This is a genomic window from Rhodococcus koreensis (genome assembly GCF_017068375.1).
Taxonomy (GTDB): Bacteria; Actinomycetota; Actinomycetes; order Mycobacteriales; family Mycobacteriaceae; genus Rhodococcus_F; species Rhodococcus_F koreensis.
This window is the reverse complement of sequence record NZ_CP070609.1, coordinates 6,373,264-6,603,949: the sequence shown is the minus strand read 5'-3', so window position 1 is coordinate 6,603,949 and position 230,686 is coordinate 6,373,264. Positions and strand designations below refer to the sequence as shown.

Sequence of the window (230,686 nt, the reverse complement as noted above, 5' to 3'; positions counted from 1 at the left end):
GTACGCGCAGGGGTACTCCGAGTCCAAGGGCATCCTGTCGGCACGGCGCGCGATCGTCACCCGCTACGAACTGGTCGCCGGGTTCCCCGAACTCGACGTCGACGACATCTACCTGGGCAACGGCGTGTCCGAGCTCATCACGATGACGATGCAGGCGCTCCTCGACAACGGCGACGAGGTGCTGATCCCCGCGCCGGACTACCCGCTGTGGACGGCGATGACGAGCCTCGCCGGCGGCACCCCGGTGCACTACCTGTGCGACGAGGGCAACGACTGGAACCCCGACATCGCGGACATCGAGTCCAAGATCACCGACAAGACCAAGGCCCTCCTGGTCATCAACCCGAACAATCCGACGGGTGCGGTGTACTCGATGGAGGTGCTGCAGCAGCTCGTCGACCTGGCGCGCAAGCATCAGCTGCTGCTTCTCGCGGACGAGATCTACGACAAGATCCTCTACGACGACGCCAAGCACATCTCGCTCGCGACGCTGGCCCCGGATCTGCTGTGCCTGACGTTCAACGGCCTGTCGAAGGCGTACCGCGTCGCGGGTTACCGGTCCGGCTGGGTGGCCATCACCGGCCCCAAGGAGCACGCCGCGGGTTTCCTCGAGGGTCTCGACCTGCTGGCCTCGACGCGTCTGTGCCCGAACGTGCCCGGTCAGCACGCCATCCAGGTGGCGCTCGGCGGGCACCAGAGCATCGAAGACCTGATCCTGCCGGGTGGCCGGCTGCTCGAGCAGCGTGACGTGGCCTGGGAGCGCCTCAACATGATCCCGGGTGTCTCGTGTGTGAAGCCGAAGGGCGCGCTGTACGCGTTCCCCCGCCTCGACCCGAACGTCTACGAGATCTACGACGACGAGAAGCTGGTCCAGGACCTGCTGCTGCAGGAGAAGATCCTGATGGTGCAGGGCACCGGCTTCAACTGGCCGGACCACGACCACCTCCGGATCGTGACGCTGCCGTGGGCGCGGGATCTCGCTGTCGCCATCGAGCGGTTCGGTAATTTCCTCACCAGCTACAAGCAGTAGGATCGAGACACAGCAAGCGACACGCGCGTCGCTTGCGTGTCTCCTGGGGGAAAAGAATGGTCACCAGCACCCGCGCGCGTTTCGGACAATTCGTCCATCGGCGACGGCGTTTGCTGAACCTCACACAGGACCAGGTCACGGCCGCCGGTGGCCCGTCCGACGCAGCTCAGACGCGCGCCGAGAACGGGACCGGCCCGGATCCGAGCATCGAGACGCTCCGCAAACTGGATGTCGCGCTGCGGTGGGCGCCGGGCAGCGCGGCCCGCACCCTCGACGGCGGTCACCCCACTCCCCTCGAGGCGCTCGACGGGGACGAGCGGGCGCCGTCGTCGCGTCCGCTGACGCTCGGACCGTCGGAGATTCCGCTGGACCTGGACACGATCATCGAGATCCTGGGGCCGCACACCCAGCTCACGAAGCTGAGCGTGGCGCACCCCGAGGTTCCGGGGCTGGTCGAGGCGGCGGGTGAACTGAGCCGTGTGGTCTCGAAGATCACCGGCGCCTACGTGACGCGGTTGCTGGAAGTCAACGGAGGACCCGCCGGACCCCGCCAGCCGCTGGTCGAGTTCGCGTTCGGCCACCTGCTGGAGGAACCGTCGACCGTCACCGACCCCCGCGAACTCGAGGAGGCGCGGTATCGCCGTTTCCTCTACGGCCGGGGGGAGGATCTCGACGCGGCCACCCGGGAGCGTTTCTGGCGTCGATGGGAGGACGCGGTGAAACTCGTCGCCACCGACGATCCTGAACGCAGCGGAGACGCGGAGGTGACCGCATGAACGGGGTGCCGTTGTCGGTGCGGGTCAACCGCCTGTTCTCCCTCGCCCACGATGTCGACGGTCCCGAACCGGGCGAGGACACCGTCGCCGCGGGGGTGTCGCGGATCCTCGGCCGCCCCGTCGCGCCGTCCGAGATCGAGTCGCTGCGCACGAACGATCACGAGCCTCCCGAGCCCGACGTCCTGCGGGCGGTCGCACAGCACTTCCACGCCCCCGAGCAGTACCTCGCGGCCGACGGCTACCACGACTACGACACCCTGGTCCGGTTCAAGATCGCGGTCCGCGAGGCCGGGGTGCGGCACCTGTCGATGCGATCGCTCGACGCGAGCGCGGAGCCGACCACCGCCGAGATGGAATCGCTGATCCCGCTTCTGGAGAATCTGCGGCGGAGCCACGGCCCCTTGCCGATCGCGTCGCCGGACCCCCGTCAGACCTGAGCGGGGACGCGCGCCGACGGGTCCTCGGGTCCGCCGAACTGCGGGAGGCGCCGCGCCCACAGGGCGGCCGCCACACGCTCGCCGTCCGTCCAGTGGTCGGCCAGCTGCGCCAGTTCCCACGGTTCGCCGCCGACGTCGGTCGCGAACCGGTGCGTCGTCCCGCCCGTGCCGTGCGCCGGGTGGCCGGCGCTGCGGGCCAGGCACGCGAGGTGCAGTCGCGCCGCCATGACCACCGGTGGTGCGCTGCCGGTGAGGTCGCCGAGTTCGACCACGACGTGCCGGTCGAGGACCATGATCGCGTCGCGGATCTCGACGCTCATCCGGTCCAGCCGGCCGCGGGCGGACAGCGCCCGGCGATCGGCCGGACGCAGTTCCAGGACCACTTCGGGGACCGCGCCCGTCAGGGTCCGCCACATCGGCTGCAGCCGGCGAGTGACCCGTCGCGACCGCCACCGGTGACCGAGCGCCCGGATCACCGGTCCCGCCGAGATGATCGCGCCCGCCGACACGACGAGCACGCGGATGAACGCCCCCGAGTCGCTGTGCGATTCGGTCAGTGCGTTGTCTTCGCTGACGGCGTTGACCACCCCGGTCGTCATGACGACACCCATGTCGAACACCTCGAACAGCGACAGCGCGATGACGGCGAGAAACACCCGGCGCTCGTGTCCCGGAGTGGCGCTGCGCACGGCTTTCAGTGAGATCCACAGATTGAGCGCGGCGACGGCGAGGATCGGAACGGCATATGTGATGCAGTAGGCCGCGAAGAGCCAGCCGCCCTCGTCCGCGATGGCGACACCCCGCGACCGCGCCGGGGCGCTGAGGGCGATGAGGATCGCCCCCGCGACGAGGCACACCGACAGCGACACGACGTGGATGCGGGGTAGACGCGCCGGGCCGAGCGCCCACGCGGAGAAGAGACTGATCAGCGACGCCGCGGTGAGGATGATGCAGACGTTGCTGAGGGTGTTCGCGAATCCGTACCCGAACCAGAGGTCGAGCCAGTGCTGCGCCAGCGACCGCTGGAGGACCAGGGAGAGCGAGGCGAAGACGAGGGCGGCGTTCATCCGGCGTTCGGCGACCGTCGACCGGACCAGGGCCACGCGCAGGAGGGTCGTCCCCCAGACGACGGCGAGCAGCGGCCAGCTCACGTAGGTGGGCGGTTCGTACACGGCGTCAGAACGTTCCGAGCATCCGCGACACCCGTGCGTCACCGGCGGTGTCGCCGCCCGTCGTCACGCGGCGGCCCGCCATGATGAGGGTGGCGAGCAGTTCCGCCTCGTATTCCTGATCGTTCGAATAGTTGGACCGGCCGAGCATCTTGACCACGCCTGTCGTGTCGACCGACGGCGCGGCCACCGACAGCACCGTCGAGTCGACCGAGGTGTCCCCGATCGTGTCGCGGTCGTGGCCGAGTTCCATGTGCGCCAGTTCGTGGCAGATGATGTGGGTGGCGTGCACGTCCGACATCCCTGTCGCGTAAAGGATCACGTCGTCCTCGGCCCGTGCGAGCCAGAGTCCGGAATGTCCGCCCTGGACCAGGGCGTGCGACACGGGGACCAGGTGGATCGGGCGACCCCGGCGGGCTGCGACACCGCCGATCAGCTGATCCCTGTTCCAGGGCACGGGAATACCCATCTCCGCCACGATCCGGCGAAGATGGTTGCTGGGTCGTCGCGACGGCCGCGAGATTCGCACTGGAACACCTCCGAACGGCCATAATCCTAGGCTGTCGGCGTTCGAGGTCACGACATGTGGGCGATTTCACCTACCCGGTTGACGAATACCCCTCATGTGTCGGTAGATTGGCAACCGGCACCTCGAGTGCCGCGAGCACCTGTCGCCCCTCCCCCCCCTGTGGGCGCCAGGTTGGTGGCGGGGTCAACCCCCCCTGTACCCCGCCACCCAGCTCGGCACTTCTCTCCACGCAGCGGCTCGTCGCCCGCGGAACACACCCCTCGTTCGGAGTTCCGGACCACCCTTGCGTGAAGCTCGGCGTTCGCTGCAGATTAGCTGCTGCGTGCCATGTTCCGATATCTAATCACACCGGCGACATATAAGCGACACGAGAGCAATACACACCGGACAGGTCGGCAACACCGGCACCGCCCGCCACTTCCGTCACAGCGTTCCCGGCCTGCTTCCGGCTACCCTGTCGTGCGTGCGGAGACAATCCCCCCAGCAGCCGGCGCGAAGCGGACGATGAGCGAATTCCACGGACACGGCCACGGCCATGGACACGGCCACAGCGACGGACCGGCCCCGATGGGCCCCGTCGCCGCCAAGGTGGTCGTCGGGCTCCTCGTCGCCATCGGTGTCGCGGTACTCATCGGCGCCGTCGCGTTGTGGCCCGGCAAGCCGAGCGTCGACGTCGAGCAGCCGTTCCAGAGCGCCCAGGGCGGTGCCGTCGTCACGGAGTCGGGCACGGTCACGATGCAGAACATCGGCGACTGCGGGAGCCCGTCGGCCGGGCGGGTCTTCACCGGCGCACCGCTGCCCGCGCCCGCCGGCGCCTACGAGTGCCAGCGCAGCATCGTCGACATCGAGTCCGGTCCCAACACCGGCACCCAGACGCTGCTCGAGATCATCCCCGGCCCCGGCCAGCCCGACCTCCGCGTGGGCGAAAACATCCGGCTGTCCCGCCAAACGGATGTGAACGGCACGACGGAATACTCGTTCGAGGACTACGCCCGTGGTCTGCCCGTCACGCTCATCGCTCTCGCATTCGCCGTCGTCGTGATCGCGGTCGCGCGGTGGCGCGGGTTCCGGGCGCTCGTCGGCATCGTCGTCTCGTTCGGTGTGCTCGTCCTGTTCACACTTCCGGCCCTGTTGGACGGGCAACCGGCGATCCCGGTGGCGCTCGTGTCCGGCGCCGTCATCCTGTATGCCGTGCTGTATCTCGCGCACGGTGTTTCCCTGCGCACCAGTTCGGCGTTGCTGGGCACCCTCGCGTCGATGGCCCTGGCGGCGGTCCTCTCCTACGCCACCATCGAGATGACGCGCCTGACCGGGTTGTCCGAGGAGCAGAACACCAACGTTCAGACGTATATCCAGCACGTCAGCATCACCGGCCTGCTGCTGGCCGGCTTCATCATCGGCTCGCTGGGCGTGCTCAACGACGTCACCATCACGCAGGCGGCGTCAGCGTTCGAACTGGCCTCGCTCGACCCGGGCGCGTCGAGACGCCAGATCTTCGGGTCGGCGATGCGCGTCGGCCGCGATCACATCGCCAGCACGGTGTACACCCTCGTCCTCGCGTATGCCGGCGGGGCGCTGCCACTGCTGTTGCTGTTCAGTGTGGCGGGGCGGTCGATCCAGGACGTGCTGCTCAGCGACGCCGTGGCCATCGAGATCGTGCGTTCGGCGGTCGGCGGCATCGCGCTGGCGCTGTCGGTTCCGCTGACGACCGCGATCGCGGTGATGCTGGCGCGCCCGATCGGCGCGGGTCCCAGCGGCAACGTGGCCGCAGTCAGGCCGTCACGGGGCGGCCGTCATTCCAAGTAACGGGTAGTCCGCTAGCTGAAGAGTCCGACCTCCCGGAGGACGATGAAGATGATGGCGATGACCATCAGCGCGTAGACGGTCAGCATCGTCACCTTGGCCGCGTGTTCGCTGGTGGGCGGGAACATCTTCAGGATCGGCTTCGTATACGCCACGAGCCGTCGTGTCTCTGCCGGCGCGGCCGCCGAAGACGGGGGAACGTTGGGAGTGCTGTGGAACTCCGCGGGATTTGCAGTCACTGCACACATCCTCTCTACGCCGGAACCATTCCCATCGTAGGCCCGCGGAGCGGGCCCCGACACCTCGAATCGGCAGGCGGGCCCCCGCGACGTCTAGGTTCCGGGGAACCTGGGGAGTTCGGGCAGCTGGAACGGCGGCAGTTGGATCTGCGGCAGGCCGGGAAATATCGGCGGAGGCGGAGGTGGTGGCGGCGCGGGCTGCGGCTCGGGAATCCGGATCTGCGACGCCGTCTGCACGGGAGCCTCGACGGTCTCGGACGTCGGAGCCGGCGGGGGCGTCGTCGGTGACGGTGTGGCCATTTCGGTGACGACCGGCGGTTCGGTGACGAGTTGCGTGGTCACCGGCTGCGACGACCCCTCGGTGCGCGCCCACAGATTCTTTCCGTATCCGAGACCGAGGCCGATCACCGCCACCACGGCGAGCGCGGTGCCCGCCAGCGTGGCGCCCCGGATCTGGATTTTGGCCACCGGCTGACTCGGCGGCGGCGCCGCGGCGCTCAGCCACGACGGGGTGCTCGACGGCGCACCGCTGCGCGCGACCACTGCACTCGGAGCGTGCCGGGAGACGTGCGCCTCGAAACCGGCTCGAGGTGCGTACTGCGGCGGCGGGAGGACTCGGGCGACCTCGACGGCCGGCGGCACCACCTGCTGGGCGAGCAGCGCAGCACCTTGTGCCGCAACGAGTTCGGGATGGTCGGGAACGATGACGGGCAACCCGAGCCACGACTGCAGCACCGTGCGCACGAGGGGAATGCGCGCACCGCCACCGGTGAGCACCACGGCATCCGGGTTTCGTCCCGACCGCGTGATCACGTCGCGGGCGAGGCGCGCCGACGATTCGACGGTGACACCGATGAGCGAGTCGAAGACGTCGCGCGACAACAGCAGCAGACCGCCCTCGCCGGGCACGGCGACGGCGCCGCCGGTGGAGAGCCGCTCCTTCGCCTCGCGGCAGCGGAGGTCGAGCGCCAGGCTCGCGGCCGCGTCGCGGGGCGCCTCGATGCGGTTGTTCTCCAACTGGTTGGCACGAACCATCCGGTCGAAGACGTCGCCGCTCACCGTGTCGGTGCGGACCGTCTCGACCACCTCACCCGTCGCCCGGTCGACGACGCTCACGGTGAGCCCGGAACTGCCCAGGTCGTAGAACACGAGCGTCGCGTGGTCGCCGAGGGCTCCCGAGACGTCGAGGAATTTCAGCGCGGCCGAGGCCTCGGTGACGAGTTGGTAGTTGGCGAGTTGCTGCCGGGCCATCGCCGCCTGGACGGCACCCGCCTGCGCTTCGTCGCGGTAGGCGACGCCGGTGGCGTGCACCTGCCCGGCGTCGGGTGCCCCGGCGAGGACCACGCCGATCGATTCGGCGGCCAGCTCCTCCGGCAGATCCCGGCCTGCGGCGACGACCTGGGCCCGGAAATCGGGGACGTGCCGGCTTGCGGCGTCGTCACGGTTCACGGAGTCGGGTCGCGCCAAGCGCACAGCGCTCGCACCGACCGACACACCTAGAACCGAACTCATGGGCCGCCTAACTCGACTGTGCACGGGTTCGATCCGGAATCCCCCCACTCCATGGCCCGCAGTCTAGCGAAGCGGTCCGACACGGCAACCGGGCAACCGTTCGGCGGCAGACAACTCAGAAGTTGCTCGCGATGATCACTCCCGGGATGCCCGTGCCCAGCGGCACGAACGCGCACGGCGGCACGACCACGTGGGCGGGATCGAGCGTGTTGAGCACCAGTTGCTGGGAGTACGGGTCGTAGGGCAGGTTGAAATGTCCGGTCTGATCGATCGGGCACAGGTCCTGGACGAGGATGTTGGTGGCACCGGGGTCGTGCAGCGCGACGTTGGTGTACGGCTGGATCACCTCGTCGTAGCGCGTCCCGATCGTGGTGTATTCGGCGCCGGGGACGGTGTCACCGCCGGCATTGAGGGCGGTGAGGAACGGCGATCCCTGCACCTGTTCGGCAAGCGCCTCCGAACCGATCGCTTCGATCAGTTCGGTGCCCCCGGGAACGGACGTCACCGCCGTCGCGATCCCGAAGAACGTTCCCCCGTAGGTGGGCGACGCCAGACCGATCCAGTGGTGCACCTTCGACGCCCCGCCGAGCCTGTTGACGTAGTACCGCGCCACCGTCGCGCCTTGCGAGTGCCCGATCAGGTCGACCTCGCCCGCGCCGGTTGCGGACAGCACGTCGTCGACGAACACCTCGAGTTCGGCGGCCCCCTCGGTCATCGTCTGCATCCCGAAGTGTTCGGTGCCCGGTTTCCGTCCGTAGTTCAGGGCGAACACGCAGTAGCCGGCGGCTTTCAGTTTCGGGCTCAACCCGGCCCAGTTCGAGTAGGCACTGCCGTCGCTTCCGTGCACGAGAATCACGGGACGGGGGTGCGCGGAATCGGGGCGGCACGAGAAGTCGTTGGCACCGGGCGGCGCGGAATGCGGATGCTGCTTCGCGTACGCGATCGCGGTGCCGGCGTCGGATTGCGGAGGCCCCGGCAGGGTCGGGACTTCCGCCGCGTGAGCGGGCGCGGCGCCGAGCAGGCAGATCACGGCAGCGAGGAGTGCGAGTAGGGATCCGTGACGTGCCTTCGACATCGCCCAGCCCTCCGTTGCGATTTGGGCTGACGCTACCGTTCGCCGATGCCGCCGGCAGTGGAGATCGTCAAACCCGTTATCGCAGGGGCCGCCAGGTCACGGGTCGCTATCCCCTGCCGAGCCCCCGATAGACCCACCCGGCCGTGCGCCAATCCTCGGCGTCGAGGCAGTTGCGGCCGTCGACCATCACCCGGGCACGCACCACACCGTTCAGATCCTCCGGTTTCAGGGCGGCGAACTCCGCCCACTCGGTGAGGAGCAGCACCGCGTCCGCGTTGTCGCACGCCTCGACCGCCGACGTCGCGTAGTTCAGCGTCGGGAACAGCCTGCGGGAGTTGTCGAGGGCCTTCGGGTCGTAGACGCTGACGACGGCCCCGTGCAACTGCATCATTCCCGCGACGTTGAGTGCCGGGGAGTCGCGGACGTCGTCGGATTCCGGTTTGAACGCCGCGCCGAGGACGGCCACGTTGGCGCCGAGCAGCGACCCTCCGCACGCCTGCGCCGCCAACTCCACCATCCGGGTGCGCCGGCGCATGTTGATGCTGTCGACCTCCCGCAAGAAGTGCAGTGCCTGGTTCGCACCGAGCTCACCGGCCCGGGCCATGAACGCGCGGATGTCCTTGGGCAGGCAGCCGCCGCCGAAGCCGAGACCGGCGTTGAGGAACCGGCGGCCGATCCGCGCGTCGTAGCCGAGGGCGTCGGCGAGTTGGGTGACGTCGGCGCCGGTGGCCTCGCACACCTCGGAGATGGCGTTGATGAACGAGATCTTGGTGGCAAGGAACGCGTTGGCCGAGACCTTGACCAGTTCCGCGGTGGCGAGGTCGGTGACCAGGAAGGGAATGTCCTCGCCGAGCAGCCGGGCGTACAGTTCACGCAACTCGGCCTCCGCGCGTCCGGGGCGCAGGCGGTCCACTCCCAGCACCATCCGATCGGGGTGCAGGGTGTCCTCGACGGCGAAGCCCTCCCGCAGGAACTCCGGGTTCCACGCCACCTCCACGGCGTCACCCGCCGGCGCGAGCGCGCGGGCCCGCGCACCCAGATCGGCCGCCGTCCCGACGGGAACGGTCGACTTGCCGACGATGACGGCGGGGCGATCGAGCATCGGCGCGAGGGTGTCGATCACCGAATGCACGTGCCGCAGGTCCGCGCCGTACTCCCCCTTCTTCTGCGGGGTGCCGACGCCGAGGAAGTGGAGGTCCGCGAACTCCGCGGCCTCGCGGTACGACGTGGTGAAGTGCAGTCGGCCGGCGTCGATGTTCCGGCGCAGGACATCCGCGAGCCCCGGCTCGTAGAACGGCACCTCTCCGGAGGAGAGTTTCGCCACTTTTCCGGGGTCGATGTCGACGCCCAGGACGTCGTGACCCAGCTCCGCCATGCAGGCGGCGTGGGTGGCTCCCAGGTATCCGGTTCCAAACACGGTGCAGCGCATGCACCCTTGATAACCAGTGCAGGTGAGCGCGATATTTACCCGGCAGATGTTCGAAGCCAACAGTGCGTGTACGGACGGTGCGGGGCGAGACCCTATGCTTCGCCCATGCATGTTCTCTTCGTCTGCACCGGAAACGTCTGTCGCTCCCCAACGGCCGAGCGCCTCGCAGTGGCATACGCCGAGGAGCTCGGGATCACCGACCTGACCGCCGAAAGTGCAGGTACACGCGCTGCCGTCGGACGCCCGATGGAACCGACGGCCGCGCAAGTCCTGGAAGGGCTCGGCGGTAATCCGGCCGAGTTCACCGCGCGAATGCTCACCGCCGAACTCGCGGTGGACGCCGACCTGGTGCTGACGATGACCGAACGTCAGCGCGAGAAGGTGCTGGCGCTGGCTCCCGAGCAGCTGAAGAAGACGTTCACCCTGAAGGAGGCCGCCCGCCTCGCCGAGGCAGCGGACGCGAAGTCGGTGGCCGACCTGGCTGCGGCGCGTCCCAGACACAAGGCCGACGACACTCCAGAGGACGTGCCGGACCCGATGGGGAAGGACGAGGACACGTTCCTGACCATCGGGTCCGAGATCGCCGATCTACTGGGTGTGATCTCGCGGAGCATCCGTCTCTGACCAGGGTTCCTGGTCGTCACGGTAGCGACGGGTGCGCCTCGGTGTGGGAGGCACCGGTGCGCCCGACTGCTGCTCGTTGCCGTAGTGGTCGGGCCCCGAGTACCACTGCTGGCCCTGGTCGCCGTGGTAGGCGCCCTGGTAGGCGGGGGCACCCTGGTAGACGGGAGCTTCCTGCGGATCTCCCCCGTACGGCTGCTGCGGGTACTCCTCGCGAACGTACTGGGCCTGTTGCTGTGGCACCGGCTGCTGGGGTGTCTGCTGCTGCACGGCGGGCTGCGCGGGGGCGGCCTGCTGCATCTGCGGCAGCGACTTGTCGGTCTCGTAGTAGTACTTGTACTCGTAGACCCCGCGACCGCGGCTCGGCGTCATCGTGATGATCGTCCCGAGGATGGTCGCCCCGACGCTGTGCAGGTTGCCCACCGCCCGCGACAGCTGGTCCCGCTTGGTTTCGGCGTGCCGGGCGATGACCAGGGCGCCGTCCGACATCGCGGTGAGCACGGTCGCGTCGGTGACCGGCAGCAGCGGCGACGCGTCGACGATCACGTAGTCGAATCGTCCGCGGAGGTCGGCCAGCACCTGGCGGGCCGTCTCCGTTCCGAGCAGCTCACTCGGGTTCGGCGGGATCGGCCCGGACGCCAGGACGGTGAGACCCGAGTACTGGGTCGGCTGGAGCACGGCGTCGAGGTCGGCCTTGCCTGCCAGGACGCTGCTGAGTCCGACGGAGCCGACGACGCCGAGGTACTTCGATACCCGCGGCTTCCGGAGGTCGCCCTCGACGAGGCACACGTTCTGGCCGCCCTCCGCCAGCACGAGCGCGATGTTGATCGCGGTGGTGGTCTTGCCCTCGGTGGGCAGCGAACTGGTGACCACGATGACACGCGGCGGGTTGTCGACCTCGAGGAACTGCAGGTTGGTGCGGAGTTCGCGGTAGGCCTCCGCGCTCGAGGAATTGCCCTCGGCGAAGTTGATGGCCTGCTGCGTCTGCCGCTCCTTGTCGAACGGGATGGTGCCGATCAGCGCCGAACCGGCCAGTTCCTCGACGGTGCGCCGATCCTTGACCGTGTTGTCGAGGCGATCACGCAGGACGGCGAAGGCGATGCCGAGCAGCAGCCCGACCGCCGCGCCCAGCGCGAGGTTGCGCAGCGTCTTGGGCGAGACGGGAGTCGACGGAGTCTGCGCCTGCTGTTCGACGACGACGCGGGCGGCGGGTGCGCCACCCTTCTCCGGGGTCTCGAGTTCCCGGGCCATGACGACGAACTCGTCGGACAGGGCATTGGCGATGTCGCGGGCGCGTTCCGGCGACGGATCCTGCACCTTGACGTCGATGAGCACGGTGTCCGGCGCGGAGCTGGCCTTCACCTGTGAGGCGAGCGCCGCCGCCGTGCCGCCCAGATCGAGCTTGTCGATCGTCCGCTGCGCGAGGGTCTCGCCGGTGAGCAGTTTGGTGTAGGACGTCACCCGCTGCTGCGAGAACAGGTTGCCCTGGTAGACCTCGTTCACCGACGATCCGGCGGACGTCGAGACGAACAACCGGGTCGACGCCTCGTAGATCGGAGTGGTCAGCAACGACGCTCCGAGCGCACCGAGAATCGCGACCACGGTCGTGATCGCGATGATTTTCCAACGTGACTGCAGAATTCGCAGGTAGTCCTGAATTTCCATTATCGAGTCTCTTCCAATTGCGTCGCGCTCAGCGGCGCGATCGAGCTGTCATTCACATCGTTCTGACCCGACTGAATCGCTACATCGTAGTGATGAGGTCCACTGTCGGCGTCACGTGCCGTCACGGTCCGCCGTGGTCCCCCGATCTCCGAAGCAGTCGGCCGATCTCGGCGAGCGGGCCCGGGTCTGCCATCTCGGAGTGGGTGGTGTCGATGTGGTGTGCGATGACGACGCCGTCGGCGTACTCGCGCCAGGCGTCGACGACGTCGGGGTGCCGGTCCAGGTCCCGGGCGGCGACGAACAGCTGGACATCGCCGTCGAACCGCCGGGGGCTGTGGGCCGACGCGATCAGCTCGAGCCGCTCGATCACGGCCCGGATCTCGCGCAGCCGGTCGGCGCTCACGTACGCGCCGAACTGCGCGATCAGTTCGTCCTCGCTCAGGGTTTCCGGTTCGGGTGGCTGATGTTGCGGCAGAAGCGTGTCGAGGAGTGCCGGCGCGGCTACCTCGTGGCCGGCGTCGCGGAGCTGGACGGCCATCTCGTGGGCGATGGTTCCGCCGAGCGACCACCCCAGCAGGTGGTAGGGGCCCGCCGGCTGGACGGACCGGATCGCGTCGACGTACCGCGCGGCCAGCTCGGACAGCGTCTCGGGCAGGTCCGGCATTCCGGTCGCCTGAATGCCGTACAGCGGGCGGTCACCGACGTGATCGGCGAGACCGCCGAAGCACCAGGCCAATCCGCTGAGCGGGTGCACGCAGAACAGCGGCGCTCCCGCATCGGCGGGGCGGAGTTCCACCACGGTGCCGAAGAAGCTCTCGGGCCGTGCACCGTCGTCGATCCGGGCGGCGAGGCGCTGCGCCGTGGGGTCGGTGAAGACCCATTCGATGGGGACGTCGCGGTCCAGCCGGCGGCGCAGTTCCGTCGCCACCGACGCCGCCCCCATCGATGTGCCGCCGAGAGCGAAGAAGGCTTCGTCGGCGGGGACGTCTGCGATGCCCAGGACGTCCGCGAACACGGCGGTGATCGTCTCTTCGAGTTCGCCTGCCGGCAAAGCGGATTCGACGATCTCGATCGTCGGTGCCGGCAGTGCGGCGCGGTCGAGTTTGCCGGACGGCAGCAGCGGCATCGTGTCGACGACCGTCACCGACGCGGGGACCAGGTGCCGCGGCAGCCTGCCGCGCGCGAAGTCGAACACGGATCGCGGCGTCAGTCCCGCGGCGCCCACGACGTACGACGCCAGCACGGTGTCCGTCGGTGTCGGCACCGGGATCGTCACGGCAACTTCGATTTCGGGGTGCCCGGCGAGCACGGCATCGACCTCGGCGGGTTCGACGCGGATTCCGCGGATCTTCACCTGCGAATCGCTGCGGCCCAGGTACTCGAGTCGGCCGCCCGGGTCACGCCGCACCACGTCGCCGGTGCGGTACAGCCGCTCCCCTGGCTTCCCGTAGGGATGTGCCACGAATTGTCCTGCGGTGAGGTCACTTCGGCCCAGGTAGCCGCGGGCGATGCCACTGCCCGCCAGATACAGTTCGCCCGTCACGCCGTCGGGCACGGGATGCAGACGCATGTCGAGGACGAACGCGGCGTCGCCGTCCAGGGCGCTTCCGATGGTGATCGGCAGTCCGGGTTCGAGGGGGCCCGCGACGCACGCGTCGACGGTGAACTCGGTCGGACCGTAGGCGTTGAACAGCCGGTGCCGCCGCGACCACCGGTCGGCGAGGTCCGCGGGCAGTGCCTCTCCCCCGACGACGACCGTCGACGGTGCGAGGCTGTGCGGGTCGAGGGAGGCCAGCACGGTCGGTGTGAGGGTGAAGTGGGTGATGTTCTGTGCCACCAGGAACTGAGCCAATTCCTCACCGGCATAGCTGAAGGCGGGTGCAGCCACGAGGGCGCTGCCCAGCGACACCGCCCAGAGCATTTCGAACACCGCAACGTCGAAGGTCGGGGAGGTCGACTGCAGCACCCGGCCGTCGTCGCCGCCCGCCGCGTCCGACGTGTAGGCGGGGGTGGCGAGGAGGGTCGTCAGTCCGCGGTGCGTGACGACGACGCCCTTCGGCCGGCCCGTGGAACCCGACGTGTAGATCACATACGCCGCGTTGTCCACATCGGGTGCCGCCGGATCCGCGTCACCGGAGGGCCGCTCCTCCAGGCACAACCAGTCGACCGATCGCGGCAGATCCCCGACGCCACCGACCGTCAAACCGAGCACCGCGCGCGAGTCCGTTAGCATCCAGTCGAGCCGCTCCGCGGGATGGGTGGGATCCAGCGACACCCACGCCGCACCGGCCTTGGTCACCGACCACACCGCCAGGAGCCAGTGCCGGCCGCGGGGTGTCGCCACGGCGACGACGTCCTCCGGGCCGACGCCGCGGGACGCGAGTGCGCGGGCCCAGCGGTCCGATTCTTCGTCGAGTTCGCGGTAACTCCACCGGGTGTCACCGTCGACCACCGCGACGGCGGACGGGGTGGCGCCAGCACGGGTGGCAAGGATGCCGCCGAGCGTCCGCGGCGGGGCCACCGGCCGCGGGCCCTGCACGAGTTGTGCGCGTTCGGTGTCGTCGAGGATGTCGAGGTCGCCGACGGCCGCCGACGGGGTGGTCAGGGCGGCCTCGAGGACGACGGCGAACCGGCTCAGGAGCGTGAGCGCCGTCTGCCGGTCGAACAGGTCGGTGGCGTAGTCGAGTCGCACCGTCATGTTCTCGGCCGCGTCGGTCACGTCCCACACGAGGTCGAATTCCGTGGCCTGCGTCTCGGGGTGGTATTCGTCGGTGCCGACGAAAAGTTCAGGGAAGTCGACGGCCCGCTGGTACGTCAGCATCACCTGGAACAGCGGGTTGTGTGCCGCGGATCGGGGTGGGGCGAGGTGTGTCACGACGTCGTCGAACGGGACGTCGGCGTGCGCGAGCGCGTCGAGGTCGACGGCGCGGACGTCGGCGAGGAAATCCTGGAACGGTTGCGCCGGCGAGACCGCGGTGCGCAGTGCCACGGTGCCGACGAACATGCCGACCACGGCGTCGAGCACCGGATCGGGACGGCCGCCGACCGCCGTGCCCACCACGACGTCGGACTGTCCGCTCACGCGGGCCAGTAGCACCGCGAGGGCGGCGTGGAGCACCATGAACACGGTCGTTCCGCGGCTGCGTGACAGTGCGACCACCCGCTCCCGCAGGTCGTCGTCGAGCGTCCATTCCACACTGGCCCCAACGTGGCTGGGGAGTTCCGGTCGGGGGCGATCGGTCGGCAGCGGGAGCGGCCCCGACACACCGGAGAGCACCTGCGCCCAATGCTGGAGCTGGGCGCGAGCCGCGCTGCCGGGATCGGCGGCGGTCCCGAGCAGTTCGCGCATCCAGATCGCGTAGTCGGCGTAATCCACGACCAGCGGCGCCCACTGCGGGGCCGACCCGTCCGCGCGGCACCGGTAGGCGGTGTCGAGGTCGGTGAGCAGCGGTCCCATCGAACCGCCGTCCAGCGCAATGTGGTGGACCACGACGCCGAGCATGAAGCCGCCGCCCTCGGTGCGCCACAGCTTCACCCGCACCGGGGTCTCGGTGGTGAGGTCGAACGGCCGGGCGCTCCACGTGTCGACGGCGAAGTCCGCTTCCGCGCCGAGGTCCTCGGTCACGGACTCGACGGGCATCACCAGCTGATACGGACCTTCGGCGTCGACGGGGAAGACGGTCCGCAGCATCGAATGCCGCTCCAGCACGTCCCGCATCGCCAGCCGGAGGGCGTCGACGTCGACGTCACTGCCGACCCGGGTGACGAACACCATGTTGTGCAGGGCGGTGTCGGGGTTGACCCGGCTGAGCAGCCAGAGGCGTTGCTGCGCGGGCGACAGCGGCACTCGCGCCCCGCTCGGGCGGGGACCGAGCACCGGCCGCATCGCGCCCGACGCGGGGGCGTCCAACCACCGGGCGAGCGACACGGGGGTCGGGTTCTCGAACAGCACCCGCACGGGCACGTCGACGCCGAACGTCGCGGACAGTCGGGCCGTCACCGCCGTCGCAGTCAGGGAATCGCCGCCCGCGTCGAAGAAGTTGTGTCCGGCGCCTATCCGGGCGGAGCCGAGCACGTCGGCGAACACGCCGGCCACCATCTCCTCGGCCGCGGTGCGTGGGGGTGCCGCGACGACGTCGTCGCCCCGGGCCTCCAACGCGGCGACGTCGAGCTTGCCGTTGGCGGTGAGAGGCAGCGTGTCCATCGTGACGATGCGTGGCGGCACCAGATACGAGGGCAGTCGGCCCGTCAGCTTCTGTCGCAGAGTCGCGGAGTCGAGGTCCGTGCCGGCGACGAAGGCGACGAGGTCGTGTCGCTGCACCGACACGGCTGCCTGCTCGACACCGTCCAGCTCCAGCAGGGCCGCCTCGACTTGCGCCGGTTCGATGCGCATGCCGCGCACCTTGACCTGGCGGTCGGCCCGGCCGATGAAGGTGAGGTGGCCGTCCGCCCGTCGGTGCACCAGGTCGCCGGTGCGGTACATGCGGGCGCCGTCCGACGCCGCGACGAACCGTTCCGCCGTCCGGTCGGGTGCGCCGAGGTAGCCCTGGGCGAGTCCGGGTCCGGCGAGGTAGAGCTCACCGACACCGCCGACGGGGACCGCGCGCAGCCGCGTGTCGAGCACGACCGCCGTGGTCCCGGGGATCGGGGCGCCGATCGTCACCGTGCCGGTCGCGGATCCGGGCTCGAATTCGGTCAGCGTCGCGACCACCGTCGACTCGGTCGGACCGTAGGCGTTGAGCAGAAGCCTTCCAGCACTCCACGTTCCGGCCAGTTCGGGGCTCAGGGCCTCGCCTCCGACCCCCACGACCCGCACCGACTCGAGCCCGTGCGGATCGAGCGTCGCGAGGACGGACGGCGTGGAGAGGTAGTGCGTGACCCGCTGCTCGACCAGCAGCCGATGCAGTTCGGCGCCGGCGAAGACGTCGGCGGGGGCCACCACCAGGCAGGCGCCCGAGCCGAACGCGAGCAGCATCTCCAGCAGCGCCGCGTCGAAGGCGGGGTTGTAGCCGTGCAGCACACGGTCGTCGGGGCCCACCCGGTACCGGCGCACCACCTCGGCGGTGAGCGGGCCAAGTCCGCGGTGGGTGACGGCGACGGCCTTGGGCGCACCCGTGGACCCGGAGGTGTGGATCACGTACGCCACGTCCCGTGCGCACTTCTGGTAACCCTGGCGACCAAAACCGCTCACGGGGCTGAATGCCGCACCGGTCTTGGCGATCGCCCAGAGTTCGATCACGAAGTCCGACGACCGCGGCAGGTCGATCGGAACCACCTCGCCCGGTGCGACGCCCAGCGCGGTGAGCTTGCGCGCCCGCACATCGGAACGCTCGTCCAGTTCGCGGTAGGTCAGCGTGACATCGCCGTCGGTGAGCGCGGCGCTGTCGGGGTACGCGGCGGCGGTGGCCGTCAGGATCTCGGCCAGGGTCCGTTCACCGGCGGGCTGCGCACCGACGAGGGGCTCGGCTGCGGTCAGCGCGACGTCGCCCACGGGCACGTCGGGGTCGGCGCAGATCGCCTGGAGTACCCGTCCGAGGGCGGTCGCCACGGCGTCGACGGTCGCGTGGTCGAAGACGTCGGCCGAGTACACGGCGGCGCCGCGCATCCCCGTAGGGACATCACCGTCGGAGGTCTCGGTGAAGGTCAGGTGGAGGTCGAATTTCGCTGTTCCGGTGTCGAATTCCTGCGCCGTCACCGTCATGCCCGCCGCCTCGAGGGTGGGGATCTGCAGATTCTGCAGGGCCAGGGCCACCTGCGGGGTCCGCCCGCCGAGCAGTCCGGCCACCACCTCGAACGGCACATCCGCGTGCTCGAAGGCGTCGACGTCGAAGTCCCGGACCTGTGCGAGGAGTCCGGTGAACGGCATGTCCGGCAGTACCTGCGCCCGCAGCGCGAGGGTGTTCACGAACATGCCCACCAGAGAGTCGAGTGCGCGTTCCCCACGGCCCGCGACGGCCGTGGCGACGACGATGTCGGTCCGGGCGCCGAGCCTGGACAGCACCACGGACAGTGCCGCGTGCAGGACCATGAACGGTGTCGCGTGGTGCTGCGCCGCCAACTGGTGCACGGCCTGCCGCACGTCCGCCGACACGTCGAATTCGACGACGCCGGCGCGTGTCGAACCAGGCGCCGACCGGTCCGGTGTCAGTGGCGCCGTGCTGTCGACGCCGTCCAGCGCCCGGCGCCAGTGCTCGACGCGGCGCTGCCCGTATTCGCCGTCCAGCAGGTCCCGCTCCCACACGGCGTAGTCGGCGTACTGCAGCGGCAGCGGGTTCTCCTGCGGGGCGATCCCGGCGGTGTGCGCGGCGTAGGCACTGAGCACGTCGGCGACGAGCGGGGTCAGCGACCATCCGTCGGCGGCGATGTGGTGGATGTTCACGGCCAGCACGTGGCACTGCGGGTGCAGACGCAACAGCGCGACGCGGATGGGCCGGTCCTCGGTGAGGTCGAATCCGCGGGCGGCGAACTGCTCCATGAACTCGTCGGGATCGCGCACGTCGACCGGCGTCAGGTCGAGCGGCGCCGGGTCGAGGATCTCCTGATGGGGGTGGCCGTCGACGGGGTACCGGGTCCGCAACGTCTCGTGCCGCCGGATCACGTCCTCGAACGCCGCGGTCAGCGCGGCGACGTCGAGTGCGCCCTCCAACCGCACGGTGGCGGGCAGGTTGTACGTCGGCGACCCGGGATCGGTGCGGTTCAGCACCCACATGCGGTACTGGCTGCGGGACAATGGAATGCGGTCCGGTCGGGGCCGTGCGACGAGTGCGGGACGCAGGTCGGTCTCGGGGACCGCGTCGTCGAGGGCTTCGGCCAGTTCGGCGACGGTGGGGTGCGCGAACAGGGTTCGCAGCGGCACGAGGTGTCCCATGGAGTCGGTGAGCCGTGCCGTCAACTGGGTGGCGAGGAGGGAGTTGCCGCCCGCGTCGAAGAAGTGCGTTCCGCGGCCCACGTTCTCGTGTCCGAGGACGTCGGCGAACACGCGGGCCACGGCGCGCTCGGTGTCGGTGTGCGGCGGTTCGTTCTCGGCGATCGCCAGTTCCGGCATCGGCAGCGACCGCAGGTCGAGTTTGCCGTTCACGGTGGGCGGCGCGGCGTCGAGCACCACCACCGCGGTCGGAACCAGGTAGGCCGGCAGCGATTCGGCGAGGCGGCGTCGCAGATCGTGGGTGTCGAGGTGGCCGTTCGGCAGCACGTAGGACACCAGCATCTCGGTGCCGGCGCCGGTGGTGCGCACGACGGTGGCCGCGAAGTCGACGTCGGCGAGCCGCGCGATGACGGTGTCGATTTCGGCCGGTTCGATGCGCACTCCCCGCATCTTGATCTGGGAGTCGTTGCGCCCGAGGTACTCGAGTTCGTGGGCGGCGGCGGTCTTCCGCCAGCGCACCAGGTCGCCGGTGCGGTACAGGCGTGTGCCGCCTTCGGCCGCGACGAACCGCTCCGCCGTCTGCCCCGGCTGGTCCGTGTATCCGCGGGCGAGCGCGCCGCCTGCCAGATACAGCTCCCCGGGCACGCCGGGGGGTACCGGGCGGAGGCGGTCGTCGAGCACTATCGCGGACACACCGTGCACGGGAGCGCCGATCGAGACGGGCTCCCCCACACCGAGTGGCCCGGTGCTGAATGCGTACATGGTGGTTTCGGCGGGACCGTACGCGTTGTACAGGCGACGCCCGGCCCAGCGGTGCACCAACTCGCTACCGAGCCGCTCACCACCGACCATCAGTACCTGCAGGCTCGGAAGGTCCCGTTCGCCGAGGGTGGCGAGGATCGTCGGGGTCATGCAGGCGTGCGTGATGCGGTCGCGTTCCATCAGGTCGGCGAGCGGCGGGCCGGCGTATTCGGCGTCCGACGCGATCACCAGCGTGGCGCCCGACGCCCCGGCTACCAGGACCTCGAGCAGTGTCATGTCGAATCCGGGCGCACCGCGGTGCAGCATCCGGGAGCCGGGGCCCGCCGCATACCGCTCGCGCAGGTCGGCGTCGAGTGCGGCCAGACCGCCGTGGGTCACGACGGCGCCCTTGGGTGTGCCCGTCGTTCCCGAGGTGTAGACGACGTACGCCACCTCGGACGTGAGCGGCAAAGCGTGCTCCGGCACACTTTCCCACTCACGTGGGGTGAACGGGGTGCGCGCGGGGTCGAACAGCACGGGAGCCGCACCGATCTTCGCGATGGCCCACAGCCGCACCACCGCGTCCACCGACCGCGGCTCGGCCCACGGAACCAGGCTTCCGCGGCCCACCCCGCTCTCGCCGAATTCGCGGGCGAGAGTGTCGGATCTCGTGTCCAATTCGCGGTAGGTGAGTTCGACGCCCCCACCCGACACCGCGACAGCGCCTGGCGCGAGGACGGCGCCGCGGGTCAGAATCTCACGCAGCGTCGACGACGCGGGGGCTGCGGGACCGACCGCGGGCACCAGGGCGGCGCGTTCCGCGGCCTCGAAGAGGTCGATGTCGCCCACCGGCAGCAGCGGGTCTGCACTGACGGCCTCGAGGAACCGCACCAGCCGCGACGCGAACTGCTCGATCGTCGAGTGCTCGTACAGGTCTGCGTCATAACCGAAGTCGAGGTGCAGGCGCCCGCCGGGACCGGACTCGGTGACGGTCAGTTGCAGGTCGAAATTGGCCCGGTCGACGACGTCGCCGACGGGTGTCACCGTCAGCCCTGGGAGCGCCACCTGGCCCAGCCGGCTGCGCTGCATCGACAACGCGACCTGGAACAGTGGGTGGTGGGACATCGACCGCGCCGGATTCAGTAGCTCGACCAGAGCCTCGAACGGCATGTCGGCGTGCGTGTAGGCGGCGATGTCCCGTTCGTGGACGTGAGCGAGCAGTTCCGCGAACGTGGCCGTCGGGTCCACCGCGGTGCGCAGCACCAGGGTGCCGGCGAACATTCCCACCATGTCGTCGAGTTGCGGATCGGTGCGACCGGCGACGGCGGTCCCGATGGGGACGTCACGGCTGCCGCTGTATCGCGAGAGGACGGCGGCAAGTGCGGCGTGCAGCACCATGAACGTGGTGGCCCGGCCGCCGCGCGCCAGCGTGTGCACCGCGTCGTGCAGTTGTTCGCCCAGTTCGACGCCGACGGTGCCGGCGTGACCGGACGCCGCCGCCGGGCGCGGATGGTCGGTGGGCAGGGTGACCTGCTCGGGCAGGTCGGCGAGGGTGTCGAGCCAGTACCGCTGCAGGGTGTCGGCGGACTCGTCGTCGAGAACCGCCCGTTGCCACACGCTGTAGTCGCTGTACTGCACGGGCAGCGGGAGCCACTCGGGGCTGCCTCCCCCGAGGCGGGCCTGGTACGCCGTCATCGTGTCGCGGATCAGCGGGGTGAGTGACCACGCGTCGGCGGCGATGTGGTGCACCACGAGGGCGAACACGTGCGCGTCGGGTCCGACGCGATACAGCCGCGACCGGATCGGTGCGTCGACGGACACGTCGAATCCGCTGTCGACGAACGCGCGCAGGTGCGCGTCGACGGCGTCCCCGGGCAGCGCGATCGGCGTCAGATCCAGCGGGACGTTCGCGGCGTCGAGGACGACCTGGTGCACGCCGTCGGCATCGGACGGGTACACGGTGCGCAGAGTGCGGTGCCGCTCGAGCAGGTCGTGTGCGGCGGACGCCAGCGCGTGCACATCCAGTTCGCCGTCGAGGCGGACGATGAGCGGGAGGTTGTATCCCGAAGCACCGGTGTCGAATTGGTTGACGAACCACATGCGCTGTTGCGCCGGCGACAGCGGAACGCGGCCGTCGTGCGAAGCCGGCCGCAGCGGGACACGTCGACGCCCGGCACCGGACCGCTCCTCGATCCGGGCGGCCAACTCGGCGACCGTCGGGGCTTCGAAGACGTCCTTCACCGTCACGTCGATGTCGAAGACGGCACTGACGCGTGCGGACACCCGGGTGGCGAGCAGCGAATTGCCGCCGAGGTCGAAGAAGTTGTGCCGCGTCCCCACCTCGGCACCGCCGAGCACCTCGGCGAACACATCCGCGACCACGTCCTCGATGGGTGTGTGGGTGCCCTGCCCCTCCGCGGTCACGACACCCGGATCGGGCAGCGCGTCGCGGTCGATCTTGCCGTTGACGGTCAACGGAATTGCCGTGACCTGCACCAGTGCGCCGGGCACCATGTGATCGGGCAGGACCGTCCGCAGGTGCCGGGTCAGGGTGGGCTGATCGGCATCGGTCACTACGTAGCCGACGAGTTGTCGTCCGGCAGTCGTGTCGCGGAGAACCACCACCGCTCGCTCGACGCCGGGATGCCGGAGGAGTGCGGCCTCGATTTCGCCGGGTTCGATCCGGTATCCGCGCAATTCGATCTGAGCGTCGGCCCGTCCCACGTAGTCGAGGCGACCGTCGCCGCGGTAGCGGACTCGATCACCGGATCGGTACATCACCGCGCCCTCGACGAACGGGTTCGCGACGAACCGTTCCGCGGTCAGGCCGGGACGGTGCAGATATCCGGAGGAAACCTGGGCCCCTGCGATGTACAGCTCCCCCACGCCGCCTGGTGGCACCGGCCGCAGCGCGGCGTCGAGCACGTAGGTCTGTACTCCGGGCAGTGCGCGACCGATGGACGCCGACGCGTCGCGGGCCGAGAGGTCGAGTTCTGCCGCGGTGACGTGCACGGTGGTTTCGGTGATGCCGAACATGTTGATCGCCCGCACGCCGGGATGCCGTTCGAGCCACGGCCATACGGGTGTCGGATCGAGTGCTTCGCCGCCGAAGATCAGCAGCCGCACCGCCAGATCCGTATCTCCGTCGACCTCCACCAGCTGGCCGAACGCCGACGGCGTCTGGTTGAGGACGGTGACGCCCTCACGGACCAGCAGTTGCCGGAAGTCGTGCGGCGAACGGGCCAGGAAGTGGTCTACGAGAACCAGCCGGCCACCGGTGGTGAGGGCGCCCCACATCTCCCACACGGAGAAGTCGAAGGCAGGTGAGTGGAACATCGTCCACACATCGTCCGGCCCGAACCCGAACTCGTCCTGCGTATTCGCCAGCAGCGACAGCACATTGGCGTGCGAGACGAGCACGCCCTTCGGCCGCCCGGTCGACCCGGACGTGTAGATCACGTATGCACTTCGTGCCCGTGAGTACTTGTTAACCGCCCGTGGGTAAGAAGTACTCACGGGGGGCGCAGCCGCATCGGCGATCACCGCGACCGGCTTCGCATCGTCCAGCAGGTACTGGATGCGCTCCGCGGGGTACTGCGGGTCGACGGGCAGGTAGGCGCCGCCGGCCCTGACGACCCCGACGATCGCGGCGATCAGATCCGGCGACTGCGGCAGCACGACGGCCACGACGTCGCCGGCGACGACACCCGCCTCGCTCAGCGACGAGGCGACCACAGCGGAGCGCTCGTCGAGATCCGCGTATGTCAGCGACTGGTCCCCGAACGTGACCGCCACCGCGTCGGGGCGTTCGACGGCGCAGTCCATGAACAACTCGTGCAGGAACGCGGCGGCGGGCTCGCGTCCGGGAACGCTCGTCAGGGCGTCGGCCAGTTCCTCAGCGGTGAGAACGTCGATCGCCCCCATCGAAGCGTCGCTCTCGACAGCGGCGAAGGAGCTCAGGAAGTCGACGAACCGCGACAACAGCCGGTCGAGTTCCTCTTCGCCGTAGCGGCCGGGATTCGCTTCGAAGTCGACCCGGACGGTGCACCCGTCCACCGACGGGTAGAGGTTGAGCGACAAGTCGTCGGCCAGACCGGTCGTGAGCACGTTGAACTCGCCCACGAGTTCACCGAGCACGATCTCTCGGTGGAAGTTCATGACGTTGACGGTCGGGCCGAACCCGCGGCGGGACGGTTGTGCGCGGCCTTCCCACATGTCTTCGTGACGGTATCGCTGACGACGCAATGCACCCGTCAGTTCGAGTTGAACCTCCCGGACCAGTTCTTCGATGCTTCCGCCGGGATCGAGGTGAACCCTCAAGGGGACGACGTTCGCCATCATTCCCGTCGAACGTCGGGCGGATGCGCTTGTCCGAGCCGAAACAGGAAGGCTCAGTACCACGTCCGCGGCACCGGCCATTCGTCCTAGATACGCGGCGAACGCGGCAACGATCACGGGCACTTCGGATGAGTTCCACTGGCGCGCCAGTTCCTCGATCCGGCTCGCGACCGCAGCCTCCATGACACGGCTCGCTACCCGTGGCGGAGACGTCGGTCGCGCATGTCGATCCGTGAACCGGACCGGTTCGGGCAGTTCAGCGGTCCGTTCCGCCCAGTACTCGCGGTCGCGGAGGTATCGGCCGGTAGTGCGGTACTCGATCTCTGCGTCGTACAGCGCGCGCAGGCTCATCGCGGTGGACGGCGGCGCCTCGGTTCCGCTGACGAGATGGGTGTAGAGCTCCGCCACACGATTCATCAGCACCATGGCGCCGTACGCGTCCATCACCAGGTGATGAGTGCGGGAGTACCAGTAGTAGTGGTTCTGGCCGAGATGCAACAGGGTTGCGGCGATCAACCGGTCGGTCATCACGTCGAGTGGCCGGCTGTATTCGTCAGTCATCCAGCGGTGTGCCTCGGCGACCGGGTCCGCGTGGTCGCGCATGTCCCGGTAGACGAGCGCATCCTGGATGCTCAGATCGACCACCTGACGGGGCTCACCGGCCACGTCGACCAGGCGGACGAAGGCGGACTCCAACTCGCGACAACCGCGATCGGTGGCCGACACGAGGAGGTCGTAGTCGACCCGTCCACGTACCTCGACGAACTGGGCGATATTGAAGGGCGCGGCCGGGTCGAGTTGCTGAGCGAACCACAGCGCTTGTTGCGCACGCGAAAGCGGAAACGCTCTCACTTCCGCCACCCCGCCCTCACAGGGCGTTGCCACCCATATGTCCCGCCACTCAGCCGTACCTCGAAAGTTATGAGGCAGTGCCTCGACGGGACTTACATCGTGGGCGCCTCGTGGTTCGTTACGTGGGCTAGACAATACTGGGCAAATCATCGCCCCTCCACACGAGGGGGGACTGTGAGCGGTACGTCACGATAATCTCTGCACACCCTCAGACAGGAGCCATGCAGTAATGGACGACAACGTCACGGGCCCGTCGGGTTTCGGCACGTCAGGCCCGGACAATCACGGGTCGGACGGCCGGGCTCAGGCGGCGGACGGAACACCGGTTCGACGTGTCCGTAAACGCCGGACACACCAACCTCGGGTGCGGGCGCATAGGCTCCGGCGGCGCGTGATCGTCGGCGGCTCGGTGGCCGTGGTGGTTGTCGTCGCGTTCGGCGCGTGGCTGGGCTTCACTGCCCGCGAGGCGAAGGCGAACCTCGAGGAGGCGCGTGGTCACGCGCAGATCGCCAAGGACGCCCTGCTCGACGGCGACACCGAGATTGCCCAGCGGTCGGCGGCCGACGCCGACAAGTACGCGTCGCGGGCCTACGACAACACGCACTCGATTCCGTGGAGCATCACCGCCGCCGTCCCGGTTCTCGGTAGCCCGCTAGCAACTTCTCAGCAGATTTCCGAGGTCGTGCGGGGGCTCACCCACGACGTCTTGAGTCCTGCCGTGGACGCCGGAAGCACGCTGGCCCCCGATCAGCTGATCGAGGGCGGTGGCCGCGTCAACGTGCAGTCGTTGCGTGACGCCGTTCCGGTACTGGATCGGACATCCGTTGCCGCGCAGTCACTGTCGGATCAGGCGCAGTCCATCGACGAGGCCACCTACCTCGGCGTGGTGAACGAGGCACGCACGGCGTTGCAGGATCAGACGGCCGAGCTGTCGAAGCTGCTGAGCAACACCGCGATCGCCGCGAAGGTGGTGCCGGCGATGCTCGGCGGGGACGGGCCGCGGAACTACTTCCTCGGATTCCAGACGAACGCCGAAGCTCGTGGAACAGGTGGGCTGCTGGGCGGATTCGGCATCGTTCGCGCCCACGACGGATCGGCGAAGGTCGACACGCTCGCCTCGAACGCGGAGCTGTCGATGGACAAGCAACCCCTCGATCTCGGCCCCGAATTCGAGGCACGGTACGGCCCCAGCCGACCCACCACCGACTTCCGGAACAGCAACCTCAGTTCCCACTTTCCCTACGCCGCGCAGATCTGGAAATCGCTGTGGGCGCAGGAATCCGGCGAACAGGTTGACGGAGCCGTCGCGACCGATCCTGTCGCGCTCAGCTACGTGCTCGGCGCCATCGGCCCGGTCACGATGCCGGACGGTGAGGTGATCACGAAGGACAACGTCGTGGAGCTCACCGAATCGACCGCGTATGTGCGATTCGCGGACGACAACAAGGCCCGTAAGCAGTACCTGCAGACTGTCGCCGCGCGGGTGGTCGACAAGATGACCGGCAAGCTGTCGTCCCCGCAGGCGCTGCTCGACGCGCTGGGCAAGGCGGCCGGCGAGGGGCGTATCGCGGTGTGGAGTGCGGACCCCGCTCTGCAGCAGGTGCTTTCGGGCACGAAGGTAGGCAACGTCGTTCCGGACGACGCGGCGCCGTACGCGGGTGTCGTGGTGAACAACCAGGGCGGAAACAAGCTCGACTACTACCTGTCCCGTGAGATCGAATACGTCGCAGACAGTTGCGTCGACGATACCCGTTCGTCGACCGTCACCGTGCGTCTGACCAACAACACCCCCGCGGGGGAATTCCCCGACTATGTTGCGGGGTTGTTCGAGACGGTCGGTAACGTTCCGAAGGGCACCAACGCCGTCGACCTGTCGTTGCTCGCCACCAGCGGCGCGACCCTCGACAAGGTGACGGTCAACGGCGCTCAGCAGTTCGTCTTCACCGGCACCGAACTCGGTCACCCCGCCTTCAACGTGCGAGCGATGGTTCAACGGGGAAAGACCGCCGAGGTGAAATTCGAGCTCACCGAGCCCTCCGCTCCGGGCGAGGCCCGGGTCCCGGTGCAGCCGTTGGTGGATTCGCCGAACGTCACGGTGAACGTGCCGAACTGCGGCAGCTGATCGTGAGGTACCGCCGCTACTGCGGGTTCGCGTCGGGCGGCGGTATCTGGACGACGTTCTCCGTCTCGACGGACTGCACGCCGGGAACGGACTCGAGGAGGGCATGCTCGTCCTCCCCCACCGCGCCGGAAATGATTCCGATCGTGTGCAGTACCTGATCGACACGCATTCCGCGCAGCCGCAGCGCCGCGCCGACCGCCTCGATGTCGTCGAGGTGGTCGGCGTCGACGGTCACGGTGATCGCGATCATGCCGGTGCCTGGATCAGCCCCGACCCGACATCGAGGGACGGCAGCAGGAGTCTGCGGGCCTGTTGCGTGAGGACGGCCCACAGGTCGGGGCCCGTGCGTCCGGTCGCCTCGCACCACAGCGCGGCGATGCCCGCGACGTGTGGGGCGGCCATGCTGGTCCCGCTCTTGGTGCCGTACCGCGTCGGCACGGGGACGGTCGAGAACACGCCCACCCCGGGACCCGCCACATCGATCTGACCGCCGATGACGGGGTTGCTGCGGGCCGAGAAGTTGGCCAGTCCGAGCGCCGAGTCGATCGCTGCGACGGCCATGATCGACGGGCTGTTCGCGGGTGGACCCACGAACCCCATGTTCCCTGCCGCGCGGTTCGCGTTGTTGCCTGCGGCCGCGACAATTAGCGACCCCAATGCCAGTGCCCGGCTGCCCACCGTCTCGTACGCAACGGACACCGCCTCCACGTTCGCGCCGAGGGACATCGAGATGACCTGGCAGCCGTTCACGATCGCCCATTCGATTCCGGCGAGAATTCCCCGGTCGGCTCCGCGTCCCTGATCGGACAACACCTTGCCGACGAAGATGTCTGCCTTGTGGGCCACTCCGTATCGGCGGGTGCCGCTCGGGGACTTGGGGCCGCACGCGGTTCCGACGCAGTGAGTGCCGTGCCCGTGACCGTCCTGCGCGGCGGCACCCGGCACGAACGACTGGGCGGTGATGGCGCGGTTCTCGAAATCCGGATGCGCCAGATCGAAGCCGGTGTCGAGGACGGCGACCTTGACGCCGAAGCCCCCGCACGCCGACGCGCTGACATTGGTGGCATGCAGTCCCCACGTGATGTCCGCGGTGTCGGTGAAGCTTGCCACTTCGGCCTGCACCCGAGGATCGGTGCCGATGGAGAGGGCGTAGTGCATCAGTTCGGGTTCGATGGAGAGCACCGGGCCGTCGCCGGCCTCGGCCGCCCGTAGTGCCGCCAGTTGGTCGGGATCGGCGGTGACCACCGCGATCCCCAGTTCGTCGAACACGACGGCGTCGGCGTCCTGCGTCTCCGACAGGTCCAGCGCGCTGGATTCGAATTCGGTGCTGCGTGCCACGTCGGACAGCCCCGCAACGTCGCGGAGTGTCTGTGCGGCGTCCGTTCGGTTGCCGCCTTCGGTGAAGACGACGACGTGGCTGCCCGTGACTTCGGGTTCGGAGGGGGCGGCGAGTGTGTTGTCGCCGTCGTTGTCGCCGTATGAATTTCCGTGTGATATCACGATGTCGTCCTTGATCGGGGTGAGTCATTCAGGTGAGCGCTGTGGGTCGGTTCGATCGTCGACCGGCGTTCAGAGGGGGCCTTCAGTGTTCGAACACCTCAACGCTCCATCGATTGGTCCCGAATTCCACGAGTGGCGCTCTACCCGACTATTGGGTGGACCGAGCCGGCGGGCAGAGTAGTTCGGCTCACGCCGCCGTCGAGGTGGGGTGATACCAGTCGACGACGACGGACCGCACTCCCACCGATGCGATCATCGTGCGGATGGGGCCGTCGACACACAATTGGCTCTCGACGTGTCGTGCGCTGGAGCAATCACAGATGTTCGGCGTGGCCGTCAGCCCGATCAGGATTTCCGGGGACGCGCTGGAGCGGCCGCCCTCGATGAGGAGCATCTCCTCGTCGACGACGCGAACCGCGACGTCCCGGCCGTCCGCGACGTCTCCGACGACCAGCGCGAGGTAATCGACATCGTCGTCCTCGTCGCGGGCGGCGATCAGACGGGCCGTGCAGGTTCCCAGTGGCACGAGTTCGTCCAGCACCAGATCGGTGGACTCGGATTCGCGGAGTTCGACCCGTCTCGCCGTCCAACTGAAGAAGGGCTCCGGCCGCGCGGTCATGACGTTCTCCTGTAGTTCGACGCAATAACTTTCCGCGATACGCATTCAGCTTGGCCGAAATGTCAGTTAGTCTCGCGAGTAGCGCCCTACTCGAACGCGCGGGACACGCCTCGGGTCGAGAACGAAACCGAACCGGCGCCCGTGCCGGCCTACTCAACCCGTCGACGCTTCCGGAGTATTGCGGCGAAAAGCGACTCCGAGGTTGTATTGCACTGTTTTGCTTCCCAACTCGCGTTCGATCCTCGTCGCGGTGCTGTTTCCGGGGGCGCGAGAATCTAGAATCAGACCTATGGGTCCGGTGTGGCCTCTCGTTCAGCGGCAAGTCGAGTTCGACGCGATCACCGCGTCGCTCACGGCTCGGTCCGGGGGATGCGGTGTCGTCCTCACGGGCGATCCCGGCGTCGGCAAGACCACTCTCGCGCGGTTCGCCACCGAGTCATTGCCTCAAGAGGTGAAATGGGTGGCGGGCACCGAGTCGGCCCGGAGCATTCCGCTGGGTGTGTTCGCCCATCTGGTCGGAACGTCCACCTCCCGGGATCCGGTCGCGTTTCTGTCCGCGGCGCGGCAGGCGCTCCTCGACGACGGTCACAGTCACGACGTGGTGGTCGGCGTGGACGACGCTCATCTCCTCGATCAGCTGTCGGCAACGTTCCTTCACCAGCTCGCCCTCGACAAGGCCGTCCACATCGTCGCCACCGTTCGCAACGGTGAGACCGTCCCCGACGCGATCACGTCGTTGTGGAAGGACGGCCACCTCCTGCGACTCGAGCTGGCGCCGTTCAGCCGGGATCAGAGCATCGAACTGATCGAGTCCGTGCTCGACGGCCCCCTCGAGGGGCTGAGCGCCGACATGATCTGGGAGGCGTCCGGTGGGAACGCGTTGTTCGTCCGGCACCTGGTGGAGGGCGCCCTCGAAGCCGGGACGCTGCGCCGCTCCGGTGGCGTCTGGCAGTTACGGGGACGAGCCGCCATCACGTCCGAACTCGCATCCCTGCTGGAGCACCGGATCGATCAGATACCCCACGACGTGCTGCAGGCGTTGCAGCTTCTCACGTTCTGCGAGCCGCTCGATCTGGACATCCTCGGTCAGCTGGCGGGCGAGGACGCAGTGGAGGAGGCCGAGCGACGCGGCCTCGTCAGGATCATCGAGGACGGACGCCGGCTCGACGTCCGCTACACGCATCCACTATTCGGTGAGGTGATCCGGCGACGGGTGGGGCGCGCGGCGGGGCGGCGACTCCGCGGACAGCTCGTGGAGGCTTTGAGCAGTCGCGCCGTGGTCGGGTCGTCGAATCGGATTCGGCTGGCAGAGTTGGCCCTCGACAGCGATCGATCCGTCGAGCCCGCCCTGCTGGTCGACGCCGCCGAGGATGCCATCGGATTGGCGAATGTACCTCTGGGGGAACGGCTCGCCCGCGCGGCACTCGACCAGACCGGCAGCTTCGAGGCGGCCGACCTCCTGGCCCGAGCACTGCTGTGGCAGGGACACGCCACCGAGGCGGAATCGTTGCTGCGCTCCTTTTCGCCCGACAGCCTCGACCAGGTGCAGCTGGTGCGCTGGGGCACGTCGCGGATCGCGAACCTGTTCTGGGCGAGCGGCGAGTCGGAGAAGGCCGACGAGGTCCTCGCGGTGCTCCGCGCGAAGGTGACTCACCCCAGTCTCGTGCCGATCATCGAGGGAATCGGCTCGGTGTGCGCGGTGTTCGAGAATCGGCCCGAGGAAGCGGCGGCAGCAGCGATGGCGATACTGGCCGCCGATCGGGTGTTGCCGTGGGCGGTCGAGTGGGCATTCTTCGGTGGCGGACTGTCGCTGGCCTTGATGGGACGCGGCGACCGGGTGCCCGAGCTGGCGGCACGCAGCGCGGCGGTGGCCGATCAGATCGACGGGCTTCTGCGGTTCCCGGCCGCACACGGTGAGATCCTCGCGTTGACGCTCACCGGACAGTTCGCCGCGGCACAACGCCGAGCCGAGGAGTACCTCTCGTTGGCGTCGAGCGGCCGATACGTTGCGTGGGGGCTTGCGAACATCCTGGTCGGGACGGTGGAGCTTGCCCGTGGTCGGTTCCACGACGCTGCGGGTCGCCTCGAGCAGGCGATCGCCGCCCTCAACGTGGGCGACACGGCCGACGCCATCTCGTGGAGTTTCCCCGCCTACATCGTCCTCGGTCAGGCATATGCGGAACTCGGTCGCATCCACGAGGCGGACGGGATCATCACCGCTGCGCAGGCCCGGAACGGCCGGCACGTTGCCGTGTTCGGGCCCCAGCTCATGATGTCGCAGGCGTGGCTTGCCGCGGCACGCGGGGAAACCTCCCGGGCCGTTGATCTGTCGCGGTCGGCTGCAGAGTCCGCGTGCACAGCCGGTCAATTCGGCATCGAGGCAGTCGCGCTGCACCTTGCCACCCGGTTCGGTGACACGACAACCGCGACGCGTCTCGCCGAGTTGGCCGACATCTGCGATGGCCAACTTGTCGACATCATTGCCCGACACGCGGCAGCGATCGCGACTGGCGACGGATGCGGTGTGGCATCGGCGGCAGCGGAGTTCGAGACGATCGGCGCCCTGCCGGATGCCGCAGACGCTTATGCACTGGCGGCGATCGCGTTTACACATGCCGGAGACAGACGGCGTTCGATCAAGTGCGCTGATGCGGCCGAGGCGCTGACGGCCCGATGCGACCACATGTCGTCCCCCGCACTCGTTGAGGCCGCACATCCACTCCCCCTCACGAGTCGTGAGCGGGAGGTGGCCTCGATGGCGGCGGCTGGGTTGTCGAATAAGCAGATTGCCGATCGGCTGTTCGTGTCAGTGCGGACGGTGGAGGGCCATATCTACCGGGCGTATATGAAACTCGATGTCGGTGATCGCAACGGGTTGGCGGAGTCGATGGGGCCGCCACGGATCCACGCCGACCGAACCACCGGAATCGTCCGCACCTGGAGGGACGAAGAGGGCTGGGGCGTCATCGATTCCGATGCGACTCCCGGTGGCGCGTGGACGCACCACAGCAACCTCACGGGTTCGGGTTTTCGTTCGCTGACGCCCGGGCACAAGGTGACATTCGAGCCAGAGACGGTGGCCGGCGGGACGCAGGACGGCTACCACTACCGGGCACTGGATGTTCGAAAGGTGGAGTAGAGCCGCCTTCGGCTTTGCCGTCATCTCGAGTATCGAGAACTCAGCATCGCACCTGGAGGAATGCGTTGATGCCCCCGACGGTTTGGGAGACGTAGAGGAGCTCCCAGCGGGCGACGCTGCCCTGGTGGTCCCGCGGGACCGGCCACATCACGAGTTACCACCCAGTTCGGTGACGCGACTACCGCCAGTCGTCTCGGCGATTGGCCGACATCTGCGACGGCCATTTTGCCGAGAATGCGGCCAGGCATGCCGACGCAGGGCAGTCGGGCGACGGGTGTGATGGGGCATCGGCAGCGGAGTTCGAGGGAGTTGGCGCCCTGCCCAATGCCGTGGACGCCTGTGCTCGGGTAGTAATCGCGTTCACGCCTGCCGGAGACGAGCGGCGTTCGAGCGAGCGCACTGCTGCGGTCGTAGCGCTTGTCGGCGTGGTGCGATCAGATGTCGTCGCCAGCATCGATGAGGTCGACGGTTCGCTGACACTGCCCGCACTCCGGGCACGACGACATGCCGGCTCGGCAACAGGAATCGTCCTGTTGCGGAGTCGGCGATGTGTGGGGCGCCCCGGGTCAGGATGCTCGGGGCCGTGCCCTGTTGTGTGCAGGTATCGGTTTCCGGTCCCAGTCGACTTGCCGAGGTGGGATGAATATGGGGTGCCGGTCGGCTCCCATTTCTATTTCCCAGTCACTGTGGTGCATGAGCCGGTGATGAAATCCGCAGAGCAGTACCAGATTGCCCATGTCGGAGGGTCCCCCGGCGGACCAGTGGATGATGTGATGGCCCTCGCACCACGATGGCGGCGCTCCGCATCCGGGGAATGCGCATCCTCGATCTCTCGCCACCAACGCTTTTCGCTGTCTCTTGGTGATTGTCCGGGTGGAGATGCCGAGGTCGAGGGGCGATCCGTTCTCGTCGAGCACGATCGGCGTGTAGATCGAATCGCAGGTCAGGAGCCGGGCTGCTTTGATGCTCAGTGGCCCCATCCACTCGGTCCAGGCCACGCCGTCGACGGCGAAGAGTTGCCCATCGGGCACCGGCGCACTGTTCTGTTCTCGCGCACTGCAGTCGGTGTGGTCGGCGAGGTCTTTGATGTTGACGTGGAGGGAGACGTGTGGCCGTTCGCCACCTTCTTCGCCGGCGATCCCGGAATCGAGGTAGCGGCGCAGCAGTTCGGTGAACCCGTCGGCCCGTCGTTGTCCGGGGGTGCGGTCGTCTTTGGTTCCGTCTTGCGCAGGTCGTGGCTTGGAGAGGCCGGACAGCGCCGACAGCAGCATTTCACCGGTCACCGCATCCAGGTCGCCCTTCACCGCGATGCGTCCGTTCAGTGTTTTGGAGGCGTGGAACTCGTTGCGTTCGGTGTCTTCACTGGGCGGCGGGTCATCCGATTCGAAGACGCGCTCCAGTCGGGCGATCACCGCACGCACCGCATCGGTGTTTGCGGTCGGACCGGTTGCGGCGAAGAGCAACGCGTTCCGGCAGTCGTCCATCGCCTCGTCCGGCATGCCCTTGGGTGGCCGTTCGCAGAACTTCATGATCAGCGCCGCATGCTCCGCCGAGATGTTGGTGTCGTAAAACTCGTCGGCGATCTCCGGTTGGAACCGCAATCCCCGGCCCAACATCACGATTCGCCCCGCTGCACCGACCTCGAGCAATGTCTTGGACGCCAGCCACATCTTGGCGTTCGGAAATCCCAACACATCGACGTGGCAGCGATGGTCGACGGCACCGACCAGCTTGACGCGCAGCGCCTCGAGTCGCTGGATCTCCTCCGAGACCCGCACCACTGAGTCGAGCAGCTCCGCCTCGGCCAGACGCCACGCATCACCGACCGCGGTCGCCAGAATCTCGTCCGACAACGCCCCCTGGATATCCTCCCCGATCCCCATGCTCGAATTCTAGTTCGAACACACTTTCGAGTCAATGGCTAGTGCAAACTGGCTCTTTCGCACGCGAGCCAAGCAACAATGGCGGCATGACAACTCCCGGCGTCGTTCGCAGCCGGCGCCTCCAGGAGATGTAAGGCATCATCGGATTCCGGCGAAACGTCGGGTTGATGCTGGACGTTGTTTCACAGCGTGGCGGTCGAGGGCTTCCCCACACTTCGCGAGGCCCAGGGTGGAGTTCGAGTGGAACGCGCTCGACAACCCAATGGACGGGTGCAATTTCTCCACGATTCGCGCGTGGCCAGCGGGGAGCGAGCCGTACGTCGCGCCACCGCCGGACAGCCCTTACGCGTCCCGATTGTGGATCACCTTTCCCGACGGCACGGCGAGGGAGATCACCGAAGCGGATCTTCCTCCCGCGCCCCCGCGGATTCACGCAGACCGCACTACCGGAATCGTGCGCACCTGGAGCGACGAAGAGGGCTGGGGTGTGATCGATTCCGACGCCACTCCCGGTGGCGCGTGGGCGCACTTCAGCTATGTTTCAGGCCCGGGGTTTCGCTTTCTGACCCCGGGACACCGGGTCACGTTCGAGCCCGAATCGACGATCGGCGGAACGCAGGACGGCTACCACTTCCGGGCACTGGATGTTCGGAAGGTGGACTAGATCAGCCGCCGCACCCTTCGCAACCGAGAGCCACAATTCAGCTGCGCCTCTGGAAGAACGCCTTCACGAACCCGAACGTCTGATAGAGGTAGATGTATTCCCATTGGGCGAGGCTGAAGTCGTAGTCTCGCGGGACCGGCCGCATGACGATCTCGCCTTCGAAGCACTGGGAGAAGATGTACCGCGCACGCGGTAGGTGGTATCGCCAGCTGATCACCATGACGCTGGTCCACCCGTGCTGCGCGGCGAGGTCCCGCGTGAACAGGGCCTCGCCTCGCGTCGTACTCGGTTGCGGCGGGACGCAGGTGACGGTGAAGCGCGGATCCTGGATGGCACAAAAGTCGGCCATCTTGCGGTCGCCCTTCCAGTAAGGATTCGACAGCACAATGTTCGTCGAGAAGCCCTCCCGCGCAAGTTCGATGCCGTACTCCTCGCGACCATCGCGATCCCCGCCGAGCACGATGATGGCATCGACAGGTCTCATCGGATCGACATGCGACTTGGAGTAGAGGAAGTAGCCCATCCCTCCCAGGCCGGCTACTCCTACAGCCGCAGCCCCAAGAGCACTCACTGCAAGGATCGCCAGTCGCCGCACCGGTCCCAGAGTAGATGGCATCATCTCGGACCGTGGGACGAGACACCTACGAGGCGCTCGACGACCGGCTACGGCCTGCCCAGTCCTCTGTAGGTCCAACCGGCATCGCGCCATTGTTGCGGATCGAGGCAGTTGCGTCCGTCGATGAGCACCTTCTTGCGAACCACGGCGTCCAGATCTGCGGGCTGAAGTTTCTGGAACTCAGGCCATTCGGTCAGTACCAGGACTACGTCGGCCCCTTCGCACGCATCCAACGCGGTGTCCGAGTATCCGAGTGTGGGGAACAGCGCCCGTGAGTTGTCCATGGCTTTGGGGTCGTACACGTTGACCGCGGCACCCTGAAGCTGGATCTGGCCGGCGACGTTCAGAGCCGGGGAATCACGCACATCGTCGGAGTCCGGTTTAAATGCCGCTCCCAACACCGCAACCCTTGCGCCCAAGAGGGAGCCGCATGCTTCGCGCGCGAGCTCGACCATACGGGTTCGACGACGCATGTTGATGTTGTCGACTTCGCGTAGGAAGGTGAGGGCCTGGTCTGCACCCAACTCGCCTGCCCGCGCCATGAACGCCCTGATGTCCTTCGGTAGGCAGCCGCCGCCGAAGCCAAGTCCGGCGTTGAGGAAGCGCCGACCGATGCGAGCGTCGTGGCCGATTGCGTCGGCCAGCACCGTGACGTCGGCACCGGATGCTTCACACACTTCTGCGATCGCGTTGATGAACGAGATCTTCGTAGCCAGAAACGCATTCGCCGAGGCCTTCACCAGTTCAGCCGTGGCGAGATCCGACACCAGGAACGGGATGCCCTCGTCCAGAAGCTGCGCGTACACCTCGCGTGCGACTGCCTCAGCTCGGCCGGGTCGACTGCGATCGACTCCGAGGACGAGTCGATCCGGGTGCAACGTGTCTTGGACGGCGAAGCCTTCACGCAGAAACTCGGGATTCCACGCCACCTCCACGGCATCTCCGGCGGGCGAGAGTTCGCGAGCGCGCGCACCCAACCGTTCGGCAGTTCCCACGGGGACTGTCGACTTACCGAAGATCACCGCCGGCCCGGTGAGAAGCGGTGCGAGGGTTTCGATAACCGCATCAACGAACTTGAGATCGGCAGCGAACTCCCCCTTCTTCTGGGGGGTACCGACGCCGAGGAAATGTATGTCGGCAAACTCGGCCGCCTCCTCGTAGGAGGACGTGAACCGCAGGCGTCCCGCGGCGAGGTTCCGCCGCAAGACTTCTTCGAGGCCCGGTTCGTAGAAGGGCACCTCGCCGGCTTCGAGTTTGGCGAGCTTAGCCGCGTCGACATCGACGCCGAGCACTTCATGGCCCAGTTCAGCCATGCATGCGGCATGGGTAGCACCGAGATAGCCGGTCCCGAACACTGCAATTTGAACGCCCATAATTCCTATCCCAATCTATTTGGCGCTAAACAAGAACGCCCGCGCCTCCACGACGACATTCACCCATCGATGACTACTCCGGTCGGCGCAGTAACCGGGCGGGATTGCCTGCAACAACACAGCCGTCACTGACGTCGGCCACGACGACACTGCCCGCCCCAATCACGGAACCACGACCGATCACGATGTCGCCAATGATGCAAACATTTGGTCCAATATCAACGCCGTCCGCAATGATTGGAGCACCTCTGCCTCGTTTTGACCCGATCGTCGTCGCCTGTCGGAGCGTAACGTCGGAACCAATCTTCGCCTGATTATGCACCACGAGACCCACACCGTGATGGATAGACAAGCGCGTACCTACCCTTGTACTAACTGGAATATCGATTCCAAAGAGGAATAGACCAATACTCCGGTAAAAAGCGCTAGCGGGCGCACCAACCAGGAATCGCGCAGCAGGGCTGACCGACGCCCGGCCAATTTGCGCCAACCTGAAACAAGCCAGAAGGAACTGAATATGCGGGCGCCCCTGATTCACGCTTCGATCACAGAAAACGAGAATAATTTTCGACATGAATACCATTCCTTTTTCCATCCGAGGTAACAGAACTCATCTGGACGGCGCTAACTTGCGCATCCGCCGCCCCTAAAGAAATTCCGAACAATGCCGCCAGCAAATAGCCCGCCGCGGTATAACCGAGGAGGTTGCTCTCAAAACCGTTCACCAGGGCAAACGAAACAAGACCGAATGTAAGCGTGCCAAACGTGCTGCCACGACGAGCGGACCTAATAGATCGAATTGCTAGATAAGCCACCGTACCGCATGCAAGCAAAACACCAACAACGCCGGCCTCCACAAGAACCTGCACAAAAGCGCTGTGAGGAGGACCGCCGAGAGGCTGGATAAAAAGACTAGTTGACCCCCATCCATATCCAAAAACAGGCCGCTCACGCCAGATATCAACCAATAGCCGCCAATTCTGCAGTCTCCATTCAAAAGAATCAGGTGCGAGCTTTGATGACTCGCCACCAAATTCGGAAAGGCGGTCAGATAAGCCAAAAATGGGAAATGAAACGACCAAGCAAAGTGGCACTGCTAGACACCAAACCGCTCGGAACTCCGAACTTCGATTCGGAGTCAGCGCGATCACAACCATTGCACCGATGCTTGCCGCAACGATCCCTCCCAAACTCCCGGTAAGTAGGAGAGCATACGCGTTTGCGATGAGGAACACGCTACGCCAGAACGAGGGCCCAATCACAATTAGCAGAACACCCACCACGCACCCAACACCAAAAAATGCCGCCGCAGCATTTGGATGACTAAAACTCGCCGTCAGCCGCCCACTGTAGATCGTCATATTTGGAAACCCCAGGACGAGTCCGGAGATTGCGTAGATCACAGCTGGCGCCATCATCCAGGAAATGAGTACAAAATCAGACGCACGTTTGCGCGCGACCGAGTGAGCAATGACCAAGATGCCGATAATTGAAACCAAACGAATGGTCTCTTCTAGCAACCCCGTACGGATACCGTAAATCTGAAAGGCAACAACAGACCAAACCCCAACGAAACACGACACACACCAAAGAAGTGCGACCCTGGTAAAAGAAGAATCGCTCAACAAAGACAGAACGGCACCAATAATTGCAGCCACAGCAATTCCACCGCTTACAATCGCAAGCTCATCAACTCGGTCAAACTGGGCTACACCAATATCGCACAATGAACGGCCGGCGACGAGCAGCATAAGCAATAAGCGCTTCGGGAATACCGGCAATATAACCAAAGCAACTAACGCGGATGCGGCGACAGCATAGATCATCTCATGACCTCCAGCCCGTCGAGTGGCTCCCGAAGATCCCTGATCCCAAATGGTTGATTAGCATGATCGCGCCCGCCACGCAGAAGCAATCGCGTCCGCTCGTGCTGACAAACGCCTAACAGCTGGAGGTGAAAGTTGCTGGCGCGCTAGCGCAATGATTCGATCAACCATTACTGAACCACGATCAATACACTCTGAAGTCGCCAAGCTCGGTCGACGAATCGCGTCTATACACTGGAAAGAAATTCCAAGCTGCTTAGCACTCAGATCATCGTGCGCAGCGGCGAGCAACGGTTCCACGCGTGATTCCTCTAGCCAGGAAGTCGACGCCGTCACTTGAGCATCGTGATGCCGATACAGCAAGCCAGGAATATTACCCCGATGAAGGCGGTAACCGGATGCTGCGGCACGCATCCACAGATCATAATCTTCAGAACAGACCTCCCTGTAACCCCCGAGTTCTTCAATCGCAGCCCTACGACAAACCAAGGTGGAATGCGCTACGGGGTTGTCAAGCAAGAGCCGTAAACGTAGTTCACCCGGCCCCATTCGGTTGATTCGGGTCGGCCGCACCTTAAAACGGGAGGGTCCAAGGTGAAAGACAGGAAGGAAGGAGAAATCCACACCGCGCGAGAGAACAGAGAGTTGCGTTGTAAATCGCATCGGAAGCACTATGTCGTCGGCATCCATCCGCGCAACATATTCACTCTGGGTGCATTCGATAAGAGTGTTCAAAGCACCCGCGACGCCATTTCCGGCTCCCCGCAGTACGCGTACCCTGGCGGAGGAGATTCCGTCGAGGATCTCAGGAGTCCGATCCGTACTCCCGTCATCGAGCACAACCAGTTCGGAGTCCCGCGGCATCGCCGAAAGCGTAGATCGTATTGCAGCGGAAATAAATCTTTCACCGTTTCGAACCGGAAGAATGACACTCAAGGTCGGCATATCAAGACTTTCTGACGTCGATCGATTGACGAGAACTCAGTAAGTGGGGTGCGGAGTCAAGCACGTCAGTAACGGGTGAATTAGATGCTCTATGTGCAGATACTTCAGATCGCACACTCCACCATCCGACAGCCGCGAGAGCAACTAGTGCGACCGATGCAAGGTCCAGGTCCGGATTAATTTCTCTTATTGCGACAGAACCTAAGACTATGGTCGAATTTAGACACAAAACTAGAGTTGTCTTCCTACCAATGAATCCAAAATCGGACAACTCCCGTCGATACTTCCAACCCATCATCAGCAAGACAACGCCCGCCGTCACCACAGATGTCCATGCTCCACCCTCTATCCCAACAATCGGAACCAGGGCGAAGTTTCCAATGACGCTAATACCAGCGCCAATCGACGTAAATACCCAGATCCGTCCCGTCACGCCGAGGCCCACACTAACAAAATCAACGACCACGAATTGAATACCGTTCAAAACTACAGCGAAGCTCAAGATAACGACGACCGACGCAGCACTTGAATATTCGCTCGGAAAGAGCAGAACAACTATTGTTGGGCCCACCACCCCCACAGCCGAAGAAATAAGCGATATCAGTCCCAGTTCAATTGCAAAGATCCGTGCCAGCGCCGCACGCTTGCCCTGAGATACGCCGATAGCATACTCCGGAAGAAAATATCGACATATCTCAACTATTAATGAGGATGCCGCGAATGATATTTGAGATCCCAAAGAGTAGACACCGCCGGCAGCTACCCCAGCCCTTGCCGAGATGATTATTCGGTCGGACAATGAGCCAACCCATTGGGCCAGTTTACTTGGAACCATCGGCACGCCCACCCTGATCCCATTTGCTATCAGAGCCGAACTCAAGTGTCGAAGATGTATATTTTTCCGGACGATCGGAAATCCAAATACCAATGCCACCGAAGCCGCGGCAACGTCGGCGAGCGCCCAGGCCAGTAGGCTATTTTCTATTGACAGTATGAAGCAAAGCCGACCTGTGAGCTGCGAGGATACAAATCCCAATTGAACGAGCGAAAATCGCAGCGCCATCCGCTCGATCCTGTAAAGCGCTGCGGCCGGCACAAACCCAACACAATATATTCCGATCGCCACCAATTCGATCGCAAGGACATCGCTCCCAATACCGAACATTGTGAGCCCGAACGAAAATACTGCGATCGCAAAGAATATCGAAATTGTTGCTGTTGACCAAAGAACTAATATTGCACTGGATCTCAAGCCATGCATCCGCCCGGCACCACTTGCGGTACCTGCATCGTGATAGAGAACAGTATCTTGCCCAAAGCTGACTAATACCGTACCCAGCATGAAGCCGGTTACGAGAATCATGGCCTGCCCGTACTGCGCTGGTGCCATCAAGGCCGTGAAGATGGGTAGAGTCAGAAGCGGGAGCGCTTTCTGCAACAAAGCGGGAAGGAGGAATTTGGCTACGCCCCCTCCCGGCATCGCCACTTCAAACCCTCACTTCGCGGTTAGACACCAGAGTTAGCACGACTCCCGGGCGCCTGATAGCGAACGTCAGTCCCAGGTGTAGCGTGATCGGCTTGGGGAAGTCTCTATTCGACAAGGGGCGATATCTCCTTGACAATCCAGGTCGGCATGGCGGATTGCATCCCATTCGATCCGATCTGTTTTGCGGGCGCGCCAGCTATGACTACGTCATTTCCAAAGCTACGATTCACCACCGAATTTGCGCCGACGACGCTTCGATCACCGATCGCGATATCACCGTAGGCAACAGCGCCGGGTCCGAAGTAGACTCCGTCACCCAACACCGGCGCAAACCCACGACTCTCACCGATATTGACGCCTGAGTGGATACGACAAAATCGACCAGCCCGAACCTTGTTATTCACAATGACGGAACCATAGTGCGGGATTGAGAGTCCTGGCCCAAATACACCAGGAGGGATCGATATTCCCGTTATGATTCCGACAACTTTGAGGTGGAGCTGCCGAATGACGGCCGACCGCTTGAGGTTTAATGCCCTCATGAGTTCAACGTCGCGCATTATCCGTTGGTAATACAGCCCGGGATAGATGAGTCGGTAGTGAGCGCGCCACCGTGTTCGCCCGTAAGCCCTCAAATCGGCGCGACGAAATGCGCGCCACGATCCGACGTCTGCAATTATTTCGTGGGGGGTCAGATCCTGCATACCGAAGCACCTAGACTCGCGGGCCCACCGATTCGAGAGGGTAGCGACCTTGCCCATTCGTACTGAGCAGAGAGGCCCTCTTCGATCGACACTGCCGGCGACCAATTCAATGTAGTACGGATCAATTCGGTGCTTCCACCCGTCCGATGGACATCCCCACTGACACGATCACGATACTCAATCTCGAGCGGCTTTGAGTGCAACTCTTCAATGATCTTCAGAGTTTCATTCACGGATATGCTTCCACCGCCGGCAACGTTGAATACCGCCCCAGGACGAACACCGTTACAGGTCGCTGCCCGAACATTTGCGTCGACAACATCAGTGATGAATGTGAAGTCTCGGATCTGTTCGCCGTCGCCAAACACCGGTATTGGCATGGATCCGAGGGCTGAAGTCATGAATTTTGTGAAAGCCATATCAGGACGCTGGCCTGGGCCATAAACGGTGAAATAGCGAAGCGATACCGCGGGTAGCCCGAAGTTGTGTGCATACAGGGTGCACAGGTGCTCCGCGGCTAGCTTAGACACTCCGTAGGGACTTACCGGCTTGGGGGTATGCGTCTCATCGGTCGGATACGTTAGTGCATCACCGTAAACAGACGACGAAGACGCATACACGAAACGGGATAGGTTGCCCACTTTCACTGATGCTTCGAGCAGGCGCTGCGTCGCCGCAATATTGGCATCAATATACTCCTGGAATTCGGATCCCCACGATTTGCGGACACCTGGCTGGCCTGCTTGATGGAAAACGACATCAACTGAATTTTGCAATATGGGATCTAAATCAATGCTGTTTAGATCCGCCTCGACCAGTTCGAAGGCATCGGTCGGGATGGAAGCAATGTTTATCCGTTTCAGGTCGCGCGAATAGTAGTCAGTGAATGAATCGATTCCGACAACATCCCAACCGTCGGCGACAAGCCGTCGAGCGAGGGACGAGCCAACAAACCCAGCCGCTCCAGTTACAAGTGCTTTCATCATTGCTCCATATTATTAGTATTCGAAACCATTGGATTCCGCTCTTCTGCCCGCACGATTTGGCCAATGACCTCTAGCGCACTGAACTTTGATACTTCAGCCCGTGGGTATGTCGGATCAATTCTTGTCGCGTCAATGATTCTTCTGGATATTTCTTCCGGATCTCGACTTGTCGTGAAGCCCGTAACACCCGACTTCACGAGTCCGCCAGTATCAGAACCGTGGGTTACTACGGCTGACAAGCCGGAAGCCATTGCTTCCACGAGAACCCTCGGAAAGCCCTCGTAACCAGCGTGTGATGTCATCAGAAAGACATGCGAAGTTGCCATTGCGGCACTGAGATCGCTTGGTGTCATCCTGCCAATTATCTCGACTCGTTCAGTAACGGAGTTGGGCAGCTCCGCGACATACGCTCTCAGCTCATTCTCTAGCGTCCCTCCGCCGATCATTCTTAAAGTCCAACCCCGTTTGGGGTCCAACTCGATTAGGCGCGCGAACGCGGTGAGCGCAAGCTGAGGATCCTTGGGGACCTCCATTCTCCCCACCCATATGATTGACAGATCTTTGCGCTGATGCTCGCCCGACTGTAGAATATCTGGGTCAAACCACGTGGGTGAGAATTTTGCATTTGGGTTCAACTTGCTTGCATGGTCGGCGTGCTCGGGATTAAATACAACGACGTCAGATGATGTTTTGATGAGATGACGCTCAAGGGCGCTATGCATTCTTTGACCATATCGCCACAGCGAATCAGAGTTGCCGCCCGTAAGACCGTTCTGCTGAGTGTGAACGAAATACGCGAGCAGTTTCGGGCGCAGAATAATCTTGATGGCAACAGCAACGTCCATGCGGTGAACTTGAACCGTCCTGCTACGTGGTATCTTGCGGATATTGCGTATCACTCCGGCAACCAGTCTGAGCGAATGCGGCACAATTCTGTTTTGGTTGGCAGGGTCTAGCCTTGCCACCGGAAGGAACCAGACGGTTCGTTCGCCGATCTTGTGTTCTTCCCAAGATCCGAGATCGTGGCCCCTCGACCGAATACCCGTGTCCACTCCGATCACGGCAAGAGTTCCTGCACCCGGGTAGTACTTGCAAATACCGCGAATACAAGTATCTATTCCTCCGGGCGACGGCCGAGCGGCATCAAATTGATGGACTATCAGTCGCTCGACCGATTTCGGTTCGTGTGTGGGCATCGATACTCATTCTTCTCTAGGAAAATACGACGGTGTCGATAAGTTCAGCGCAATTTGTACATTTCTTGAGCAACAATCCTTAGGAAATACGGTGCCGACAGAATGTATCTCCTTGCGAGCTTTCGTGGCTCACTTGAGAGTCTATGAAGCCACTCCAGACGTGCTTTTGCATACCATTCGGGCGCCCGTTGGAGCGTTCCGGCCGCAAATTCAATCGCTGCACCAACACAGATGACAACTCCACGGTCCATGACTTGAAATAGCTCTACACCTAGCTGTTCTTGCTTGGGGACGCCGAGCCCCACGAAGACGATGTCTGAGTCCGACTCCACGACGCGCCTGATCAAAGCGGTTCGCAACTCCGCCTCCATCAGTTCGTCATTGGGCGCTTTCTCGACGACGCCGATCCTTAGTTGCGGGTTTCTCCGACAAAGCCGTGCTGCAGCTAGCTCTGCCGAGTCGGCTCGCCCACCAACAAACGAGACCACCAACGGGAGCTCGCAGAGCTTTATCAGGAGATCGGCACCCGTAACTCGTTCGATCTCCTCGACGTCGCTGAGGAGACGGAGGGCCTCGACGACCGGCCATCCGTCTGGTGGAGAGAAGTTTGAGAGTTGGTAAGCTTGAGCTAGCGCGGGGTTATCTTTTGCCTGCCATACGTGCGCAATATTTGGCGTAACGACAATGTGTGGGCGCTGCTCGTTTGTCATATGCATTATTTGAATTATTGACTCAGCAAAAGTCACTGGCGTCGCGTGCACTCGTCCTAATGAAACCTTCTGCATATCAGTCCCCCTTTCAAATGATAGTTGTTCGACCGTGGGGAGTCTTTACTGGGAATTGAAATCAAATTCTTCGGTCGCGCTGAAAAATATTCAGCACCTTTGGCGTGATTGGTGCTCGCAATCCACTCAGGTCGAGCTATCCCGGGTGAATCAATACGCCCCATCACTCGCAGCAACTGCTCTTGCCGTTTTACCGATGATGAGCAGATCCCCCATCATCGACCAGTTCTCCACGTACGAGAGATCAAGCCGCACAGTTTCTTCCCACGACAGGTCCGAGCGCCCGCTCACCTGCCACAGTCCAGTGACACCAGGCTTCACGAGGAGGCGGCGCCTCACGGTGCCGTCGTAGGCCTCTACCTCGCGGCGCAGTGGCGGCCGCGGGCCGACCACGCTCATCTCGCGACGCAGAACGTTGATGAACTGGGGCAGCTCGTCGATGCTGAACTTGCGCATGAACCGACCCACCTTCGTCACGCGTGGGTCCTCGCGCATCTTGAACAGCACGCCGGCACCCTCGTTCATCTTCATCAGCGAGGACACCTGCTTGTCTGCGTCCACCACCATGCTGCGGAACTTCAGCATAGGGAACGGCCTGCCGTCCAAGCCCATCCGTTCGGACTTGTAGAAGACTGGGCCCTTACTGGTCAGCTTGATCGCGATCGCGACCGCCAACAGAACCGGACTGATCAGGATCAGCGCCAGTGTTGCGAATACAAAGTCGAAAGACAGCTTCGAGAACCTCTGAGCACCGTGGTACTGCGGCTTCTCCACATGGATCAGTGGGAGGCCGGCGACGGGTCGCATCGAGAGCCTGGGGCCTGACACATCCATCATCCCGGGGGCTACCACGAGGTCGACGTGGTGCGGCTCGAGCGCCCACGCCAGGTCTCGCATTCCGTCATGACCGAGGTGCTCGGTTGCCGTAACAGCCACTGTGTCTGCTCGGCAGAACTCCAGCGACTCCACCACGTCCTGCTCGTCACCGAGTACTGGAATCTCCCGCCCATTCACGGTGATCTTGTCGCCATACTTGCCCGTGTGCCCCGGGATGCACACGCCGACAACGCGGTATCCGTCAGCAGTGCCGCGGGCGAACGATTCGGCAAGATTCCGTACCGACCGCTCCCCACCGACCACAAGGACGGAGGTCTGAAACTCTCCATGCGAACGCTTGCGCGTGATCACCTGGCGCCACACCCAGCGGTTCACCATCAGGGCAATCAAGCCCACGGGGAATGCGATCGCCAGGTAGAGGCGTGCCAGGTCGAGCCTGAAAAGAAGTGCCAGGATCGCGATGAATCCGAAGAGACGCACCGTCGATACGAAGATCCGGCGGTACTCGTCGGGACCACTACCGATGACCCGGATTGTGCGGGTCCGGAAGATCACCAGCGTCACCAGCCACGCGACCACCAGCAGGGCCGAAACGAGTGTGTAGCTCAGGTCGTGGAGGGCTTGGCCCGTGGTCAGAACACCACTGTCGCCGAAGCGAATCCACTGGGCCAACGCGACAGCAGCGATCACCACCAGGGTGTCGGAGATTAGCAGACGCCGGATGTAGGCCGCCTGCCACTCTCGACGACTCCCGAGTCGTCCTGTCTCCGAAGAGACCATTGTTGCGCCCGGCGTACCCGATGCGGGGCCGAGCGGAACATCGAATGCGGTCACATTCGTTGCCTTCCACCTGAGAACCAATAAGCCGGCAAGCGCTTCTGTCTTCCGACTGTTGGCGGTGAATGACGACCGCCCCCCTGTAATGCTGCCGGGATGATGATCGCACCTTCAACCTTCTTCGTTACAACCGGAGTGGCGAGAGTCACAGCCGCGAGATCCCAACCGCGAGAACAGGTTCCTGTGCAGGTCACGGCTTTGTACACCGATTGAATGACACCGCGTACACCACACCGGGCGCCGCAGATAGGGTCTAAAGTCCTGGCGTATCGGGAAAGGTTCCGGTATTTTGCCGCGAACCCTACTCGAGGGTCAGGTCAGGATGGCGCCCTACGCGCTACCTTCAGGCGCCTACCGTTGACGGTCTGCTGTCATTTGCGTGAATGACCCTGCGGGACCGCCGCATAGGCGATCGGACTGGCCGCTCTACGATCGGCGCCGAACCATCACAATCAAAGGGAGAGTGTTCGCGTGGATAGAGACAGCATTTGGAATACCCCATGGGGAATGCTTTTCTCGTTCGGCTCGGAGCTGGTGCACGCGCTGAATTTCGGCAGCGTCAATACGTAGCGAAGAAATGCCCGCCCCCACAGCGGGGGCGGGCACAGCGAGAACTGTTTTACCGGGGTGGCATTTCAGTTCCGTTTGCAGATCGCCGTGTGCCCAACGCTCACTAACCGATTTGCGGATGGACAGGGCGCGTCAGTGGCACGATTGACCCCGTGACCAGTCGCCCGCTCGACGATGTACCCCACCGCAGTCGCCTGCGCCGTCTGCGTGCGGCGTGGCGGAGGAAGCTCGATCCGAGTGAGCAGTCGGCGGTCGTGTCGTGGGCGGCGTTCACGGCGACGTTCGCCGGGGTGCGGGCGTTGACTCACTGGATCAGGCGCGGGCACGGGCCGGCAGGTGGTGGGTTGAGTCTCCACGGCCGCCATTTCCACCATTACAACCTCGGCATCGCCGCGCTGGCCGGGGTCGGGGCCGTGGCGGTGCGGGGTTCGGAGAAGCAACGCCGCCATCCGACGGTCCCGATCTCGTACGGCGTCGGCACCGCGCTCATCGTCGACGAACTGGCGTTGCTGCTCGACCTCGAAGACGTCTACTGGGCGAAGGAGGGGCGGACGAGCGTCGACGCCGCGGTGGTCATCATCGGACTCGGCGGACTGATGACCGCGGGATTCGAGTTCTGGCCCGCCGCCCAGCGGGCGCTCACGGAGCCGACGTAGCCGGCCGCACACTGGACAACCGGGCGGTCCCCCACGGCTCGATGTCGTAGACGGGGATGCAGTCCAGGCCGCGGGCGCGTGCACGCTGCACCACCGCCGCATCCGCCGACGGGCAAGTGCCGTCGGCGACGGCCTCGGTGACGATCGCGCACACCACGTCGCCGCGGAATTCGCGGACGGGTTTCAACCCCTGCTCCACCGTCCAGTGCCGCACGGCAGCCCAGTGCGTCACTTCGGTGACGGTGGACGGGTTGCCGATGAACAACACGCTCCGCGTCGCGTTCCGTCCGCCCGACGCAGGCGATGCCTGCATCTGAATCTCCGCCTCAGTGCACCACTCGGATGCCAATTCGGCCAGGGTCGTGCTCGCAATCGTCGACATCTTCCTCATCCTGTTGCCGGCCCCCGGACAAAAATCATCCTGTCGCGGATCGGGCCTCACGACCGTCCCCCGATCGGGCCGAGAACCGGATGATTCGACTGTCCCCCGATCGACCGACGGTGACGTCACAGCGCCTGGGGGTGCGGGGTCGATCGAGACGTCGTATCATCCGAAACTGATCCACGTCGCTCAGCGGAACCGATTGAGCGACACCGACATAACGGACAACCCGGGCACTTCCGATCGAGGGATGCCACGGTCGACCGAATGTCATACACAAAGAGCACACACGACAACCGAACACTTTGCTTTCCATTTACTTACTTTTGAAAACTATGAAAGCCCAGAGGTGAAATTCCTTGGTCTCGCAGACGCAGGAACCTGCCGTCCCGAACGATGAACGCACCACGGCGCTCGACGAGCTCGGCCCGCATTACAAGTGGATTGCGTTGTCGAACACCACCCTCGGCATGCTGGTGGCCACGATCAACTCGTCCATCGTGCTGATCGCGCTCCCCGACATCTTCAAGGGCATCCATCTCAACCCGCTCGAACCCGGCAACACGAGCTACCTCCTGTGGATGATGATGGGCTTCCTCGTCGTCACCGCGGTGCTGGTCGTCAGCTTCGGACGGCTCGGCGACATGTTCGGCCGCGCCCGGATGTACAACATGGGTTTCGCCGTGTTCACGATCGCCTCGATCTTCCTGGCCGTGACGTGGTTCGACGGCTCCGAGGCCGCACTGTGGCTCATCGGGTGGCGCGTCGTCCAGGGCGTGGGCGGCGCCTTCCTGATGGCGAACTCGTCGGCAATCCTCACCGACGCCTTCCCCGCCGATCAGCGTGGGCTCGCGCTCGGCATCAACGGTGTCGCCGCGATCGCCGGATCGTTCCTCGGCCTGCTCATCGGTGGCATCCTCGCGCCGATCCACTGGAACCTGATCTTCCTGGTCTCGGTCCCGTTCGGCGTGGTCGGCACGATCTGGGCGTACCTGAAACTCCGCGACACCGGCGTCCGCCGGCACGCCGACATCGACTGGTGGGGAAACGTCACGTTCGCCATCGGATTGATCGCCGTCCTGGTCGGCATCACCTACGGCATCCAGCCGTACGGCTCCTCGTCGATGGGCTGGACCAGTCCGCTGGTGCTGTGGTGCGTCATCGGCGGTCTCGCCGTCCTCGCGGCCTTCTGCGTCATCGAGACGAGGGTCGCCAATCCCCTGTTCAACCTGCACCTGTTCCAGATCAAGTCGTTCACCTGGGGCAACATCGCCAATCTGGTCGCGTCACTCGGCCGCGGCGGACTGCAGTTCATCCTGATCATCTGGCTCCAGGGCATCTGGCTGCCGCAGCACGGCTACGACTACAGCCGCACTCCGCTGTGGGCGGGCATCTACATGCTGCCGATGACCATCGGATTCCTGATGTCGGCGCCGGTGTCCGGGGTCATCTCCGACAGGTTCGGCACCAAGTGGTTCACCAGCGTCGGCATGTTCATCACCGCGGGAACCTTCGGATTGCTGATCGCCCTGCCGGTCGATTTCGAGTACTGGGCCTTCGCCGCGATTCTGCTGATCAACGGCATCGGCATGGGCATGTTCTCCGCGCCGAACCGGGCAGAGGTGATGAACAGCCTGCCCGCCGACGCGCGCGGCGTCGGCGCGGGCATGATGACGACCTTCCAGAACGCGGCGATGGTGCTGTCGATCGGATTCTTCTTCAGCCTGATGATCGCCGGACTCAGCTCCAACCTTCCGGCAGCGATGAGCGACGGACTGATGGCGAACGGGGTGCCCGCGGCGCAGGCCACCCAGATCGCGAATCTGCCCGCCGTCGCAGTCCTGTTCGCGGCATTCCTCGGCGTCAACCCGATTCAGGAACTGCTCGGACCGAACCTGTCCGCACTCAGCGAGCAGCAGCAGGCACACCTGACCGGCCTGGACTTCTTTCCCCAGCTGATCTCGGGACCATTCGCCGACGGCCTGGCAATGGCGTTCGCGTTCGCGATCGTCGCCTGCGTGATCGGGGGAATCGCCTCACTGCTCACCGGACCGCAGAAGAACCCGACGGCCGACGAGCCGCACGAATCGGTGGGCGCGGAACTCGCCGGAATCGCCGGCGAGGCGGGAATCGGCCCGAGCGAACTCGTCGACGAGCAACCAGCGGTGCGGTGAGGTGAGGTTCGGCGGAGCCGGCCTCCGCCGGGCGCCGACCTCGTTACGCTGACACCATGCCTTCGGACCGCGGACTCAAGTTCATGAACGCCCTACACCGCGCTGTCCTGCGCATCACCGGCGGGCGAGTTGGGAAGAGCTTCGGCAAGATGCCTGCGGTGGAGTTGACCACCGTCGGCCGCAAGACCGGGAAGGTGCACAGCGTCATGCTGACCGTGCCGGTGACCGAGGGCGACACCCGAGTCGTGGTGGCCTCACGCGGCGGCGACGACCGCCACCCCGCGTGGTTCCTCAACCTGCAGGCCAACCCGGTGGTCCAGCTCTCGGTCCAGGGGCAGCCCGCGCAGTCCATGCGCGCCCGCGTGGCAACCCCCGAGGAGCGGGCCCGTCTGTGGCCGCAGGTGACCGCCGCCTACAAGGGCTACGCGGGCTACCAGAAGAAGACGGATCGCGAGATCCCTTTGGTTCTGCTCGAACCCACCGCCTGACACCGGTCACCGCCCTCAGAACACGGTTCGGTTGCAGTCCGGCGCCAGTGAGCCGGATCCGCCCTCAACCTCGACCTCACCCTTATAGATTTGCGCATTCCGGGCAGGCGAGGTTGGGAGCAACGTGAACACTGACGATGCTGCGCTGCACAGATCCGGGTTGCACAGGTCCCATACCCGGCACCTGCCGCGGCGCGGGTGGATCACCGCGGCCCTGACTCTGCTCGTCCTCACGCTTGCGCCTGCCCCGTCGGCAACGGCCGACGCGATCGTGCAACCGGTGGCCGCCGACCCGAGCGTCGTCCGCGCCTCCGACGGCATGTTCTACATGTACACCACCGCCGACGACTGGGGCGACGGCCAGGGCATGCACAACATGTCGATCTTCAAGTCCGCCGACCTCATGGACTGGATGTACCTCGGCGACGTCTTCCCCGACCGGCCTGCGTGGCATCCGGACGGCAAGCTGGCGTGGGCCCCGAACGTCCTCGAATCCGACGGCCGCTACAGCCTCTACTACTCGCTCTACGACGAGGCGAATCCCTGCATCGGCCTCGCCACCGCCGACAGTCCCACCGGACCGTGGAACGACCTCGGCCGACCCGTCTTCTGCGCCCACGACGTCGGCGTGGGCGGCACCATCGACCCGTTCGTGTGGGACGACGGGACGACGAAGACGATGTTCGTCGGCAACTTTCAGGGCGTCCACGCGATCCCGCTCAGCGCGGACGGGACCGCGGCGGCCGGCGAACCCGTCCGCGTCGCCGACGAACGCTTCGAAGGCCCCTACGTCGAATTCCACGACGGCTACTACTACCTGTTCCTCTCGGCAGGCAACTGCTGCAACGGCGCCGACACCGCCTACCGCGTCCTCGTCGGCCGGTCCGAATCACTCACCGGTCCGTACCTCGACCGGAAGGGGCAGGACCTGAACGACGGCGGCGGCGCGCTCATCCTCGCCGGCAGCGAACCGTGGGCCGGGCCGGGTCACAACACGGTGGTCTCCGACGACGCGGGCGCGGATTGGATCGTGTATCACGCCATTCCGCGCGACAACCGGGATCTGCCCAGCGGAGCCCGGCGCCGCGAGGGGATGATCGACCGGATCGTCTGGGCGAACGGCTGGCCCGAGGTCGGCGACGGTTCACCCGCGTCGACCGGGCCTGCGAACCCCGACACGGATCTGCCGGTGCGGGTCACGCTGCGCGCCGACTCCGACACGACGCTGCCCGCGGACGGCGGGACCGTCGACGCCACCATGCTCGTCGAGGCACCCGATGATCGCCCCTACACGGGCCAGGTGTGGGTGAGCGCCGTGTCGCCCGACAACCGGACCAGCGATCCGTTCTTCGGACCGATCGACGTCGACCTTCAACCCGGCGAGGTCCTCGAGGAGGCCGTCACGTACACGGTCCCGGGCGATGCTGTCGCGGGAACGTATTACGCCTACGCCTTCGCGGGCAGCTACCCCGACGAGACCGTCGAATTCGGCACGATCCACGCCGTCAAGTCCGGCGACGAGGCGAGGATCAGCCCGGTCCGCTCGGTGTCGCTGCACCTCGGCAAGCTCGCACGCTGACGGTCGGCGGTTCGGCGCCAGCCGATCCAAACAACCGATTCGGTTCCCAAATCCGATATCAACCACGGAATCAGTAACGATTTTCCTCATTTGCTATTGAAATAGTGGCGACTCCACGTCAGGATGGATCACGGTGACGTGCCTCACACGTCACCTTCGGTCAGTCCATCGACAAAGGTGCTACATGCTGCAGACAGTGTTCGAGAAGCAACAACCGAACGCCACGGTTGTCGACCATGCGCTCCGGCGCACCCGGTTGGCACCGTTCTGGATCGAGGACGTCGCCGACACCCGCACCTATCCGGCCGCCACGGCCGACGCCGCATACGACCTGGTGGTCGTCGGCGGCGGCTACACCGGACTCTGGAGCGCGCTCCTCGCCAAGCAACGCCACCCCGAACTGTCCGTCGCCCTCGTGGAGGGCGAGACGATCGGGTGGGCCGCTTCCGGCCGTAACGGCGGATTCGTCGAGGCCAGCCTCACCCACGGCAGCGAGAACGGCCGCCGACGCTGGCCGGAGGAGATCGACACCCTCGAATCGCTCGGGCTCGAGAACCTCGACGCCATCGAGAAGACGGTCCACACGCTCGGCCTGGACTGCGATTTCGAACGGAACGGCGCCATCTCGGTCGCCATCGCCGACTACCAGGCCGAGGAAGCGCTCGGCACCCCGCCGAGCGCGACGACCGCGGTGCTGGACGGGCCCGCGATGCGCGCCCAGGTGAACTCGCCGACGTATCTGGCCGGGGTGTGGGACAAGACGTCCACCGCGCTGGTGCATCCGGCCAAGCTCGCCACCGAACTCGGCCGGGTCTGCGCTGAGCACGGCGTCGAGATCCACGAACACACCAAGGTTCTCGACCTCGTCCGCTCCCGCTCGTCGTCCCGAGTGGGCGTCCGGACGGCGCGCGCGACCCTGTCGGCGGACCGAGTGATCCTGGCAACCAACGCCTTTCCGTCCCTGCTGAAGCGGTACCGGCTGCACACGGTTCCGGTGTACGACTACGTCCTCATGACCGAGCCGCTGTCCGACGCCCAGCTCGCGGAGGTGGGATGGTCTGCGCGACAGGGCATCTCCGACATGTCCAACCAGTTCCACTACTACCGGCTCACCCGGGACAACAGGATCCTCTGGGGCGGATACGACGCCATCTACCACTTCGGGCGCGGCCTGAACCACGACCTCGAAGACCGCCCCGAGTCCCACAGGAGGCTCGCGCGGCACTTCTTCACCACGTTCCCCCAGCTCGAGGGCCTCGAGTTCACGCACAGGTGGGGCGGCGTCATCGACACGTCGACGCGCTTCTGCTCGTTCTTCGGGTCCGCAGCCAAGGGCCGCATCGCCTACGCTGCCGGCTTCACCGGTCTCGGCGTCGGCGCCTCCCGCTTCGCGGCGAACGTCATGCTCGACAAGGTCGCCGGCGAGAAGACTGCCCTGACCGAGTTGGCCCTGGTGAAGGACATGCCCCTCCCCTTCCCGCCGGAGCCGTTGGCGGCAGCGGGCATCAATGCCACCCGCTGGTCGCTCGATCGCGCCGACCACAACGAAGGCCGACGGAACGTCTTCCTCAAGGCCCTCGACGCCGTCGGCCTGGGATTCGATTCGTGACCGCCGTCCACACCGACGAATCCTGGCGTTCCGGACCGCACACCGCGGCTCGAACCGCCGATCTCACCTACCACCGCCTGCCCGGCGACCAGGTCGTCGGCGAGGGAGCGCCGATGGTCGGCGAACGAATGCTCGGTGACTTCGCCGGGGTCACCGTCGGCGTGTGGGAAATCGAGCCCAGCGTCTCGTGCGACGTCGAGATCGACGAGGTGTTCGTGGTGCTCAGCGGCGACGCGACCGTGCAGTTCGAGGACGACACCCCGGATCTCGACCTCGGTCCCGGAAGTGTCGTGCGCGTGCGGGCCGGCCAGAAGACCCGGTGGATCGTGCGCGACACGCTGCGGAAGGTATTCCTCGCCGCGCCGGCCACATAGCCACGAAAACCACTGCACCCCTTAACCACACCTGCCCGGGCACTCAAACCCACAGCCACACCTCGAGGGAGTATGAATGAGCATTGCCGAACCACCCCCCTTGAAGACCCAGACCCCCGATCCGCACAGCTCCGCGAAGGGGCTCAACAGCGGCGCACTGGGATTGATCGGCAACACGGTGATCGGGCTTTCGTCCGTCGCGCCGGCCTACAGCCTCGCCGCGACGCTGGGGTACGTCGTGCTGGCGGTCGGCGAGAAGGCGCCGTCGATGTTCCTCGTCGCCTTCATTCCGATGCTGCTCACGGCGTTCGCCTATCGCGAGCTGAATCGGGACACCCCGGACTGCGGGACCTCGTTCACCTGGGGCACCAAGGCCTTCGGTCCGTGGGTGGGCTGGATGGCGGGGTGGGGGCTCGCCGTGTCCGCGATCATCGTCCTCGCCAACACGGCGGAGATCGCCGCGATCTACCTGTTCGAGGTTCTCGGGTTGCACGCGGCGGCCGAGTCGCTCGCCGCGAAGGTACTGCTGGGATGCTTTTTCATCGCGGCCATGACGTACGTCAGTTTTCGCGGCATCCTCATCAGCGAACGGCTGCAGAACGTCCTGATCGCCGTGCAGTTCGCCGTCCTCATCGGCGTCAGCGTCCTCGCGCTGTCGAAGGTGTTCGGCGGCACCGCCGGCCCGCAGGCCGTCACCCCGCAACTCGACTGGATCATCCCGACCGGTGTCTCGATGTCGAGTGCCGCGCAGGCGATCATCCTGTGCATCTTCATCTACTGGGGGTGGGACGCCTGCCTCGCCGTGGGTGAGGAGACGAAGGATTCCGAGCGGACACCCGGCCGTGCCGCGGTGCTGACGACGGTGATTCTCGTCGCCACCTACGTCCTGGTCGGCTACGCGGTCCAGTCGTTCGCCGGGTTCGGCGACACCGGGATCGGACTGAACAACCCCGAGAACGTCGACGACGTGCTGACCACCCTGGGCGGGCCGGTCGCCGGGCCGGTGGCAGCCTCGCTGCTGCTGCTGACGGTGTCGATCTCCGCGCTCTCCTCGACCCAGACCACCATCCTGCCGACGGCGCGCGGAACGCTGTCGATGGCGGTCTACGAGGCGCTGCCGAAACGGTTCGCGTCCGTGCACCCCCGATACATGACACCCGGCTTCGGAACCCTCGTCATGGGGGCGGCGGCGCTGCTGTTCTACCTGGTGCTGTCGTTCGCCAGTTCCAACGCGTTGCAGGATTCGGTGGCATCACTCGGGCTCGCGGTGGCCTTCTACTACGGCATCACCGCCTACGCCTGCGTCTGGTATTTCCGGCGGACACTGTTCGACTCGACCCGGAATCTGTTCATGCGCGGCATCTTCCCGCTGCTCGGCGCACTCTGTATGACGTGGGCCTTCGTTCAGAGCGCCGTCGACATGCTGCGTCCCGACTACGGATTCACCGCGTTCGGCCCGTTCGGTGGCGTGTTCGTTCTCGGGGTCGGAATGCTGGTCGTCGGAATCCCCCTGATGTTGCTGTGTTTCGCCACCGGAACCGGGAACTTCTTCCGCGGACGCACCCTCACCGCCGACACGGAAGTGAAGGCGCCCGAGTGATGAGCGCCGAAGCCACCGGGAAGAGGCGATAGTTTCCGACAATGTCCGAGCCGATTGTCTTCGACACAGTGAGCAAGGGAGGATTCGACCATGTCTGAGCAGCCCGCGTCTCTCGATCCCGTGTCCAAGCAGATCATCGAGCAACTTCAGGAGGATGGACGACGGTCGTACTCGGCCATCGGCAAGGTCGTCGGATTGTCGGAAGCGGCTGTACGCCAACGCGTGCAGAAGCTGATCGACACCGGCGTCACCCAGATCGTCGCGGTCACCGACCCCGTTCAAGTGGGATTCTCACGCCAGGCCATGGTCGGGATCCGCTGCTCGGGTGATGTCACCGAGATCGCCGCCCGGCTCGCCGACGTCGACGCCATCGACTACGTCGTGTTGACGGCGGGCGCCTACGACATTCTGGCCGAGATCGTGTGCGAGAACGACGACCACCTCCTGACCGTGCTCAACAAAGAGATTCGCACCATCCCCGGCGTGCTCGGCACCGAGACGATGGTGTACCTGAAACTTGTCAAGCAGCAATATGATTGGGGAACCCGATGACTACGGAAACCACCTCCTCGCGCACCTCAGCGCAGCTCGAAGCGTCCGCCCGCCGCCATCTGTGGGGGCATTTCTCCCGGCACGGGGACAACATCACCCCGCCGATCATCACCCGCGGCGACGGCGCCCGGATCTGGGACTCCACCGGTAAGAGTTACCTCGACGGGCTGTCCGGGCTGTTCGTCGTGCAGGCCGGGCACGGCCGGGCCGAGCTCGCCGAGGCCGCCGCCAAGCAGGCCGAACAGTTGGCGTTCTTCCCGCTCTGGTCCTACGCCACCGAACCCGCCATCGAACTCGCCGAACGCCTCGCCGGCTACGCCCCGGGCGATCTGAACCGGGTCTTCTTCACCACCGGCGGCGGCGAGGCCGTCGAAAGCGCCTGGAAACTGGCCAAACAGTACTTCAAGAAGGTCGGCAAACCCGGCAAACACAAGGTCATCTCCCGCTCCATCGCCTACCACGGCACCCCCCAGGGGGCGCTGGCGATCACCGGTATCCCCGCGCTGAAGGCGCCGTTCGAACCGCTCACCCCCGGCGCGTTCCGGGTCCCCAACACCAACATCTACCGCGCCCCCGACCCCCTCGGCAGTGATCCGAAGGCGTTCGGGATCTGGGCCGCCGACCGGATCGCCGAGGCCATCGAATTCGAGGGCCCCGACACCGTCGCCGCCGTCTTCCTCGAACCGGTGCAGAACGCCGGCGGCTGCTTCCCGCCGCCGCCCGGCTACTTCGAGCGGGTCCGGCAGATCTGCGACGAGTACGACGTGCTGCTGGTCTCGGACGAGGTGATCTGCGCGTTCGGCAGGATCGGGTCGATGTTCGCGTGCGAGGACTTCGGGTACGTGCCCGACATCATCACCTGCGCCAAGGGCCTGACGTCGGGGTACTCACCGATCGGGGCGATGATCGCCTCGGACCGGTTGTTCGCACCGTTCGCGGACGGGACGTCGATGTTCGCGCACGGCTACACCTTCGGCGGGCACCCGGTCTCCGCGGCGGTGGCATTGGCGAACCTGGACATCTTCGAACGCGAGGGCCTCAACGCGCACGTCGCCGAGCAGGCGCCGGCGTTCCGGGCCACCCTCGACAAGCTGACCGATCTGCCGATGGTCGGGGACGTGCGCGGGGAGGGGTTCTTCTACGGCATCGAACTGGTCAAGGACAAGGCCACGAAGGAGTCGTTCAGCGACGCCGAGGCCGAGCGGATCCTGCACGGGTTCCTCTCCACCGCCCTGTTCGACGCCGGCCTGTATTGCCGGGCCGACGACCGCGGCGACCCGGTCATCCAACTCGCACCGCCGTTGATCTGCGGGCAAACCGAATTCGACGAAATCGAAAACATCCTCCGCGGCGTCCTCACCGAAGCCTGGAATCTGCTGTGAACCACCAGGACCTTCCCGGGCTGTACGTCGGCGGCCGCTACCGGGACGGCGCAGCGTCCGAACGGTACGAGGTGCTCGATCCGGCCACCGGTGAGGTGATCTCGTCGCGCACCGAGGCCTCGGTCGTCGACGTCGACGACGCGGTCGCCACCGCGAAAGCCGCGTACGCGCAATGGTCCACGACGAGCCCGGGCGAGCGTTCCACCGTCCTGACGCGATGGGCCGCCGAACTCACCGAGATGTCCGACGACCTCGCGTCCACCGAAACCCGGCAGACGGGCAAGCCGATCAAGTTGTCGACCGAGTTCGACGTCCCCGGGTCGATCGACAACGTGTCGTTCTTCGCCGGCGCGGCTCGCAATCTGGAGGGAAAGGCGTCGGGTGAGTACTCGCCCGACCACACGTCCAGCATCCGCCGGGAACCCGTCGGGGTGATCGGGTCGATCTCGCCGTGGAACTATCCACTGCAGATGGCGGCGTGGAAGATCCTGCCCGCCGTCGCCGCAGGCAACACCATCGTGCTCAAACCCGCGGAGATCACTCCCCTGACGTCGCTGCTGTTCGCCGAGGCGGCGACCCGGGCCGGACTGCCGGACGGCGTCGTCAACGTGATCACCGGCCGCGGCGCGACCACCGGCGCATCGCTGGTGTCGCACCGGGACGTGAGCATGGTCAGCTTCACCGGATCGACTCCCGTGGGACGGCAGATCGCGGCCGCCGCGGCCGGCAAGCGGCTGCACCTGGAACTGGGCGGGAAGGCCCCGTTCATCGTGTTCGACGACGCCGACCTCGAGGCGGCGATCAACGGGGCCGTCGCCGGTGCCCTCATCAACTCGGGCCAGGACTGCACCGCGGCCACCCGCGCCTACGTGCAGCGTCCGCTGTTCGACGATTTCGTCGCCGGCGTCGCCTCGCTCATGGACACCGTCCGCCTCGGCGACCCGTCCGATCCCGGCACCGACATGGGTCCGTTGGTGTCGCGGCGGCAGCAGCAGCACGTCGCCGGGTTCGTCGACCGCGCCCGCGACACCGGGGCGAAGATAGTGCGCGGCGGTGCCGTCCCCGGCGGCGACCTCGCGTCCGGCTTCTACTACGAGCCGACGCTCGTCGTGGGCGCCGACCAGTCGAGTGAGATCGTGCAGCGCGAGATCTTCGGCCCCGTCCTCGTCGTCCTGCCGTTCGAAAACGATGCGGACGGCATCGCGTTGGCCAACGACACCGACTTCGGGCTGGCGGCGTCGGCGTGGACGCGGGACCTGTACCGGGCGCAGACCGCCTCCCGCGACATCGCGGCGGGCTGCGTGTGGATCAACGACCACATCCCCATCATCAGCGAAATGCCCCACGGCGGGTACAAGGCGTCCGGTTACGGCAAGGACATGTCGACGTACTCGCTCGACGAGTACACGAACGTCAAGCACGTCATGTCCGACATCACCGGAACCGCCAGGAAGGACTGGCACCGGACGGTGTTCGGCGACCGAAACTGAGCCCGGTCGCCGGGGCGGCAGCAACTGTGCCGCCCCGGCGACCGCGCCGGTTCTGCCAAGTCGCGCCGTGCGCGGGACTACGCTGACGGGCAGAGCGTTCGCTTCGACGGAGAGGCAGAAACGGTGCATGTAACTCCCTTCGCCTGGATTCTGACGATCGTGGTGATCGTCGCGCTGCTCGCGTTCGACTACTTCTTCCACGTCCGCCACGCGCACATCCCGACGCTGAAGGAAGCGGCGATCTGGTCGTCGATCTACGTCGGACTCGCGCTGCTCTTCGGTGTCGCCGTCCTGATCTTCGGCGGCGTCGACATGGGCACGGAGTACTTCGCCGGCTACGTCACGGAGAAGGCACTGTCCGTCGACAACCTCTTCGTCTTCCTCATCATCATCTCCAGCTTCCGGGTGCCGCGGGAAGACCAGCAGAAAGTGCTGCTGTTCGGCATCGTGTTCTCGATCTTCGCCCGGACGGGGTTCATCTTCCTCGGCGCCGCGCTCATCAACTCGTTCGCGTGGGTGTTCTACTTCTTCGGCCTCATCCTGCTGATCACCGCCGGCAACCTGCTGCGACCCGAAACCGAGGACTCGCACTCGGCCGACAACTTCATCATCCGCATCGCGAAGAAATTCATGCACACCACCGAGCAGTACGACGGCGACAAGCTGTTCACCGTCGAGAACGGCAAGCGGATGATGACGCCGATGCTGCTGGTGATGGTGGCGATCGGCGGCACCGACCTCCTGTTCGCCCTCGACTCCATCCCCGCGATCTTCGGTCTCACCCAGAACGTCTTCGTCGTCTTCACCGCCACCGTGTTCTCGCTGATGGGCCTGCGGCAGCTGTACTTCCTGCTCGACGGTCTCCTCGACCGCCTCATCTACCTGTCCTACGGACTCGCGGCGATCCTCGCGTTCATCGGGGTCAAGCTGATCCTGCACGCACTGCACGAGAACAACCTGCCGTTCATCAACAGCGGCGAACCGGTAAACGTCATCGAGATCAGCACATTCGTGTCACTGGGCGTCATCATCGGCATCCTCGTGATCACCGTGATCGCGTCGCTCGCCAGCAAGAAAGGCAGGGCGCAGTCCACCATCGCCGGCGCCCGGCGGCACGCCGTCAACTACCTCGACCTCGACTACACCGCCGACCTCGCCGAGCGCGAACGCATGTACGACAGGTTGATCAACGAAGAAGAACAACTCAAGAAACTCGACCCGAAATTCAAGAAGATGGTCCGCGAGGAAACCGCACTCCTGGACCTCATCAAACGCGCCCACGGAGAGCACGACGCGTTCCTCAAACAGAACTAGCCGAACGCGGGACCAGCTGAACGCAGTCGAAGCGCCCACCGGATCCGGCGGGCGCTTCTTCGGCTCGTGCCCCATCCCCATGCGGGCACGTGCGTGTCTACCTCCTCCTCATCCTCATGCCGCCGTCCGCCATACCCATGGCGGTGATACCGAGACCCAGCAGACACACGACGATGCCGCAGACCACGTTCGACCAGATCATTCCCGCCGTGGTGGTTACTCCGACGACCAGCCACGGGCTGACGATCATCCACAGTCCGAGCAACGGCGCGACGAATGCCATGCCGTGCGTGCGTGAGTAGGCCGACGTGAAACCGACGGCAAGCAGTGCCACCGCAATACCCGACAGCAAGTTGCACATCGCCAGGCCAGACTGGCTTGCGAACCCGACAATCCACGGCGACGCCGCCATGTACAGGCCTGCCATGAACATCAGGCCCTCGGTGACCTGTGTCATCGGCTGTTCCGAGACTCGGTCGTAGCGAGCCCGCAACTCGGCGATATCAGGGTGTCTCTCGATCGACATACCTGGTGTCGTCATCACCCACCTCCTTGAAAAAGAGAACCAATCCCTATCGAGGGGGTGCCCCGAACTCGCTACGGCAAACCGGCGATGACCAGGTAATTTTTCCGAATTTCCGCTACCGACCAGTCCCCACGGACGGCGGCGCACCCGACGCCCTTGGGCACGCGTCCAGGGGCGGGCATACTCGATGTGTGTGGTGGATTGCCTGGGTCCTGCTCGCGTGGATAGCACTGTCGGTGCCGCTCGCGATCCTCATCGGGAAAGCGATACGGCAGAAAGACCTGCACGAACTGCCCGCCAAAGAGGACGCGACAAGTAAGAACGACCCTCCCGACCGTACGGTTGCCTGACGCGCCGTGCGCGATCCCGATGCAGCTTGGAAGAATGACGGGATGGCGCTGCCCTTCTATCCACTCGTGTTCATGAACTTCCTGTTCGCGGCGACCACACTGTGCCTTGCACGCCCCTCCAGCCTGACCGCAGGCGCCACCGTCGTCGCCGCGGTGGTCTGGATCTTCGGCAACGGCCCGCTCGAGGGCCAGGTGCTCTGGGAATTCGACGCCACCCACGGCCTCACGGTGTCCGATCTCCTGTCCGTTGCGGCGCTCGCGATCGCCGTATGGACGTTCGCGACCACCGGCGACCGCCCGTGGGCGCGGCGAACCACGCGGCGCCGCAGGAAGCTACTTCGTTCCCGGTACTGAGCGGCCGTCTGCGACTGTCGAGCTATCTGCGCCTCAACGCCGATCCGACCACCCGCAGCACGCGAGGTGACGTCATGTGCCAGTGCGCGCTGTCGACGGTGCGGTTCCGGACGGAGCCCGTCACATGGGGCGCCCAACTCGTCGCCGCCGCCGATCCCGTCGGATCGTCGCGACCCGCGGTGAAGAACGCGACGTCGCCGCGAAAGACCCCGGGGGTGTGGTGGTCCAGCAACGCGCACGTGTGCGCCGCACTCTCGATGAGCACCTCGATCTGGTCACGGCCGAGAACGGCCATGGGCCCACCCGCCGCGGTGGCCAGCAGGTCTACCGCGGATTCGGGTGCCATCTCCGCGACGGCCGCCGGCACGTCGCCCTCGACACCGATTCCCGCAAGCAGGTCGCTCACGCTCAGCGGCATCTCGGTGTCCCTCGAGTCCGGTTGCTGCGCGTAACTGTCGAGCATCACGACGGTCGCCACTTCCTCACCCGCAGCCTGCAGTTGCACCGCGACGGCATGCGCGAGGACGCCGCCGAGCGACCAGCCCAGCAGGTCGTACGGACCGTCGGTCTGGATCCGGCGGATCTCCTGCACGTACCTCGCGGCGAGGCCGTCGATCGACGTCGGCGGCGTGTCCTCGCCCGCGATCGCCGGTGACTGCAGGCCGTAGATCGGCCGATCGGGATCGATCCGGGACGTCAGACCGGTGTAGCACCAGGCGAGTCCCACGATCGGGTGGATGCAGAACAGTGGGCGCCCCTCCCCCGCAGTCCTGATGGGGAACACCACGTCGAGCGCCCCGTCCCGTTCCGGGTCGGCCGTGCTCATGCGGGCGGCGATCGAACTCGGCGTCGGATCCGTCATCACCGTCTGCAGCGACACTGCAACACCCGTGGACGCCTCGAGGGCACGCACCACCCGCACCGCGGTCAGGGAGTTTCCGCCCAGCTCGAAGAAATTGTCGTCGGCACCCACCCTTTCGACGCCCAGCAGCTCACCGAAGACGGTGGCCACCGCGATCTCGGTGTCCGTGCTCGGGGCGCGGAAAGCGCGCGGTTCGAAGCGTGGTTTCGGGAGCGCACGCCGGTCGAGTTTGCCGGCCGACGCCAACGGCAGCTTGTCCAGAATCATGATCTGCGACGGCACCATGTACGACGGGAGCCGCTCTCGCGCAGAGGCCGTCACGTCGTGAGTATCGATCTGCCGGCCCTGCTCGGCGACGACGTAACCGACGAGGTGGTCACCGCCCCGTTCGTCGGAGACCAGTGCCACGGCTGCCCGGGACACACCCGCGGCCGCCTCCAGCACCGCCTCGACCTCCCGCAGTTCGATTCGCAGTCCACGCAGCTTGACCTGGAGATCGGTGCGGCCCAGATACACCAGCTGACCCTCTCGGGCCCATTTCACACGATCACCGGTGCGGTAGAGGCGGGTTCCCTGCCGCCCGAAGGGGTCGGCCACGAAGCGTTCCGCGGTGAGCGCGCTCCGCTCCACATAGCCGCGGGCGAGTTGGTCGCCACCGAGGTAGAGCTCACCGGCAACCCCCACCGGGACCGGACGAAGCCGCGCGTCCAGCACGTACGCCTGGGTGTTCCGCACCGGCGCACCGATCGGCACCCGCGCCTCCACGGATTCGCGCAGCTCGAACGCGGTCGTGGTGATCGCCAACTCGGTGGGACCATACGTATTGTGGAATGCGCCCCGCCGCAGAGCGATCACGTCCTCCGCCAGCTCGGCCGGCATCTCCTCGCCGCCCACGTACAGGTGCCGCAGTGAGGACAGTGTCTCCCCCTCGCCCGTCGCGAGAAACGCGGCCAGCACCGACGGCACGAAATGCATCATCGTGATCCGGTGTTCGCGGATCACGGCGGCCAGATAGTCGAGTTCACGATGCCCGCCGGGGCGCGTCACCACCAGCCGGGCACCCACGACCAGGGGCAGGAAGACCTCCCACACGGACACGTCGAAGGTGTACGGCGCCTTGAGAATTCCGCGATCGTTCGCGGTGACCCCGTACTCCTCGGTCAGCCAGCGCAGCTGATTCACGATCGCTGCGTGGCTGACCGTCACACCCTTGGGTCGGCCCGTGGATCCCGACGTGAACAGAACGTAGGCCGTGTTCCGCGGCCGCAGCGGGCGCACCCGGTCGGCATCGCGGATCGGGTGCGCATCGAACCCGGACAGATCGACGGTGTCGACGTCGACGTGCGCGACGCCGGGCGGCAGGCAGCCGCGGGTCCACGAGGTGGTGAGCACCAGTTCGGGTGCCGCGGAGTCCAGCACGTCCGCGATGCGCTCGGCCGGGTGTTCGGGGTCGATCGGCACATAGCCGCCGCCGGCGCGGAGGACGGCACACATTCCGACGATCATCTCCGTCGACCGTTCGAACACGAGCGCCACGAGGGAGTCCGGGCCCGTTCCCCGCTCCACGAGCATTCTCGCGAGGCGGTTGGCCCGTGCGTCGAGTTCGCCGTACGTCAGCACTTCGCCCTCGAACGCGACGGCGACCGCACCCGGGGTTCGGATCACCTGGGCATCGAGGAGATCCACCAGAGTCGCCGTGTCCGACGCCACGTCCGTCGCATTCCACGCCCCCAGCATCCGGGCCGTCTCGTCGCCCGTCAGCAGCGACACGTCGCAGACCTGTTGCCCCGGTTGCGTTGCGAACGCCTCGACGACGCGGATCACACTCCGCGCGAACCGTTCCGCCGTCTCGGAGTCGAACAGTTCGGTGGAGTACGTGAGGCTCCCGGCGATGCCGGCAGGGGCACCGTTCGCGTCGTAGTTGTCCGAGAGCGAGAAGTCGAGGTCGAACTTGGTGACGTGCGCGTCGATCTCGAGCGGCGCGAGGGTCAGACCCGGCAGTTCCAGTACCGCCGGCGCCTGATTCTGGAACGCGAGCATGACCTGAAAGAGGGACGAATATGATTGGGAACGAACCGGGTTCAGAATCTCGACCAGACGCTCGAACGGCACGTCCGCGTGCGCCATCGCGTCCAGATCGGTCTGACGAACCTGTTCCAGCACGTCGAGGAGGGAGGCGCCGGGATCGATCTCCGTCCGCAGCACCAGCGTGTTGACGAACATGCCGACCACGTCGTCGAGCACCCGCTCACCGCGGCCCGCGACCGGTGTGCCGATCACGATGTCCGAGGTTCCCGTCACCCGTGCCAGCAACACCGACAGAGCGGCGTGTACCACCATGAACAGTGTCGTATTGTGCTGCTGCGCAATCTCACCGAGACGGCGATGGGTGTCGGCGTCGATGGCCACCGGCGCGGCGGCACCCCGATGGGTACGCACCGCCGGGCGTGGGCGATCGGTCGGCAGTTCGAGGAATTCGGGGATCCCCGCGAGCGTGCGCGTCCAGTAGTCGAACTGGGTCGCCGCCAGAGAGTCCGGGTCGTGTTCGGCGCCCAGCACCTCCCGCTGCCACAGCGCGAAGTCGGCGTACTGAACCTCGAGCGGCGCCCACCCGGGGCTTTCCCCCCGCGTCCGCGCCAGATACGCCGTCGCCACGTCCCGGCCCAGCGGTGCCATCGAGACGCCGTCCGCACTGATGTGGTGCACCACGACGACCACGATCAGTTCGTGTTCGCTGACCTGCAGAAGTCGCGCTCGGATCGGGACCGAGGCCGAGACGTCGAATCCCCGGGCGAGGACGGAAAGCACGTGAGCGTCCACGACGTCCGCCGTGACGGTCATCGGGGAGAGGTCCAGTTCGACGCGTTCTGCGGGCAACACGACCTGCACCGGTTCGCCGTCGTGTTCCGGGAACACGGTCCGCAGCGCTTCGTGCCGTTCCAGCACGTCGCGCAGCGCCTGCTGCAGGGCGGGCACGTTCAGGTCTCCGGTCACCCGAACGGCCAGCGGGATGTTGTACGCCGGGGACGCCGGGTCGAAGCGGCTCAGGAACCACATCCGCTGCTGCGCAGGCGACAGGGGAACATGTTCGGGACGGGGCCGCTGCGACAGGACCGGACGGTTGCCCGTGCCGAGCAGCGTAGACACCTGCTCGGCCAGCGCTTCCACCGTCGGTGCCTCGAACAGCATCCGGACCGGCACGTGCGCGTTCAACGCCTCACCCAACCGTGCGGCCGCCTGCGTCGCGATCAGCGAGTTGCCGCCCAGCGCGAAGAATTCGTCGTCCAGCCCGACCTGCTCCACGGCGAGAACCTCGGCGAACACGGCGACGACGGTCTCCTGCACCGCCGACTCGGGTGCCCGGAAGACCCGCGACTCGAGTACCGGCGCCGGCAGCGCCTTCACGTCGATCTTGCCCGAGGGGTTCAGGGGAAACGCGTCGAGCACCACGATCGCGGACGGCACCAGGTACGACGGCAACACGTCTTCGAGTCTCTTGCGCAACAACTCCACATCGAGGGAACCGCGGGGCACGACGTACGACACCAATGCGTCGGCTCCTGCCGCGTTGGGCCGTGCCACCGTGATCGCACCGTCGACTTCGGCGACCCGGCTGATCACCGCGTCGACCTCCCCCGGTTCGATGCGGACACCACGAATCTTCACCTGGCGGTCCACTCGCGCGATGAACTGCAGATTGCCGTCGGCGCGACGATGCACCAGGTCGCCGGTGCGGTACATGCGGACACCGCCTGCCGCCGCGACGAAACGCACCGCGGACCGCCCGGGGTCGCCGACGTACCCGCGCGCCAGCCCGGAACCGGACAGATACAGTTCGCCGATCGCACCGACGGGAACCGGGCGTAGCCGGTCGTCGAGGACTTGGCCGGTGGTGCCGGAAATCGGCCCGCCGATGGTCACGTGGCCGTCGACCGCGGCAAGGGTGGCCACGACGGTCGACTCCGTCGGCCCGTAGGCGTTGAGCATCCGCCGGCCGTCGCTCCACGCCGCGGCGAGATCCGGATGCAGCGCCTCGCCGCCGACCGCGACGACTTCGATGTGCTCGAGCCCGTCCACACTCAGCGACGACAGCACCGCCGGCGTCGACAGGTAATGGCTCACCCGGTGTTTCACAAGTACCCGCTGCAGATCCGGTCCCGCATACACCTCGGCGGGGGCGACCACCAGGCAGGCACCGGAACCGAACGCGAGCAGCGCCTCCAGGAGCGCGGCGTCGAACGTGGGGTTGTAGGCGTGGAGCACCCGCGAGTCCGGCGCGACCCGGTACCGGCGCATCGCTTCCCCGGTCAGCGAGGACACCCCGCGGTGCGGCACCATCACGCCCTTGGGCGTCCCGGTGGAGCCCGACGTGTAGATGACGTACGCCACCTCGTCCGGATGCACCGGAACATGCACCGGCGGAACCCCGTTCAGATAGTCGCCCGCCGTGACCGGCAGCCACGTGATCCGGGAACCGCCCACCGACATCGCCCCGACCCCGATGCACACGTCGGCCTCGGTCAGCACCCGTTCCAGACGTTCCGCCGGATGCGTCGGATCCACCGGGACGAAGGCGGCACCGGTCTTGGTGATGGCCCACAGTGCGATCATGAAGTCCACCGATCGCGGCAGGGCGAGCGCGATCACGCGGCCCGGGCGCGCACCCGCGTCGATCAGGACGCGCGCGAGCGAATCGGAGCGTGCGTCGAGGTCACGGTAGGTGAGGGTCACGGTGCCGTCGGAGAGCGCCTGCGCGTCCGGGAAGTCGCGGGCGGTGCCGGTGAGAATGTCGGACAGCGTTCTCGGTGCCGACGGTTCGCCGCCGTCGAGGACTGCGCCGGCAGCGAGGCCGATGCTGCCCACTTCGATCCCGGGACGGTCGGTGCCCGCGGCCAGGACATCCACGAACAACTCGGCCAGCGACCGGACGGTGGCGGCGTCGAACAGCGACGGCGTGTAGGTGACCACACCGTCCACTCCGGCGGGATCGTGATCCGACCAGCGCTCCGAGTACGTGAACGCCAGATCGAACGGCGTCGGAACGGTGCCGTTCTCGGACGTCGGCGTGAGCGCGAGCGACACCTGCGGACGCTCGCCACCGAGCAGGTCGGCGAGTGCCTCGAACGGCACGTCCGCGTGCTGGAACGCCGCAACGTCGAAGCTCCGGACCTGCTCGAGGACCTCGAGAAACGACATGGCGGGGGTGACGCGGGTCCGCAACGCCACCGTGTTCGCCCGGTCTCCCGTCAGCCCCGCCTCGCCGCCGATCACGATGTCCCGGTGAACACCGATGCGGGCGAGAAGGATTGCGAGAGTGGCCCGCAGCACCGTGAACAGCGTCACGCCCTGTTCGCGCGCCAGCCGTGCGGCGGCCTCGTGGCGATCGGAGTCGATCGAGAACTCGTGCACGCAGTCCGACGGAGACGCAATTCCCCCGACCATCCGGTCCGTGGGCACCGGCGACGACGAACCGACGCCGCGCAGCGCCCGCTGCCACCGTGCGAGGCTGCTGTCGCCGGACGAGCGGGGCAGCCGCTCCAGTCGTCCGTCGACGTACCGCCCCCGGTCCCCGGTGCGGTACATCCGCACTCCCCCGGCGTCCCCCGTACCCGTCGGCACGAACGGGTCGGCCACGAACCGTCCGGCGGTACTCGGGGGCCGACGGTGAAATCCCCGGGCCACCTGCTGGCCTCCCACATACAGTTCCCCGACCGTCCCGGGCGGGACGGGTCGCAACGCCCTGTCCAGCACGTAGACGCGGGACCCGGCGTCGAGGTAGGTGGGTTGCGCGGGCCCGCGCTCTCCGCAGCGGGGCCCCACCGTTCCACCCTCGACGAGTGGCGCCCACAGGTCGGCGACGACGCCGTCGCCGTCGTTGCCCGACCGCACCCGCGCCAGGACATTCGCGTGGGTCACCGCGACCGGTTCCGAGCCCACGGGGCAGAGCACGTAGGCGACCCGGCCCGGGTGGATCGGTCCCGGTTCCGATGCCGTGACGTCGAGTGCGCCGTCTTCGCCGAACTCGACGTCGTCCAGCAGGACGGTCGGGTACCCGCCGTGCGGAATCGCGTCGGCGTCGGCACAACTGATCAGCAACAAGGTGGGCACCACGTCGGCCAGCAGGTACCGAATGCGTTCGGTCGGGTGGTCGGGGCTCAGGGGCAGGCAGGTCGCGCCCGACCGCAGCACGGCAATGTGGGCGACCACGCTGTCGACCGGATTCGACAGTCCGACAGCGACGATGCTCGAATCTCCGATCCCGGAGCCGTTCAGTGCCCGCGCCAGAACGGCGGACCGGCGGTCGACCTCGGCATAGGAGACCGCCTTCCCACCGCACGTGACGGCGACGGCGTCCGGGCTGTCGGTAACGCGCCGGCGGAAGACCTCGGACAGCGACGCGACGTCGTGCGCAGAATCCTGCGTTCCCCCGACGGCCAGGGCCCGCTCTTCCGGTGTCAGCAGGTCGATCGCGCTGAGCGCGACGCCAGGGTTCTCGGCGACCACCACGAGGAGTCGGTGTAGCCGCCGGGCCCACTGCTCCACCGTCCGCCGCTCGAAACGGTGCGCCGCGTAGCGCAACACCCCCTCGAACCGGTCGCCGTCGAGTCGGCCACGCAGCGTCACCACCAGATCCAGGCCGTCGAACTCCCGTTCCGGCTCCGCGTCCACCGACAGCATCACCTGGACGAGCGGGTGACGACCGGCCGAAAGATCTTGCCCGGCAACGTCGACCACGTGCGTGAACGGCACGTCGCCGTGCGCTCGGGCGGCCTGCTCGACGCGGTGCGACTCCAGCAGGAACTCTTCGAACGTCAATTGCGGATCGAGTCTGCTGCGCAGCACCAGCGGCTCGCAGTCGTCGCCGCCGGTGTGGCCGTCCGGGAGGACCGCTCCGATGGCGAGGTCGTCCGCACCGCTCACGACGGACAGCAACACCGCGACAACGGCGTGGACGATCGTGAACGGTGAGACCGCCTGTTCGGCCGCCAGTTCGTGCACCCGCCGGCACAGGGCGGGCTCCACGGCGAACGGAACCCGGCCGCTGAACGCCCCGGCATCGTTTGAGACTTCACGGGCTTCCGGCAGCGACAACGGCGGCAGACACTCGAGCTGCCTTTTCCAGTAACGCAACTCGCGGTCGTACGGCGCCGGAACAGGCAACGCGGATCGATCGACCTTGCCGCTCGGCGTGAGCGGCACGGCATCGAGGACGGTGACCGTCGACGGCACCATGTACGCCGGCAGTCGCTCGGCCACCCCGGCGAGCACGTCGTCGGGGTCCAGGCCGGTGCCGTGAACATAGCCGTCCACTGCCAACTCGCCGTTCCGGTCGTGGGCCACCGCGATCGCCGTGTCGACTCCCGGATGCCGGCCGAGAACCGCAGTGATCTCGCCCAATTCGACCCGGAATCCGCGGATCTTCACCTGATCGTCGGCACGATCGACGAATTCCAGCTCGTGGTTCTTCGACCACCGCACGAGATCGCCGGTCCGATACATGCGCTGCAGGTCGGTCGTGAACGGGTTCGCGACGAAACGTGTCGCGCTCGCACCCGGCCGCTCCAGGTATCCGCGACCCACCCCGGGACCGGACAGATACAGCTCGCCCACCACCCCTGCCGGCACGGGCTGCAGGAAGCGGTCCAGCACGACTGCCGACACTCCCTCGATCGGTCGCCCGATCGTGGGACGGGAACCGGGGACCAGCGGCTCGGTGGCCGTTGCCCACACGGTGACCTCCGTCGGCCCGTACAGGTTCAGGACCGTGCGGTCGACGCCCCACCGCGCCGCGAGTTCCGGCGGGCAGACCTCACCTGCTACGGCGAGTACCTCGAGGTCGGGCAGTCCGGCCGGGTCCATCTGTGCCGGGATGGCCGGTGTCGTGGTCCAGTGGGTGATTCGCTCACGGCGCAGCAGGTCGGCCATGGTCTTTCCTCCGCGCACCGGCGGCGGCGCGATCACCAACGTGGCGCCCGCGGTAGCCGCGACCAGCAGTTCGTGTATCGAGGCGTCGTAGGAGGGCGACGCGCACATCAGCACCCGCGACCGGGAATCCGCCGCGTAGAGACGCCGCAATGCGGCTGCGTGATTCGCAAGTCCTCGGTGCGGCATCGTGATTCCGCGCGGTGCCCCCACCGAGCCGGACGTGTAGATGACGTAGGCGGCGTTGTCCAGCCTGACGGGATGCGCCAATTCCGCATCGGCGACCGGTGTGCCGTCCCCCGGGGCGTCGGCGACGTCAACCCAGCGGACACCCGTGGGCACCACCCCCGGATCGACGGCGACGGCGATGGTGACGCCGGATTCGGCGATCATGTGCGCGATGCGTTCGGCGGGATAGTCCGGGTCCACCGGGACGAACGCCGCACCACACCGCGCGACGGCCCACACCGCCACCACCTGTTCGATCGAGCGCGGCAGCATCAACGCAACGCGGTTGCCGACGCCGACCCCTTGTGCGAGCAGTCTGCGGGCGAGCCGATTCGATCGCTCGTGCAGAGCGCGGTAGGTCATCTCGACGTCGCGGCAGCGGACCGCGACCGTGTCGGAATCCACTGTCAGGTCCAGCAAGTCCGGAAGAGTGAGCGGGTCCGCCGACGCAGGACCGTCGAGAGGGATCAGCGCGTCGAGTTCGTCCCGGACGAGCAGCGGCAGGCTACCCACGGCCGCGTCGGCGTCCGCGCCCACGAATCCACCCAGATAGTCCAGAAATCTCGCGTGGTGGCCCGCGAGTTCTTCTCGCTCGTACACAGCGGGGTTGCCCTCGAAGTCCACGCGGACGTTCTGCCCGGCCGCACCGGGATAGATCGCCACCGCGAGGTCGTCGACCGGACCGGCCGTGAGAACGTTCAATTCGCCGAGTACGTCACCCCACCACGTCTCGGTGTGAAACATCATGATGTTGACCATCGGCCCGAAGCCGCGGCCGACGCGCGACGTCGACCGCATGTCGTGGAGTATGTCTTCGTAGCGGAAACGCTGGTGCCGCAGCGCACCGGTGAGTTCCAGTTGGACACGACGCACCAGGTCGTGTGTGGTCCCGCGTGGATCCACCTCGATCCGGAGTGGAACGATGTTGGCCACGCTGCCACCCGAACGGCGCGCGCCCGCGGTGGTGCGGGCCGACACCGGAAGACTCAGCACGACATCCGAATTGCCCGTCATCCGCGCGAGGAATGCCGCGAACGCCGCGACCACGATCGGCACCTCGAACGAATTCCACTCCTGCGCCAGCGCTTTCAGCTCGTCGACGACGACCGGGTCCATCACCTCGCTGGCGAGCAACGACACCGCCGACGGGGCGCTGTCCCGGTCGGTCAATCGGGACGGCTCGGGCAGGTCCTTCGTTCGTTCGGACCAGTACTCGCGGTCGATCTCGAAGCGGCGGGACCGCGGGTACGCATCCTCGGATTCGTACAGTTCCCGCAGCGGCACGGCCTTCGACGCGGGAGCCTCCGTGCGATCCACCGCATGCGTGTACAGCTCGGCCACCCGGTTCATCAGCACCATGGCGCCGTAGCCGTCGAGGATCAGATGGTGCGCGAACGTGGTGAGGAAGTAGTGGTCGCCGCCGACGTGCAGCAGGGTCGCGGAGATCAGGCGATCCCGGTACACCGACATGGGCCTGCGGCGGCGCTCGTCCATCCACCGGTGTGCCTGGGCCACCGGATCTTCGTGGGACCGCAAGTCGATGTACGCGAGTTCGTCATCGATCGTCTCGTCCGCCAACTGATACGGCTCACCCGCGTGGTCGACGAGCCGCACACCGGGTGACTCGATGTCGAACGAGCCTTGCTCGGACGCCCATTTCAACGCGCCGACGTCCACCGGCCCACGGAGCTCGACGTACTGCGCGACGAGTATGGGAACGGACGGGTCCAACTGCTGCGCGAACCACAACCCCTTTTGGGCATGCGAGAGCGGGAAGGCACGCGAATCGAGTTCACCTGCAGCCTTACGCGGGAACCCCGAGCCCACTATCCGTCCCCCCGATCTACCACTTGCCGAACGGCCCGAACGCGGGCCGTATACGTATAGGTGTTGCAGCGGAAATCGTTACAGTGACCCTACTCGCAGTCCCAGCACGTTCGCAGCGCTCACGTAGCGGTTACCGGCAGCATTCCCGCGCGTACTCGCAATACTGCATCCAACCACCTCCGAACAGGAACGTGAAAGCACATACCCTTACTCTTCTATCGGAACAGACACGGACAGAGGAGAATACGGCGTGCCGCAGGTCCACGAACTTCGCCGGAAACGGGACGGCGGCAGCGGAAACTGCCGTCATGACACGATCAGCGGCCGTCGTGGGCGGCCCTTCCGCGACCGACAGTTCAGCTACGCGACCAGAAACCTCATCCTCGATAGCTAGGAGCAGACCCGAATGGACGCGAAGTCGCCCAACAACTCCCACAGCGACGGTCCGACACCCGCTGAGGCACCGACGGAACCGCGCCGCTCGACCGTTCGACGGCGGGTACTGATCGGTGTGGGCGTCGCCGCCGTCGCTGTCGTCGCATGGTTCGGGTTCTCGGCCTCGCAGGTCCAGCACAACCTCACCGGCGCGAGGGACAACGCGCAGCTCGCCAAGAATTCACTGCTCGACGGCAACACCGAGGGTGCCCAGCGGGCGGCGGCCGAAGCCCGGGAACGGGCCGCAGACGCCCGGGACAATCTGCATTCGGCCCCCTGGAGTTCCCTCGCAGCCGTCCCCGGGCTCGGAGCACCGTTCGAATCGGCGCAGCAGATGTCCGACGTCGTGGTCGGGCTCACGCGTGACGTCCTCACCCCCGCGGTCGACATCGGCGTCGCGTTGTCACCCCGGGATCTGGTCGGCGAGGGCGGCAACGTGCAACTGCAACCGCTGCGCGACGCCGCCCCGACGTTGCAGGAAACGTCGATCGCAGCACGGAACCTGGCCACCCAGGCGCAGGGCATTCGCGGCGCAGGGTACGTCGGCCTGGTGGACGACGCGCGAACCGAACTGCAGAATCAGACCGACGACGTGGCGAAACTCCTGGAGAACACGACGATCGGCGCCAAGGTACTTCCGGCGATGCTCGGCCTCGACGGACCTCGGAGCTACTTCCTCGCCTTTCAGACCAACGCCGAGGCACGCGGCACCGGCGGACTCGTCGGCGGCTACAGCGTCATCCGGGCCAGCGACGGAAAACTGGGCATCGAGAAGCTCGGCAAGAACTCCGAAGTGACCTACGACAAGCGCCCGCTCGATCTCGGCCCCGACTACGAGAGCATGTACGGCAACTACAACCCCTCGGTCGACATCCGCAACAGCAATCTGAGCTCCCACTTTCCGTACGCCGGCCAGATCTGGCAGTCCATGTGGGCGCAGGAGTCGGGCGAACAAGTGGACGGGGCGATCGCGACCGACCCGGTGGCGCTGAGCTACGTACTGGCCGCCGTCGGCCCGGTCACCCTGCCCGACGGCGAGGTCGTCGACGCAAGCAACGTCGTCGAACTCACCGAATCCACCGCCTACACCCGGTTCATCACCAACGAGGCCAACTACACCGAAGACAACGCCGAACGCAAGGAATACCTGCAGACCATCGCCGGCAAGGTCGTCGAGAAGATGACCGGCAAGATCGAGTCACCTCAGCGACTGCTGGACGCGGTCGGTCGAGCCGCCGGGGAGCGCCGCATCGCCGTGTGGAGTTCCCACCCGGAAGAGCAGGCAATTCTCGCCGGCACCACGCTGGGATACACGGTGCCCGAAGACCCCGCCCCGTACGCCGGCGTCGTGATCAACAACAACGGCGGCAACAAGCTGGACTACTACCTCGACCGCGAGATCGACTACTCCGCCGCCGACTGCACGGGCGACACCCGCACGTCCGCAGTCACCGTGCGTCTGACCAACAACACCCCGGACACCAATTTTCCGCGCATCGTCGCAGGCACGTTCAAGGACAAGCCCCTGCCGTACGGCACCAACCTCGCCATGGTCTCGCTACTGTCGACCAACGGCGCGACCCTGACGAAAGCAAGCATCGACGGCAAGCAGTCGTTCGCCATTCAGGGAAATGAACTGGGCCACCCGGTCTTCACGGTGCCCGTCACCATCCCGAAGGGCGCAACCGTCGAACTGCGATACGAACTGAACGAGCCCACCGCACCGGGTGAGGCGCGGGTGCCGATCCAGCCGCTCGTCGATGATCCGAAAGTGACCGTCAATGCACCAGCGTGCGGCGGATGACCCTTCCGCTCGTGTCATGCACCAGCCGCGCACCGATCGAAGGAAAGCAATGAGCGAGCCGCAGGTTTCCGTGGTGATAGTGACCTACAACAGCGAGGCCGTCATCAGCGATTGCGTTCGCCCACTGTCCGGACAGGACGGAATCGAACTCATCGTGCTGGACAACGCATCCACGGATCGCACGCTGACAGTTCTCGCCGAGGAAGCGCCGGACGCCGTCGTAATTCGGAGCGAGGAGAACGTGGGGTTCGCCCGGGGAGTCAACCGTGCGGCACGCGATGCGCGGGGACGAGCGATACTGCTGCTCAATCCCGATGCACGCATCTCCCCTCGGGACGTACTCGCGCTGGCGGCCATCTTCGACGAGTCGCCAGAGGCCGGGATCGTCGCACCCACGCTCATTCAACCGGCCGGACGCCTCCGGATCCGCGAAGGCGGAAAGAGACCCAACGTGGTCAGCGTGTTCAACCACTTCTCGGGCCTGTCGCGACTGTCGCACAGACATCATCGTTTCGAAGGTCTGTATCTCCTCCATACTCACGATTTCGCAACTCGAGAGCTGGATTGGGTGTCCGGAGCGTGCATGATGGTCCGCAAGCAGACATGGGACGAATTGGGCGGACTCACCGAGAGATGGTTCATGTATGCGGAGGACCTGGAGTTCTGTCTTCGCACACGGCAACACGGCATGCGGATCATCATGAGTGCCGAGCAGTCGGGAACCCACGTCGTCGGAGGTAGTACAGGCCCCACTGCATCGACAAGGCCGAATCCTGCATGGGTGATCAATCTCTACGATCTGTACAAGTGGAAGATGGCGCGGAATCGTGTACAGAGTGTGGCGTGGAAGGCTTCCGTCGCTGCGGGCTTACTGTCGAGATCGGCGGCGTTCTACGTGAAATCGCTCGGCGCACCGGAACGATCGGTGCTGTGGCGGTCCGAGTCGCACAAGTTCCTCTGGTACACCCGTTCACTTCTCGCGCAATCCAGCAGAATCGATGAGGCCGCGACATGACCCCTCCGAATCCGCGAATCCTCGTGCTCTGGGCCGATCGGGATTCGACGAATCTCGGCCTTCGCGCCCTGGCGGAAGGAACGGAGTCGATAGTCGAACGGAGGTGGCCGAACGCCGAATTGACGTTCCATACTCAGGACAGCGACGATACCCCGCTCAGCAAGCGGAGCGTGCTCCGGGACATCTTCCGCTCACGCGGACCGATCAAGCGGGAACTCTCCCGATACGACGCGATTCTGGATACCGGCGCCGGCGACAGCTTCACGGACATCTACGGGCTTCGACGCCTCATCTTGATGGCTTATGTGCAGCGCGTCGCCGCACGGTTGCGAGTGCCGACCATTCTCATGCCCCAGACGATCGGCCCCTTCGACAGCAGGCTCGGGCGGATGATCGCGACAAGATCCCTCCAACGGGCCACCCGCGTGTTCGCCCGCGATCCGGTCAGTCTCGAGTACGCGAAACAGCTGGGACGGCAGTCGACGTCCGAGTCGACGGACCTGGTGTTCGCGCTGCCGCGTGCAGATCACACCGGCGGTGTCGAGCGAGACGTGGTGATCAACGTCTCCGGGCTTCTCTGGCACGAAAACCCGCACGTCGACTGCGAAAGCTATCGTCGATCCGTCACAGCGCTGATCGATGGACTGCTCCAACGCGATCGCAGAGTCAGCCTCCTGGCACACGTCCTCGATTCGACCGTGACAGACAACGATGTACCGGCAGTCCGAGAACTCGGCAGGCACTTCGGAGACTCGGTCGAGATCCTCGTTCCGGACTCCCTGACATCGGTTCGCGGCATTCTCGCCACGGCCGACGTGGTCGTCGGTGCGCGCATGCACGCGTGCCTCAACTCGCTGTCCGTGGGTACGCCGGCAATTCCCTGGGCGTACTCGCGCAAGTTCGCACCGCTGATGGATGCGCTGGGGTGGAACCTGCACGTCGATCTGAGAACGACTGCGGATCCCGCTCGCGACACCCTCACGCTCATCGACTCGACGGACTTCACCGTGGCACGCACCCGGGTGCTGCAACTCCTTGTCGGGACCGATTCGAGGATGGACGAACTCGGCGCCACCCTCGGTGACACAGTCATCCGTCAGACATGATCGATGTGGCCCTTCGTCACGACGGTGAAGGCTTGACGGAGGTCACCGGCGTCAAACAGCAACGACGTGGCAGTCAGTCGGAGAGCACGCACGCTCGCGACGGTCGTCAACAGCCAACCCGCAACAGACGCCAGCGCCGCCCCCGCGCCGCCCAGAGCAGGTCCCAGAACGAACATCGATGCGACACTCAGGCCCAGCCCGACAAGCTGCGCGGCGGTCATGAGGACACCTTTGCCCTGCGCCACAAGCATCTGGGATGCAACGTAGTTCACGGCGAGAAAGACTGATCCACACAGACAGATCAGAGTGATCGATACCGAACCCCGGAAGCCCTCACCGAAGATGAGTGGAATGAGCACGGGCGTCGCGCATGCCAACACTGCGACAGGCACGACAGCGGTCAGGGCGGTGATGCGAATCGACAACGCCGACAGGCGCATGTTCGCCTCCCCTGCCGAGGCAGCGGCATCCCGGAACATTACGGACGCAATCGTGTGCCCCAGGGTCATCGGCAAGCTCGCAACTGTTATGGCGATGGCAAACAATCCCGCATCGTGAGCCCCGATCGCGACCACCGCGATGATCTGAGGAAGCGTATTCGCCGCCGTCTCTGCGGCTTGGCTCCCGGAGAAGGCAATGCTTTCCCGCGCCAGTGGACGCAGGCGGGACCTCGGTCCACGCGGCGATATACGCGTGAGGTACACCCCCATGAGGGTGGACAGAAGTGTGCTCGCAGCCGCACAAACGAGTACCCACGGCAGGGTCAGGCTTCCGAGAATCCATCCGAGGGCGACGCCGAATGTGAGCGCAACTGGTTGCGTCGATTGCAGGAGCGCGATAGCGCCGTACCGCCGGCCTCCGATCAACACACTCTGAAAGCACAGTGTTGCGATGAATCCAACGGAACAACCCATCCCGAGGATGAACGCCCTGGCACTGTCGGGATCGAGCTCAGTGACGACATACCGCTCGAGCAGGAAGCCGACCGCCACTGCCACGGGTACCAGGAACGGCAGAACCACGTATACGGCACGCAGCGTCGCTTCCGGAGCGCCTGTCGACGCACGCCGACGCACGGCAAGCGGCAACCCCATCCCCAGAACGACCGGCGCGAGAATCATGGCGGCGAAGCAGGCCGAATAGAGTCCCCGCCCTGCGGGTCCCAACTCTCGCGCGATCACCGGAGCAGTGATCAGCGGGGCAAGCTGGACGATCAGCCGTGTCACCGCGATGATGCTCGGCGACTGGACTACCGCCGAGATCTTCGTCCGCGCATCGCTACCAGCTACCATCGCCGGGCCCGTCGAAACGTTCCGGCCGTGGCACGCAGGGTTCTGACCGGTGATCGCAACGACAGCCGCCACAGGCGGAAGCCGCGATACCGGGGCGTCGGGTGTCCCGCCAGCCTGCTTCCCGCCAGACGTCCCAGCAAGGTGGCGCGCCGAACCACCTGGAACGGTTGCACAGCCGCAACATCGTCCGGGTCGACGGCGCGGACCGAGATCACGCCGTCCTGAGCGGCGCGCCGGATGACCTCCTCTCCTCGCCTTGTCCTCGCGATCAGAACGCTGAGCCCATCCTGATCGGTGAAGTCGGGGTAGCCCTTGGCGTCCGCTCGCCAGAAGTCACCGGCAGAGATATCCGCGCTTTCGCCGACGCCGTCCGGACACAGCTTGCAACGCTGCTGGACCGCCGGCCCGAGATGCTTCCCCCACGAGTCGTCATAGGTCGTCCGAACCGAGTTGCCGCGTACATCCTCCGCGTAGAAGTCGCCTGGCCAGCCATGCCCCCGATAACGCACCGCTGCCAACTCGGCGTCCTCGTCCACGCCGAGCCCGCGGATCAGGGAGTCGGTCGCGTGCTGACTGGGTACACCCGCGCAGAAGAAGGAAAGCAGCAGCGGAGGCTGTTGATCGCGGGACTTCGCAAGCGCTCTCAGAGCAGCTATCTCGCAGGGCTTCCCGACGACGGCGGACCCTGGATTGTCGATGTCGGCCACCGCCGCATTCGCGGTGGGTGCATACCGGGAACCGGCGGCCCGGACGACATCCGATCTCGTCCGAACCGCGCTCGATTCGGTCCTCTCGGGACCCGACTCCGAGGCGGCAGCGACAACGACACTGTCGATCTGCCCGGTGGCGAGCAACCATTCGTTGAGAGCCGTGAGGGTGCCGCCACTGCTTCCCGTGAATCGGATGTCCTCGTCGAGGGCGTAAGCCTCCCAGATCGACACGATCGGGCCCAGGAAATCGTGACGGGTGGCACCTACTGGGCGCTGTGCCGTCACGGAAATACCGGGACACGACCTGCGGAACTCCACCAAGGCCGTCGGGTCGGTTTCCGAAGACTCGGACGAGCTCACCCGGGGACGGATGAATCCGTCGTCTGCGAGTGCCAGGGCAACGTCCTTGTCGAGCAGCGCACATGCCCCACAACCGGAACAGTTTCCGCGTTGCACGACCTCCGCGATCTCGACGTGCAGGAGGTTCCGGTGCATGAGTCAGAGGCCCTTCATCGCAGGGGATGCTGCCGCGGAGCTGTCGTCGTGCCCGCATGCCGCGGAATCCCCGGCGACGTTCGTCACCTCGTCCTCGCCCGTCAGCGGGCGGATCAGCGACGCCATGATGATCCAGGTGACGCTGAACCAGAACATACTGGTCATCGTTGCCGCCGCGGCAAACGTCACCACCACCGCGTAGGCAATCGGTCTTCTCTGCCACGGCACGTGGCGCAACACCGTGACGACGAGCCCCACCAACAACAGCAAACCGACGATGCCCACGTCGTAGAGTATTTGCACTGGAAGCATGATGATGTGCCCGGAGACTCCGGGCGAGCCCGGCTGGTCGTGACGCAGACTGAATGTGTTGGTGCCGTTGCCGAGCCAAAGGTGCACTCCGTGCATGTCTTCGGCGGCAGCCTTCGCTACCTCGATCCTGAAACCTATGTTTCCGCCCTGAAAGTCGATGTCACCCAACTTCCCCGACGGCTCGAGTGCATCCGCAGTGGAGGACGGCGCCGTCGCTGCAGGTTCCGCCCGCCCGACACCCTCACCGAAGGAGGGAAGGAAGGTTGCGGCGCCGTAGCCGACAGCAATCCCCACGATCACGAGCACCGGGCCGAACCACAGCCCTGTGCGTGGCTCATCGTTCTGATACGAACGCACCACTTCGTACACGAGATAGACGATCAGACCTACCACCAGGCAGAAGACGGCCGTGCGCGTCTGTGAACCGATCACTCCCAGGGGCACCGCGACGGCAGCGGCGAGCATCCAGATTCGGTTGCGCCCCTTTCGCGCCACGAGGAGAAGAGTCCACAGCACCAGGATCGCCGCATAGATGTTGGCTTCCTGCGACGTCATGCGCGCGACGTAGAGCTGGTACATCCCGTCGAAATCCGTACCGGGTGTGAAGCCGCCATGCGACACGTTGGCGACGATGAACGCGGCGAAGCCTGCCAGTCCCCATGGAACGACCCAACGTATGCCGGTGTTCTCGGCCCATATCGCGCGCGTGCCGAGCGAGACGAGTCCCGCGAGCAGCAGGAGATCGATGACCAGCCAGACAAGGATCGATGCACTCTTCCCGAGGCTCGGCGAGAACATCAGCGTGGCGAAGACATTCCACGCGATGAACGCACCGAAGACGAGCACCACCGGATGCGTCAGGGCGCGGAAGAGGTCGGCCCTGGACCGTGCCCACGCAGTCAGCCACCCGACAAGGAACAGCGGGACCACCTGCTCGACGCGGACGTTGTAACCGGCTATCGCCACACCGTAATGGCCGAAGAAGGAGGAGACGACGACAGCGACCACCAGCGCGAGGGTCACCAACTCGTGCCTGTCGCGCTCGTGGACGAGAGTGCGCCAACCGGCGACACGTCGAGGTTCAGTGGACTGCGCAATCATCAATCAAGGTCCTTGGAGATTTGTCGAACAACTCAAAGAGGATCAGCCGATCGCCGCGAGGAGAGACTCTTCGTAACGTTGGCAGACATCTTCCCAGGTGTAGTAGTCGTACGCCCGTTGAAGTGCTCGATCTCGCATCACCTGCTGGCCCGCCGAATCGGCGATGACGTCCTTCACCGTGGTGACGATCTCCGAGGGTTCCGCCGCGACAAATCTTCCTGCGTCACCGAGTACCTCGCGGTTGTACACGGTGTCCCGGGCCACGATGGGTGCCTGGCACGCCATGGCCTGAACCAACGCCGGGTTCGTTCCACCCACACTGTGACCGTGAAAATAGGCTCCGGCGTTCTGCCATAGTGAGAACAGTTTTCGGTCGTCGCTGACGTGGCCCATCCACGTGATCCGTTCGTTTCGATGGGCCAGGGCGCGCACCTGCTCATCCAACTCGCCGCCGTACCCCGATGACCCGACGATGACGACGTCGCGATCGCGACTCAGGACCTCCGCGGCCTCGAAGAACTCGACCACGGTGTTCTCCGGCACGAACCGTGCCACCATCAGTACGTACTTCTTCGGAGTGAGTCCCTCGACGGGAGGAAGCGGAGCAACGAAGTCGCCTCCGTACGGGATGAAATCGCCCTCACGGTGGAAGTCGTTTTCCCACCGACGCTTGATTTCCAGGGAATCGACCACCAAGCGCGTCGCGTAACGCGCCGTGAGGGAGGCGCCCGTGCGAAACACCTTCTTGGCGCCCTTACCCCACTTTGCGCGCTCCCATTCGATCCCGTCCACGTTGACGACAGTGGGAATTCCCCGAGACTTCAGCGCAGGTAGCCAGAACCCGTTCGCCACGTTCAGGACAAGGGCAACGTCGGGCTTCTTCACCGCCGCGTCCAGGCATGACGTCAGCCCGTAGGACAGCGTGCTGAGAGAGCGCGATTCGAACCCGATCGTGTTACGGACAACGACTCTCCGGTCGCGGGCCGGGTCGGTAGGGACCGTGGCGCCCGGGCGTGAATAGACGGTGACGTCCCACCCTTTCTCGGCAAGGCACGGGGCGAGACGCCGGATCAGGGTTTCGAAGCCCCCGTAGTAACTCGGATAGCCCCTCGTACCGATGATTGCAACCGAACGGCGCACTGACGTCATTGAACTCCTGCTCTTCGTGTCGAAACCACACTGTTCACAAACAAGCGGTCGGGATTATGTGCTGTCGGCGAGTTCCGCGATGGCAGTTCTGATGGTTTCCACGGTGAAGTCCCAGTCCCCCGTTATTCGACCTTCCGCACCCGGCAGCGTGGTATGTCCCCGCTCACGCCTGGCTGGGGCCAACAAGTCGGTGATCGCGTTCGAGATCGCCGAGACGTCGTTCGGATCGACATAGGCTGCAGCTTCGCCGAGATTCTCCCGGAAGACAGGTATGTCGCTCGCGAGAACTGGCGCTCCGAAGTACGCCGCCTCCACCGGCGGCAGGCCGTATCCCTCACCGAGGGAGAGGAAACAGAAGAGCGCGCAGTTCTCGTACAGCCACCGCAACTCGTCATCCGGCGCGAACTCGACGAACATGACTGCACCGGTGGCCACCCCCGACCTGACCACACCGGACTCCGAGAAACGGCCCGATCTCTGACCGACGACGACGAGGGGAAAGTGCTCTGAGATTGCACCTGATTCGATCGCGGCGGCGATGGTGTTCTCCAGATTCTTGCGAACATTCAGTCGGCCCACGGTCAGCAGGAACGCGTGGGACTTCAATCCGAACCATGGCTTTCGCGCAGGAACGGTCAGAAGTGTCGTGGACAGCCCCAGGCCCGTCACAGCCACCTCCGACGAGAGGGAGTTGTGCGCGACCACGCGCTTCGCCTCGTGTTGCGTAGTGGTCATGACGAGGCCGGTGCGTTTCGCGAGGATCGGGATCGCCGAGAGGTAAAGCCGCTCGATCTTCGTGAACCACTCAGGGTTGCTCTGGAAGAGAACGTCGTGAACGAGAACCGCAGCGCTCGAGGTCGGTGCACCGAAATTCTGCAGAAACATGGCGTCGAAATCGCGTCCCGACTTGAGGTAGAGGGGAAGCTCGATCGCGTTGATTGCCGGATGCCGTCTCATTCGCGTCGAAATGCGCTCGACTCCCGCAGGCAACTCAGCATCGGAGTCGCTCCACTTGGACGGAATCGCAAGGACAAGTTCGTCGTCGGGAAACGCCGACCGCCATCCGCCGACGATCTCCCGCAACACGAGCCGGTTCGAATACGGTCCGTCGACCCACCAATACGCATCGACCAGGATTCGCATTACCAGATCACCAGCTTTCCGTGTCGATCTGCCTCGAAACACATCTCGAGATGGGCACCGCATCATTGACGTCGTCGTCGATCAATACGCACCGTCACCACGCACGACCGCCTTCAGGGTCTTGGCGATGATCAGCATGTCGCCGACCATCGACCAGTTCTCGACGTAGGACAGGTCGAGACGCACCGAGTCCTCCCACGAGAGGTCCGAGCGCCCGCTGACCTGCCACAGGCCGGTGACACCCGGCCGCACCAGGAGCCGGCGATGCACCTCGTTCTCGTACGACTCGACCTCGACGCGCAGCGGAGGCCTCGGACCCACCACACTCATTTCTCTTCGCAGCACGTTGATGAACTGTGGCAATTCGTCGATGCTGAACTTGCGCATGACGCGGCCCACACGGGTGACACGCGGGTCGTCTCGCAGTTTGAACAGCACACCGGCGCCCTCGTTGGGGCCGCTCAAGGTGGCACGGTGCCGGTCTGCTTCGTCCACCATCGACCGAAACTTCAGCATCGGGAACGGTTTGCCGTCCAATCCCATTCGCTCCGACTTGTAGAACACGGGACCCCGGCTCGTCAGCTTGACGGCGGCGGCCGCGAACAACATCAAGGGACTCACGACGACGAGCGCGACGATCGCAAAGATCAGATCGAACGACGTCTTCCCGAACCGCTTGGCGCCGTGATAGCGCGGCTTCTCCACGTGGATCAGCGGCAGCCCCGCGACGGGCCGCATCTCGAGGCGTGGCCCGGAAACATCCATCATTCCGGGAGCAACCACCATGTCGACGTTCAACTGCTCGAGATCCCACACCATTTCGCGTAGCCCGTGATGGCCGAGATGCTCGGTCGCCGTGACCGCGACGGTATCGGCCCCGGATCGCTCGATCGCGTCGACGACGTCGTGCTCGTCGCCGAGAATGGGTATCCGCCGTCCGTCCACGGTGATCGTGTCCTCGGTCGCCCGGTGGTGCGCTGGGATGCAGACCCCGACCACGTTGTACCCGTCCGCTGTGCCACGGTCGAACGTCCGAGCGAGGTTGCGCACGGAGTGTTCGGCTCCGACGACCAGGACGGACGTCTGGCACAAACCGCGGGCACGCTTGCGGGCGAGGACGCGGCGCCACATCCACCGGGTCAGCAGGAGACCGAGCAGGCCCGTGGGGAATGCGATCGCCAGGTACAACCGTGCCAACTCCACGTGCAGAAGGAGTGCCGCGATCGCGATGAGCCCGAACAGTCGTAGTGTCGCGGTGGCGATGCGCCGATACTCCTCCGGGCCGCTCCCGACCACTCGCGGGGATCGCACGTGGAAGACGGCGAGAATGCCGAGCCACGAGGTCACGAGGGCGACGGAGATCAGCCCGTAACTCACATTGCTCAGCGTGCGCGAGTCGACGAGGGTCCCGTAGCCGCCGAAGCGCACCCATTGGGCCAGAGCGACCGCTGCCACGACGACGAGCGTGTCGGTGAGGAGGATTCGCCTCAGGTACACGGCGAGCCAGCGTCGCCGTGCGACACCGCGCTGCGCAGGAACTGCCGCAACGCCGTGTACAACCGACGCCCGCTCCACAGTCGAGTTGAACGTCGCCATGCATCCCCTCCACTGTCGAACCGATCGCCGGCAGAGTGATGGTCGAGTCGGCCGTATCGCGACAGCGGATTTCAGGACGTACAACAGTGCCGCCGTCACCCATGGCGCAACGCCTTGCGTGCCGTGCGGCCTTTACACGAAGGCGACTACTGTCCTACGAGTAACGATCCAAACTGCCCCGAGCACCGCCATGTGGCTGGACGACATCGAACATTCACAACGAGTGTCGAACCTAGCAGCGCAATTCGGTTCTGTCGCATCTTCACCGCTGGCATCAGACCGCGCGGTCTGCAATAAACCCCCACTGAGCAGCGGTTATCCACTCGCATAATTGGTTTGGACACAGGCGATTTCGACAAACTGACCACAAGTGCTGAGGCGGAACAATTTTCGACCAATCGAGTCTGCGCCGGGGCTCCTGGACGCAGCCGTGGTGCGGACAAAGGCCCTCAATACGTACTCGAAGTCGGCTGCCTTCAGACATATTCGATCTCGCCGCCGTGAATGGGTGCAACATTCCGAGCCGGTGACGTATTCACGTGAAAGTACCGAGGATCAGGCGCCGTTATCGAGCCACCGGCGTCCGTGCGATCCGTGACCGTACGCGGGCGGTGACCTGCCAGATCCGGGTGGTGTCGTGGACGCTGATGCACGGCACTCCGAGTGCGCGGGCGCGCTGGACGGTATCCGATTCCTTCGCGGAGCAGCGTCCGTCCAGGATGTCCTCGGTGACGATGACGCAGAGCACGTCCCCCTCGAATTCACGGATCGGTTCCAGGCCGTGGAGTGCCACCCATTGCCGGACCATCGCCCACTGCGACACGTCGTTGTAGCGGGTGGGATTGCCGATGAACAGCACGCGGCGAGACCGACGGGCTCGGGCGACATCGATGCTGGAGATGGGTGACATGACGAAGATTCCTGTCCATGTGAACGGCTGATCCCGGTACGGGACAACTCTCCCGCGCCCAGCCATCTCCGTCTGTCCTCCGATCAGGTCGCGCATCGGATGAATCCCGATTCCCCCGATCGGAGGACACCCCCGCAGGTGAGTGGGAAAGTGTGCTCGGACGCGCAGCGGCACTCACCTGGGAGGTTGGATGATCACCGTTCTGTGCTGTCGCGGCATCGGTGAGGATCTCGACGTCAACATGCTCACCAACACCACGTCACTCCTGGCTCCCGCACGGTTCGTCGTCAAGCAGGTTCCGTGGGAGGCAAGTTACGGACCGGTGCCCGATCCGGGTGGATCAGCATTCGACAAGGCGCTGTCCGAAGGACGGACACTCCTGTTGCGGATGATCGCCGACGACCCGAATCCCGTTGTTCTGCTCGGCTACTCGGGAGGCGCTGCGCTCGCCGGCAACGTGGCGGCCGAGGTGGGACGGGGGCAGCACCCCACCCTGGACGTGCGTGGGGTCGGACTGATCGCCGATCCGCTGCGACCTGCATCTCCGGACCTGCCGGGCTGGGGCATTGCGGGGCAACGCCCGATCACGGGGATGCCCGTGTGGCAGATCGCCGACCCGCTGGACGCCATCTGCTGCTGTCCGGGCAACTCGCCGCTGCGGACGTTCGCGGACCAGTCGGCGGCCTTCTCGCTGGCCGACCCGAGGGCGTGGGTGGTGGACCTCCTCGATCGGCTCCGCACCAGAAGGTGGCAGGCGGTGATCCTGAACTGGTGGCGACCCTGGACGGTGTGGCAGCAATACTCCGAGGCCATCGACGACGTGAACGGGTACCTGTTCCGGGGCGACCACACCAGTTACTGGGTGCGCATCGCGCCGGGCACCGATCGCACCTATTGTGAGCTGCTCGCCGATCGCGTCAACAGCATTTCGGACTGATCCCCCGCTCGACGCCCGCCGGTCATCGCACTCCCCTCCGTCGTTCTCCGATCGGCAGTTGATCGATGAGATCCGCGGCATGAACGGCACCGTCATGGGCGCGGATCCGCGCTCCCAGAGTTGCTGCGGTCGTCCTGTGTGGTCCGGCTACGAGCAGCTCGCCGACCGCCGACCGGATGCGCTCGGGCGCGGCCGTCTTGCGGAGGCAACGGGCGACGCCGCGCTGCTCCAGACTGCGGCCGATCATCTTTTGATCGAGCGCCGGGTGGATCGGCAGAACGATCAGGGGAAGGTCGTGCGCGAGGGCGCGCATGGTGGTGTCGTGGCCGCCGTGTCCGATGACGAGGGTGGCGGTCGGCAGGATCTGTTCGTGTGGAACGTAGCCGTGTACTTCGATGTTCGGGCCCGCCGTGAAGGTTGCCGGGTCGACGGACGGTCCGGTCGTGACCACGGTATGGGCGGGCAGTCCACCGACAGCCTCGAGGATATTTCGCAGTGCCCGCTGCTGCCCGTCGAAGTTGAGGCTGCTGAGGCTGACCAGGATCAGCGGATCACGTTCGGACACGGGCGTCAACGTGGACGGCATCGGATGTCGCACCACCCCGGTGTAGTGGACGGAGTCCGGCAGGCTTCGGCGGGAGGCCGGATCGAGGTCCTTGTCGGTCGTCACCAGCGCCAGGTCCGACGACGTCCACAGCTTCAGTGGCCGCTGACCTTTCAGACGGGCCATCACGGGCGTCACACCACGTGTCACGCCTCGATACATGAATTCGTAGTAGGTGTGGACCAGCGTCACGCGCGTCAGGTGCGCGTCGGCGGCGGCCTGCAGGGCCCCATACAGCAGGCAATCGACCACGACCACGTCCGTCGGCTCGCGCGCGACGGTGTCGAGCAGATCGATTCCGGGCCCGGCGTCGGTGAAGACAGCAAGCGATTGGTACAAGCCGGTGATACCGGGATGATTGGTGGTCGACTGCCAGGGTCGTGCGTGGGTGTAGGGCGTGAACGGGAAACCGTGACTTTCGATCCGCCGGCGTTGCTGGGCGTGTCCGAGAAATCGGACCCGGTGACCGCGGTTGCGTGCCTCCGTCGCGATGCCGAGAGCGGGTGGCACGTTGCCGCCTCCGTCCCAGGTCACGAACAGGATGCGTGCCATGCGGTGCCTCCAGGGGGCTCGGGGTCGGGCCTGATGGGTGCGCTCGGCCGACAGCGTGTGCGAGGAACCGTCACCTGCGGCTCAGCTCTGCGCGTTTCTGCGCGCCGCACGCTTGGCCCAGGCATTGCGCACCAGCGACAGCGGGGTCGGCGGAACCCAGCCCAGCTGGACTGCCTGACCGAGGTCGTCCCGGGTTGCCCAGTGCTCGACGACGCGGCCGTCTTCGACGCGCAACCAGTGCGACTGGTTGACCGCGAGCACTCGCCCCGTCGGCGCGAACACCTGGTCGATCGATCCGCGCTCGTCGTAGACGACGAAGGGGCCGGCGTGCCTGCCCTTCATGATCGTGTAGACGACGGCGAGGTCGCCCTCGACCACGACGTCCTCGACGTCGAACCGCAGCTCGGAGAAGGCGGAGCGCAGCCATACGGCGGTGGCGTAGAACGCGTCGGGTCCGCGTCCTCGCGTCCGCGGGGGTTCGGTCGCACTCTCCCGGTTGAATGCATCCGGGTGGACGACGGCGTCGAAATCGGCGCGGCTTCCGTTCGCCATGAGCTCGATCGACCGAACAGCGAGGGACTTCACTTGGTCCGACGGGACCGGTTCCTCCACGTTCACGGTGCACTCCGCAACAGTCGGTTGGAACTCTCAGTATTCGACCGTTGTCGCCTCGAAGTCAACGACCACGTGCCGGTCGATCGGGTGCAGGATTTGCGCGCGCCTCAGCAAATCCGCGGTCGACGGCGGTACCGTCGGGGAGGTGATGGGACTGCCTGATGCGATCTCGGCCTGCTTGTTCGATCTCGACGGTGTGCTCACGGCAACGGCGGTACTGCACCGGAAGGCGTGGAAACGCACATTCGACGAGTTCCTGAAGCACCGGGAGGGCGCGAACTTCCACCCGTTCACCGACCAGGACTACTACGACTACGTCGACGGACGCCCCCGCGCCGACGGGGTCCGGACCTTCCTCACCTCCCGCAGCATCACGTTGCCGGAGGGGTCGCCGGACGATCCGCCCGGCGCCGAGACCGTGAACGGCGTCGGGAACAGCAAGAACCGGCTGCTGCTGAAGGTCATCGACGAGGAGGGCCCCAGCCCCTACCCCGGGTCGGTCCGCTACATCAGCGCGGCCTACGACGCAGGCCTGAAGATCGCGGTCGTCACGTCCTCCGCGAACGGGAAGTCCGTACTCGACGCCGCCGACCTGAGCCGCTACGTCCACGTCCGCATCGACGGCGTGGTGATCCGGGAGCAGGGTCTCCGCGGAAAACCCGCGCCGGATTCGTATCTCGCGGCCGCCCGCGCACTCAACGTGCACCCCGACCAGGCCGCCGTGTTCGAGGACGCCCTGTCCGGGGTGGAATCGGGGCGCGCAGGGGAATTCGGCTACGTCGTCGGGGTGAACCGGGGCGATCAGGCCGACGCGCTTCGCGAGCACGGCGCCGACGTGGTGGTGAACGACCTGGCCGAACTCCTGGAGAGGTGAGCATGGACGACAAGGGCTACGAGATCTCGCCGTGGCAGCTGAAATGGCGCGGACTGGATCTGGAGGCACTGCACGCCACCGAATCCACCTTCGCACTGTCCAACGGGCACATCGGGATTCGTGGCACGTTCGAGGAGGGTGAACCGCGCGGTCTCCCCGGCACCTATCTCAACGGGTTCTACGAGCAGCGCCCCCTGCCGTACGCGGAGGCAGGCTACGGCTACCCCGAAGACGGGCAGACCGTCGTCAACGTGACCGACGGCAGCATCATCCGCCTGCTCGTCGAGGACGAGCCCATGGACATGCGGTACGGCAGCGCACCGGCGCACGAACGCGTCCTCGACTTCCGCTCGGGCACCCTGCGCCGCACCACGGAGTGGACGTCACCGACCGGACGCCGGGTGCGTATCCATTCGGAACGCCTCGTCTCGTTCACCTCGCGTGCGGTCGCCGCCATCCACTACGAGGTCGAACCGCTCGACGGCGACATCGAACTCGTCCTGCAGTCGGATCTGCTCGCCAACGAACACATCCCGGCCCGTACGGACGACCCGAGAGTGGCCGCCGCCCTCGACACTCCCCTGGTCTCCGATTTCGCCGCCGCCCACGACTTCAGGGCTGTGCTCGCCCACCACACGAGGGCCTCGGGGCTGCGGATGGCCGCGGGTATGGACCACGAGATCGAGTACCCCGCCAACGGACGGTGCAGCATCGAGACGGAAGAGGATCTGGCCCGGCTCACCGTGGCCGTCGACATTCCGCAAGGTGAACGCCTCGAGGTGACGAAGTACCTGGCCTACGGGTGGTCGGCGCGGCGGTCGACGCCTGCCCTGCGCGGCCAGGTCGAGGGAGCGCTCGCCGGAGCACTCGAAACCGGCTGGGAGACCCTGCTGAAACGGCAGCGGGAGTACCTCGACATCTTCTGGGCGACGGCCGACGTCGAGATCGACGGTGACGCGGAACTGCAGCAGGCGGTGCGATTTGCACTGTTCCACGTGCTGCAGGCGGGTGCTCGCGGTGAGTCGCGCGCGATCCCGGCGAAGGGCCTGACCGGGCCCGGATACGACGGACATGCGTTCTGGGACACCGAGACGTTCGTCCTCCCGCTGCTCACGTACACGGTGCCGGACTCGGCACGCGACGCACTGCGCTGGCGACACTCCACTCTGGACATGGCGAAGAACCGCGCACTCCAGCTCGGTCAGGCCGGCGCCGTATTCCCGTGGCGCTCCATCAACGGCGAGGAATGCTCCGGCTACTGGCCCGCGGGAACCGCGGCCTTCCACGTGGGTGCCGACGTCGCCGTGGCTACGTCCCGGTACCTGGCCGCGACCGGGGACGAGGAATTCGAAGCCGAATGCGGCGTCGAACTTCTCGTGGAGACCGCCCGACTGTGGACGTCGCTCGGCCACCACAATGCGCAGGGCGAGTTCCGGCTCGACGGCGTCACCGGACCGGACGAGTACACCGCTGTCGCCGACAACAACGTGTTCACCAACCTCATGGCGCAGAAGAATCTGCGGGACGCGGCGGCCGCCTGCGAGAGACGCCCCGGCCTGGCGCGCGAGCTCGGTGTGGACGACGAGGAAGCAGCACTCTGGCGAGATGCCGCCGAGCACATGCGCATTCCGTTCGACGACGCACTCGGCGTCCACCAGCAATCCGACGCCTTCACGCACCACGACGAGTGGGACTTCGAAGGCACACCGCCCGAGCACTATCCGCTGCTGCTCCACTACCCGTACTTCGACCTCTACCGCAAGCAGGTGGTGAAGCAGGCCGACCTGGTGCTGGCAATGTATCTGCGGGGCGACGCCTTCACCGACGAACAGAAGATCGCCAATTTCGCCTACTACGAGGCCCTTACCGTTCGGGACTCGTCCCTGTCGGCGTGCGTGCAGTCCGTGATGGCAGCCGAGGTCGGTCAACTCCAACTCGCCTACGACTACCTCGCCGAGGCCGCGCTGACCGACCTCCACGACCTCCACTCCAACGTGGAGAACGGTTTGCACATCGCATCACTCGCCGGGACGTGGATGGCGTGTGTCGCAGGATTCGGCGGCATGCGCGACCACGACGGCGACATCTCCTTCGCACCGCGGATACCACCACAGCTGGTCAACCTGTCCTTCCGGATGACGGTGCGGGGCAGCCAGATCCACGTGGACATCCGCGCGAAGACCGCAACGTACCGCCTGCTGTCGGGCGAACCGGTTGAGCTCGCCCACCACGGAAACCGGTTCACTCTCGACTCGTTTCCGGTGACACGGCCGATCCCCGAACTGCCGAACACCACGCCCGTACGGCAACCGTACGGGCGGACACCCGTCCGTCGGGGCTGATATCTGACCATAGGAGGGGAACTGGTCTGCGCGTCGGCAGCCTTGGGATCGTACTGACGCGCCACTCTCCCATGCTGCGGGGCCGAAGCGGCCCTCGGACGAGACGAGTGGAGTCTCGGTTCAATTTTGTGCACTGGAACGCGTTGAACCGTGTGAGCGACCCCTCCGGCAGGGTCCCGAAGAACCCGCAAACCCGTCCACGTCCACCTCCGCGCCGCACCCACGGGTGACGGACGAGTCGGTGGCCAGTTGATCCGTGAGTCTTTCGGCGCAAGCCCGGTCCTTCAGGTCCGGGATTGCCGATCTGGTTTTGTCGGACGGTGTGGCTAGTGTCTGGGTTATGGCGGGGAGGGTGGTGAAGCGGGCGTTCAAGTACCGTTTCTATCCGACTGCGGTGCAGGCCGAACAGCTTGCTCAGACGTTCGGGTGCACCCGGTATGTCTACAACCGGGCGTTGGCCGAGCGCTCGCGTGCCTGGTCGCAGGAGCAGCACCGGGTCACCTACGCGGACACCTCGAAGATGCTCACCGGATGGAAGCGGGACACCGAGACGGAGTGGTTGGCGGAGCCGTCGAAGGGGCCGTTGCAGGAATCGCTGCGGCAGTTGCAGGGCGCGTTCGAGAAGTTCTGGCGCAAGCAGACCCGCTACCCGCAATTTAAGAGGAAGGGCCGGTCGAAGGATTCGGCGACCTACTACTCGAACTGCTTCACCTACCGCGGCGGGCAGATCCGGTTGGCCAAGCAGTCCGAACCCCTGGATATTCGGTGGTCGAGGCCACTGCCGGAGGGGGCCGTGCCGTCGCAGGTGACGGTGTCGCGCAATGCCCGCGGTCAGTACCACATCTCGATCCTCGTCGAGGACACCATCAGCGAACTCGAATCTGTCAGTCGGGTGGTCGGGCTCGACGCCGGGATCACCAGCCTCTACACGCTCTCGACGGGGGAGAAGATCACCAACCCGCGCCATGAGCGCAGGGACCGTGAGCGGCTGGCGAAGGCGCAGCGGGTGCTGGCCAAGAAGGAGAAGGGGTCCCGGAACCGGGCCAAGGCTCGACTGAAGGTCGCGAAGATTCATGGTCGGATCGCCGATCGTCGTCGCGATTATCTGCACAAACTCTCCACTCGATTGGTGCGCGAAAATCAAGTGATCGCCATCGAGGATCTGAGTGTGCGGAACATGGTGAAGAATCGGTCGTTGTCTCGGGCGATCTCGGATGCGGGTTGGTCCGAGTTCCGGTCGATGCTCGAGTACAAGGCCGACTGGTACGGGCGGCGGGTGGTGGCGATCGACCGGTTCTGTCCGTCGTCGAAGACCTGCTCGGCGTGCGGGGCAATCGCCGGGGCGATGCCGCTGAACGTGCGGGAGTGGACGTGCCGCTGCGGCGCCGTCCACGATCGGGATGTGAACGCGGCGAAGAATATTTTGGCCGTCGGACTGACGGTGGCAGCCTGCGGAGACGGTGTGAGACCGCCCCGCACATAACGTGTGGGGCGGCGACTGTCGGTGAAACAGGAACCTCGGGACGTGAGTCTCGAGGGGAATCTCGGTCGATTACGGCCGAGAGGACGTCAAAGGCGTTCAGTCCGGCACCGCGGGCGTCCGTCGAGAGTCAGACCAGACGGGGAGGCCTGTACCCGGGGAAACCGGGGGCAGCGTCCTCGGCGGCGGGACCGCTGCACACCCCACCAGTCCGAACAGTGCGACCACGACCAGCGCCGTCCACAGACGTCCCGTCACTCGTGCCAGGGTCCCGTCTCCGCGGCACGCGGAACCTTCGTTGTGCGACAGTGGTGCGATGAGCCCTGTGGTGACGCTCGACGAGTTGGCGGCGCTGTTGCGCAGCGACGCTCCCCCGGTCCTGCTGGACGTGCGGTGGGCCCTCGGCGACACCGAGGGCAGGCAGCACTATCTCGACGCGCACATTCCCGGGGCCGTGTTCGTCGACCTCGACACCGAACTCGCCGCACCGGGACGCCCGGAACTCGGCAGGCATCCGCTACCGGCGGTGACGGACCTCCAGGACGCCGCGCGCCGGTGGGGAATCCGGGCGGACAGCGCGGTCGTGGTCTACGACGCGACGGGGAACCTCGCCGCCGCGCGGGCATGGTGGCTGCTGCGCTGGGCGGGCGTTGCCGACGTGAGCATGCTCGACGGCGGCCTCGGCGCGTGGACGTCGGCTGGTCACCCCGTCCGATCCGGCGACGAACAGGCGCGAGTCCCCGGCGACGTCGTGCTCACCGCGGGCCACCTGGCGACGCTGACCGCGGACGAGGCCGCCGAATTCGCCGCCCGCGGTCACCTTCTCGATGCCCGCGCCGCCGAGCGGTATTCGGGAGCGACCGAACCCGTCGACCCCCGCGCCGGGCACATTCCCGGCGCCCACAGCGCCCCGACGTCCGAGAACCTCGGGCCCGACGGCCAGTTCGCGCCCGCCGAGGCGCTGCGCGCACGGTTCGCCGCGGTCGGCGCCGAGCCCGGACGTCCGGTCGGCGTCTACTGCGGATCGGGTGTGACGGCGGCCCATCAGGTCGCGGCGCTCGCGCTCGCCGGCATCGACGCCGCCCTGTACCCGGGGTCCTGGTCGCAGTGGTCGTCCGATCCCGGACGTCCGGTCGCGACCGGCCCCGACCCGCGGTAGCGGCGGGTCACCCCGGCCGGCCGGCCGCCTCCACGTCGTGCGCCGGGTAGGCGTGGATAAGGGCGGTGCTCAGCTTCGGGACCGCGTGGGTGAGCGTGTGTTCCGCAGTGTGTGCGACGCGGTGTGCCTCGCTGAGGCTGGTCGAGGGGTCGACGTCGAGTTCGGCGTCCGCGTGCAGGCGGTGCCCGATCCAGCGCATCTTCACGCTCCGCACCCCGACCACTCCCGGTTCGGCGGCGAGGGCCTGTTCGGCGGCGTCGACCAGTCCGGGGTCGACGCCGTCCATCAGTCGCCGGAACACGTCGCGGGCGGCGGTCCGCAACACGAGCAGGATCGCGGCCGTGATCACCAGGCCCACCACAGGATCGGCGAGGGGAATACCGGCCGCGACACCGCCTGCGCCCAATACCACGGCGAGAGAAGTGAATCCATCGGTCCGCGCGTGCAGTCCGTCGGCCACGAGGGCCGCGGAACCGATCCGGCGGCCGATCCGGATGCGATACAGCGCCACCCACTCGTTGCCGGCGAAACCGATGATCCCGGCGAGCGCCACACATCCGAGATGCTGGATGGGCACGGGATCGAGCAGGCGCCGGATGGCCTCCACGCCCGCGACGACCGCGGACAACGCGATCATCACCACGACGAACAACCCGGCGAGGTCTTCGGCCCGGCCGTATCCGTACGTGAACCGCCGCGTGGCCGCCCGCCGTCCGAGGGCGAACGCGATCCACAGCGGGACCGCCGTCAGCGCGTCCGAAAAGTTGTGGATCGTGTCGGCGGCGAGCGCGACCGAACCGGACAGCACCACCACGACCACCTGGGCCAGGGCGGTGACGCCCAGCACCACCAGGCTGATCTTCACCGCCCGGATGCCGATCTCGCTGGCCTCGAGCGCGTCGTCGACGCTGTCCGCGGAGTCGTGGCTGTGCGGGGCGAAGATCTCGCGGATCGCCCCGCGGACGCCGCCCGAATGACCGTGCCCGTGGCCGTGGCCGTGGCCGTGGCCGTGGTCTTTCACGACGCACCTTCCTCTGCGGCCAGATCCGCACCCTCGTGGAGGACCTGCAGATCCCCCGACGCGCGATGGTGCCCGGGGATGCCGGGGCCTGCGTGCTCGGCGTTGAACACGGCGTCGGTCACCAGCTGCTGCACGTGCTCGTTGGCGACGCTGTAATAGATGGACGTGCCCTCCCGCCTCGTGTGCACGAGGCGGGCCATCCGGAGCTTCGCGAGGTGCTGCGAGACGGACGGCGCCGGCTTCCCGACCCGTTCGGCCAGCTCGTTCACCGACAGTTCGCCGCCCACCAGCTGCCACAGCACCTGCACCCGGGTGGAATCGGCCAGCATGCGGAAGACCTCGACCACCAGCCCTACCTGGTCTTCGTCGAGCCTGCGCCGGCAAATGCGCTTATCTGCATTCATACGCAGATAATAGGTCACTTCGCCTTGTGATGCACCAGACACCGAAATGGCTTACTTGCTTGCACTAACGATGTATATAGTTGCTTGCATCAAGTAAGTCGTCCTTCAGGGGTTGCCATGTCCATCACGTCAGTGCCTTCCGTATCTCTGGGCACCACCGAAGCGCTCATCGACGAGGTCTTCCTCTTCGGCCGAGTGCTCAAGGAGGCCCTGATGTCGGAAGCCGACGGCCACATGCCACGCGCGCTGACGGGGGTCCTCCTCGTCCTCGCGGCTCGCGGGGAATGCCGGCAGAACGAATTGGCCACCGAGATGTGCGTCGGCCAGTCGTCACTCAGTCGCCAGATCACCGACCTGGTGGAGTTCGGCTACGTCACGCGCCATCCCGATCCCGCCGACGGGCGCGCATTTCGAATACGCGTCTCGGAAGTCGGAATGACGTACGTCAAACAATTCCGAACCCAGCGTGCCGCACGAATGCAGAAGTTGTTGACGGGGTGGAACGAGACCGAGGCAGCAACTGCCCTCGACTCGATCAGGCACCTGAAGGAAACACTCGTCGATCCAGAACACCGGATCGTCACGAGCTCGAACCCGATTGGAACACAAAGCGTATGACCGAAACACAGACTCGGCCGCCGGTTGAAGAAACGACGGCCATGACGCACCGCCAAATCCTCGAAGCCCTCACGGGTCTGCTCGCAGCGCTGTTCACCGCCCTGCTGAGCAGCACGATCGTCGCCACCGCACTCCCGACGATCATCGGCGACCTGAAGGGCACCCAGACCGCATACGCCTGGGTCATCACCAGTGCACTGCTCGCCAATGCCGCCTCGACCCCCATCTGGGGCAAGCTCGCCGACCTGTTCAACAAGAAGGTCCTGGTCCAGAGCGCGATCGTCATCTTCGTCATCGGTTCGGTGATCGCGGGATTCGCGCACAACGTGCCGATCCTGCTGACCGCGCGTGTCATCCAGGGCATCGGCATGGGTGGCCTGACAGCGCTCGTCGTCGCCATCATCGGCACCATCGTCTCGCCCCGTGAACGCGGCCGCTACTCCGGCTACATGGGTGCCGTCATGGCCGTGTCGATGTCGGGCGGTCCGATCCTGGGCGGCGTCATCGTCGACAGCCCCCTCGGCTGGCGCTGGTGCTTCTTCGTGTGCGTCCCGCTCGCCGTCATCGCACTGTTCCTGCTGCAGCGCACACTGCACCTCGCGACCGAGAAGAAGGACGACGTCTCCATCGACTGGCTCGGCGCCCTCCTGCTGACCGCCGGTGTGTCCATCCTGCTGATCTGGGTCTCGTTCGCCGGCAAGGCGGGCTACTACGAGTGGTTCTCCCGTGAGACCGCCCTGTACGTCGGATCCGGTGTGCTCCTGCTGGCCGCGACGATCCTCGTCGAGGCCAAAGCCAAGTCGCCGATCATCCCGCTCAAGATCGTCACGGAGAAGACCACCGGACTCGCGATCATCGCGTCCGTCGCCGTCGGTGTCGGAATGTTCGGCTCCACCACGTTCCTCGGCCAGTACTTCCAGACCTCGCGTGGCTATACCCCCACCATGGCCGGAGTGCTCACCATCCCGATGGTCGCCGGCATGCTCCTCGGCACGGTCGGATCCGGACAGCTCATCACCCGCTTCGGCAAGTGGAAGCCGTTCGTCGTCGGCGGCGCCGTCCTGATGATCGTCGGCTTCGGACTGCTCAGCACCATCGATCACGAGACCAACCTGACCCTGGTCGGCACGTACATCGCGATCATCGGTCTCGGCATGGGCATGCTGATGCAGAACCTGGTCCTCGCGGTGCAGAACACCGTCAGCGTCCAGAACATCGGTGCGGCATCCAGCTCGGTCGCGTTCTTCCGGACCTTCGGTGGCGCGATCGGCGTCTCGGTTCTCGGTTCGGTGCTGGCCACCCGCGTCGCCGACCTGTCGGCCGAGGGTTTCGCAAAACTCCGCATCCCGACCGGATCGAGCAGCGGCGGCGGAAGCCTGGACCTGACGTCCATGCCCGCTCCCGTGCAGGGTGTCATCCGCGCCGCATACGGTGACGCCACCGGGCGGATCTTCCTGATCGCCGCCGTCGTCGCCGTCATCACCCTGATCGCCGTCATCCTGATCCCCAACCGCCCGCTGCGTCGCACCATCGACCTGTCGAGCGAGCAGGAGCCCGTCCAGGAACCCGAGTACGCCCCCGTCCCGGAGTACGCACTCGAATCCGACACCGCGCCGATCCAGTCGTCCGACGTCCGCGGCGGCAGGCACGAGGCCCCCGCCGATCAGCATCAGCCCTTCGCCGGGCTGAGCGCCGACGCCCGGGACCGTCTCCTGTCCATGCTCCTGCCCCAGCCGGAGCGGACGCTGGAAGCGATCGACGAAGCGGAGAAGATCCGCGACGAGGTCAACCGCCTGCGTACCGATCTCAATGCCAAGCTCGTCGAATTCGACGAGGTGTGGGATCGTCTGCGCGAGCTGGGACTGAGTGAAGAGCAAGTGGCCGGCGTCCTCGGTGGCGGTCACGTGACGGACACCGGCAACGGTGCCCTCATCCGCTGAATGAGATGATCGTTCAGTTCCACGACGCCGTCGGCTCGCCCACGTATCCCCCTCTACGTGGGCGGGCCGGCGGCGTGTTCGCTCAGTTGACCCGGTTCACCCTGGTGGGCACGTCGAGCAATGTGGTCTACGCTCTCGCGTTCTTCACCCTCGACATGTACGGGTCGTTCGTCGCCAACCTGGTCGGCGTGGTGACCAGTTCGGTGTTGGCCAACGAACTCCACCGCCGGCTCACCTTCCGCGCCGCGGATCGCGTCCGCTGGTTCGTCGCACAGTGGGAGGGCGGGACCCTCGCCCTGATCGGGCTGGCCGTCAGTTCCCTCGCGCTCGCCGTCCTGCACACGCTCTTCCCCGGCGCCGACGGCCTCGTGCAGGTCGCGCTCGTCGTCGCCGTCAGCGCCGTCGTCGGCGGCCTGCGGTTCCTCGCCCTCCGCGGCTGGGTTTTTGCCTCCGGCCTGTGAGTACTTATTAACCGCCCGTGTTAATAAGTACTCACGGCATGGGGCGGTGCCACGGACCGGTGATCGCCAGTGTCAGCCCCGGTGACTGAATGTTCGCGAACAGGATCCTCCCGTCGGCGCTGAATGCCGGACCGCAGAATTCGCTGTCGTTCAACTCGTTCCGAGCCATCGCGAACGGCTCCCCCTCCGCCGTGACACCCACGAGGTGACTGATCCCTTCGCCGTCCTCCGCGAGAATCACACCGCCGTACGGCGAGACCGTGATGTTGTCGGGCCCGTCGTAGTTTCCGGTGTCGACAGCCGGATCGGGATTGACACCGAACAGCGTCTTCAAGGTGACCGTCTGTTTCGCCGGGTCGAAGAACCACACCTGGCCGTCGTGCTCGGCGACGCTGCCGTCGCTGGTCCGTGCGTAGCTCGCGACGAAGTAGGCGCCGCCGTCGCCCCACCACTGCCCCTCCAGCTTGCGGCTCCGGGTGACGGCGTCGTTCCCGAACTGCTTGCGCACCGACGTGCTCGTCGCGTCACGGTCCGGCACACCGACCCACTGCACGGAGTACACGGTGCCCGGCTCGGTGGCCTGCGACAGGTCGGGGACGTGCGTTCCGCCCTGGAAGCAGGCCATCGCCTGGAGTGCGCCTGCGGTGTCGCCGCCCGGAGACTGGGCGAGTTCGCGCAGCGCGTTCGGCCCGCCCCGGAAGCCCTGCGGCGGCGTCCACCGGTAGTACAGCCCGTTCGGCCCCGACGCATCCTCCGTGAGGTAGATGGTGCTCGACGCCGGATCCACCGCCACGGCCTCGTGCGCGTACCGCCCCAGGAACTTCAGCGGCACAGGACTTTTGCCCCTGTTCGCGTCCTGGCTCGCGGGGTCCACCTCGAAGACGTAGCCATGGTCGAGCAGGAACCCGCCCTCCCCCGCGCGAGCCTCCGTCTCCTCGCAGGTCAACCAGGTCCCCCAGGGGGTGATTCCGCCCGCACAGTTGTTCACGGTGCCCGCGACGCTGACATACTGGCCCTGCCGTGCGCCGTCGGCACCGACCGCAGTCGTGGTCGTGCCGCCGCGCGCGCCCGTGTCGTACGTCAATCCGTCGAGCGCCGGCACGCCGAACGGTTCGTCGCTACCGATCTCATGGTTGGTGACGAGCGTGGAACCGCCGGGTCGCGCGAACACCCCGATCGCGTCGGGGTCGCTCGGCACCGGCAGGCCACCGTCCAACTGCGTCTCGCCCGACCGGGAGACGACGGTGTACGAAAAGCCCACCGGGAGCGACAGAATGCGGTTCGGGTCCGGCACGAGCGGTCCATAACCGATCGCCTGTCCCGGTGCCGCGGACGCGAACGCCGGGCGAACGAGGGCGTCGACGCTTCCGGCGAGAGCCACACCGAGGCCGGTGAGCGCGGTGCGACCGAGGAATCCGCGGCGGTTGAGTGGTGCAGTGGACACTGTGTGAAACCTCCATGGTGACGAACCGGATCCTCAGGACGGTAGGTACCGCGGTGCCCGGCTTCGTGGACGCACCGTGGCGGGCGAATGAACCAAGTGCGAACTTCGCCCGTGAGTACTTCTTAACCGCCCGCGGTTAACAAGTACTCACGGGCGGCGAAGCCGCACAACCGTTGACATGTGACCAAATGGTCACCTATTCTCGATCCATGGACGACGATCACGTCTTCAAGGCGCTGGCCGATCCGACCCGCCGCCTGATACTCGACCGATTGTTCGCCCAGGATGGTCAGACGCTCACCGAACTCGAGTCGCACGTCGAGATGACGCGATTCGGTGTCATGAAGCATCTGCGTGTGCTCGAAGACGCGGGACTCGTCGTCACGCGCCGCTCCGGCCGGGAGAAACTGCATTACCTCAATCCTGTGCCGATACAGCTGATCCACAACCGGTGGATCGACAAGTACACCGAGCGTCACACCTCGGCGCTCGCTCAGCTGAAATCCGAACTGGAGGAAGAGAAATGACTACCGTCGACGCGATCCAGATCTACGCCGTCTACATCAAGGCGACGCCGGAGGCCATCTGGGAGGCCATCACGAAACCCGAGTGGTCGCAGCAGTACGGGTACGGCGGCCTCGTCGACTACGACCTCCGCGCGGGCGGGTCGTTCCGCACGCGCGCGGACGACGCGATGAAGGAATACCCCGGCGTTCCGGACGTGATCGTCGACGGCGAGGTGATCGAATCCGATCCGCCGAAGAAACTGGTTCAGACGTGGCGGATGCTGATGGACGCCGACAACGTGGAGGGTTTCACCACGCTGACCTACGAGATCGTGCAGTCGAGCAGGCCCGGAGTCGCGAAACTGACTGTCACACACGACCTCACCAATGCGCCGGGCCTGGCGGAGATGGTCGCGGGCAGGCGCGAACCCGAGGGCGCGGGCGGCGGCTGGAACGAGGTGCTGAGCGGAATGAAGACGCTGCTCGAGACGGGTCAGCCGATGGTGAACTGGGGCTGAACACCGGGTCGGCGGGCGTGAGGGCCCGACATCTGTCGGATGGCCGCAGTAAGCTCCAACCATGACGGCTGCGCAGTCGCTCGACGGGGAATTCCTCGCACTCGCCGACCCTTACCGGCGCGAGTTGCTCGCCCATTGTTATCGCATGATGGGCTCACTTCACGACGCCGAAGACCAGATGCAGGAGACGTTCATCCGGGCGTGGCGCGGATACGAGGGCTACCAGCAGCAGGCGTCGTTGCGGACGTGGCTGTACAAGATCGCCACCAACACCTGCCTGACGGCGTTGCAGAACAGGTCGAAGCGTCCGCTGCCGAGCGGTCTGGGCGCTCCCGACTCCGACCCGACCGCCGAACTCGTCGAACGACACGAGGTGCCGTGGCTCGGGCCGCTCCCCAACCGCCTCATCGACGACGACGCCGGCGATCCCGCCACCGTCGTGACGTCGCGCGAGTCGGTGCGGTTGGCGTTCATCGCGGCCCTTCAGCATCTTCCTGCACGTCAGCGCGCTGTTCTCGTCCTGCGCGACGTGTTGCAGTGGAAGGCGTCGGAGGTCGCGACGGCCCTCGGCACCACCACGACGGCGGTCAACAGCCTGCTGCAGCGTGCCCGGACGCAACTCGAACTGGCCACGCCGTCGGCGGACACGCTCGTCGAACCGGAGTCCCCCGAGGAACGCGCACTGCTCGACCGCTACGTGGCCGCGTTCGAGAACTACGACATCGACGGGATCGTCGAACTGTTCACCCAGGACGCCGTCTGGGAGATGCCGCCGTTCGAGGGCTGGTACCGCGGCGGGACCGCGATCGGCACCCTGGTCAGCGAAAAGTGCCCGGCCAAGGCTCGAGGCGACATGCGACTGGTGCCGACGGTGTCGAACGGACAGCCGGCGCTCGGCCTGTACATGCGCGGGGAGGACGGCGTCCATCGTCCGTTTCAGCTGCACGTCCTGGACGTGACGGCCGACGGGGTCTCCCACGTCGTCTGCTTCTTCGACATCGATCTGTTCGAGAAGTTCGGACTGCCGGAGACCCCGCCCGCCTGACCCCTACGCCGGCACGGCGGCCGGATCCATCCACATGACCTCCCAGACGTGGCCGTCCAGGTCACGGAACGCGCGGCCGTACATGAAGCCCTCGTCCTGGAGCTTGCCCCACGCCGAGCCACCGGAGGCGAGGGCCTTGTCGACCAGGCTGTCGACCTCCTCGCGGCTGTCGGCCGAGATACACAGCAGCGCCTCGACGGCCTTCGAGGTGTCGCAGATGCCGCCTTCGATGAAGTCCTTGAACCGGGACTCGACGAGGAGCATCACGGACGTGGACTCGTTGATCACCATGGCGGTGCAGGAATCGTCGCTGAACGTGGCGTTGAACTCGAAGCCGAGTCCGCCGAAGAACTGCTTGGTCGCGTCGAGGTTCTTGATCGGCAGGTTCACGAAGAGCATCCGGGACATGTGATTCTCCTTCTCGGGTTCCGCCCAGTGCGGAAGTCATCGATACAGACCACGGCGGTGCGCGAAACTCATCGGCGCCCGCGCGCCCGATTCTGTCAGCTCTCGGCGAGGTCGAGGAACGAACCGATCATGATCCGTCCGGCGGCCTCCACGGCGTCCATGTGTTCCCCCGACGGCGCGGTGCCGGGCGGCATGTGGGCCTGCATCACGGGCAGTTGCTCGCGGGTGAGTTCGACGTGGAACTGCAGACCGTAGGCGCGGCGGCCGATGGCGAACGCCTGATTCTCGTAGAGGCGGCTGCTCGCCAGCCGGACCGCGCCGTCCGGGAGGTCGAAGGTGTCGCCGTGCCAGTGGACGACGGGCACCTCGGCGCCGACGGCACCGAACACGGGATCGCGCGTTCCGTCGTCGGACACCGTCACCGTCCCGGCACCGTTCTCCGGGCTCGGCCCGCGGCGGATCGGACTGCCGAACGAGGCCGCGAGAAGTTGCGCGCCGAGGCAGATCCCGAGCATCGGGAGACCGGCGTCCACAATTTTTTTGATGAAGTTTCGCTCTCGCGGAAGTTGCGGGTGGGTAACGTCGTCGAGTGCGCCCATCGGACCGCCCATCACCACGAGGCCGCCGATGTCGTGAACGGCCGGAAGTTCCGACGCTCGGTACGTGGGGTACTCGGTGTAGCGAATTCCCCGCTCCGCCAGCAGAGTTCCGACGAGAGCCGGTCCTTCGAACGACACATGTTCAACAATTGCCCATGGCTTGGTCATGCCACAATTCTTACCGAGTAGGGACTTTCGGCCCTAGGCAGTTTCGGAAACGTGAATTCCGCACTGAGTGCACAAAATTGGGATGTTCACACGGAGTTCATTTTCGGTGTCGATCACTCGAATGACAGACGCCAAACTGGACGCTTGTCTAGTGGCATGGCTCACGGGAAACCTGTAGAAATACGAGCGTCACGCTTTCGTGACCTGTCCCATATCAATTAGTTATCCGGTGGTGGTCCCTGACAAACGGAACGTCACCATCTCCCGTTACCTCAGACCACAGACGAGCCCTCCTGCGATCCGGGAAGTCGTCTTCGGGATGGAAAGGGCAATAGATGCCGCTCCCCATGTCCCCCCTCGACTCGATGTTTCTTCTCGGCGAGTCCCGAGAGCACCCGATGCACGTCGGCGGCGTGGAGATCTTCCAGCTCCCGGACGGCGCCGACACCTATGACATGCGCGCGATGCTCGACCGCGCGCTCGTCGAGGGCGACGGCATCGTCACACCCCGGCTCGCCAAGCGGGCCCGCCGGTCGTTCTCCTCGCTCGGCCAGTGGAGCTGGGAGACCGTCGACGACATCGACCTCGGTCACCACATCCGGCACGACGCACTGCCCGCCCCCGGCGGCGAGGCCGAGCTGATGGCCCTGTGCTCACGGCTGCACGGATCGCTGCTCGACCGCAGCCGCCCGCTGTGGGAGATGCACTTGATCGAGGGACTGAGCGACGGACGGTTCGCCGTCTACACCAAGATCCACCACGCGGTCGCCGACGGCGTCACCGCCATGAAGATGCTGCGCAACGCGCTCAGCGAGAACTCCGACGATCGGGACGTGCCCGCTCCGTGGCAGCCGCGCGGCCCGCGCCCGCAGCGGACGCCGTCGAAGGGGTTCAGCCTGTCGGGTCTCGCCGGTTCCACCATCCGCACCGCCCGCGAGACGGTCGGTGAGGTCGCCGGTCTCGTGCCCGCGCTGGCCGGCACCGTCTCCCGCGCCTTCCGCGACCAGGGTGGCCCGCTCGCGCTGTCCGCACCAAAGACTCCGTTCAACGTGCCGATCACCGGCGCCCGCCAGTTCGCGGCGCAGTCGTGGCCGCTCGAACGTCTCCGCCTCGTCGCCAAGCTGTCCGACAGCACCATCAACGACGTCGTGCTCGCGATGTCCTCGGGAGCGCTCCGCAGCTACCTCGAGGATCAGAACGCCCTGCCCGCCGAGCCGCTGATCGCGATGGTGCCGGTGTCGCTGAAGAGCCAGCGCGAGGCGGCGACCGGCAACAACATCGGGGTGCTCATGTGCAACCTCGGCACCCACCTGCGCGAACCGGCGGATCGGCTCGAGACCATCCGGACCTCCATGCGCGAGGGCAAGGAAGCCTACGGCTCGATGACCGCCACGCAGATCCTGGCGATGAGCGCGCTCGGGGCGGCACCGATCGGCGCGAGCATGCTGTTCGGGCACAACTCGCGGGTGCGCCCGCCGTTCAACCTCATCATCTCCAACGTTCCCGGCCCCAGCTCACCGCTGTACTGGAACGGTGCGCGGCTCGACGCCATCTACCCGCTGTCGGTGCCCGTCGACGGCCAGGGCCTGAACATCACGTGCACCAGCAACGACGACATCATCTCGTTCGGTGTCACCGGCTGCCGCAGCGCCGTGCCCGACCTGAAGTCGATCCCGGCCCGGCTCGGACACGAACTGCGCGCACTGGAGCGGGCGGTCGGGATCTGACGTCAGGGGGTCTTCCGGTCGCTGTGCCCGAGGTCTCGGTCGGGTGCCACCCGGTCGCGGACCAACTGCTTGAGGACGGTGATGTCCGGGAAGCCGCCCTGCTCCTTGCGGTCCCAGATCAGGTCGTCGTCGACGGTGATGCGGAAGATCCCTCCGGTGCCGGGGACGAGTGCGACTTCGCCGAGTTCCTGCCCGAACGTGCCGAGTAGTTCCTGCGCCATCCATGCTGCACGCAACAACCATTGGCACTGGGTGCAGTAGGTGATCGCGACCCGGCCGTCTGCGCTGCTCGTCGTCATCGTGCCAGGTTAACCGAACACGCTCCCCCGCTTGCTGTTCGAGTTGCATGCGCGACACCTGTTCGTCATGCGGGCGTCAGCATGTTGGGGCAGACTGTCGATCGCCATGCTGTGCCCTCTCGACGAAAGGAAGCCTCCATGCCCACCGCGCTCGAAGAATCGCGTCGCCACGCCATCGACCTGACCAACGAGAAGATCCAGGCCGTCAAGGATTTCTTCACCAACATCTTCCGTCTCGACACCACGCACCGCACCGAGGCGTGAACGGGCGGGGAGGCCTTCGCCGCGAAGGCCTCCCCGCGTTCACCGGATCGTCCCGAAGAACTTCACGACCTCCGCGGCCCGGAAGTGGTCTTCCGACACGTGTGGGCCGCTCACCTCGACGAACTCGACCGAGTCCGAGCCGCGGCGGATCATCTCGACCCACGGCCCCGTGACACCGGCGATGTTCGCGACCTCGTCCTCCCGCGAGGCGTACACCCGAATGGGTACTCCCACATAATCTCCCGGCCGGTGCCGGACGGCGTCCCAGTGCTCCGTCTTCGATTCGAGGTCGTGCCCGTCCGCGGACAGGTCGAACGCGTCCCGCAGGGTGTCGCGTCCGTGCTCGCCTCGTTCCCACACCGCGCGCAGCGACAGCGACGGGGCGATGAACACGGCACCGTCCCACGGCACCTCGCGCAGTCGCACGGCGTTGGCGGCGGCGTTCCCGCCCATCGATTCGCCGATCAGGAACCGCCGCAGCACCGGCCACCGCCGGGACACCCACGCGTCCAGCGCCACCACGGCGTCCTGCGCCGACCGGTTACCCCATAGGTCGCCATGCAGGTACGGGCTCGCGACCACGTATCCGGCGTCTAGCAGGCCGTCCCGCAGTCCGGCGCGATCGTCGATCGACCTCTCGTCCCCCGTCCGCCCGTGCAGATAGTACGCGACTGCCGACGGCGTCACCCCGCGCGGCACCCCGACCAGCGCACGATCGCCGGACCGCGGGACCGTCACCGCGTACTCGTCGTACCTGGTGAGGTGTGCCGTGCGCCGCGTCACCTGTTCGACGGCGCCGGCACGAATTGTCACACCGCCAACGCTAACAAGCGACGACGCAACATGCCGGGCGGCGATCTCGGACGCGGCACCCGTTTCGCCGAGTCGGGCCGACCGCCGGCGGCACGCTCCTATACTTCGTAGCGTTGAGCCCTAGTTGCGAGGGTTTGCAACCGTTCGCTAGTGGGATTGTTTCGTGCTGTCTAGTGGAGTTTGGTGTCGTGATGTTGAGGGATTGGGCGGCAGCGAGCGGAGTGAAGTACCGGACCGCGTCGGCGTGGTTTCATGCGGGAACGCTTTCTGTCCGAGCTCAGCAGTTGCCGTCGGGCACGATCCTGGTGGGAGATACTGCGGTCTGCACGCCATGGGTCGGGAAGGGCATGAAAATTCGTAAGCTGTTTGCCGATCAGAACGTGACGACGATCGTGGTGGAGCATCGGGAGCAGCCCGACGAGGCTCGGGTTCGAATGCATCGAGGCCGTTTTTGTCGGCGCAAGGTCGTACTCTGCTCACGTTGGCCGACGATGGGGGTGGTTGATGATCTGGTGGGACATGACCGGGGTGGTGACGTCGCTGCGTGCCCGCCTGAACGGGCAGCGCCGTGCACGTCGGCGTGCCGCCGCTGCCGTGGCCGCCGCGACGGACCGCCCATGACGGCCGCTGCTGCACTCGAGGATCGGACTGCCGACATCACTGCGCCGGATCCGTCTCGGACGGTGATCCGGGCGTACGTCTACGTTCTCGATCCCACCCCGGCACAGGTCGAGGCGTTACGGTCGCATTGCGGGGCACAGCGTTTCGCCTACAACTGGGCACTGTCACAAGTCAAGGCGAACCTCGATCAACGGACCGCGGAACGGTCCTACGGTGTTCCCGACGCGGAGCTGACCCCGTCGATGTCGTGGTCCGCATACCGTCTGCGCAAATTCTGGAACACCGTCAAGAACGACGTCGCGGTCGCCCCCGAGACCGGGAAAGTGTGGTGGCCAGAGAACTCGAAGGAGGCGTATAGCTCCGGGATCGCGAACTGTGCTGCCGCGTTGTCGAACTGGTCCGACGCCCGGTCCGGGAAACGGAAAGGCTCGATGGGGTTTCCGCGGTTCCGAAGTAAGCGGGCGGTGCTGTCGTGCCGGTTCACGACGGGCAGTTTCGGGCTGGTCACCGATGGCGGTGACCGCCGTCATGTGCAGTTGCCCCGGATCGGGGCGATCCGGACGTGCGAATCCACCCGCAAACTGGCCCGCAAGACTATCGCTGGGACGGCGCGGATCCGATCTGCGACCGTGTCGTATCGACGCGGCCGGTGGCAGGTGTCGTTTTCCGTCGAAACTACTCTCCCCGCCAGGGCACTCCCGCCCACCGCCACCTGTGCCTCCGCCGTTGCCGATGGTGGTGTGGACGGTTCGGTGGTCGGCGTCGATGTGGGGGTGAAACACCTCGCGGTCCTCTCGACCGGAGAGATGATCGACAACCCGAAACACACACGAAAGCACGCGAAGGTGTTGCGTCGTCTGCAGCGCCGCGCGTCCCGCCAGATCGGCCCGGATCGCCTCACCGGCCAAGAGCCCTCACAGCGGTGGCTGCGCACCCAAGACCAGATCAGGGCAGTACACACCCGCACCGCCGACGCGCGCCGCGATCACCTGCACAAACTCACCACCCGACTGGTGCGGGACGTCGGCACCGTCGTCGTCGAAGACCTCAATGTCACGGGGATGACCCGCTCCGGTGGCGCCTACAAGCGTGGACTGAACCGGGCTCTGCGTGATGCGGCGCTCGCCGAGATCCGACGACAACTGACCTACAAGACCGAGTGGACCGGCACAAGACTGCACGTGGCGGACCGTTGGTATCCGTCGAGTAAGACCTGCTCGAACTGTCAGGTAGTGAAAGCCAAACTACCCCTCAATGTTCGGGTGTTCACCTGCGATTCGTGCGGATTCCGCGCTGATCGTGATCACAATGCCGCCCTCAACCTCGCTGCCCTCGCGGCGGTTGTTGACGGTGGTGCGTCTTCGGCGAGTTGCGGACGAGACGTAAAAGACGCCCGACAGAAACCAACCATAAGACCCGCCATCCGGCGGGCAGACGGTATCGCTGCGGGAACGCCACATAGTGGTGAACGTGGCCGGGGTAACCCGGCCGCTCATGCCGAGTGCACCAAACAACACTCAGGATGAACGGGGATCGATGGGTATCTTCCTGCTACGACGAGCGCTCAATTACGTGGTGCTGTTGCTGCTGGCGTCGTTCCTGACGTTCAGCCTCACCTCGCTCACCTTCCGCCCGCTCGACAGCCTGGAACAACGTAACCCCCGGCCGCCGCAATCGGTGATCGACGCGAAGGCCGCGGAACTGCATTTGGACGACCCGATCCCGGTGCGGTACGCGAACTGGCTGGGCGGCGTGGTGCACGGCGACTTCGGCACCACCATCACGGGTCAGCCGGTGTCGGACGAGTTGGGCCGCCGGATCCTGGTAAGCATGCGATTGCTGATCCTCGGTTCCGTCATCGGGGCGGTGCTGGGGGTGCTGATCGGCGCCGCGGGTGCGATCCGGCAGTACAAGTTCAGCGACTATTTCAGCACCGTCGTGTCGCTGCTGATTCTCAGCGCGCCCGTGTTCCTGGTGGCAACCCTGCTGAAATACGGTGCTCTCCAGATCAACTCGGCCACCGGCAGCCAGATCTTTCTGTACACCGGGGAATCCTCGGCCAGCACGATCACCGGGTTCTGGCCGCAGTTCGTCGACCGGGTGCAGCATCTGGTGCTGCCGACCATCGCGCTGGCGTTGGGCAGCATCGCAGGGTACAGCCGATATCAACGCAACGCGATGCTCGACGTTCTGGGGAGCGACTTCATCCGGACCGCGCGGGCGAAGGGGCTGACCCGGCGGGCGGCACTGCTCAAGCACGGACTCCGGACGGCGCTGATCCCGATGGCGACCCTGTTCGCCTACGGGTTCGGGGCGCTGGTCGTCGGGGCCACGTTCACCGAGACGATCTTCGGCTGGCACGGCATCGGCGAGTGGATCGTGATCGGCATCGACAACCAGGACACCAACATCGTCGTCGCGATCACGTCGTTCACCGGGCTGATCGTGCTGTTGTCAGGGCTGCTCTCGGACGTCGTGTATGCGGCGCTGGACCCGAGGGTGCGTGTGGGGTGACCGAGATCCAGATCGCGTCCACCGATGCGGCGGTGTCGGCCGTCGGGCGCCGAACCCTGCTGTTTCGGCGGTTTCTCCGGAACAAACCCGCCATCGCCGGGGTGTGCATCCTGCTGTTGCTGTTCGTCGCCAGTTTCGTCGGACCGTACCTGCTCCCCTACGACTATCAGCAACTCGACTACACCGCGCTGCTGCAGCCGCCCAGTGCCGAACATCCTTTCGGCACCAACCAGATCGGGCAGGACGTTCTCGCCCAGACGTTGCGCGGGCTGCAGAAGTCGCTGATCATCGGCATCTGCGTCGCGCTCTTCTCCACCGCCATCGCGGCGCTCGTCGGTGCGCTGGCCGGGTATGTCGGCGGCTGGCCGGATCGGGTGATCATGTGGCTGGTCGATCTGCTGCTCGTCGTTCCCAGCTTCATCATCATCGCCGTGTTCACCCCCCGGCTGAAGTCGTCGAGTTCGATCATCCTGCTGATCCTGCTGCTGGCGGTGTTCGGCTGGATGATCACCGCCCGGATGGTCCGCGGGATGACGCTGAGCCTGCGCGAGCGGGAATTCGTGCAGGCCGCCCGGTACATGGGGGCACCGACGCACAAGATCATCACCAGCCACATAGTCCCGAACATCGCGTCGATTCTGATCATCGACGCGACCCTGAACGTCGGTGCCGCGATCCTCGCCGAGACCGGGCTCAGCTTCCTCGGGTTCGGCGTGCAGAAACCGGACATCTCCCTCGGGTCGCTGATCGCCGACGGTACCGAATCCGCCCTCACCTACCCGTGGCTGTTCATGTTCGCGGGCGGACTGCTGGTGATCACCGTGCTGTCGGCGAATCTCGTGGGCGACGGACTCCGCGACGCGGTCGACCCCACCTCGAAGCGCGCCCGGTCCCGCAAGAGCAGGAAGAAAGTGAAGCGGTGACCGGGCAACCGCTGCTCGACATCGAGAACCTGCGGGTCAGCTTTCCCAGCGAGGAAGGCCGGATCGAGGCGGTCCGCGACGTCAGCTACACCGTCTCCGACGGCGAGGTGCTGGCCATCGTGGGTGAGTCGGGCTCGGGCAAGTCGGTGGCGTCCCTCGCCGTGATGGGGCTGCTGCCCGAGCACGCGCGCGTCACCGGCTCGATCCGGTTGCAGGGCCGCGAGTTGCTGGGCATGGGAGACCGGGAACTGTCGGCGCTGCGCGGGAAGACGGTCAGCATGGTGTTCCAGGACCCGCTGTCCGCGTTGACGCCGGTGTACCGGGTCGGTGACCAGATCGCCGAGGCGCTGCTGGTCCACGGCCGGGCGAGCAACAGAAAGGACGCCGAGCAGCGCGCCGTCGACCTGCTCGATCTGGTCGGGATCCCCGATCCTGCGGTGCGCGCCAAGGCTTTTCCCCACGAGTTCTCCGGCGGCATGCGCCAGCGCGTGGTGATCGCCATCGCGATCGCCAACGATCCCGCGCTGATCATCTGCGACGAACCGACCACCGCCCTCGACGTGACCGTGCAGGCGCAGATCCTGAACCTGCTGCGCAAGGCGCGTGATCTCACCGGTGCCGGCGTCGTGATGATCACCCACGACATGGGCATCGCGGCGACCCTCGCCGACCGCGTGGTGGTGATGTACGCGGGCCGGGTGGTGGAGTCCGCTCCGGTGCGGGAGCTGTTCGCCGAACCCCGGATGCCCTACACCGCAGGACTACTCGTGTCCGTACCAAGGATGGACGCGCCGATCCGGAGCCGCCTGGTCTCGATCGCCGGCGCCCCGCCGGCACCGCATTCACTGCCACCCGGTTGCACGTTCGCGCCGCGCTGCCCGCTCGCCGTGGACGCCTGCCTGCTCGCCGAACCGGAACTCGTCGCGACCGGACCGGCCCACCGGGCGGCGTGCATCCGCGTCGACGAGAGCGGCACCCGCGACCTCGTCACGGCATATCGGCGGGATCAGCCGGCCCCCGCCCCCACTGCGAGGACGCAACCCGAGCACCGGGTGGTGCTGCAGGTGACCGACCTGGTGAAGACGTATCCGATCACCAGCGGTCTGGTGTTCCGCCGCAAGCGCGGCGAGATAAGGGCGGTCGACGGCATCACGTTCGACATTCGTGCGGGTCGCACGCTGGCGTTGGTGGGCGAATCCGGCTCGGGCAAATCGACGACGTTGACGCAGGTCCTCGACCTGTCCGCGCCGGAATCCGGGTCGATCGAGGTGCTGGGTGCCGACGTCGCGGCGCTGAGCGCCCACCGCAGGCGCGCCCTCCGGCGGAAGATGGCCGTCGTCTTCCAGGATCCGACGGCGTCCCTGGACCCCCGGCTGCCGGTGTTCGACGTGCTCGCCGAGCCGCTGCGGCTGGACGGCCGCGGGCGCGAGGAGATCGGCCGCCGGGTACCGGAACTGCTCGACCTGGTGGGGTTGCGACGCGAGCACGCCGACCGGTATCCGGCCGATTTCTCGGGCGGCCAGAAGCAGCGGATCAGCATCGCCCGGGCGCTCGCGCTCGATCCGGAACTGCTGTTCCTGGACGAACCGGTGTCTTCGCTCGACGTCTCCATCCAGGCCGGGGTGCTCAACCTCCTGCGCGACCTCCAGGAGCAGCGGGGCATGTCGTACCTGTTCGTCTCCCACGACCTATCGGTGGTCCGCAACATCGCGCACGACGTCGCGGTGATGTACCGGGGCAGGATCGTCGAGTCGGGAGCCGCGCAGACGATTTTCGAGGATCCGCAGCACGAGTACACCCGGGCACTGCTCGCGGCAATCCCCGTACCGGATCCAACGTATTTGGCACACTAGGGTCAGCGAACTTCGAGGAAGGGCACATCCATGAGGATTCGTTCGGCGCGCACCCGCCTCGCGGTATCGTTCCTGGCCATCGGCCTCGTTCTCGCCGGCTGCGGGGGCTCGGACACCGGCGGCACCGGGACCGGATCCGGGTCGATCGGCACCACCAACGACATCAACCCGCACGACCCCAGCGAACTGCGCGACGGCGGAAACCTGCGGTTGGCGTTGTCGGGTTTCCCCCCGAACTTCAACACGCTGTCCAACGACGGCAACGACTCCGAGATCGGCGGCATGCTGAAGCCGATGATGCCCCGCGCGTTCGGCACCGACGCCTCGGGGGCGCTGTCGGTGAACCACGACTACTTCGTCGACGTCGCGCTCACCGGCACCGACCCGCAGCAGGTCACGTACACGATCGACCCGAAGGCGGTGTGGTCCGACGGCACCCCGATCACGTGGGAGGACATCCAGTCCCAGGCCGCGGCGCTCAGCGGGAAGAACAAGGAATTCCTGATCGCGAACACGTCCGGATTCGAGCGGGTGGACCGGGTCGAGCGCGGCGTCGACGACCGTCAGGCGGTGATCACGTTCGCCGAGCCGTACGCCGAGTGGCGGGGCCAGTTCGCGGGCAATTCGATGCTCTACCCGAAGGCGGCCACCGCGACCCCCGAGGCGTTCAACACGAGCCTGCGCGACGGGATCTCGCTGACGTCGGGACCGTTCCGGATCGCGTCGATCGACCGGGCGCAGAACCGGATCACGTTGGGCCGCAACCCCGTGTGGTGGGGCAACACCCCGAAACTCGACACCATCACGTACAGCGTGCTCGACGACTCCGCGCGAATTCCCGCGCTGCAGAACAACGAGATCGACGCGTCCGGGCTGGGCACGATCGACGAGGTGAAGACGGCGGAGGGATCGGACGGCATCGCGATCCGCCGGGCGCCGGGAACCCAGTTCTCGCACATCACGTTCAACGGCGCGGACGGATCGATCCTCGCCGATCCGGAATTGCGGGTGGCGCTGTCCAAGGGCATCGACCGGCAGGGCATCGCGACCGCGATTCAGAACGGTCTGGTCGACGACCCCCAGCCGCTGAACAACCACGTCTACCTCAGCGGTCAGGAGGGCTACCAGGACAACAGTGCGGCCGTCGCCTACGACCCCGAGGAGGCCGCGCGGCGGCTCGACGAGCTCGGCTGGAAACTGAACGGCGAGTTCCGGGAGAAGGACGGGCGTAGGCTCGAGATCCGCGACGTGATGTACCAGTCGACCACCTGGGTCCAGATCGCGCAGATCGTTCAGCAGAACCTCGCGCAGATCGGCGCCAAGCTGAACATCGACACCCGGGGCGGCACCGGGTTCTTCACCGACGTCATTCAGCCCGGCGACTTCGACCTCGCCCAATTCTCCTGGGTGGGTGATCCGTTCCCGCTCAGCGGTCTGCCGCAGATCTACGCGTACAACCCCGACGACCTGCAGGGCAATTACGGCCGGATCGGTTCGCCCGAACTGAACGCGCTGATCGAGCGGACGATCTCGGAACTCGACCCGCAGAAGGCGATCGAACTGGCCAACGAAGTCGACACCGCGGTGTTCGAGGAGGGGTTCTCGCTGCCGCTGATGCAGGCGCCGGGCAACGTCGCGGTGCGCGACAACCTGGCGAACTTCGGTGCCGCCGGTCTCGCGTCCTACGACTACACCAAGATCGGTTTCCTGAATTAGCGGGTTCGCGGCCGTGCGCTACCCGGTGGCCGTCGCCGTGGGCGCGCTGCTGGTGTGCGGCGTGTTCGCCGTGGTCGCCGACGCCGATCAGTTCAGCGCACTGGTCGTCGTGGCGGCGGCGGTGCTCGGGGTCACCGGCTACACGTGGTTCGCGGCCACCCGCACGCGCTCGGGGCCGGGACGGCCGGCCACGGTGCGCCGGGTTCGCCAGCAACACCGACTGACCAGCAGGTCCTGGATCGAGGTACGTGAGGAACCGGGGTCGCTGTGGATTCCGGTGTTCTTCGATGCCGCTCTGGTCACCCTGCCGACGCCGACCGCGGCGACGGTGCACGACGCGGGCCGTCGCACCGTGGTGGTGTGGGAGGGCCGTCGCCTGCTCCCCTCGGGTCGAGCGCGTCGTTCGGAGCCGCCCGGCCGGTTGATCGACAACCCGTCGCGTCCGGATCCGGACGGCCCGGTGCGCGCCCGGGTCGCGGTCCGGCCGGCCCGCAGGCTCGTCCTCGACGCTCAGTTCGCGGTGGCGGCGCCGTTCGCCGGGGCCTTGTGGGTGTACGTCGCGGGCGGCGGGCTTCCCGCGTTCGCCGGCGCGACGTGTGTGGCCGCGGCCGTCGCCGTGTGGTTGGCGGCGGTCCGCGGCTCCGACCCCAGTTGAGCGCGGCTACGACATGGTGACGCCCGCGCTGACGAAGCACGGCAACAGCCCGGCGATCTCACTCAGCACCGGCCCGAACCCGACGGCGGCCGGTACGGGGTCGTTGACGAACGCGACACCCCGGAATCCGGTGGTGAGGTTCGTGAACTGCACGACGGCGCCGTTCCACTGCGCGAACGGCGCTGCGGTGGTGTACCGGATCCGGTCGGGTCCGACGCGTTCCGCGTTGAACGTGAGCCAGGCTCCGGGGGCGCACGTCGACATCGAGCCGGGGACGAACGGCGCGGCGGAGGCGGCGCCGGGCACAGCGAACGACAATGCGCCCGCGACGGCGAGCACTGCTCCCAGCCGACCCAGCACTTTTCGAGTAGACATCGGAATTCCTTTCGGGGCGCGCCAATCCGTCTCCCCGAGTACGGCGGAACCGCGTCACTGAGTGTGAATACCAGGTCAGAGAAGTATATCTCCGCAGGTACCTCCGGCCGCTACGTCCCCGACGTCCAATTCGAGGCGGTCCTCGTCGAGCCGGACCACCCGAACGGTGCGCGTGTCGCCCGCCGCCGTGGTCACCTCGAGCCGCCCGTCGTCGTCCGCGGGCACCCACGTTCCCTCCCGTGGTTCGTCGGCGTCGCCCCGGCCGATCGCCCAGTCGACGAACGAGCCGTCCGGCCGGAATTCGATCCCGCCCCGCCCCCGCGCCCGCGGGAAGTCGAATCCGGCGGGCCGGTACACGCGGACACCGTCGTGGTCCTCCTCGAAGGAATGCCGCCAGCGTCCCGCCGCGCCCGGGGCCACCAGTGCGGAGACGGCCGGACTCGCTGCCCGTCCGGTCCACAACGCCTTCCGGACGCCGTCCAGGCACGCGCCCATCCGGGCGCCCTGCCCCTTGGTGAACATCACCATCCCCGCGTCGTCCGTGTAGTCCATGTAATCCATGAACAGGTCGCCGTGGGGGCCGTTCCCGCAACTGATGTGCGGGAAGCGTGGCATCCCGACGTTCTGCCCGCCCTGATTGGGGGTGTCGGCGACCTCGTCGGAGCCCCGGCACCCGGTGCCGTCGTCGCCCCAGATATGGAAGAGGTTGAGGTAGTGCCCGATCTCGTGGGTCGCGGTGCGGCCGAGGTTGAACGGGGCCCGCGCGGTGCCCGTCGTGCCGAACGCGGTGTACGTGATCACGACGCCGTCGGTGGCGACGGGGCCGCCGGGGAACTGCGCATAGCCGAGCAGGCCACCGCCGAGCGCACAGACCCAGATATTGAGGTATCTCTGCGTCGGCCACGGGTCGGCGCCGCCGGTCTCCGCGGACTTCACGCCGTCGTTCTGGTCGAACGAGTCGACTTCGGTTGTGGTGCGGGTGATTCCGTTCGACGGCCGCCCGTCCGGGTCGGTGTCGGCGAGGAAGAATTCGATGCCGGCGTCGCCGATCAGCTGCTCGAACACGGGCGGAACGGTGTCGATGTCGTCGTTGGTGGCGCGGAAGTCCTTGTTGAGCACCATGATCTGGCTCTCGATCTGCGCGTCGGAGATGTTCTGCGCCGCTGTCGTCGACACCACGTGCACGACGACCGGAATCCGGACCGGTCCGCGGGCGGCGATCGACTGCAACGGCTCCAGTTCGATGCTCTGGTTCTCGATCTCCGATCGGGCGATGCGATACGACTCCGACTCGGTCAGCAGCCGGCGGTGCACGTCCATCGCCCCGCACGTGCGGCGGGTCGGCAGATCGGCCGCTGATTCGTTGGTGCTCATGACGTCGGGTTCCCTTCCGGTTTCAGAGGATCAGGTCCTGAGGGCGGATCAGTTCGCGGGGCAGGCTGCTCGCCTCGATTCGTTCGAGCGGGTCGGCCGCGATGTAGGGGTCCAGGCCCAGACCGGTCAACTGTGCGATCCGCCGGACGGGTACCTGGAACGTGCGGTACGCGCCGTAGGAGAACGCCTCCTCCCCCTCGGCGAACTCGTCGAGCAGGGCGGCCTGGCTGAGCAGGTATCCGGTGACCGAGAGGCTGCCGTCCTGCTTCACCATGGCGACCGTCTTCCAGAACTGCCGTGGCAGCGCCACACCGCGATACTTCGGGTCGTCCGGTGCGAGAACGGGCCCGGTCACGACGGTGACGGCGAGATCGGCGTTGTCCGCGTTCTTCAGGACGTAGTCCTCGAGGCCCAGCCACAGCGTCTGTCCCGCGTTGAAACTGTGGTGTTGCGGAGTGCAATTGGTGAAGTGGAACGTGTCGTCGTTCGCCGCTTTGGCCAGCGGGCCCCAGGCCGGGTCGAGACGCCGCACGAGGTGCCCCCGGTCGAGCGGATTGTCGCGGTACACGTCCTCCCCCGTCTGCTGATCGGCGGGAAGCCGGGGGTCGAGAATCCATCTGTCGCTGTCGCGCCGGGGGCTCTGCGACTGCCGCCCGTCGATGTTCACGGCGGTGAACAGTGCCAGTGCCCGCTCGCGGTGCATCACGACGCTGAAGTGGTGATATTTCAACTCCGGTGACGCCACCGCAGGCACCTCGGGCCGCGGCAGTGGTAGCGGCACCCGCAGGAAGCTCTCGTCGTACCCACCCCGGGTGCCGTAGTTCGGATCGATCGAGATCGCTTCCGGCGCGGCGGCCGGTGACTCGACCGATCCGAGACGCACCGTGATTTCGAGGGGAACCCGGACGGTCACCTCCCGTTCGTGTTCGAGCACCGGGCGGACTGCCGGCACCGTCCGCTCGGCGCCGACAACCTCGTCGACGAGGTCCCGCCACTGCGGGGTCAGGTTCTGCGCACGCACGTATTCGAGTATGCGGCTGATCCGCACCCCCTCGTTGAGGACTCCACCGAACTCGGTGTGTTGCGGCGCCCGCACACTCGCGTGGTGCAGGGCGACCACCTCCCACTGATCGTTGAAGACCGGTGAACCCGAGGATCCGGGTTCGGTGTCGGCCGAGTAGTGCAGGAACCGTTCGGGAATGTCGACGATGCGGTTCTCCCGCAGCGCGGATCTGCTTCTTCTCGCCGCGGGGATGCTGCACGATGGTCACGAACTCACCGATCACGGCCTTGCCCTCCGCCTGGATCAGCGGGCTGAAACCGAACTGTGCGAGCGTCCCGGGCTCGGCCCCGACCGCGACCAGCGCGAAATCGCGTTCCCGGTCGGCGAGGTAGAACCGTCCCGGATCCAGCGGAAACATCTGCACGGGCCGCGGTTTTCCGTCGACGCCGTCCTGGTAGTCGAACTCGATCACGCTGCTGCGGGCGATGTCGGCGTCCGGCAGCACGTGGTGGTTGGTCAGCAGCAGGGCAGGTGAGACGAGGAAACCGGTGCCGTAGCCCTGCAGGGTTCCCCGTGCGTCGCGGATGTTCACCCGTCCGATGGACCGGGCGGCGGCGACGCCGGCATCGAGGTAGCGGGCGCCGACGAAATCTGCTGTGCCCACGATCTTCTCGAGAATCCGGTCCGGGAGGGTGTCCGACGCCCAGCCGTCCTCGCCGTAGTAGCGACCGAGCCGGTCCACCCGCTTCGCGATCCGTTCGGGCGTATCCGCCGCGGCAACCCCGCCGGGACCGTTGAGCGCCTCCACGTGCTCGCCGCGCTGGGGTGCCCGTTCCCGCGCACGCAGTTCTGCCGCATCGTGTTGTCGTTGCCGTTCCGCCTCGAACGTTCCCGCAGGCGTCGCGCGCTGCGACTGCCCGTCTCCGATGTTGTCGACGATGGTCATGACTCGGTCCTCACGTAGGCGGCGGCTCGGTGCTGTGCCTGCCAGCCTTCGCGCCGCGGGCGGACCGGTCATGCGTAGCCGACTACTCGTTTCTCGGTCCGACCGCGGCGCCGGCGCGTTCGTACTGTTCGACGCCGTTCCGGACGACCCGCCGAATGCGGTTGCCGTCGGCCACCAGGGCGTCGAGCAGCGGAACCGCCAGTTCCGGGCGGATCGGGATTTCCGCGAGCAACTGCCCGAGTTCGAGTGCGTCCGATCCGAGTGCTGCGACGACGACCTCCCGCCGCGCGCTGTCCAGTGCCGCTTCGACGTCGAGTTGCTTCGCGGTGTCACCCCGTGCCGTCGGTATCGGTGTCGCCGTCTCGACCAGCAGCGCCCGGACGTCCCGCGCGGCCAGGTCGCGGTCGGTCGCCCAGACCAGCATCGCCGCGACGGCCACGTACAGCGCGGCGAAGGTCGTGCCCTCCATCTCCGGCCGGTCGACGAGCCGCTCGCACGTTGTCCCGGTGATCGTCCGCGGCGCGTAGACGTCGGGTTTGCCCGCGTCGGCGAAGTACGGGGTTTCGTGGGTGAGGGTGCCGTCGTCCTCGACGGCACCGACGGCGAACGCGTCCGCACTCCACGCGGGATACGCCGGTTCGTCGGAGTGGTCACCCGAGACGATCACGAGTCGGCCGTCGCCGACCAGGCGCGCGATGACGGCGTTCTGCGCGTCGGACGGGACCGCGTTGCCGTAGTCGAACACCAGGATGTTCGCGTCGGCGAGGCCGGCGTCCTCCATCCACCGGCAGACGTCACGCTCGGACGGGACACCGTTTGCGAAGGCCAGCTCCTGGGGCAGGAGTTCGGCCAGCGCCGATTCGCCCTGCCCCATCTCGCCGGACACCACCCGGCCCGGAACGTCGTGCCGGATGGCGCATTGTGTGACGGCCACCGCGATCTCCTCACGCCGCCCGGCGGTGAACGGTCCCGCCACCGCCAACCGCAGTGCGTGCCGCACCGGCGCCGCGGCTGCCGCCTCGGCCTCGGGTGCCCCGGAGCCGGCGCCGAAGAAGTCGGACCCGTTCGACACCGGCAGCGCCGGCTTCGCGGCACCGACACCGAGTTGCCGGACGAGCAGCGGCAGGTCCCGCGGTTCGAAGGTGCCGTCCTGGGCGGCGAGATCCGCCAGCTGCTCCCACAGTTCCAGGTGCCGCACGTCGGTGTAGAGCCGGGAGAGATCCTGCTCCGGGTAACGCGTCAGCGTGGGCAGATTGCGCCGGATCCATTGCCACACTTCGGGCCAGGACAGGGCGTCGAGGCGGATCGTGCGCACTTCCGCGGCGCGGAGCGACTCGGTCAGTCCGGCGAGTTCCCCAGTGGTCGCCACGGCGAGCCGCGCGTCGCCCCGACGCTCTGTCAACAGGACCAAGGCGTCGAGGAGGTCCGAGGCGCCGGGGGCGTCGCCGACAAGCAGGTCGCCGTCGTCGACGACGATCGCGGTGGGGACTTCGGTGAGGTCGTCGAGTAGCCGCTCCCACCAGTCACCGGCGCTGAGCCTGCCGGGCCGGGCGGTGCGGACCCCGGCGTCGTCCATCAGCTCGGCGACGATCCGGGACAGTTCGCGGAGCGGGTCGGGTTTCGCGAGCAGCCGTTTCGCGCTGACGAACAGATGCGCGATCTGCGGTTCGAGCTCCTCGAGCACGCGGTCCAGGAGGGCGGTCTTTCCGGTGGAGGGCATCCCGACCACGTGCAGCAACCGGGCGGACGTCCGCCCGGACAGCACGTCCACCCCCTCGCGCAGTTCCGCTAGGCGGGAGATGAAGCGGAGTTCGCCCTGGCGGATCCCGATCCGCCGCGAGATCCGCCGGGGCGAGGGTTCCGGCCGCGCTTTCGCGTCCGGGTCGATGATCGCGCCGGGCTCGCTCCCGCCGACGAACAGGCAGGGCACCGCCCAGTCGAGCAGGGGGTCGCCGCTGTTCTCGTCGCCGTTGATCGCGAGCCGCGCCAGCCGCAACGCCTCCGCGACGGGCTGGCCGGCGGTCAGCGCCTCGTAGAAGAAGCGCGTCAGCAGTCGCTCCGTCCGGAACGGCAGCACCGCCTGCATGCCGATCACCATCGGGCACGCATCACGCACACAGATGTCGGCCGAGGACAGCGGCCCCGGCCACGGGTCGTCGTCGGTGGCCCCGTCCGGCGCGCGGGCCGTCTCGCACCCCGCGAACACCGCCAGCCGGAGGTCCGGCAGCTGCTGCAACAGCAACGCGAACTCCTGGCTCGGCAGCAGCATCCCGCGGCCGTTGCGCCGCTCCACCTTCAGACCGTCCGGATTGGCGTGCCCGAGATAGTGGAAGAGGTGAAACCCTCGTCTCTGCATGCCCATTCGACTGCGAAGACGTTCGACGGACGGACGGTCCTCGACCACCACCCGGAGCAGACCACGGTCGACCAGGGGCCGCAGTTCCGACAGCAGGCTGCGTTTCTCGGCGTACAGGTCGAACGGGGCCTCGGAATCCTCCGGGCCCTCCCGCAGCGGACTCGACATCACCAGCAGGAGATTGAGCGGCGGCTCGATCGGCGTCTGCCGGATCGGGTACGTGCGCGACCGTCCGGACCGCACCACGTGGACGTCGCGTGCCATGGCGAGGAACTGGTCGGGGCGTTGCGGATCCAGCAGCAACTCCCACGGCCAGGCGCACACTTCCTGCGGCGCGGCGAGGATCCGCACGAGGAGCTGAGTTCCCGCCCTCCCGGCGATTCCCCGGCTCTGCTGCAACAGCGTTTCGATGTCGGGGATCCCGAACACCAGGTCCGTCAGCACTTTCCCGACGTCGAGCGCGTGGGCCGCGGCGTCGGTGCGCGCGTGCCGGACGGTGTCGGTCAGCCATCCGGACGGCGCGTCGATCGTCTTTCCCGTGACGTCGTTCGGCAGTTTCCATTCCGGGATCTCTCGCCGCACCGCGAACACCGACCCCATCCAGGACTGCGCCGACAGCCAGACGTGGTCGCCCGCCCGGAGAACGCTGATCTCCAGTTCCTCGAAACCGGTTGCGGGTCTCATGTTTCCGCGCTCCTAGGCGTCCACGGACCGGGCGATCTCGTCGAGGTCGACCACACTCGCGACGTCGGTGACCGGGTGCACCCCGGGCGCGCGCACGGTGATCCGGTAATCCTGGGCGGATAATCCGTCGAGGACTGCCTGCTGCCAGCCGTCGACGGCCGGCGACAACGGGTGCCGCCTGCCCGGACCGCCTGCGACGGGCTCGACCGACGCGACCAGTCGAGCGCCCCCGGCACCGGTTCGTGCGCGGATCACCAGCGGCTCGGTGGTCGTGACGTCGTCGACCTCCAGCGCCACCGATTCGTTCACCGCCGGAAACACGTTCGGCGGCGCGAGAACTGCGGTGGTCAGGATCCCGCCCACATGGTCGAGCACCGGGTCGTCGTTCTGCAGGGATCCGTGCCGCTGGCTGAAGAACGCCGCGTTCTTCCATCCCGTCATGAGCTCGTGCGGGGTGGCCGACAGCTTCGGCACGGTGCCGTCCCCGCCGCTCTCGCCGGGCCCGCGGACGGTCATAGTCTCGACCTTCGACCCGGCGAGCCGGGCGGCCCATTTGGTGGGCTGGAAGTCGCCGATCACCGGACGGATGTCGTAGCCCTGGGGTTCCGACTTCAGCCGCGCGTCGACGGCGTCGCGCAGGCCCCGGTGCAGGCGCACCGCCGCGCCCATCCGGCCGGCGTCGAGTCCCGTGCCCGACCAGTCGAGCGCCGTGTCGTCGAGTGCGCGCCACGACCCGTCGTCACCCGCCATGCACCGATACGACGGCAGCAACTGGTAGGCGGACGTGAACGACCCGATCAGCGCACCGAGGTCCACGGTGAACGGACCCCAGCCCTTGCGGAATCCGTTGACGAGGAAGTCGAGCGCGTTGACCGAACCCGAGTACGGGGTGCCGAACGTGACCAGGGTGCGGGTGTCGCGCCACCCGTCCAGCAGTTCGAGGAACAGTCGGGCGACGATTCCGCCCATGGAGTGGCACACCAGCACGAGCTTGGCGTCCGCGTTGCCCGACTTCTCGCGCCACCGCGCCAGCCAGTCGTGGGATCGCCGGGCCAGCGTGCGGGCCGCCACCCGGTTGTCGCGCCGCCAGTCGTAGGGCAGTTCGAAATAGTTGTCGCCGGGAACGACTCCGAATCGGCGAACCAGGTCGTCACGGAACTTCGTGTAGCCGTCGATCTTCCAGTCCAGGCCGGGAACGAAGTGGAAGTCCGGTACCAGCCGGGTGGCCACGACGCCGTCGCCGAGGTCGTCGACGTCCGGGTCGTCGCCGTCGAGTTTCAGTGTTTTGATATTTCTGCCCAGCGAGAGCACGCTCGCCAGCGCGACGCCCGGTGTCGGTGCCCACACGTCTTTGCCGTCACGCGCGAGGACCGACCCGCCGATGCCGGGCAACAATACGACGACGTCTTTCATGGCGGCCTCCGGGATCGAACGCCCAGGAGAGGGCGGCTTCGAATCCCAGTCTTCTCTTCCTCGCCGCAATACACACGAGTAGCGGACCACTCGGTTTGCAGTTTTTCGGCGGGCCGCCGACGCTCAGCGTTGCGCGAAGTTGAGGTAGGCCTTCGACGGCGTCGGGCCGCGCTGGCCCTGGTACTTGGAGCCGACGGCCGAGCTGCCGTACGGGTGCTCCGCCGCGCTCGACAGTCGCAGCAGGCACAGCTGGCCGATCTTCATCCCCGGCCACAGGGTGATGGGCAGGTTCGCGACATTGGAGAGTTCCAGCGTGATGTGCCCGTTGAAACCCGGGTCGATGAACCCGGCGGTCGAGTGCGTGAGCAGTCCGAGGCGGCCGAGCGAGGACTTGCCCTCGAGGCGTCCCGCCAGGTCGTCGGGCAGCGAGCACACTTCCAGCGTGGAACCGAGGACGAACTCGCCGGGGTGCAGAACGAACGGCTCCCCCTCCGCCGGCTCGACCAGCGTGGTCAGCTCGTCCTGCCGCTGAGCTGGGTCGATGTGCGTGTAGCGGGTGTTGTTGAACACCCGGAACAGGCTGTCGAGGCGCACATCCACGCTCGAGGGCTGGACCATCGAATCGTCGAACGGGTCGATGCCCAGACGTCCAGTGGAAATTGCGGTACGGAGATCGCGATCGGAGAGGAGCACAGGTAGAGGTTAACGGGTGTGGATGGCCATCGAGAGCAGCAGTTCGGTGCAGGTATCCACCAGCTCCTCCTCGGGGAGCGTCACGGTCCCGTTCAGCCATGCCGTCAGGGTCTGGGCGAGGCCGCCGACCATGAAGTGCGCGGCGAGGTCGAGGCGCGGGCTCTCGGCCACCTCGTAGTACCCGACCGTCTGCTTCGTGACCAGGCCCGCGAACAGTCGCGAGCTGTCGAGGCGACGCTGGGCCAGCACCGCGCTCGACTGCGCCACCGAGAACATCAGCCGGCCGTGCCGCGGATCCTCGGCAACCTCCCGCACGATGTTGCGGACCCCGGCGCGGACGATCTCCCGCTCCCCCGGCCCGGCGTTCGTCACGGCGTCCAGGGTGCTCGTTGCGATGCGTTCCACGACGTGGTCGTAGACGGCGACGGTCAGCGCGTCGCGGTCGGGGAAGCTCTCGTAGAAGTAACGGGTGGCGAGCCCGGCCTGCTTGCAGACTCCGCGCACGGTCAGGGCGTGGTCGCCGTCCGCGCTGCCGAGCAGGTCGAGTCCGGCCTCGATGAGCTGGCTGCGTCGATCCGATCGACGCTGGTCACCCTCTTGGCCGCCGTACACCCTGTCCGACGCGATTGCCATGGAAACATCTTCGCACTTGCCTCTGGACTCGCCACATATATGTGAGTACGGTCGTATTCAGATAGGTAATTCACCGCTTGCGACAGGAGTGCACATGTCGACATCTCTCGAGGTGCCGGACCGACTCGAACTGGTCATGGACGGCGCCGGCCTGCTCGCCGGCGCAGCAAACGTGATCATGCAGCTCTCCCACCCCGCCGTCGGATACGGCGTCGTGGAAAGCCGCGTCGAAAGCGGACAGATCTTCCGGCACCCGATCAAACGAACGCGGACCACCCTCACCTACCTCGTCGTGGCGGCGCGCGGCACCGACGAGGAGAAAGAAGCGTTCCGCAACGGCGTCAACCGCGTCCACGCCAAGGTGCAGTCGGGGCCAGACAGCCCCGTGCAGTACGACGCGTTCGACCCCGAACTGCAACTGTGGGTCGCCGCCTGCATCTACCGCGGATTCGAGGACGTCCACCGCTCCATGCACGGCGAACTCACCGCCACCGAGAGCGAATACTTCTACCAGCAGGGAGCCACCTTCGGCACCACCCTGCAGGTGCCGAAGGAGATGTGGCCCGACACCCGCGCCGCCTTCGAGGAGTACTGGAACAAAGCCCTCGCCGACGTGTCGATCGACGACACCATCCGCGAATACCTGGTCTCCGTCGCCAAGGTCGAATTCATGCCCGCCGTCGTGTCCCGACTCTTCGGCCGGCTCAACCTGTTCTTCACCACCGGCTTCCTGCCACCACTCTTCCGCGACCAGATGCACCTCACCTGGACCGCCAAGGATCAGCGACGCTTCGACCGGACCATGAGCACCATCGGCGCCATCAGCCGACGCATCCCCGTCACCATCCGCGAACTCCCCTACATCCTGCTCATGCGCGACCTCCGACGCAGACTGCGGACCGGCAAACCCCTCGTATGACACTCCGCGCGTGTGCCCGCGTAGTCCGGATCACCATCTGATAATGTTGCCGCCGCAAGGTGTTGGGCCTGCCTACGGGCGCCCAATATCGTGCGCGCCGATGTAGTTCAATGGCAGAACATCAGCTTCCCAAGCTGAATACGCGGGTTCGATTCCCGTCATCGGCTCCACCATCCACAACCCAACCAACCATTCCATCCACCACCATCCTTCACCCCGAAGACGAAGAAGGTGGTCGGGGGCAGCATGCGCCAGGCGGCCCTGCTCGGGCACGAAGAAACCGGCACTGATCACCTCCTCCTGGCCGTCCGCCAACCGCAGGTGACCTCAGACGACAAACCACACTATGCAGAGTTACGCGCGGTTCCCTACCTTGCTCAGCGACGGAGCGCGGCCGCGGAAATAGGAAGCCCCGCCGCCGCAAGGCGGTCACACACATCAGCCGGGGTCCCGGGTGGATTGCGCCAGGCCGCGGCAGTCGCACTGATCGCCTGATGGACCCGCACCCCGTCGAGGTGGAACAGATCCATCACGAACTCGTCCGGATGCTTGGCCTCGACGCCGAACTGCGCCAGATCCGAGTCGGGGAAGTCCCGCAGGTTTGCTGTGACGATGACCTGGGCGCCGGCGCGGATCGCCGCGGCCAGCACATGCCGGTCGTCCTCATCCGGCAGCGTGAGTGCGGGGATAAGTGCCTCGTAGCCGGTGACCAGACAGTCCGGTACTGCCCGGTTCATCAGCTCCCGCAGCTTCGTCAACGTCGCTGCCGGGATGTCCGGGCGATCCTCCGCCAAGTTCTCGAATGTCTCGTCGAGGATGCGATCCGTCCACCGGGCATGTACCAGGCCGGTCTGCGCGAGCCGGATCAGCACGTCGCGTAAAACATTTGGGTACAGCACATTCGCGTCGTACAGCACGGTGAAGGTCACGTCAGTACAGCCCGAGGTCTTCCGTCAGGGCTGCCAACTCGTCCGCGGCGGCACGCGAGGTCCCCAGCTGCGTCCGCTGGTAGGCAAGCAGAGAGGATGCCAGGATCCGGCGATGGCGGCCGACCATCCGGTACTCGATGTTCCCCTCGTCGAGGAGCTTGATCACATGCGGCCGCGAGACATTGAGCATCTGCGCGGCCTGCTGGGTCGTCAGCTCCGCGTGCGCCGGGACGACGGTGACCCCCTGCCCGGCAGCCATATTCGCCAAGACCTCACGGATCAGATCGAGCGCTGCACGAGGAAGATGCACCGACTCCGAAGTTCCGGCCACGGTCACATCGAGGGTCTCCCCCGCCGGATCGACATCACGAAGCAACTGCAGTGCCTGGCGGGCCTGCTCCTGTTCGACAACGGTCGGCTGCTCATGCGCTGCGGACATCACACACCTCCTAAACGAAATATACGCAACAAACGAAACAACCGCAACGGCGGCCGGGCAACGTCGGCGATACCGCCCCTTCCTCCAGGATCGCCCCACGAGGATGCTTGGTCGTCTCCGCCGCATCCGGGCCCGGGCCGCCGGCCACATCGTGCAACGCGATGATCGGATCGACACGCGCCGTCGGTTGTGCCGCGGCCGCGGCACAACCGGAGTCCACGCAGTTGATAACGGTGCCGGCGGACCGGACCGGATTGCCGTTGCAGGAGCCCCACTCTCCTACCATCCCTGCTTGGCCACGCTGATCACTGTTGTCGACGGCGACCTCGGTCAGATCGCCGTCCTCGAGCTCCTGCAACGGGGTTCGGCCGTCGAGGATGTCGGACGGGGTGCGCCACCAGGACGTGACTCCTCTGGCCCGCGACACCCAGTCCTCTGCCGCGAAGATCTCGTCGTCAGCGGCACCAGGATTGTTCATCCACAATCAACACCGGAGTCGAAGGCAGAATCAGCGCCCTCAAACGTGGATACGGCTGGGACCGCACCCGCATAGACAGCACCGAAGGCGCCCAAATCTGGGTCGGCCACGGGGTCCTGGCGCACAACCTGGTCAAGATCAGCACCCTGGCAGCGTGAAGGACGCGGATCGGGGGGCTTGCGGCCAACCCAATCCTGACCGGCCGAGAACAGCCGAATCATGCTCACCAGGGCCCCCGTTTTTCAGGTCGAAGTAGCTAGACAGTTGCCCAACGCGACCTTGGAGATGGTGGATGCCGCGCACATGATCTTCGCCGAGGCCAGCGGAACCGTGGCAACAGGTGGTTCGGGCGGCTCGACAAGCAATTTCCCGTCGGCGGCAATACCACCGAGTGACGACTGAATTCGATATCACCGGGCGCAGAGAAGCACCCTTCACTGGTGAATGTTGCCGGCTGAGGGCCGCACCAGGTAACGGTCGCCTGGCTGCGAGCACTACGCGGAAAACCCGTCCGACTCGCCGCTGGTAGTGCTGCTCACGGACTCCAGGCGGGCCACGCAACGACCTCGCCCCGTCGTCCGTGCGGACTATCCTGGGGGAAGCGTCTCAGAGGTGGTGACGGCCGATGGCGGACGACCCGGGGGCCACACAGCGCGAGCCGGACATCGCGGTCGAGTTGGCCGTCGCCGGCTTCGACGAGGCTGAGGAGATCGGACGCGGGGGTTTCGGGATCGTCTACCGCTGCCTTCAGGAGGATCTCGACCGCACGGTGGCCGTGAAGGTCCTCACCACGGACCTCGATCCCGAGAACCTCGCGCGTTTCGTGCGCGAACAGCGGGCGATGGGCCGGATGTCCGGACACCCGAACATCGTCGACCTCTACCAGGTCGGCGTTACCCGAAGAGGGCGTCCCTTCCTGGTGATGCCATACCACTCGCACGGATCCCTGGAAGCGCAGATTCGCCGGGCCGGGCCGATCGGGTGGGAGCAGGTGCTCCGGCTCGGGATCAAGATCGCCGGGGCGCTCGAGACCGCCCACCGCAGCGGCACGCTGCACCGGGACGTCAAGCCCGCGAACATCCTGCTGACCGACTACGACGAGCCGCAACTCACCGACTTCGGGATCGCGCGGATCTCGGGCGGGTTCGAGACCACGGCGGGCTCGATCACGGGCTCGCCGGCCTTCACCGCACCCGAGGTACTCGAAGGTCGGCCACCGACCACCGCCTCGGATGTGTACAGCCTGGGGTCGACGATGTTCTGTGCGCTCACCGGACATGCCGCGTTCGAGCGGCACAGCGGCGAGCAGGTGATCGCCCAGTTCCTGCGGATCTCCACGCAGCCCGTCCCTGACCTGCGCGACGCCGATGTCCCCGACGACGTCTGCAACGCCGTGGAACAGGCGATGTCCCGCGCCGTGGAAGAGCGGCCGGGCAGTGCGGCCGAGTTCGGGAACGAGCTTCGTGCCACCCAGCGCCGCAACGGGATCGTCGTCGACGATCTGCATGTTCCCGCCGTGCGTGCCGGTGATCCTCGCTCCACCCGCGGCGCGGGGATGGAGCATGCCGCGCAGCGGCCTCCGCGGGTGTACCCCATGTCGTCACCACGCACACCGCCGGTGCCGGTGACCAAATTCCGTCCGCCCACCACTACCCGGCAGTTGGTGCGCCGTGATCGGCTCCTCGCCATGTTGCGGACTGCCGGGGAGCGTCGGTTGGTCTTGGTTCACGCACCTGCGGGATTCGGGAAGAGCAGCCTCGTCGCGCAGTGGCGCGACGAACTGGTCGCCGACGGAATCACCGTCGCCTGGCTGACGGTCGACCGCGACGACAACAATGGCGCGTGGTTCCTCTCGCACCTGGTGGAGGCGATCCGGTTGGTCCGCCCGGGGGTGGTTGGCGAGCTTGGGCAGGCACTCGAGGAGCACGGGCAGGCGGTGGAGCGGTTCGTGGTGACCTCGCTGATCAACCGGCTCCACGACAGTGGGGAGCCCCTCGTGGTCGTGATCGACGACTGGCATCGGGTGACCGCCGCGGAGCCGATCGCAACGGTGGAGTTCCTGCTCGACAACGGTTGTCATCACCTGCGGATCGTGGTGGCCAGCCGCAGCCGGTCTAATCTGCCGTTGAGCCGAATGCGGGTGCACGACGAGCTGCGGGAGGTCGGTCCCGAGGATTTGAGTTTCGATTTCCCCGAATCCCGCCGCTTCTTCGGTGGTCCGGGGCAGGTCGCGCTGACCGATTCCGAGGTCGAGGAGCTGCGGGCGTCGACGGACGGCTGGGTCGCGGCGCTGCAGCTGGCGTCACTGTCGCTGAGGGAGGCCGGTGACGCGGCGGGCCTGGTCGAACAGTTCCGTGCCGGAAACGACACCCTGGGTGAGTATCTCGCCGAGAACGTGCTCGACGCCCTCGAGCCCGATGTGCTCGATTTCGTCCTCGTCACCGCGATCCCGGACCGGGTGTGCGGCGACCTGGCGTCCGCGTTGGCCGAGGTCCCCGACGGTGCGGTCCGCCTCGAGCGTGTCGTCGCCCGTGATCTGTTCCTGGACCGCACGGGCGACGACCGCCGGTGGTACCGCTATCACAACCTGTTCGCGCAGGTGCTCCGGCAGCGGCTCGAACGGGATCATCCGGGCCGGATTGCGCAGTTGCACCGCACTGCGTCCGCGTGGTTCCGGGAGCGGCACATGCTCGGTGAGGCCCTCGACCATCTTCTCGCCGCCGATGACCGGCAAGGGGCGCTGGATCTGCTCGAGCACGACGACCTGTATCTGCTCGATCGGTCGCAGATGTCGACGCTGCTCGGCTTGATCGCGAAGTTGCCGGCGGATCTGGTGCTGTCGAGTCCGCGACTGCACTTGACGATCGGATGGGCGAATGCCGAGCTGCAGCGTATCGACGTCGCCGTCGAGGCTCGGCGGCACGCGCTCGAACTGCTCGATCTCCTTGACCTCCCCACCGACGTGCGCTCGCGGATGCGGGTGGAAGCCGATGTTCTCCAAGCGAATATCGACGCCACCACGGACCGGGTCGCTGGGATCACGGACTTGGTCGCCGAATGCCTGGCCAACCCGGCGGGGCAACATCCGTTCGTGGTGTCGATGGCCGCACTGCTTGTCACTATCGCCGACACATACGAGTTCCGCTTTCGGGATGCCTATCGCCGACAGACCTGGGCAGCTCCGTACCACAGCAGAACGACTGGTCCGTACACTGTTGCCTACGGGTATTGCTTTGCCGGTATGGCGAAAGCGGAACAACTGGACCTCACCGGTGCAGCGGAGTTGTACCGCAGGGCCTTTCAACTTGTCCGCGATGCCGGAAACACGCAATCTCAGCACGCCCGGCTCACCCGTGCTCTGCTCGCCGAGATGTTGTACGAGCAGAACCGTCTCGCCGAGGCCGACGAGTTGCTCAGCGAGACGTTCGACCCGGCCGCGCTCGGTGGCGCTCCGGATTTCATGATTCGCCACTATTGTCTGCGCGCGCGAATCCTCTGTGCCCGCGGTGACCGTATCGGCGCGGCGAAGGAGCTCGACGAGGGTGTCGGGACCGCAGCCCGGTTCTCGCTTCCGCGGCTGCGGGCGGCCGTCGACACCGAACGTATCCGGCTCGGTCTTCCGCCGCGCCCTGGATTCGTCGCTGTCACCCGCAACTCGCACCCGGAACCGGTCGACGGAATCGAGCAGATTACCGCGCAGCTCGAGGACGAGACGGCCATCCTGCTGCTGGTGCGCACCGGTGAGCCAACGGCGAGCCGGCTCGCCTGCCAGTGGGCGGAGGACTGGGTGGGTGCGCTCGCCGGGACCGGACGTGAACTGGCGTGGCTGTACGCCATGCGCCTGCTGGCCTCGTGTCTGTGGGCGGCCGGGCGCGCCGACGACGCCGAGGCGGCGCTGGTTCCCATCGTGGTCGAGTGCGCCCGGCACGAACTGGTCCGATTCCTCGCGGACGGCGGCACAGACGTTGTCGCCGCCACCGCCTCTTTGCGTACCCACCTGGCAGAGCCGAAAGGGGCCGACCTCTACCCCGGCCTGTCCGGCGCGTTCCTCGACACCGCGCTTGCCGCTGCCGCTGAGGTTCACTGACACCGTTTGCGCGGCAGAGGGCAGATTTCCGTTTCCTTGTTCGGCAGTCACGCATCGGCTAGCGCGAAACCGACTCCCCGAACGGTCTGCAGTGCGTGGGACGCACCGATGCTGCCGAGCTTTCGGCGCAGCGACCAGATGTGCGCGTTGAGGACGTTCGTCGTCGTCTCCTCGGCGATGCCCCACACCAACATCAGGAGGTGACGACGGGGGACGACCCTTCCTTCGCTGTCGGCCAGCACTGCCAACAGATCGAATTCGGTCGGGGTCAGGGCCGTGTGAAGGCCCAGGCGTTCGACGATGTTGCACTCCCGCTGCAGGACCAGTCCCTTGGTTCTGCCAACCGGGCGTTGTGGGGCTCGTTGCATTCGCCGGAGGATTGCCCGAGTCCAGGCGACCAGTTCTCTCGTGGTCAGGGAGGCATCGAGGACGTGATCGGCCCCGAATCGAAGAAGGCGACGCGGTCGTCGACCGTCTCGACACTGCCGACGACGACGATGGCGGCGTTCACCCGTGTGGCCCTGAGAGCCTGCACGGTGCCGATTCCTTCCCTGCGGTGTGATTGCACTCGGATGACCACCACGCCGGGGCACAACCCGCTGGCGCGGAGTTGGTCGACGACGCCGTAATCGACGGTTGAATCGACCAGGAGAACACATGTGGGAACTCCGGCAGTGGACGATCTCATCGGCTTCCTGATCGGCTCGCCGGACCGTTCGGCCGCACGCCGCCACCCTTGCTCGGGGCTCGCGGCCACCGCCGGCGATCTTGCGTCCTCACGTCGTCTGCCGATACCTTTCGGCTCGCTCTCCTGCACTCTCAGCGGTTCCGACCCGCTCCCTCAGAGGCCTCAGGGCCCTCCGTTCGCTGCCCCGTCTCCGACCAGCGCCGTGGCGCCGGCCTTCCTCGCCCCCCTCTTTCCCGTGACGAAGCGGCGGAGAAGTTCGAGGGCATGCGGCTCGTTCCGCCACAGCACTTCTGGATGCCACTGCACCGCGACGAGGCGATCGGACGCGATCTCGAAGGCCTCTACGAGACCGTCGTCGGTGTAGGCGACCGCTCGCGCCGACGGCGCCAGGGTCTTGATGCCCTGATGGTGCTGACTGTTGACGGGGACGATCCCGTCGATCCCCATCCAGTCGGCGAGGAGGGTGTCCGCTTCCACCTGCACCGAGTGCAGGCTGTCGATCAGGGCTTCCTCGCTGTGCCAGTGCCCGGTGCGCCCGACCCAGTCCCGGGCCAGATCAGCATAGAGCGTGCCGCCGAGCGCGACATTGGCCAACTGCGCTCCGCGACAGATGGCGAGGATGGGAATTCCACGCGCACGAGCGATCTCGAGTGCGGCGAGTTCGTTCGTATCTCGATGGGGATTGATCTTCTGGATACGCGGGTCGTCGAGTGAGCCGCCGTACAGGGAAGGGTCGACGTCCACTCCCCCGCTGATGAGCAGACCGTCGACAGACTCGAGAATCGCGGCAAGGTCGGTTCGCGGTTTACCGCAATCGACGGCGACCGGTGCTGCGCCGGCGACGACGATGCCGCGGAACATCTCCTTCCAGTGGACGAACCCGGGCAGTTCGTCGAAGTCGAGCGTGACTGCGATGACAGGGATCTCTGTGCTCATCGACATTCCTCCTTCTGCACTGCCTGTGCAGGATCGATTTACCCGCGACTACCCGATGTGCAGCTCAGAAGACCGACCAGCCGGCCAACCGGGCGAACTCCTCGATCGCCGCCACTCCACCGGCGGAGTTGCCGTCGGTGTCGAGCGGCGGGCTCCACACGCAGACGGTGCCTAACCCCGGCATGATGGCGAGGACGCCACCGCCGATGCCGCTCTTGGCGGGCAGGCCGATCCGGTATGCGACGTCGCCGGCCGCGCCGTACATGCCGGACATCAGCAGAACCGCGTTGACCCGGCGGACGGATCCGCTGTCGAGGACGGTCGCGTCGGCCGAGCGGTCGGCCAGGAAGAGCGCCGACTTCGCGACCGTTTCCACGGACGCGGCGATCGCACACTGGGCGAAGTACTGCGTGAGTACTCGATCTATCCCGTTGACGAGTTTGCCGTGCTCGGCGAGGACGTGCGCGATGGCCGCGTTGCGGTGGTCGGCGACAGTCTCCGAGAGCGCAACGCGACCGTCGGAGTTGATCACCGCGGTACCGGAGGTCGAGGCCAGGAGATCGATGGTGGCACCCACCGCGTCCCCGGTGAGTTCGATCAGCCGGTCGGTGACCACCAGGGCGCCCGGATTGACGAAGGGGTTGCGTGGTCGGCCGAGGTTGCGTTCGAGCTCGGCCACCGAGCCGTAGCCGGAGTCGGTCGGCCCCCATCCGATGTGGTCCCACACCGCGGGGTTGCGTTGCAGGAGTGCACACAGGGCGAAGAGCTTGGAGAGGCTCTGGATCGAAAACGGTTCGGTTCCGTCCCCAGCGGTGAGCACGCAGCCGTCCACGGTCGCCACGGCCATGCCGAACTTCGTCGGTGGCACCGAGCTGAGCGCCGGTACCTGGGTCGAGACGTGCCCGGCCACCGCGGCGGCGCGACCGTGCTCGGCAGCGATGTCGAGATACTCCTGGAGCTGATCGATGCGCGTCTCGAGTCGCGCGAGATGAACGGAGATTTCGCACCTCGGATTTCACTGGGGCACAACGGCGTAAAGAGCGAACCCTTTTTGGACGGCACGTGTGGCGATCTGGCGCCTGATACGGCAGCCGAGCCGTGCGCACAAAAACCGATCCCGTGACCAACCGGTGGCCACAGGACTGACAAGACGACACTAAACGCACTAATAGAACTAGTCAATAGACCATTTCTCTGATCGGCGGCCGGCCGGGACGCGCGTGCGTCGACGATGTTTCGGCCAGAAGAAAAATGTGTCTCAAACCACTTTTTCTGGTCTACTGGTCTTGTCTTTAGGCCTTTTACGGTCTTAGGCTCATCGAGCAGACAAAGCGAAAGGTAGATCCCGCATGATCGCCAACTCACACCCTCCAGAGGGCCCCTCCCCCACCGGCCCCGCCGCCGACCCCGCTCAACTCAAACGTGGTGCGATCGGTCTTGTCGGTGTCGTCTTCATGGTAGTGGCGTTCTCGGCGCCGATCACCGCGATGACCGGCAATCTGCCCGTCGCGGTCGGATTCGGCAACGGCATCGGGGCACCGGCGGGCTTCATCATCGCCACCGTGGTGCTGACGATCTTCAGCGTCGGATTCGTGGCGTTGGCCAAGCACATCACCGCGGCGGGCGCCTTCTACACGTTCGTCTCCCGCGGGTGGTCGAAAATTCCCGGCCTGGCAGCGGGCGTGATGTCGATGGCGACCTACATGATCATGGAAGCCGGTCTCGTCGGGATCTTCTCCGCGTTCGCCAAGCAGGCGGTCGGTTCCCAGTTCGGCCTCGATCTGCCGTGGGAGCTGTATGGATTCGGTTGTGTGGCGGTGATCGCGGTCCTGTCGCACAAGGACATCTCGGTCGCCGCCAAGGTCCTCGGTGTGGTGCTGGTCTGTGAGATCGGGATGCTGACGATCACCGCTGTTAGGTCCTTGAGCACCGGTGGACCCGACGGCATCATCTGGTCCTCCCTCAATCCCGCCAGCGCACTGAGCACGAACGGAGTTGCCGGAGGGGTAGTCGGGTTGGGCCTGTTGATGGCGTTCTGGTCCTGGGTCGGGTTCGAATCGACCGCCATCTACGGCGAGGAATCCAAGGACCCGAAGAAGATCGTCCCGCGAGCGACGATGATTGCCGTCGTCGGCATCGGCGTCTTCTATACCTTCATCTCCTGGGGCGTGGTCACCGGTAACGGTGCACATCAAGCCGTCGAACGCGCCTCCGGACCCAATCCCTTCGAGCTGCTGTATGCACCGACACGCGAGTACGTCGGCGCGTGGGGTGTGACGGTCTTCGAATGGCTCGTCCTCGGCGGGTCCTTCGCCTGCGCTCTGGCCATCCACAACTCCGCTGCGCGGTATCTGTTCGCGTTCGGCCGCGACGGGCTGCTGTGGCGCCGGCTCGGTGAGGCTCACCCGAAGCATGCCTCGCCGTGGATCGCTTCGCTCACCCAGAGCATCTTCGCCGCGCTCATCCTGGTGCTCTGCTCACTGACCAACTCCGATCCCTACGCCGTGCTCTTCGTGCTGGTCGGTGTCCTGGCGACGCTGTGCCTGCTGATCGTGCAGACGATGTGTTCGATTTCGGTCATCGTCTACTTCCACGTCCGCAAGCAGCACCCGGAAACCGCGAACTGGTGGCGCACGCTGGTGAGCCCGATCATCGGTGGCCTCGGCATGGTGTTCGTGATCTATCTGATGGCGACCAACATGAAGGCGGCAGCCGGATCGGCATCGGACTCGCTGTTCTTCAAGGCGATCCCGTGGATCGTGGTCGGTTTGTTCTTCGGCTCGATGGCACTGGCTCTGTACTGGCGCACCAAGAAGCCGCACCTGTACGCGCGGATCGGCAGCACCGTCTTCGACGACGAACCCGACCACTCCTTTCTGACCGAGCCGGCACCCGAGCCCGCCTGATCAACCACCGTGTGTGGCCCCCTCGTCGCGGCGAGGGGGCCACACACGGTCACGACCCGTACCCAGCAACCGGAAGAGGAAATGATGAAGCAGACTTCAGACTCGATGAACGTGCTCGTGACCGGCGGCAGCCAGGGCATCGGATTGGGCATCGCGGAGGTGTTCGCCGCCGCCGGTGCCCAGGTCGCGATCGCGGGCCGCAATCCCGCGAAGCTGGAGAAGGCCCGCGCACGGCTGGCCGAACTCGGCGCGACGATCGTCGCCGACGTCGCCGACCGCCGATCGTGTACACGGATGGCCGCCGAAGCCGAAGAGCTGCTCGGCGGCCTCGATGTGTTGTGCGCCAACGCCGGAATCTACCCGGAGCAGACACTCGAGCAGATCACCCCGGCCGAGCTCAACGATGTATTCGCCACCAACGTGCACGGCATGATCTTCAGCGTCCAGGCGTGCCTGGATGCGCTGACCCGATCCGGCCGCGGACGGATCGTGGTGACCTCGTCGATCACCGGACCGACCACCGGATTTCCCGGGCTGAGTCACTACGGGGCCAGCAAGGCCGCCCAGCTGGGCTTCGTGCGCTCGGCAGCGCTGGAACTCGCCGCCCGCAAGATCACCGTCAACGCCATCCTTCCCGGCAGCATCCGCACCGAAGGTCTCGATGGTCTCGGCACCGACACCATCGCCCGGATGGAATCGTGCATACCGCAGCGTCGACTGGGTGCCACTACCGACATCGGGCACGCCGCATTGTATTTCGCCAGTGAGGGCGCAGGCTTCGTGACCGGTCAGACACTGACCGTCGACGGGGGCCAGACCCTTCCGGAGGTGCCCGAGGCCGTGGTCAGCGCTTGAGCCAGGATTCGAGCGTGTGCCGGGTGCCGAGGATGTGCTCTTCCATTTGAGCGGCGGCGACCTCCGGGTCGCGGCTCTCGATGGCCTCGAGGATCGCCTCGTGATGGTCGTTCGCGTTGGGCTCGAGGCGGCCGAAGATCGCCCCCGTCGGAAGCCACATTTTGCGGCGGGCGTCGGCCACCGACTCGAGCAGATAGTCGTTTCGGCAGGCCTGGGCGATCCCCATGTGGAATGCGGAGTCGAGAGTCTGGAACTCGGTGACCCTGTGCGCGGACTGGTCCTGCATCGCGGCGTCGAGGGCGCTGTCCATGCTTTCGAGCAACGTTCGAAGCTTCGTGAGGTCGGCCGCTCGACGGCGCATCGCGGCCAGACGGGTCGCCCCTGTCTCCACCACGATCCGGTAGTCGAACGCATCGCGGACCGCTGTCTTGTTCTGACGCATCAGCCGGCGGGTCTCCGCCGGGTCGTAGGTGGGGGCTTGCACGGTGAATCCGCCGCCGCGACCGCGGCGAACCGCGATCAGGCCTTCCCGCTCGAGCACCGCCACCGCGGCCCGCACCACGGTGCGCGAGACGTCGAGCATTTCCGACAGCTCCCGCTCGGTGGGCAGCCGGTCGCCGGGGCGGAACTGACCCAGCTCGAGCGCCCGGCGCATTTGATCGACGACGAGTTCGTGTGCAGGAATCTGCCGGATCGGACCGAATCCGGATGGCGCTGCCGCGGCTGTTGTCATACGAGGCTCCTTTCCCTCGCCCCAATCTAGCGCACCACTCACCTTCATGTTATTTGCTCCAGCCTTTAGACCAAGTCTGCAACCCGGCGCCTGCGTCAGTCACGGAAATAAAAGACCTAAACACTTGACCAATCGTCCTTTATTGGTGAAACTGGGTCCATCGTGGTGACCACGGTCACGTGTTTGGAAAGGAACCCGAAGTGGGCAACAAAGTAATCGTCACAGGCGGCGCAGGAGTCATCGGACAGGCGATCTGCCGTCGGCTGCTGCAGAGCAGCTACACCCCGATCGCGGCGGATGTGAAGCAGGCGATCGACGCATTCGACCCGAATCAGGACGGACTGGAGGGCACCATCGCCGTGGCGATGGACGTCACCAGCCGCGAAAGTGTTGAGAGCGCCGTCGATTCGGTGACCTCCGGAGACGAGACGCTCGCGGGTGTCATCAACTGCGCCGGCATCCTTCGGGACTCATTCCTCGGCGAGCTCGACGAGGCCAAGCTGGAGTTGATGTTCCAGGTGAACATCGCCGGCATGGCACGCGTCATCGACGTCGCGGCACCCTTGCTGACCGAAGGCTCGGCCATCGTCAATGTAGGCAGCCTCACCGGGCACTTCGGCCGGTTCCGCGGCGCCTCGGTGTACGGCGCCACCAAGGCCGGGATTGCTGCGTACACCCGCTACCTGGCCGAGGAACTCGCCCCGCGCGGCATCCGGGTCAACAACGTCGCCCCCGGCGTCATCCGGGCCCCGATGAGCCCATCGATGGCGCGGGTCTCCGGCGGCGAAGAGGTCAGCGCCGGCTACGCGATGCTCAAGCGGATCGGTGAGCCCGAAGAAGTCGCCGAGGCTGTGGAGTTCCTCCTGTCCCCGCGCGCCTCTTTCATCACCGCCCAGACCCTGCTCGTCGACGGCGGTGTCACCGCATGGTGACCGCGAACGATCTCGCGACCGTCCCCGCCGAGATCTGGGGCGGGTCGGCCGAGGCTTGGGACGGGTCGGTCGAGGCCGCCAACGACGAGGCGTTTCGCCGCCTCAACGACGCCGACCCGTGGGTGGTCGACGTCCGGCCCGCACGCGAGGTGCTCCCCGGCTACCGCGACAACCTGGTGCTCACCTCCGGCGCTCCGATGCCGTGGGAGGCCTACGTCGGTGGGCAACGCGAAGCCCTGATCGGTGGCGCCATGTTCGAGGGCCTGGCCGCCGACCGCGACGAGGCGATCGCGAAGTTCGCCGACGGCAGCATCGAGATCGGCGCGTGCCACGACTACAACGCGGTCGGCTCGCTCGCCGGGATCTACACGGCGTCGATGCCGGTGTTCGTCGTCGAGAACCGGACCCACGGCAACGTCGGGTTCTGCAACTTCTACGAGGGCAAGGAACCGCGCCGGCTGAACTACGGCTGCTACGACGAGGGCGTCCACGAACGGCTCGAGCACGTCAATACGGTTCTCGCGCCCGTCGTCGGTGAGGCGATCCGCCGCCGCGGCGGCATCGCGCTCAAACCGATGATCGCCCGGGCGCTGCGAATGGGCGACGAGGTGCACAGCCGCAACGCCGCCGCCTCGATCCTGTTCAACCGGGAAATCCTGCCGTCGGTGCTGGACATGATCGAGGACTCCGTGCCCGGGGTCCGCGAGACCATGCTTCACCTCGCCGAGAACGACTACTTCTTCCTCCGCCTGTCGATGGCCGCGGCGAAGGCCTCCGCCGACGCGATGGTCGTCCCCGGCTCCACCCTCGTCTCCGCCATGGCGTTCAGCTGCCGCGGCTTCGCGATCAAACTTGCCGGCCTCGGCAACACCTGGTTCGAAGGACCGCCGCCGATCCACCAGGGCAAGCTGTTCGCCGGACACAGCGAGGACGAAATCACCTGGATGGGCGGGGAAAGCCCGATCACCGAGACCGTCGGACTCGGCGGCTTCGCGCAGGCCTGCGCCTTGTCGTTGCAGGACTATCAGGGCGGCTCCCCCGAGGTGATGATCGAACGTAACCGGGAAATGTACGAGATCACCCACGGCGAGAACAGCTCCTACCGCATCCCACTGTTCGGTTTCCGCGGCACCCCCACCGGTGTCGATGCCCGAAAGGTCCTCGACACCGCCGTCCTGCCAGTCATGGATGTCGGTCTCGCCGGTCGTGACGGTGGCCAGATCGGCGCCGGAGTGATCCGCGCACCGCGCGAGTGCTTCGCGGCGGCGCTGGACGAGCACGCCAAAAGGTATGGTCAATCATGACCGCGAGCGTGCCGGATCGGCGGTCGTTGCCGCTGACCTTCACCGGGCGGGTGGCGTTGGTGACCGGGGCCGCCTCAGGCATCGGTCGCGCCACCGCCGCCACGCTCATGGCCGCCGGCATCCGCACGATCTGCCTGGACCTGCGTGAGCCCGAGTCCTTTCCCGGGATTCCCGCCGACCTGCAGATGCGCTGCGCCGCCGACGTCACCGACGTCGCCGCGTTGCGGGCGGTTATCACCGAAAATACCGTCCCGGAAGGGTTGAGCTACCTCGTCAACTGCGCGGGGGTTCTCGACGACACCGGATTCGCGAACGTCTCCCGCGAGTCGTGGCTGCGGTGCCTGGAAGTGAACCTCATCGGTGCCTACAACGTCATCGATGCGGCCGGGGACCTGCTGCGCAAGTCCGAGTCCGGTGGGGTGGTCAATGTGACCTCGATCGAAGGCGCCCGGGTGGTGGCGTTGAGCAACCCGGACCCCACTCCCCAGTACGCCGCGTCCAAGGCTGGGCTGGCCATGCTGACCCAGTCCGCTGCCCGGGCATTCGCCGCCGACGGGGTCCGCGTCAACAGCGTTTCGCCGGGCTTCGTTGCCACGCCGATGGCGCTGGCGGCCGCGCACGAGGACACCGACGCTCTCCCGCCGTCACTGGCTCCGCGCGTTCCGCTCGGTCGTTTCGCGCGACCGGAGGAGATCGCCGATGCCGTCGTCTTCCTGCTCAGCGATCAGGCTCGGTTCATCACCGGGTCCGATCTTCGCATCGATGGAGGATTCACTCTCACATGAGCACCCTGAAGCCAGTCTCACCCGTGGTGGCGTACGAGGCGTCACTCGGGAGAAACGCACGCGTCGGCACTTGGGAAGAACTGGCCCAAGGGACCTTCCGCACCGCCGTCGATCGGTTCCGCCGAGGGCTGTGCGACGATGCGGCCGCTCTGGTCGAGGTCACCGTCCTCGAGGCCGAGGAACTGCGCGAAATCTACGAACAGTGGCCGGACCGGGCGATCGAGTGGATGACGACACACGGCGCTTCGGCGGACGACGTCGACGCGGCGGTTCGCCGTCTCACCGATCTGATCGGTGAGACGGCGATGGCCGGCATCGAGGCGGAGTGGGGACAATTCGTCCAGGCCGTCGACGTGGCGAGCGAACAGTGCCGCCGCAACGACCCCGCAGCGCCGGGAAGCATCGAGAATGCTCGACTGGTCTGGTTGGGTATCCACGACCGGGCGGTCGACCGTATCTCCGGAACGATCGACATCGCGGTCCGCCTGATCGGTGAGTCGTCACTCGGCGACCTGTGGAATTTCCTGATGGGCGATTGGTACGACATCCATGCCCGTCGCTACTCGCTGACGAACCAGAGTTGGAACGAATCGGCGCACCAACTGATGGTCGCTATCGTCGACGGGTTCCATGCCCACCTGACCGGGGTCTCACGACAGGGTGACATCGAGTTGATCGACGAGCCCGATCGCATCGGTTTCCGATTCGCTCCGTGTGGGTCCGGCGGTCGCTCGCTCGATCCCGACATCACCGCCGACCAGCCCCGCGCCGATGCCCCCTTCGGCTTCGCCGTCACCACCGAACCCCATGACTGGGCGTGGAACAAACGCGGCATCTGCTCCTACTGCGTCCACTGCTGTCTGCTCAACGAGGTCATCCCCATCGACCGCCTCGGCTACCCGACCAGAGTCATCGACCCACCGACGTGGCCGGAGAGCCGTGCCGACGCCACCTGCACCTGGTGGGTCTACAAACACCCCTCACTCGTACCCGATGCCGTCTACCGGCGCGTCGGACGCAACCCCGAACTCCGCCCGAAGGACCACAACCATGTCTAATCACGTCTCGATGACGCAGCTCGAGGTCCCCGACTACGACCTGGGCCTGCGCGGCAAGCTCGTCAAGTCGGACAAGACGGTCAGTCCCGCGAGTCTCGCCTTCTGCACCATCATCTACGGTCTCTCGTTGACCGACGAGGTGACCGACACGCCGTTCAGCAACGCCGAGAACGGCTACCCCGACATGACACTCGTCCCCGACGAGAGCACCCGGATCGATCTGCCGTGGCGTCCGGGGACGCAGGCGGTGATCGGAGACCATGTCGCACCCGATGGTCGCCCCTTCGAGGCGTCGCCTCGTGCGGTGCTCAAGTCGCTGATCGAGCGGTACCGCGCACTCGATCTCGAGCCCGTGCTCGGCTACGAGTACGAGGTGTGGATCTTCGAGGAGAACAAGGACTGCGAGCGCGGCGATCTGACGCGGTTCCAGCCCTTCGGGGCGACGGAGAACGCCTACAGCCTGACCCGTTCCGCGGAGATCGACCGCTTCGCCCAGCAGTTCATCGACCGGATGAACGAGATCGGCATCGAGATCGAGGCCTTCCATGCCGAACTCGGACCGGGTTTCTTCGAATTCACTCTCACCCCGCAGCCCGCGCTGCGGGCGGCGGACAACGCCGCTCGCGCACGCCAGTACCTGCGTGATCTGTGCGCCGAGCACGGACTTCGTGCGAGCTTCATGGCCAAACCGTTCGCCGACAAGTCCGGCGCCGGCGGGCATGTCCACTCGAGCCTCGCCCGCGGCGGCCAGAACGTCTTCGCGTCCGAACCCGGCAAGCTCTCCCCGGAGGGCAGTCACTATCTCGCCGGCCTGGTCAGCTCGATGCCCGACCTGGCGCTGATGTTCAATCCATTCGTCAATTCCTACAAGCGCATCGCGCCGGGAATGTTCGTTGCGGAGAAGGCAGCCTGGGGATACGACGACCGAAACGTGGCCTGCCGCGTGCTTCTCGGCGGGATCGGGTCGGCGCGCGTCGAACACCGCCGTCCCGGTGCGGATGCCAACCCCTACATCGTCGCCGATGCGTTGCTGGCCGGGGGTCTCGACGGCATCCAGCGATCCCTCGACCTGCCCCACTCCGGATCACGTGATGCCGGCGCGGTCGACCTGCCGAGCAATCTCGCTCAGGCCGTGGCGCTGTTCGAGTCGTCAGCACTTGCCGCCGATCTGCTCGGCAAGACCTTCACCCAGTCCTATGCGGCGACCCGACGGGCCGAACTCGAACGATTCGAGCAGTGGATGCACAACTCGATCACCGACTGGGAACTGTCCCGACACCTGGAGCACCAGTGAGCACACACATTCAGACCCTCGACCTCGACCAGTTCGAGGCACTCGTCTCCTCCGGGGAGATCGACACGATCGTCTGCGCGACCCCGGACCCGTACGGGCGCCTGGTCGGCAAGCGGCTGACAATCCAAGCGTTCCGGTCGCTGGGCCTGAGCGGCGACGGGATCAACGCGAGTAGTTTCATCTTCGCCGTCGACCTCGAGATGACTCCGCTCAACCTGCCGGTGTCGAACTCCGCCAACGGATGGGCCGACATCCGACTGGTTCCGGACCTGACCACCCTGCGGCGGGTGCCCTGGGAGCCGAACACAGCGCTGGTGATCTGTGACGCCTACGAGTGCGGCTCGGACACGATGCTCAGCGTGGCGCCCCGCACCATCTTGAAGCGGCAGATCGAGCGTGCCCACCGAGAAGGACTGGAGTTCAAGTTCGCCTCGGAGCTCGAGTTCTTCCTCGCCGCCGTCGCACCCAACGACGCCTGGCAAGCAGGGTATCAGGACCTGAAGATGCTCTCGAACTACCGATCCGACTATCAGATGATCCAGTCCGGGCGGGACGACTGGTTCATCCGCCAGATCCGAAACCAGATGCCGCAGTTCGGGATCTCGGTCGAATCATCCAAGCCCGAGTGGGGTCTCGGCCAGCAGGAGATCACCCTCGACTATTGCGACACCCTCGAGATGGCCGACCGCCATGTCCTGTTCAAGTACGGGATCAAGCAGCTCGCGCACCAAGCCGACTTGACCGTGACGTTCATGGCCAAGCCGAAGATCGACGACGTCGGCTCTTCCTGTCACCTGCACGTGAGCATGTGGTCGACCGAGACGGGAAGGCCGCTGTGCTGGTCGGAGACCGCCGACGGCGGAATGTCGGCGAAATTCGGCTCGTTCGTCGCCGGCCAGCTCGACAACGCTGTCGACATCAGCCTCCTGTTTTCCCCGACAGTCAACTCGTACAAGCGGTTTCAGCCGGACCAGTTCGCTGGATCGGCCATCGCACTCGGCGAGGACAACCGTTCGTGCGCCTTCCGTCTGGTCGGGCACGGACCGTCTTACCGGGTCGAGAACCGGATCCCCGGTGCCGATGTCAATCCCTACTACGCCTACTCGGGCACCATCGCCGCGGGGCTCGACGGCATCGAGCGCCAATTGCCGACGCCCGCGATCTTCAGCGGAAATGCCTGGGAAGGGCGCGACGTCGAACTTGTACCGACGTCGATGCACCGTGCGATCGATCTGTTCGCCAAGAACAAGATGGCGCGTGCAGCCTTCGGCGACGAGGTCTACGAGCATCTCCTCGCCTCCGCCCAGGCGGAGCTGACCTCCTTCGATTCCCACACGGTGACCGATTGGGAAACCCGCCGCTACTACGAACGTGTCTAACACCCTTGTCAATGAAAGGACCGCCATGCCATTGGATCCCATCGCCCAGAAGATGATCGACGACTCCCGTGCGTCGGGGCGACCGAACGCCCACCTGTTGCCGGTGGAGACCGCGCGGCAGAACTTCGAAGACACCTTCGGGGCGCTGACGAAGCCCGCGATCCATCACACCGTCGACGTCGAGATTCCCACGCGCGATGATGAGGGGATCCGCGGCCGGCTTTATCTGCCCAGCGAGGCGACCGACCTGCCGCTGACCGTGTACTTCCACGGCGGCGGCTGGTTGCTCGGCAGCATCGACTCCCACGACGTCACCACCCGGCTGCTGGCGACCGAATCCGGCAGTGCCGTGCTGTCCGTCGACTACCGCCGCGGTCCCGACTACCGCTTCCCCACCGCAGTCCACGACGCGATCGACGCCCTCGAATGGGCGATCAGCGGCGACGCCCGGCTGCCGGTCGACATCACCCGCGTCGCCATCGCCGGAGACAGCGCCGGAGGCAACCTCGCCGCCGCCGTGGCGATTCATGTGCGTGACACCGGCGTCGCCAGGCTGCGTCACCAGCTGCTCGTCTACCCCGTCACCACCTGCGACCTCGACCGCGGATTCGACGACGAGTACCAGGGAATCATGCTCGAGCGCGACGAGATGCAGTGGCACCAGGACAACTACCTGCCCTCCCCCGACTTCGCGCAGGACCCGCGGGTGGACGTCTTGTCGGCCGATCTGAGCGGGCTACCCGACACCACAGTCATCCTCGCCGAATGTGATCCGATCCGCCCGCAGGGCGAGCTGTACGCCGAAGCGGCACAGGCCGCGGGCGTCGCGGTCGAGGTGCACCAGACACTCGGCATGGTGCACGGCTTCTTCGGGCTCGACGAGGTGTTTCCCGCGGCCACCGCCGCCATGGAGTTCGCCGGTTCCCGGCTCGCTCGTGCCTTCGATCAGGAGCTCGTGCGATGACCCGCACCGCGCTCGTCACCGGTGCGGCCGGCGGGATCGGGCTCGCCACGGTACATCGTCTGGTCAAGGACGCTGTCCGGGTCGTGGCCACCGACGTCAAGGAACGGGTCGACGATCTGCCCAGCGGCGTGGAGTACGTGGCGTTCGACCTTCTTGCCGGCGAGCGTTTCGACGACCTGTTCGCCTCCTTCTCCGACGGCGGCCTGGACTACCTGGTCAATGCGGCGGGTGTGGCGTTCTTCGATCGCGACGGGTCGACGCTCGACATCGAGGAGTCGATCTGGGACACCACCCTCGGTATCAACCTGCACGGGCTGCGGAAGGTGATCAGGGCCGCGATCCCCCATTTGCGACGTGGTCAGGGCCGCAGCATCGTCAACGTGGCCAGCACCGCCGGGGTCCGCGGGATGGATTCTCCCCTCGACGCCTACCAGGTGAGCAAGGCCGCCGTGGTCTCCTTGACCCATGCCCTGGCGTTGCAGCTGGGCCCCGAGGGAATTCGGGCCAACACCGTGTGCCCCGGAGCGATCCTCACCCCGATGATCGACTACCTCTACGAGCGGGCGCCCGAGCGCCGCACCGACATGGAGAACCGGACACCGTTGCGCCGGCTGGGCCTCCCCGAGGACATCGCGGCCGCAATTGCGTTCCTGCTCTCCGACGAGGCGTCCTTCATCACGGCCGTCGACCTGGTCGTCGACGGCGGTTGGACAGCACAGATCAAGTAGCGACGCCGCGTGGTCGGGTCTCGGAGATCCGATCCCGGACACGCTCACACGCGCACCACCCCGGGGAGCCGATCCATCCCGGCCGCCCCCGAAAAACCCCTCAGCATCAGCAAATTTCCCTCTGGGGATTGACATCCACCTTAAAGGCCTAAATACTGAACCAATAGAGGTTTGGGGTTAGTCCACAAGGTCCCAGACTCCGGCCCCAGTACCAAGCCTTCAGACAGGAGAACGCCATGGCACCCAGCGCACGCGGGCGGACCACAGCACGAGTTGCCATCATCGGTTCCGGATTCAGCGGCATCGCAGCCGCGATCGCGCTGAAGAAGAAGGGGATCGAGGACTTCATCATCTTCGAGCAGTCCCCCGGACTCGGTGGGACCTGGTGGCACAACCGGTACCCGGGCGCCGAGGTCGACCTCGAGTCCCACATCTACTCGTTCTCCTACGAGCGCTATGACTGGAGCCGCACCCACGCCGGATGGCAGGAACTGCAGGGCTACCTCGAGCACGTCGCCCGTAAGTGGGACCTGCACAAGCACATCCTCTTCAACGAGAAGGTCGAGAGCGTGACCTGGTCAGACGAGAACCACGACTACATCGTGGCCACCGAATCCGGCACCGATCACGGACGGTTCATGTCCGTCATCAGCGCGGTAGGCTTCCTCAACATCCCGTTGGTTCCGCCGTTCGCCCGCGGCGAGAGCGACTACGAGGGCGCCCTGTGCCACACCTCGCGGTGGATCGACGGCCTCGATCTGACCGACAAGTCGATCGGCGTGGTCGGCACAGGCTCGTCGGCAGTCCAGGTCGTCACCGAGGCCGAAAAGGCCGGCTCGGAAGTGAAGATCTTCCAGCTCGAGCCCAACTGGTTGCTCCCCAAGAACAGCCGGGACTTCACCGAACAGGAGCGCAAGCTCAACCGCTTCGCACCGATCTACGCCTGGCGGCGGTTCAAGCTGTACGCCGACTACGACAAGCGGCAGTACCGGGCCAGTCACGCCCGCTCCGATGGCCGGACCAACAAGGTCAAGCGTCAGCAGTCGCTGGAATTCATGCAGCGCGAGCTCGGTGATCGTCCCGATCTGATGGAGCTGGTCACCCCGAAGTTCGCCTACGAGGCCCGGCGCACCGTGGTCAGCGACACCTACTACGCGGCGCTCAAGAGCCCCAAGGTCAGCCTGGTCCCCCACGGCGTCAAGGGACTCACGCGCACCGGCGCCGTCGACGCCAACGGCGACGAGCACGACCTCGACGTCATCATCCTCGCGACCGGGTTCGACGCAGCGAACTACCTCGGCAACTACCGGGTCCGCGGCGAGAACGGCGCCGATCTGCACGGCCACTGGGAAGGTGAGCCCGAGGCCTTCCTCGGGATGATGGTGCCCGGGTTCCCGAACTTCTTCATCATGTACGGCCCGAACACCAACGCCATTCCGCTGGTGTCCTTCTACGAGGCGCAGGCCAGCTTCGCCGCCGGGCTGATCTCCCGCGCCGTAAAGAAGGGCCACACCCGAATTTCGGTGCGGCGCTCGGCATTCCTGATCTACAACGACTGGGTACAGAGCGCGTTGGGTAAGACCGTGTGGGCCACGACCCGCAACTACTTCCAGGCCGGAAGCGGCAAGATCGTCTCCCAGTGGCCGTTCAGCGCATCGGCCTACATCGCGGCGACGAAGTTGCTGCGCCGGCTGGCCATCAAGACCGACTGACGGCCCTGAACTTGCCGGCACCCGCGCCCCAGCCTGATCGGGTGCCGGCATCCTGCTCCAGCCGTTGGACACCGGCTGGACCGTGGGAGGGGAAGCTACTCGGAGCTTCCCCTCCCAATTCGGCGCCACAACGCCGTGGGAGAACCGCCCGCCGCGACACCACCGTGTCGCGGCAGGTTACACCGCGTTCCCCGCGAGAGCACCACTCCACCGCACCAATGCCGTGTCGAACGAAGATCACCGGTACACCGTTGCGACAGAAGACTCTAGACCCGTGAAACAGGCTGGATGCCAGCCACACCCATGACTGCCGACGTCAGTCGAGAAAGAGATAGCCACCATGACGAGCGCAGCAGATACCTCCGAACTAGCGGCGTTCGCGCCGAGCCCCGAGTTCACCGCCGCGGCCAACGCCGGCCCCGAACTGCAGGCTGCCGCAGACGAGGACCGACTCGCATTCTGGGCGACACAGGCCGAGCGCCTGCACTGGCACACGCCCTTCACCGAGGTACTCGACTTCTCCGACGCACCCGTCGCGAAATGGTTCGTCGGCGGCGAGTTGAATGTCGCCTACAACTGCGTCGACCGCCACGTTCTCGCCGGCAACGGCGACCGCGTCGCCATCCACTTCGAAGGCGAACCGGGCGACACCCGCGACCTCACCTACAACGACCTGCTCACCGAAGTCAGCAAGGCCGCCAACACCTTCACCGACCTCGGACTCGTCGCCGGCGACCGCGTCGCGATCTACATGCCGATGATCCCCGAGGCCATCGTCACCATGCTCGCCTGCGCCCGCCTGGGCCTGACCCACTCGGTGGTCTTCGCCGGCTTCTCCGCCAGCGCCCTGCGCTCCCGCATCGACGACGCCGAAGCCAAACTCGTCGTCACCGTCGACGGGCAGTGGCGCCGCGGCCAGGCCGCACCCCTCAAGCCCGCCGTCGACGAAGCGGTCGACGGCGCGGAATCCGTCGAGCACGTCCTCGTCGTCAAGCGCACCGGCATCGACGTCGCGGTCACCGACGGCCGGGACCTGTGGTGGCACGAGACCGTCGACAAGGCCTCCGGCACCCATCAGGCGACCCCGTTCGACTCCGAACACCCGCTGTTCATCCTCTACACCTCCGGCACCACCGGAAAACCCAAGGGCATCATCCACACCTCCGGCGGCTACCTCACCCAGGCCTCCTACACCCACCACAACGTCTTCGACCACAAGGCCGGCCAGGACGTCTACTGGTGCACCGCCGACATCGGCTGGGTCACCGGCCACAGCTACATCGTCTACGGGCCCCTGTCCAACGGCGTCACCCAGGTGGTCTACGAGGGCACCCCGAACTCCCCCGACGAGCACCGCCACTTCCAGATCATCGAAAAATACGGTGTCAGCATCTACTACACCGCACCCACCCTGGTGCGCACATTCATGAAGTGGGGCCGCGACATCCCCGACGCCCACGACCTGTCCAGCATCCGGCTCCTCGGCTCGGTGGGCGAACCCATCAACCCCGAGGCCTGGAAATGGTTCCGCGAGGTTATCGGCGGCAACCAGGCCCCGATCGTCGACACCTGGTGGCAGACCGAAACCGGCGCCATCATGATCTCCCCGCTGCCCGGGATCACCGCCACCAAACCCGGCTCCGCGATGGCACCGCTGCCCGGCATCTCCGCGAAGATCGTCGACGACGACGCGAACGAACTCGGCGCCGGCGGCTCCGGCTACCTCGTCCTCGACAAGCCGTGGCCGGCGATGCTCCGCGGCATCTGGGGCGACATGGACCGCTACCGCGACACCTACTGGTCCCGCTACCCCGAGCAGGGCTGGTACTTCGCCGGTGACGGTGCCAAGTACGACGAGGACGGCGCCCTGTGGGTGCTCGGCCGCGTCGACGACGTCATGAACGTCTCCGGACACCGCATCTCCACCTCCGAGGTCGAATCCGCCCTCGTCGGACACCACGGGGTCGCCGAGGCCGCCGTCGTCGGCGCCGCCGACGAGACCACCGGCCAGGGCATCGTCGCGTTCGTCATCCTCCGCGAAGGTGTGGAGAACACCGGCGACACCCTCATCGCCGAACTCAAGGCCGAGGTGTCCCGGGAGATCAGCCCGATCGCCAAGCCCCGCCAGATCACCATCGTCCCCGAACTCCCCAAGACGAGGTCGGGCAAGATCATGCGGCGCCTGCTCAAGGACATCGCCGAAGGCCGCGACCTCGGCGACACCTCCACCCTCGTCGACCCCAAGGTCTTCGACACCATCCGCGGACCCCAATAGCCGACTCCGCAACCGAAAGATCGAGACGAGATGGACCTACACGAAAAGGACATGCTGGCCTTCGCACGGACCTGGCAACCCTACGGCGGCAGCGACGATCAGATCCTGCCTGAATTCGGCATCAGCGAACCCACGTTCTATCAGCGAGTCCTGGCCCTCCTCGCCCGCCCGCGTACAGTCGGCCTCGGGGATGAGGAGCGTAAAGCTCTGATCACCTTCTGCATGGCGAAGCTCCGGGAGTACGGCTACCCGCAGAGGGATAGGCCGGGAATGACGAGACAACGAGCAATACGGCACAGCTGAGATATCGGCTCCCGGCTTTCAGCCGCGCCTGCGGGCACGATCGAGACCCTCCCGAGCCAGTGGATTGAATCGGCCTTACGGCCGGCAAAGGTGCTGACCACTCCGAATGATTGCATGGGGACCGACTCACTGAGCGGCTGTGGTGATGCCGAAGGCTCCGACTCACACAGCCATGGAGATCCAGGGCGGCTATGTGCCGAGCCACGACTCAAGTGGGAAATATGCGGAATGAGGGCCGGTTGGGCAGCCGCGACAACGATACGGGGGTCGGACCGGGCCCGCGCATGGAGTTAGGGCGGGGCTCCCCGTCGAGAAGGTCGTTCGAACAGCCACACCGTCGGACTATGTGCACAGGCCTGGTAGCCGGACTTGGTGACGCGCTCCCAGCGTTGGGGCGTTGTCATCCGAGCAACTGCCAGTCGAATTGAGAAGCCCCCCAACAAAACGCGACTCGTGGCGCTCTGCGCCACCCAGAACGATCTGCACCGACCACCCATTCGCCTGGAGTGCGCGCCCAACACACCCCCACGCGACATCCCCGACGACGGGGTGGTGAACTGGTCGCGCACGTGTGGGTAGCATGCGGCGCCGACCTCACCAGTGCGACACTGCGATCTCGGTCTCGGCGACTTCAGTCAGGCACTCAGTCGCCCGCGTCGAACATTCCGCCAAATATTCTGCTAGACATACATTCCCAAAGTTCGGATAACGAAGTATGTCAACTAGTGGATCACAGAGCCTGCCCCTCCGGCGACACTCGGCAGATGCCGCACCCGATAGTCCTCGGCGCAGATCACATCGACCAGACACCCCACCCACAGCACCAGCACGATCAACCCGAGATACGGCATTCTCCCCACACCTGACTTGCCTCCGCTTCGCCGCGAAGACATCCTGTTTCTCGGTGTTCACATCTGCTGCGGCGGGCGGAGCGTTGCGGAGCAGTCGCCGAATGTCGCTGAGCCGCGCTATTGCGTGTGCCTCCGACAACCGTCGCAGTGGGACGGACTGAAATGTGAGCGCCAAATGCGCTGCCTGGAAGTCCCCGGTCTACACCGATGGGAGGGCAGATCGGATGTCCGGTGGTCATCGACTTCGGAGCGCGGATCGTCCTATTCGCGATGTGAACAAGTCGACGCGCACAGGTCATCGAGTTGAAGAAGGTTCGGACACTCCGTGACGCTGTCGACCGTGCACTGGTGTTCGCCTGCATGTCCGTGAAGAACCGCGAAAGCACGTAGGGCGGACGACCAACGATCTGCGACGACATCCAGTAGAGGAACCTGGTCCGCCCGATCGGAGGCCGTCCGACGGAAAAGAGGTCGTCGTACGCGAGATCCAATCAGATTTGATGCGGACCGGGTGGGGTGCTGTGTCAATCGCAGGGATGGCCAAATCATTCTTCCGCAACCTAACTGCAGACAATTGCCCGCCCTCCGGGAGAGAGCACGGTTGCCGGCGTGGGAAATGTTGCTGCTTTCGACGGCTTACTCACGTGGTGATGGACGGTGCGATGCCGTGGGGGCTGGCGAAGGCGTCGCGTTGGGCTCGGCGCCGCTGCCGTGCTGACTCGAATCGCTGTGTGTCGAGGTCGGTGTGGAGGGGGCGGGGTGCAATGGTCACGGGTTTGCCGTCGGAGTCGACGGCGACCATGGTGAAGTATGAGCTGTTGGTGTGGCGGCTGGCTCCTTCCTGGATGTTCTCGGTGTCGACCCGGATACCGATTTCCATCGAGGTGCGTCCGGTGTAGTTCACCGATGCGGAGAAGGTGACCAGTTCTCCGACGTGGATGATGTCCCGGAAGTGGACGCGGTCAACGGACAGGGTGACGACGTAGGTGCCGGCGTAGCGGCTCGCGCAGCTGTAGGCGACCTGGTCGAGCAGTTTGAGCAGGCTGCCGCCGTGGACGTTGCCGGAGAAGTTGGCCATGTCCGGGGTCATCAGCACGGTCATCGACAGTGATGTCGGGCGGGTGATGGGGTCGTTCGCTGGCATGCGTTCTCCGTGGGTCTGGTGGTGGCAGGCGGGCTGTCCGCGGCCGAGTGCGGTGTTGTAGCGATACCGCGTTGTAGCGCTACAACACCGCGTTGCCCCGGCTCCTTGGCGTGAATGTGCGTCCGCAGTGCACCGTTGCGGGCGCGGTGCCACGCGACGACGTCAGTGCCGGCGCCGTCTGTGGTCGAGACGATGATCGGCGGCGCTGGTAGTGCCGCCCTCGTCGTCTGACGGCACGGGCGAAAGTACCCGCAGCGCACTTTTCGTGCGCCAATTTCAGAGGGTCAGCTCCGCCCCCAGAGCTTCGATTGCCCTGCCGGTGACCGTTTTTGGGGAATGTTCCATGGGTTCGCTTCCTGCAGTGGTTCGGGGAGCCAGGAGTCGAAGTAGTTCTGGAAGGCGACGGGGCGGAGGAATCGCTCGACGGCTGCGGTTCCGACCGCGGTGTGCAGTGGTGAGGTCGTCGACGGGAAGGGTCCGCCGTGGTGCTGTGCGGGTGTGACCGATACGCCGGTTGGCCACTCGTTGAGGATCAGTCGCCCGGTTCGCGTCTCCGCCAGACGGCGGAGGTCGTCGAGTGCGTCCGCGTCGGCTTCTTCTGCGTGCAGGGTGATGGTGAGCGAGCCGTGCAGGCGGTCGGCGGCGTCGGTGAGCTGCTTGACGTCGGTGTACTCGACGATGATCGAGAACGGGCCGAAGGCCTCGGTGAGCACGTTGTCCGAGTGCTCGACGAAGGTGGGGTAGTCGATGGCCAGGAGTGCGGGCTGGTGGCATCCATCGACTGTTGTCGGTTCGACGAGCATCCGGCCGCCGATCTGATCGCCGATCTCCTTCAACCGGTCGGCGAAGCCGGAGGTGATGGAGTCGGTAAGGAGTGCGCCGGTGCGTTTTCCGCCGATCCGTTCGGTGAGGACACCTTCGAGGCCGTGGCCGGTGGGCAGGAACACGATGCCGGGCTTGGTGCAGAACTGGCCGCTTCCGAGGGTGAAGGAGTCGACGAAGCCCTCGGCGATCGCCTGGCCACGCGCGTCGATGGCGGCCTGGCTGACGAAGACGGGGTTGATGCTTCCCAGCTCTCCATAGAACGGGATGGGTCGCGGTCGTTCGGCCGCGATCCCTGCCAGGAACAAGCCTCCGCGCACCGATCCGGTGAAGGTTGCCGCGTCGACGCGGTCGTCGCGGAGCGCGTCCACGCCGGCGTCGCGGCCCTCGATGAGATGGAAGGCTCCGGCCGGGGCGCCTGTATCGGTGAGCGCCGCGGAGACGAGCCGTGCGGTGAGTTCACTGAGTTTCGGGTGCCCTTCGTGGGCTTTCACGATCACCGGGCATCCGGCGGCCAGCGCCGATGCGGTATCGCCGCCCGCAACCGAGAACGCGAACGGGAAGTTGCTTGCCGCGAAGTTGAGGACGACACCGATCGGCACCCGCATGCGGCGCAGGTTCGGCCTGGGTCCGGAACCGAAGTCCGGATCGGGGTCGTCGATGCGGGCGTCGAGGAACTCGCCGGTCCGCGCTTGTTCGGCGAACATCCGCAATTGCATCGTGGTTCGGGCGAGTTCGCCCCGCAGTCGGGGTTCCGGGAGGTGCGTTTCTTCCATCGCGACGGGCACCAGTTCGTCGGCTGCGGCGTCGAGACGGTCCGCGATTTCCACCAGTTGGGTGTACCGCTGTTGTGGGGTGTGACGGGCAAACTCGGCGTTGGCGGCTGTCGCCTGGTCCAGCACGGTGTCCAGGTCCATGTCTGTACCTGCTCCTCTCATTTGCGCCACGCCGGGATCCTGGCGGCATTCCGGTGTGGCAGTTCGATGAGTTTCGCGGCCCCGTCCGGGGAAGCCATGAGAATTTCGTGGGCGATGCCGGTGAACAGACCGTTCTCGACGACGCCGGCGATCCAGTTGAGGTTCGTGTCGAGCAGGGCCTTGTCGGTGATCGCGACCATGTGGGCGTCGAGGATGAAGTTGCCGCTGTCGGTGACCACGGGCTGCCCGTTCCGGTGTCGCTGAACGATCTCGATGTCGGTGTAGCCGAGGTCGGTCAGCAGTGCGGAGATCGATCGCCGGGTCGCCTTCCACCCGAACGGGATGACCTCGATCGGAAGTGGGAACGAGCCGAGCTGCTCGACGAGTTTGGTGTCGTCTGCGATGCACACCATCTTCGACGAGGCCTCGGCGACCATGCGTTCCCACAGCAGGCAGGCGCCGCCGCCCTTGATCATGTCGCCGTCGTGGTCGACCTCGTCGGGCCCGTCCAGGGTCACGTCGAGCGGGCGGTCGAGGTCGTTGAGATCGACGAGGGTGATGCCGACGGACAGGGCCAGGTCGCGGGTTGCGGTGGAGGTGGGGACACCGACGACATCGAGGCCGTCGGCGACCTTCTCGCCGAGGGCGCGGACGAACCACGCGGACGTCGTTCCGGAGCCGAGTCCGAGTCGGGCACCGTCGTGCGCGTAGCGCTCCACCGCGGCCCGGCCGACGGCGTATTTCGCCGCGTCCTGCGGAGTTTCGGTCGTGTACATGTGGAGGAGTTCCTTTCGGGTGGTTCAGACGAGGGTGAGCAGGTCGTCGAAGGAGTCGAGCCGGAAGTCGGCATCGATATCGGAATGTCCCCAGCTCACATGGGCGTAGCGGATGCCTGCGGCTGCCGCGGTGTCGCGGTCGATGTCGGTGTCACCGACGTAGAGCACTTCCGAGGGGGCGCCGAGGGCGGCGATGGTGTCGGTGAGGTGCCGGGGATCGGGCTTGGGCCCGTCGGTGGCGTCGGAACCGATGACCGCCCCGATGATCTTCCCGAGCCCGAGTGCATCGAGGACCGCATGGGCGATGGGTGTGCGCTTGTTGGTGCAGACTCCGAGCTGGATGCCCCGGGCGTCCAGTTCGGTGAGCACGGCGGCGGCGGTGTCGATCAGGCGGGTCTTTCTCGCCGGATTCGCGCGGTAACACTCGGAGTATGTCCGGAGGACGTCGTCGACGATCGGTGCGGTGACGGGCAGGCCGGCGACCCGCAGGCACTGTTCGACAAGTACGCGGGGGCCACCGCCGAGGGCGGCGGCGACCTGTGCGACCGTGACCCGGTGATCGCCGTGCCGGGCCAGCGCCTCGTTCATGGCCGCGGCGATGTCCTCACTGCTGTCGACCAGGGTGCCGTCGAGATCGAAGACGACTGCCGTGAATTTCGTCTGAGTGGTGCTCATGTCTTCCTTGCGATGTCGATGTCGGAGAACACGTCGGTGAAGTGCCCGAACAGGTTTCGGTAACCCTCGAAGATCCGGGTGTAGCGGGTGGCTTCGGTGGGACCGGGGAGATGCCGCGAGGACACCTGCAGGTGCCCGTACGCGTCGTCGAACGAATCCCAGGTGCCGGCTCCGACACCGGAGACGATCGCGGCACCGTACGCGCCGCCTTCGCTGCTACCGGTCATGGTGACGACCTCGGTGTCGAACACGTCGGCCATCGTCTGCAGCCAGAACCCGTCGCGGGTGGCCCCGCCGGAGGCGATGATCCGGTCGCACGGAATCCCCAGCTCGGTGAAGGATTCGAGGATCTGACGCATGTTGAGCAGCGCGCCCTCGATCACGGCGCGCACGAGGTGCCCGAGCCCGTGCATCCGGGTCAGCCCGACCATGGCCCCGCTCGCCGACGGGGCGTAGTGCGGAGACCGCTCGCCGGCCAGGTACGGCAGGAAGAGCAGGCCGTCGGCGCCGACCGGCACCTTCTTGGCGAGGTCGATGAGTTCGGTGAAGCTGACGTCCTGGGCCCCCGGCAGCTGGTGGAGGACGTCGGCGAGCCATTGCAGTCCCCCGGCGGCGGACAGGGACACTCCCATGACGTGCCAGTAGCCGGGCTGGTTGTAACAGGACACCTGCACCGCGCCGGTGACGTTGTCCGGGCAGGACTGGGAGACCGCGGCCACGATGCCGGCCGTGCCGAGGGTGACTCCGATGTCGCCGGGGCGGGCGATGCCCATCGAGGCCGTTTGGACGACCGCGTCCCCACCGCCGCCGTAGACCTGGACGTCCTCGCGCAGGTTCCAGGCGCGGGCGATGTCCGGGAGCAGGGTGCCGGTGGGTTCGGGAGACTCGACGACCTCGGGGAGCATCGACTCGCGCACCCCGACCGCTGCGAGCATCACCGGGGACCACGTGCGGTTGGCGACGTCGAAGAGGCCTGTTCCGGATGCCTCGGACACCTCGGTGACGAAGCGTCCGTTCATCCGCCAGCGCAGGTAGTCCTTCGGGTTGAGGATCCGGTGCGTGCGGGCGAAGATCTCGGGTTCGTGATCGCGCAGCCAGGCCACCTTGCCTGCGGTGAATCCGGTGATGAGCCGGTTGGCGGTGGCGCCGAGGACCGCGTCGGGGCCGCCCACGGTGTCGGTGATCGCGACGCATTCGGCTTCGCACCGTTGGTCGTTCCAGAGGATGGCGCGCCGGATGACGGTGCCGGTGTCGTCGAGGGCCACCAGGCCGTGCATCTGCCCGCTCAATCCGATGGCGACGATCTCGTCACCGTGGTCCGGCAGCTGTGCGGTGACCTCGGTGATGCAGGCATCGGTGGCCGCCCACCAGTCGTCCGGGTTCTGCTCCGACCACCCGTGGCGGTCGGCGAACAGCGGGTATTCACGCACGGCGGTGGTGATCACCGCACCGGTGTGGTCCACGACGACGACCTTGCAGGACGAGGTCCCGATGTCGACGCCGAGGTGCAATCTCGGTGTGGTGGTCATTGCCGTGTCCCGTACTGGATGCGGAGGTGCTTGTACTGCAGGTACCCCTCCAGCCCGGCCTTGCCGTGCTCGACGCCGAAGCCGCTGCCTTTGCGGCCGCCGTAGGGAGCGTTCATGATTCCGGCGTCGACGTTGTTGACGGCGACATTGCCGAAATCGAGCAGCCGCCCGAGGTCGTGCGCCTGCGTGAGATCACCGGTGTAGACGTAGGCCGCGAGCCCGGCTTCGGTGCCGTTGGCGAGGTCGACGGCCTTGGCCAGGTCACTGAACGGCATGACTCCGACGACGGGGCCGAACGTCTCCTCGCGCATCACGAGCATGTCCGGGTTGCAGCCGGCGATGACCGTCGGCTGATAGAAGTTCCCGGGCGCGAGCGTCTCGATCCGCGTGCCACCGGTGGTGACGGTGGCGCCCCGGGCGACGGCGTCGCGCACGTGCTGGTCGACGACGTCGACGCCGGCGCGGGTCGCCATCGGTCCGACGTCGACGGCGGGGTCCATGCCGTTGCCGACGGTCAGCTCGGACACCTTCGCGGTGAGGCGGTCGACGAACTCGGAGTACACCGTTTCGTGCACGTAGATGCGGTTGATGGCGATGCAGATCTGTCCGGCGTTGCGGAACCCGCGGCGCGCGGCGCCGGCGACGGCGGCGTCGATGTCGGCGCGGTCGGTGACGATCATCGGGCACGAGCCGCCCAATTCCATCGTGAGGGGTTTCGCGGCGGGCACGCCGCGGGCGATCTTGCCGCCCGTTGCCGTCGATCCGGTGAACGCCAGCTTGTCGAATCCGGGGTGACCGGCCACGGCCGGGCCCGTCTCGCCGCCACCGAGGACCAGGTTCGCCACCCCGGCCGGCAGTCCCGCTTCGTCGATGCAGGAGAACAGCAGTGCCGGGGACAGCGAGGCGTACTGCGACGGCTTGATCACGATCGTGCAGCCGGCCGCGAGGGCGGCGCAGAGCTTCCACCCGACCAGTTCGAGCGGGTAGTTCCACGGGGTGATCGCCCCGATGACGCCGATCGGTTCCTGGACGACCAGGCTGGCGAAGCCGTCGACGTCGTTGGGGATCACCTCCCCGTGGATCCGGGTGGCCTCTTCGGCGTAGAAGTGGAACGCCTTGGCGAGTTTGTCGACCTCGCCGGTCGCCTCCCCGATCGTCTTGCCCATCTCGGTGGTGATCGCTTCGGCGAGTTCGCGTTCGCGGGTCTTGACGATGTCGCCGATGCTGTGGAGGTGGCGGGCTCGCACGGTCGGGTTGACGTGCCGCCAGTCGGCGAAGGCGCGGCGGGCCGCGGTGACGGCGGCGTCGACGTCGGTGGCGGTCGAGGCGGGGACCTCGGCGATGACCTTTTCGTCGGCCGGGTTGAGCGCCTTGAAGGTCGTCTCGCTCCGGACCCACCCGCCGTCGATGTAGTTGTTCAGTGTCGTGATCGTCATGGCATGTGCCTTTCGCTCGGGGGTGGTCAGTTCACCGGGCATCGCAGCGGCTCGCCCCGGATCGCGCGGGCCGCCTCCTCGGCGGCGAGGCGCTGGAGATCGCGCAGCGACTGTTCGGAGTAGAAGGCGGCGTGCGGGGTGAGGACGGCGTGCGGGTGGGCGCGCAGCCGGTGGTCGGGGGTCAGGGGTTCGGGATGGAAGACGTCGAGTCCGACCCCGGCCAGCGCACCGGAGTCGAGTGCGTCCAGCACGGCGTCCTGCTCGACCAGGGCGCCGCGTGAGGTGTTGACCAGGAACGACCCGAACGGCATCTTGGCGAGATTGTCGGCGTTGACGATCCCGCGGGTGTCCGCGGTGGCCGGAGCGTGCAGCGAGAGCACATGGGACCGCCGGAACAACTCGTCGAGGTCGACGAGATCGATGCCGTGTGCGGCCGCAACATCCGGGTCCGCGTACGGGTCGTGGGCGATCAGGTCGAACCCGAAGGGACGCAACCGCTTTGCGACGGCAAGCGCGATCCGCCCGGTGCCGAGCAAACCTACCGTCGTCTCGCTCGTCGAGCGGATCGGGGCAAGTTCGGTCGCGGACGGCCAGCCGCCGGCTGCCAGCGCGCGGTCGAACTGGGCAACTTTACGCACCAACATGAGCGTCAGGGTGACGGCGTGATCGGCGACGGTATCGGCGCCGTAGTCCGGCACGTTGCACACCCGCACCCCGAGCCGGGTAGCGGCGTCGAGGTCGACGTTGTCGAAGCCGATGCCGTAGCGGACGACGACCCCGTTCGGGTTCATCGCTCCGAGCGCAGCGGCGGTCATGGGGGCGAAGTTGACGAGCGCCACGTCGGCGCCGCGGACCGCCTCGATCGCCTCGGCCTCGGTGGTGGCGTGAAAGACGGCGAAGTCGGCGTCGAGGTCTTTCGCGGCGGCGCGTTCGAAGTCTTCGCCGGCGAAGCTGTGGTCGGTGATCACCATCCGCATCTCAGGCACCGACCTTCCCGACCAGTCCGCGCCCGTGCAGGTTGGCAATGAACGAGCGCAGCCCGAACTCCCAGCGCTGCGCCTTCTCCGAGTGGTTGACCCGGTTGACGAGGGTGCCGAGTTTCGGGCTCGAGATCCGCACCACGTCGCCGATGTGGTGGGTGAATCCCATGCCCTCGCCGCCGCGGTCGTGCGTCGGGGAGAACAGGGTGCCGGTGTAGAGGACGATCCCGTCCGGGTACTGGTGTGCGTCGCCCACGGTGTATTCGGCGAGGGTGCTGATGTCGCGGGAGATCTCGCGCATGTAGCTCACGTCGTCGAGAACGAAGCCGTCGTCCTCCCCCAGCACCTGCAGGCGCACCTCGGCGGCGCGGACGTCGTCGAGGGTGAACGATTCGTCGAGCAACCTGATGAACGGTCCGAGCGAGGCCGAGGCGTTGTTGTCCTTCGCCTTGGGCAGCAGCAGCGCCGAGCGGCCCTCGACGTCGCGGAGGTTGACGTCGTTGCCCAGCATCGCACCCACGATGCGTCCGGTGGAGGACACCGCGAGGGCGACCTCCGGTTCCGGGTTGTTCCACGACGAGACTTGTGCGACGCCGATTTCGGATCCGCACCCGACCGCCGAGAGGACCGGTGCCTTGGTGAAGACCTCCGGGTCCGGGCCCAATCCCACCTCGAGGTACTGGGACCACTGGCCGCGGGCCTTGAGGTCTTCCTTGAGGCGGGCCGCGTCCTCGCTGCCGGGTTCGATGGAGGACAGGGTCGAGCCGATGAGCCGCTCGAAGTCGCCGCGGATGGCGTCGGCCTGTTCGGGGTCACCGCCCGCGCGCTCCTCGATGAGCCGTTCGAGCAGCGACGTCGCGAACGTCACCCCGGCGGCCTTGAGCACCGACAGGTCGACCGGTGCGAGCAGATACGGGGCACCGGTGCGGGCGGCGAGGGAGCTGGCGAGGACGTCGGCGATGGGCCAGGACCGGGTGCCGACCGCGCTGCGGACGGCCTTGACCGGGTCCGGTGATTCGAGGAGATCGGTCATGGTCGGGAACACGTCGGTGATGTCGACCACCGCACCCGAGCGCAGGGTGACGATGCACGGGCCGCCGATGGCGTCGTCGTGGACGCGGCCGACGAGCGTGGCGTTCGCCGCGTCGGTGGGCAGGATCGTTACGTGCTGATCGATGAGGTTCATGGTGCCGAGTTCCGTTTCGTTTCTATTGTCGTGGAAGTGTGGGGGCCGGCGGTGATCATCAGCGAAGGCTGTAGCCGCCGTCGGCGACGAGTTCGCTGCCGCAGAAGTACCGCGACTCGTCGCTGAGCAGGAAGGCGACCGCGGCCGCGATCTCCGAGGGTTCGGCCATTCGCTGCTGGGGGGTGGCGTCGAGCCATTGCTGGAACTGGTGCGCCTTGCGGGCGAGCAGCGGGGTGGCGACGTAGCCCGGGGAGACAGCATTGACGCGGACCCCGCGGTCAGCCCATTCGGAGGCCAGTGACTTGGTCAGGGCGGTGACCGCCGCCTTCGAGGCGTTGTACGCGCACTGCTTCTGGGGGACGTTGACGACGTGGTTGCCGCTCATCGAGGAGATGTTGACGATGGCGCCGGAGCGTTGCGCGAGCATCGGCCGGCCGAAGGCCTGGTTCGTGATGAACAGCCCTCGTAGGTTCACCGAGAGGGTGCGATCCCACTCGTCGAGGGTCATCTCCTCGGCGGCGATGTCGTCCTCGACGACGCCGGCGGCCGCGACCAGTCCGTCGATACGACCCTCCCGCTCGGCGATGCGGGTGGCGACGTGCGCCATCGCGTCCGGATCGGTGATGTCGACGATCGTCGACTCGCCGTGCGGTGACGCCGTCCGGTCCAGGGCGTGCACCGTGGCGCCTTCGTCGATCAGCCGGGCGCACACGGCCTCGCCGATGCCGCCGGCCGATCCGGTCACGGCCACGACCTTCCCGTTCAATCCGCGCATGGTGTTTCCTTCCTCGGTGTTCTCAGTGCGCGGCCGCGGCCGCGGCCACTGCGGGCGTGGGCGGGGCCGTGGGGGTGCGCGGGCGGGCTTTGCGTGCCCGGGTCTTGAGGACACCGACCTTGGCCGCGAGGATCGCGCCGATCAGGACGACACCGTTGAAGACCGGCTGCACCCAGGTCTGGGCGCCGAGCATGAACAGTCCGGTGGTGCCGGCCGCGACGAGCACCACGGCGGTCATGGTGCCCCAGACGTTGTAGTAGCCGCGGCGGATCGACGTCTCGCCGAGGAAGCAGGCGGCAATGGCCGGGAGCAGGAACTCCGAGCCGCTCGTCGGTGCTGCCGAACCGACCTGGGCGACCTGCAGGACACCGCCGATGGCCGCGAGGACCGCGCCGCCGACGAACGCGCCGACCGTGAGCTGGTCGACCTTGATGCCGGTCAACCGTGCGGCGTCCCGGCTGCCGCCGATGGCGTAGAGCCGTCGGCCCACCGGACGGAAGTACAGCACGTACCAGAGCACGATGCCGACGGCGACGGCGAAGATGAACGGCAGCGGGATACCCAGGGGGCGGTCCTGGCCGAGGTCCTTGAACGCCTGCGGGATACCGCTGTAGATGACCGCGCCCTTGGAGTACCACAGGATCGCGCCGAAGAGGACGGACTGGGTGCCGAGGGTGACGACGAGTGCGTTCAGGTTCAGGTAGGCGACGAGGAATCCGTTGATCAGCCCGACGACGACGGCCACGACGACGACGATCAGCACCGCCAGCGGCCACTGCGAGACGGTGCCGTTGGACATCAGCCCGGTGGCCAGGACGCCACCGAACCCGGCCATGGCGGCGACCGACAGGTCGAAGTGACCGACGATCAGCGGGAGCATCAGCCCGAAGGCGATGAACATGATCGAGGCGTTGGCCTGCAGGATCGAGCCGAAGTTCGCGATGGTCGGGAAGGTGTCGGGACGCATCGCCGAGAAGAATCCGATGATCGCGATCAGGGCGATCACGATTCCGTAGTCGGTGAAGATCCTCTTGAACGCTCCCGCCGGGCGACCCGGCTGTCGTTGAACGGTCATGGTGTACTCCAAGATTCGATGATGGCTGCTAGGCCGTGGAAAGGTCTTGAACCGCGTAGCTCGCGGCGGCGATGCGTTCGGTGGTGATTTCTGCGCCGACGAGCTCGGTGGCGATACGCCCGCGGCGCATCACCAGCACTCGGTCGGCGTAGCGGGCGACAAGGTCGATGTCCGAGTCCAGCAGCAGCACAGACAATTCACGCCGGGCAACCTGTTCGAGGACGGCCTCGAGGATCGTCTTGCGGGCACCGACATCGACGCCGTAGGTCGGTTCGTCCAGGATGAGGACGTCGAGGTCGAGTTCGAGCCACTTGCCGAGGACGATCTTCTGCTGGTTTCCGCCGGAGAGCTCACCGAGGAGACGTTCGGGGTCGGCCGGGCGCACGTCCAGGCGTTCGATCGCGTTCGCGGTGACCGTCCGCTCGCTGCTGCTCGACAATCGGCCGCCGCTCATGTGCTTGTCCAGGCTCGCCAGGCAGAGGTTGTCCGCCAGTGTGAAGGACGAGATCGCGCTTTGCTTGCGGTCCTGGGGGACGTATCCGATGCCTCGTTCGATGCTGAGCTTCGGCGAGATCCGGTGCAGCTGCCGGCCACGGAGTCGGACTTGCCCGGCGGTGATGGACTGGGACCCGAAGATCAGTCGGCCGAGTTCGCTGCGGCCGGAACCGACCAGACCCGTGACGGCCAGCACCTCCCCTGGCCGCAGGTCGAGATCGACATCCTGCACGAACGTTCCGCACACCCCCCGCAACGACAGTTTCGGCGCCGTTCCCGGTTCGACGGCGCGTCGGGCAGGTGCCGGGATGTCGGCGGCGTCGCTCGCCGCGGCGCCGCCGGTGATGATCTGCGTCAGATGCTGGTCGTCGGTGGCAGCGATGACGTCGTCGAAGACGAGTCGGCCATCGCGCAGCACCGAGACCCGGTCGGCCATCGCGAACACCTCGTCGAGGCGGTGCGAGACGTAGATCAGGGCGATGCCCTGATCGCGCAGCAGCCTGCAGCGGCTGAGCAGTTCGTCGACCTGCGCGTTGGGCAGTCGTGCCGTGGGCTCGTCCAGGACGAGGACACCCTTCCCCGGTTGCAGTCCCCGCAGGGCGCGGGCCATCGCGACGAGGGTCTGCTGGACGGGTCCGAGCGCACCGACCAGGGTGCGGGGGTCGAGGTCGTCGAGTCCGACCGCGGCCAGGTCGGTAATCGAGGTCGCGCGCTGGCGGCGCCAGTCGATGGTGGCGGCGCGCTTTTCGTAGCCGAGGGCCAGTGCCAGGTTGTCGGCGATCGACATCGACTCGATCAGACCGAGGTCCTGGTGGACGAAGCGCACCCCGGCGTCGTGCAGCACCGTGGGGTCGGCGGGCAGCGCCAGTTCCTCCCCGTGCACGCGGATGCTTCCGGTTGTCGGGGTGTGGTATCCGGCGAGCAGCTTGATCAGGGTCGACTTCCCGGATCCGTTCGCGCCGAGCAGGGCGTGGATCGAACCCGGCCGAAATTCCAGATTCACGTCGTCCAGAACCCGGTTGACTCCGAATTCTTTTGACAGTCCGATGATTTCGACACCCGGTGACGAGTCATTCGATGTCATTGCGGTTCTCGTTTCTCGGTCGGTGACCATGTGTTATCCGATCCCCCACAGCTGCTCGAACTTCGCGCGGAAGTCGAAGTTGCCCTGCCATCCCTTGGTTTCGAGTTCGGCCGACCGGTCCGGCGGGAGCTGGGACAGCGAGTCCTTGTCGAACAAGGCGACCGGGATGGATTCGGTGAAGTCGAACGCGGGTAGGCCGTTGGTCATGCGGTTGACGTTGTCGATTGCCGCGTAGGCCAACCATTCTCGCGGGTCGGCGAAGCACACCTTCTGCACGCCGCCGGCGCGAATGATGTCCAGGTTCTCCGGGTTGCAATCGAAGCCGGCGCCGGAAACGGAGTCGGTGAACCCTGCGCGATTGAGGCCGTTGCTGACGCGGAAGAGGCAGGAGTCGAAGCAGGAGACCCAGTTGAGCTGGGGGTTCGCCAGCCTGGTGGCCACCGCTTGCGCGGCGGGGCCGATCGTCGGATCTTCGAAGGTCGCCAGACTCCAGTCCTGGGTGACGACGTCGCATCCCGGGCAGTTCCCCGGGGTGTCGAGGTAGTCCTGCGAGCCTTTGTACTGGCCGTTGACCACGATGTACAGGTCGGCATTGCGCATCTGCAGCATGCCGAGATCGCCGCCGCTCTTCCACACCGCGTACTGCGCGACCGACTCTCCGGCACGCACCCAGTCGAAGGACACATCCGGGACCGTGTCGGGGGTGTTCTTCAGTGATCCGAGGGTGACCACCTTGACGCCCGCCGCAAGGGCACGCTGGAGCGCGGACTGGACGCGGGTGGTGTCGACGAAGATGAGGATGACGGCATCGACCTTCTCGTCCACAGCCGTGTTCAGTGCGTTGAGCTGGACCTCCGGCTTGCCCTGGCCGTCGGAGATCTTCGGTACCCAGCCGAGCTTTTTGACCTCCGATTCGATGGCCTTGGCCGGTCGACTCGACCCGGTCGAGGCCATTTGCTCCGGGATGAGGGTGATCCTGAGGCCTGGCCGGGGCGGCGGGCTGGTTTCCGGTCCCGTCCACTGGTTGTCGTGCATTCCTGCGTCGAGGAGTTCGGCCGCGCCGCCGCGTGCTTTCTCCACCGCCGCCTCCCGTGCGGCCGGATCGACTGCCGATCGATCCGACTGGGCTGTCGAGCAGCCCGTCAGCAGGAGAATCACGCCAATGATGGCGACTACGACTCCGCGCCTGTGCGAAGCGGTCCGTGCGATTGCCATGTCGTTCCTTCTGCGTATACCACCCGTCGGCGTCACCGAGAATGGACGAGTTGAGTTGTGCTGCAGGCATATGCGGTCACTGCAGCGCCCCGGAAGGTGGTTCGGGGCATGTTTGGCCGCCACGATCACTTCGCAGAGTGATCGAGTACGTGTTGGTAAGCCGGGAGGAGGCGATTCGCCCCGTCAGCGCGTGGTGTCGGTCATTCCCTCTGACGGGAGGACGTCAGCGTGGCCCGGTGGCGCACGATCCGGCGGAGGTGGTTCTCCGCGGCGAACCGTGCCCGGGCCGGATCGCCCGCTGCGATTGCTTGGGCGATCTCGAGATGTTCCTGGACAGTGTGGCCGGCTTCGGACGGGTACCCGGCGCCGGCGCTGTAGGAGTCACTGAGGTAGTCGTTGACCGGCCTCATGACCAGGAGGAAGAAGGGGTTTCCGCTCGCCTGCGCGATCTGCTCGTGAAAGGCCAGGTCCGCGTCCAGGAACTCCGATGTCGACGGGTCCGCCGCCTGCAACCTTTCATTGAGCCGCGTCAGCTCGGCCAAGTGGTCGTCGGTGCGCCGGGCAGCAGCAAGCGCAGCCATCTCGAGTTCCAGAACGAGCCGAAGCTCCATCAACTGCTCGAAGGACCCCTCGCTCAGCCGGAGCAGAAGACCGTACTGTTCGGCGATCACACTGCCGTCCACCGCCGCCACAGTCATTCCCCGCCCCGGGCTCACCGCGACCAGACCACGCTGGACGAGCAGTCGCGTCGCCTCCCGGACCACCGTCCGGCTGACCTCGAACCGCTCGGCCAGTTCGGCCTCCGTCGAAAGCCGCTCGCCCACAGCAAGACCCAGGATCTCGTCCTGAAGGGTCTGAGCGACGACATCAGAGAGGCGCTGCTTCGAGCGAGTGGTTTCCGACATGCCAGAAATGTACGACAAAGATGCGCTGTGGTCAAGCTCACGTCAGCGGTCCCTCACGCTTTTCGTCTCGATTCACCGGGGATGAACAGCGGATATGCACCTTTCCACTCTTCGCGTCGATGGAGTCGGGCAGATCTTTGTATGATGATTGAGGTCGATCGCCTCACGAGCACGTTGAGCCTGGCTGCACTGTCCGGGCGCGGGCGGCCGACCCCGAAAGGCCGCGACGGGCTTGTCGAATCGATGCGGATCCTGCTCGCCGAACGGTCGTCGGCTCGCAAGGCGCCAGGCGCGGCGATGAACCAGATCCGTGCTCTGCTGGTGACCGCACCGGACAGATACGCGGTTCCTACAGAAATCTCGGCAGCGTGAAACTCGTTGCCGCACTATCTCGATCACGGCCGACTCCCGGTCACGGCCCGGAGCGAACCCTCCGGGGCGGTGACCGCACCGCCAACTCCGCGATCCATCGCATCGTGCTCGTGCAGATGTCCGCCGGTGACACGCGCACCGTCGACTGCATTGCGCGGTGCACAGCAGGGGGCAAGTCCGAGCGCGAGATCATCCACTCGCCGCAAACGCTTCGTCGCGCGCGAGGTTTTCAAGCTCATCCGGAATACGCTGCCGGTGAATAGCGGCACAGGCCGACTTCGACAACGTCGCCGAACACCGGCAATCCCGATCGCCACGGTGGCAACCGCACTCGCGGTTCCCTACCAGCGCGTGCGACGTCCGGAGATCGGGCAACGCCTCGCCCCGATCTCGCCGCCAACTACTCGCGGTGGCTCACCGACCGCGAGCAGCAGTCCAGATCCCTAGTACCTGGTCGACACGGCTTGACAGCAATAGGAGCATCCACTTCATAGACGCAACGCGTGGTTTTACGGCGCTCTCCTCGCAAGATTCCCGCACGCAGCTTCGAGGTTCTGTCCACGGAGGAATGAGATCTCGACTTGCGGCAGGGGCCGGACGGCGCTCGCCCACGTTCGCGCAGATCATGACGGCCTCGACGTGCATCGCACCTACGCACGTCTTTCACCTGCCACGCTACCGACCTGGTCACGAGGCCGAATCGCGCTTTTCAGCGATGCGGTGCATGTCGCGGACCCGGAAGCCGGAATGGGAACAGCACTGGCGAGCGCTCGAAGACGGGATGGACGTCGCCATCATGCTGCGCGAGCACCACTATCTCGATGCGTCTTACTATCTGCACGCCGATCGGCACGAGCAGGCCGACAGCCTCAGCGAAGAGATCGATCCAAATCGCACCGATACAGGTACCCAGAGGAGAACAACTTCAGTTCGACGTCGATTGGGCCGGGACGGCACAGCGATGGTCGGAGCCCTCGGAGCGTATGCAAACTGATCGAAGTGGCGATGCGGGACATGCTCGGGCATTCCCGCACCGCCACTTCTGGATGTTCCATTGTTCACCCGACCAGTGGGCGGATAACCGACGGGGGACGGTCAGTCGGTGATGGCGACGGTCTTGCCAGTAGCAGCCGATTCCGCGGCCGCGTTGGCGAGGACGAGTGCGGCCACACCGTCGTCGAATCCGGGTGAGCATGGGTCGCCGGTGCGGATGGAGAGGGCGAACGCGTCGAGTTCGGCGCGGTAGGCCTGGGCGTAGCGTTCGAGGAAGAACGGGAAATATGCGGGGGCTTCCTCGGTGCCGTTGCTGCCGTACCGGCGTACCGTCGTCGGAGCGACATTGCCGGCAGTCAGCATTCCGGTGGATCCGAACGCTTCGAGGCGCTGGTCGTATCCGAAAGCGCAGTGGCGCGAGTTGGTGATGTTGACGATTTCGCCGTCGCGTCCGCGCAGAATGATCGTCGCAGCGTCGAAGTCGCCGAGCGCTTTGGTGTCGTCGTGGAAAGAATTGGTGCCCATAGCCGACACTTCGACGATGTTCGGGAGGAAGAAGCGCGCCATGTCCAGGTCGTGAATGGTCATGTCGCGAAAGATTCCGCCCGACGCAGCGATGTAGTCCCGCGGTGCGGGTGCGGGATCGCGACTGGTGATCAGGAGTTGTTCGAGGGCACCGATCGCTCCGGCGGCGACCTGCGTGCGGATCGAGGCGAAGTGAGGGTCGAAGCGCCGGTTGAAGCCGAGCATGATCGGGACGGCATGTTCTTTGATGCGTTCGCGACAGTCGAGGACGGTGTCGATGTCGAGGTCGATGGGCTTTTCACACAGCACGGCCAGACCGTGCGCTGCAGCAGTGGACATGAGATCGACGTGGGTGGGCGTCGGTGAGGCGATGACGACGCCGTCGAGGGTCGAGTCGGCGAAGACCTCGTCGGGGTCTTGTACGGCGCGCCCGGCGGTTCGTGAAGCCAGTGCACGAGCACCGTCGATGAACGGGTCGGCGATCAATACCAGCTCGAGCTCAGGGTGGTCCGCGATGTTACGGGCATGTACCTGCCCGATGCGGCCGGAGCCGAACAGGGCGAGACGTAGTTTGGTGGAAGACACGTCGATCCTTTATCCTGGAAGCACCGATTGGTATGAGCGCGTGAGAGTGTCATAAAAGCGAAATGCCCTGTCGTAGTGGAAGAATGAGACTTCTCGAGGGTCAGATTCAGCCACGCGGAAGGACATCTCGCGGATGCAACTATCTCACACCCGACCCGTCTCGGCGGCGAGGTTCGACGATCCGAATTTGGTGGCGACCGCGGGACTGGTCCCGGTGATGGCGTTGGCGCAGGCCAGCGGCCTGCTCACGCTCGCCGATCAGCACCTGAGCGTGCCCACCGACAAAGGCGCCAACCCGGGCCGCAAGATCGGGTCCCTGATCGGCGGGATGGTCGCCGGCGCCGACAGCATCGCCGACCTGGCGATCCTGCGGCACGGGGCAATGGGGACCGTCTTCGACCGCCCCTATGCACCGTCGACGCTGGGATCGTTCCTCCGCGAGTTCACCTTCGGGCACGTGCGGCAACTCGACGCCGTCGCCTCACGGTTCCTGGGCGCTCTCGCCGAGAAGACCCCGCTGGTCAGCGGCATCGACACCGGGCGAATCATGGTCGATATCGACGACACGATCATCGAGGTCCACGGCCACGGCAAACAGGGCTCCGGATACGGCTACTCCGGCGTCCGCGGGCTCAACGCCCTGCTCGCCACCGTCACCACCGACACCTGCGCGCCGGTGATCATCGGTCAACGCCTACGCCGAGGAGCCTGCGGCTCCGCACGCGGCGCCGCCCGGATGGTCGCCGATTCGCTGGCCACCGTCGACCGGCTGCGTTCCCAGGCCGGCGGGGCGGACGGCCACGGCGCGTCGAAGCCCCTGGTCCGTGGCGACTCCGCCTTCTACGGCCATCCCACCATCAGTGCCGCGATTCGCGCCGGCGCCGATGTGTCGGTCACCGTGCGCCTGACCTCCACCATCAAACGTGCGATCGCATCCATCGACGACGAGTCCGCGTGGACACCCATCGAATACACCGACGCCCTCTACGACGAGGACACCGACACCTGGATCTCGCGGGCGGAGGTCGCCGAGATACCGTTCACCGCGTTCGCCTCGCAGAAGAAGGCCCACCAGATCCCCGGACGGCTGGTGGTGCGCCGCATCCCCGACCTGCGACCGCCCAAGGACCAGGGCCAGGGCACGTTGTTCGACATCTGGCGGTTCCACGCCTTCTTCACCACCACCGACCCCGACGACCTCGACACCGTCGACGCCGACAAGACCCACCGCCAACACGCCGTCATCGAGCAGGTGCACGCGGACCTGAAGAACTCCGCCCTCGCGCATCTGCCCTCGGGCCGGTTCGCCGCGAACGCCGCCTGGCTGGTCTGCGCGGTGATGGCGTTCAATCTGACCCGTGCCGCCGGCACCCTCACGGCTGACCCGAAGCTGACGAAAGCGACCACCGGCACCATCCGGCGCACCCTCGTCTCGGTCCCCGCCCGCATCGCCTCCTCCGCCCGACGGCTGACGCTGCACCTACCGACCGACTGGCCGTGGGAAACACCATGGAACACACTGTTCGACAGAACGTTCGGCCGCAATCACCCGATCATCGTCTAACGTCCGCGACACCTGCCCGCCCTCGACGCGAAAGAGCCAGTGGAACAACCCGACACGCAGGTCGGACGATCACCCACGTCCGTAACCAACTCGCTGCCGCACAACGAAACTCAGCACGGACACATCAGTCGATCGGTGGATTTAGGTTTATAGGTGGGTTCGGTCGTCCGCGGTGCGACGACATTCGGAAAGTGCGATCGGGACGTCAGGACAGTCTGGCGGCCGCTTCGAACGAGGCGAGTGCGGTGGCGCGTGCTTTGATCAGACCCTCTTCGACGGGGGTGCGGCGGTGTTCTTCGGAGATGATTTCGACGCCCCACATGCCGGTGTAGCCGGCGTCGAGCGTGCGACGGATAAACGTCGCTGTATCGAATGCGCCTTCACCGCAGTACTTGCGGTAGTTGGTCGAGTCGTCGAAGACAGCGGCCAAGCCGGTGCGCCGCTCATCCGTACCGTCGTCGATTTCCACGTGCACGACGCGATCGATCGGTACCACTTTGTAGAGTTCGTCGTGCGACAGGCCCGCTTTGTAGGTGTGCCATATGTCGACCAGAAGTCCCGCCGAGGGGCTGTCGGAGCCGGTCACCACGTCGACGGCTTCATGGGTGGTGCGCAGATGGGAGAACGGTGTTGCCTCGAGGGCCAGCCGGACTCCCGCTTCTTCTGCTTCGTCGGCCAGGTCGGAAAACGCGCTGACCAGAGTGGCCAAAGGCAAGGGTTCGTCGGTCATTCCTGCGCCGGCTTTGATGTGACAGGCACCGAGCGCGGTGGCAGCTTCGAACAGGTCTGCGCGTACGCGGTCCGCGGCGGCGCGTTCGGAGCCTGTGGTCCACCAGTTGTCGAGGAATTCGACCTCGACTGTTCCGATGCCCGCGTCGCGGATCAGCTGCGCCAGGCGGTCGTAGCCGATGGTGTCGCGCGCATTGATCAGGTCGGTGTGTACCAGGCCGATGCCGGCCCATCCTGTCTTGGCGACCAAGGCGATGCGCTCTTCGATGGGCACCGGGCTGGTTTCGTCGGGGAGTCCGGGTGCTGTGTTTCCTGCGCTGACCCAGCAGGTGGCGATGAGTTCCGGTGTCATGGTGTCCTCGTTCTGGTTGTTCACGCCGACTCCACGTCGATGGCGGCGCCGCGCGACTTCTCGGAGCGGTAGCAGGCATCTACGATGCGAGCGACGGACAGTGCGTCCGACACCGGTGCGACGTTGGGTGCGCCGGTACGAATGCTGTCGATCCAGCCCTGCATTTCGATGTGGAAGTTACTGATGTTCTCGAGTTCAGGGAGCTCGGAGAATTTGTTCGCCTCGGTGCGGGCGAAGGGCGGGGTGAAGTGGCTCTGTGTCCATTCTGTCCACCCCGCTCTGTATCCGCCTCGGTCTGCGTCGACGTAGACCTTCAGTCTCTGCGGGAGGATGCCGACCTCGATCATGCCGTGGGTGCCGTGGACGATGATGCGCGAGCTCTCGAACCATTCGAGCCGGTCGTGACCGTCGAAGCTGAACGTCATCGACATGTCCGGGTAGTTGAGCAGTACGGCAGCCGAATCCTCGCGGCTCTTCTCGTCCGACAGGCGAGCGCTCTTGTGTACTCGTGCGTTGACCGACTCGGGTGCACCGAAAACCCGTACCAGCGCGTCGAGCATGTGGCATCCGAGGATCCAGAGCACACCGCCCATGTCGGCGGGCTGATTGAGGTGCTCGGTGAGGTGTTCCCCGGCCAGTGCGGCTCCGCGTGCGGAGACGGTGACGACCTCGCCGATGACGCCGGACTCGATCAGTTCCTTGGCTCGTGTCACCGACGGGGCGAGGCGCACGTTGTAGCCGACCTGCACGATCTGGCCGGGCTGGGCGGCAGCCTCGGCGTCGCGCAACGTCAGAAGATCGGCGACGGTCCCGCCGCCCGGCTTCTCCACGACGACCGACTTGCCCGCGTCCAGGGCTCGCAGCGCGTGGGGCACCATGTCGCGGCTCTTGGAGTGAACCATGATCGCGTTGATGCTCGGATCGCCGAGCACTTCGTCGATGCTGCGGGCTTCGAGGTCGTATTTGTCGGCGAAGTACTTCAGGCGGGAGTCGTCGTCGGCGGCGGCGATCACGGAGACGCCGTTGATCTCGCGCAGTGCTCGCACTCGCGCGGACGCGTGCGGGTGGGTGATGCCGAGCAGGCCCACCACGATCGGATCGGACACATCGTCTCCTGTTGCTTTGGGACCGCTCCGGTGTGCGAGAACTTGTTTGTGCGGGCGGTCGCGGGTGTTCGATGAGGTACACGTGGCACCGGGCAGAAAGAATCCGATGGATTCGGTCAGCGAGTGCCGCAAGCCACTGTCACTGAGTGGACGAGTCGTCCATAGTGTTGCATGCTGCTCTGTAGGGGGTCAAGAAGGTGGCGTGTTCGACGCCGAGGAGCGGGGGGCCTCGGATAGTCGTGCGACGTCGAAGCCCAGGTAGCGAGAGAGTTCGGCTGCACCCCAGAGCACCAGATCCGTCACGGATCGGCCGTGCGCTGGCTGTGTCAGTACGCCGTCGCGCAGGCCGCTGACCGACAAGGAGGCGGCAACTTCACCGCGATGATCGAAGATCGGGGCACCGACCGCGGCGATCCCGGGGGTGACGGTGTTGTCGCTGAGCGCGAAGCCGAGCGATCGGATCTCATCGAGTTCGGCGTACAGCGTCGAGCGCGAACCCATGTGCAGCAGGTCCTCGCTGAGCGCCGCGGAGGCGTACTCGTCCCACGCCGCGCGGTCTTCGAACGCAAGCAGCGCCCGCGGCGCGGCGCCGACATGTAAGGGCAACGACCGACCCAGCCGCAGAACGCGGCTGTTCACTCGTATCCCGTCGACGCGTTCAATGCACACCGCTCGCGTCCCGTGCCGAACGCACATGAAGGTGGTCTCGCCCGTAGCCTCGTGAATTGCACGCAGCACCGGCCCCGCGGCGCGTCGAATGTCGAGTCGACGGGTCAATTCGCCGGACAGCGAGAGCAGCCGACCGCCGACGCGGTATGCGCCCCTGTGCCCGATCTGTTCGACCCAGCCGATCTCGGACAGGGTCGCGAGCATGCGGTACACCGAGCTGACCGGCTCGTCAAGGATTTCCGTGAGGCGGGTCGAGGTGGCGATGCGTTCGCGCGCAAGCGCTTCCATCAGCGCGCCGGCTTTCACGATCAATGCAGGGGCGCGTGTCTCCGACGGCTGGGCCGTCCTGTTGTGTGCCGAGTCGGACCGAGGGCCCGTCGACTGCGCGCGAGCCATCGCAGCAGCCAATGCTTCGGCGGCAACGGTGAGGACCTGCCCAGCTACGTCTTCCTGTGCCAACACACTTTCCCGCAGACCCGCCACGGCAATTGCGCCCGCTGCACCTCCGTCGTCTCGACGCACCGGTACCGCCACCGATGCCACACCTTCGACCACTTCGCTGTCGTCGACGCTCCATCCGCGCGCGACCGTGTTGTCGAGCAGCTCTCGCAGATCCTGCGCCGTCATCGGAGTGCCGGACGCGAGCCGGCCGAACGGCGCACCAGCGCATACGCTGTCCTGCACGTCCGGACTCTCGAACGCCAACAGGGCACGCGGCGCCGCACCGGCAAATCGTGGAAGCATCCGCCCCGGCCCCAGATCGAGCATGTCCACCACGGCGCCCTCGACCTGGTCCAAGCTGAGCACGCCATGTTCGTGAGGTACGCAGAAGAACACGTTCATCCCCAGCTGTTCGCGTACCCACCGCAGCTGGCGGCGGAGCTCACCCTTGTCGACGAATGCCTCCACCGCAGCATCGGACCACCGCAACAGCCCGATTCCTAGCTCCAGTCGACCCTCGCCTGCCTGACGAACGACAGATATCTGCTCGAGCGCGGTCAAGATGCGGTAGACGCTCGGGCGCGGTTCGGCGACCACTTTGGCCAGCTCCGCAGGTGTTGACGGGCCGAGTCGCGCAAGTTCGTCGACGATCTGACCAGCTTTGGTGAGAAGTTGTATGGCATTCACTGGTCGGACTGTCCTCCATGTCTAGGGCCTGCGTAGCTCGCGCCGATCTGCAGCGGCACGGCGCCACTGTTCACGACCGCCAAAATCATGCCGACACCGGTTGGCACCCAGAACTGCGCTGCAGTTGCGTGGGTCACTCTCTTGGCTAAGTTGATGGTACTGTGTGAACATCTTGTCCACGACACGATACTAGTCGATTCGGGCGAGGTAGCGGGAAGCCTCAGCGAAACCAGTCGGCATGCGCCAGGAGAACCAGATGACCTATGACTTCTTGTACGACGCGAACCCCATGCGGGTGCGATTCGGTGCCGGAGCACTCACCTCACTACCGGACGAACTCGATCAGCTCGGACTCGATCGCGTCCTTGTTCTCTGTTCACCGGGCCAGGAAGAGACTGCGGAGCTGGTGGCCTCCATCCTCGGCAACCGGTGCGTGGGCACCAGAGCAGATGCCGTGATGCACGTTCCTGCCGAGGTCGCCGCACGCACGAGCGCCGAAGCGGTGACTCTCGGCGCCGACGGCTGCGTCACCGTCGGCGGAGGCTCGGCCATCGGACTGGGCAAAGCCATCGCCCTCGAACACGGCCTGCCCATCGTCGCAGTTCCCACCACCTACGCAGGTTCCGAAATGACTCCCGTCTGGGGCATGACGACCAACGGACGCAAGGAGACCGGACGGGACCCGAAAGTGTTGCCGCGCAGCGTAGTCTACGACCCCGACCTCACCATCGGCCTTCCGGTCGAGATGTCCGTCACCAGCGGCATCAACGCCATGGCACACGCGGTCGAAGCACTCTACGCGCCCGACATCAGTCCCATCATCGCTCTGATGGCCGAAGACGGCGTGCGGGCACTGGCCTCCGCGTTGCCGAAGATCTTTGCCGCGCCTTCGGATTCGCAAGCCCGAAGCGACGCGCTCTACGGGGCGTGGCTGTGTGGCTCGACACTCGGCGCCACGACGATGTCGCTGCACCACAAGCTGTGCCACGCGCTCGGCGGCACCCTCAACCTTCCGCACGCCCCGACCCACTCCGTCGTGCTCCCGTACGTTCTGGCGTTCAACCAGCCCCACGCCGCCGACGCCGTCGCAGCACTCTCTCGGGCACTCCCCGGTACCGCAGACCCCGCCACCAGGCTGTGGGAACTCGCCGGCGATCTGAAAGCGCCGCGCACTCTCGCCGAACTGGGAATGAAAGAAGACGACATCGATCGCATCGCCGAGGAGGCGACAAGCCGCTCCTACGGCAATCCTCGCCCGATCACACACGCAGCGGTCGCCGCCCTCCTGCGCGCGGCATGGGCGGGCGAAGTACCCACCGACTTCGACGCGTAGACCGCGACCGTTCGTCGCCTGCAGAAACGTATCCGCACCAGACCACCGAGAGCCGACATGACCGAACACACCTACATGGCCCCCGACGCAGCACAGCCTCCGACCCCCACCGAGTTCACCGAAGCCCAGATCGCCGTCGAAGAATCCCTGACGCGCAACGTGCTTCGCTCGTTCGACGACTGCACTGACCCCAGACTGACGCAACTGATGCAGTCGTTGGTCCGGCACCTGCACGCGTTCATTCGCGACGTCCGCCTGACCGAAGAGGAGTGGAACACCGCGATCTCGTTCCTCACCGAGGTCGGACACATCACCGACGACCGACGTCAGGAGTTCATCCTGCTGTCCGACGTACTCGGGGCGTCGATGCAAACGATCAACGTCAACAACGTCGCTCACGGTGATGCCACCGAAGCAACAGTGTTCGGGCCATTCTTCGTCGACGACGCACCGCTCATCGACAACGGCGGTGACGTCGCCGGAGGCGCCGCCGGTCAACCTTGCTGGGTCGAAGGCACCGTCCGCGACACCGACGGCAATCCCGTCCCGAATGCCCGCATCGAGGTGTGGGAGGCCGACGAGGACGGCTTCTACGACGTCCAATACGACGATTCCCGGGTCTCGGGGAGAGCGCATCTGTTCAGCAACGAGGAAGGCCGTTACTGGTTCTGGGCGCTGACCCCCACCCCATATCCGATCCCGCACGACGGGCCCGTCGGCCGCATGTTGGCCGCGACCGGACGCTCTCCCATGCGCGCGTCACACCTGCATTTCATGGTCACCGCCCCGGGTCTGCGCACCCTGGTCACCCACATCTTCGTCCGAGGCGACGAACTGCTCCGCCACGACACCGTATTCGGCGTCAAGGAGTCGTTGATCAAAGACTTCGTGGAGCAACCCGCAGGCACGCCGACTCCGGACGGCCTCGACACCGGCAAATCAAACTGGGCCAGAGCTAATTTCGACATCATCCTTGCGCCCGCCGTCGCCGGCAATCACTCCGTCGTCAACTGACCGGAGACGGTGGTGCACCGGCGAGGCAGGCGAGCAGCCGACCTGCACTCGCCGCTCGCGTTCTCCGCACGCTGCCCTGTTCCCTGAGAGGCCCCCGACATGACTCACCCCGCATCGCCGCAGTCCCGCGTCGCCGCACATCTTCCGCCCAACGAACCAGGACCGCACTCGAAGCGGCTCGGCATGATCGCCGTGGTCGCAACCTTCGGCGGACTGCTGTTCGGATACGACACCGGAGTGGTCAACGGTGCCCTCAAGCCGATGAAGGAAGACCTCGGGCTAACACCCTTCACCGAAGGGTTCGTCGTGAGTGCCTTGGTGATCGGTGCAGCGTTCGGCGCATTGATCGGTGGGCGACTCTCGGACAGGTTCGGCCGCCGCCACAACATCTTGATGTTGGCCGGGGTCTTCGCGTTCGGCACGCTCGGATGCGTCTTCTCCCCCACCTGGGAGGTCCTCGGCGCGTTCCGATTCATCCTCGGCATCGCCGTCGGCGGCGCGTCGGTCACCGTGCCGGTCTACCTCGCCGAAGTCGCCCCCTTCGAAAAGCGAGGGTCCCTCGTCACGCGCAACGAGGTCATGATCGTCTCGGGTCAGTTCGCTGCCTTCGTGATCAATGCAATCATCTTCAACGTCTGGGGGGAGCACTCCGCGGTGTGGCGGTTCATGCTCCTCATAGCGGTGCTCCCCGCATTCGCACTGTTCATCGGAATGCTTCGCATGCCCGAAAGCCCGCGTTGGCTCAGCTCCCAAGGCCGCGACGACGACGCACTCGCCGTCCTGCATCAAGTCCGTTCACCCAGGCGCGCGGAGGCCGAGATGGCCGAAGTCCATCAACTCGCCGAAGAGGAAGAAAAGGCGCAGACCGGGGGATGGACCGACCTCGCTGTGCCGTGGATCCGGCGCCTGGTGTTCATCGGCATCGGTCTCGGAATTGTCCAGCAGGTCACCGGCATCAACTCGATCATGTACTACGGCACCCAGCTGCTCGAGGACTCCGGATTCTCCGCCGACGGAGCCATCGTCGCCAACACACTCAACGGCCTGTTCAGCGTCCTCGGCATCACAGTGGGCATCATGCTCATCAACCGCGTCAACCGGCGCACCATGCTCCTCGTCGGATACGGGCTGATCACGACTTTCCACATCCTCATCGGATTGTCGGCTCTGCTCCTTCCCGACGGATCCGTGATCAAGCCGTATCTCATTTTGGTGTTCGTGGTTTGTTTCGTGTTCTCCATGCAAGGAACTCTCGGGCCGCTGGCGTGGCTCATGCTCGCGGAAATCTTTCCCCTGAAGATTCGCAGCCTGGCAATGGGAGTGTGTGTCTTCGTATTGTGGATGACCAATGCCGGAGTCGCGTTTGGTTTCCCGCCGGTGGTGGCGTCGCTGGGAATTGCACCGACATTCTTCATTTTCGCCAGTCTCGGGGTCCTGTCATGGATCTTCATCGTCAGATACGTCCCGGAAACCCGTGGGAAAACCCTCGAAGAATTCGAAGAAGAATACAGCGCCGCATATTCTGCTCGCCGTTGAACCGGCAAACCGCCGAACTTGGAAAGGACGCCACGCATGGCAATTGTTGTCGCCGTAGCGGACAACTCGGAGGGGACAGCAGCTCTGTACGCGGCAATCTCCGAAGCACGCCGGTTCGATACGAACCTCGTCGTCATCAACCTCGCGTTGCATGACCTCGACGTCGCCGAACTACCCACCGATGTGCCTATCGAGGTGATCGAACGTATCGGTCGCGACGATCGCGATCCGGTGCAGGCCGTGTTCGACGAGCTCGCCACGCACGAGGTGAGCAAGCTCGTCCTGGGCATCAGGCACCGGTCACGGGTGGGCAAAGCGCTGCTCGGGAGCGTCACGCAACGACTGATTCTCGACTCTCCCGTTCCTGTGCTCGCTGTTCAAGCCGAACACCGACAGCCGTAGGGACAACGCCGAACCCAGCCGCGCAATGTCAGTTCCGGGCGAAGATCGGTCCGGTGGCAGCGGCCGCGAGTCAAACCTACGGTGTTCGTGATGTAGCTGAGCACGAAGGCGCTCGTCCGAGCGCCGCCTGCCGCCTGCCGCCTGCCGCCTCAGCACGGCATATTCCTCCCCCACCTGCACGAAATCCTCGGGCGAGGTGCTCCGACAGCAGTCCGCAGAGCAAAAACATCCTCAGCTGGTCTTTTTCCGGAGACGCTGCGTAAATGTTCTTAGCCGCGTGGACTGCACCGACCCGGCGCTCGGCGCCGAGCGTGTCGGCCCATTTCCGACGCGCCGGTGAGTGTGGCCGGCACTGCCGCAAGGGCGCCCAGCCCCACGAGTTTTGTCGCGGCCTGCCGCGCGCTCGTGCCCCCGAGGGCATCGAGGAATCCGGCGCTGACCCACGCGCCGATAGGGACGGTGACCAGAAGTGGGTGCAGAGGGTGCCCGAGATCGGTGCCGGACAACGCATCCTCGAGCTGGCCCGCCGGGAGCCATTTGTTGATCGCGGTCACGACCGCGCCCGCGGGGCGGTCCAGGGTTTCAGCATGCTCGAGCCGACGCACACCTCGCTCGAGTACATTCACGTCCACCACATCCCGATTTCCTGTCGACTCGAACACTTTTCGAAGGTCTGGCACGCCGTCAGCCCGGCAGTGTCTCGCCACCCAGTGGGGCGAGCACTTCCCCCGAGTAGTAGGAGGACAGCAGACCGGAAGCGAAGAACACGTAGGACGGCGCGATCTCGTCGGGCTGGGCGGCCCGCCCGTAGGGGGCCTGCTTCCCGAATTCCGCGACCTTCTCCTCGTCCATGGTCGCCGGGATCAGTGGTGTCCAGACCGGTCCGGGAGCAACACAATTGACGCGAATTCCGCGATCCAGCAAGGTCTGAGCCAACGAATACGTCAACGCCGTCACAGCACCCTTGGTCGCGGAATAGTCGATCAGCGACTTGTTCCCGCGCAATCCGTTGACCGAACCGGTGTTGATGATGGCGGAACCCCGGCCGAGATGCGGTACCGCCGCCTTCGTCACGTGGAAGTAGCTGTCGATGTTCACCGAAAACGTGCGCCGCCACTGCTCATCGGACAACTCGAGGAAGTCGTCGACCGGTTCCTGGTAGGCGGCATTGTTGACGACGATGTCGAGTCCGCCCAGTTCCGAGACCGTGCGGGCCACCACGTCGCGACAGTGCGCCGGCGAGGCCAGGTCGCCGGCGAAGGTGCGGCAGCGCCGCCCTTGTTTTTCGACCAGCTCGGCCGTGTGCGCCGCGTCGTCGCTCTCCTCGAGGTAGGCAATGGCCACGTCGGCGCCCTCTTTCGCGAACGCCACCGCCACGGCGCGGCCGATTCCCGAGTCACCCCCGGTCACCAGCGCCCGTTTGCCTTTCAGCAATTCGTTGCCCCGGTACGCGCGCATCTCGTCCTGCGGTTCTTCGGCCATGTCCGCGGTGCGGCCGGGGTAGTCGATTGCGTGCGGGGTGTGTTCGCTCATGCACCTCTCCGATCAGTGGCGAGTCACGTGTCGGGTACCCGGCCCACGAAATGGTGAATCGGCGGCCGCACCCGGACAGCGGTCCATGGGCGAGCCTCCTGTTTCCACGTCGGCCCACGGGGGTAGACGGCACTGGTGTGGGGGCGGTGCCCGTCCGCGCGCGTTTGTTGCGAGTTCAACCCGCAACGACTCGGTACCCGGATCGAATGGATCAGTCACCCGCACCGATGTTGGAGGCACTGGCCGACTACCACCACCGTGACCGGTACGGGTTGTTCACCCCGCCCGGGCACCGGCAGGGCCGCGGCGCCGATCGACGCGTCACGGAGGTGCTCGGGATCGACCCGTTCCGTTCCGATGTACTCGCCGCCTTCGGTCTGGACGACCGCACCTCGAGCGGCCGCTATCTCGCCGACGCCGAAGACCACATGGCCGAGGCGGCGGGAGCCGATCAGGCATTCTTCTCCACCTGCGGGAGCTCGCTGTCGGTGAAGGCAGCGATGATGGCCGTTGCCGGGAACCACCCGGGCGGCCTGATCGTCGGCCGTGATTCGCACAAATCGATCGTCGCGGGCCTGATCTTCAGCAGAGTCACACCGCGACCGGCGCGACCGGGTACCAGTGCGCCGACTGGCTCCGCAGCCACTGCCGGTTGGACGTCGGCATGGCCGACCACCGGCGCCTCCTCGCCACCATGTCCATGGCCGACGACGAGCACACCACCGACCGACTGCTTCGGGCCCTCACCGAGATGAGCTCTGCCACCGCCTCCTTCGCGCCCGCGACCTCCCCAGCCCCGAAGAACTGCAGCTCGAGTCCGAGATGGAACCGGGTGATGCGTTCTTCGGCACGGCGGAGATGATCGCTACCGACAGTGCTGCCGGACGGATCGCGGCCGAACAGCTCACCCCGTATCCGCCGGGAATTCCGGCCGTCGTGCCCGGCGAACGACTCGACACCGCCGTCATCGACTACCTGCGCAGCGGACACGCCGCGCGAATGGCCGTGCCCGACGCCACTGATTCGACTCTGAAGACGTTGAGGGTCGCCGCGGCCGGCTGACCTGCAAGGACCATCGGTCGACGTATCATCCGGCAATGGTCGCCTCAGCGGCGTCCGCGGCGCTGTTTGATGAACGCCACCACAACTTCGCGCTCGCCCGACGACTCCCCCAGCAGGTCGGTGGTCAGCACGCGGTCGGTCAGTGCCTCCAGCGACCGCCACCTCGCACCGGGGTACTGCGGAAGGCCTCGGCGCGAGGTGACCGCAGTGGTCAGCAGAAAAGCAGACCCCGACACCTCGAACGAACAGCGCAGTGGAGAACCGAGCGTCGCCGCATCGATCAGCGCGGCGCCCACCTCGTCGACCGCGCGGGTGATGTCCGCGATCTCGGTGAGCAGGAAGCCGCGCCGGTGGGCCAACGTCCGCGCGACCGCCCGAATGATCGGCAACTGATCCCGGGCCGCCTCGACCCGCAACTCGGTGGTGCTCTGCGGCCGGGCGCTCACCTTGTTCACCCCCGTTTCCGCCATTCGTTCCGCCGATCTGTGAATGCCGAGCGCTGCACGCTCGGCACCCTTCGCCGCCCGGGCTGTCACGATTACTCGGAAGCTACTGCAGCGCAATACCATCACGAGACCCTGTCGAGTCAGGGGTGGATCGATCGACCTCTCGACGCCATCACCGGCGTTTTCTCGTCGTCGAATCGATGGAGGGTGATGACCCCGGCGTGGTTGGGACCGGAGTCGGAATTCCAGGCCACCCGTTCGTCCGCATGCTGCTCGGTGATGGTGGCGTCGAACTCGCACACCTGCCCCGCCACATCGGTAGCCTCGGTGATTGCGCTCATGACGACCGCTTACCCGACGATCCCGCGTCCAACCCACCGTTCCATGCCGGATTCAACTTCGAGCCCGCCGGACGGGAAACAAGTCCTCTCCGCGACACAGTGCGGCCTCACGGAGCCGCGGGGACTCGCAGAGTCGCGCCCAGCCGCCGGGCAGGGCGAACTGGGCTGTTCCAGCGATTACCCCTCCGACGCCTGTTTTACGCTCGGGCACCGCAGCCGATTCCGGCGAAGGTCGACCACGTTGCCCCCCGCCGCGGGCGTACTCGGCGCCCTCGCCTTCCGCATCCGATTCGTATCTTTCACGCTTCGAGTCTGATAGCACCTGCGCACCGTGTGACGGTGCGCTAGAAAGTAGTCGTGGATTCAGAGCAGGTGTTCGGTGGTGGTGAGCCACAGCGGGTGGGTAGTTTCCGCTTCTACCTGGACGGGCAACGGTGGGAATGGTCCGACACCGTCGCACTGATGCACGGCTACCGGCGCGGTGAAGTCACCCCGACCACCGAACTGCTGCTCTCCCACAAACACCCCGAGGACCACCCGCACGTCGCCCGGGTCCTGGACCGGATGATCAACGACGCCGAACCGTTCAGCAGCAAACACCGCATCATCGACACCACCGGCAAGGTCCGACAGGTCGTGGTCGTCGGCGACCGCATGCACGACGACAGCGGCGCCGTCATCGGCACGACCGGCTTCTACATCGATATCACCGACTCCCACCGCAACGACGTCAAAGACTCCGTCGACGAAACCGTCGCCGCCCTCGAGCAAACGCGGGCGGTGATCGAGCAGGCAAAAGGGGCCCTGATGCTGGTCTACGGTATCCCCGCCGACCGCGCGTTCGACATCCTGACCTGGCGCTCCCAGGAAACAAATATCCGGCTCCGCACCCTGGCCGAACGAATCGTCGCCAGATTCGGCGAGCTCGAACCCGACACCGGCCTGCGCACCCGGTTCGACCACCTGTTGCTCACCGCACACCACCGACCAACTCGCTCGAGCTGAGGGGCGTTTGCCCGGTCTTCCGGCTCATCGCCGGCCCGCCGACCACAAAAGCCTCACAGCGGTGAGGCCGTCACCGAAGACACCCGGGCGGTGCCCGAGCCGTCACCCTTCCTGTGCGGTGGCCATGTCTGGTGGGTCGGGAAGGTCGACATCGAGAACGAAGTCCAGCCAGATCAGGGCGTCTGCCAAGATTTCCGCGCGCAGGGTGATGTCGAATTGTTCAGCGGCAGTGAGCGACCGCTCTTCCTCGACCAGATCCTCGGCGAGGAACGCCGACACCGTCCGCAGCACCCAACGCTCCGACGCCGGCAAAGCGTCGCCGTCGACGTACCGTCCTTCCGCGAAGCGGACGTCGAGGACCAACGTCTCCTCCGGACCCGCGCCACCCAGCCGCGCGACGACCACACCGACAGTGGCGTCGACAACCCACGCAAGCACATCGCCGTATACCGGCCGGCCCCCGGTCGGGTGCAGTTCGGCGCACACCCGGGATACCTCGCACGAGAGTCGGGCGGCATCCCGGTCACCGACCAGTTGCAATAGACGACCGCCGAGGGCTGCGGCCGAAGAGCTGGTGGGGCTGCCTGCGTTCGATCCCATACCCGAGAGTGCCCAGCTCAGGGCATCACCACACAGCCCGGTCGAGCTCCGGCATCTGAGCATGGGCGACCCTCCTTCGTGCTGGTCGTGCGGCCTTCGTCGGGCGGTGCCACCGGCTCCGCGTCGCCTGGCGGCAGCGACGCACCGGCGGGTGCTGGGTTCGTGCCGGACTCCCCGGTGGACGTGACCTCCTCCTGATCCAGAGACCCCGGCTCGCGGTCCGTCCGGCCCGCTCCGGCCCGGTCCGCTCGACGGAAGAGCAGCCAGCAGTTCAGTGTGGGCAATCCCCGTGTATCGCGCCTGTCTCGTTGCGATGCGGCCGAGCGGGGTCGCGCGGTATCCCCGTCGCCATGAGGATCGCAAATCCTTGTAGCGCAGCGCTCCCCAATTTTATCGGTTCGACGTCTGGCGACGGATGTTGCTGCAAGTTGCGCGTCAGTGCTCGTCGGAAATGTCCAGCACGGCAAGCGCGGCCCACAGACCATCCGCGGCCAAGGCGATCGCCGGCCACGCACCGGGTAGGGGTTGGTGTCGTCGGACCGATTCCTCGAACGACTCGAGGCGCGAGCGGGCTTCAGGCAGAGCGGTCTGCACGACGTGCAGGTAGGGCTCTCGATGGTGGGCCGGGTCCCAGGTGAGTTCGTCGAATGCGGCCGAGAATGCCTCGAGTAGCGCCGCTGCTTCGTGCCGAAGTTGCTCCGGTGTGGACGCCGGGGGGCCCTGCCTGCCGATCATCGGCGTCGGTGAGCGCCTCGACCGCGACTTCCAGGACTGACACGTACAGCAAGGTGTCGTCGAGAACCGTTGCTATCGGGAGGTACACCTGCGATCCGCCTACCTTGGTCCAGCCGGGGCTACGAAGGTTGCCGCGCAAGCTTTCCCGGCCCTCGCGCAGCGCAACGCCGGCGCCGGTCGACTTGTGCAGATCCCACACCCGTTGCCGTCCTCGATCACTGTCGTGACGGCCTGACCGGAGGCCGTGGGCAAGATCGGCGAGCAGGGTCGAGAGTTCATGCGCACGTTGCAGAATCAGGTCGCGGGCCGTGGAAAGCTGGTCGGGAGGCAGCACGAGAGCATTGACCGCGACGCCGACGAGCACACCGACGGTGACATCGAGGACGCGATGAAACACCAGAGCTGCGTTCGTGGCCGATCCGTACAGCACTACCAACAGCGCGGTGATCGCTACCCACATCCCGTCCGGCGCCAACCACCGGCTGCGGCCGAGAATCGTCCCGACCGCGACCGCACCTGCGATGGCGGCGAGTTCAGGCAGGGTGCCTGCCGCCAACGCGGCAACGAGCACACCGAGAATAACGACCGTGACCTGACGTACGGCGGCGGACACCGAGCTGCGGACCGTGGTGCCGATGATGAACAAGGCGGCGTAGGGCGCAAGGAAAGACTCCGGACTCTGCAACACCCGATCGGCGAGCAACCAGGCGGTCAGCACCGCCACCGTGCACTTCACGGCGGACACCAAGCCCGGGTGCTGCAGCGCTCTGCGCAGCCAGGTACTCCAGCCACCCGCTTGGGGTCGCTGCGTCTGAGTACCGGCCCCTGCGGAAAAAGGCCATCTCATGTCAACACTTGTACCCATTCGATCGTCTCGGTTCACCAGTCCGTGTCCGTGCGCGGGATGTGCCATCAAGCGCACCCGCCCGGCGCGTTCTGGACCGGCCTGGTCACCGGTGCTCATACTCAGGCGGCTCGAGGCGGCCGATGTGATGCCAGTTACTGTCGAGCGATTCCCCGCAACCGTCCACCGGTGTGCCGATAGCATCAGCAGCACACCCTTTCACCCGCTCTTTCGAGACGTAAAGGGTGCGGGGCCTCCGATACCGGGTGCCTCCTGATCCCCGATGTCGAGCCATGGCATCACCGCACCGACACCGTTTATTTTCGCCTGCGGACCCGGTCCAGCACTGATTGCCATCCGGGCCGTGGTCTGCCACTACCCCGTCCCTGGACATCAGGCGTGAAACCCCGACACAGTGAAGATGCTTGTTGCACAACACTTCCCGGCCACCGTGCCCGACCCGACAATCCGAACCCGCGAGGAGGCCATACCAAACCACGCTCCGACATCGATCTCTTCGGTCACACCGTCGGCGACCGGCCCAGGTCCCCACCCGCACCTTTAGGTGCCCTGCTCTTGCCGGCGGATCGCGTCACTGTTCGACTCCGAAAGCGACCCATCCCGCAATGCCTGATCATTCGCACCACCACATCGACCGCAACTGGCAGCGCCGCGCCTCCTGCCGGGGAACCGACACCGAGGTGTTCTTCTCCCCCGACGGTGAACGCGGCCGCGTCCGCGCCCAGCGCGAGCACACCGCCAAACTCATCTGTCAGGATTGCCCCGTCCTCACCGAATGCCGCGCCCACGCCCTCACTGCCGAAAGTCACGGCATCTGGGGCGGCATGTCCGAAAGCGAACGCGCCCGCCACACCCGACGGACCCGCCACGCGGCCGCCCGACCCAGGGAGCGCGTCCCGGCGTCGAACTCCTCACCCTTGCGGATCCGAACACCCACAGCATGAGGATGGCGGCCTGGGAGGTCACGGAAACGATCTCGCTCGATGGTTCGCTCTGCAAGTCCGGGGTATTCGCCCGGTGTGCGGCTCGGAGTACTCGATATCGGTTCGAACTCGGCGCAGTTGCAGATCGTCGAGGCGACTGCGGGTGCGCCACCCGATTGGGCGAGTCGATCGGGGTGGACCAATGCCTCTACGAGGACGGGATCGCCCGGGTCAGCCAGGCGGTGACGCAGACGTTGGCGGCGGCGCACCGGTATGAAGTCGACGCCGTCGCCCAGATGCACGGGTACCGACCCGGCGAGGTGACGCCGGTCACCGAACTGCTGCTCTCCCACAAGCATCCCGAGGACCAGTCGCACGTCGCCCGGGTCCTCGACCGGATGATCAACGACGCCGAACCGTTCAGCAGCAAGCACCGCATCATCGACACCGCCGGCAACATTCGCCAGGTCGTGGTCGTCGGTGACCGAATGTTCGACGGCACCGGTCGGGTGGTCGGCACGAGCGGGTTCTACATCGACATCACCAATTCCCACCGCTCCGACGTCAAAGACTCCGTCGACGAAGTGGTCGTCGAACTCGAGCAGTCGCGGGCGGTGATCGAGCAGGCCAAGGGTGCGCTGATGCTGGTCTACGGCATTTCCGCCGACCGCGCCTTCGACATCCTGACCTGGCGCTCACAGGAGACCAACACCCGACTGCGCGCGATTGCCGAACAGATCGTCAGGGGATTCAGCGAGTGCGAACCCGACACCGGCCTGCGCACCCGGTTCGACCACCTCCTGCTCACCGCCCACCAGCGAGCCGGACGACCGGACTAGGGAACGGTCCCGCGGGCTGGTTTGGTCAACCCGCAGAACCTGGACCGATGTCCCTACCGGTCGAGCACCGGCCCTGACTCACCGCTTTCCCCGAAAACCGCCCGGGCAATCCGTCTCTGGCCCGGATGAACCCACGACCAGGGAGAAACGGCAGCGAATAACGTGTTTCCCCGACCCACCGTCGCTCACTTCGCAGGGTCGGGTCCGTGCTCGATGATATTCAGGGCAACCTCGTTGAGCGGCATGTTGGAGTGCTGGGACCGTCGGGTCAGGATCGCGAAGGCCTCGTCGGCGTCGATCGAATACCGCTGCATCAGCATGCCCTTGGCCTGACCAATCAGGTCCCGGGAGGCCAGGGCATCGCGGAACTGCTCCTCCCGCAGCGAGGCGATCAACGCGATCGCCACATGGGTGGCCAAGGTGCCGCCGATGCTGACCGAGTCGTCGTCGAACGCGTTCGCTCGGCTCGAATGCAGGTTCAACGCACCCATCGTGTGCTCGGTGGTGTAGAGCTGGAATGCCAGCATCGACCGGACCCCGATGCCGGCCGCCTCGGGGGCGAACCTCGGCCACCGCTGCTCGGTGGTCATGTCCGTGACGAGGACGGTTTCGTGGTTCCAGATCGCCTGCACACACGGCCCGTCACCCAGCCGGTGCTGGAGGTCGTCGATGTTCTTCCGCAGCTACGACGTCGTCGCCCGAGATTGGAAGGACCTGCCGCGGGTGACCAGGGTGATGCCGGCGTCCTCGGCACCGGGAACCACATCCCGCGCGGACTTCGTGATCACCTCCGGGGTGCCCTGAATATTGGCGTGCTCGGCACGCAGATCGCGCGATCTGTTCGATCTCGGCGCGCAACCGGTGCTCGAAGCCACCACCCCGGTCGAGGGCCTGGTCCTCGTCTGAGCTCAAGCCCCATCGTCGCACGGCCTCATTTCACCCTTCCAGTGCCAGCGCACAGAGTCGCATGGACGCAACCCCACTCACCGCTCATCGAGGCGGCCGGATCCCTGGTGGCGCACTGGATGCTCACCGGTCTCGTGCACGGGCGATGAACACCGACAACACCCGCTCCGAACTCATTCAGTATGAACTTCCAAACCTTTTGCAGCACTCAACTTCCGAGTGGCCGTCGCCAATGCGCGGACCGGTTTGCCCAAGATGCCGGCAGACAGGACTTCCGCCAAGGAATCGCCGGCGTCCATCGTCCGGCCGTCGACAGTTGGGGCAGCACCGCCGGATTCGTCCTCTCGTATGTGCTCGCGACTGTGACGAGGTACGTGGCCCCCAAAGCACGCTGAAGACCACGTGCCGTGCGACTCATCCGACCAGAGGACGGTAGCTCGGCCTGCTCGGCAGTTTCGATGTCGAGATGCATCTGTCACACCTACGCCGTGATCGGCCCGGAAATGACCCCGCTCCGTCAGCTCGCGTTTGCCCGGTGCGCCGTCGGGGGATGCTGCGGAGAAACCTATGTCTTCGATTGGACGAGGGGAACAAGCCGATGAACGCTCTCACCACCGGCATCGTCGCCGGCGCCGCAGGCACCACGATGCTCGACGCCGTCACATACTTGGACATGGCGATCCGGGGCCGTCCCGCGAGCACCGTCCCGGAGAGGACCGTCGAATCCGTTGCATCCGCCCTGGGCGTCGCGATTCCCGGGCGCGGAGACGCCCTCGCGGCGCGGCGGTCGGCGTTCGGGGCACTCGGCGGAATCGTCGTCGGCACCGGGCTCGGCGTGGCCGCCTCCCTCGTCCGCTTCGCCGGAGCCCGCCTGACCCCGACCGCGGGAACGATCGGCGTCGGACTCGCCGCCATGGCGGCCACGGACATCCCGATCGCCCTGCGCGGTATCAGCGATCCCCGAACGTGGACCACGCAGGACTGGTTCAGCGACCTCGTGCCGCACCTGGTCTACGGCGCCACGGTCACCACCGTCCTACGCCAACAGGACGCGGCCGCACGGAACCGGGCCACCGCAGCGGCGGAACGGTCGAGCACCGTCCGGTCTGCCGTGATCGGTGTGGCCAGCGGCCTGCGGAGCTCTACCGGCATCGCCGCGGCACTCTTGGCGAGTGCCACCGGATCGGCACATCGAACCCGTCTGATCGGCGCGACTGCGGTCGTCGGCGGCGAACTGGTCGCCGACAAGAACCCGAACATCCCGTCGCGCCTTTCCCCGCCCGCGCTCACCGGACGCCTCACCGCAGGCGGCGGGGGCGCCGCAGCTTTGGCCCGCCGCGACCGGGCGGACACGGCGTCGGCTCTGATCATCGGAACCGTCGGCGCCGTCGCCGGCTCGTACGGCGGCGCGTGGTGGCGGCAGTGGGCCGGCGGGCACATGCCGGACTGGCAGGCCGCGCTTGCCGAGGATGCCGTCGCGCTGACGATGGCGGCGGTCGCACTCCGACGCCCCGCGCGGTCCTAGATGCCGGTTGGGCAGGTCACGGGGTCCGATCCGATCGGTCTCACTCGCGTGCGGCCGGAAATTGCGATTGCGGGCGGCCCCGGACTCGAGTGGAACGACCGGCCGCGTCGACGTTCCCGGGTCCGTCGGAACGTTAAGGGGTCTTCGATACAAGGCACGGAGGTAGCCGTTACTTGTCATCCCGGGTGGATCTACGCGAAACCCGTTCTCGTTCGGGCTCTTCGTCGGCACCGAACAGACCACCGAGTTTGTCGTCACCGGATTCGATCGAGTCCCTCGCCGTCGATTCCTCCTCGCCTTCGGCGCCATCCGACGCGAGGTCGGTCAGGCCTTTCGGTTCGCTGCCGATCTCGAGCCGGTTCACCGCTTCGGCGAATCGCAGGTAGGTGTCGACGCTTGCGACCACGACGCGGGCGTCGATCGTGAGTATTTCGATGCCGACCAACGAGACGCGCACGTAGGCATCGATGACCAGGCCCTTGTCCAGGATGGTGTCGATGACGTCGGCGAGGCTGCTCGACCGGGGGCCGCCTGCTGTTGCCGCGGGTTGTATCGCTGTGGTCATGCCGGTGCTCCGTGCGTGCGCCCGTCGAGGAGATCTCCTTCGCTCCACCGGAACTGACCGACCGGTACATCGATTATGCCGCTTGTCGTCATCGTCGCACCCTTCCGTGGCGTGGTCTCGGCGCACCTCGGAGAAGGCTCGCTGACGTTTTGCCGCAGGACCGTGCGCGGTGGGTGCGCGTATGTTCTCCGTCTACCCCACCTCGATAACGCTCAATCACCAGCACAAACACCGATCCCGAGCTCACCGACGAACGCCCCTCGCTTGCTCGCGTTCCGCGTGACGCACCGGGTTTCGGCGCGTATCGGTCGCGTCAGGCGTGCGCGCGGTACGGCGTTGTGGCACCGGGAGACCCGAGGAACCGGCGTGTGAGACCCATCGTCAGGTCGGGCATTTCCAACTGGGGTACGTGTCCGCAGTCGGGAAGTACCACCGATTCGGCGGTGGGAACAGCCACGCTCACGTGCCGAGCGAACCGGGACGGAACCAACCGGTCACGACGACCCCACAGGAACAGCGTCGGCGTCCGGACGGTGGTCAGTCGATCCCAGAACCCACTGTCGCCGAACGGTTCCTCGAGGTAGATGTTGACCAGTGCCGACAGCGCCGCCCGGCGCCGCGCACCGTGGCCCATCGCGATCTCGAACTCGTCGACGGCGGCCTCGAACCACGGTTGGGGTACCCGGTCGGGGCGGGCGAACATCGACTTGGCGCCCGCCATCACCACCGCACGCGGCAGACCGATCATCGGCAACCGGGCGACGTCCACCGGCCACCACCGGGCCAGCGGCGCCAGTTGACGGAATCGGCGGAACGCCGGTGAGGGGCACAGCAGCACGAGTTTGTCGACCGTATCCGGTTCGCGCATCGCCAGTTCCAGTGCGAGCCGGCCCCGAGCGAATTGCCTATCACCACGGCACCATCGGCGTCCGCGGCGTCGAGGAAGTCGCGCAACCAGCGGAAGAGTTGCTCGGCGGTGTAGGTCCAGGCCGGCGCATCGGAGGCACCGAACCCCGGAAGATCGGGTGCCACAACCCGGAAATCCTCGGCCAGATCGGTGAGAACCGGCAGCATCGACGCATTGGTGGCCCCGAGGCCGTGCAGCAGCACCACCGGGGGCGCGTCGGCGCGTCCGGCCTCGAGATACGCGGTGCGAACCCCGCACGCGGCCGCGTGACGAGGTCGACGTCCGGGGCGAACGCGCCTCCGATCTGGAGGACGGTCGCAAGGCTCCCGCGCGTGGTGAGGTCACCACCGAGGAACGCGTCCACACCGCTGCGACGACCGATGAGCAGATCGGCGAGGGTGTCGGCGTCGGTATGAACCGTACACGTCGGATCGGTGGCGACGTCCCTGGTCACCTCGGCGATGCCGTCGTCGACTGTAATAGTCCACCGGCCGTGCCCGGCGATGTCGAGAACGATCCTCGCATCCGAATGGGTAAGCGCGACATCCGTAAGGTCGCGGGGAAATCGGTCCGAGAGGACGGCGCCGGGATCAGTTGCGGAACGTAGTGACTTCGACACGGAGATTCTCCTCCACTCGCTGCATCCCGGCGAACCGGGTGATGCAGACCGACAATTCCGACGCCGGGTTACCGCTCCACCGCCTCGACGTCGGCGGTGTCACCGTCACTCTCGCGTAATGCCCTGCCCTGCTGGACAAACTGCTCGTACTTCTCCGCGTTCTTGTCCGAAACCCGGGTATCTCGCGGCGGCAACTGCAATTCGTCCTCGGCGGCCATGCCGGCCTGCAACTCCCGTCCGCGTTCGAGTTCGGCATCCAGTTCGGCGCCGAAGAGCAACGCCAGATTGGTGATCCACAACCACAACAGGAACACGATGACTCCGGCCAGGGAGCCGTACGTCTTGTTGTAGCTGCCGAAGTTGGCGACGTAGAGCCCGAACAGGACCGACGCGACGATCCACGTGACGATCGCGAGGAACGCGCCGGCGCTGATCCAACGGAACTTCGGTTGCCGCACATTGGGTGTGACGTAATAGAGGATGGCCACGGCTACCACGACGATGCCGAGGACGAACGGCCAGCGGGCGATGTTCCACACGGTCAGGGCGGTGTCGCCGAGTCCGACCGCGTCTCCCGCCGAGCGTGCGACCGGGCCGCTGAGGGCGAGCATCGCCGCACCGGCGGCCACCAGGACCAGACCGACGATGGTCACGGCGAGCATCAGGGGCCGTAGCTTCCACACGGGACGCCCCTCCTCGACTTCGTACATGCGGTTCATGGCCCGTCCGAACGCCCCGACGTAGCCGGACGCCGACCACACCGCACCCAGCAGGCCGAGAACGAGAGCCATCCCCGCGGTCGGCGTCTCGACCAGTTGCGTGATGGGATCGCGCAACGTGTCCACAGCGGAGGACGGTCCGAGATCGTCGACCATCTGCAGGACCGCGTCGGTGGTGCGCTGTCCCTGACCGAACACGCCCAGCAACGAGACCAGCGCCAGCAGGGCGGGGAACAGTGAGAGGACTGCGTAGTACGTCAGCGCCGCGGCCAGGTCCGTGCACTGATCGCGGGTGAACTCGTGCGCCGTCTTCCGGATGACGTACCACCAAGACGGTTTCGTCAGGTCCGCAGGCGAATCCGGCTTCCGCGGATCATCGGGTTCCGGCTCGGCGTGCTGATCGTCGTTCATCGGTCACGCCTACCCGTATCCCGGTCCGGTGAAACTGCGGTCCTCCTCGTTCGTGCTCGCCCCGCGGCCGACGATCGGTCGACCGGAGCCCCCAGTTTCCCGCAGGCGTCCGCCGGGCAATCGTGTCGCCGAGTACTGCAACCGACCGACAGGACAGCAATGGCGGATATCGATCCCACCGAGCACGACGTCTCCCCCACACCGGAGAAGGACCCGGACGACTGGATCACCGGCGACGAGCCGATGACAGGGCCCCAGCGTTCCTACCTGCACACCCTGGCGCAGGAGTTGGGCGCGACGGTCCCCGACGACCTGACGAAGGTGACCGCGTCGAAGTTGATCGACGAGTTACAGCTGCGATCCGGACGCGGCGCGCGAGGGGAAGAGACATCCGGAGCGTGACATCGGGAAAGGACGGCGAAGTGACCGAAACCCCGCACGGTAGGACTGCTACCGATCCGCGCGAGTTGTCGACTGTTCAACTGATAGAGCGGATCACAGACCAGATTTCGGGACTCGTGCACTCACCGAGGTGAAGGAAACGGGCACCCGATGCGGCATCGGCGCCGGCGTATCCGGTGCCGGAATTCTGTTGCTGCTGTTCGAATTCGGGAGTTGGGTGGCCGCCGGACGCTCTCCCGCCGGTCCCCGAACGGACCGGTCGCAGCGTCCGCGCGGATATCGACACTCTCAAGGGACTTACGTGACGCAAGGGCAACCGAATCCGGACCGGGACACCACCGCCGAGCAGCAACGCACCGACCTCGCCGCCACGGTCGATGCCCTCCACGCAACGATGGACATCCCGAGGCGTGCGAAGGGCAAGGTGCACGAAGACGTCGAACGGATCAAGCGGCAACCCGCGACCGCGCTGGCCGCATACCTGTACGCGCTCCGAACCGAATTCGTCACCGTCGCTGTTGTCTTGTCCTCGCTCTACCCAGTCCTCCCCGTGATCGTGGGAATCGTGTTCCTGAGCGAGCGCCTCCGGCGATCCCAGGCGCTCGGTCTGGCCGCTGCACTCACCGCGACGGTGCTCATAGCCGTGGCGTGAGTCTGAGACGCCGCGAACAACCAGCGAGACCTTTACCTACCCTTTGCCAGCTACTTGCCAGGTTCAGTGCGCCGCAACCAGGCCAGGTCAGCGCCTGCGCTGGCCGAGGTGCGGCACCATGTATCTGATGCAGTTGTCGATCTTCTCGCGCCACGCCGCTATCGCGGCATCCTGATCGGAACTCCCGATCGCCTCCAGGACGCGGCCGTCATCGGTGATGATTCCGTCCACGGGATGCTGATACGTGACCCCCAGTGCGGCCGCGAACAGGCGGATCTGCAGGGTGAGACGAGTGAACATCGCTTCGATACGCGGCATGTCCGCCGCGCGCGCCAGTTCGTCTTGGAGGTCCAGATCCAGCGACCCGGTGACCAGTGGCTCGTCCTCCACGGCGCTGCGTCCGATGCGTTGGTACAGGGCGTCGACGGTGTCTGGAACTCCACCGCCGCGTGCCGCCAGACGACGCACGAGCGCAGTGCCGAGTAGGCCGCGAGCCGTGTAGGACTCCAGCACGTCGCGTTCGGCGGGTGTCGGCACATAGAAGTGGCCGGCGCGGTCCTGGTCGACCAGGCCGTCCTCCACGAGATGTCGCAGTGCATCGACGAGCGTCCCCGCCGATAGCCCCGTCCGCGAGGTCATCGTCCGCGCATTGATCACCCGGCCGGCGTGCAGGGCGCCCTCTGCAATCGCCTCGCACAGTCCCGCCACCACTATCGCCGCGTCTGTCTCCCGCCGGGCCTCGGCCGCTGCCGAGCTAACTTTGGTACCTGAGTCAGAAGTTCGATCCCAACGAGTCCATTGAAATTCCCCGCGAGAACCCTGATACCACCCGCGGATGGCCCGTTCCAGCTCGTTCAGTTCGGGAAGCTGACGTGCGTCGATCGCGGATGCCGCAGGAGCCAGCAATTCCAGCCATCTGCGCCTCTCCACCGTCACCGTCCGGATGCTGCGGGTTCGGCGCACCCACGCTGCGGTGGCCGTATCAGGTTCGAAGTCGAGTATCGCCGTCACCGCACGGTCCCGCGGCGCGTACTGAAGCGCGCGGCGTAAACGTTCACCCGAACCGATTGACATTCCTCGCGGCACGTCCTCAGCGCAGATGGATCCGCACAACAGAACCTCGACCGCATCTGAAATCTCGCGCGATGTCGACGCACTCCGGTGCGGCCGTCCCGACTTCGTGGGACCACTGTGAAACACGAGCACGCTGCTTCCCGGCTCGAGGTGCACGTACGCCAGAACCGCATTGGGTGGCAGGTCAGGATCGGCAGCGGAACCCGCCGCCGGATAGTGTTCGCGCCGAATCCGAGAGACCGTCGACTGGCTCACCCCCACGTGTTCGGCGATGCTTCGGGTGGTCCAACCCCCTTCCGGAGGAGGCTCCAGCACGCACGTCAGAGTGCGGTGCACCACATCGCCGGCAGTGCTCGGCCGGCCCGATCGGGGCGCGTCGGCCAGGCCGTCGATGCCGTACTCGACGTACCGCTTGCGCCATTTCGCGACCGTGCGAACGGTGACGTCGCTCCGGCGTGCCACCTCTGCCGCGCCCATTTCCGTGCAGCTCAACACGATCCTCGCGCGAGCGGCCTGATCTTGCGTCGTTCGGCGGGATGTCGCCATGCGACTCAACTCGGCACGCTGAGCGACGGTCAGTTTCAGGGGGCCGCTTCTCACACCCGAATAGTATCTACTTTTCACTCAGTGCAGCTCGGATCGCCCGCGTCTCTCCCCCGATCAGGTCCCTCTGGCGCATCCTTTCATGCAGCCCCGAATGTGATGTCCAACACTTCCGCCAAGTGCGTCGAGCCGCAACGCTCGCGTTGACCCACAGGCGAGGGCGGACGCATGGCCGGGTTGCGAGTTCCGCCCGGGCCGCGTGTGAAGCAACTGACTCGCAAGGTCCGCCGGGCCGCCCAACCGGGCGCTGATTGATCCGCTGACGTAACAAGGAGATATCCATATGTCACAGTCCGATACTTGGTGCGCGTCCAGGAGATTCCCATGCCATTGACAGGAAACGCCACAGCCGATTCGGGCGCAAGCGGCAAGACTTCCGAGGCCTACAGGAAGAAGTTCCAGATCCGACTGATCACCGTCCTGGTCGGCGGCATGTTCCTCGACGGCTACATTCTCGGCATCATCGGACCGGTCGCCCACACGATCGAGACGAACGTCGTAGGCATGACCACGGCCTGGATCGGGTTGGAGGCGGCTTCGGCTCTGATCGGCATCATGATCGGATCTCCGATTGGAGGGTGGCTCGCCGACAAACTGGGCCGCAAGCCGCTCCTGTTCTGGGACATAGTCCTGTTTACCGTCGCATCAGCCGCGCAACTCTTCGTCGACGGGCCGCTCGAGCTGTTCCTCGTACGGCTGGCGATGGGCCTCGCCGTCGGCATCGAATACGCCGTCGGCTGGCCACTGCTGGCGGAGTTCGCACCCACACACCTACGCGGTCGGTTGCTCGGGGGCACCGTCATCGCGTGGTACGCCGGATTCTGCGTCGCGTACATCGTCGGGTACTACCTCAACAAGGCCGGGGTGAGCTGGAATATCGTGCTAGCGACGAGCACTCCGATCGCCGCCGCCATTCTGATCGGTCGCATCGGCCTGCCCGAATCGCCGCTCTGGTTGTGGAGCAAGGGCAAGCAAGACCAGGCCAAGGGGATCGTCGGCAAGTATCTGGACACCGACTACATGACCGATATGGTCAAGGCCAAGAGTGGCGGACCGGCCGGCTCGATCGCCATGTTGTTCTCGCCTTCGGTCTGGCGGTCCACACTGTTCACGGCGGGGTTCTGGGCGTGCGCCGTCACCCCGTACTTCGCGATCGCGACCTTTGCAGACAATCTTCTGAAGGATTTCGGGCTGACCGGACTCCTGGGAGGCGTGAGCCTGTCGGTGTTCGCCGTGTTGGGAGTTACCGCAACCATCCTCGTCGTCGACAGGGTGAAGCGGCGAACGCTCACGGTGCCGCCGCAATGGATCGCGGCGATCGTGCTGGTGATCGCCGGGCTGTGGGCGGGTGCGCCGCCGATGATCATGCTCGCACTGTTCCTCCTCTTCTCATTCCTGAATGCCGGTTACACCGCGATGACCGCCATCTACCCGAGCGAGGTGTTCCCCACCGAAGTTCGAGGGCTTGGTACCGGGTTCGCGGCAGCAGGAAGCCGGGTAGGAGCGGCCGCCGGTCTGTTCCTCATTCCGATCTCGATCGAGAATCTGGGTGTGTCCACCACTGTCCTCATCGCCGCGGCGATCACGTTCGTCGGAGCGGCGCTGTCACAGTGGCTGGCACCCGAGACCGGCGGAAAGCCTCTGAGTGAATTAGCTGAGAACGTCAGCCACTGACGAGACTTCCCCGAAATCGCCCGGGCATCAGGCGGACACACGTCCGCGGGTGCCCGGGCGACCAGATGCGAAAGAGGCTGCGACTTGAGTATTCGTGTCGCCGTGATCGGCGATATCGGTGGGCATCGTGAGGAACTCGCACGAGAACTCCGCCGCCTCGGCGCCGACGACAACGGCCGGCTGCCCGACGACCTCGTCGTCGTTCAGGTGGGTGACCTCATTCACCGTGGCCCTGACTCCGACGGCGTCGTCCGTCTCGTCGATCGATACCTCCGCAAACAGCCCGAGCGGTGGATTCAGCTCATCGGCAATCACGAAGCCCACTACCTTCGCCCACCGGTCTTCGACTGGAATGAACGCCTGAGCTTCGGCTCCCGGCGGACCGTCCGGCGATGGTGGCGCGACGGCATCGCCCACGCCGCCGTCGCGGTCCACACGGCGGACGAAGAATTCCTCATCACTCACGCCGGAGTCACCGAACCGTTCTGGCGCCATCAGCTCGACAGCGCCGTCTCTGCCGCCGAGTCGGCCGCCCGGCTCAACGCCACAGCCCGGGACGAAGCCACCGCACTGTTCGACGGCGGGTGCATCCTCGGAGGCGGCCCACCGAACCCCCAGGTGGGCCCCATCTGGGCCGACCGCGAACTCGAACTGCTCCCGGGCTGGCGCAATCGCCCGATGCCCTTCAGCCAGGTGCATGGCCACAGCGGCTCCCACGGCGACTGCGCCGACGAGAGGACGTTCTACGATGCCCGGCAGCGCCACGAGGTGACGCTGCTCGAAGGCGGCCGAATCATCGGCATCGACCCGGGCCATCGCGCCGATCCGCAGCGGAGCTGGCGGTCTCTTGTGCTGACGGCAACCGAGCCCCCACGAATCGCATATGAACACAGTGCCACCGCGTAACCCCATGGCCAGGAGTTGTTTTCGCTCGAGATGCCCCGGCCTCCAGAGTCCAGAATGCCACCGTGCATTCGGACCGACCTGAACGAAGAGGACGACTCTTGTCTGTGGATGAGTCAGCGCAGCGCGCCGAAACCACCGATCTGTTGGCTCTCCTGGCGAGCTGCCGTCCGTTCGACTCGCTGACGCCCGAGGGCCGTGCACGCGCAGTCACGTCCGCGGACGTGCAGAATTTCGCGGCCGGCGACCTCGTGGTGGACGCATTCGCGGAGGTGCCTGCGGACATCTTCGTCGTCGTGTCGGGTGAAGTCGATCTGTGGCTCGATCCCGACCGGATCGGCGAACCACCGGGCGACAGCTTCGGTCGCGGCGAAGCCCTCGGGTTCTCCGCGGCCTTGACCGAAAGGGCGATAGGGCCTCGGGTCGTCGCCAGGTCGGCGGCGAAGATCGCTCGATTCCCCGCCGATGTGGTCATTCCCGCCTTCGCCTCCCGGGGCGGGGCTCGGTTCCTCGCCGAACACATCTCCCACGCGCGGCGGTTGGCATCCGGTCCCCCGACCTACACCGTCATGGCGGATCTGGTGCGCCAGGCGCCACTGATCGTCGCTGCCGATGCCCCTGCGATAGACATCGCCCGCGACATGACCAGCCGTGGCCTTCCCTGCGCCGCCGTCGACATCGGGGACGGCCGATACGGCCTCGTCACCGACGAGGGGTTGCGCCGCCGGATCCTCGCCGAGGGGTTACCGGTGGACTCGCGCGCGCACGCGGTGATGACGTACCCGGCCACGACCACCTCGCTGGGCACGTCGTCGGCCGACGCACTGATCGAGATGCTCGATCACGAGGCCCAGTTCCTGCTCGTCACAAGCGAAGATGGCGCGCTGACCGGTGTAGTGGGCGAGCGGGACTTCATGTCCTCGTCCACCACGGCCGGTGTCAGCATCAAGGAGCAGATCCGTAAAGCGCGAACCGTCGACGATCTCGTCGTCCGCGCCCTCCGGGTCCCCACCGTGCTCGGCGATCTCCTCGAGCGGGGGCTCGCCGCGGACCGTGTCATCGCAGTGAACTCGACCATCGTCGACGCCATCATCCGGCGCGCGGTCACCCTGGTCTTCGAGGACCACACGGACCTCACCATGGAGGCGTTCACCTGGCTCTCACTCGGCAGCAACGGTCGCCGCGAGGCGGTACTCTCCTCCGATGTCGATGCCGCCGTGACCTTCGACGACGAGTGCGTCGGCGAAATACCGCACTACCGCCAGGCATTCGCAGTGGTCGGCGAAGTGCTCACCCGATGCGGGATCAGCGTCGATGCCCACCGCGCCTTCCCCTCGCACGAAGGCTTTTCCCGGACTCACTCGCAGTGGCGGGCTGCGGCCAGGGGCTGGCTCGCGCGGCCGCGTGAGAATCAGGGCACGATCATGGCGTCGATCCTCGTCGACGCGCGGCCGATCTTCGGCGACCCGAGTCTGCCCGAACCGGCGCGCGTGTTCGCCGACTTCAACAGCCACCCGGCCGCTGTGGAGATGCTGCTGTACGAGTCGCTCGCCCGCCGGGCCAAGCTGACCACCATGCGCGACAAGCTCGCCGGCCGCGGCGACGCCTTCGACGTCAAGGCCCGTGGGCTCGCACCGATCATCAACATTGCCCGGTGGGTGGCGCTCGGGGTCGGCTCCGCAGAACTGCAGACCATTGGACGACTCCGGGCGGCCTCCGGCTCGGCACTGCTGCCCGGACGCGATGCCGACCGCCTCATCGAGGCATTCGAAGTCTTGCAGCTGCTGCGCCTCGAACACCAACTCCGGCAGGCTGAGGCCGGAGAGGTGCCCGACGACATCCTGGACCGCGACGAGATCTCGCCGATCGACCGCAGCGTCGTCGAACGGACCGTCCGTGAGGTCTCGGCAATCCAACGCCGCATGGATCGCGTCGCCCATATGCTGCCTGCCGACCAACTCGCCCGTCCACGTCCGGCAATGCCCCCGCCGCCCAGCGAGCTTCAGGGTCACGGAGGCGAGCGGGCCGGCGACCCCAGGCGTCGATCAGGCGACCCGATGCGCGCGGCCCGGGCAGCCAAAGACCTCGCAAAAAACAGGGGCATACGGAAGGTAGTGAGGCGCGGCAGGCGACTCGACCCGTAGTCGCATGAACGGGACCTCAGCCATGTCCTGAGTCCCTGCCTCAGCTTGGCGGTCGTCGTCGCGGCACACCGCGGTGGAAGATGACGAAGCGGCCCGGCCCCGAAAACGGGGCCGGGCCGCAGTTCGTCATCAGTGGTTCAGGAGGTCCAGGGCCGCCTCGAGACTGGCCTCGGCGTCGGGCTCGAGATCAGCGAGGGGCGACCGGGGGCTCCCGATGTCCAGGCCCTGCAGGCGGAGTCCTGCCTTCACCGCCTGGGTGAACGGGACCGCCATCATCGCGTCGATGGCCGGGAACACTCGCAGCCAGTTTTCGAGGGCGCGGTTCAGATCGCCTTCACGGATTGCCCGGACGACCGCAACGATCTCGTTCGGAACGACGTTCGCCGCGCCGGCCATGATGCCGGCCGCCCCCTCGGTGAGGGCGCCGAAGCTGAAGCTGTCCCAGCCCATGATCAGCTTGATGTCGTCGCGGTGGTGGTGGATCAGGCGCAGGGCCTGCTCCCAGTCGTGGCTCGAGTCCTTGACGTATTCGATGTTGTCGATCTCGCGCCCGAACCGCGCGATGCCCTCGGCGCCGAGGTTCACACCGGTCACGCCGGGGTTGTTGTAGAGCATGATCGGCACACTGACCGAACCCGCAACGGTCTCGACGTACCGGCTGATCTCGGTCTCGGTGAGACGCTCGTAGAACGGGGTGATGAGCATGAGGGCATCAGCGCCAGTGGCTTCTGCCGCGCGGGACAGGCCCACCGCCTCGCGGGTCGTGAGCGATCCGGTGTGCGCGACCACTGGGACGCGGCCGGCGGTGTGCTCGACGACGATCTCGAAGATCTGCCGGCGCTCGGCATTCGTCAGCGACGTGTACTCACCCGTGCCGCCACCGACGACGAGCGCGTCGACGCCGGCGTCGATGCTGCGGTCGACGACCTTCTGCATGAGCCCGGCGTCGATCTGATCGTCGGCAGTGAACGGGGTGGGAAGTGCGGTGAGAACGCCGCGGAGTTCCTTGGCCATGTCGGCCTCCTTCTGGTGTCTTGGGGTTGGCGTGGGCAGGTCAGGCGCCGGCGGTCTGTCGTGCGGTGGCCAGGACGCTGGCCGCCCCCTGCGCCGCGGTGAAACCTGAACTCACTGCGGTGTCGGTGTAGAAAGTGCCGAGGAAGTCGCCCGCCAGGAAGACTCGCTCCGAGGGTCGGGTGAGCTCGGGCTGGAGCTTGTGGCGGCCGGGGAAGCAGAACGGGGAACCGAATTCGAACTTCTCCACCCGCCCGTCGGTGACGATGTTCGCGAATCCCGGGAAGATCTGGTCGAGATCGTTCAGGTAGATGTCGACGATCTCCTTCTCGGGCAGGTCCCACAGCTTGTAGCCGAGGCTCGCCGGTGAGAACGTCATCATGCTGCCGCCCGGCTGGCGGGTGGTCTCGCGGCCGCGGGTCAGGTTGCCCTGGTTCAGTGCAACGGTGAAAGACCTGTTGGGGGTTGCGATGCCGTAGGTGCCGTCGTAAGGCATCGGTTGCTGCTCGTTGGTCAGGAACGCGCCGGCCACGTGCGGCCCGTACTTGATCTGCCCGAGCGCGTCGCGCAGTTCGGGGCGCAGGTTCACGGCGATCTTGCGGGTGATCGACGCCGGGGTTGCGAGCACCGCGGTGCGGGCCTTGACCTCGTGGTCGGTCCCGTCCTGGGTGTAGTGGACGACGACGTGGTCGCGGTTCTGGACGACCTCGTTCACGACCGCGCCGAGCTCGACCCGGTCGCGGATCGACTGCGCGATCGTCTCGGTCAGAGTCGCGGCGCCGCCGACGATGTAGTTGCCCAGCCCCTGGCCGATGTTCCAGATCAGGTTGAAGTAGCCGATACCGGCGCCCGCGGACAGTACGTCGGGGTCCGCGGCGGACCGCATCGCCACCGAGCAGTAGAAGTCCTTCGCCGTCTCGGTGGCCTCGCCGATGTAGTCGGCGAACGTGCGCTCGTCCTCGAAGTTGAAGATGCGCTGCTGCCGGACCTCCGGCGTTTCACCACTGCGACGCCGCGCGGCCTGCTTGTACCGAAGGACGTCGGCACCGAGCCGCGCGCCCACCTTGAGCAGGGACAACCGATCCTTGGTCGTCATCGGGATCCGGAACGGGTATGTCTGGATCAGGCCGGTACTCAGGAACTTCCCGTTCATGGCCATGCCCTGCAGCGAGCCCGGGATCGCCGCCCACCGCGTACCGGTCTCGGCGACCAGCTCTGCACTCGAGCTGCCTGCGCCGGCGAACATGTGCCCGCCCCAGTTCATCACGTACTGGCCGTGCTGCTCGGAACGGATCCGGCCGCCGACCCGCTGGTTGTCGGACTCGAGAACCTGCAGGTCCCAGTGCCGCAGCCGCCACGCCGCCGACAGTCCGGCGAGCCCGCCGCCGATGATCACTACGTCTTTCATTGGTCTTCTTTCCGTTCGTTCAGCTCGCGATGGACGCGGGTCGGGGGAGCAACTTCGTCGCCTCTTGCAGGGCTAGGAAGCGGGTGTACAGGTCGTCGTAGATGGCGGCGTTCGCGGCGTTGGGCTTGTATGTGCTACTGAACTCCATTCCCGCGCAGGCGATGTCGATCGCCGACGGCCACAATTCGGCGGCAACGCCCGCGATGATCGCGGCGCCGCGGCAGGCTGCGCTGCCGGCGCCCTTGACCGTATGCACGGGCCGACCCGTGGCGTCCGCCTTGATCTGGCACCACGCCGCGCTCTTCGCGCCGCCGCTCAGCGAGATGATCTCCGTGATCTCCACGCCGAGGTCCTCGGTCGACTCGATCATGCGGCGTAGCACCATGGCCACACCTTCCATGATCCCGCGTGAGAGATGCTGCTTCGTGTGCGACAGCGTCAGACCGAAGAACGCACCTCGGGCGTGCGGGTCGAGGTCGGGCGGGCCGGAGCCCTGCAGGTGCGGGAAAACCACGAGGCCGTCGGAGCCGGGATCGACCCGACGCACCTCCTCGTCGATCAACTGATAGGCGTTGATCCCGCACAGCTCCTCGACCCGGCGCTCGCTGGAACAGAACTCGTCGCGGAACCAGCGCATGACCATCCCGCCGGTGGAGAACGTGTGCAGCATGTACTGGCCGGGCAGGGCCGCCGCGAAGCACGGTACCCGCCCAGCCGCATCGAGCCGCAGCTCGTCGACGACGGTGACGGTGGTCAGGGCCGACCCCGTGCTCTCGCTGAAGAGTCCCGGCACGGCGTTCCCGAGGCCGAGCGCACCGCACGCCTGATCCAGCGCGCCCACCGAGACCGGCAACCCCGCGGGCAGGCCGAGCTCGGTGGCCGCTGACTCGGTGAGCGCGCCGACTATCTCGCCCTGGTCCGCGATTTCGGGCAGCTTCTCTGTGTCGATACCGAGGTAGTCGAGCATCTCCGGCCAGTACTTCCGGGTGTTGATGTCCCAGAACAGGGTCGAGCACAGCAGCGAATCCTCGCTGACCAGTCGGCCGGTGAGCCGCTGCACGAGGAAGTCCTTGAGCAGGGCGAACCGCGCGGTCGCGGCGAACCGATCGGGGTCGTTCCGCTCGAGCCAGAGAATCTTCGCCGCCGGCCAGATCGGATCCATCGCAGGCTGTCCGGTGACGGCGTGGATGGTGGGCCGGCCGAAGTGCGCCTCGAGCTCGTCGGACTCCGCCGAAGCGCGGTTGTCCATCCAGACGATCGCGCGGCCCAGCGGCCGATCGGCGGAATCCAGACACAGCATCGTCTCGCCCTGAGCCGACAGACCCAGGGCACGGATCTGCTGCACGTCCACCGAGGATTCCCGCAGCAGCGAGGCCACGGCCTCGGCGAAGGTTTCGGTGTAGGTGCCCGGTTCCAGCTCGACGTAGCCGGCCCGCGGAGTCAGCAGGTCGTATTCCTCTGCGTGCTCGGCGATCTCGGTGCCGTCCTCGTCGAAGAGCGCCGCTTTGATCGCGGTGGTGCCCACATCGACACCCAGGACATACCAGCTCATCGCCGCGCCTCGCTGACGTTCTCTCCAACCTCCACGACGGCCAGGAGATTGTCCCGGAAGGACTGGCCGGGCAGCAGCGCGCCTTCGAAGAGTGCACCGCCGATGGTGAAGCCCATCGGACCGATCTCGTGCATCAGCCGGATCCGATCGACGGAATTGATGCTGCCCGCGACGATGATCTGCTCGCCCCCGACCACCGTCACAAGACGCCGCGCCAGCTCGACCGGGTCGGCCCCGGTGGAGCGGTACGCAACCAGATCGACGCCGTCCACGCCGCGATCCAGCAGACGGGCCGCGTCTCGTTCGATGTCCTCGATCGATCCGCCCAGGCTGATCGGCGGGCCGCTGGTCGCGCCGCAGAACGGGAAGTACTTCATACCGGCTTCCCGTACCCGGTCACGGACCGTCTCGGTGAACTGGCCGCCGGTGACGAACTCGATGCCGCAATCCGCAGCGAACGCCACCGCCTCCAACATTTCGGCCTCGCTGAAGTTGACGGCCTCGAGCACTGCGGTCTTGCCGGCCTCGCGAAAGTCTGCGACCAACCGCTCGGACTCCGTCGTCGAGAGACCGACGTCCTTGAACCCCCAGAACGTCACCGGTAGATCCGCCGCTTCGTAGAACACCTCGCGGGCATTCGGTACCGTCACGTCATTGTGCGTCAGCATGACGATGATCTCAGGCTTCATGTTCTCCTACTTCATTTGGTTGCATCGGCGTCCACCGCCGATTGGTTCTATCTGGCGTTGTTGTGTTGTTCAGTCGGCGGCCGGCTAGCGGGACGTCGAACCAGCCGAAAATCGAAGGCGCTCGCCAATGCGATGGGCGTGAACAACGAATCGGTCAATGCCTCGAACCTTCACCGGAGACTGGGACAAGGATGCGGCGTCGGACGTGCCGCTGATCAGTCGAGTGTGTGTGCGACAGGTCATAGCCCGCGAGGTTCGCTTCCAAGATCGTCCAAGATGAGTCATAAGTGGGGGACACTCGAACGAACGACGAGCGGGCGCCGACTGACAGATCCAATCTGCAGGTCAGCGCTTAGTCGACCCGCAAATCCTCGACCCTGACGCCCTCCGGCGTGACGACCCGCCCCGCTCACGCGTCAACTATTTCTGGGTCGCGGCCCGACGTCACCGGGCATCGGCGTCAGCACCCTGACTGTGAAAATTTTTCGCACGGTTGCGTCAAGGTTTATGCGCTTTACTGCTGCAGTGATCTGCGTAACCATTCATGTGTCGCCTTTGAGCGACCGCCCCGGCGGTCAGCCCGACACATCGGCTCATCAAACAAACAGACCCCAGGAGTAACTCCATGTCCGAAGCATCTGTCAACCGGTTCGCCAGCAAGCAGACCGCATTCCACGAGATCCCGGTCATCGATGTCGCAGCCCTTGTCGACGGCAGTGACCCCGAGGGCGTCGCGCGTCAGATCGGGGACTCGTGCGAGAAGGTCGGGTTCTTCTACGTGAAGAACCACGGTGTTCCCTCCGACCTCGTCAAGCGCATGTACGCAGTCACCGAAGAGTTCTTCGCCCTGCCCGAGGATGTGAAGGACAACGTGCACGTCGCGAAGTCCGGCCCGACGGTGCGCGGCTACATCCCGCCGTCCGCCGAGAATGCGGACCAGGACAAGAAGACCGCAGATCTCAAGGAGGCCTTCGACTACGGCGCGAAGCAGGACACCGTGGCGCCGTTCTTCGGACCGAACCTGATGCCGGCAGACTTCCCCGAGTTCGAGGCGACCTGCGACGAGTACTACGCCGCGATGCGGACCCTGGCCCGCAAACTGGTCAGTGGATTCGCAATCAGTCTGGGGCTCGAACCCGACTACTTCGAGCGCATTCAGACCAACCCGATCACCATCCAGCGACTCCTGCACTACCCGCCGCAGAACCCGGACGACGACCAGGCGATCGGCATCGGTGCCCACACCGACAAGGGAATCCTCACCATCCTCTCCCAGGACAACATCGGCGGTTTGCAGGTGCAGAACAAGGACGGTGAGTGGATCACCGCCCCGCCCGTCGAGGACGCCTTCGTCATCAACATCGGCGACCTGGTCGCGAAGATGACCAACGGGAAGTACTCGTCGACGGTCCACCGTGTGGTGAACGAGAGCGGCGCCGAGCGCTACTCGGTCGCGTTCTTCATCGATCTCGATTTCGACGCGCCGGTCGAGACGCTGCCGACCTGTGTCGATGCCGAACACCCGGCCGACCCGAACCCGTTCACCTGCGGCGAGTACAAGACCCAGTGGTTCACGCACGTGTACCCGCACCTGCGGGACGAGCCCGAGATCCTGACCGCCCACGGCTGACCGGCACCCGGCAGTGGGCTTCGACAGTAGTCGAGGCCCACTGCAGCCTGTTCTACCGAGACCGCATCGGTCCAATCCAGATGCGAGCGGCCGTATTCGGAGCCATCCAGTGGAAACAGCGCGGCCCCACCACACACCACAGACAACGAAGGAGACACCACGCATGACGGCATTGCTCGAGCTGCCGGTCCCGCGAGAGGAGGTCGCCCGACTCGCCGAGAACGCGATGAAACGTGCAGGGGCATCGGAGGAAGTAGCCGAACTACTCGTCGACGCCGCCCTATTCGCCGAGGACCGGGGCATGCGCGGAGTCGGCGTCGCTCACCTTCTCGACTATCTTCACGCCATCGACGACGGCCGTCTGGATGCGGCTGCAATACCTACAGTGGACCGACTCGCGCCTGCCATCCTCTCCTGCAACGCTCACGGAGGGCCGTTCCACACGGGATTCGGTGCGGCGATCGACGATCTCGTCGCAGCGGCACGGTCCGAGGGGGTGGCGATGTTCCTGCAGTCGGGAGCATTCGCCGGTGGCCAGCTCGGGTGGTTCACCGAGCGCCTGTCGACGCACGGTCTCGTGGCGCTCGGCGCTATCAACTCCAACGCGCTTCTCGCCACTGCGCCCGGCACCGGTCGCGTATTGGGCACGAACCCGATGTCGTACTCGTTCCCCCGGCCGGCAGGCGAGGTCATGACCGTCGACCAGTCGTCAAGCGCGGCCGCGTACGTCAACGTCCGCGAGGCGGCGGCGCACGGTCGGCCGATCCCCGAGGGATGGGCGATCGACGCCGCCGGCAAACCGACGACCGACCCCGAAGCTGCGCTGGACGGGGCCATGCTCCCGTTCGGCGGCTACAAGGGTGCCAACATCGCATGGATGGTCGAGTTGCTTGCGGGTATGTCGGGCGGGAACTGGTCGATCGACGCCCCGTCCTTCGACGCAGGCGCGGAGAATCCCGGGGTCGGGATGTTCATACTGGCGATCGACGTGAGCAAGCTCCAGCACGACTTCGTCTCGAGGGCGGATGCGCACGTGTGCCGGCTGGGCGCGCAGGGCGTCCGCACGCCGGGCACTTCGCGGGTGGAGCCTCTCTCTGTAATCTCGCTGCGCACCAATGTCATCGAGGCGCTGCGGGCACGCGCGGCGAAGCAGTTTCCCACAAATCATCAAGGAGCACGATCATGACGACGGACACCCCGTACATCATTCGGCAGGACGACGCTGAGGTCTTCTACGAGGGCCCGGAGCTGTGTCGGGAGTATTTCCGCAACGACGCGATGTGGTTCGGTACTTCCACGGTTCAGCCGGGCGACACTGGTGATGTGGATCAGGGTCACGCGGGTACTTGGGAGGTGTTCTTCTGTGTCTCCGGCGAGGGGTACCTCGACGACGGCTCGAACGAGTACTTCCTCGAGGCAGGTGACGCGTGGGCCGTGCCGCCCACCGTTCCCCACCGCATCCACAACCGCAGTGCAGCCCCGGTCGTCATGGCCTGGGCTGGTGGCCCAACTCTGCCATCGGAGAAGTGATTCGGCGGAAGACCCTGTTCTCAACCTCAAAGGACCACCCATGAACATGAGCACCAGTTCACCTGCTCGCCCCGGATCTTTCATTCGAAGGCTCGACCCGTGCGGACACCGCACCGGCCAATGGGCCCAGATACTCACCACATCGACCGCACACGACCAGAAACACTTCCTCGTCATTTACCACGACAGCGAAACCGAACTACTTCCGGCTGAATCCCTCGGACAACAACACTACGAATTCGGCCCAGCACCCGCCCAGTGGAACTCCCGAATCAACACCCGTGGAAAGGGATAGCTGCTCTCGCTCCCACCCGGAAGCAGTGAGGAACCTGCACAAGGGCGGCGGCGCACGAGGTACAGCATCTATTGTTGATCGGGTGAAGGCACTACTCGAGTTCGGACGGTCCGATGCTTGACCCCAGGCTCAAGATCCTGCAGGCAGTCGATTACTACGGCACTGTCACAGCCGCTGCGGCGGCCCTGTCATACACTCCATCGGCGATCTCGTACCAACTGCGCCAGTTGTCGGAGCTACTCGGGGTCGAATTGATCGAACCCTCGGGCCGCGGCATCAAACTCACACCGGCTGCACGCACCGTGTTACGGCACGCCGCCATCATGCGGGCTCAGTGGGAGTTAGCCCAGAGCGAGCTCGCAGAAACGGTGGACGAGCCGTCCGGCCCGTACACCCTATGTGGGTTTTCAACGGCGTCAACACAATTGCTTCCCTATGCCGGCAAAACTCTACGCGATCGGCATCCCCGCCTACGTGTGCGTCTGGTTCAGGCCGATCCCGCCGAATGCTTCAGGCTGCTGCAGATGGAGGAGGCGGACCTCGCCTTGGTAATGGTGACCGCGGACTCCCCTCCCCTGGACGATCTCCGCTTTGATCAACAGTTGCTGGTGGACGACCCGTTGGATCTGGTCGTGCCCGCGAATCATCCATTGACATCCCGCCGACGAGTCACGCTCGCCGACGCCGCTGACGAGCCCTGGGTGGTCGGGACCCCTGGTGGGGCATACCACCAACTCACCGTGACCGCCTGCGTCGCAGCCGGATTCACACCCAACATCGCTCACCAGGCCGACGAGTGGGAGACCGGTGCGGCAATAGTTTCTCAGGATATGGGGGTCATGCTCGTGCCACGGCTGTGGCTACTGAGTTCGGAGTGGGCAGTCACCCGAATCAGGTTGTCAGGTGAACCTGTGCCCGCCCGCAAGATCGTTGCCGCCACTCGCAAGGGCGCCGCACGTCATCCGCTCGTCGCAGAGACACTCGAACTCGTCAAAGCACGATGCGAAACCCTGTACTCGACTCCACCCTGAGGTTCCGGAAGTGCGCCGTACATCGCGTTGCAACTGTCCGGCGCGTCGACCGCGGTCGCCTGGATGGGAACGCATTGCGCGCCTGGAGCGGCTGGTCACAAGGGTCGACCCCGCCGCGTTCACCGATTGGCGGCCAGCACTGCCGCGAGGCCTTCTTGCAGGTCCTTGACGAAATACTCCGGAACCTCCAGCGAGGGGAAATGTCCCCCGGTTTCGGGCGACCTCCATCGGACGATGTGTCGGTACCGCTCTTGTGCCCAGGGGCGCGGGCACTTCTCGATGTCGCGGGGATACATGGTGATTGCCGACGGGACGTCGACCCGGAGTTCGGGATCGAGCGAGTTGTGGCTTTCGTAGTAGATGCGGGCCGCCGATGCGCCGGTCCGCGTCAGCCAGTACAGGGTGACGTCGTCGAGAATTCTGTCTCTGGACATCGTCTCGAACGGGCTGTCTTCGGTGTCCGACCACTCGGCGAATTTGTCCAGGATCCAGGCGAGCAGCCCGACCGGCGAGTCGACGAGCGAGTAACCGATGGTCTGCGGTCGGGTCGCCTGCTGCTTCGCATACGCCGCGCGGTGGTGCCAGAAATCGCGGGTTTCCTCGGTCCACTTGCGCTCGACCGCCGTCAGCCCGTCCGTCGTCAAACCGGGTGGTGCCTCCGCGAACAATGTGTGGATGCCGAGAACGTGCGCCGGGAACCGGCCGCCGAGGACCGTGGTGATGTTGCCTCCCCAGTCGCCGCCGTGGGCTGCGAACTTGCTGTAGCCGAGCCGTCCCATCAGTTCTACCCATGCGGCCGCGATCTTTTCGGTTCCCCACCCGGTGGTGGCAGGCTTGTCGCTGTAACCGAATCCCGGCAGCGACGGGACGACGACGTGGAACGCCGGCGCGTCTGCATCTTTCGGATCGGCCAGCTCGTCTACGACATCGACGAACTCGGCAATGCTGCCGGGCCAGCCGTGCGTCAGGACCAGCGGAGTGGCATCTGCGCGCGCGGATCGGCGGTGCAGGAAGTGGATTCCCAGATCGTCGACGGTCGTGCGGAACTGGCCGATCCGGTTGAGGCGTTCTTCGAACGACCGCCAGTTGTACCCGGTGCGCCAGTAGTCCACGACGTCGACGAGGTCGGCGAGAGGAACGCCCTGTTCCCATCGGCGAGGGCCGGGCGCGGCGCGATAGACCGTCTCGGCCTCCGGTAGTCGCGCCGCGGCCAGTCGCGCGCGCAGATCGTCGAGATCGGCGTCGGGTGCGTGGGCTTCGAATGCGTGGACGTCGCTGGTTGGGCGGGGCATGAGACCTCCTGGTCACCGTGGAACCGGCTAGGAACTTTTGCGAACCGTCTAAGCCGGTTCTAGCACGCCTTCATGCCGTCGCACAACCAGCTAAGGTGGTTCCATGCGTGCCGAGTTCCCCGACTTCCGCCTCGGTAGCGTGCTGGCGACCAGCTTCACGGCGACTCTGACGGAGCGTCGCGGCGACGCCGTGGAGCGCATTCCCACGCCGCAGCGACTCGTCGACTGGCTGGCAGTGAGCGGCCTCGCCGTGGACTCCTGCACCGCCGCCCAGCTCGACCTCGCTCGGGAACTGCGGGAGGCGATTCACGCCGCCGCGACTGCGGCCGCGATACACGAACCTCTCCCCGCATCCGCTGTCCACGTCATCAATGACCGCAGCGCTCAGGGCCGGGCCGCGGCGATCCTGACGCCCGAGTGCAATCGTCGATGGCGGCTCAGCTCGGCGTCATGCGTGGAAGATGCCCTCGGCGTGATCGCCGCCGACGCGATCAGCATCATCGCAGGCGAACGAGACGGAAAATTGGCCCTGTGCGCATCGCCGACCTGCCAGGCCGCCTTCTTCGACACCAGCCAAAGTCGCACCCGCAAATGGTGTGACATGAATACGTGCGGGAATCGCCAGAAGAAGGCGCGCTTCACTGCCAACCAGCGCAAGAACCCCAGATCAGCGGACTGATCGTTACCTTGACGCCGTAGATCCGAAGAAGGCCGCGAACGTCCGGATCAGCTGGGCCGGGGCGCGGTTGATGCCGTCATGGCCCCCGCGGACCGCTGCTGCACGGGCGTGGGGCAGTGCAGCAGCAAGTGCATCGTTGAGTTGTTCGTAATAGGGCGGTCCGTCCGCACCCCTCAGCAACAGAACCTCCGCAGTCACCCCCGCCCAGCGACTCGGCGGACCGTCGGCGCGTGCGATTGCCTGCGACTCGTCCAACGTCATGGGCAACAAGGCACCCATGGTGCGCCCGACGGGAGTGCGCAACAACAGTCGGCTCATAGCGATCTGCACCCCCAGTGGCAGGGTGCTCGCCCGCGACTGGGGTGTTGATGCCTGCCCCGGTGATCGCCATCGCGCGTGCAACGTCGCCGTCCCGGGCCGCTGCCCTGGCGCTTTCCAGCCACTGCGCGGGGAAGAGACCGTTCACGGACACTGCTGCGTCGTAGAGCGCGAGACGCACGATGGGCAGTTGCAGGGCCGCCGTCAGGGCGATGAACCCACCGCTGCTGTGGCCGATAACGTCAGTTGCGCCGGTGTGGTCGAGCACCGTCCGCAGGTCGTCGACGTCCTGCTGAACGTCGTAGGGCTCCGAACGGGGCGGCGCATCTGCGCGTCCGCGTCGGTTATAAAGATGCACGGTGAAGCTATCCGACAGTTTGCGCGCCAGTCGGCGATAGGAATCGATCGTCACCCCGCCGCCATGAACGACCACCAGAGCAGGGCCGTCACCAACTGTGTGCAGGACGACGTCGCCCGCTCGTTCAACCCGCTCTTGCATCGTTGCCTCCCTGAATGCGTGCACAACAATAGCAAACAGTGTTCGCAGTTTAGGATTGTGAGGTGAGCGACGACCCACACCGACCCCACGATCGCAATGCCTCCGCCAGGGAGACACCGCCGCGCCGACGAGGTCCGGTCCCCGCGCACAGCCGCGACGACATCGCTACCGCCGCAATAACACTCACGGATCACGAAGGCTTGGCCGGTCTGTCCATGCGGGCCGTTGCCGCGGCGCTGGGTACCGGTGCAGCGTCGCTGTACCGGTACGTGGCATCGCGGGACGAACTTCTCGCGCTGATGACCGATCACGTCATGCGCGAACTCCGCCCGTACCCGGCCGGCCATGATCAGTGGTTGGACGCCATGCTCGAGATGTCACGTCGACAGTTGCACCTGTATCGGCGTCACTCCTGGCTCGTCGACGTCACCCAGCAATCGCCCGCCTTCGGTCCCGAAGCCCTGGCCTGGCTGGACCACTGCCTGCAGGTACTCGAACCAGTCACGGCCTCCAGTCGGGCGAAATTTGAAGCGATCGCGATGGCAACGGGAGTCACGACGTTGTTCGCTCGCAGCGAGCTCGCTTCACAGCCCGCACTTCCCCCGATCGACAGCCATACGTATCCGCACGTGGCCAGGGCGATCTCCGCTGACGCAACTCCTGCGCCCACCGATCGGGACCTCTTCGAGGATGCTTTGCGCAGCCTCCTGGTCGGTCTGCTGTCCTGAGAACGGAGTCCTTCGCTGGACCGTTCACGGGATGGTGAGCGGCACTGCCAGAGGATCGCCCGGTGCCGGCGCGCGGCGGTTGGCCGCGACGAGGTCCCACGCGGTGTGCCGCGGCGTCACGCCGTCCAGCATCCATTGGCCGAGCAGCAACGCGACCTTGGCCAGCATCTCGGTCCGCAACCGCTGGAAGGAGTCCTCCGGGTCGGCGCCGACCTGACCGAGCAGTACCCACCAGGCCCAGGCGACTGCTCCGGCATTGGCAACGAAGTCCGGGACCACCGGAATGCCCCGGCCGGTGAGCACCGCCTCGGCCTGCGGGGTTGTCGCGGCATTCGCAGCTTCGATCACGACTTTCGCGGCGACGTGGTCGACGTTGTCCGTCGTGATCGCATAGGAGATCGCGGCCGGGACCAGGATGTCTGCCGCAGTGGCGATCACAGCCGCGCGCGGCAACCGCTGAACATGCGAGGGGACGCGGGAGCGGTCGATCTCGCCGTAGCCGTTCCGCAGGTCGAGCAGCGCGGGAACGTCCAGGCCGTCGGGGCAGTACAGCGTGCCGACGGCGTCGGCGACAGCAACCACGCGCATACCGGCCTCGTGCAGGTACCAGGCCGCGCCGCCCCCCATGGTGCCGATGCCCTGGATTGCCACCGTGGTGTCGGCCGGAGCCCATCCACTTGCATTCACGGTACCGATGCAGGCCTGCGCGACTCCGTAACCGCCGATCACATCACCCAGCAGAAAACCGCCGGACACCGGGGCGTTCAACGCGGCCCGCACCCGGCGCAGAGTCCTCTGCGGATCTTCCGCACGGCTGATCGCCGCATGGTAGGACTGCTGAAGACCCAGCCGCGCGAAGACGTCGTCGATCAGATGCTGCGGCACCCCCAGATCCTCCGCGGTCACCCAGTGCGCGTCCAGCCACGGGCGCATCGCCTGACAGAACCGCTCCAGCACACCGACGGCGCGGGGGTCCTTCGGGTCGAAATCGATGCCGCCCTTCGCGCCGCCGACGGGCAGGTCGAAAACCGCGGTCTTGGCAGCCATGCCGCCGGCCAGGTCCTCCACCTCCGACATCGTGCAGCCTGCCCGCATGCGGGTGCCCCCGGTGGCCAGGTCGGACACCAACGTGTGCACGACGAGGTACCCATGAGCCCCGGTGACCGGATCAGACCAGGTCATACGCAGCAGGGGCTCACCGCTGTGCGCGGTCGCCACGTCGACCCGACGCTGCGTCGCCGTGTTCTCACGGTGGTTGTACTCACGGTGCTCGGGGGTGCGCCCGAACCCGGATTCCGTCGTCGTCGTCACCTCGAGTTACCCCAATCGTCCTCGGAAAATCATCGCCGTTTCGGCCACTCAGCCGATGACGTCAGAGTGCGCGCCCGGCGACCAGGCGTCCAGTTAAGAAACTTGAATGATTGCGTTCACGCTTTCTACACAGCGCGACGCGTGGTCCGATTGGACGGCTCGGACCGGATGCATAGGCTGGGGGCATGGAGCTGTCTCTGCGCCGGTTGCGGATGCTTCGGGAGTTGCACCGCCGAGGCACCGTGACAGCCGCCGCGCAGGCCTTGCACTACACCACGTCCGCGGTATCCCAACAGCTCACCCAGCTCGAACGCGACGTCGGCGCAAAGCTATTCGAGCGGCGCGGTCGGCGGGTACAACTCACCGAGATCGGTCTGCTCCTCGCCGAACACGCTGAGGAGATCATGCGATCGGTGGACCGCGCGACCTCCGCCCTCGAGCAAACGCAGGAGGGCGTCACCGCCCGATTGACCGTTGGCGTGTGGGCGTCCGTCGCGTCGGGCCTGCTGCCGAGTGCGCTGTCGTTGCTGGCCGCCGAACATCCCGGCATCGAGGTGCGGACGAAGGAACTCGCGCCGGAGGACACCGCAGTCGCAGTACGGGACGGCTCGCTGGACTTCTCGTTCGTGATCAATTATTCCGACTACCCGATGCCGTGGGACCCGGAGTTGACCAGAGTGGTGATCGCGGTGGAGCGACTACACGCAGCGCTGCCTCCGGGAACGGTGTCCGCCAGAACCATGGCGTTGGCGGACCTCGCCGAGCATCCCTGGATCCTCGCGGGACCCACGTCGCATTTCGGCCGCGCGGTGCGCTCGGCCTGTCAGCGTTGCGGATTCGAACCCAAGATCAACCATGAGGTCGGCGAGCAGGCGACGGCACTCGCGATGGTGTCCGCGGGCCTGGGGGTCACCCTCGTCTCCGATCTCGGACTGACGCTGCGCCCGCCAGGCATGGATGTCGTCGCGCTTACCGAACCGGTCATGCGGACGATCTCCATCGCCCATCGGGGGACGGAAGCGCACCGACAGCCGCTGCAACTGGTGATCGACGCCGTGCGGGCCGCGGCGGCCGCACAGGGGCTCGCCGCGCGGTCGCCGTACCCATAGCCGACGACACACCGCGGGGGATCAGCGTGGACCCGAAGACGCGGGCACGGCCCACGCGCTCCCTTGTTCGCGATCGAGCACGGTGACCGCCTTGTTCTTCAGCCCGAAGATGTAGACCAGCAAGCTGACCCCGATCACGACCGTCACGTAGACGATGAACCAGCCGACCTGGCCTGCCGACTTCGACGCCTGGTACAGGAGCGGCGCCGTACCGCCGAACACGGAGTTCGCGAGCGCATAGCCCAGTCCCACACCCAGGGCACGGATGTCGGCGGGGAACAGCTCCGCCTTCACGATCGCGTTGATCGAGGTGTACCCGGTGAGGATGACGTAGCCGACCGCGACCAGCGTGAACGCCACCAGCGGCGAGGTGGTCTTCGGAAGGTAGGTGAGCAGGACGTAGGTGTAGAGAACCCCACCCACACCGAAGAAGATCAGCAGCGGCTTGCGCCCGACGTGGTCGCTGACGATGCCGCCGACCGGCTGCAGCAGCAACAGCAAGATCAGCCCCAGCAGGTTGATCCACGTTGCCGTCAGCGCCCGGTCGTCCCCGAAGGTGGACTTCACAATCGCCGGCGCGTTGACACTGTAGGTGTAGAACGCGACCGTGCCGCCCGCGGTAATGAGGAACACCAGCAGCAGCGGACGCCAGTGTTCGGTGAACAATGCCGTCAAGGAACCCGCTGTCCGGTCCTCACCCGCACGGATGGCCTTCAGATGCGACTCGCTGAGCGACTCGTCCATCGAACGCCGAATCCACAGCACCACCAGGGCGGCGACGCCGCCGATGAAGAAGCCGATCCGCCATCCCCAATCGTGCAACGCCTCGACATCGAGAACGCTGAGCGCGATCAGGAGCGTGAACTGCGCGAGGACGTGACCGCCCACGAGGGTCACGTACTGGAAGGACGACAAGAAGCCACGCCGATTCGCGGTTGCCGCTTCGGACATGTACGTCGCCGAGGTGCCGTACTCGCCACCCGTGGCAAATCCCTGCACGAGCCGGGCGACGACCAGGATGACCGCCGCCCAATACCCGATGGTGTCGCGTGTCGGCATGACTGCCACCAAGAAGGAGCACGACGACATGATGGTGATGCTGAGCATCAGAGCCGCCTTGCGGCCACGACGGTCAGCGAACCGGCCGAAGAACCAAGACCCCACCGGTCGCATGACGAAGGTGACCGCGAAGATCGCATAGATGTACACCGTGGAGTTGGAGTCGTTCTCGTCGAAGAACTGTGCCTCGAAATACGTTGCGAAGACCGTGTAGATGTACACGTCGTACCACTCGACGAGGTTTCCTGCCGAACCCTTCATCGTGTTGAGCACCGCCCGCCGAGTGCTCGTCGGAGCGCGGGTTGGACCGGACGGAGTCGCGTCATCGATCATCCGTCGACGATAACGGATCGACCGACCACACCTGGTCGAGTCACGCAGGGGCGGACCAATTCACTCCCCGCTGCGTGTCTACTCCGATCACGACAGTCCGGCGCCGTGGCTCGCATCAGTCACTGCTCCGGCAGCGTCGTAGTTGGCTGGACAGGTACCGCCTGGCACGGCGATGACCACCCACGTTCTCGAGTTCGATGTCCAGCGCGTTCAGGAGCGTCGCGAGCAGGGTCGCCTGTGGAGCCCATCCATGGCGACGCCGGCACTGCGCGAGCCAGTCGACCGGACCGATGTGGCCGCGGTCCGCGTTGCACCGCCGGCACGCGGCGGCCTCATTGGCCACGATGCTGGGCCCGCCTTTGAGTCGCGGCACCAAATGTTCGGTGGTCGGCGGATTGACGTCCTCTCGGCCTGAACGACCGAGATTCCCCTCGAGACTCACGTCCCGAGGTTCCTGTTTCACCGACAGTCGCCTTCCCACACCTTAGGTGCGAGGTGGTCTCACACCATCTCCGCAGGCTGCCACCGCCAGTCCGACGGCCAAAATGTTCTTCGCCGCGTTCACATCCCGATCGTGGACGGCGCCGCACCGGCACGTCCACTCCCGCACGTCCAGCGGCATCGCCCCGGCGATCTCCCCGCACACCGAGCAGGTCTTCGACGACGGACAGAACCGATCGATCGCCACCACCCGCCGCCCGTACCAGTCGGCCTTGTATTCGAGCATCGACCGGAATTCGGACCACCCCGCATCCGAGATCGCCCGAGACAACGACCGATTCTTGACCATATTCCGCACACTCAGATCCTCGATGGCGATCACTTGGTTTTCGCGCACCAGCCGAGTGGAGAGTGTGTGCAGATAATCGCGCCGCCGATCAGCGATCCGACCATGAATCTTCGCGACCTTCAGTCGGGCCTTGGCCCGGTTCCGGGACCCCTTCTGCTTCCTGGCCAGCATCCGTTGCGCCTTCGCCAACCGCGCACGGTCCCTGCGCTCGTGTCGCGGGTTGGTGATCTTCTCCCCCGTCGACAGCGTGTACAGGCTCGTGATCCCGGCATCGAGCCCGACCACCCGATCGACCGGCTCGAGCTCGGTAATCGTGTCCTCGACGAGGATCGAGATGTGGTACTGACCACGAGCATTGCGCGACACCGTCACCTGCGACGGTGTCACCCCGTGCGGTAGCGGCCTCGACCACCGAATATCCAGGGGTTCGGACTGCTTGGCCAACCGGATCTGCCCGCCGCGGTAGGTGAAGCAGTTCGAATAGTAGGTCGCCGAATCCTTCGACTGGCCCTTCCTCTTGAATTGCGGGTAGCGGGCCTGCTTGCGCCAGAACCTCTCGAACGCGCCCTGCAACTGCCGCAGAGACTCCTGCAACGGTCCCTTCGACGGCTCCGCCAACCACGCGGTCTCGGTGTCCCGCTTCCATCCGGTGAGCATCTTCGAGGTGTCCGCGTAGGTGACCCGACGCTGCTCCTGCGACCACGCCCGCGACCGCTCGGCCAACGCCCGGTTGTAGACATACCGGGTACACCCGAACGTCCGAGCAAGCTGCTCCGCCTGCACCGCAGTCGGATAGAAACGAAACTTGAACGCCCGCCTCACCACCCTCCCCACCATGACCCAGACACTAGCCACACAGTCCGACAACATCAGATCAGCCATCCCGGACCTGAAGGACCGGGTTTGCGCCGAAAGACTCACGAATCAACGGCCCGAAACGCCGACCACACCACAGGCATCGCCCACCCTGCCGGTCGACGGCGAGGGCGAGTCTGGCGGTGCGGTCCACCAGTCGATCGTGACCGAATGACTCGGCGAGCGCCAGTGCTCCGCCGACGCGTCGGCCGAAACCTCTGTCGCTACACCTTCTCCTCCGACGTGCGCGTCGTGAACGGCAACACGAGGCGAGACGGGTGGTCGGCGTCCCGGTAGATCTTGTGGGTCACGGGGCGGCCGACCGGCAGGTGGAACGCATCCGGTGGTAGCAGCGCGTTGTGCTCGTCCGCCAGCGGTTCGGCGTTCGACAGTTCCACCACCAGACGATGCCCCGGCCGGAATGTCGCGGCGAAGGGGTAGAGGCGCAGCACATACTCCTCGATCGTCCCCGGCTCGACCGGCAGCGCGCGGGTGTGTGGGTGGTGCGGGTTGCCCTCGGTAGTGCGCTCGTCGAGTTCGCGGTGCGAGGCCTTGAGGTACCCGGAGGTGATCAGCTGACGTTGACCGCTCGGTGCGTAATCCCACAGGCGCAGAATGAAATTGGAGTCAGGTTGGTCGATCTCTACGAAGAGGTGCGCGGCTCCGGTGCCGATCAGTTCCGTGGGCTCCTCGAACGGCGCTGTCTCCCATTTCAGGATCTCGACCTTGTCGGTGACGGTCAGCGGCGCCTGATAAAAGCCGTCCGGGGCGGCGTACCGGGCGGCCATCGGTTCGGGGTCGGTGGACAGCTTGCCGCGCGGTCGCAGGTACAGCGACCGGTACTCCACATCCTTCGGCGGCCACTGGTCACCGGTGACCCATTCGCGTGCGCCCTCGACGTGGACGGTGACCGCCGGCTCGTCCATCACACCGTTGTCGATACCCTTGATCCAGTAGTCGTACCAGCGGAACATCTTGTCGTGTTCCTCGATGAACGGCCGCGACTGCATGGGTGGGTACGGGCCGATATCGAGTTTCTTCGGTCCCTGCAGCGCGTCGAACAGCGCGATCGTGCCGTCCACCGTCCAGCCGCGACCCTGATCGATCTGTAGATAGACGGGGATGTCGATGCTCGGGGCCAGCGTGATGGGGTTTCGTTCCTCGTACCACTCGCCGTCCAGGTCGTTCATCACGATGTCGAACCAGGCCTCGTGGTGATTCGGGTAGTTCAGCACGTGCACCAGGTTCGGCCAGGCGGCCACATCCGGATCCTCCAGGCGCGCCGCGACGCGCTTCCTCAGCTCGTCCGGGGAGCACGTCTCGACCATGCGGGACTTGACGCTGTCGGTGAAGGCCCAGCCGGAGTCGCCTCCGCGGCCCTCGCGGGCGGCACGCGGCATGAACCACATGATGCCGCCGTGATAAGTGGTCTCGTAGAAGTCGAAATGACCGCCGCTGACGAAGATCGCTTTCAGGTGCGGCGGCCGCTCCGCGGCGGCGAGCACCTGCATCGACCCGAAGTAGGAGATGCCGATCATGCCGACGTTGCCGTCGCACCACGGCTGTTCGGCGACCCACTCGATGAAGTCGTACGCGTCCTGGCCCAGGGAGACGCCGCCGGCGTTGTAGTTGCCGATGTGCTCGCCCTCGGAGGCGCCGGAGCCGCGCAGATCGCCGATGACGTGGACGTAGTCCTCTTCGACGACGCGGGCGATGTCGCCGGCTTCGATGCAGCCGTCCCACATCGGGGAGGGGCGACGCTGCGGCGGTGTGGTGAGGGCGAGCGCCTGCAGCTCTTTGCCGTACGGGCTCAGCGCCACCAGCGCCGGTCGTGGTGTGTCGTCTACGCCGTGGTAGGCGTCCGCTGCCAACTCGATGCCGTCTCGCATCGGGACGCGGAGATCCTTGCGGATGTGGATGGTCTGTCCACCCGCGTCGAACGTCTGGAACTCGGCCATGGGGCGCGACTCCTTTCTGTGTCAGACTTTCTGGGTGTACTGCGTGCGGTAGCCGTGCAGCGTCGTGAAGAACGGGGACGGTTCGAGGGTGGGATCGCCGTCGTAGCCGAGGTCCTCGGCCACCGGGGTGAACGGCGAATACGGCGAGTCGATCTCGCGTAGGCCCCCGCACAGGCACCGATGGGCTGCGCCGCGGACGTCGCCTTCGATGTCGAGGCTTTCGTGGAGCGCTTCGGCGGCCTGGTCCCGGTCGAGTTCGACGCCGTAGGCGACCCCGTCCGCCCGCCGGTAGGGATGCCCGAGGTACAGGTGGTTCGGGCGGATCTCGTCCCGCAGGTACTCCAGGCTCGACCGGTAGGCATCCGAATTCTCGTAGCCGGGGAATCCGTTGGCCGCTCCGTGGACCTGGACGGCGTCACCGACGAACACGGAGTTCCGACCGTCCACGACGTAGGCCACCGATCCCGGTGTGTGGCCGGGGATGGAATGCACCGAGACGGTGACACCTCCTCCGAGCGACAGGGTCTCGCCGCCGCGGACCAGCATCGTCGGTTCCATCTCACCGGAGATCACCGCTTGCGTCGCCGCGATCTGCTTCGCCTCACCGTCGGGGTCGTGCAGGTACTGCCCACGCACCGACAGGTACTCGTCGACGTGCGCCTGCCGTGAGCGCAGCAGGTGCGCGTCGGCCTCGTGGATGACGACCTGGGCACGCCTTCCGGTGAGTTGCCACAGCGCGTGCGCCCCGCCGATATGGTCGATGTGGCCGTGGGTCAACAGGATCCATCGGACGTCCTCGATACGGCGTCCGAGGGCCTCGAGGGCGGGCGCCATGCCCTCGGTGGGCGACGTCGCGATGCCGGTGTCGACGATCGCCGGCTCCGGAGCATCGATGTAGAAGCTGTACAGCCCGAACCGGCCCCAGGGTGAGACGAGCGGGTGGATGGTCCCGTCCTTCGCCACGTCACTCCCCCGGCCGCGTCAGGAACTCGGCCGTCTCCTCGAAGGCCCGGTGGAACTCGGAGATCCACGAGAAGTTCTGGACGAAGCCGTGATTGGCGCCGGCGTAGCGACTGACCGTGGCCTTCACCCCGGCCTCGTTCAGACGCGCGCCGTAGAGCTCGCCCTCGTCGCGCATCGGGTCGAACTCGGCGGTGACGATCAGGGCCGGCGGCAGGCCGGTGAGGTCGCCGCGTTTGATGGGCGAGACGCGCGGGTCGGCGGGGTCGGCGCCGCTGTCGAAATAGAACGCGTTGAAGGGTTTCAACCCGGCCGTCTCCACACCGTAGCCTTCGGCATTCTCCCGGAGGGAGTCGTAGCGGTCGACGTCGAAGTCCAGGTCCAAGGACGGATAGAACAGCACCTGATGCGTGATGCGGTCGAACCCCTCGTCGTGGGCCGTTGCGGCGACGGCCGCGACGAAGGTACCGCCGGAGCTGTCGCCCGCGATCGCAAGGGTATCGCCGTCCCAGCCGAGGCTCTCGCCCTGCTCCACGACCCAGCGGACCACCGCATCGCAATCGTCCAGTCCGGCCGGGAATTTCGCCTCGGGTGCGCGCCGGTAGCCGACGGAGATGACCTTCAGTCCGGTTTCGACGGCCAGGTTCCGGGCGACGTGGTCGTGGGTGTCGAGGCTTCCGAGGAAGAACGCGCCGCCGTGGAAGTAGACGAGCAATCCGAACGCGTCGGCCTCGACCGGGGTGTAGATGCGGATCGGCACCTCACCCACGCGCGTGTGTGCAGTCGTGTCCTCGACGGTGTGCAGGGGCAGGCGCTCGTCGATCGGAGCGACCTGCGACTCTTCGATCGCGCGCAGGACGGCCGGGTCGAGCGAGTCCGGCGGAGCCGGCAGTGTGCTGAGGACGTCGGCGATGGCGGGGTGAAGGGTCATCGTGTCACGCCTGCGCCCGAGCGGTGGGCTTCTGCCCCGGGAAGACGTCGTCGACCTCGTCCTCGGTCCAGCCCTGACGGGAGATCCGCTGCAGTTCGTCGGTGACCGGTTTGCGGGTGGCCTGGTAGAGCGCCAATGCCCCGGCGACGGTGTCGGCGTCCCGCAGGGCGTCGGCGAGTGCGCCGGCGTCGAGGATCGCCGAGTTCGCGCCCTGACCCTGGTGGTGCAGCATCGAGTGGGCGGCGTCGCCGACGAGGACCGCCGAATCGGAATGCCACGTGTCGACCGGGTCGATGTCGTACACGCCGCGGGTGTTGACGATGCTCATGTCGAGGTCGCGAGTGATGTCGACGATCCTCGGGTCGAAGCCGTCGACGGTGGCGAGCATGTCGTCCTTGGATACCTGTGGCGCCCAGTTGCTGTCGGGGCACAGGGCGGTGATGTCGAAGGAGACCTGGCTGCGGTGGCGCAGGGGCAGCAGATACACCTTGGTGCCCTTGCCGATGTACATGCGTAGGTTGTCGTCGACGACCATGCCGTGGGCGTCGGCGACATCGATGACGGCGCGGTAGGCCCGCTCGCCGGAGAACACCGGTTCGTTGTCGCTGAAGAGTTGTCGGCGCACCACGGATTTGATGCCGTCGGCACCGACGACCAGATCCGCTTCGACGGTCGTGCCGTTCGTGAAGGTGAGCAGGGAACGCTCGCCGCGGTCCTCGACGGTGGCGAGTTTGTGGCCGAGCTCGACCATGCCGCCGGGCAGGACACCCACGAGGGCCTCGATGAAGTCACCGCGGTGGATCAGGTGAGTGTGGGTTTTGACGGTGTACTCGTCCATACCCGGCCACGATTCCTTCATGATCGGTTCGCCCGTGGCGGTGAGGATCTCGAAGTAGTCGCTCGGTGAGCTGACCTTCGCAATCGCGTCGAAGATGCCCCACTGGCGGAAGCGGTCCATGGTGGAGGGGCGCAGGCCGATGCCGGCGCCGACCTCACGGATTTCGGTGGCCTGCTCGTACACGGTGACGTCGGCGCCGAGCAGGCTGAGGGCCTTGGCGGATGCGGCGCCGGCGTACCCGGCGCCGATGACGGCGACGGTCAGATTCTTCAGATGCGTGCTCTGCATGGTGGTGTCTCTCTGGGTGGGCGCACCGGTGCGCCGAAGGTTCGAGGTGGGTCAGGTCTGGATGGTCAGGAAGTCGGCCGGGTTCTCGACGAAGAGCGTGGTGATGGTCGCCTCGTCCAGACCTGCTTCGCGCAGATCCGGGATGAGGTCCTCGAACAGGTAGTTGCAGGTGTGACCCTTGACTCCGGGCCAACCGAGTGGGCTGCAGTTGGCGTCGACGCCGGCGAGCGCCTGATCGAGGTGACCGGCGGCGAGGAACCCGAGGAAGTGGTCGAGGCGTTCCTTGCGCGGGCGGGCCCAGAACGGCGGGTCCTCGAGTTCGGTTTCGTAGCCGAAGGTGTCGAAGCCGACGCGGCCGCCCTGTTCGGCGATCCACCGGTCGCGTGTCTTCGAAGCGTTGACTCCGTCGTCGGCATGCCCGAACAGCACGCGGTGCAGCGGGAGTCCTTCTTCGGTGAAGATCGCGATGGCGTTCTCGGCGTCGATGGCCAGGTGAGTGAGGATCGGTACGCCGGTCTCGAGTGCGGCGCGAGCCGCGGCCCGGTAGATGCGCTTGTCGAGGTCGGTCATCTTGCCGCCGCGGCTGACGCCGACCTTGATGACTCCGGCGCGGCTGCCGGTGTTGCCGATGCCGACGGTGATCTCGTGGACGAACTGCTTGGTCAGGTAGTCGACGCTCGCGCGTTCGAAGAAGGGCAGGGCGGTGTCGCCGCCGACGAAGCCGGTGCAGGCGACGATGTGGACGCCCGTCTTGGCGGACAGCGACTTGTAGTAGTCGATGTCACGGCCGTTGCAGATTCCGGTGACGTCGACGAAAGTCCCGCCCCCGTACTCGTGGAACTTGCGCAGTTTCGGTACGGTCTCCTGGTACCGCTCCTCGGGGGTCTTCCACCACCTCGTATCCAGCTCGGAGCCGGGCATGCCGTATCCGATGTGCTCGTGGACGGCGACGATGCCCAACTCTTCGGTCGGGATCGATCCCAGGACGGTGTTCACTCTTGACACAGGCAGTTCCCCTTCGGGAAGGACGATTCTTCGATGATGTGGGGTCGGGTGCTCAGCGCACCGACAGCAGGTCGCGGGGGTTGTCTGCGAGCATGCGCCGGATGTCGGTGACGCCGAGTCCCTGCGCGGTGAGGAGCGGCACGAAAGTCGACAGGATGTAGCTGAACGGCAGATCGAGACCCGGCTCTCCCAGCGACACACCGGTGGCGTTGCTCGACAGGAGGATTCGGTCGCCATGACCGGCGTCGACCAGTTCGCGGATCAGGGTGGCGCGCTCGGCGTCGGTGACGTGTATGCCGCCGTCCGCACCCACGTGGTCGAGGGCGACGTAGGCTCCGCGGCGGGCGATCTCGAGCGGCGCGCCGGCGTCGACCGCATCCCTGCGGTCGAGTCCGCCGACGACGACGCGGTCGGCCTGCAGGCCCTCGCCCACAACGATCCCGAGGTCGTGCACCGCGTCCTTACCGAAGCGGAGAGAGACCGGTACGCCGGTGTCGCGGGCGGTTCGGGCCGCGGCACGGACGAGGTTTTCCTCGGTGGCGGTCATGCCGTCGGGATTCGCGGCGGTAGCCACCAGGCCTGCGGCACCCCGGCGTTCCACCCGGGGAACCACCATGCCCTCGGCGATCTCCCTGGTGAAGAGGTCGGCGAATTTGTCTGCCGGCCACGGCGTCGGCGGATTGGTCTGCGGCGTCAGGAAGTATCCGCCGAGCATTTCCTCGGGTCCCATGCCCGTCGACGCGACGATGTGCACTCCGGTCGTGCGTGAAAGCGCTTCGTAGAGCTTGACATCGCGGCCGTGGAACATGCCGGTGCTGTCGACGATCGTCCGCCCGCCGTGGTCCCGGAATTCGGTGAGCTTCCCCACCAGCACCTCGAAGGTCTCGGCGCGGTCCGGGGTGATGTCGAATGCGTGCTCCGCGCCCGGGACCACGGACAGCAGCGCTTCGTGAACCGAGACGACCCCCAGTTCGTCGGCGGGAACTGGGCCGAGAACGGTGTGGACGGTGTGGACGGTGTGGACGGTGTTTCTCTCGGCGGTCTGGGAGCCCTTCATCGGCACTTCCTTTCGTCAACATCATGTGCGCATGACGTGGTACTCACCACAGTAGCCACTCACATTACAAAGCGTCAAGTGAGTTGCTTACCAGTTGGGTGAATGGGCTACCTGATTCGTGGGTGGACTGCGGCTACAATCTGAGGTCATGTCGCTCCGCGCCGCACAGAAGCAAATGACCTACGACCTTTTCCTCGCCAAAGGGCTCGAGCTGTTCGGTACGAAGGGCTATGTCGCAACCACGATCGATGACATAGCCAGCGCCGCGGGATCGACCCGGACGACCTTCTACCTGCACTTCTCGTCCAAGGCCGACGTGATGAGCGCGCTGCTGACGAAGGTCGACGCACTACTCACCGCTGCCGACGACCCCACGCTCACCGCGGTGGTGGCCTCGGGCTCGCGTGACCAGATCCAGGAGTGGCTGGACCGCAAGTTCTCACAGTGGGACGAGATCAAGCCCTATCTCACCGCGTCCTACCAGGCAGCCCAGGAGCCGGACGTCGCAGCCAAGACCGAGCAGTGGTTCGAGTCCGCCGTCGGCGACATGACGGCGGGACTGGACCAGGCCAAGCGGTTCCCTCCCGGTCGGCGCCGGATTCGCTGCGTGCTCGCGTTTGGTCAGCTGGAGTACCTCTCGCGCCGCTACTTCGCGGTCGGCTGGCAGACTCCCCGCGAGGCGTGCCTCGACGAACTCACCGACTCCTGGTGCCACCTACTTGCGTCGGACGACTAGAACTCGAAAGCCGTCGCGTCGACGAGGATCTCCCGCAACCAGGCGATGAACGCCGCATCCGCCAGACGCGGATTCCACACCATGTCGATCCGCAACGGCGAGACCGGCAGCGGGAACTCCTCGATACGGAGGTCCACCCGTTCCCGCATCGCGACAGCAACCCGGAATGTGTGCACCGCCACCCCGCCTGCCGACGCGACCATGTGCGGGATGAGCAGGTGGTCGGAGATCAATTGCCCGATCCGGTAGTGCACGCCGTGCGCGTCCATCGCGGCGTACGGCGCCACCCGGTGCCGGGAGTCGTAGGTGACATGGGGCAGCGACGTGAGCAGATCCAGTGCGGATGCCCCGGGATCGCTGTCCGGATGGGCGATCACCACCCAGCGATTCTCGTACAGGCGCTCGCGCGGGTACGGCGATGTGAACGCCTCGGACAGGAGTACGACGTCCACGCCGTCGTCGGTGAAGTCGCTCGGTTGCGGCTGAACGAAGTTGCGCACCCGCAGAGTCGCATTCGGTGCCCGCTCGGCGATCAACCGCGCCAAACCCGGCCCGACCACGAATGCGGTGCTGGTGGTCATTGCAACAGTGATGGTGCGGCTGTCGCGAGCGGGGTCGAAGCCCGGGAAATTCACTACCTGTGCGGTCTGCCGCAGCACTTCACGCAGTGGTGCGACGAGTTCCAGGGCACGCGGTGTGAGCATCAGGCCGCTTCCCTGCCGCGTCACCAGATCGTCACCGATCAGTCGGCGCATCCGCCCCAGGGCATGACTCATCGCGGGTTGGGACATGCCCACCCTGGCCGCGGCGCGGGTGACCGATCCTTCCTCGAGTAATGCCAGCAACGGCACCAGCAAGTTGAGGTTGACCGAGGCAAGCCGCTCCAGGCCGAGATCACTCGAGTGATCACCGGGTTCGTTCATCCACACGAAGTTACGCGTCCTCCTTCCGAGGGGTCGACGTCATCCGGCCGCGGCGGCCATGCGGCGCAGTTTCGGGATCGGGATCCGATGGTTGACGGCGACCGCGACACCGTCACCGCCGACGTGGGTCCAGCGCATCACCGACGGTCCGTGCGGGCTGTCGCCGAGCAGGAACTCGGGTTCACCGGCGGCCGGTAGGTGGCCGGTGGCCTTGAGGTTCAGCCCGAACTGCTCGGTCCAGAAGTAGGGTTCGAGGTCGAGTTCCGGCGCATCGTCGCCCGCCAGGAGCGCGTTGGCAGCGACCTTGGCCTGCTCGATAGCGCTGCTCCACAGCGGAATTCGACGTATTCCCGTAGGCGTGGGAACGGCGGCGGCGTCCCCGGCCGCGACGATGTCGGGCCGGACCCGGCCGCGCGAGTCCACCTCGAGACGGCCGCCGGTCAGCAGTCCGCTGGTGGCCAGCCACTCCGTGTCGGGTATGTCGCCGATCGCACTGACGATCAGGTCGGCGTCGATTCGTGATCCGTCGCGTAGGACCACCCCATGCGCGTCGTCGATCCCGGCAGCCGAGCCGAGGACGACCGTGAGCCCTCGGGCTACCGCGGCCGCGGTGAACGCGTCGGACAGGCAGTGCCCCAGGTGCGACAGCATCGGCGGGCCGTCGGCTACCAGCGTGGCCCGGCATCCCGCCGACAGGGCCGCGGATGCGATCTCCATGCCCAGCGGACCGGCGCCGACAACCACGACCGTGGGCCGGGCCGCCAGCCGTTCCCGGAGGACCAGGGCATCGTCCACGGTGCGCAAGGACAGCTCCACGCTGTGGTCGCCGCCCAGGCGCCGTGCCCTGGAACCGGTGGCAATCACGAGTCCTTCGTAGGTCAGGTCCGAACCGTCGTCGAGACGCACCCGGCGGGACTCGACGTCGAGCTCGACGGCCGCCACCCCGCGCACCTCGGTTGCCTCGTGCGTGGGCGGTGCCAGTTCGTGGGAACCGCCGTCGACGAGGAGCGCCTTGGAGAGCGCGGGCCGCGAGTACGCCGCCCGGGGTTCGGCCCCCACAATGGTCAGATCGCCGTCGAAACCCGCGGCTCGGAGACCGTCACACGCGGTCTGGCCGGCGATCCCGTTGCCGATGACCAGGATTCGTTCGGGAACTTCGATGAGTTTCATGCGAGCCTGAGTGCGGCCACGGGGCAGACCCGGACCGCGGCGCCGGCGTCCGTGAGTTCCGGGCTTCCCTCGGGGATGTCCTCGACGTCGAGGATCAGTTCGCCCGCGTCGTCGAGGTGCATCAGGTCGGGAGCGATCTCTTCGCACAGTCCGTGGCCTTCACAGCGAGGCCGGTCGATCACGATTTTCTTCGTGCCGGGACCACCTTCAGGATCTCGAGTGCGTCGATGGAGCGGGTGATGTTGCTGGGCAACCGAACCGGCTCGGCGGCCACCAGCCGCTGCGCGTGGACGGCGAGTGCCCCGATGACGGCGTGGGCTTCCAAACGGGCCAGGCCCTGGCCGGCGCAGCCGTGCGGTCCGTACCCGAAGGAGAGGTGGTCGACGGGGTTTCGCTGGACCAGGAAGGCGTCCGGGTTCTCGTAGTGCCTCGGGTCGCGGTTGCCTGCGCCGAACAGGATCGCCACCTGGGATCCGGCCGGCACGAGGATGCCGTCGATGTTCACGTCCCGGGTCACCGAGCGGCCCCAGGCATGGACCGGCGCCCAGAATCGGAGAATCTCGTTGAAGGCAGCCGGCACCAGCGCGGAATCTCCGCGGACCAGGTCGAACTGATCGGGGAAAGCCGAGAAGAGCGCGACGATGTTGCCGAGCGCGGCGATAGTGGTGTCGACACCCGCGCCCAGGTACTGGTGGATGATATGGCCGGCGGTGCCGGGAGGAATGGCGCCGCGGTCCTCGGCGTCGAAGATGCCGCGACCGACCGACCCCGGCGCCAGATCACCGGCCCGGACCCCGGTGCACCAACCGTAGAGTTCGCCGGCGATCGGGAAGTTCTCCGCGGTCCGCTGATTCATCGGACCGATGACTTCCATCGCGGCCTGCCCCCAGCGCAACATGTTGTCGCGCACCTCACCGGTGAAACCGATCAGGTCCGCGACGACCTCGAGCGGGAAGGCGCGCGCCAACGCATCGATGGCCTCGAACGATCCTCTGGCGACCAGGTCCACGACCAGCGCATCGGCCTTGGTGTGGATCTGATCCCGGAGTCCCCGCAGCGCCCGTGGAGAGAGGTTCTCGGAAAGAGTCGCGCGCAATTCTGTGTGGATCGGCGGGTCCGAGGCCAGCGATGTGCCCTGAAGCGCCTCGTTGACCACGGAATTGAAGCCGATCGTCCGGGACGAGAAGGTGCCCGGGTCGGCCAACGCGTCGCGGATGACGTCGTAGCGGGTCAGGGCATAGACGTCGTTGGCGGGCAGATGTACCACCGCGCCGAGATCGCGGAGTTCGGCGTACGTCGGATAGGGGTCGATCACGACCTCGTCGGCGAAGAGGTCCGTATCGCTACTCGCCGGAGTGCTTCTGTTCATGCCTCCAGTGAAGTGACTCCACTCACATAAATCCAACTCATATTAAGCATGTACGGACATGAACAAGATTGATGCTGTCCGCCCTGCGGTGCTCTCATCCGTGGTCGCGGCACACCGCGGACGCGGGATCCGGTTCGCACATTTGCTGCCACGTGTAGAAGCCGGGATGTCTTCGCCGTCGACTCACTCTGGCTCTACCTGAACAACCGCAACACCCAGGACTACTGGGACTGGAGGATTCTGCGGGCCCGCTCGGCGACGGGCAGATCCACGAACTCGCCGTCCGGCAGCTGGACGGCGGCCCCGCCAGACTCCTCGAAGACGTTCACAACCCTTCGTGCCCAGGCGAGTTCGTCCTCGCTCGGGCTGAAGGCGGTGTGAATGATCGGCAGTTGGGAGGGGTGGATCGCAGATTTGCCGCCGAAGCCGAGAGAGCGGGCGTGTGCAGCTTCCCTGGCGAGTCCGTCGGTGTCCCGCAGGTGGGGGTAGACGCTGTCGATCGGGGGTGCGATTCCCGCAGCCCGGGAGGCGATGACCAGGTGCGATCGCACGTACTGGAGCGGGGTGTCCCCGTCGCCGATGTCGAGGTCTTTGCGGAGGTCGATGCCGCCGAGGGCGAGATGTTCGACGCCGGGTTCGGCGGCGATCGCCAGGGCGTTGGCGACTCCCCTCGCGGTTTCGATCGCGCAGATCAGCGGCGTCCCCGGTGCCCGATCCCGCACCCACCGCACGTCGTCGACCGAGTCGACCTTCGGGATCCGGATGCCGTGAGCACGGTCGGCGACCGCGGCCAGGTCGTCGGCGGCCGGCGCGGTGCCGACGGCGTTGATGCGCACCCACGCGGGGTGGATGGTCAGAGTGTCGGCGACGCGAGCGCGGGCGGCGTCCTTGGACTCCGGCGGGACCGCATCCTCGAGGTCGAGGATCACCGCGTCCGCACCGGCATCGAAGACCTTGCCGAGGAGTTTCTCTTTGTGCCCGGGCACGAAGAGGTAGCTGCGGGCCATCAGATGACTCCCCTGTCCTGCAGAGCCTCGATGTTCAATCCGAGTGCGTCGCGGTAGATCTGCGTGTTGTCCTGTCCGAGTCGCCGTCCGGGAAACCGGATGGCGCCGGGGGTGCCGAGCATGCGCACCATGAGGTTCTGCATGGCGATGGGCCCGAGGTCCTCGTCGTCGACAGTGGTGATCACGTCGCGGGCGCGGACGTGCGGGTCGTTCATCAGTTGCTCGACGTCGTAGATGGGTGCGAGAGCGGCGCCGACGCGCTCGAACTCGGTGACGACCTCGTCGAACGGGCGGGCGGCGATCCATTTCCCGACCGATTCGTCGAGGAGGTCGCCGTTGCGGCTGCGTTCCCCGGCGGAGGCGAACCACGGCTGTTCGACGAGGTCAGCTCGTCCGACCAGACGCATGACCCGTTCTGCGACGGAGGTGGCGCTGGCCGAGATCGCCACCCACCGGTCGTCCTTGGTGAGGTACGTGTTGCGGGGGGCGTTGTTGGGCGATCGGTTGCCTTGACGGCCGGCGATCGCGCCG

General features: G+C 66.1%; 191 protein-coding genes, 1 tRNA gene and 8 pseudogenes (2 of these 200 running past the window's edge). 88 read left to right on the top strand and 112 right to left on the bottom strand.

Annotated elements, in window-relative coordinates; genetic code table 11:
- The 3 genes in view from JWS14_RS29960 to JWS14_RS29950 are tightly spaced (at most 56 nt apart) and all read left to right on the top strand, a layout consistent with a single transcriptional unit that may run on beyond the window.
- Nucleotides 1-1,030, top strand: the 3' portion of a protein-coding gene (locus JWS14_RS29960; protein WP_005253480.1) for a pyridoxal phosphate-dependent aminotransferase. The gene continues 233 nt to the left of window position 1, outside the view; only the last 1,030 of its 1,263 coding nucleotides appear in the window; its start codon lies off the left edge, out of view; it ends in the stop codon at nt 1,028-1,030.
- 56 nt (nt 1,031-1,086) lie between these two features.
- Nucleotides 1,087-1,806, top strand: a complete 720-nt coding sequence (locus JWS14_RS29955; protein ID WP_072937446.1) for a helix-turn-helix domain-containing protein — start codon at nt 1,087-1,089, stop codon at nt 1,804-1,806.
- Complete coding sequence (locus JWS14_RS29950; protein ID WP_095861315.1) at nt 1,803-2,243, top strand: hypothetical protein; 441 nt, start codon at nt 1,803-1,805, stop codon at nt 2,241-2,243. Before JWS14_RS29955 ends, JWS14_RS29950 begins: the two co-directional genes overlap by 4 nt.
- Here JWS14_RS29950 and JWS14_RS29945 read toward each other — a convergent pair.
- On the bottom strand, nt 2,234-3,415 hold the full coding sequence (locus JWS14_RS29945) for an MAB_1171c family putative transporter (protein WP_095861316.1): 1,182 nt from the start codon (nt 3,413-3,415) through the stop codon (nt 2,234-2,236). The two genes, JWS14_RS29950 and JWS14_RS29945, sit on opposite strands and share 10 nt — an antisense overlap.
- 4 nt (nt 3,416-3,419) lie before the next feature.
- A complete protein-coding gene (locus tag JWS14_RS29940; RefSeq protein WP_241031509.1) occupies nt 3,420-3,881 on the bottom strand; it encodes a M48 family metalloprotease in 462 nt (153 codons plus the stop codon).
- Between the two features lie 564 nt (nt 3,882-4,445).
- Here JWS14_RS29940 and JWS14_RS29935 point away from each other — a divergent pair.
- Nucleotides 4,446-5,747: a YibE/F family protein gene (locus JWS14_RS29935; RefSeq protein WP_095861317.1), complete on the top strand. Its 1,302-nt coding sequence runs from the start codon at nt 4,446-4,448 to the stop codon at nt 5,745-5,747.
- A gap of 11 nt (nt 5,748-5,758) precedes the next feature.
- Here JWS14_RS29935 and JWS14_RS29930 read toward each other — a convergent pair whose 3' ends face one another.
- The 4 genes from JWS14_RS29930 to JWS14_RS29915 form a co-directional block, all read right to left on the bottom strand.
- Nucleotides 5,759-5,992 (bottom strand): hypothetical protein, encoded by a 234-nt coding sequence (locus JWS14_RS29930; RefSeq protein WP_241031508.1) that lies wholly within the window; start codon nt 5,990-5,992, stop codon nt 5,759-5,761.
- Nucleotides 5,993-6,076: 84 nt separating this feature from the next.
- Entirely contained in the window at nt 6,077-7,495 is a 1,419-nt protein-coding gene (locus JWS14_RS29925) for a DUF7159 family protein (RefSeq protein ID WP_179377549.1), read from the bottom strand.
- Nucleotides 7,496-7,610: 115 nt separating this feature from the next.
- Nucleotides 7,611-8,570 (bottom strand): esterase/lipase family protein, encoded by a 960-nt coding sequence (locus JWS14_RS29920; RefSeq protein ID WP_095861318.1) that lies wholly within the window; start codon nt 8,568-8,570, stop codon nt 7,611-7,613.
- Nucleotides 8,571-8,676: 106 nt separating this feature from the next.
- The gene (locus JWS14_RS29915) at nt 8,677-9,999 is read right to left on the bottom strand and encodes a UDP-glucose dehydrogenase family protein (RefSeq protein ID WP_072937454.1); all 1,323 of its coding nucleotides are present in this window, start codon (nt 9,997-9,999) and stop codon (nt 8,677-8,679) included.
- A 105-nt stretch (nt 10,000-10,104) separates the two neighbouring features.
- Here JWS14_RS29915 and JWS14_RS29910 point away from each other — a divergent pair, with 105 nt between their 5' ends.
- Nucleotides 10,105-10,623: an arsenate reductase/protein-tyrosine-phosphatase family protein gene (locus JWS14_RS29910; RefSeq protein WP_095861319.1), complete on the top strand. Its 519-nt coding sequence runs from the start codon at nt 10,105-10,107 to the stop codon at nt 10,621-10,623.
- Here the strand turns inward: JWS14_RS29910 and JWS14_RS29905 are convergent.
- Nucleotides 10,588-12,285 carry a tyrosine-protein kinase domain-containing protein gene (locus tag JWS14_RS29905; protein WP_095861320.1) on the bottom strand — a complete coding sequence of 566 codons (1,698 nt, stop codon included), beginning with the start codon at nt 12,283-12,285 and terminating at the stop codon, nt 10,588-10,590. The genes JWS14_RS29910 and JWS14_RS29905 overlap by 36 nt on opposite strands.
- Nucleotides 12,286-12,406: 121 nt before the next feature.
- Nucleotides 12,407-25,081 carry a non-ribosomal peptide synthetase gene (locus tag JWS14_RS29900; RefSeq protein ID WP_241031507.1) on the bottom strand — a complete coding sequence of 4,225 codons (12,675 nt, stop codon included), beginning with the start codon at nt 25,079-25,081 and terminating at the stop codon, nt 12,407-12,409.
- 229 nt (nt 25,082-25,310) lie between these two features.
- On the opposite strand from JWS14_RS29900, the gene JWS14_RS29895 reads away from it, so the two are divergent.
- Nucleotides 25,311-27,203, top strand: a complete 1,893-nt coding sequence (locus JWS14_RS29895) for a DUF4012 domain-containing protein (RefSeq protein WP_241031506.1) — start codon at nt 25,311-25,313, stop codon at nt 27,201-27,203.
- Nucleotides 27,204-27,219: 16 nt separating this feature from the next.
- Here the strand turns inward: JWS14_RS29895 and JWS14_RS29890 are convergent, their stop codons facing one another.
- The 3 genes from JWS14_RS29890 to JWS14_RS29880 form a co-directional block, all read right to left on the bottom strand.
- Nucleotides 27,220-27,453: a hypothetical protein gene (locus tag JWS14_RS29890; RefSeq protein WP_095861322.1), complete on the bottom strand. Its 234-nt coding sequence runs from the start codon at nt 27,451-27,453 to the stop codon at nt 27,220-27,222.
- A complete protein-coding gene (locus JWS14_RS29885; RefSeq protein ID WP_095861323.1) occupies nt 27,450-28,703 on the bottom strand; it encodes a S8 family serine peptidase in 1,254 nt (417 codons plus the stop codon). The genes JWS14_RS29890 and JWS14_RS29885 overlap by 4 nt, the downstream gene beginning before the upstream one ends.
- 187 nt (nt 28,704-28,890) lie before the next feature.
- Nucleotides 28,891-29,322 (bottom strand): GTP cyclohydrolase II, encoded by a 432-nt coding sequence (locus JWS14_RS29880; protein ID WP_095861324.1) that lies wholly within the window; start codon nt 29,320-29,322, stop codon nt 28,891-28,893.
- A 289-nt stretch (nt 29,323-29,611) separates the two neighbouring features.
- Here JWS14_RS29880 and JWS14_RS29875 point away from each other — a divergent pair, with 289 nt between their 5' ends.
- Nucleotides 29,612-32,461 (top strand): LuxR C-terminal-related transcriptional regulator, encoded by a 2,850-nt coding sequence (locus JWS14_RS29875; protein WP_095861325.1) that lies wholly within the window; start codon nt 29,612-29,614, stop codon nt 32,459-32,461.
- Nucleotides 32,462-33,027: 566 nt separating this feature from the next.
- Here the strand turns inward: JWS14_RS29875 and JWS14_RS29870 are convergent.
- The gene (locus JWS14_RS29870; RefSeq protein WP_095861326.1) at nt 33,028-34,344 is read right to left on the bottom strand and encodes an HNH endonuclease signature motif containing protein; all 1,317 of its coding nucleotides are present in this window, start codon (nt 34,342-34,344) and stop codon (nt 33,028-33,030) included.
- A gap of 454 nt (nt 34,345-34,798) precedes the next feature.
- On the opposite strand from JWS14_RS29870, the gene JWS14_RS50260 reads away from it, so the two are divergent.
- On the top strand, nt 34,799-35,008 hold the full coding sequence (locus JWS14_RS50260; RefSeq protein ID WP_241031505.1) for a cold-shock protein: 210 nt from the start codon (nt 34,799-34,801) through the stop codon (nt 35,006-35,008).
- A gap of 37 nt (nt 35,009-35,045) precedes the next feature.
- Here JWS14_RS50260 and JWS14_RS29860 read toward each other — a convergent pair whose 3' ends face one another.
- The 11 genes from JWS14_RS29860 to JWS14_RS29810 form a co-directional block, all read right to left on the bottom strand.
- Entirely contained in the window at nt 35,046-35,492 is a 447-nt protein-coding gene (locus tag JWS14_RS29860) for a YdcF family protein (RefSeq protein WP_306454237.1), read from the bottom strand.
- Between the two features lie 179 nt (nt 35,493-35,671).
- Nucleotides 35,672-36,997 carry a UDP-glucose dehydrogenase family protein gene (locus tag JWS14_RS29855; protein WP_095861327.1) on the bottom strand — a complete coding sequence of 442 codons (1,326 nt, stop codon included), beginning with the start codon at nt 36,995-36,997 and terminating at the stop codon, nt 35,672-35,674.
- Nucleotides 36,998-37,070: 73 nt separating this feature from the next.
- Nucleotides 37,071-37,571, bottom strand: coding sequence for a serine O-acetyltransferase (locus tag JWS14_RS29850; RefSeq protein ID WP_179377550.1), 501 nt, complete (start codon nt 37,569-37,571; stop codon nt 37,071-37,073).
- Nucleotides 37,543-38,823, bottom strand: coding sequence for an O-antigen ligase family protein (locus JWS14_RS29845; RefSeq protein WP_095861329.1), 1,281 nt, complete (start codon nt 38,821-38,823; stop codon nt 37,543-37,545). Before JWS14_RS29845 ends, JWS14_RS29850 begins: the two co-directional genes overlap by 29 nt.
- A gap of 57 nt (nt 38,824-38,880) precedes the next feature.
- Nucleotides 38,881-39,768, bottom strand: coding sequence for a glycosyltransferase family 2 protein (locus JWS14_RS51835; protein ID WP_095861330.1), 888 nt, complete (start codon nt 39,766-39,768; stop codon nt 38,881-38,883).
- A 1-nt stretch (nt 39,769) separates the two neighbouring features.
- Complete coding sequence (locus tag JWS14_RS29835) at nt 39,770-41,248, bottom strand: lipopolysaccharide biosynthesis protein (protein WP_095861331.1); 1,479 nt, start codon at nt 41,246-41,248, stop codon at nt 39,770-39,772.
- Between the two features lie 110 nt (nt 41,249-41,358).
- The gene (locus JWS14_RS29830) at nt 41,359-41,814 is read right to left on the bottom strand and encodes a serine O-acetyltransferase (protein ID WP_095861332.1); all 456 of its coding nucleotides are present in this window, start codon (nt 41,812-41,814) and stop codon (nt 41,359-41,361) included.
- A 131-nt stretch (nt 41,815-41,945) separates the two neighbouring features.
- The gene (locus JWS14_RS29825; protein WP_206015025.1) at nt 41,946-42,944 is read right to left on the bottom strand and encodes an NAD-dependent epimerase/dehydratase family protein; all 999 of its coding nucleotides are present in this window, start codon (nt 42,942-42,944) and stop codon (nt 41,946-41,948) included.
- Nucleotides 42,941-44,140 (bottom strand): glycosyltransferase family 4 protein, encoded by a 1,200-nt coding sequence (locus JWS14_RS29820; RefSeq protein ID WP_095861333.1) that lies wholly within the window; start codon nt 44,138-44,140, stop codon nt 42,941-42,943. The genes JWS14_RS29825 and JWS14_RS29820 overlap by 4 nt, the downstream gene beginning before the upstream one ends.
- Nucleotides 44,141-44,184: 44 nt before the next feature.
- Complete coding sequence (locus tag JWS14_RS29815) at nt 44,185-44,850, bottom strand: WecB/TagA/CpsF family glycosyltransferase (protein ID WP_206015024.1); 666 nt, start codon at nt 44,848-44,850, stop codon at nt 44,185-44,187.
- A 225-nt stretch (nt 44,851-45,075) separates the two neighbouring features.
- Complete coding sequence (locus JWS14_RS29810) at nt 45,076-46,542, bottom strand: sugar transferase (protein ID WP_095861447.1); 1,467 nt, start codon at nt 46,540-46,542, stop codon at nt 45,076-45,078.
- Between the two features lie 779 nt (nt 46,543-47,321).
- Between JWS14_RS29810 and JWS14_RS29805 the strand changes: the two genes are divergently transcribed.
- Nucleotides 47,322-47,825 (top strand): hypothetical protein, encoded by a 504-nt coding sequence (locus JWS14_RS29805; RefSeq protein WP_095861335.1) that lies wholly within the window; start codon nt 47,322-47,324, stop codon nt 47,823-47,825.
- Here JWS14_RS29805 and JWS14_RS29800 read toward each other — a convergent pair.
- A complete protein-coding gene (locus JWS14_RS29800; protein WP_095861336.1) occupies nt 47,809-48,207 on the bottom strand; it encodes a hypothetical protein in 399 nt (132 codons plus the stop codon). The genes JWS14_RS29805 and JWS14_RS29800 overlap by 17 nt on opposite strands.
- A gap of 359 nt (nt 48,208-48,566) precedes the next feature.
- Here JWS14_RS29800 and JWS14_RS29795 point away from each other — a divergent pair, with 359 nt between their 5' ends.
- From JWS14_RS29795 to JWS14_RS29750, 10 genes are all read left to right on the top strand, one after another.
- Nucleotides 48,567-50,381, top strand: a complete 1,815-nt coding sequence (locus tag JWS14_RS29795) for an MFS transporter (RefSeq protein WP_095861337.1) — start codon at nt 48,567-48,569, stop codon at nt 50,379-50,381.
- A 56-nt stretch (nt 50,382-50,437) separates the two neighbouring features.
- A complete protein-coding gene (locus JWS14_RS29790; RefSeq protein WP_095861338.1) occupies nt 50,438-50,869 on the top strand; it encodes a nitroreductase/quinone reductase family protein in 432 nt (143 codons plus the stop codon).
- 124 nt (nt 50,870-50,993) lie between these two features.
- Nucleotides 50,994-52,448 (top strand): family 43 glycosylhydrolase, encoded by a 1,455-nt coding sequence (locus tag JWS14_RS29785; RefSeq protein WP_095861339.1) that lies wholly within the window; start codon nt 50,994-50,996, stop codon nt 52,446-52,448.
- A 184-nt stretch (nt 52,449-52,632) separates the two neighbouring features.
- Nucleotides 52,633-54,057, top strand: a complete 1,425-nt coding sequence (locus JWS14_RS29780) for an NAD(P)/FAD-dependent oxidoreductase (RefSeq protein ID WP_095861340.1) — start codon at nt 52,633-52,635, stop codon at nt 54,055-54,057.
- Nucleotides 54,054-54,431, top strand: a complete 378-nt coding sequence (locus JWS14_RS29775; RefSeq protein WP_095861341.1) for a cupin domain-containing protein — start codon at nt 54,054-54,056, stop codon at nt 54,429-54,431. Before JWS14_RS29780 ends, JWS14_RS29775 begins: the two co-directional genes overlap by 4 nt.
- A gap of 76 nt (nt 54,432-54,507) precedes the next feature.
- Nucleotides 54,508-56,031 (top strand): APC family permease, encoded by a 1,524-nt coding sequence (locus JWS14_RS29770; protein WP_095861342.1) that lies wholly within the window; start codon nt 54,508-54,510, stop codon nt 56,029-56,031.
- Between the two features lie 90 nt (nt 56,032-56,121).
- On the top strand, nt 56,122-56,583 hold the full coding sequence (locus JWS14_RS29765; RefSeq protein ID WP_009478710.1) for an Lrp/AsnC family transcriptional regulator: 462 nt from the start codon (nt 56,122-56,124) through the stop codon (nt 56,581-56,583).
- A complete protein-coding gene (locus tag JWS14_RS29760; protein ID WP_095861343.1) occupies nt 56,580-57,965 on the top strand; it encodes an aspartate aminotransferase family protein in 1,386 nt (461 codons plus the stop codon). The genes JWS14_RS29765 and JWS14_RS29760 overlap by 4 nt, the downstream gene beginning before the upstream one ends.
- A complete protein-coding gene (locus JWS14_RS29755; RefSeq protein ID WP_095861344.1) occupies nt 57,962-59,455 on the top strand; it encodes a gamma-aminobutyraldehyde dehydrogenase in 1,494 nt (497 codons plus the stop codon). Before JWS14_RS29760 ends, JWS14_RS29755 begins: the two co-directional genes overlap by 4 nt.
- Nucleotides 59,456-59,578: 123 nt before the next feature.
- Complete coding sequence (locus JWS14_RS29750) at nt 59,579-60,769, top strand: TerC family protein (RefSeq protein WP_072937493.1); 1,191 nt, start codon at nt 59,579-59,581, stop codon at nt 60,767-60,769.
- A gap of 97 nt (nt 60,770-60,866) precedes the next feature.
- On the opposite strand, the gene JWS14_RS29745 is transcribed toward JWS14_RS29750, so the two are convergent.
- Entirely contained in the window at nt 60,867-61,310 is a 444-nt protein-coding gene (locus JWS14_RS29745; RefSeq protein WP_072937494.1) for an SPW repeat protein, read from the bottom strand.
- 176 nt (nt 61,311-61,486) lie between these two features.
- Here JWS14_RS29745 and JWS14_RS29740 point away from each other — a divergent pair, with 176 nt between their 5' ends.
- Both JWS14_RS29740 and JWS14_RS29735 read left to right on the top strand, forming a co-directional pair.
- Entirely contained in the window at nt 61,487-61,645 is a 159-nt protein-coding gene (locus JWS14_RS29740) for a hypothetical protein (RefSeq protein WP_167372168.1), read from the top strand.
- 42 nt (nt 61,646-61,687) lie between these two features.
- Nucleotides 61,688-61,999, top strand: a complete 312-nt coding sequence (locus tag JWS14_RS29735) for a hypothetical protein (protein ID WP_095861345.1) — start codon at nt 61,688-61,690, stop codon at nt 61,997-61,999.
- 22 nt (nt 62,000-62,021) lie between these two features.
- Here JWS14_RS29735 and JWS14_RS29730 read toward each other — a convergent pair whose 3' ends face one another.
- On the bottom strand, nt 62,022-72,839 hold the full coding sequence (locus tag JWS14_RS29730) for an amino acid adenylation domain-containing protein (protein ID WP_206015023.1): 10,818 nt from the start codon (nt 72,837-72,839) through the stop codon (nt 62,022-62,024).
- A gap of 406 nt (nt 72,840-73,245) precedes the next feature.
- Between JWS14_RS29730 and JWS14_RS29725 the strand changes: the two genes are divergently transcribed.
- From JWS14_RS29725 to JWS14_RS29715, 3 genes are read left to right on the top strand one after another with little or no spacing between them, the layout of a single operon-like run.
- The gene (locus JWS14_RS29725) at nt 73,246-75,078 is read left to right on the top strand and encodes a DUF4012 domain-containing protein (protein ID WP_095861347.1); all 1,833 of its coding nucleotides are present in this window, start codon (nt 73,246-73,248) and stop codon (nt 75,076-75,078) included.
- 49 nt (nt 75,079-75,127) lie between these two features.
- Nucleotides 75,128-76,093 carry a glycosyltransferase family 2 protein gene (locus JWS14_RS29720; protein WP_095861348.1) on the top strand — a complete coding sequence of 322 codons (966 nt, stop codon included), beginning with the start codon at nt 75,128-75,130 and terminating at the stop codon, nt 76,091-76,093.
- Entirely contained in the window at nt 76,090-77,199 is a 1,110-nt protein-coding gene (locus JWS14_RS29715; RefSeq protein WP_095861349.1) for a polysaccharide pyruvyl transferase family protein, read from the top strand. The genes JWS14_RS29720 and JWS14_RS29715 overlap by 4 nt, the downstream gene beginning before the upstream one ends.
- On the opposite strand, the gene JWS14_RS29710 is transcribed toward JWS14_RS29715, so the two are convergent.
- From JWS14_RS29710 to JWS14_RS29680, 7 genes are all read right to left on the bottom strand, one after another.
- Nucleotides 77,190-78,491: a lipopolysaccharide biosynthesis protein gene (locus JWS14_RS29710; RefSeq protein WP_095861350.1), complete on the bottom strand. Its 1,302-nt coding sequence runs from the start codon at nt 78,489-78,491 to the stop codon at nt 77,190-77,192. The genes JWS14_RS29715 and JWS14_RS29710 overlap by 10 nt on opposite strands.
- On the bottom strand, nt 78,485-79,696 hold the full coding sequence (locus tag JWS14_RS29705; protein ID WP_206015022.1) for a Coenzyme F420 hydrogenase/dehydrogenase, beta subunit C-terminal domain: 1,212 nt from the start codon (nt 79,694-79,696) through the stop codon (nt 78,485-78,487). Before JWS14_RS29705 ends, JWS14_RS29710 begins: the two co-directional genes overlap by 7 nt.
- Before the next feature lie 3 nt (nt 79,697-79,699).
- Nucleotides 79,700-80,938 (bottom strand): O-antigen ligase family protein, encoded by a 1,239-nt coding sequence (locus JWS14_RS29700; protein WP_241031503.1) that lies wholly within the window; start codon nt 80,936-80,938, stop codon nt 79,700-79,702.
- A 213-nt stretch (nt 80,939-81,151) separates the two neighbouring features.
- On the bottom strand, nt 81,152-82,258 hold the full coding sequence (locus tag JWS14_RS29695; protein ID WP_072937502.1) for a DUF1972 domain-containing protein: 1,107 nt from the start codon (nt 82,256-82,258) through the stop codon (nt 81,152-81,154).
- 54 nt (nt 82,259-82,312) lie between these two features.
- Complete coding sequence (locus JWS14_RS29690) at nt 82,313-83,401, bottom strand: glycosyltransferase family 4 protein (RefSeq protein ID WP_072937503.1); 1,089 nt, start codon at nt 83,399-83,401, stop codon at nt 82,313-82,315.
- Nucleotides 83,402-83,482: 81 nt separating this feature from the next.
- A complete protein-coding gene (locus tag JWS14_RS29685) occupies nt 83,483-84,997 on the bottom strand; it encodes a sugar transferase (protein ID WP_072937504.1) in 1,515 nt (504 codons plus the stop codon).
- 565 nt (nt 84,998-85,562) lie between these two features.
- On the bottom strand, nt 85,563-85,907 hold the full coding sequence (locus JWS14_RS29680) for a hypothetical protein (RefSeq protein WP_072937505.1): 345 nt from the start codon (nt 85,905-85,907) through the stop codon (nt 85,563-85,565).
- 190 nt (nt 85,908-86,097) lie between these two features.
- Here JWS14_RS29680 and JWS14_RS29675 point away from each other — a divergent pair, with 190 nt between their 5' ends.
- Nucleotides 86,098-86,844 (top strand): alpha/beta hydrolase family protein, encoded by a 747-nt coding sequence (locus JWS14_RS29675; RefSeq protein WP_072937506.1) that lies wholly within the window; start codon nt 86,098-86,100, stop codon nt 86,842-86,844.
- Between the two features lie 22 nt (nt 86,845-86,866).
- On the opposite strand, the gene JWS14_RS29670 is transcribed toward JWS14_RS29675, so the two are convergent.
- Complete coding sequence (locus JWS14_RS29670) at nt 86,867-88,000, bottom strand: glycosyltransferase (RefSeq protein WP_206015021.1); 1,134 nt, start codon at nt 87,998-88,000, stop codon at nt 86,867-86,869.
- Between the two features lie 81 nt (nt 88,001-88,081).
- Nucleotides 88,082-88,618, bottom strand: coding sequence for an ester cyclase (locus JWS14_RS29665; RefSeq protein ID WP_241031502.1), 537 nt, complete (start codon nt 88,616-88,618; stop codon nt 88,082-88,084).
- 145 nt (nt 88,619-88,763) lie between these two features.
- Between JWS14_RS29665 and JWS14_RS29660 the strand changes: the two genes are divergently transcribed.
- The 4 genes from JWS14_RS29660 to JWS14_RS29645 all read left to right on the top strand — a co-directional run bounded on the left by JWS14_RS29660 (nt 88,764) and on the right by JWS14_RS29645 (nt 94,470).
- Nucleotides 88,764-89,489: an HAD family hydrolase gene (locus tag JWS14_RS29660; protein WP_095861356.1), complete on the top strand. Its 726-nt coding sequence runs from the start codon at nt 88,764-88,766 to the stop codon at nt 89,487-89,489.
- A gap of 2 nt (nt 89,490-89,491) precedes the next feature.
- The gene (locus JWS14_RS29655; RefSeq protein ID WP_095861357.1) at nt 89,492-91,831 is read left to right on the top strand and encodes a glycoside hydrolase family 65 protein; all 2,340 of its coding nucleotides are present in this window, start codon (nt 89,492-89,494) and stop codon (nt 91,829-91,831) included.
- A 340-nt stretch (nt 91,832-92,171) separates the two neighbouring features.
- Entirely contained in the window at nt 92,172-93,314 is a 1,143-nt protein-coding gene (locus tag JWS14_RS29650) for an RNA-guided endonuclease InsQ/TnpB family protein (RefSeq protein ID WP_206015020.1), read from the top strand.
- A gap of 322 nt (nt 93,315-93,636) precedes the next feature.
- Nucleotides 93,637-94,470, top strand: a complete 834-nt coding sequence (locus tag JWS14_RS29645) for a sulfurtransferase (RefSeq protein ID WP_095861359.1) — start codon at nt 93,637-93,639, stop codon at nt 94,468-94,470.
- Between the two features lie 7 nt (nt 94,471-94,477).
- Here JWS14_RS29645 and JWS14_RS29640 read toward each other — a convergent pair whose 3' ends face one another.
- Both JWS14_RS29640 and JWS14_RS29635 read right to left on the bottom strand, forming a co-directional pair.
- Nucleotides 94,478-95,491: a cation diffusion facilitator family transporter gene (locus JWS14_RS29640; RefSeq protein WP_206015019.1), complete on the bottom strand. Its 1,014-nt coding sequence runs from the start codon at nt 95,489-95,491 to the stop codon at nt 94,478-94,480.
- Nucleotides 95,488-95,895 carry an ArsR/SmtB family transcription factor gene (locus tag JWS14_RS29635; RefSeq protein ID WP_095861361.1) on the bottom strand — a complete coding sequence of 136 codons (408 nt, stop codon included), beginning with the start codon at nt 95,893-95,895 and terminating at the stop codon, nt 95,488-95,490. The genes JWS14_RS29640 and JWS14_RS29635 overlap by 4 nt, the downstream gene beginning before the upstream one ends.
- A 117-nt stretch (nt 95,896-96,012) precedes the next feature.
- On the opposite strand from JWS14_RS29635, the gene JWS14_RS29630 reads away from it, so the two are divergent.
- From JWS14_RS29630 to JWS14_RS29620, 3 genes are read left to right on the top strand one after another with little or no spacing between them, the layout of a single operon-like run.
- Nucleotides 96,013-96,513 (top strand): MarR family winged helix-turn-helix transcriptional regulator, encoded by a 501-nt coding sequence (locus JWS14_RS29630; RefSeq protein WP_095861362.1) that lies wholly within the window; start codon nt 96,013-96,015, stop codon nt 96,511-96,513.
- On the top strand, nt 96,510-98,453 hold the full coding sequence (locus JWS14_RS29625; RefSeq protein WP_206015018.1) for an MDR family MFS transporter: 1,944 nt from the start codon (nt 96,510-96,512) through the stop codon (nt 98,451-98,453). Before JWS14_RS29630 ends, JWS14_RS29625 begins: the two co-directional genes overlap by 4 nt.
- A gap of 5 nt (nt 98,454-98,458) precedes the next feature.
- Entirely contained in the window at nt 98,459-98,914 is a 456-nt protein-coding gene (locus tag JWS14_RS29620) for a GtrA family protein (RefSeq protein ID WP_095861364.1), read from the top strand.
- Nucleotides 98,915-98,945: 31 nt separating this feature from the next.
- On the opposite strand, the gene JWS14_RS29615 is transcribed toward JWS14_RS29620, so the two are convergent.
- On the bottom strand, nt 98,946-100,358 hold the full coding sequence (locus JWS14_RS29615; RefSeq protein ID WP_206015017.1) for an alkaline phosphatase PhoX: 1,413 nt from the start codon (nt 100,356-100,358) through the stop codon (nt 98,946-98,948).
- Between the two features lie 209 nt (nt 100,359-100,567).
- Here JWS14_RS29615 and JWS14_RS29610 point away from each other — a divergent pair, with 209 nt between their 5' ends.
- The 3 genes from JWS14_RS29610 (at nt 100,568) to JWS14_RS29600 (ending at nt 102,427) form a co-directional block, all read left to right on the top strand.
- Nucleotides 100,568-100,885, top strand: a complete 318-nt coding sequence (locus JWS14_RS29610) for an ArsR/SmtB family transcription factor (RefSeq protein ID WP_174705445.1) — start codon at nt 100,568-100,570, stop codon at nt 100,883-100,885.
- Nucleotides 100,882-101,382 carry an SRPBCC family protein gene (locus tag JWS14_RS29605; protein ID WP_206015016.1) on the top strand — a complete coding sequence of 167 codons (501 nt, stop codon included), beginning with the start codon at nt 100,882-100,884 and terminating at the stop codon, nt 101,380-101,382. The genes JWS14_RS29610 and JWS14_RS29605 overlap by 4 nt, the downstream gene beginning before the upstream one ends.
- Nucleotides 101,383-101,443: 61 nt before the next feature.
- On the top strand, nt 101,444-102,427 hold the full coding sequence (locus JWS14_RS29600; protein WP_206015015.1) for a sigma-70 family RNA polymerase sigma factor: 984 nt from the start codon (nt 101,444-101,446) through the stop codon (nt 102,425-102,427).
- A gap of 3 nt (nt 102,428-102,430) precedes the next feature.
- Here JWS14_RS29600 and JWS14_RS29595 read toward each other — a convergent pair whose 3' ends face one another.
- Both JWS14_RS29595 and JWS14_RS29590 read right to left on the bottom strand, forming a co-directional pair.
- The gene (locus JWS14_RS29595) at nt 102,431-102,835 is read right to left on the bottom strand and encodes a VOC family protein (RefSeq protein ID WP_015889204.1); all 405 of its coding nucleotides are present in this window, start codon (nt 102,833-102,835) and stop codon (nt 102,431-102,433) included.
- Nucleotides 102,836-102,930: 95 nt separating this feature from the next.
- Nucleotides 102,931-103,602 carry a type 1 glutamine amidotransferase gene (locus JWS14_RS29590; RefSeq protein ID WP_206015014.1) on the bottom strand — a complete coding sequence of 224 codons (672 nt, stop codon included), beginning with the start codon at nt 103,600-103,602 and terminating at the stop codon, nt 102,931-102,933.
- 335 nt (nt 103,603-103,937) lie between these two features.
- On the opposite strand from JWS14_RS29590, the gene JWS14_RS29585 reads away from it, so the two are divergent.
- Nucleotides 103,938-105,329, top strand: coding sequence for a WS/DGAT/MGAT family O-acyltransferase (locus JWS14_RS29585; RefSeq protein WP_072937523.1), 1,392 nt, complete (start codon nt 103,938-103,940; stop codon nt 105,327-105,329).
- Between the two features lie 2 nt (nt 105,330-105,331).
- Here JWS14_RS29585 and JWS14_RS29580 read toward each other — a convergent pair whose 3' ends face one another.
- Nucleotides 105,332-105,628 carry an Rdx family protein gene (locus tag JWS14_RS29580; RefSeq protein ID WP_072937524.1) on the bottom strand — a complete coding sequence of 99 codons (297 nt, stop codon included), beginning with the start codon at nt 105,626-105,628 and terminating at the stop codon, nt 105,332-105,334.
- A 138-nt stretch (nt 105,629-105,766) separates the two neighbouring features.
- Here JWS14_RS29580 and JWS14_RS51225 point away from each other — a divergent pair, with 138 nt between their 5' ends.
- Nucleotides 105,767-105,892 carry a hypothetical protein gene (locus JWS14_RS51225; protein ID WP_255314952.1) on the top strand — a complete coding sequence of 42 codons (126 nt, stop codon included), beginning with the start codon at nt 105,767-105,769 and terminating at the stop codon, nt 105,890-105,892.
- Nucleotides 105,893-105,931: 39 nt separating this feature from the next.
- On the opposite strand, the gene JWS14_RS29575 is transcribed toward JWS14_RS51225, so the two are convergent.
- Nucleotides 105,932-106,705: a serine aminopeptidase domain-containing protein gene (locus JWS14_RS29575; protein ID WP_095861369.1), complete on the bottom strand. Its 774-nt coding sequence runs from the start codon at nt 106,703-106,705 to the stop codon at nt 105,932-105,934.
- Between the two features lie 617 nt (nt 106,706-107,322).
- Between JWS14_RS29575 and tnpB the strand changes: the two genes are divergently transcribed.
- Genes tnpB through JWS14_RS29545 form a run of 6 tightly spaced genes read left to right on the top strand, consistent with a single transcriptional unit; the run spans nt 107,323 to nt 114,987 of the window.
- Nucleotides 107,323-108,852 (top strand): IS607 family element RNA-guided endonuclease TnpB, encoded by a 1,530-nt coding sequence (tnpB, locus tag JWS14_RS29570; protein WP_095861370.1) that lies wholly within the window; start codon nt 107,323-107,325, stop codon nt 108,850-108,852.
- Nucleotides 108,853-108,862: 10 nt separating this feature from the next.
- On the top strand, nt 108,863-109,840 hold the full coding sequence (locus JWS14_RS29565) for an ABC transporter permease (protein ID WP_206015013.1): 978 nt from the start codon (nt 108,863-108,865) through the stop codon (nt 109,838-109,840).
- Nucleotides 109,837-110,763: an ABC transporter permease gene (locus JWS14_RS29560; RefSeq protein ID WP_206015012.1), complete on the top strand. Its 927-nt coding sequence runs from the start codon at nt 109,837-109,839 to the stop codon at nt 110,761-110,763. Before JWS14_RS29565 ends, JWS14_RS29560 begins: the two co-directional genes overlap by 4 nt.
- The gene (locus JWS14_RS29555; RefSeq protein ID WP_072937527.1) at nt 110,760-112,616 is read left to right on the top strand and encodes a dipeptide ABC transporter ATP-binding protein; all 1,857 of its coding nucleotides are present in this window, start codon (nt 110,760-110,762) and stop codon (nt 112,614-112,616) included. Before JWS14_RS29560 ends, JWS14_RS29555 begins: the two co-directional genes overlap by 4 nt.
- A gap of 30 nt (nt 112,617-112,646) precedes the next feature.
- Entirely contained in the window at nt 112,647-114,332 is a 1,686-nt protein-coding gene (locus JWS14_RS29550; RefSeq protein ID WP_206015011.1) for an ABC transporter family substrate-binding protein, read from the top strand.
- A gap of 49 nt (nt 114,333-114,381) precedes the next feature.
- Nucleotides 114,382-114,987 carry a hypothetical protein gene (locus JWS14_RS29545; protein ID WP_206016226.1) on the top strand — a complete coding sequence of 202 codons (606 nt, stop codon included), beginning with the start codon at nt 114,382-114,384 and terminating at the stop codon, nt 114,985-114,987.
- Nucleotides 114,988-114,993: 6 nt separating this feature from the next.
- On the opposite strand, the gene JWS14_RS29540 is transcribed toward JWS14_RS29545, so the two are convergent.
- From JWS14_RS29540 to JWS14_RS29510, 8 genes and pseudogenes are all read right to left on the bottom strand, one after another.
- The gene (locus JWS14_RS29540; RefSeq protein WP_072937529.1) at nt 114,994-115,362 is read right to left on the bottom strand and encodes a hypothetical protein; all 369 of its coding nucleotides are present in this window, start codon (nt 115,360-115,362) and stop codon (nt 114,994-114,996) included.
- 75 nt (nt 115,363-115,437) lie between these two features.
- A complete protein-coding gene (locus JWS14_RS29535; RefSeq protein ID WP_206015010.1) occupies nt 115,438-116,736 on the bottom strand; it encodes a zinc metalloprotease in 1,299 nt (432 codons plus the stop codon).
- Between the two features lie 22 nt (nt 116,737-116,758).
- On the bottom strand, nt 116,759-117,856 hold the full coding sequence (locus tag JWS14_RS50255) for a DNA/RNA non-specific endonuclease (protein WP_241031695.1): 1,098 nt from the start codon (nt 117,854-117,856) through the stop codon (nt 116,759-116,761).
- Between the two features lie 172 nt (nt 117,857-118,028).
- Nucleotides 118,029-118,685, bottom strand: a pseudogene (locus JWS14_RS50250) (trypsin-like serine peptidase); the annotation flags it as partial.
- An 82-nt stretch (nt 118,686-118,767) separates the two neighbouring features.
- On the bottom strand, nt 118,768-121,725 hold the full coding sequence (locus tag JWS14_RS29525) for a CHAT domain-containing protein (protein WP_206015009.1): 2,958 nt from the start codon (nt 121,723-121,725) through the stop codon (nt 118,768-118,770).
- A 12-nt stretch (nt 121,726-121,737) separates the two neighbouring features.
- The gene (locus tag JWS14_RS29520; protein ID WP_206015008.1) at nt 121,738-123,138 is read right to left on the bottom strand and encodes a lipase/acyltransferase domain-containing protein; all 1,401 of its coding nucleotides are present in this window, start codon (nt 123,136-123,138) and stop codon (nt 121,738-121,740) included.
- A gap of 123 nt (nt 123,139-123,261) precedes the next feature.
- Nucleotides 123,262-123,831, bottom strand: coding sequence for a dCTP deaminase (dcd, locus tag JWS14_RS29515; protein ID WP_072937534.1), 570 nt, complete (start codon nt 123,829-123,831; stop codon nt 123,262-123,264).
- Nucleotides 123,832-123,840: 9 nt separating this feature from the next.
- Nucleotides 123,841-124,464 carry a TetR/AcrR family transcriptional regulator gene (locus tag JWS14_RS29510; RefSeq protein WP_083395595.1) on the bottom strand — a complete coding sequence of 208 codons (624 nt, stop codon included), beginning with the start codon at nt 124,462-124,464 and terminating at the stop codon, nt 123,841-123,843.
- A 94-nt stretch (nt 124,465-124,558) separates the two neighbouring features.
- Between JWS14_RS29510 and JWS14_RS29505 the strand changes: the two genes are divergently transcribed.
- The gene (locus tag JWS14_RS29505; protein ID WP_072937535.1) at nt 124,559-125,383 is read left to right on the top strand and encodes an oxygenase MpaB family protein; all 825 of its coding nucleotides are present in this window, start codon (nt 124,559-124,561) and stop codon (nt 125,381-125,383) included.
- Between the two features lie 96 nt (nt 125,384-125,479).
- Nucleotides 125,480-125,553, top strand: a tRNA-Gly gene (locus JWS14_RS29500).
- 207 nt (nt 125,554-125,760) lie between these two features.
- On the opposite strand, the gene JWS14_RS29495 is transcribed toward JWS14_RS29500, so the two are convergent.
- The 3 genes from JWS14_RS29495 to JWS14_RS29485 are packed head-to-tail and all read right to left on the bottom strand — an operon-like array spanning nt 125,761 to nt 127,229.
- Nucleotides 125,761-126,300, bottom strand: a complete 540-nt coding sequence (locus tag JWS14_RS29495) for a PIN domain-containing protein (RefSeq protein ID WP_241031501.1) — start codon at nt 126,298-126,300, stop codon at nt 125,761-125,763.
- A 13-nt stretch (nt 126,301-126,313) separates the two neighbouring features.
- Complete coding sequence (locus JWS14_RS29490) at nt 126,314-126,751, bottom strand: helix-turn-helix domain-containing protein (RefSeq protein ID WP_072937537.1); 438 nt, start codon at nt 126,749-126,751, stop codon at nt 126,314-126,316.
- A gap of 10 nt (nt 126,752-126,761) precedes the next feature.
- Nucleotides 126,762-127,229, bottom strand: a complete 468-nt coding sequence (locus tag JWS14_RS29485) for a hypothetical protein (protein WP_206016315.1) — start codon at nt 127,227-127,229, stop codon at nt 126,762-126,764.
- An 11-nt stretch (nt 127,230-127,240) separates the two neighbouring features.
- Here JWS14_RS29485 and JWS14_RS29480 point away from each other — a divergent pair.
- Nucleotides 127,241-127,387: pseudogene (locus JWS14_RS29480) on the top strand (ISNCY family transposase); the annotation flags it as partial.
- Nucleotides 127,388-127,854: 467 nt separating this feature from the next.
- Nucleotides 127,855-131,316: a serine/threonine-protein kinase gene (locus JWS14_RS29475; protein ID WP_206015007.1), complete on the top strand. Its 3,462-nt coding sequence runs from the start codon at nt 127,855-127,857 to the stop codon at nt 131,314-131,316.
- 47 nt (nt 131,317-131,363) lie between these two features.
- Here the strand turns inward: JWS14_RS29475 and JWS14_RS29470 are convergent, their stop codons facing one another.
- The 4 genes from JWS14_RS29470 to glsA all read right to left on the bottom strand — a co-directional run bounded on the left by JWS14_RS29470 (nt 131,364) and on the right by glsA (nt 133,850).
- On the bottom strand, nt 131,364-131,684 hold the full coding sequence (locus JWS14_RS29470; RefSeq protein WP_206015006.1) for a winged helix-turn-helix domain-containing protein: 321 nt from the start codon (nt 131,682-131,684) through the stop codon (nt 131,364-131,366).
- A gap of 44 nt (nt 131,685-131,728) precedes the next feature.
- The gene (locus tag JWS14_RS29465) at nt 131,729-132,004 is read right to left on the bottom strand and encodes a response regulator (protein WP_206015005.1); all 276 of its coding nucleotides are present in this window, start codon (nt 132,002-132,004) and stop codon (nt 131,729-131,731) included.
- Nucleotides 132,005-132,166: 162 nt separating this feature from the next.
- Nucleotides 132,167-132,940, bottom strand: a complete 774-nt coding sequence (locus JWS14_RS29460) for a gamma-glutamyl-gamma-aminobutyrate hydrolase family protein (protein WP_206015004.1) — start codon at nt 132,938-132,940, stop codon at nt 132,167-132,169.
- Between the two features lie 64 nt (nt 132,941-133,004).
- The gene (gene glsA / locus JWS14_RS29455; protein ID WP_241031500.1) at nt 133,005-133,850 is read right to left on the bottom strand and encodes a glutaminase A; all 846 of its coding nucleotides are present in this window, start codon (nt 133,848-133,850) and stop codon (nt 133,005-133,007) included.
- Here glsA and JWS14_RS29450 point away from each other — a divergent pair.
- From JWS14_RS29450 to fabG, 3 genes are all read left to right on the top strand, one after another.
- Nucleotides 133,839-134,063: a hypothetical protein gene (locus JWS14_RS29450; RefSeq protein ID WP_143051402.1), complete on the top strand. Its 225-nt coding sequence runs from the start codon at nt 133,839-133,841 to the stop codon at nt 134,061-134,063. The genes glsA and JWS14_RS29450 overlap by 12 nt on opposite strands.
- Before the next feature lie 226 nt (nt 134,064-134,289).
- A complete protein-coding gene (locus JWS14_RS29445; protein ID WP_206015003.1) occupies nt 134,290-135,846 on the top strand; it encodes an APC family permease in 1,557 nt (518 codons plus the stop codon).
- 84 nt (nt 135,847-135,930) lie between these two features.
- Nucleotides 135,931-136,701, top strand: coding sequence for a 3-oxoacyl-ACP reductase FabG (fabG, locus tag JWS14_RS29440; RefSeq protein WP_420855124.1), 771 nt, complete (start codon nt 135,931-135,933; stop codon nt 136,699-136,701).
- On the opposite strand, the gene JWS14_RS29435 is transcribed toward fabG, so the two are convergent.
- Nucleotides 136,691-137,434 carry a FadR/GntR family transcriptional regulator gene (locus JWS14_RS29435; protein WP_072937560.1) on the bottom strand — a complete coding sequence of 248 codons (744 nt, stop codon included), beginning with the start codon at nt 137,432-137,434 and terminating at the stop codon, nt 136,691-136,693. The two genes, fabG and JWS14_RS29435, sit on opposite strands and share 11 nt — an antisense overlap.
- Nucleotides 137,435-137,634: 200 nt before the next feature.
- On the opposite strand from JWS14_RS29435, the gene JWS14_RS29430 reads away from it, so the two are divergent.
- The 11 genes from JWS14_RS29430 to JWS14_RS29380 all read left to right on the top strand — a co-directional run bounded on the left by JWS14_RS29430 (nt 137,635) and on the right by JWS14_RS29380 (nt 150,168).
- Nucleotides 137,635-138,366, top strand: coding sequence for an SDR family NAD(P)-dependent oxidoreductase (locus JWS14_RS29430; RefSeq protein ID WP_095861401.1), 732 nt, complete (start codon nt 137,635-137,637; stop codon nt 138,364-138,366).
- On the top strand, nt 138,360-139,670 hold the full coding sequence (locus JWS14_RS29425) for a YlbE family protein (protein WP_095861402.1): 1,311 nt from the start codon (nt 138,360-138,362) through the stop codon (nt 139,668-139,670). Before JWS14_RS29430 ends, JWS14_RS29425 begins: the two co-directional genes overlap by 7 nt.
- Nucleotides 139,667-140,455, top strand: coding sequence for an SDR family NAD(P)-dependent oxidoreductase (locus tag JWS14_RS29420; protein ID WP_095861403.1), 789 nt, complete (start codon nt 139,667-139,669; stop codon nt 140,453-140,455). The genes JWS14_RS29425 and JWS14_RS29420 overlap by 4 nt, the downstream gene beginning before the upstream one ends.
- On the top strand, nt 140,452-141,513 hold the full coding sequence (locus tag JWS14_RS29415; RefSeq protein ID WP_095861404.1) for a hypothetical protein: 1,062 nt from the start codon (nt 140,452-140,454) through the stop codon (nt 141,511-141,513). Before JWS14_RS29420 ends, JWS14_RS29415 begins: the two co-directional genes overlap by 4 nt.
- Complete coding sequence (locus JWS14_RS29410; protein ID WP_095861405.1) at nt 141,506-142,807, top strand: glutamine synthetase family protein; 1,302 nt, start codon at nt 141,506-141,508, stop codon at nt 142,805-142,807. Before JWS14_RS29415 ends, JWS14_RS29410 begins: the two co-directional genes overlap by 8 nt.
- Nucleotides 142,804-144,186 (top strand): glutamine synthetase family protein, encoded by a 1,383-nt coding sequence (locus JWS14_RS29405; protein ID WP_095861406.1) that lies wholly within the window; start codon nt 142,804-142,806, stop codon nt 144,184-144,186. The genes JWS14_RS29410 and JWS14_RS29405 overlap by 4 nt, the downstream gene beginning before the upstream one ends.
- A gap of 25 nt (nt 144,187-144,211) precedes the next feature.
- A complete protein-coding gene (locus tag JWS14_RS29400; RefSeq protein ID WP_206015001.1) occupies nt 144,212-145,150 on the top strand; it encodes an alpha/beta hydrolase in 939 nt (312 codons plus the stop codon).
- Entirely contained in the window at nt 145,147-145,878 is a 732-nt protein-coding gene (locus tag JWS14_RS29395) for an SDR family NAD(P)-dependent oxidoreductase (protein WP_206015000.1), read from the top strand. Before JWS14_RS29400 ends, JWS14_RS29395 begins: the two co-directional genes overlap by 4 nt.
- A 236-nt stretch (nt 145,879-146,114) precedes the next feature.
- Nucleotides 146,115-147,590, top strand: a complete 1,476-nt coding sequence (locus JWS14_RS29390; protein WP_206014999.1) for a flavin-containing monooxygenase — start codon at nt 146,115-146,117, stop codon at nt 147,588-147,590.
- 340 nt (nt 147,591-147,930) lie between these two features.
- Nucleotides 147,931-149,865, top strand: a complete 1,935-nt coding sequence (gene acs, locus JWS14_RS29385) for an acetate--CoA ligase (protein ID WP_206014998.1) — start codon at nt 147,931-147,933, stop codon at nt 149,863-149,865.
- 30 nt (nt 149,866-149,895) lie between these two features.
- Nucleotides 149,896-150,168: a DUF3263 domain-containing protein gene (locus JWS14_RS29380; RefSeq protein ID WP_095863565.1), complete on the top strand. Its 273-nt coding sequence runs from the start codon at nt 149,896-149,898 to the stop codon at nt 150,166-150,168.
- Nucleotides 150,169-150,890: 722 nt separating this feature from the next.
- Here JWS14_RS29380 and JWS14_RS51220 read toward each other — a convergent pair.
- From JWS14_RS51220 to JWS14_RS29315, 14 genes are all read right to left on the bottom strand, one after another.
- Nucleotides 150,891-151,019, bottom strand: coding sequence for a hypothetical protein (locus tag JWS14_RS51220; protein WP_257015815.1), 129 nt, complete (start codon nt 151,017-151,019; stop codon nt 150,891-150,893).
- Nucleotides 151,020-151,659: 640 nt separating this feature from the next.
- Entirely contained in the window at nt 151,660-152,163 is a 504-nt protein-coding gene (locus JWS14_RS29375; protein WP_206014997.1) for an acyl-CoA thioesterase, read from the bottom strand.
- Nucleotides 152,164-152,447: 284 nt separating this feature from the next.
- Nucleotides 152,448-153,902: an aldehyde dehydrogenase (NADP(+)) gene (locus tag JWS14_RS29370; protein WP_241031499.1), complete on the bottom strand. Its 1,455-nt coding sequence runs from the start codon at nt 153,900-153,902 to the stop codon at nt 152,448-152,450.
- 17 nt (nt 153,903-153,919) lie between these two features.
- A complete protein-coding gene (gene rpiA, locus JWS14_RS29365; RefSeq protein WP_206014996.1) occupies nt 153,920-154,678 on the bottom strand; it encodes a ribose-5-phosphate isomerase RpiA in 759 nt (252 codons plus the stop codon).
- Nucleotides 154,679-154,702: 24 nt separating this feature from the next.
- A complete protein-coding gene (locus JWS14_RS29360) occupies nt 154,703-155,353 on the bottom strand; it encodes an HAD family hydrolase (protein ID WP_206014995.1) in 651 nt (216 codons plus the stop codon).
- Complete coding sequence (gene xylB / locus JWS14_RS29355) at nt 155,350-156,882, bottom strand: xylulokinase (protein ID WP_206014994.1); 1,533 nt, start codon at nt 156,880-156,882, stop codon at nt 155,350-155,352. The genes JWS14_RS29360 and xylB overlap by 4 nt, the downstream gene beginning before the upstream one ends.
- Nucleotides 156,879-158,318 (bottom strand): aldehyde dehydrogenase family protein, encoded by a 1,440-nt coding sequence (locus JWS14_RS29350; protein ID WP_241031498.1) that lies wholly within the window; start codon nt 158,316-158,318, stop codon nt 156,879-156,881. The genes xylB and JWS14_RS29350 overlap by 4 nt, the downstream gene beginning before the upstream one ends.
- A gap of 26 nt (nt 158,319-158,344) precedes the next feature.
- Complete coding sequence (locus tag JWS14_RS29345; RefSeq protein WP_072937578.1) at nt 158,345-159,295, bottom strand: C-terminal binding protein; 951 nt, start codon at nt 159,293-159,295, stop codon at nt 158,345-158,347.
- A gap of 1 nt (nt 159,296) precedes the next feature.
- Nucleotides 159,297-160,484: a fumarylacetoacetate hydrolase family protein gene (locus JWS14_RS29340; protein ID WP_206014992.1), complete on the bottom strand. Its 1,188-nt coding sequence runs from the start codon at nt 160,482-160,484 to the stop codon at nt 159,297-159,299.
- A 58-nt stretch (nt 160,485-160,542) separates the two neighbouring features.
- A complete protein-coding gene (locus JWS14_RS29335; protein ID WP_072937580.1) occupies nt 160,543-161,259 on the bottom strand; it encodes an SDR family NAD(P)-dependent oxidoreductase in 717 nt (238 codons plus the stop codon).
- A 22-nt stretch (nt 161,260-161,281) separates the two neighbouring features.
- Nucleotides 161,282-162,334 (bottom strand): ABC transporter permease, encoded by a 1,053-nt coding sequence (locus JWS14_RS29330; protein ID WP_072937581.1) that lies wholly within the window; start codon nt 162,332-162,334, stop codon nt 161,282-161,284.
- A gap of 28 nt (nt 162,335-162,362) precedes the next feature.
- Entirely contained in the window at nt 162,363-163,913 is a 1,551-nt protein-coding gene (locus tag JWS14_RS29325) for a sugar ABC transporter ATP-binding protein (RefSeq protein ID WP_241031497.1), read from the bottom strand.
- 33 nt (nt 163,914-163,946) lie between these two features.
- Nucleotides 163,947-164,993, bottom strand: coding sequence for a sugar ABC transporter substrate-binding protein (locus JWS14_RS29320; protein ID WP_241031496.1), 1,047 nt, complete (start codon nt 164,991-164,993; stop codon nt 163,947-163,949).
- A 335-nt stretch (nt 164,994-165,328) separates the two neighbouring features.
- Nucleotides 165,329-166,033: a FadR/GntR family transcriptional regulator gene (locus JWS14_RS29315; protein WP_206014990.1), complete on the bottom strand. Its 705-nt coding sequence runs from the start codon at nt 166,031-166,033 to the stop codon at nt 165,329-165,331.
- Between the two features lie 141 nt (nt 166,034-166,174).
- Between JWS14_RS29315 and JWS14_RS29310 the strand changes: the two genes are divergently transcribed.
- On the top strand, nt 166,175-166,405 hold the full coding sequence (locus JWS14_RS29310) for a hypothetical protein (RefSeq protein WP_206014989.1): 231 nt from the start codon (nt 166,175-166,177) through the stop codon (nt 166,403-166,405).
- A gap of 781 nt (nt 166,406-167,186) precedes the next feature.
- A complete protein-coding gene (locus tag JWS14_RS29305) occupies nt 167,187-167,399 on the top strand; it encodes a hypothetical protein (RefSeq protein ID WP_206014988.1) in 213 nt (70 codons plus the stop codon).
- A gap of 101 nt (nt 167,400-167,500) precedes the next feature.
- Here JWS14_RS29305 and iolG read toward each other — a convergent pair whose 3' ends face one another.
- Nucleotides 167,501-168,508 carry an inositol 2-dehydrogenase gene (gene iolG, locus JWS14_RS29300; protein WP_072937587.1) on the bottom strand — a complete coding sequence of 336 codons (1,008 nt, stop codon included), beginning with the start codon at nt 168,506-168,508 and terminating at the stop codon, nt 167,501-167,503.
- A 133-nt stretch (nt 168,509-168,641) separates the two neighbouring features.
- On the opposite strand from iolG, the gene JWS14_RS29295 reads away from it, so the two are divergent.
- The gene (locus JWS14_RS29295) at nt 168,642-170,072 is read left to right on the top strand and encodes an IS1380 family transposase (RefSeq protein WP_206013571.1); all 1,431 of its coding nucleotides are present in this window, start codon (nt 168,642-168,644) and stop codon (nt 170,070-170,072) included.
- Nucleotides 170,073-170,277: 205 nt separating this feature from the next.
- Here JWS14_RS29295 and JWS14_RS29290 read toward each other — a convergent pair whose 3' ends face one another.
- From JWS14_RS29290 to JWS14_RS29280, 3 genes are all read right to left on the bottom strand, one after another.
- Nucleotides 170,278-171,153 (bottom strand): sugar phosphate isomerase/epimerase family protein, encoded by an 876-nt coding sequence (locus JWS14_RS29290; RefSeq protein WP_206014987.1) that lies wholly within the window; start codon nt 171,151-171,153, stop codon nt 170,278-170,280.
- A gap of 20 nt (nt 171,154-171,173) precedes the next feature.
- Complete coding sequence (locus JWS14_RS29285) at nt 171,174-172,259, bottom strand: Gfo/Idh/MocA family protein (RefSeq protein ID WP_095863552.1); 1,086 nt, start codon at nt 172,257-172,259, stop codon at nt 171,174-171,176.
- 189 nt (nt 172,260-172,448) lie between these two features.
- Nucleotides 172,449-174,056, bottom strand: a complete 1,608-nt coding sequence (locus JWS14_RS29280) for an IclR family transcriptional regulator (RefSeq protein ID WP_072937589.1) — start codon at nt 174,054-174,056, stop codon at nt 172,449-172,451.
- Nucleotides 174,057-174,312: 256 nt separating this feature from the next.
- Between JWS14_RS29280 and JWS14_RS29275 the strand changes: the two genes are divergently transcribed.
- From JWS14_RS29275 to JWS14_RS29260, 4 genes are all read left to right on the top strand, one after another.
- On the top strand, nt 174,313-175,389 hold the full coding sequence (locus JWS14_RS29275) for a maleylacetate reductase (RefSeq protein ID WP_206014986.1): 1,077 nt from the start codon (nt 174,313-174,315) through the stop codon (nt 175,387-175,389).
- 57 nt (nt 175,390-175,446) lie between these two features.
- Nucleotides 175,447-176,403 (top strand): dioxygenase family protein, encoded by a 957-nt coding sequence (locus tag JWS14_RS29270; RefSeq protein WP_241031495.1) that lies wholly within the window; start codon nt 175,447-175,449, stop codon nt 176,401-176,403.
- Between the two features lie 99 nt (nt 176,404-176,502).
- Nucleotides 176,503-177,939, top strand: a complete 1,437-nt coding sequence (locus JWS14_RS29265) for a sugar porter family MFS transporter (protein ID WP_072937591.1) — start codon at nt 176,503-176,505, stop codon at nt 177,937-177,939.
- A gap of 36 nt (nt 177,940-177,975) precedes the next feature.
- Entirely contained in the window at nt 177,976-178,341 is a 366-nt protein-coding gene (locus JWS14_RS29260) for a universal stress protein (RefSeq protein ID WP_206014985.1), read from the top strand.
- Between the two features lie 269 nt (nt 178,342-178,610).
- Here the strand turns inward: JWS14_RS29260 and JWS14_RS29255 are convergent, their stop codons facing one another.
- Together JWS14_RS29255 and JWS14_RS29250 are read right to left on the bottom strand one after the other, a co-directional pair.
- Nucleotides 178,611-178,967: a DUF2231 domain-containing protein gene (locus JWS14_RS29255; RefSeq protein WP_143548919.1), complete on the bottom strand. Its 357-nt coding sequence runs from the start codon at nt 178,965-178,967 to the stop codon at nt 178,611-178,613.
- Between the two features lie 58 nt (nt 178,968-179,025).
- Nucleotides 179,026-179,874: an SDR family oxidoreductase gene (locus tag JWS14_RS29250; RefSeq protein WP_095863548.1), complete on the bottom strand. Its 849-nt coding sequence runs from the start codon at nt 179,872-179,874 to the stop codon at nt 179,026-179,028.
- A gap of 206 nt (nt 179,875-180,080) precedes the next feature.
- Here JWS14_RS29250 and JWS14_RS29245 point away from each other — a divergent pair.
- A pseudogene (locus tag JWS14_RS29245) lies at nt 180,081-180,936 on the top strand (Orn/Lys/Arg family decarboxylase).
- A gap of 44 nt (nt 180,937-180,980) precedes the next feature.
- On the opposite strand, the gene JWS14_RS29240 reads toward JWS14_RS29245, so the two are convergent.
- Together JWS14_RS29240 and JWS14_RS29235 are read right to left on the bottom strand one after the other, a co-directional pair.
- The gene (locus tag JWS14_RS29240) at nt 180,981-181,391 is read right to left on the bottom strand and encodes an anti-sigma factor (RefSeq protein WP_241031693.1); all 411 of its coding nucleotides are present in this window, start codon (nt 181,389-181,391) and stop codon (nt 180,981-180,983) included.
- 158 nt (nt 181,392-181,549) lie between these two features.
- Nucleotides 181,550-181,699: pseudogene (locus JWS14_RS29235) on the bottom strand (SRPBCC family protein); the annotation flags it as partial.
- A 381-nt stretch (nt 181,700-182,080) separates the two neighbouring features.
- Between JWS14_RS29235 and JWS14_RS29230 the strand changes: the two are divergent.
- Complete coding sequence (locus JWS14_RS29230) at nt 182,081-182,728, top strand: PAS and ANTAR domain-containing protein (RefSeq protein WP_206014984.1); 648 nt, start codon at nt 182,081-182,083, stop codon at nt 182,726-182,728.
- 102 nt (nt 182,729-182,830) lie between these two features.
- Here the strand turns inward: JWS14_RS29230 and JWS14_RS29225 are convergent, their stop codons facing one another.
- Entirely contained in the window at nt 182,831-183,328 is a 498-nt protein-coding gene (locus tag JWS14_RS29225; protein ID WP_206014983.1) for a hypothetical protein, read from the bottom strand.
- Between the two features lie 574 nt (nt 183,329-183,902).
- Nucleotides 183,903-184,808 (bottom strand): FUSC family protein, encoded by a 906-nt coding sequence (locus JWS14_RS29220; protein ID WP_241031494.1) that lies wholly within the window; start codon nt 184,806-184,808, stop codon nt 183,903-183,905.
- Nucleotides 184,809-185,533: 725 nt separating this feature from the next.
- Between JWS14_RS29220 and JWS14_RS29215 the strand changes: the two genes are divergently transcribed.
- Both JWS14_RS29215 and JWS14_RS29205 read left to right on the top strand, forming a co-directional pair.
- Complete coding sequence (locus tag JWS14_RS29215; protein ID WP_072937596.1) at nt 185,534-185,872, top strand: WhiB family transcriptional regulator; 339 nt, start codon at nt 185,534-185,536, stop codon at nt 185,870-185,872.
- Between the two features lie 200 nt (nt 185,873-186,072).
- Nucleotides 186,073-186,690: a PAS and ANTAR domain-containing protein gene (locus JWS14_RS29205; RefSeq protein WP_420855147.1), complete on the top strand. Its 618-nt coding sequence runs from the start codon at nt 186,073-186,075 to the stop codon at nt 186,688-186,690.
- Nucleotides 186,691-186,875: 185 nt separating this feature from the next.
- Here JWS14_RS29205 and JWS14_RS29200 read toward each other — a convergent pair whose 3' ends face one another.
- Nucleotides 186,876-187,322 carry a GAF and ANTAR domain-containing protein gene (locus tag JWS14_RS29200; RefSeq protein WP_241031493.1) on the bottom strand — a complete coding sequence of 149 codons (447 nt, stop codon included), beginning with the start codon at nt 187,320-187,322 and terminating at the stop codon, nt 186,876-186,878.
- Between the two features lie 37 nt (nt 187,323-187,359).
- Between JWS14_RS29200 and JWS14_RS51215 the strand changes: the two genes are divergently transcribed.
- Complete coding sequence (locus tag JWS14_RS51215) at nt 187,360-187,494, top strand: hypothetical protein (protein ID WP_259375894.1); 135 nt, start codon at nt 187,360-187,362, stop codon at nt 187,492-187,494.
- A 700-nt stretch (nt 187,495-188,194) separates the two neighbouring features.
- Nucleotides 188,195-189,121 (top strand): hypothetical protein, encoded by a 927-nt coding sequence (locus JWS14_RS29195; RefSeq protein WP_206014982.1) that lies wholly within the window; start codon nt 188,195-188,197, stop codon nt 189,119-189,121.
- A 169-nt stretch (nt 189,122-189,290) separates the two neighbouring features.
- Here the strand turns inward: JWS14_RS29195 and gvpJ are convergent, their stop codons facing one another.
- The 4 genes and pseudogenes from gvpJ to JWS14_RS29180 form a co-directional block, all read right to left on the bottom strand.
- Nucleotides 189,291-189,686, bottom strand: a complete 396-nt coding sequence (gene gvpJ, locus JWS14_RS29190) for a gas vesicle protein GvpJ (protein ID WP_072946790.1) — start codon at nt 189,684-189,686, stop codon at nt 189,291-189,293.
- A gap of 313 nt (nt 189,687-189,999) precedes the next feature.
- A pseudogene (locus JWS14_RS50245) lies at nt 190,000-190,760 on the bottom strand (alpha/beta fold hydrolase).
- A gap of 182 nt (nt 190,761-190,942) precedes the next feature.
- Nucleotides 190,943-191,212: pseudogene (locus JWS14_RS50240) on the bottom strand (alpha/beta fold hydrolase); the annotation flags it as partial.
- Nucleotides 191,213-191,280: 68 nt separating this feature from the next.
- A complete protein-coding gene (locus JWS14_RS29180) occupies nt 191,281-192,342 on the bottom strand; it encodes a YihY/virulence factor BrkB family protein (RefSeq protein WP_072946793.1) in 1,062 nt (353 codons plus the stop codon).
- 159 nt (nt 192,343-192,501) lie between these two features.
- Here JWS14_RS29180 and JWS14_RS29175 point away from each other — a divergent pair, with 159 nt between their 5' ends.
- Together JWS14_RS29175 and JWS14_RS29170 are read left to right on the top strand one after the other, a co-directional pair.
- Nucleotides 192,502-192,744: a DUF3072 domain-containing protein gene (locus JWS14_RS29175; RefSeq protein WP_072946794.1), complete on the top strand. Its 243-nt coding sequence runs from the start codon at nt 192,502-192,504 to the stop codon at nt 192,742-192,744.
- 301 nt (nt 192,745-193,045) lie between these two features.
- Nucleotides 193,046-193,396, top strand: coding sequence for an EamA family transporter (locus JWS14_RS29170; RefSeq protein WP_206014981.1), 351 nt, complete (start codon nt 193,046-193,048; stop codon nt 193,394-193,396).
- Nucleotides 193,397-193,483: 87 nt separating this feature from the next.
- Here JWS14_RS29170 and JWS14_RS50230 read toward each other — a convergent pair whose 3' ends face one another.
- Nucleotides 193,484-194,107: a GntR family transcriptional regulator gene (locus tag JWS14_RS50230; RefSeq protein WP_241031492.1), complete on the bottom strand. Its 624-nt coding sequence runs from the start codon at nt 194,105-194,107 to the stop codon at nt 193,484-193,486.
- A gap of 603 nt (nt 194,108-194,710) precedes the next feature.
- Nucleotides 194,711-195,016: pseudogene (locus tag JWS14_RS51830) on the bottom strand (helix-turn-helix domain-containing protein); the annotation flags it as partial.
- A 381-nt stretch (nt 195,017-195,397) separates the two neighbouring features.
- Here JWS14_RS51830 and JWS14_RS29160 point away from each other — a divergent pair.
- The 3 genes from JWS14_RS29160 (at nt 195,398) to JWS14_RS29150 (ending at nt 199,794) form a co-directional block, all read left to right on the top strand.
- The gene (locus JWS14_RS29160; RefSeq protein WP_206014979.1) at nt 195,398-196,747 is read left to right on the top strand and encodes an MFS transporter; all 1,350 of its coding nucleotides are present in this window, start codon (nt 195,398-195,400) and stop codon (nt 196,745-196,747) included.
- Between the two features lie 84 nt (nt 196,748-196,831).
- On the top strand, nt 196,832-197,653 hold the full coding sequence (locus tag JWS14_RS29155; protein WP_072946798.1) for a metallophosphoesterase: 822 nt from the start codon (nt 196,832-196,834) through the stop codon (nt 197,651-197,653).
- Between the two features lie 104 nt (nt 197,654-197,757).
- On the top strand, nt 197,758-199,794 hold the full coding sequence (locus JWS14_RS29150) for a putative nucleotidyltransferase substrate binding domain-containing protein (RefSeq protein WP_241031491.1): 2,037 nt from the start codon (nt 197,758-197,760) through the stop codon (nt 199,792-199,794).
- A gap of 129 nt (nt 199,795-199,923) precedes the next feature.
- Here the strand turns inward: JWS14_RS29150 and JWS14_RS29145 are convergent, their stop codons facing one another.
- The 4 genes from JWS14_RS29145 to JWS14_RS29130 are packed head-to-tail and all read right to left on the bottom strand — an operon-like array spanning nt 199,924 to nt 204,454.
- Entirely contained in the window at nt 199,924-200,808 is an 885-nt protein-coding gene (locus JWS14_RS29145) for a dihydrodipicolinate synthase family protein (protein ID WP_206014978.1), read from the bottom strand.
- A 40-nt stretch (nt 200,809-200,848) separates the two neighbouring features.
- Entirely contained in the window at nt 200,849-202,213 is a 1,365-nt protein-coding gene (locus JWS14_RS29140) for a flavin monoamine oxidase family protein (RefSeq protein ID WP_206014977.1), read from the bottom strand.
- A 19-nt stretch (nt 202,214-202,232) separates the two neighbouring features.
- Nucleotides 202,233-203,765 carry a xylulokinase gene (locus JWS14_RS29135; RefSeq protein ID WP_206014976.1) on the bottom strand — a complete coding sequence of 511 codons (1,533 nt, stop codon included), beginning with the start codon at nt 203,763-203,765 and terminating at the stop codon, nt 202,233-202,235.
- Complete coding sequence (locus JWS14_RS29130) at nt 203,762-204,454, bottom strand: beta/alpha barrel domain-containing protein (RefSeq protein ID WP_072946803.1); 693 nt, start codon at nt 204,452-204,454, stop codon at nt 203,762-203,764. The genes JWS14_RS29135 and JWS14_RS29130 overlap by 4 nt, the downstream gene beginning before the upstream one ends.
- A 625-nt stretch (nt 204,455-205,079) precedes the next feature.
- Between JWS14_RS29130 and JWS14_RS29125 the strand changes: the two genes are divergently transcribed.
- The 4 genes from JWS14_RS29125 (at nt 205,080) to JWS14_RS29110 (ending at nt 208,940) form a co-directional block, all read left to right on the top strand.
- Nucleotides 205,080-206,084, top strand: coding sequence for an isopenicillin N synthase family dioxygenase (locus JWS14_RS29125; protein WP_206014975.1), 1,005 nt, complete (start codon nt 205,080-205,082; stop codon nt 206,082-206,084).
- Between the two features lie 163 nt (nt 206,085-206,247).
- The gene (locus tag JWS14_RS29120; protein WP_206014974.1) at nt 206,248-207,270 is read left to right on the top strand and encodes an Ldh family oxidoreductase; all 1,023 of its coding nucleotides are present in this window, start codon (nt 206,248-206,250) and stop codon (nt 207,268-207,270) included.
- Entirely contained in the window at nt 207,267-207,614 is a 348-nt protein-coding gene (locus JWS14_RS29115) for a cupin domain-containing protein (protein ID WP_072946805.1), read from the top strand. Before JWS14_RS29120 ends, JWS14_RS29115 begins: the two co-directional genes overlap by 4 nt.
- Before the next feature lie 408 nt (nt 207,615-208,022).
- Nucleotides 208,023-208,940: a LysR family transcriptional regulator gene (locus tag JWS14_RS29110; protein ID WP_072946807.1), complete on the top strand. Its 918-nt coding sequence runs from the start codon at nt 208,023-208,025 to the stop codon at nt 208,938-208,940.
- Nucleotides 208,941-209,059: 119 nt separating this feature from the next.
- On the opposite strand, the gene JWS14_RS29105 is transcribed toward JWS14_RS29110, so the two are convergent.
- Entirely contained in the window at nt 209,060-210,232 is a 1,173-nt protein-coding gene (locus JWS14_RS29105; protein WP_206014973.1) for an epoxide hydrolase family protein, read from the bottom strand.
- Nucleotides 210,233-210,335: 103 nt separating this feature from the next.
- Between JWS14_RS29105 and JWS14_RS29100 the strand changes: the two genes are divergently transcribed.
- Nucleotides 210,336-210,911 carry a CGNR zinc finger domain-containing protein gene (locus tag JWS14_RS29100; protein ID WP_206014972.1) on the top strand — a complete coding sequence of 192 codons (576 nt, stop codon included), beginning with the start codon at nt 210,336-210,338 and terminating at the stop codon, nt 210,909-210,911.
- 3 nt (nt 210,912-210,914) lie between these two features.
- On the opposite strand, the gene JWS14_RS50225 is transcribed toward JWS14_RS29100, so the two are convergent.
- The gene (locus JWS14_RS50225; protein WP_241031490.1) at nt 210,915-211,229 is read right to left on the bottom strand and encodes a hypothetical protein; all 315 of its coding nucleotides are present in this window, start codon (nt 211,227-211,229) and stop codon (nt 210,915-210,917) included.
- 103 nt (nt 211,230-211,332) lie between these two features.
- Nucleotides 211,333-211,728: pseudogene (locus JWS14_RS51825) on the bottom strand (alpha/beta fold hydrolase); the annotation flags it as partial.
- Between the two features lie 62 nt (nt 211,729-211,790).
- On the opposite strand from JWS14_RS51825, the gene JWS14_RS29090 reads away from it, so the two are divergent.
- Complete coding sequence (locus JWS14_RS29090) at nt 211,791-212,456, top strand: TetR/AcrR family transcriptional regulator (protein WP_206014970.1); 666 nt, start codon at nt 211,791-211,793, stop codon at nt 212,454-212,456.
- A 24-nt stretch (nt 212,457-212,480) separates the two neighbouring features.
- On the opposite strand, the gene JWS14_RS29085 is transcribed toward JWS14_RS29090, so the two are convergent.
- Nucleotides 212,481-213,767, bottom strand: coding sequence for a Glu/Leu/Phe/Val dehydrogenase dimerization domain-containing protein (locus JWS14_RS29085; RefSeq protein ID WP_206014969.1), 1,287 nt, complete (start codon nt 213,765-213,767; stop codon nt 212,481-212,483).
- 185 nt (nt 213,768-213,952) lie between these two features.
- Here JWS14_RS29085 and JWS14_RS29080 point away from each other — a divergent pair, with 185 nt between their 5' ends.
- Nucleotides 213,953-214,876 carry a LysR family transcriptional regulator gene (locus JWS14_RS29080; protein WP_072946813.1) on the top strand — a complete coding sequence of 308 codons (924 nt, stop codon included), beginning with the start codon at nt 213,953-213,955 and terminating at the stop codon, nt 214,874-214,876.
- Between the two features lie 21 nt (nt 214,877-214,897).
- Here the strand turns inward: JWS14_RS29080 and JWS14_RS29075 are convergent, their stop codons facing one another.
- The 3 genes from JWS14_RS29075 to JWS14_RS29070 all read right to left on the bottom strand — a co-directional run bounded on the left by JWS14_RS29075 (nt 214,898) and on the right by JWS14_RS29070 (nt 217,895).
- Nucleotides 214,898-216,268, bottom strand: coding sequence for an MFS transporter (locus JWS14_RS29075; protein WP_206014968.1), 1,371 nt, complete (start codon nt 216,266-216,268; stop codon nt 214,898-214,900).
- A 115-nt stretch (nt 216,269-216,383) separates the two neighbouring features.
- The gene (locus tag JWS14_RS51505; protein WP_338051560.1) at nt 216,384-216,710 is read right to left on the bottom strand and encodes an HNH endonuclease; all 327 of its coding nucleotides are present in this window, start codon (nt 216,708-216,710) and stop codon (nt 216,384-216,386) included.
- A gap of 42 nt (nt 216,711-216,752) precedes the next feature.
- A complete protein-coding gene (locus JWS14_RS29070) occupies nt 216,753-217,895 on the bottom strand; it encodes an RNA-guided endonuclease InsQ/TnpB family protein (RefSeq protein ID WP_206014967.1) in 1,143 nt (380 codons plus the stop codon).
- On the opposite strand from JWS14_RS29070, the gene JWS14_RS51820 reads away from it, so the two are divergent.
- Nucleotides 217,864-218,088, top strand: coding sequence for a hypothetical protein (locus JWS14_RS51820; RefSeq protein WP_206016314.1), 225 nt, complete (start codon nt 217,864-217,866; stop codon nt 218,086-218,088). The genes JWS14_RS29070 and JWS14_RS51820 overlap by 32 nt on opposite strands.
- Nucleotides 218,089-218,137: 49 nt before the next feature.
- On the opposite strand, the gene JWS14_RS29060 is transcribed toward JWS14_RS51820, so the two are convergent.
- From JWS14_RS29060 to JWS14_RS29035, 6 genes are read right to left on the bottom strand one after another with little or no spacing between them, the layout of a single operon-like run.
- Entirely contained in the window at nt 218,138-219,871 is a 1,734-nt protein-coding gene (locus JWS14_RS29060; RefSeq protein ID WP_095863540.1) for a CocE/NonD family hydrolase, read from the bottom strand.
- A gap of 21 nt (nt 219,872-219,892) precedes the next feature.
- On the bottom strand, nt 219,893-220,834 hold the full coding sequence (locus tag JWS14_RS29055) for an MBL fold metallo-hydrolase (protein WP_206014966.1): 942 nt from the start codon (nt 220,832-220,834) through the stop codon (nt 219,893-219,895).
- Between the two features lies 1 nt (nt 220,835).
- A complete protein-coding gene (locus JWS14_RS29050; protein WP_095863539.1) occupies nt 220,836-221,762 on the bottom strand; it encodes an alpha/beta hydrolase in 927 nt (308 codons plus the stop codon).
- A gap of 4 nt (nt 221,763-221,766) precedes the next feature.
- On the bottom strand, nt 221,767-222,888 hold the full coding sequence (locus JWS14_RS29045; RefSeq protein ID WP_072946824.1) for an FAD-dependent oxidoreductase: 1,122 nt from the start codon (nt 222,886-222,888) through the stop codon (nt 221,767-221,769).
- 51 nt (nt 222,889-222,939) lie between these two features.
- Entirely contained in the window at nt 222,940-223,893 is a 954-nt protein-coding gene (locus JWS14_RS29040) for a phosphotriesterase family protein (protein ID WP_072946825.1), read from the bottom strand.
- Between the two features lie 52 nt (nt 223,894-223,945).
- Nucleotides 223,946-224,950 (bottom strand): phosphotriesterase family protein, encoded by a 1,005-nt coding sequence (locus JWS14_RS29035; RefSeq protein WP_206014965.1) that lies wholly within the window; start codon nt 224,948-224,950, stop codon nt 223,946-223,948.
- A 148-nt stretch (nt 224,951-225,098) separates the two neighbouring features.
- On the opposite strand from JWS14_RS29035, the gene JWS14_RS29030 reads away from it, so the two are divergent.
- On the top strand, nt 225,099-225,686 hold the full coding sequence (locus tag JWS14_RS29030; protein WP_072946827.1) for a TetR/AcrR family transcriptional regulator: 588 nt from the start codon (nt 225,099-225,101) through the stop codon (nt 225,684-225,686).
- Here JWS14_RS29030 and JWS14_RS29025 read toward each other — a convergent pair.
- The 6 genes from JWS14_RS29025 to JWS14_RS29000 all read right to left on the bottom strand — a co-directional run.
- Nucleotides 225,683-226,609, bottom strand: coding sequence for a LysR family transcriptional regulator (locus JWS14_RS29025; protein WP_095863536.1), 927 nt, complete (start codon nt 226,607-226,609; stop codon nt 225,683-225,685). The genes JWS14_RS29030 and JWS14_RS29025 overlap by 4 nt on opposite strands.
- A gap of 39 nt (nt 226,610-226,648) precedes the next feature.
- A complete protein-coding gene (locus tag JWS14_RS29020; RefSeq protein WP_206014964.1) occupies nt 226,649-227,779 on the bottom strand; it encodes an NAD(P)/FAD-dependent oxidoreductase in 1,131 nt (376 codons plus the stop codon).
- On the bottom strand, nt 227,776-227,964 hold the full coding sequence (locus tag JWS14_RS29015) for a ferredoxin (protein WP_206016219.1): 189 nt from the start codon (nt 227,962-227,964) through the stop codon (nt 227,776-227,778). The genes JWS14_RS29020 and JWS14_RS29015 overlap by 4 nt, the downstream gene beginning before the upstream one ends.
- The gene (locus JWS14_RS29010) at nt 227,958-229,148 is read right to left on the bottom strand and encodes a cytochrome P450 (RefSeq protein WP_206014963.1); all 1,191 of its coding nucleotides are present in this window, start codon (nt 229,146-229,148) and stop codon (nt 227,958-227,960) included. The genes JWS14_RS29015 and JWS14_RS29010 overlap by 7 nt, the downstream gene beginning before the upstream one ends.
- Nucleotides 229,149-229,369: 221 nt before the next feature.
- Nucleotides 229,370-230,155 carry an HpcH/HpaI aldolase/citrate lyase family protein gene (locus JWS14_RS29005; RefSeq protein ID WP_095863532.1) on the bottom strand — a complete coding sequence of 262 codons (786 nt, stop codon included), beginning with the start codon at nt 230,153-230,155 and terminating at the stop codon, nt 229,370-229,372.
- On the bottom strand, nt 230,155-230,686 hold the 3' end of the coding sequence (locus JWS14_RS29000) for a CaiB/BaiF CoA transferase family protein (RefSeq protein WP_072946832.1). Its footprint extends 710 nt past the window's final position; only the last 532 of its 1,242 coding nucleotides appear in the window; its start codon lies off the right edge, out of view; the stop codon is at nt 230,155-230,157. The genes JWS14_RS29005 and JWS14_RS29000 overlap by 1 nt, the downstream gene beginning before the upstream one ends.

Excerpts from the sequence above, each read along its gene's own strand:
- JWS14_RS29035 (WP_206014965.1), bottom strand. The coding sequence starts at position 224,950 with ATGAAGGGCTCCCAGACCGCCGAGAGAAACACCGTCCACACCGTCCAC.
- JWS14_RS29680 (WP_072937505.1), bottom strand. The coding sequence starts at position 85,907 with ATGTCACCCATCTCCAGCATCGATGTCGCCCGAGCCCGTCGGTCTCGC.
- JWS14_RS29290 (WP_206014987.1), bottom strand. The coding sequence starts at position 171,153 with ATGACACCGGAACTCATCGCCACCTGCTGGGTCAGCGCAGGAAACACA.
- JWS14_RS29765 (WP_009478710.1), top strand. The coding sequence starts at position 56,122 with ATGTCTGAGCAGCCCGCGTCTCTCGATCCCGTGTCCAAGCAGATCATC.
- JWS14_RS29725 (WP_095861347.1), top strand. The coding sequence starts at position 73,246 with ATGGACGCGAAGTCGCCCAACAACTCCCACAGCGACGGTCCGACACCC.
- JWS14_RS29720 (WP_095861348.1), top strand. The coding sequence starts at position 75,128 with ATGAGCGAGCCGCAGGTTTCCGTGGTGATAGTGACCTACAACAGCGAG.
- tnpB (WP_095861370.1), top strand. The coding sequence starts at position 107,323 with ATGACGGCCGCTGCTGCACTCGAGGATCGGACTGCCGACATCACTGCG.
- JWS14_RS29590 (WP_206015014.1), bottom strand. The coding sequence starts at position 103,602 with ATGACCAAGCCATGGGCAATTGTTGAACATGTGTCGTTCGAAGGACCG.
- JWS14_RS29305 (WP_206014988.1), top strand. The coding sequence starts at position 167,187 with ATGGACGTCGCCATCATGCTGCGCGAGCACCACTATCTCGATGCGTCT.
- JWS14_RS29860 (WP_306454237.1), bottom strand. The coding sequence starts at position 35,492 with ATGAGACCTGTCGATGCCATCATCGTGCTCGGCGGGGATCGCGATGGT.
- JWS14_RS29010 (WP_206014963.1), bottom strand. The coding sequence starts at position 229,148 with ATGAACAGAAGCACTCCGGCGAGTAGCGATACGGACCTCTTCGCCGAC.
- JWS14_RS29340 (WP_206014992.1), bottom strand. The coding sequence starts at position 160,484 with ATGAACCTCATCGATCAGCACGTAACGATCCTGCCCACCGACGCGGCG.
- JWS14_RS29580 (WP_072937524.1), bottom strand. The coding sequence starts at position 105,628 with ATGACGACGAGCAGCGCAGACGGCCGGGTCGCGATCACCTACTGCACC.
- JWS14_RS29135 (WP_206014976.1), bottom strand. The coding sequence starts at position 203,765 with ATGAGCTGGTATGTCCTGGGTGTCGATGTGGGCACCACCGCGATCAAA.
- JWS14_RS29030 (WP_072946827.1), top strand. The coding sequence starts at position 225,099 with ATGTCGCTCCGCGCCGCACAGAAGCAAATGACCTACGACCTTTTCCTC.
- JWS14_RS29605 (WP_206015016.1), top strand. The coding sequence starts at position 100,882 with ATGACTACCGTCGACGCGATCCAGATCTACGCCGTCTACATCAAGGCG.
- JWS14_RS29540 (WP_072937529.1), bottom strand. The coding sequence starts at position 115,362 with ATGTCTACTCGAAAAGTGCTGGGTCGGCTGGGAGCAGTGCTCGCCGTC.
- JWS14_RS29260 (WP_206014985.1), top strand. The coding sequence starts at position 177,976 with ATGGCAATTGTTGTCGCCGTAGCGGACAACTCGGAGGGGACAGCAGCT.
- JWS14_RS29565 (WP_206015013.1), top strand. The coding sequence starts at position 108,863 with ATGGGTATCTTCCTGCTACGACGAGCGCTCAATTACGTGGTGCTGTTG.
- JWS14_RS29625 (WP_206015018.1), top strand. The coding sequence starts at position 96,510 with ATGACCGAAACACAGACTCGGCCGCCGGTTGAAGAAACGACGGCCATG.
- JWS14_RS29890 (WP_095861322.1), bottom strand. The coding sequence starts at position 27,453 with ATGATCGCGATCACCGTGACCGTCGACGCCGACCACCTCGACGACATC.
- JWS14_RS29420 (WP_095861403.1), top strand. The coding sequence starts at position 139,667 with ATGACCGCGAGCGTGCCGGATCGGCGGTCGTTGCCGCTGACCTTCACC.
- JWS14_RS29735 (WP_095861345.1), top strand. The coding sequence starts at position 61,688 with ATGGCGCTGCCCTTCTATCCACTCGTGTTCATGAACTTCCTGTTCGCG.
- JWS14_RS29410 (WP_095861405.1), top strand. The coding sequence starts at position 141,506 with ATGTCTAATCACGTCTCGATGACGCAGCTCGAGGTCCCCGACTACGAC.
- JWS14_RS29435 (WP_072937560.1), bottom strand. The coding sequence starts at position 137,434 with ATGACAACAGCCGCGGCAGCGCCATCCGGATTCGGTCCGATCCGGCAG.
- JWS14_RS51225 (WP_255314952.1), top strand. The coding sequence starts at position 105,767 with ATGCCCACCGCGCTCGAAGAATCGCGTCGCCACGCCATCGACCTGACC.
- JWS14_RS29855 (WP_095861327.1), bottom strand. The coding sequence starts at position 36,997 with ATGGGCGTTCAAATTGCAGTGTTCGGGACCGGCTATCTCGGTGCTACC.
- JWS14_RS29815 (WP_206015024.1), bottom strand. The coding sequence starts at position 44,850 with ATGACAAACGAGCAGCGCCCACACATTGTCGTTACGCCAAATATTGCG.
- JWS14_RS29425 (WP_095861402.1), top strand. The coding sequence starts at position 138,360 with ATGGTGACCGCGAACGATCTCGCGACCGTCCCCGCCGAGATCTGGGGC.
- JWS14_RS29940 (WP_241031509.1), bottom strand. The coding sequence starts at position 3,881 with ATGGGTATTCCCGTGCCCTGGAACAGGGATCAGCTGATCGGCGGTGTC.
- JWS14_RS29335 (WP_072937580.1), bottom strand. The coding sequence starts at position 161,259 with ATGCGCGGATTGAACGGGAAGGTCGTGGCCGTGACCGGATCGGCCGGC.
- JWS14_RS29910 (WP_095861319.1), top strand. The coding sequence starts at position 10,105 with ATGCATGTTCTCTTCGTCTGCACCGGAAACGTCTGTCGCTCCCCAACG.
- gvpJ (WP_072946790.1), bottom strand. The coding sequence starts at position 189,686 with ATGACCACAGCGATACAACCCGCGGCAACAGCAGGCGGCCCCCGGTCG.
- JWS14_RS29295 (WP_206013571.1), top strand. The coding sequence starts at position 168,642 with ATGCAACTATCTCACACCCGACCCGTCTCGGCGGCGAGGTTCGACGAT.
- JWS14_RS29380 (WP_095863565.1), top strand. The coding sequence starts at position 149,896 with ATGGACCTACACGAAAAGGACATGCTGGCCTTCGCACGGACCTGGCAA.
- JWS14_RS29870 (WP_095861326.1), bottom strand. The coding sequence starts at position 34,344 with ATGGGGATCGGGGAGGATATCCAGGGGGCGTTGTCGGACGAGATTCTG.
- JWS14_RS29360 (WP_206014995.1), bottom strand. The coding sequence starts at position 155,353 with ATGAGCACCACTCAGACGAAATTCACGGCAGTCGTCTTCGATCTCGAC.
- JWS14_RS29585 (WP_072937523.1), top strand. The coding sequence starts at position 103,938 with ATGCCGCTCCCCATGTCCCCCCTCGACTCGATGTTTCTTCTCGGCGAG.
- JWS14_RS29075 (WP_206014968.1), bottom strand. The coding sequence starts at position 216,268 with ATGATCGATGACGCGACTCCGTCCGGTCCAACCCGCGCTCCGACGAGC.
- JWS14_RS29105 (WP_206014973.1), bottom strand. The coding sequence starts at position 210,232 with ATGCCCCGCCCAACCAGCGACGTCCACGCATTCGAAGCCCACGCACCC.
- JWS14_RS29915 (WP_072937454.1), bottom strand. The coding sequence starts at position 9,999 with ATGCGCTGCACCGTGTTTGGAACCGGATACCTGGGAGCCACCCACGCC.
- JWS14_RS29180 (WP_072946793.1), bottom strand. The coding sequence starts at position 192,342 with ATGAACGACGATCAGCACGCCGAGCCGGAACCCGATGATCCGCGGAAG.
- JWS14_RS29080 (WP_072946813.1), top strand. The coding sequence starts at position 213,953 with ATGGAGCTGTCTCTGCGCCGGTTGCGGATGCTTCGGGAGTTGCACCGC.
- JWS14_RS29265 (WP_072937591.1), top strand. The coding sequence starts at position 176,503 with ATGACTCACCCCGCATCGCCGCAGTCCCGCGTCGCCGCACATCTTCCG.
- xylB (WP_206014994.1), bottom strand. The coding sequence starts at position 156,882 with ATGACCACCACACCGAGATTGCACCTCGGCGTCGACATCGGGACCTCG.
- acs (WP_206014998.1), top strand. The coding sequence starts at position 147,931 with ATGACGAGCGCAGCAGATACCTCCGAACTAGCGGCGTTCGCGCCGAGC.
- JWS14_RS29470 (WP_206015006.1), bottom strand. The coding sequence starts at position 131,684 with ATGCAACGAGCCCCACAACGCCCGGTTGGCAGAACCAAGGGACTGGTC.
- JWS14_RS29275 (WP_206014986.1), top strand. The coding sequence starts at position 174,313 with ATGACCTATGACTTCTTGTACGACGCGAACCCCATGCGGGTGCGATTC.
- JWS14_RS29060 (WP_095863540.1), bottom strand. The coding sequence starts at position 219,871 with ATGGCCGAGTTCCAGACGTTCGACGCGGGTGGACAGACCATCCACATC.
- JWS14_RS29925 (WP_179377549.1), bottom strand. The coding sequence starts at position 7,495 with ATGAGTTCGGTTCTAGGTGTGTCGGTCGGTGCGAGCGCTGTGCGCTTG.
- fabG (WP_420855124.1), top strand. The coding sequence starts at position 135,931 with ATGAAGCAGACTTCAGACTCGATGAACGTGCTCGTGACCGGCGGCAGC.
- JWS14_RS29390 (WP_206014999.1), top strand. The coding sequence starts at position 146,115 with ATGGCACCCAGCGCACGCGGGCGGACCACAGCACGAGTTGCCATCATC.
- JWS14_RS29310 (WP_206014989.1), top strand. The coding sequence starts at position 166,175 with ATGATGATTGAGGTCGATCGCCTCACGAGCACGTTGAGCCTGGCTGCA.
- JWS14_RS29375 (WP_206014997.1), bottom strand. The coding sequence starts at position 152,163 with ATGCCAGCGAACGACCCCATCACCCGCCCGACATCACTGTCGATGACC.
- JWS14_RS29685 (WP_072937504.1), bottom strand. The coding sequence starts at position 84,997 with ATGGCGACGTTCAACTCGACTGTGGAGCGGGCGTCGGTTGTACACGGC.
- JWS14_RS29445 (WP_206015003.1), top strand. The coding sequence starts at position 134,290 with ATGATCGCCAACTCACACCCTCCAGAGGGCCCCTCCCCCACCGGCCCC.
- JWS14_RS29115 (WP_072946805.1), top strand. The coding sequence starts at position 207,267 with ATGACGACGGACACCCCGTACATCATTCGGCAGGACGACGCTGAGGTC.
- JWS14_RS29875 (WP_095861325.1), top strand. The coding sequence starts at position 29,612 with ATGGGTCCGGTGTGGCCTCTCGTTCAGCGGCAAGTCGAGTTCGACGCG.
- JWS14_RS29350 (WP_241031498.1), bottom strand. The coding sequence starts at position 158,318 with ATGACGATCACGACACTGAACAACTACATCGACGGCGGGTGGGTCCGG.
- JWS14_RS29195 (WP_206014982.1), top strand. The coding sequence starts at position 188,195 with ATGAACGCTCTCACCACCGGCATCGTCGCCGGCGCCGCAGGCACCACG.
- rpiA (WP_206014996.1), bottom strand. The coding sequence starts at position 154,678 with ATGTACACGACCGAAACTCCGCAGGACGCGGCGAAATACGCCGTCGGC.
- JWS14_RS29810 (WP_095861447.1), bottom strand. The coding sequence starts at position 46,542 with ATGGTCTCTTCGGAGACAGGACGACTCGGGAGTCGTCGAGAGTGGCAG.
- JWS14_RS29705 (WP_206015022.1), bottom strand. The coding sequence starts at position 79,696 with ATGCACCGGAACCTCCTGCACGTCGAGATCGCGGAGGTCGTGCAACGC.
- JWS14_RS29850 (WP_179377550.1), bottom strand. The coding sequence starts at position 37,571 with ATGTCGAAAATTATTCTCGTTTTCTGTGATCGAAGCGTGAATCAGGGG.
- JWS14_RS29160 (WP_206014979.1), top strand. The coding sequence starts at position 195,398 with ATGCCATTGACAGGAAACGCCACAGCCGATTCGGGCGCAAGCGGCAAG.
- JWS14_RS29505 (WP_072937535.1), top strand. The coding sequence starts at position 124,559 with ATGTCGACATCTCTCGAGGTGCCGGACCGACTCGAACTGGTCATGGAC.
- JWS14_RS29595 (WP_015889204.1), bottom strand. The coding sequence starts at position 102,835 with ATGTCCCGGATGCTCTTCGTGAACCTGCCGATCAAGAACCTCGACGCG.
- JWS14_RS29780 (WP_095861340.1), top strand. The coding sequence starts at position 52,633 with ATGCTGCAGACAGTGTTCGAGAAGCAACAACCGAACGCCACGGTTGTC.
- JWS14_RS29800 (WP_095861336.1), bottom strand. The coding sequence starts at position 48,207 with ATGTCGACGATTGCGAGCACGACCCTGGCCGAATTGGCATCCGAGTGG.
- JWS14_RS29400 (WP_206015001.1), top strand. The coding sequence starts at position 144,212 with ATGCCATTGGATCCCATCGCCCAGAAGATGATCGACGACTCCCGTGCG.
- JWS14_RS29895 (WP_241031506.1), top strand. The coding sequence starts at position 25,311 with ATGGACGACAACGTCACGGGCCCGTCGGGTTTCGGCACGTCAGGCCCG.
- JWS14_RS29125 (WP_206014975.1), top strand. The coding sequence starts at position 205,080 with ATGTCCGAAGCATCTGTCAACCGGTTCGCCAGCAAGCAGACCGCATTC.
- JWS14_RS29770 (WP_095861342.1), top strand. The coding sequence starts at position 54,508 with ATGAGCATTGCCGAACCACCCCCCTTGAAGACCCAGACCCCCGATCCG.
- JWS14_RS29485 (WP_206016315.1), bottom strand. The coding sequence starts at position 127,229 with ATGAACAATCCTGGTGCCGCTGACGACGAGATCTTCGCGGCAGAGGAC.
- JWS14_RS29510 (WP_083395595.1), bottom strand. The coding sequence starts at position 124,464 with ATGGCAATCGCGTCGGACAGGGTGTACGGCGGCCAAGAGGGTGACCAG.
- JWS14_RS29070 (WP_206014967.1), bottom strand. The coding sequence starts at position 217,895 with ATGGTGGGGAGGGTGGTGAGGCGGGCGTTCAAGTTTCGTTTCTATCCG.
- JWS14_RS29825 (WP_206015025.1), bottom strand. The coding sequence starts at position 42,944 with ATGATGAAAGCACTTGTAACTGGAGCGGCTGGGTTTGTTGGCTCGTCC.
- JWS14_RS29140 (WP_206014977.1), bottom strand. The coding sequence starts at position 202,213 with ATGAAAGACGTAGTGATCATCGGCGGCGGGCTCGCCGGACTGTCGGCG.
- JWS14_RS29920 (WP_095861318.1), bottom strand. The coding sequence starts at position 8,570 with ATGTCGAAGGCACGTCACGGATCCCTACTCGCACTCCTCGCTGCCGTG.
- JWS14_RS29490 (WP_072937537.1), bottom strand. The coding sequence starts at position 126,751 with ATGTCCGCAGCGCATGAGCAGCCGACCGTTGTCGAACAGGAGCAGGCC.
- JWS14_RS29660 (WP_095861356.1), top strand. The coding sequence starts at position 88,764 with ATGGGACTGCCTGATGCGATCTCGGCCTGCTTGTTCGATCTCGACGGT.
- JWS14_RS29130 (WP_072946803.1), bottom strand. The coding sequence starts at position 204,454 with ATGAAGCCTGAGATCATCGTCATGCTGACGCACAATGACGTGACGGTA.
- JWS14_RS29950 (WP_095861315.1), top strand. The coding sequence starts at position 1,803 with ATGAACGGGGTGCCGTTGTCGGTGCGGGTCAACCGCCTGTTCTCCCTC.
- JWS14_RS29005 (WP_095863532.1), bottom strand. The coding sequence starts at position 230,155 with ATGGCCCGCAGCTACCTCTTCGTGCCCGGGCACAAAGAGAAACTCCTC.
- JWS14_RS29330 (WP_072937581.1), bottom strand. The coding sequence starts at position 162,334 with ATGACCGTTCAACGACAGCCGGGTCGCCCGGCGGGAGCGTTCAAGAGG.
- JWS14_RS29175 (WP_072946794.1), top strand. The coding sequence starts at position 192,502 with ATGGCGGATATCGATCCCACCGAGCACGACGTCTCCCCCACACCGGAG.
- JWS14_RS29710 (WP_095861350.1), bottom strand. The coding sequence starts at position 78,491 with ATGGTAGCTGGTAGCGATGCGCGGACGAAGATCTCGGCGGTAGTCCAG.
- JWS14_RS29550 (WP_206015011.1), top strand. The coding sequence starts at position 112,647 with ATGAGGATTCGTTCGGCGCGCACCCGCCTCGCGGTATCGTTCCTGGCC.
- JWS14_RS50225 (WP_241031490.1), bottom strand. The coding sequence starts at position 211,229 with ATGAGCCGACTGTTGTTGCGCACTCCCGTCGGGCGCACCATGGGTGCC.
- JWS14_RS29905 (WP_095861320.1), bottom strand. The coding sequence starts at position 12,285 with ATGGAAATTCAGGACTACCTGCGAATTCTGCAGTCACGTTGGAAAATC.
- JWS14_RS29465 (WP_206015005.1), bottom strand. The coding sequence starts at position 132,004 with ATGAGATCGTCCACTGCCGGAGTTCCCACATGTGTTCTCCTGGTCGAT.
- JWS14_RS29415 (WP_095861404.1), top strand. The coding sequence starts at position 140,452 with ATGAGCACCCTGAAGCCAGTCTCACCCGTGGTGGCGTACGAGGCGTCA.
- JWS14_RS29610 (WP_174705445.1), top strand. The coding sequence starts at position 100,568 with ATGGACGACGATCACGTCTTCAAGGCGCTGGCCGATCCGACCCGCCGC.
- JWS14_RS29120 (WP_206014974.1), top strand. The coding sequence starts at position 206,248 with ATGACGGCATTGCTCGAGCTGCCGGTCCCGCGAGAGGAGGTCGCCCGA.
- JWS14_RS29050 (WP_095863539.1), bottom strand. The coding sequence starts at position 221,762 with ATGACCCTTCACCCCGCCATCGCCGACGTCCTCAGCACACTGCCGGCT.
- JWS14_RS51835 (WP_095861330.1), bottom strand. The coding sequence starts at position 39,768 with ATGCCGACCTTGAGTGTCATTCTTCCGGTTCGAAACGGTGAAAGATTT.
- JWS14_RS51220 (WP_257015815.1), bottom strand. The coding sequence starts at position 151,019 with ATGCCGTATCTCGGGTTGATCGTGCTGGTGCTGTGGGTGGGGTGTCTG.
- JWS14_RS29215 (WP_072937596.1), top strand. The coding sequence starts at position 185,534 with ATGCCTGATCATTCGCACCACCACATCGACCGCAACTGGCAGCGCCGC.
- JWS14_RS29930 (WP_241031508.1), bottom strand. The coding sequence starts at position 5,992 with ATGTGTGCAGTGACTGCAAATCCCGCGGAGTTCCACAGCACTCCCAAC.
- JWS14_RS29100 (WP_206014972.1), top strand. The coding sequence starts at position 210,336 with ATGCGTGCCGAGTTCCCCGACTTCCGCCTCGGTAGCGTGCTGGCGACC.
- JWS14_RS29225 (WP_206014983.1), bottom strand. The coding sequence starts at position 183,328 with ATGGGATCGAACGCAGGCAGCCCCACCAGCTCTTCGGCCGCAGCCCTC.
- JWS14_RS29690 (WP_072937503.1), bottom strand. The coding sequence starts at position 83,401 with ATGCGAATCCTGGTCGATGCGTATTGGTGGGTCGACGGACCGTATTCG.
- JWS14_RS29025 (WP_095863536.1), bottom strand. The coding sequence starts at position 226,609 with ATGAACGAACCCGGTGATCACTCGAGTGATCTCGGCCTGGAGCGGCTT.
- JWS14_RS29370 (WP_241031499.1), bottom strand. The coding sequence starts at position 153,902 with ATGGACCTGGACACCGTGCTGGACCAGGCGACAGCCGCCAACGCCGAG.
- JWS14_RS51215 (WP_259375894.1), top strand. The coding sequence starts at position 187,360 with ATGTTCTTCCGCAGCTACGACGTCGTCGCCCGAGATTGGAAGGACCTG.
- JWS14_RS29145 (WP_206014978.1), bottom strand. The coding sequence starts at position 200,808 with ATGGCCAAGGAACTCCGCGGCGTTCTCACCGCACTTCCCACCCCGTTC.
- JWS14_RS29835 (WP_095861331.1), bottom strand. The coding sequence starts at position 41,248 with ATGCCGGGAGGGGGCGTAGCCAAATTCCTCCTTCCCGCTTTGTTGCAG.
- JWS14_RS29475 (WP_206015007.1), top strand. The coding sequence starts at position 127,855 with ATGGCGGACGACCCGGGGGCCACACAGCGCGAGCCGGACATCGCGGTC.
- JWS14_RS29655 (WP_095861357.1), top strand. The coding sequence starts at position 89,492 with ATGGACGACAAGGGCTACGAGATCTCGCCGTGGCAGCTGAAATGGCGC.
- JWS14_RS29845 (WP_095861329.1), bottom strand. The coding sequence starts at position 38,823 with ATGATCTATGCTGTCGCCGCATCCGCGTTAGTTGCTTTGGTTATATTG.
- JWS14_RS29525 (WP_206015009.1), bottom strand. The coding sequence starts at position 121,725 with ATGAGACCCGCAACCGGTTTCGAGGAACTGGAGATCAGCGTTCTCCGG.
- JWS14_RS29520 (WP_206015008.1), bottom strand. The coding sequence starts at position 123,138 with ATGAAAGACGTCGTCGTATTGTTGCCCGGCATCGGCGGGTCGGTCCTC.
- JWS14_RS29670 (WP_206015021.1), bottom strand. The coding sequence starts at position 88,000 with ATGGCACGCATCCTGTTCGTGACCTGGGACGGAGGCGGCAACGTGCCA.
- JWS14_RS29270 (WP_241031495.1), top strand. The coding sequence starts at position 175,447 with ATGACCGAACACACCTACATGGCCCCCGACGCAGCACAGCCTCCGACC.
- JWS14_RS29935 (WP_095861317.1), top strand. The coding sequence starts at position 4,446 with ATGAGCGAATTCCACGGACACGGCCACGGCCATGGACACGGCCACAGC.
- JWS14_RS29650 (WP_206015020.1), top strand. The coding sequence starts at position 92,172 with ATGGCGGGGAGGGTGGTGAAGCGGGCGTTCAAGTACCGTTTCTATCCG.
- JWS14_RS29250 (WP_095863548.1), bottom strand. The coding sequence starts at position 179,874 with ATGAGCGAACACACCCCGCACGCAATCGACTACCCCGGCCGCACCGCG.
- JWS14_RS29830 (WP_095861332.1), bottom strand. The coding sequence starts at position 41,814 with ATGCGCGACGTTGAACTCATGAGGGCATTAAACCTCAAGCGGTCGGCC.
- JWS14_RS29630 (WP_095861362.1), top strand. The coding sequence starts at position 96,013 with ATGTCCATCACGTCAGTGCCTTCCGTATCTCTGGGCACCACCGAAGCG.
- JWS14_RS29325 (WP_241031497.1), bottom strand. The coding sequence starts at position 163,913 with ATGACATCGAATGACTCGTCACCGGGTGTCGAAATCATCGGACTGTCA.
- JWS14_RS29760 (WP_095861343.1), top strand. The coding sequence starts at position 56,580 with ATGACTACGGAAACCACCTCCTCGCGCACCTCAGCGCAGCTCGAAGCG.
- JWS14_RS29695 (WP_072937502.1), bottom strand. The coding sequence starts at position 82,258 with ATGACGTCAGTGCGCCGTTCGGTTGCAATCATCGGTACGAGGGGCTAT.
- JWS14_RS29820 (WP_095861333.1), bottom strand. The coding sequence starts at position 44,140 with ATGCCCACACACGAACCGAAATCGGTCGAGCGACTGATAGTCCATCAA.
- JWS14_RS29395 (WP_206015000.1), top strand. The coding sequence starts at position 145,147 with ATGACCCGCACCGCGCTCGTCACCGGTGCGGCCGGCGGGATCGGGCTC.
- JWS14_RS29620 (WP_095861364.1), top strand. The coding sequence starts at position 98,459 with ATGATCGTTCAGTTCCACGACGCCGTCGGCTCGCCCACGTATCCCCCT.
- JWS14_RS29315 (WP_206014990.1), bottom strand. The coding sequence starts at position 166,033 with ATGTCGGAAACCACTCGCTCGAAGCAGCGCCTCTCTGATGTCGTCGCT.
- JWS14_RS29675 (WP_072937506.1), top strand. The coding sequence starts at position 86,098 with ATGATCACCGTTCTGTGCTGTCGCGGCATCGGTGAGGATCTCGACGTC.
- JWS14_RS29955 (WP_072937446.1), top strand. The coding sequence starts at position 1,087 with ATGGTCACCAGCACCCGCGCGCGTTTCGGACAATTCGTCCATCGGCGA.
- JWS14_RS29020 (WP_206014964.1), bottom strand. The coding sequence starts at position 227,779 with ATGAAACTCATCGAAGTTCCCGAACGAATCCTGGTCATCGGCAACGGG.
- JWS14_RS29345 (WP_072937578.1), bottom strand. The coding sequence starts at position 159,295 with ATGCGGATGGTGATCACCGACCACAGCTTCGCCGGCGAAGACTTCGAA.
- JWS14_RS29745 (WP_072937494.1), bottom strand. The coding sequence starts at position 61,310 with ATGACGACACCAGGTATGTCGATCGAGAGACACCCTGATATCGCCGAG.
- JWS14_RS29880 (WP_095861324.1), bottom strand. The coding sequence starts at position 29,322 with ATGACCGCGCGGCCGGAGCCCTTCTTCAGTTGGACGGCGAGACGGGTC.
- JWS14_RS29635 (WP_095861361.1), bottom strand. The coding sequence starts at position 95,895 with ATGAATGCAGATAAGCGCATTTGCCGGCGCAGGCTCGACGAAGACCAG.
- JWS14_RS29460 (WP_206015004.1), bottom strand. The coding sequence starts at position 132,940 with ATGAGCACAGAGATCCCTGTCATCGCAGTCACGCTCGACTTCGACGAA.
- JWS14_RS29110 (WP_072946807.1), top strand. The coding sequence starts at position 208,023 with ATGCTTGACCCCAGGCTCAAGATCCTGCAGGCAGTCGATTACTACGGC.
- JWS14_RS29600 (WP_206015015.1), top strand. The coding sequence starts at position 101,444 with ATGACGGCTGCGCAGTCGCTCGACGGGGAATTCCTCGCACTCGCCGAC.
- JWS14_RS29535 (WP_206015010.1), bottom strand. The coding sequence starts at position 116,736 with ATGAGCACCAACGAATCAGCGGCCGATCTGCCGACCCGCCGCACGTGC.
- JWS14_RS29790 (WP_095861338.1), top strand. The coding sequence starts at position 50,438 with ATGCCTTCGGACCGCGGACTCAAGTTCATGAACGCCCTACACCGCGCT.
- JWS14_RS29715 (WP_095861349.1), top strand. The coding sequence starts at position 76,090 with ATGACCCCTCCGAATCCGCGAATCCTCGTGCTCTGGGCCGATCGGGAT.
- JWS14_RS29045 (WP_072946824.1), bottom strand. The coding sequence starts at position 222,888 with ATGCAGAGCACGCATCTGAAGAATCTGACCGTCGCCGTCATCGGCGCC.